198 protein-coding genes, 5 tRNA genes and 3 rRNA genes (2 of these 206 running past the window's edge) are annotated in these 230,686 nt (G+C 64.9%); 101 read left to right on the forward strand and 105 right to left on the reverse strand.

Going from position 1 to position 230,686, the window contains the following annotated elements; all coding sequences use genetic code 11:
• Positions 1–780, forward strand: partial view of an ABC transporter substrate-binding protein gene (locus LV28_RS26440; protein WP_255315189.1) — the 3' portion only. 822 nt of this gene lie to the left of the window's left edge; the window shows 780 of its 1,602 coding nt (coding positions 823–1,602); its start codon lies beyond the left edge, outside the window; its stop codon occupies positions 778–780.
• A gap of 87 nt (positions 781–867) precedes the next feature.
• Here the strand turns inward: LV28_RS26440 and LV28_RS26445 are convergent, their stop codons facing one another.
• The gene (locus LV28_RS26445; protein ID WP_023593945.1) at positions 868–1,089 is read right to left on the reverse strand and encodes a biotin/lipoyl-binding carrier protein; all 222 of its coding nucleotides are present in this window, start codon (positions 1,087–1,089) and stop codon (positions 868–870) included.
• 72 nt (positions 1,090–1,161) lie between these two features.
• On the opposite strand from LV28_RS26445, the gene LV28_RS26450 reads away from it, so the two are divergent.
• The 14 genes from LV28_RS26450 (at position 1,162) to LV28_RS26515 (ending at position 16,499) form a co-directional block, all read left to right on the forward strand.
• Positions 1,162–2,766 (forward strand): FAD-dependent oxidoreductase, encoded by a 1,605-nt coding sequence (locus LV28_RS26450; RefSeq protein ID WP_081326798.1) that lies wholly within the window; start codon positions 1,162–1,164, stop codon positions 2,764–2,766.
• Positions 2,767–3,124: 358 nt separating this feature from the next.
• Complete coding sequence (locus LV28_RS26455; RefSeq protein WP_038618955.1) at positions 3,125–3,898, forward strand: SDR family NAD(P)-dependent oxidoreductase; 774 nt, start codon at positions 3,125–3,127, stop codon at positions 3,896–3,898.
• A gap of 33 nt (positions 3,899–3,931) precedes the next feature.
• Positions 3,932–5,497: an ABC transporter substrate-binding protein gene (locus LV28_RS26460; RefSeq protein ID WP_023593948.1), complete on the forward strand. Its 1,566-nt coding sequence runs from the start codon at positions 3,932–3,934 to the stop codon at positions 5,495–5,497.
• 66 nt (positions 5,498–5,563) lie between these two features.
• On the forward strand, positions 5,564–7,432 hold the full coding sequence (locus tag LV28_RS26465; RefSeq protein ID WP_160117961.1) for an AMP-binding protein: 1,869 nt from the start codon (positions 5,564–5,566) through the stop codon (positions 7,430–7,432).
• Positions 7,429–8,346: an ABC transporter permease gene (locus LV28_RS26470; protein ID WP_023872459.1), complete on the forward strand. Its 918-nt coding sequence runs from the start codon at positions 7,429–7,431 to the stop codon at positions 8,344–8,346. The genes LV28_RS26465 and LV28_RS26470 overlap by 4 nt, the downstream gene beginning before the upstream one ends.
• Positions 8,339–9,238, forward strand: coding sequence for an ABC transporter permease (locus LV28_RS26475; protein WP_023872458.1), 900 nt, complete (start codon positions 8,339–8,341; stop codon positions 9,236–9,238). Before LV28_RS26470 ends, LV28_RS26475 begins: the two co-directional genes overlap by 8 nt.
• Complete coding sequence (locus tag LV28_RS26480; protein WP_023593952.1) at positions 9,238–10,284, forward strand: ABC transporter ATP-binding protein; 1,047 nt, start codon at positions 9,238–9,240, stop codon at positions 10,282–10,284. Before LV28_RS26475 ends, LV28_RS26480 begins: the two co-directional genes overlap by 1 nt.
• A complete protein-coding gene (locus LV28_RS26485; protein ID WP_023593953.1) occupies positions 10,284–11,354 on the forward strand; it encodes an ABC transporter ATP-binding protein in 1,071 nt (356 codons plus the stop codon). The genes LV28_RS26480 and LV28_RS26485 overlap by 1 nt, the downstream gene beginning before the upstream one ends.
• A complete protein-coding gene (locus tag LV28_RS26490; protein ID WP_023593954.1) occupies positions 11,351–12,529 on the forward strand; it encodes an acyl-CoA dehydrogenase family protein in 1,179 nt (392 codons plus the stop codon). Before LV28_RS26485 ends, LV28_RS26490 begins: the two co-directional genes overlap by 4 nt.
• A gap of 42 nt (positions 12,530–12,571) precedes the next feature.
• The gene (locus LV28_RS26495; protein ID WP_023593955.1) at positions 12,572–13,759 is read left to right on the forward strand and encodes an acyl-CoA dehydrogenase family protein; all 1,188 of its coding nucleotides are present in this window, start codon (positions 12,572–12,574) and stop codon (positions 13,757–13,759) included.
• Positions 13,756–14,922 carry a thiolase family protein gene (locus tag LV28_RS26500; protein WP_038618950.1) on the forward strand — a complete coding sequence of 389 codons (1,167 nt, stop codon included), beginning with the start codon at positions 13,756–13,758 and terminating at the stop codon, positions 14,920–14,922. Before LV28_RS26495 ends, LV28_RS26500 begins: the two co-directional genes overlap by 4 nt.
• A 46-nt stretch (positions 14,923–14,968) precedes the next feature.
• Positions 14,969–15,454 carry an FAS1-like dehydratase domain-containing protein gene (locus LV28_RS26505; RefSeq protein WP_024788442.1) on the forward strand — a complete coding sequence of 162 codons (486 nt, stop codon included), beginning with the start codon at positions 14,969–14,971 and terminating at the stop codon, positions 15,452–15,454.
• A complete protein-coding gene (locus LV28_RS26510; protein WP_023593958.1) occupies positions 15,451–15,879 on the forward strand; it encodes a MaoC/PaaZ C-terminal domain-containing protein in 429 nt (142 codons plus the stop codon). The genes LV28_RS26505 and LV28_RS26510 overlap by 4 nt, the downstream gene beginning before the upstream one ends.
• 92 nt (positions 15,880–15,971) lie before the next feature.
• Entirely contained in the window at positions 15,972–16,499 is a 528-nt protein-coding gene (locus tag LV28_RS26515) for a flavin reductase family protein (protein ID WP_023872451.1), read from the forward strand.
• Positions 16,500–16,525: 26 nt separating this feature from the next.
• Here the strand turns inward: LV28_RS26515 and LV28_RS26520 are convergent, their stop codons facing one another.
• The 4 genes from LV28_RS26520 to LV28_RS26535 form a co-directional block, all read right to left on the reverse strand.
• A complete protein-coding gene (locus LV28_RS26520) occupies positions 16,526–17,398 on the reverse strand; it encodes an IclR family transcriptional regulator (protein ID WP_024788439.1) in 873 nt (290 codons plus the stop codon).
• A gap of 126 nt (positions 17,399–17,524) precedes the next feature.
• Positions 17,525–19,069, reverse strand: a complete 1,545-nt coding sequence (locus tag LV28_RS26525; RefSeq protein ID WP_038618947.1) for a class I adenylate-forming enzyme family protein — start codon at positions 19,067–19,069, stop codon at positions 17,525–17,527.
• The gene (locus LV28_RS26530) at positions 19,066–20,463 is read right to left on the reverse strand and encodes an MFS transporter (protein ID WP_115344422.1); all 1,398 of its coding nucleotides are present in this window, start codon (positions 20,461–20,463) and stop codon (positions 19,066–19,068) included. The genes LV28_RS26525 and LV28_RS26530 overlap by 4 nt, the downstream gene beginning before the upstream one ends.
• Before the next feature lie 109 nt (positions 20,464–20,572).
• A complete protein-coding gene (locus LV28_RS26535; protein ID WP_038618945.1) occupies positions 20,573–21,370 on the reverse strand; it encodes a class II aldolase/adducin family protein in 798 nt (265 codons plus the stop codon).
• A gap of 113 nt (positions 21,371–21,483) precedes the next feature.
• On the opposite strand from LV28_RS26535, the gene LV28_RS26540 reads away from it, so the two are divergent.
• On the forward strand, positions 21,484–22,185 hold the full coding sequence (locus LV28_RS26540; RefSeq protein ID WP_023593964.1) for a TetR/AcrR family transcriptional regulator: 702 nt from the start codon (positions 21,484–21,486) through the stop codon (positions 22,183–22,185).
• Between the two features lie 81 nt (positions 22,186–22,266).
• A complete protein-coding gene (locus LV28_RS26545; RefSeq protein ID WP_058371620.1) occupies positions 22,267–23,091 on the forward strand; it encodes an SDR family NAD(P)-dependent oxidoreductase in 825 nt (274 codons plus the stop codon).
• Positions 23,092–23,273: 182 nt separating this feature from the next.
• Here LV28_RS26545 and yiaY read toward each other — a convergent pair whose 3' ends face one another.
• Positions 23,274–24,422: an L-threonine dehydrogenase gene (gene yiaY / locus LV28_RS26550; RefSeq protein ID WP_023593966.1), complete on the reverse strand. Its 1,149-nt coding sequence runs from the start codon at positions 24,420–24,422 to the stop codon at positions 23,274–23,276.
• Between the two features lie 184 nt (positions 24,423–24,606).
• A complete protein-coding gene (gene exaC / locus LV28_RS26555; RefSeq protein WP_023593967.1) occupies positions 24,607–26,127 on the reverse strand; it encodes an acetaldehyde dehydrogenase ExaC in 1,521 nt (506 codons plus the stop codon).
• Between the two features lie 302 nt (positions 26,128–26,429).
• Between exaC and LV28_RS26560 the strand changes: the two genes are divergently transcribed.
• A complete protein-coding gene (locus LV28_RS26560) occupies positions 26,430–28,355 on the forward strand; it encodes a sigma-54-dependent Fis family transcriptional regulator (RefSeq protein WP_038618942.1) in 1,926 nt (641 codons plus the stop codon).
• 41 nt (positions 28,356–28,396) lie between these two features.
• Here the strand turns inward: LV28_RS26560 and LV28_RS26565 are convergent, their stop codons facing one another.
• Positions 28,397–28,867: a CreA family protein gene (locus LV28_RS26565; RefSeq protein ID WP_023593969.1), complete on the reverse strand. Its 471-nt coding sequence runs from the start codon at positions 28,865–28,867 to the stop codon at positions 28,397–28,399.
• Positions 28,868–28,934: 67 nt separating this feature from the next.
• Complete coding sequence (locus LV28_RS26570) at positions 28,935–31,097, reverse strand: UvrD-helicase domain-containing protein (protein ID WP_069106807.1); 2,163 nt, start codon at positions 31,095–31,097, stop codon at positions 28,935–28,937.
• A 254-nt stretch (positions 31,098–31,351) separates the two neighbouring features.
• On the opposite strand from LV28_RS26570, the gene LV28_RS26575 reads away from it, so the two are divergent.
• Positions 31,352–31,427: transfer RNA gene (locus tag LV28_RS26575), tRNA-Ala, on the forward strand.
• An 18-nt stretch (positions 31,428–31,445) separates the two neighbouring features.
• Positions 31,446–31,521, forward strand: a tRNA-Glu gene (locus LV28_RS26580).
• A 124-nt stretch (positions 31,522–31,645) separates the two neighbouring features.
• Here the strand turns inward: LV28_RS26580 and galE are convergent.
• The 11 genes from galE to LV28_RS26635 all read right to left on the reverse strand — a co-directional run bounded on the left by galE (position 31,646) and on the right by LV28_RS26635 (position 49,932).
• Positions 31,646–32,668 (reverse strand): UDP-glucose 4-epimerase GalE, encoded by a 1,023-nt coding sequence (gene galE / locus LV28_RS26585; RefSeq protein WP_023593971.1) that lies wholly within the window; start codon positions 32,666–32,668, stop codon positions 31,646–31,648.
• Positions 32,669–32,698: 30 nt separating this feature from the next.
• Positions 32,699–34,531, reverse strand: coding sequence for a glutamine--fructose-6-phosphate transaminase (isomerizing) (gene glmS / locus LV28_RS26590; RefSeq protein WP_038618934.1), 1,833 nt, complete (start codon positions 34,529–34,531; stop codon positions 32,699–32,701).
• A gap of 191 nt (positions 34,532–34,722) precedes the next feature.
• On the reverse strand, positions 34,723–35,574 hold the full coding sequence (locus tag LV28_RS26595) for an endo alpha-1,4 polygalactosaminidase (protein WP_023593973.1): 852 nt from the start codon (positions 35,572–35,574) through the stop codon (positions 34,723–34,725).
• 71 nt (positions 35,575–35,645) lie between these two features.
• Positions 35,646–37,025: an exopolysaccharide Pel transporter PelG gene (gene pelG / locus LV28_RS26600; RefSeq protein ID WP_023593974.1), complete on the reverse strand. Its 1,380-nt coding sequence runs from the start codon at positions 37,023–37,025 to the stop codon at positions 35,646–35,648.
• A complete protein-coding gene (pelF, locus tag LV28_RS26605) occupies positions 37,025–38,572 on the reverse strand; it encodes a GT4 family glycosyltransferase PelF (RefSeq protein ID WP_023593975.1) in 1,548 nt (515 codons plus the stop codon). The genes pelG and pelF overlap by 1 nt, the downstream gene beginning before the upstream one ends.
• Entirely contained in the window at positions 38,572–39,573 is a 1,002-nt protein-coding gene (locus tag LV28_RS26610; RefSeq protein WP_023593976.1) for a tetratricopeptide repeat protein, read from the reverse strand. Before LV28_RS26610 ends, pelF begins: the two co-directional genes overlap by 1 nt.
• Positions 39,566–40,978, reverse strand: coding sequence for a PelD GGDEF domain-containing protein (locus LV28_RS26615; protein ID WP_038618930.1), 1,413 nt, complete (start codon positions 40,976–40,978; stop codon positions 39,566–39,568). Before LV28_RS26615 ends, LV28_RS26610 begins: the two co-directional genes overlap by 8 nt.
• A gap of 10 nt (positions 40,979–40,988) precedes the next feature.
• Positions 40,989–41,534: a hypothetical protein gene (locus LV28_RS26620; protein ID WP_023593978.1), complete on the reverse strand. Its 546-nt coding sequence runs from the start codon at positions 41,532–41,534 to the stop codon at positions 40,989–40,991.
• A gap of 30 nt (positions 41,535–41,564) precedes the next feature.
• Entirely contained in the window at positions 41,565–45,695 is a 4,131-nt protein-coding gene (locus tag LV28_RS26625) for a tetratricopeptide repeat protein (protein ID WP_048806462.1), read from the reverse strand.
• A complete protein-coding gene (locus LV28_RS26630; protein WP_038621686.1) occupies positions 45,688–48,459 on the reverse strand; it encodes a bifunctional glycoside hydrolase/polysaccharide deacetylase family protein in 2,772 nt (923 codons plus the stop codon). Before LV28_RS26630 ends, LV28_RS26625 begins: the two co-directional genes overlap by 8 nt.
• A 933-nt stretch (positions 48,460–49,392) precedes the next feature.
• Entirely contained in the window at positions 49,393–49,932 is a 540-nt protein-coding gene (locus LV28_RS26635) for an outer membrane lipoprotein (RefSeq protein WP_023872441.1), read from the reverse strand.
• 519 nt (positions 49,933–50,451) lie between these two features.
• On the opposite strand from LV28_RS26635, the gene LV28_RS26640 reads away from it, so the two are divergent.
• Complete coding sequence (locus LV28_RS26640; protein ID WP_115344411.1) at positions 50,452–51,933, forward strand: MFS transporter; 1,482 nt, start codon at positions 50,452–50,454, stop codon at positions 51,931–51,933.
• A gap of 207 nt (positions 51,934–52,140) precedes the next feature.
• On the opposite strand, the gene LV28_RS26645 is transcribed toward LV28_RS26640, so the two are convergent.
• Positions 52,141–52,617, reverse strand: coding sequence for a CBS domain-containing protein (locus LV28_RS26645; RefSeq protein WP_023593983.1), 477 nt, complete (start codon positions 52,615–52,617; stop codon positions 52,141–52,143).
• Positions 52,618–52,644: 27 nt separating this feature from the next.
• A complete protein-coding gene (locus LV28_RS48620) occupies positions 52,645–52,947 on the reverse strand; it encodes a hypothetical protein (RefSeq protein ID WP_141572516.1) in 303 nt (100 codons plus the stop codon).
• Between the two features lie 293 nt (positions 52,948–53,240).
• Between LV28_RS48620 and infA the strand changes: the two genes are divergently transcribed.
• The gene (gene infA / locus LV28_RS26650; RefSeq protein ID WP_010808709.1) at positions 53,241–53,462 is read left to right on the forward strand and encodes a translation initiation factor IF-1; all 222 of its coding nucleotides are present in this window, start codon (positions 53,241–53,243) and stop codon (positions 53,460–53,462) included.
• On the opposite strand, the gene LV28_RS49570 is transcribed toward infA, so the two are convergent.
• From LV28_RS49570 to LV28_RS26665, 4 genes are all read right to left on the reverse strand, one after another.
• Entirely contained in the window at positions 53,459–53,656 is a 198-nt protein-coding gene (locus tag LV28_RS49570) for a GNAT family N-acetyltransferase (protein WP_063598628.1), read from the reverse strand. The genes infA and LV28_RS49570 overlap by 4 nt on opposite strands.
• 4 nt (positions 53,657–53,660) lie before the next feature.
• Positions 53,661–53,957 carry an acylphosphatase gene (locus LV28_RS26655; protein ID WP_023593984.1) on the reverse strand — a complete coding sequence of 99 codons (297 nt, stop codon included), beginning with the start codon at positions 53,955–53,957 and terminating at the stop codon, positions 53,661–53,663.
• Positions 53,958–54,115: 158 nt separating this feature from the next.
• Positions 54,116–55,228, reverse strand: a complete 1,113-nt coding sequence (locus tag LV28_RS26660; protein WP_024788430.1) for a metallophosphoesterase — start codon at positions 55,226–55,228, stop codon at positions 54,116–54,118.
• Positions 55,229–55,412: 184 nt separating this feature from the next.
• Positions 55,413–55,796 carry a nucleotide pyrophosphohydrolase gene (locus tag LV28_RS26665; RefSeq protein ID WP_023593986.1) on the reverse strand — a complete coding sequence of 128 codons (384 nt, stop codon included), beginning with the start codon at positions 55,794–55,796 and terminating at the stop codon, positions 55,413–55,415.
• 220 nt (positions 55,797–56,016) lie between these two features.
• On the opposite strand from LV28_RS26665, the gene LV28_RS26670 reads away from it, so the two are divergent.
• The 4 genes from LV28_RS26670 to LV28_RS26685 all read left to right on the forward strand — a co-directional run bounded on the left by LV28_RS26670 (position 56,017) and on the right by LV28_RS26685 (position 60,388).
• Positions 56,017–56,379, forward strand: a complete 363-nt coding sequence (locus LV28_RS26670) for a 2Fe-2S iron-sulfur cluster-binding protein (protein WP_223272034.1) — start codon at positions 56,017–56,019, stop codon at positions 56,377–56,379.
• A gap of 65 nt (positions 56,380–56,444) precedes the next feature.
• Positions 56,445–58,112 carry an energy-dependent translational throttle protein EttA gene (ettA, locus tag LV28_RS26675; RefSeq protein WP_023593988.1) on the forward strand — a complete coding sequence of 556 codons (1,668 nt, stop codon included), beginning with the start codon at positions 56,445–56,447 and terminating at the stop codon, positions 58,110–58,112.
• A 181-nt stretch (positions 58,113–58,293) separates the two neighbouring features.
• Positions 58,294–59,079, forward strand: a complete 786-nt coding sequence (locus tag LV28_RS26680; protein ID WP_174234935.1) for a 3-hydroxybutyrate dehydrogenase — start codon at positions 58,294–58,296, stop codon at positions 59,077–59,079.
• Positions 59,080–59,206: 127 nt separating this feature from the next.
• Positions 59,207–60,388 (forward strand): DUF3734 domain-containing protein, encoded by a 1,182-nt coding sequence (locus LV28_RS26685; RefSeq protein ID WP_025250213.1) that lies wholly within the window; start codon positions 59,207–59,209, stop codon positions 60,386–60,388.
• A 159-nt stretch (positions 60,389–60,547) separates the two neighbouring features.
• Here LV28_RS26685 and LV28_RS26690 read toward each other — a convergent pair whose 3' ends face one another.
• The 11 genes from LV28_RS26690 to hemA all read right to left on the reverse strand — a co-directional run bounded on the left by LV28_RS26690 (position 60,548) and on the right by hemA (position 71,961).
• Entirely contained in the window at positions 60,548–62,392 is a 1,845-nt protein-coding gene (locus LV28_RS26690) for a chemotaxis protein CheW (RefSeq protein ID WP_048806459.1), read from the reverse strand.
• Positions 62,389–62,916: a chemotaxis protein CheD gene (locus LV28_RS26695; RefSeq protein WP_023593992.1), complete on the reverse strand. Its 528-nt coding sequence runs from the start codon at positions 62,914–62,916 to the stop codon at positions 62,389–62,391. The genes LV28_RS26690 and LV28_RS26695 overlap by 4 nt, the downstream gene beginning before the upstream one ends.
• On the reverse strand, positions 62,900–63,742 hold the full coding sequence (locus tag LV28_RS26700; RefSeq protein ID WP_038618923.1) for a CheR family methyltransferase: 843 nt from the start codon (positions 63,740–63,742) through the stop codon (positions 62,900–62,902). The genes LV28_RS26695 and LV28_RS26700 overlap by 17 nt, the downstream gene beginning before the upstream one ends.
• A 110-nt stretch (positions 63,743–63,852) precedes the next feature.
• Positions 63,853–65,550 carry a methyl-accepting chemotaxis protein gene (locus LV28_RS26705; RefSeq protein ID WP_023593994.1) on the reverse strand — a complete coding sequence of 566 codons (1,698 nt, stop codon included), beginning with the start codon at positions 65,548–65,550 and terminating at the stop codon, positions 63,853–63,855.
• Between the two features lie 972 nt (positions 65,551–66,522).
• Positions 66,523–66,843, reverse strand: coding sequence for a hypothetical protein (locus tag LV28_RS26710; RefSeq protein ID WP_038618918.1), 321 nt, complete (start codon positions 66,841–66,843; stop codon positions 66,523–66,525).
• Positions 66,844–67,116: 273 nt separating this feature from the next.
• A complete protein-coding gene (locus LV28_RS26715) occupies positions 67,117–67,410 on the reverse strand; it encodes a hypothetical protein (RefSeq protein WP_023593997.1) in 294 nt (97 codons plus the stop codon).
• A 281-nt stretch (positions 67,411–67,691) separates the two neighbouring features.
• Positions 67,692–68,318, reverse strand: a complete 627-nt coding sequence (locus LV28_RS26720; protein ID WP_023593998.1) for a UbiX family flavin prenyltransferase — start codon at positions 68,316–68,318, stop codon at positions 67,692–67,694.
• Positions 68,319–68,328: 10 nt separating this feature from the next.
• On the reverse strand, positions 68,329–68,643 hold the full coding sequence (grxD, locus tag LV28_RS26725; protein ID WP_023872427.1) for a Grx4 family monothiol glutaredoxin: 315 nt from the start codon (positions 68,641–68,643) through the stop codon (positions 68,329–68,331).
• A 79-nt stretch (positions 68,644–68,722) separates the two neighbouring features.
• Entirely contained in the window at positions 68,723–69,598 is an 876-nt protein-coding gene (gene prmC, locus LV28_RS26730) for a peptide chain release factor N(5)-glutamine methyltransferase (protein WP_038618915.1), read from the reverse strand.
• Positions 69,598–70,680 carry a peptide chain release factor 1 gene (gene prfA, locus LV28_RS26735; protein ID WP_023594001.1) on the reverse strand — a complete coding sequence of 361 codons (1,083 nt, stop codon included), beginning with the start codon at positions 70,678–70,680 and terminating at the stop codon, positions 69,598–69,600. The genes prmC and prfA overlap by 1 nt, the downstream gene beginning before the upstream one ends.
• Positions 70,681–71,961 carry a glutamyl-tRNA reductase gene (gene hemA, locus LV28_RS26740; protein ID WP_023872425.1) on the reverse strand — a complete coding sequence of 427 codons (1,281 nt, stop codon included), beginning with the start codon at positions 71,959–71,961 and terminating at the stop codon, positions 70,681–70,683. It lies immediately after the preceding gene.
• A 307-nt stretch (positions 71,962–72,268) separates the two neighbouring features.
• Here hemA and LV28_RS26745 point away from each other — a divergent pair, with 307 nt between their 5' ends.
• The 3 genes from LV28_RS26745 to LV28_RS26755 all read left to right on the forward strand — a co-directional run bounded on the left by LV28_RS26745 (position 72,269) and on the right by LV28_RS26755 (position 74,535).
• Positions 72,269–72,523: a GlsB/YeaQ/YmgE family stress response membrane protein gene (locus LV28_RS26745; RefSeq protein ID WP_038618910.1), complete on the forward strand. Its 255-nt coding sequence runs from the start codon at positions 72,269–72,271 to the stop codon at positions 72,521–72,523.
• 22 nt (positions 72,524–72,545) lie between these two features.
• Positions 72,546–72,794, forward strand: coding sequence for a GlsB/YeaQ/YmgE family stress response membrane protein (locus tag LV28_RS26750; RefSeq protein WP_023594004.1), 249 nt, complete (start codon positions 72,546–72,548; stop codon positions 72,792–72,794).
• Positions 72,795–73,035: 241 nt separating this feature from the next.
• Complete coding sequence (locus LV28_RS26755) at positions 73,036–74,535, forward strand: MDR family MFS transporter (protein WP_025250216.1); 1,500 nt, start codon at positions 73,036–73,038, stop codon at positions 74,533–74,535.
• 44 nt (positions 74,536–74,579) lie between these two features.
• Here the strand turns inward: LV28_RS26755 and LV28_RS26760 are convergent, their stop codons facing one another.
• The 4 genes from LV28_RS26760 to LV28_RS26775 all read right to left on the reverse strand — a co-directional run bounded on the left by LV28_RS26760 (position 74,580) and on the right by LV28_RS26775 (position 81,629).
• Entirely contained in the window at positions 74,580–77,018 is a 2,439-nt protein-coding gene (locus LV28_RS26760; protein WP_048806458.1) for a penicillin acylase family protein, read from the reverse strand.
• Positions 77,019–77,291: 273 nt separating this feature from the next.
• Positions 77,292–78,449, reverse strand: a complete 1,158-nt coding sequence (locus tag LV28_RS26765) for a glycosyltransferase family 2 protein (protein ID WP_255315188.1) — start codon at positions 78,447–78,449, stop codon at positions 77,292–77,294.
• Complete coding sequence (locus tag LV28_RS26770; RefSeq protein WP_048806457.1) at positions 78,446–79,759, reverse strand: glycosyltransferase family 87 protein; 1,314 nt, start codon at positions 79,757–79,759, stop codon at positions 78,446–78,448. The genes LV28_RS26765 and LV28_RS26770 overlap by 4 nt, the downstream gene beginning before the upstream one ends.
• Positions 79,760–80,162: 403 nt before the next feature.
• Positions 80,163–81,629 carry an SLC13 family permease gene (locus tag LV28_RS26775; RefSeq protein ID WP_081326800.1) on the reverse strand — a complete coding sequence of 489 codons (1,467 nt, stop codon included), beginning with the start codon at positions 81,627–81,629 and terminating at the stop codon, positions 80,163–80,165.
• 69 nt (positions 81,630–81,698) lie between these two features.
• Between LV28_RS26775 and LV28_RS26785 the strand changes: the two genes are divergently transcribed.
• Complete coding sequence (locus LV28_RS26785) at positions 81,699–82,355, forward strand: GntR family transcriptional regulator (protein WP_048806455.1); 657 nt, start codon at positions 81,699–81,701, stop codon at positions 82,353–82,355.
• Between the two features lie 122 nt (positions 82,356–82,477).
• Here the strand turns inward: LV28_RS26785 and ychF are convergent, their stop codons facing one another.
• The gene (gene ychF / locus LV28_RS26790) at positions 82,478–83,572 is read right to left on the reverse strand and encodes a redox-regulated ATPase YchF (RefSeq protein ID WP_023872420.1); all 1,095 of its coding nucleotides are present in this window, start codon (positions 83,570–83,572) and stop codon (positions 82,478–82,480) included.
• Positions 83,573–83,710: 138 nt separating this feature from the next.
• Positions 83,711–84,580 (reverse strand): KPN_02809 family neutral zinc metallopeptidase, encoded by an 870-nt coding sequence (gene ypfJ, locus LV28_RS26795; protein ID WP_023594012.1) that lies wholly within the window; start codon positions 84,578–84,580, stop codon positions 83,711–83,713.
• A gap of 187 nt (positions 84,581–84,767) precedes the next feature.
• On the opposite strand from ypfJ, the gene LV28_RS26800 reads away from it, so the two are divergent.
• From LV28_RS26800 to LV28_RS26810, 3 genes are all read left to right on the forward strand, one after another.
• Positions 84,768–85,955, forward strand: a complete 1,188-nt coding sequence (locus LV28_RS26800) for a UbiH/UbiF family hydroxylase (RefSeq protein ID WP_038621660.1) — start codon at positions 84,768–84,770, stop codon at positions 85,953–85,955.
• Positions 85,956–86,032: 77 nt separating this feature from the next.
• Complete coding sequence (locus tag LV28_RS26805; protein ID WP_038618904.1) at positions 86,033–86,794, forward strand: DsbC family protein; 762 nt, start codon at positions 86,033–86,035, stop codon at positions 86,792–86,794.
• A 73-nt stretch (positions 86,795–86,867) separates the two neighbouring features.
• A complete protein-coding gene (locus tag LV28_RS26810) occupies positions 86,868–88,664 on the forward strand; it encodes a M61 family metallopeptidase (RefSeq protein ID WP_115344582.1) in 1,797 nt (598 codons plus the stop codon).
• A 98-nt stretch (positions 88,665–88,762) separates the two neighbouring features.
• Here LV28_RS26810 and LV28_RS26815 read toward each other — a convergent pair whose 3' ends face one another.
• A complete protein-coding gene (locus LV28_RS26815) occupies positions 88,763–89,701 on the reverse strand; it encodes a LysR family transcriptional regulator (protein WP_023594016.1) in 939 nt (312 codons plus the stop codon).
• A 269-nt stretch (positions 89,702–89,970) separates the two neighbouring features.
• Here LV28_RS26815 and LV28_RS26820 point away from each other — a divergent pair, with 269 nt between their 5' ends.
• A complete protein-coding gene (locus tag LV28_RS26820; protein WP_023594017.1) occupies positions 89,971–90,570 on the forward strand; it encodes an FMN-dependent NADH-azoreductase in 600 nt (199 codons plus the stop codon).
• A 55-nt stretch (positions 90,571–90,625) separates the two neighbouring features.
• A complete protein-coding gene (locus LV28_RS26825) occupies positions 90,626–91,534 on the forward strand; it encodes a pirin-like C-terminal cupin domain-containing protein (RefSeq protein WP_038618901.1) in 909 nt (302 codons plus the stop codon).
• 176 nt (positions 91,535–91,710) lie between these two features.
• Here LV28_RS26825 and LV28_RS26830 read toward each other — a convergent pair whose 3' ends face one another.
• The 6 genes from LV28_RS26830 to dsbG all read right to left on the reverse strand — a co-directional run bounded on the left by LV28_RS26830 (position 91,711) and on the right by dsbG (position 97,389).
• The gene (locus LV28_RS26830) at positions 91,711–92,748 is read right to left on the reverse strand and encodes a uracil-DNA glycosylase (protein WP_069106810.1); all 1,038 of its coding nucleotides are present in this window, start codon (positions 92,746–92,748) and stop codon (positions 91,711–91,713) included.
• A gap of 69 nt (positions 92,749–92,817) precedes the next feature.
• Positions 92,818–93,513: a CYTH domain-containing protein gene (locus LV28_RS26835; RefSeq protein WP_023594020.1), complete on the reverse strand. Its 696-nt coding sequence runs from the start codon at positions 93,511–93,513 to the stop codon at positions 92,818–92,820.
• 19 nt (positions 93,514–93,532) lie between these two features.
• Positions 93,533–94,345: an indole-3-glycerol phosphate synthase TrpC gene (gene trpC / locus LV28_RS26840; protein WP_023872415.1), complete on the reverse strand. Its 813-nt coding sequence runs from the start codon at positions 94,343–94,345 to the stop codon at positions 93,533–93,535.
• Positions 94,346–94,416: 71 nt separating this feature from the next.
• Positions 94,417–95,445 (reverse strand): anthranilate phosphoribosyltransferase, encoded by a 1,029-nt coding sequence (gene trpD / locus LV28_RS26845; protein ID WP_023594022.1) that lies wholly within the window; start codon positions 95,443–95,445, stop codon positions 94,417–94,419.
• A gap of 78 nt (positions 95,446–95,523) precedes the next feature.
• On the reverse strand, positions 95,524–96,111 hold the full coding sequence (locus LV28_RS26850) for an anthranilate synthase component II (RefSeq protein ID WP_023594023.1): 588 nt from the start codon (positions 96,109–96,111) through the stop codon (positions 95,524–95,526).
• A gap of 363 nt (positions 96,112–96,474) precedes the next feature.
• On the reverse strand, positions 96,475–97,389 hold the full coding sequence (dsbG, locus tag LV28_RS26855) for a thiol:disulfide interchange protein DsbG (RefSeq protein ID WP_235210142.1): 915 nt from the start codon (positions 97,387–97,389) through the stop codon (positions 96,475–96,477).
• Between the two features lie 129 nt (positions 97,390–97,518).
• On the opposite strand from dsbG, the gene LV28_RS26860 reads away from it, so the two are divergent.
• The gene (locus tag LV28_RS26860; protein ID WP_023872410.1) at positions 97,519–98,262 is read left to right on the forward strand and encodes a response regulator transcription factor; all 744 of its coding nucleotides are present in this window, start codon (positions 97,519–97,521) and stop codon (positions 98,260–98,262) included.
• Here the strand turns inward: LV28_RS26860 and LV28_RS26865 are convergent.
• From LV28_RS26865 to rpe, 8 genes are all read right to left on the reverse strand, one after another.
• Positions 98,216–100,537 (reverse strand): DUF3141 domain-containing protein, encoded by a 2,322-nt coding sequence (locus LV28_RS26865; RefSeq protein ID WP_048806751.1) that lies wholly within the window; start codon positions 100,535–100,537, stop codon positions 98,216–98,218. The genes LV28_RS26860 and LV28_RS26865 overlap by 47 nt on opposite strands.
• 216 nt (positions 100,538–100,753) lie before the next feature.
• Positions 100,754–101,881 (reverse strand): ABC transporter permease, encoded by a 1,128-nt coding sequence (locus LV28_RS26870; RefSeq protein WP_024788605.1) that lies wholly within the window; start codon positions 101,879–101,881, stop codon positions 100,754–100,756.
• A 92-nt stretch (positions 101,882–101,973) separates the two neighbouring features.
• Positions 101,974–104,736 (reverse strand): ribosome-associated ATPase/putative transporter RbbA, encoded by a 2,763-nt coding sequence (rbbA, locus tag LV28_RS26875; RefSeq protein WP_048806454.1) that lies wholly within the window; start codon positions 104,734–104,736, stop codon positions 101,974–101,976.
• A 43-nt stretch (positions 104,737–104,779) separates the two neighbouring features.
• On the reverse strand, positions 104,780–105,859 hold the full coding sequence (locus tag LV28_RS26880; protein WP_023594029.1) for an HlyD family secretion protein: 1,080 nt from the start codon (positions 105,857–105,859) through the stop codon (positions 104,780–104,782).
• Positions 105,860–105,878: 19 nt separating this feature from the next.
• A complete protein-coding gene (locus LV28_RS26885; RefSeq protein ID WP_115344410.1) occupies positions 105,879–107,450 on the reverse strand; it encodes an efflux transporter outer membrane subunit in 1,572 nt (523 codons plus the stop codon).
• A gap of 346 nt (positions 107,451–107,796) precedes the next feature.
• Positions 107,797–109,302 (reverse strand): anthranilate synthase component I, encoded by a 1,506-nt coding sequence (gene trpE / locus LV28_RS26890; RefSeq protein WP_023872404.1) that lies wholly within the window; start codon positions 109,300–109,302, stop codon positions 107,797–107,799.
• 399 nt (positions 109,303–109,701) lie between these two features.
• A complete protein-coding gene (locus tag LV28_RS26895) occupies positions 109,702–110,418 on the reverse strand; it encodes a phosphoglycolate phosphatase (protein WP_038618896.1) in 717 nt (238 codons plus the stop codon).
• Complete coding sequence (rpe, locus tag LV28_RS26900) at positions 110,415–111,095, reverse strand: ribulose-phosphate 3-epimerase (protein ID WP_023594033.1); 681 nt, start codon at positions 111,093–111,095, stop codon at positions 110,415–110,417. Before rpe ends, LV28_RS26895 begins: the two co-directional genes overlap by 4 nt.
• Before the next feature lie 431 nt (positions 111,096–111,526).
• Here rpe and apaG point away from each other — a divergent pair, with 431 nt between their 5' ends.
• Positions 111,527–111,901: a Co2+/Mg2+ efflux facilitator ApaG/CorD gene (gene apaG, locus LV28_RS26905; protein ID WP_038618893.1), complete on the forward strand. Its 375-nt coding sequence runs from the start codon at positions 111,527–111,529 to the stop codon at positions 111,899–111,901.
• A gap of 28 nt (positions 111,902–111,929) precedes the next feature.
• Here apaG and LV28_RS26910 read toward each other — a convergent pair whose 3' ends face one another.
• Positions 111,930–112,172, reverse strand: a complete 243-nt coding sequence (locus tag LV28_RS26910; RefSeq protein WP_023594035.1) for a hypothetical protein — start codon at positions 112,170–112,172, stop codon at positions 111,930–111,932.
• On the opposite strand from LV28_RS26910, the gene mltA reads away from it, so the two are divergent.
• On the forward strand, positions 112,171–113,313 hold the full coding sequence (mltA, locus tag LV28_RS26915) for a murein transglycosylase A (protein WP_023594036.1): 1,143 nt from the start codon (positions 112,171–112,173) through the stop codon (positions 113,311–113,313). The genes LV28_RS26910 and mltA overlap by 2 nt on opposite strands.
• 137 nt (positions 113,314–113,450) lie before the next feature.
• Here mltA and paaK read toward each other — a convergent pair whose 3' ends face one another.
• From paaK to paaN, 5 genes are all read right to left on the reverse strand, one after another.
• Entirely contained in the window at positions 113,451–114,746 is a 1,296-nt protein-coding gene (gene paaK, locus LV28_RS26920) for a phenylacetate--CoA ligase PaaK (protein WP_023594037.1), read from the reverse strand.
• A gap of 97 nt (positions 114,747–114,843) precedes the next feature.
• Positions 114,844–115,302 carry a hydroxyphenylacetyl-CoA thioesterase PaaI gene (gene paaI / locus LV28_RS26925; protein ID WP_023594038.1) on the reverse strand — a complete coding sequence of 153 codons (459 nt, stop codon included), beginning with the start codon at positions 115,300–115,302 and terminating at the stop codon, positions 114,844–114,846.
• A gap of 84 nt (positions 115,303–115,386) precedes the next feature.
• Positions 115,387–116,169: a 2-(1,2-epoxy-1,2-dihydrophenyl)acetyl-CoA isomerase PaaG gene (gene paaG / locus LV28_RS26930; RefSeq protein WP_023594039.1), complete on the reverse strand. Its 783-nt coding sequence runs from the start codon at positions 116,167–116,169 to the stop codon at positions 115,387–115,389.
• A 49-nt stretch (positions 116,170–116,218) separates the two neighbouring features.
• On the reverse strand, positions 116,219–117,421 hold the full coding sequence (pcaF, locus tag LV28_RS26935) for a 3-oxoadipyl-CoA thiolase (protein ID WP_023594040.1): 1,203 nt from the start codon (positions 117,419–117,421) through the stop codon (positions 116,219–116,221).
• A gap of 168 nt (positions 117,422–117,589) precedes the next feature.
• Positions 117,590–119,284 (reverse strand): phenylacetic acid degradation protein PaaN, encoded by a 1,695-nt coding sequence (gene paaN, locus LV28_RS26940; RefSeq protein WP_038618890.1) that lies wholly within the window; start codon positions 119,282–119,284, stop codon positions 117,590–117,592.
• Positions 119,285–119,668: 384 nt separating this feature from the next.
• On the opposite strand from paaN, the gene LV28_RS26945 reads away from it, so the two are divergent.
• The 8 genes from LV28_RS26945 (at position 119,669) to LV28_RS26980 (ending at position 128,418) form a co-directional block, all read left to right on the forward strand.
• Positions 119,669–120,445, forward strand: a complete 777-nt coding sequence (locus LV28_RS26945) for an enoyl-CoA hydratase (protein ID WP_023594042.1) — start codon at positions 119,669–119,671, stop codon at positions 120,443–120,445.
• Between the two features lie 85 nt (positions 120,446–120,530).
• On the forward strand, positions 120,531–121,334 hold the full coding sequence (locus tag LV28_RS26950; RefSeq protein ID WP_023594043.1) for a basic amino acid ABC transporter substrate-binding protein: 804 nt from the start codon (positions 120,531–120,533) through the stop codon (positions 121,332–121,334).
• A gap of 582 nt (positions 121,335–121,916) precedes the next feature.
• A 16S ribosomal RNA gene (locus LV28_RS26955) occupies positions 121,917–123,449 on the forward strand.
• Positions 123,450–123,513: 64 nt separating this feature from the next.
• A tRNA-Ile gene (locus LV28_RS26960) sits at positions 123,514–123,590 on the forward strand.
• 48 nt (positions 123,591–123,638) lie between these two features.
• Positions 123,639–123,714, forward strand: a tRNA-Ala gene (locus tag LV28_RS26965).
• A gap of 288 nt (positions 123,715–124,002) precedes the next feature.
• Positions 124,003–126,880, forward strand: a 23S ribosomal RNA gene (locus LV28_RS26970).
• Between the two features lie 128 nt (positions 126,881–127,008).
• Positions 127,009–127,121: ribosomal RNA gene (rrf, locus tag LV28_RS26975) — 5S ribosomal RNA — on the forward strand.
• Together the 16S, 23S and 5S rRNA genes with 2 tRNA genes alongside form the textbook arrangement of a ribosomal RNA operon.
• Before the next feature lie 499 nt (positions 127,122–127,620).
• Positions 127,621–128,418, forward strand: coding sequence for a DUF3047 domain-containing protein (locus LV28_RS26980; RefSeq protein ID WP_069106811.1), 798 nt, complete (start codon positions 127,621–127,623; stop codon positions 128,416–128,418).
• A gap of 87 nt (positions 128,419–128,505) precedes the next feature.
• Here the strand turns inward: LV28_RS26980 and LV28_RS26985 are convergent, their stop codons facing one another.
• Positions 128,506–129,702 carry a M20 aminoacylase family protein gene (locus tag LV28_RS26985; protein WP_038618887.1) on the reverse strand — a complete coding sequence of 399 codons (1,197 nt, stop codon included), beginning with the start codon at positions 129,700–129,702 and terminating at the stop codon, positions 128,506–128,508.
• Between the two features lie 212 nt (positions 129,703–129,914).
• Between LV28_RS26985 and LV28_RS26990 the strand changes: the two genes are divergently transcribed.
• Together LV28_RS26990 and LV28_RS26995 are read left to right on the forward strand one after the other, a co-directional pair.
• Entirely contained in the window at positions 129,915–131,990 is a 2,076-nt protein-coding gene (locus LV28_RS26990; RefSeq protein ID WP_023594046.1) for a molybdopterin-containing oxidoreductase family protein, read from the forward strand.
• Between the two features lie 217 nt (positions 131,991–132,207).
• Complete coding sequence (locus LV28_RS26995) at positions 132,208–133,299, forward strand: aminopeptidase (protein ID WP_028731365.1); 1,092 nt, start codon at positions 132,208–132,210, stop codon at positions 133,297–133,299.
• A 166-nt stretch (positions 133,300–133,465) separates the two neighbouring features.
• Here LV28_RS26995 and LV28_RS27000 read toward each other — a convergent pair whose 3' ends face one another.
• Entirely contained in the window at positions 133,466–133,945 is a 480-nt protein-coding gene (locus LV28_RS27000; RefSeq protein WP_023594048.1) for a MarR family winged helix-turn-helix transcriptional regulator, read from the reverse strand.
• Between the two features lie 153 nt (positions 133,946–134,098).
• Positions 134,099–135,250, reverse strand: coding sequence for a porin (locus LV28_RS27005; RefSeq protein WP_025250232.1), 1,152 nt, complete (start codon positions 135,248–135,250; stop codon positions 134,099–134,101).
• A gap of 318 nt (positions 135,251–135,568) precedes the next feature.
• Here LV28_RS27005 and coq7 point away from each other — a divergent pair, with 318 nt between their 5' ends.
• The 17 genes from coq7 (at position 135,569) to lpxC (ending at position 155,715) form a co-directional block, all read left to right on the forward strand.
• Positions 135,569–136,219, forward strand: a complete 651-nt coding sequence (gene coq7, locus LV28_RS27010) for a 2-polyprenyl-3-methyl-6-methoxy-1,4-benzoquinone monooxygenase (RefSeq protein WP_038618883.1) — start codon at positions 135,569–135,571, stop codon at positions 136,217–136,219.
• 502 nt (positions 136,220–136,721) lie between these two features.
• Positions 136,722–137,150: a division/cell wall cluster transcriptional repressor MraZ gene (mraZ, locus tag LV28_RS27015; protein ID WP_010806918.1), complete on the forward strand. Its 429-nt coding sequence runs from the start codon at positions 136,722–136,724 to the stop codon at positions 137,148–137,150.
• 46 nt (positions 137,151–137,196) lie between these two features.
• On the forward strand, positions 137,197–138,126 hold the full coding sequence (gene rsmH, locus LV28_RS27020; RefSeq protein ID WP_023594052.1) for a 16S rRNA (cytosine(1402)-N(4))-methyltransferase RsmH: 930 nt from the start codon (positions 137,197–137,199) through the stop codon (positions 138,124–138,126).
• Positions 138,123–138,467, forward strand: coding sequence for a cell division protein FtsL (gene ftsL, locus LV28_RS27025; protein WP_023594053.1), 345 nt, complete (start codon positions 138,123–138,125; stop codon positions 138,465–138,467). Before rsmH ends, ftsL begins: the two co-directional genes overlap by 4 nt.
• Positions 138,464–140,239: a peptidoglycan D,D-transpeptidase FtsI family protein gene (locus LV28_RS27030; RefSeq protein ID WP_038618880.1), complete on the forward strand. Its 1,776-nt coding sequence runs from the start codon at positions 138,464–138,466 to the stop codon at positions 140,237–140,239. Before ftsL ends, LV28_RS27030 begins: the two co-directional genes overlap by 4 nt.
• Positions 140,240–140,271: 32 nt before the next feature.
• Entirely contained in the window at positions 140,272–141,810 is a 1,539-nt protein-coding gene (locus tag LV28_RS27035) for a UDP-N-acetylmuramoyl-L-alanyl-D-glutamate--2,6-diaminopimelate ligase (RefSeq protein WP_031627058.1), read from the forward strand.
• Entirely contained in the window at positions 141,810–143,213 is a 1,404-nt protein-coding gene (locus LV28_RS27040; protein ID WP_024788774.1) for a UDP-N-acetylmuramoyl-tripeptide--D-alanyl-D-alanine ligase, read from the forward strand. Before LV28_RS27035 ends, LV28_RS27040 begins: the two co-directional genes overlap by 1 nt.
• A 15-nt stretch (positions 143,214–143,228) precedes the next feature.
• On the forward strand, positions 143,229–144,398 hold the full coding sequence (mraY, locus tag LV28_RS27045) for a phospho-N-acetylmuramoyl-pentapeptide-transferase (protein ID WP_023594057.1): 1,170 nt from the start codon (positions 143,229–143,231) through the stop codon (positions 144,396–144,398).
• Positions 144,399–144,530: 132 nt separating this feature from the next.
• A complete protein-coding gene (murD, locus tag LV28_RS27050) occupies positions 144,531–146,057 on the forward strand; it encodes a UDP-N-acetylmuramoyl-L-alanine--D-glutamate ligase (RefSeq protein ID WP_023594058.1) in 1,527 nt (508 codons plus the stop codon).
• Positions 146,054–147,322: a putative lipid II flippase FtsW gene (gene ftsW / locus LV28_RS27055; RefSeq protein ID WP_023594059.1), complete on the forward strand. Its 1,269-nt coding sequence runs from the start codon at positions 146,054–146,056 to the stop codon at positions 147,320–147,322. Before murD ends, ftsW begins: the two co-directional genes overlap by 4 nt.
• Positions 147,319–148,422 carry an undecaprenyldiphospho-muramoylpentapeptide beta-N-acetylglucosaminyltransferase gene (gene murG / locus LV28_RS27060; protein ID WP_023872392.1) on the forward strand — a complete coding sequence of 368 codons (1,104 nt, stop codon included), beginning with the start codon at positions 147,319–147,321 and terminating at the stop codon, positions 148,420–148,422. Before ftsW ends, murG begins: the two co-directional genes overlap by 4 nt.
• 1 nt (position 148,423) lies before the next feature.
• A complete protein-coding gene (gene murC, locus LV28_RS27065) occupies positions 148,424–149,833 on the forward strand; it encodes a UDP-N-acetylmuramate--L-alanine ligase (protein WP_038618877.1) in 1,410 nt (469 codons plus the stop codon).
• Positions 149,760–150,818 (forward strand): D-alanine--D-alanine ligase, encoded by a 1,059-nt coding sequence (locus tag LV28_RS27070; RefSeq protein WP_072619124.1) that lies wholly within the window; start codon positions 149,760–149,762, stop codon positions 150,816–150,818. Before murC ends, LV28_RS27070 begins: the two co-directional genes overlap by 74 nt.
• Before the next feature lie 56 nt (positions 150,819–150,874).
• Positions 150,875–151,708 (forward strand): cell division protein FtsQ/DivIB, encoded by an 834-nt coding sequence (locus LV28_RS27075; protein ID WP_023594063.1) that lies wholly within the window; start codon positions 150,875–150,877, stop codon positions 151,706–151,708.
• A gap of 22 nt (positions 151,709–151,730) precedes the next feature.
• Positions 151,731–152,963, forward strand: coding sequence for a cell division protein FtsA (gene ftsA, locus LV28_RS27080; protein WP_010806905.1), 1,233 nt, complete (start codon positions 151,731–151,733; stop codon positions 152,961–152,963).
• A 106-nt stretch (positions 152,964–153,069) separates the two neighbouring features.
• Positions 153,070–154,260, forward strand: a complete 1,191-nt coding sequence (gene ftsZ, locus LV28_RS27085) for a cell division protein FtsZ (protein WP_023594064.1) — start codon at positions 153,070–153,072, stop codon at positions 154,258–154,260.
• 540 nt (positions 154,261–154,800) lie between these two features.
• A complete protein-coding gene (gene lpxC, locus LV28_RS27090; RefSeq protein ID WP_023594065.1) occupies positions 154,801–155,715 on the forward strand; it encodes a UDP-3-O-acyl-N-acetylglucosamine deacetylase in 915 nt (304 codons plus the stop codon).
• Positions 155,716–155,807: 92 nt separating this feature from the next.
• On the opposite strand, the gene LV28_RS27095 is transcribed toward lpxC, so the two are convergent.
• Positions 155,808–156,275 carry a DciA family protein gene (locus LV28_RS27095; protein WP_023594066.1) on the reverse strand — a complete coding sequence of 156 codons (468 nt, stop codon included), beginning with the start codon at positions 156,273–156,275 and terminating at the stop codon, positions 155,808–155,810.
• 302 nt (positions 156,276–156,577) lie between these two features.
• Between LV28_RS27095 and secA the strand changes: the two genes are divergently transcribed.
• The 4 genes from secA to LV28_RS27115 all read left to right on the forward strand — a co-directional run bounded on the left by secA (position 156,578) and on the right by LV28_RS27115 (position 162,401).
• Complete coding sequence (secA, locus tag LV28_RS27100; RefSeq protein WP_038618874.1) at positions 156,578–159,388, forward strand: preprotein translocase subunit SecA; 2,811 nt, start codon at positions 156,578–156,580, stop codon at positions 159,386–159,388.
• Between the two features lie 163 nt (positions 159,389–159,551).
• Positions 159,552–160,781 carry a bifunctional glutamate N-acetyltransferase/amino-acid acetyltransferase ArgJ gene (argJ, locus tag LV28_RS27105; protein WP_023594068.1) on the forward strand — a complete coding sequence of 410 codons (1,230 nt, stop codon included), beginning with the start codon at positions 159,552–159,554 and terminating at the stop codon, positions 160,779–160,781.
• 217 nt (positions 160,782–160,998) lie between these two features.
• A complete protein-coding gene (locus LV28_RS27110) occupies positions 160,999–161,883 on the forward strand; it encodes an ATP-binding protein (RefSeq protein WP_023594069.1) in 885 nt (294 codons plus the stop codon).
• 83 nt (positions 161,884–161,966) lie between these two features.
• On the forward strand, positions 161,967–162,401 hold the full coding sequence (locus tag LV28_RS27115; protein WP_023872389.1) for an NUDIX domain-containing protein: 435 nt from the start codon (positions 161,967–161,969) through the stop codon (positions 162,399–162,401).
• Positions 162,402–162,539: 138 nt separating this feature from the next.
• On the opposite strand, the gene yacG is transcribed toward LV28_RS27115, so the two are convergent.
• From yacG to LV28_RS27160, 9 genes are all read right to left on the reverse strand, one after another.
• Complete coding sequence (yacG, locus tag LV28_RS27120; protein WP_038618870.1) at positions 162,540–162,734, reverse strand: DNA gyrase inhibitor YacG; 195 nt, start codon at positions 162,732–162,734, stop codon at positions 162,540–162,542.
• Between the two features lie 4 nt (positions 162,735–162,738).
• Positions 162,739–163,494, reverse strand: coding sequence for a cell division protein ZapD (gene zapD, locus LV28_RS27125; RefSeq protein ID WP_023594072.1), 756 nt, complete (start codon positions 163,492–163,494; stop codon positions 162,739–162,741).
• A 131-nt stretch (positions 163,495–163,625) separates the two neighbouring features.
• Entirely contained in the window at positions 163,626–164,249 is a 624-nt protein-coding gene (coaE, locus tag LV28_RS27130; protein ID WP_023594073.1) for a dephospho-CoA kinase, read from the reverse strand.
• Complete coding sequence (locus tag LV28_RS27135; protein WP_038618868.1) at positions 164,246–165,160, reverse strand: prepilin peptidase; 915 nt, start codon at positions 165,158–165,160, stop codon at positions 164,246–164,248. The genes coaE and LV28_RS27135 overlap by 4 nt, the downstream gene beginning before the upstream one ends.
• On the reverse strand, positions 165,157–166,377 hold the full coding sequence (locus LV28_RS27140; RefSeq protein ID WP_038618865.1) for a type II secretion system F family protein: 1,221 nt from the start codon (positions 166,375–166,377) through the stop codon (positions 165,157–165,159). The genes LV28_RS27135 and LV28_RS27140 overlap by 4 nt, the downstream gene beginning before the upstream one ends.
• Before the next feature lie 150 nt (positions 166,378–166,527).
• Complete coding sequence (locus LV28_RS27145) at positions 166,528–167,748, reverse strand: GspE/PulE family protein (protein ID WP_038618861.1); 1,221 nt, start codon at positions 167,746–167,748, stop codon at positions 166,528–166,530.
• A gap of 120 nt (positions 167,749–167,868) precedes the next feature.
• Entirely contained in the window at positions 167,869–169,161 is a 1,293-nt protein-coding gene (locus LV28_RS27150; protein ID WP_023872384.1) for an HlyC/CorC family transporter, read from the reverse strand.
• Between the two features lie 114 nt (positions 169,162–169,275).
• A complete protein-coding gene (locus LV28_RS27155) occupies positions 169,276–170,031 on the reverse strand; it encodes an anti-sigma factor family protein (protein ID WP_023594079.1) in 756 nt (251 codons plus the stop codon).
• On the reverse strand, positions 170,028–170,558 hold the full coding sequence (locus LV28_RS27160) for a sigma-70 family RNA polymerase sigma factor (protein ID WP_038621638.1): 531 nt from the start codon (positions 170,556–170,558) through the stop codon (positions 170,028–170,030). The genes LV28_RS27155 and LV28_RS27160 overlap by 4 nt, the downstream gene beginning before the upstream one ends.
• Positions 170,559–170,715: 157 nt before the next feature.
• Here LV28_RS27160 and LV28_RS27165 point away from each other — a divergent pair, with 157 nt between their 5' ends.
• Both LV28_RS27165 and LV28_RS27170 read left to right on the forward strand, forming a co-directional pair.
• A complete protein-coding gene (locus LV28_RS27165) occupies positions 170,716–171,804 on the forward strand; it encodes a catalase family peroxidase (protein ID WP_038618857.1) in 1,089 nt (362 codons plus the stop codon).
• A complete protein-coding gene (locus LV28_RS27170; RefSeq protein WP_023872381.1) occupies positions 171,804–172,334 on the forward strand; it encodes a cytochrome b in 531 nt (176 codons plus the stop codon). The genes LV28_RS27165 and LV28_RS27170 overlap by 1 nt, the downstream gene beginning before the upstream one ends.
• Before the next feature lie 165 nt (positions 172,335–172,499).
• Here LV28_RS27170 and LV28_RS27175 read toward each other — a convergent pair.
• Together LV28_RS27175 and LV28_RS27180 are read right to left on the reverse strand one after the other, a co-directional pair.
• A tRNA-Pro gene (locus LV28_RS27175) sits at positions 172,500–172,576 on the reverse strand.
• Between the two features lie 22 nt (positions 172,577–172,598).
• On the reverse strand, positions 172,599–173,528 hold the full coding sequence (locus LV28_RS27180) for a polyprenyl synthetase family protein (protein WP_024788526.1): 930 nt from the start codon (positions 173,526–173,528) through the stop codon (positions 172,599–172,601).
• Between the two features lie 327 nt (positions 173,529–173,855).
• Here LV28_RS27180 and rplU point away from each other — a divergent pair, with 327 nt between their 5' ends.
• The 4 genes from rplU (at position 173,856) to proB (ending at position 176,990) form a co-directional block, all read left to right on the forward strand.
• Positions 173,856–174,167 (forward strand): 50S ribosomal protein L21, encoded by a 312-nt coding sequence (rplU, locus tag LV28_RS27185; protein ID WP_023594141.1) that lies wholly within the window; start codon positions 173,856–173,858, stop codon positions 174,165–174,167.
• A 28-nt stretch (positions 174,168–174,195) separates the two neighbouring features.
• On the forward strand, positions 174,196–174,456 hold the full coding sequence (rpmA, locus tag LV28_RS27190) for a 50S ribosomal protein L27 (protein WP_023594142.1): 261 nt from the start codon (positions 174,196–174,198) through the stop codon (positions 174,454–174,456).
• Positions 174,457–174,604: 148 nt separating this feature from the next.
• Positions 174,605–175,750, forward strand: a complete 1,146-nt coding sequence (gene cgtA, locus LV28_RS27195; protein WP_038618854.1) for an Obg family GTPase CgtA — start codon at positions 174,605–174,607, stop codon at positions 175,748–175,750.
• A gap of 106 nt (positions 175,751–175,856) precedes the next feature.
• Complete coding sequence (gene proB / locus LV28_RS27200) at positions 175,857–176,990, forward strand: glutamate 5-kinase (protein ID WP_023594144.1); 1,134 nt, start codon at positions 175,857–175,859, stop codon at positions 176,988–176,990.
• Between the two features lie 205 nt (positions 176,991–177,195).
• Here the strand turns inward: proB and LV28_RS27205 are convergent, their stop codons facing one another.
• Together LV28_RS27205 and LV28_RS27210 are read right to left on the reverse strand one after the other, a co-directional pair.
• Positions 177,196–177,771 (reverse strand): CNP1-like family protein, encoded by a 576-nt coding sequence (locus LV28_RS27205; RefSeq protein ID WP_023594145.1) that lies wholly within the window; start codon positions 177,769–177,771, stop codon positions 177,196–177,198.
• 142 nt (positions 177,772–177,913) lie between these two features.
• Entirely contained in the window at positions 177,914–178,561 is a 648-nt protein-coding gene (locus LV28_RS27210; protein ID WP_023594146.1) for an RNA pyrophosphohydrolase, read from the reverse strand.
• A gap of 214 nt (positions 178,562–178,775) precedes the next feature.
• Between LV28_RS27210 and LV28_RS27215 the strand changes: the two genes are divergently transcribed.
• Positions 178,776–180,515, forward strand: coding sequence for a proline--tRNA ligase (locus LV28_RS27215; protein WP_023872352.1), 1,740 nt, complete (start codon positions 178,776–178,778; stop codon positions 180,513–180,515).
• Between the two features lie 129 nt (positions 180,516–180,644).
• Positions 180,645–181,238, forward strand: a complete 594-nt coding sequence (locus LV28_RS27220) for a MarC family protein (RefSeq protein ID WP_023594148.1) — start codon at positions 180,645–180,647, stop codon at positions 181,236–181,238.
• Positions 181,239–181,356: 118 nt separating this feature from the next.
• Here the strand turns inward: LV28_RS27220 and LV28_RS27225 are convergent, their stop codons facing one another.
• Positions 181,357–181,905 carry a hypoxanthine-guanine phosphoribosyltransferase gene (locus LV28_RS27225; RefSeq protein WP_023594149.1) on the reverse strand — a complete coding sequence of 183 codons (549 nt, stop codon included), beginning with the start codon at positions 181,903–181,905 and terminating at the stop codon, positions 181,357–181,359.
• 106 nt (positions 181,906–182,011) lie between these two features.
• On the reverse strand, positions 182,012–183,376 hold the full coding sequence (gene ffh / locus LV28_RS27230; protein ID WP_023594150.1) for a signal recognition particle protein: 1,365 nt from the start codon (positions 183,374–183,376) through the stop codon (positions 182,012–182,014).
• A gap of 136 nt (positions 183,377–183,512) precedes the next feature.
• On the opposite strand from ffh, the gene LV28_RS27235 reads away from it, so the two are divergent.
• The 5 genes from LV28_RS27235 (at position 183,513) to LV28_RS27255 (ending at position 189,904) form a co-directional block, all read left to right on the forward strand.
• Positions 183,513–184,397, forward strand: a complete 885-nt coding sequence (locus tag LV28_RS27235; RefSeq protein ID WP_023594151.1) for a cytochrome C assembly family protein — start codon at positions 183,513–183,515, stop codon at positions 184,395–184,397.
• A 6-nt stretch (positions 184,398–184,403) separates the two neighbouring features.
• Positions 184,404–184,688 (forward strand): PP0621 family protein, encoded by a 285-nt coding sequence (locus LV28_RS27240; RefSeq protein ID WP_023594152.1) that lies wholly within the window; start codon positions 184,404–184,406, stop codon positions 184,686–184,688.
• A 205-nt stretch (positions 184,689–184,893) separates the two neighbouring features.
• Positions 184,894–185,406, forward strand: a complete 513-nt coding sequence (locus tag LV28_RS27245; RefSeq protein WP_023594153.1) for a DUF1269 domain-containing protein — start codon at positions 184,894–184,896, stop codon at positions 185,404–185,406.
• Positions 185,407–185,970: 564 nt separating this feature from the next.
• The gene (ampD, locus tag LV28_RS27250; RefSeq protein WP_023594154.1) at positions 185,971–186,570 is read left to right on the forward strand and encodes a 1,6-anhydro-N-acetylmuramyl-L-alanine amidase AmpD; all 600 of its coding nucleotides are present in this window, start codon (positions 185,971–185,973) and stop codon (positions 186,568–186,570) included.
• A gap of 373 nt (positions 186,571–186,943) precedes the next feature.
• On the forward strand, positions 186,944–189,904 hold the full coding sequence (locus LV28_RS27255) for a ribonucleoside-diphosphate reductase subunit alpha (RefSeq protein ID WP_023594155.1): 2,961 nt from the start codon (positions 186,944–186,946) through the stop codon (positions 189,902–189,904).
• Positions 189,905–190,016: 112 nt separating this feature from the next.
• Here LV28_RS27255 and LV28_RS27260 read toward each other — a convergent pair whose 3' ends face one another.
• Entirely contained in the window at positions 190,017–191,015 is a 999-nt protein-coding gene (locus tag LV28_RS27260) for an aldose epimerase family protein (RefSeq protein ID WP_081326804.1), read from the reverse strand.
• Positions 191,016–191,588: 573 nt separating this feature from the next.
• On the opposite strand from LV28_RS27260, the gene LV28_RS27265 reads away from it, so the two are divergent.
• From LV28_RS27265 to LV28_RS27270, 3 genes are all read left to right on the forward strand, one after another.
• Complete coding sequence (locus LV28_RS27265) at positions 191,589–192,740, forward strand: ribonucleotide-diphosphate reductase subunit beta (protein WP_023594157.1); 1,152 nt, start codon at positions 191,589–191,591, stop codon at positions 192,738–192,740.
• A gap of 399 nt (positions 192,741–193,139) precedes the next feature.
• Entirely contained in the window at positions 193,140–193,445 is a 306-nt protein-coding gene (locus tag LV28_RS48625; RefSeq protein ID WP_141572477.1) for a hypothetical protein, read from the forward strand.
• 24 nt (positions 193,446–193,469) lie between these two features.
• A complete protein-coding gene (locus tag LV28_RS27270) occupies positions 193,470–194,087 on the forward strand; it encodes a histone H1-like DNA-binding protein (RefSeq protein ID WP_023594158.1) in 618 nt (205 codons plus the stop codon).
• 263 nt (positions 194,088–194,350) lie between these two features.
• Here LV28_RS27270 and LV28_RS27275 read toward each other — a convergent pair whose 3' ends face one another.
• The 10 genes from LV28_RS27275 to LV28_RS27320 all read right to left on the reverse strand — a co-directional run bounded on the left by LV28_RS27275 (position 194,351) and on the right by LV28_RS27320 (position 202,430).
• Entirely contained in the window at positions 194,351–194,830 is a 480-nt protein-coding gene (locus LV28_RS27275) for an outer membrane lipoprotein (RefSeq protein WP_023594159.1), read from the reverse strand.
• A 19-nt stretch (positions 194,831–194,849) separates the two neighbouring features.
• Entirely contained in the window at positions 194,850–195,785 is a 936-nt protein-coding gene (locus tag LV28_RS27280) for a carbohydrate kinase family protein (RefSeq protein WP_023594160.1), read from the reverse strand.
• Between the two features lie 191 nt (positions 195,786–195,976).
• Entirely contained in the window at positions 195,977–196,477 is a 501-nt protein-coding gene (gene tpx, locus LV28_RS27285; protein ID WP_023594161.1) for a thiol peroxidase, read from the reverse strand.
• A 32-nt stretch (positions 196,478–196,509) separates the two neighbouring features.
• Positions 196,510–197,571 carry a DUF3426 domain-containing protein gene (locus tag LV28_RS27290; protein ID WP_038618849.1) on the reverse strand — a complete coding sequence of 354 codons (1,062 nt, stop codon included), beginning with the start codon at positions 197,569–197,571 and terminating at the stop codon, positions 196,510–196,512.
• Positions 197,572–197,605: 34 nt separating this feature from the next.
• Positions 197,606–198,499, reverse strand: coding sequence for a 50S ribosomal protein L11 methyltransferase (prmA, locus tag LV28_RS27295; protein ID WP_038618846.1), 894 nt, complete (start codon positions 198,497–198,499; stop codon positions 197,606–197,608).
• Between the two features lie 38 nt (positions 198,500–198,537).
• Complete coding sequence (accC, locus tag LV28_RS27300) at positions 198,538–199,902, reverse strand: acetyl-CoA carboxylase biotin carboxylase subunit (RefSeq protein WP_023594164.1); 1,365 nt, start codon at positions 199,900–199,902, stop codon at positions 198,538–198,540.
• Positions 199,903–200,001: 99 nt separating this feature from the next.
• Entirely contained in the window at positions 200,002–200,463 is a 462-nt protein-coding gene (gene accB, locus LV28_RS27305; RefSeq protein WP_023594165.1) for an acetyl-CoA carboxylase biotin carboxyl carrier protein, read from the reverse strand.
• 69 nt (positions 200,464–200,532) lie between these two features.
• Entirely contained in the window at positions 200,533–200,979 is a 447-nt protein-coding gene (aroQ, locus tag LV28_RS27310) for a type II 3-dehydroquinate dehydratase (protein ID WP_038618841.1), read from the reverse strand.
• A gap of 147 nt (positions 200,980–201,126) precedes the next feature.
• A complete protein-coding gene (locus tag LV28_RS27315; protein WP_023594167.1) occupies positions 201,127–201,651 on the reverse strand; it encodes a TlpA family protein disulfide reductase in 525 nt (174 codons plus the stop codon).
• Positions 201,652–201,773: 122 nt separating this feature from the next.
• Positions 201,774–202,430 (reverse strand): hypothetical protein, encoded by a 657-nt coding sequence (locus tag LV28_RS27320; protein WP_023872347.1) that lies wholly within the window; start codon positions 202,428–202,430, stop codon positions 201,774–201,776.
• A gap of 118 nt (positions 202,431–202,548) precedes the next feature.
• Between LV28_RS27320 and mpl the strand changes: the two genes are divergently transcribed.
• The 7 genes from mpl to mtgA all read left to right on the forward strand — a co-directional run bounded on the left by mpl (position 202,549) and on the right by mtgA (position 210,524).
• Complete coding sequence (mpl, locus tag LV28_RS27325) at positions 202,549–203,943, forward strand: UDP-N-acetylmuramate:L-alanyl-gamma-D-glutamyl-meso-diaminopimelate ligase (RefSeq protein ID WP_038618838.1); 1,395 nt, start codon at positions 202,549–202,551, stop codon at positions 203,941–203,943.
• Positions 203,944–203,992: 49 nt separating this feature from the next.
• Positions 203,993–204,604, forward strand: a complete 612-nt coding sequence (locus tag LV28_RS27330) for a YqiA/YcfP family alpha/beta fold hydrolase (protein ID WP_023594170.1) — start codon at positions 203,993–203,995, stop codon at positions 204,602–204,604.
• Positions 204,605–204,681: 77 nt separating this feature from the next.
• Positions 204,682–206,853, forward strand: a complete 2,172-nt coding sequence (locus LV28_RS27335; RefSeq protein ID WP_023594171.1) for a ribonuclease catalytic domain-containing protein — start codon at positions 204,682–204,684, stop codon at positions 206,851–206,853.
• Positions 206,847–207,806 (forward strand): energy transducer TonB, encoded by a 960-nt coding sequence (locus LV28_RS27340; RefSeq protein WP_255315186.1) that lies wholly within the window; start codon positions 206,847–206,849, stop codon positions 207,804–207,806. Before LV28_RS27335 ends, LV28_RS27340 begins: the two co-directional genes overlap by 7 nt.
• 105 nt (positions 207,807–207,911) lie before the next feature.
• Positions 207,912–208,808: a lipid A hydroxylase LpxO gene (gene lpxO, locus LV28_RS27345; protein WP_023594173.1), complete on the forward strand. Its 897-nt coding sequence runs from the start codon at positions 207,912–207,914 to the stop codon at positions 208,806–208,808.
• 89 nt (positions 208,809–208,897) lie between these two features.
• Positions 208,898–209,770 (forward strand): shikimate dehydrogenase, encoded by an 873-nt coding sequence (gene aroE / locus LV28_RS27350; protein WP_038618833.1) that lies wholly within the window; start codon positions 208,898–208,900, stop codon positions 209,768–209,770.
• A gap of 10 nt (positions 209,771–209,780) precedes the next feature.
• Positions 209,781–210,524: a monofunctional biosynthetic peptidoglycan transglycosylase gene (gene mtgA / locus LV28_RS27355; protein ID WP_023594175.1), complete on the forward strand. Its 744-nt coding sequence runs from the start codon at positions 209,781–209,783 to the stop codon at positions 210,522–210,524.
• 28 nt (positions 210,525–210,552) lie between these two features.
• On the opposite strand, the gene LV28_RS27360 is transcribed toward mtgA, so the two are convergent.
• Together LV28_RS27360 and LV28_RS27365 are read right to left on the reverse strand one after the other, a co-directional pair.
• Positions 210,553–212,097 (reverse strand): metallopeptidase domain-containing protein, encoded by a 1,545-nt coding sequence (locus tag LV28_RS27360; protein ID WP_025250246.1) that lies wholly within the window; start codon positions 212,095–212,097, stop codon positions 210,553–210,555.
• 209 nt (positions 212,098–212,306) lie between these two features.
• A complete protein-coding gene (locus tag LV28_RS27365; RefSeq protein ID WP_023594177.1) occupies positions 212,307–213,182 on the reverse strand; it encodes a mechanosensitive ion channel family protein in 876 nt (291 codons plus the stop codon).
• A 254-nt stretch (positions 213,183–213,436) separates the two neighbouring features.
• Here LV28_RS27365 and corA point away from each other — a divergent pair, with 254 nt between their 5' ends.
• On the forward strand, positions 213,437–214,399 hold the full coding sequence (corA, locus tag LV28_RS27370; RefSeq protein WP_023594178.1) for a magnesium/cobalt transporter CorA: 963 nt from the start codon (positions 213,437–213,439) through the stop codon (positions 214,397–214,399).
• Positions 214,400–214,620: 221 nt separating this feature from the next.
• Positions 214,621–215,433 carry an orotidine-5'-phosphate decarboxylase gene (gene pyrF, locus LV28_RS27375; RefSeq protein WP_023594179.1) on the forward strand — a complete coding sequence of 271 codons (813 nt, stop codon included), beginning with the start codon at positions 214,621–214,623 and terminating at the stop codon, positions 215,431–215,433.
• Positions 215,434–215,646: 213 nt separating this feature from the next.
• Here pyrF and LV28_RS27380 read toward each other — a convergent pair whose 3' ends face one another.
• From LV28_RS27380 to thiL, 3 genes are read right to left on the reverse strand one after another with little or no spacing between them, the layout of a single operon-like run.
• Positions 215,647–216,150, reverse strand: coding sequence for a CinA family protein (locus LV28_RS27380; protein WP_023594180.1), 504 nt, complete (start codon positions 216,148–216,150; stop codon positions 215,647–215,649).
• A 13-nt stretch (positions 216,151–216,163) separates the two neighbouring features.
• Complete coding sequence (locus tag LV28_RS27385; RefSeq protein WP_023594181.1) at positions 216,164–216,685, reverse strand: phosphatidylglycerophosphatase A family protein; 522 nt, start codon at positions 216,683–216,685, stop codon at positions 216,164–216,166.
• A complete protein-coding gene (gene thiL / locus LV28_RS27390; RefSeq protein WP_081326988.1) occupies positions 216,682–217,740 on the reverse strand; it encodes a thiamine-phosphate kinase in 1,059 nt (352 codons plus the stop codon). Before thiL ends, LV28_RS27385 begins: the two co-directional genes overlap by 4 nt.
• 379 nt (positions 217,741–218,119) lie before the next feature.
• Here thiL and LV28_RS27395 point away from each other — a divergent pair, with 379 nt between their 5' ends.
• The 3 genes from LV28_RS27395 to LV28_RS27405 all read left to right on the forward strand — a co-directional run bounded on the left by LV28_RS27395 (position 218,120) and on the right by LV28_RS27405 (position 221,671).
• Positions 218,120–220,423 (forward strand): NADP-dependent malic enzyme, encoded by a 2,304-nt coding sequence (locus tag LV28_RS27395; RefSeq protein WP_023872341.1) that lies wholly within the window; start codon positions 218,120–218,122, stop codon positions 220,421–220,423.
• 296 nt (positions 220,424–220,719) lie between these two features.
• The gene (locus tag LV28_RS27400) at positions 220,720–221,115 is read left to right on the forward strand and encodes a guanyl-specific ribonuclease (protein ID WP_023594184.1); all 396 of its coding nucleotides are present in this window, start codon (positions 220,720–220,722) and stop codon (positions 221,113–221,115) included.
• A 7-nt stretch (positions 221,116–221,122) separates the two neighbouring features.
• Entirely contained in the window at positions 221,123–221,671 is a 549-nt protein-coding gene (locus LV28_RS27405) for a barstar family protein (RefSeq protein ID WP_023872340.1), read from the forward strand.
• Positions 221,672–221,825: 154 nt separating this feature from the next.
• Here LV28_RS27405 and LV28_RS27410 read toward each other — a convergent pair whose 3' ends face one another.
• The 4 genes from LV28_RS27410 to LV28_RS27425 all read right to left on the reverse strand — a co-directional run bounded on the left by LV28_RS27410 (position 221,826) and on the right by LV28_RS27425 (position 225,059).
• Positions 221,826–222,464, reverse strand: a complete 639-nt coding sequence (locus LV28_RS27410; RefSeq protein ID WP_023594186.1) for a YidB family protein — start codon at positions 222,462–222,464, stop codon at positions 221,826–221,828.
• Positions 222,465–222,512: 48 nt separating this feature from the next.
• Positions 222,513–223,250 carry a 16S rRNA (uracil(1498)-N(3))-methyltransferase gene (locus LV28_RS27415; protein ID WP_023594187.1) on the reverse strand — a complete coding sequence of 246 codons (738 nt, stop codon included), beginning with the start codon at positions 223,248–223,250 and terminating at the stop codon, positions 222,513–222,515.
• Positions 223,251–223,426: 176 nt separating this feature from the next.
• Positions 223,427–223,849, reverse strand: a complete 423-nt coding sequence (locus LV28_RS27420) for a VOC family protein (RefSeq protein WP_023594188.1) — start codon at positions 223,847–223,849, stop codon at positions 223,427–223,429.
• Positions 223,850–223,994: 145 nt separating this feature from the next.
• Positions 223,995–225,059 carry a spermine/spermidine synthase domain-containing protein gene (locus tag LV28_RS27425; protein WP_080685194.1) on the reverse strand — a complete coding sequence of 355 codons (1,065 nt, stop codon included), beginning with the start codon at positions 225,057–225,059 and terminating at the stop codon, positions 223,995–223,997.
• 59 nt (positions 225,060–225,118) lie between these two features.
• Here LV28_RS27425 and tkt point away from each other — a divergent pair, with 59 nt between their 5' ends.
• On the forward strand, positions 225,119–227,131 hold the full coding sequence (gene tkt / locus LV28_RS27430) for a transketolase (protein ID WP_023594190.1): 2,013 nt from the start codon (positions 225,119–225,121) through the stop codon (positions 227,129–227,131).
• A 28-nt stretch (positions 227,132–227,159) separates the two neighbouring features.
• Positions 227,160–228,170 (forward strand): type I glyceraldehyde-3-phosphate dehydrogenase, encoded by a 1,011-nt coding sequence (gene gap, locus LV28_RS27435; RefSeq protein ID WP_023594191.1) that lies wholly within the window; start codon positions 227,160–227,162, stop codon positions 228,168–228,170.
• A 111-nt stretch (positions 228,171–228,281) separates the two neighbouring features.
• Here the strand turns inward: gap and LV28_RS27440 are convergent, their stop codons facing one another.
• On the reverse strand, positions 228,282–229,088 hold the full coding sequence (locus tag LV28_RS27440; RefSeq protein ID WP_058371622.1) for a GumC domain-containing protein: 807 nt from the start codon (positions 229,086–229,088) through the stop codon (positions 228,282–228,284).
• Between the two features lie 229 nt (positions 229,089–229,317).
• Entirely contained in the window at positions 229,318–229,749 is a 432-nt protein-coding gene (gene fur / locus LV28_RS27445; protein ID WP_023594193.1) for a ferric iron uptake transcriptional regulator, read from the reverse strand.
• Between the two features lie 166 nt (positions 229,750–229,915).
• Here fur and LV28_RS27450 point away from each other — a divergent pair, with 166 nt between their 5' ends.
• On the forward strand, positions 229,916–230,629 hold the full coding sequence (locus LV28_RS27450; RefSeq protein ID WP_223272028.1) for an outer membrane protein assembly factor BamE: 714 nt from the start codon (positions 229,916–229,918) through the stop codon (positions 230,627–230,629).
• A gap of 32 nt (positions 230,630–230,661) precedes the next feature.
• Positions 230,662–230,686: the start of a 4-hydroxy-tetrahydrodipicolinate reductase gene (gene dapB / locus LV28_RS27455; RefSeq protein WP_031627068.1), read on the forward strand. The gene runs 773 nt beyond the window's last position; only the first 25 of its 798 coding nucleotides appear in the window; it begins with the start codon at positions 230,662–230,664; its stop codon lies beyond the right edge, outside the window.

Here is a 230,686-nt window from a genome sequence, read left to right on the forward strand (position 1 = left end):
CTGGCCGAAGTGGCGCGGCTCCGACAGGACGCCGCGCTGGACGTCATCACCAACCCGGTGTCTTCGCCGATGCACGTGCGGCTGTACTCCAATGTGCCGGATTCCCCGCTCGCCAAGCGCGACGTGCGACTGGCGCTGAACTACGCGATCGACGCGAACGCGATCATCAAGGGGGTATTCCATGGCGTGGGTGCGCCGATGGGCACATTCATCTCGAAGTACTTTCCGTACGGAGGCGACCCGAGCGTGAAGCCGTATCCGTACGATCCCGCCAAGGCGCGCGCGTTGCTCAAGCAGGCCGGCTACCCGAACGGCTTCCCCATCAAGCTTTATGACGCGGTAGGCACACCCAAGGAGTTTGCCGAGGCGCTGGCGGCGTATTGGGGGCAGGTCGGCGTGAAGGTCGACATCAATCGCATCGACTACGCCGCCTGGAGTCGTCTGAACAATACGCACAAGACCGGCCCGATGACGACAACCCAGTTCACCAACGCGATCTACGACCCCATCCATCCCGTGGCGGGTTCGTTCTCGAAGGATGGGGCGTGGTCCGACTACTACAACCCGGAGGTCGAGGCGCTGCTCAAGCAGCTTGAAACCACCACCGGGGCGCAGGCGCGTGGCGAACTGTTCCGCAAGATCGGCAAGATCCTGCACGACGACGCGTCCGCCGTGCTTGTGACGGAGTTGTTCAACGTCTTCGCGAAGAAGAAATCGCTGACATGGGAGGTGCAGCAAGGCTCGGGCTTCCTGAATTTTCGCAAAGTCGCCTGGCATTGAGGTGCGGCGCCGTCGTGAGTCGTGCATTACGGCACGGCGCGACGGCGCGTGCCCCGCGCGGATAGGCAGGTCGGGGAGTGGGGCGGTTCAGGTGTCGAGGCTCACGGCGTCCTCGCCCTCGCCGATGGGGTCTCCCACGTTGACGTGCACTTTCGTGACACGCCCGGCACGGGGTGCGATCACGGGAATCTCCATCTTCATCGACTCGACCATCAGGAGCGCCTGGTCCTCGGCGACGGCGTCGCCTTCGGCGACCAGTACCTGGCAGACAGTGCCAGTGATTTCAGAGCGAACGGCGTGGTTGGGCATCTCGGTTTCCTCCGGGTCATGACGCGTGGTTCAACAAACGATTTGCAGTCGACAAGTGGGAGTCATCGACACATGGTTGCTTTCCTGAGTGCTTCGGAACATCGGGCCGCGTCCGGCGCGGCCTCGCAGTGGCAGGCGGAATACGACGTGATCGTGGTGGGGTACGGTGCCGCCGGCGCGGTGGCGGCCATCGAGAGCGCCGATGCTGGCGCGCGCGTGCTGCTCATCGAGAAGATGCCAGACCCCGGGGGCATTTCGATCCTGTCGGCGGGGGGTGTGCGTGTTGCCGATGACGCCGATGCCGCCTTTCGATACCTTCGCGAAACTTGTGGCGGCCGCACGCCGGATGACGTGCTGCGAGCGCTGGCGCTCGGCATGACCGAAGTCGCCGGCTACCTGCGCGATCTCGCGCGTGTCGATGGCGCGGTCGTGCGTGTCGAGTCGGCCGTGGGCAACTATCCGTTTCCCGGATGCGATTCGCTGGCCTACGCGGACATCGAATCGATTCCCGGCTTTGGCGACCCGGCGGGCTACCTTGCGGCGCGGCCGTTTCGTCCGGGCTGCCTGCTTTTCAGGCTTCTGCTCGACAACGTCGAGGCGCGTCGTGCCGATGGTCGGATCGACGTGTGGCTTTCCACGCCGGTCGAGCGTCTCGTGCAGGATGCGGGCCGCGAAGTGTGCGGGGTGAGGTTGCGTCGCGGTGACGACGTGATTTGTGTGCGGGCGCGCCGCGCGGTGGTGCTGGCTTGCGGCGGCTTCGAGGCCGACGAGGACATGAAGCGGCAGTACTTCGTCTCGACGCCCGTGTTGCCGGGAAGCTTTCGCGGCAACACGGGCGACGGCATCCGCATGGCGCAGGCGGCCGGCGCGGCGCTCTGGCATATGTGGCACCACCACGGCCCGTACGGGATCCGGCATCCGGACCCGTCGTACCCGTTCGGCATCTACGCCAAGATCCTGCCGATGTGGACGCCGGAACGGGGGGCGAAGCAATTGCCGAAAATGGCGTGGATCATCGTGGATCAACGCGGGCGACGCTACGTCAATGAATATCCCCCCTACATCTCCGACACCGGCGTGCGTCAGTTCGATCATTTCGATCCGTGTGCGTATCGACACGACCGGCTGCCGTCGTTTCTGATCTTCGACGAAGCCGGGCGTCGGATGTATCCGATGGGACGCTCGATTACCAACGATCGCGACGCCTGGTACGAGTGGAGCGCGGACAACCTCAAGGAGGTCGAGAACGGCTTGCTGATAAAGGCCGACACGCTCGAGGCGCTGGCGACCCGGCTCGGCATCGATGCGCAGGCGCTGCTGCGCACCGTGCGCGAGTGGAATGCGGGATGCGATGTGGGGCGCGACGCCGCATTCGGCCGGCGTCCGGAGACCATGGTGCCGCTGCGCGAGGGGCCGTTCTATGCGGCGTTGCTGTGGCCGGTGGTGATCAATACGCAGGGCGGTCCGGTGCACGACGCGTCGCAGCGCGTGCTCGATCCGTTCGGCGATCCCATCGAGGGGCTCTTCGCGGCAGGGGAGCTCGGCAGTGCATTCGGCCACATCTACATGGCGGGTGGCAACCTCGCGGAGTGCATTGTCGGTGGGCGAATTGCCGGGCGCAACGCGGCGCAAGCGGGCGGTGCGGACCGCCGTGGCGTGGGTGCGTTGCGCGCCTGATGCGATGGGGGCGCCGGGCGTCCGGCTGGGCGGACGTCGCGCCGCCTTCGGTGCGTCTCTCATCGATTGTCTTGAGAATGTTCAAATAGTGGAACAAATATTGCGCTTGAATCACTCCGGAATGCAAGCCGGAATGTCGTGATTTGCTAAGCATAAATCCATATAAAGACTGGCTACAGCTTGCGTTATAAAGATAACCGATGATGTATCGATTGAACTGAGAGTTATCCCTGATGAATTTCGTTAAAAGTTATTTGTTTCAAATATTGACCATTTGCGGGCGCGTGACTAGACTGATCTGCATGACGACGACTGCCGGCACAGATCAGGCAGCGCCATAACCAGGAGACGCAAGCGCATGAGCAATCGCTTCCAGGGAAAGGTGGTCCTGGTGACCGGCGGCGCGCGTGGCATTGGCTACGCGACGGCTGAACGGTTCGCCGAGGAGGGTGCACGCGTGGCGATCTGCGACATATCGGCGGACGCGGCGCAATCGGCGGCCGACGCGCTGCGGCAAGACGGCACACGCGAGGCATTCGGCTTCGGTTGCGATGTGACCGACGAGGCGCAGGTGGAATCGCTGGTGGCGCAGGTGCTGGCGCGGTTCGGCGGGCTCGATGTTCTCGTCAACAACGCGGGTGTCACGCGAGATAACCTGCTGTTCAAGATGTCGGTCGATGACTGGGACCGCGTCATGAACGTTCACTTGCGCGGCACCTTCCTGTGTACGCGCGCCGCGCAGCGGCACATGGTCGAGCAACGCAGCGGCAAGATCGTCAATCTCTCTTCCACATCGGCACTCGGCAATCGCGGGCAGGCGAACTATTCGTCGGCCAAGGCGGGTCTGCAGGCCTTCACTCGCACGGCTGCCATCGAGCTGGGGCCCTTCAACATCAACGTCAATGCGGTGGCGCCGGGGTTCGTCGACACCGAAATGACGCGTCAGACGGCGGAACGCCGCGGCATCGATCCCGAGGAATACAAGCGGCAGCGCGCCAGGAGCATTCCGCTTGGCCGCGTCGGTGTTCCGCGCGATATCGCGAACGTGGTGGCCTTCCTTTGCAGCGACGACGCGTCGTTCGTTTCCGGGCAGATCATCTATGTCAAGGGCGGTCCGGAAACGTTGCGGTAAGGCTTCGTCCGGCGTCTTCCTTCGGAGAATTCAATGCACACACGGGCATTGCAGGCATGGCTGCGCAAGATCGCATGGATCGGAACCGGTCTGGCGTTGGGCGTGGCGTCGTGGACATCCACCGAGGCCATGGCCATCGGCGGAAAGCCATCGGTGAATCGCGATACGGTCGTGTTCGCGGTCGGCAAGGACATCAACAATCTCGACGGACAGGTGGCGGCCACGGGGGATTCGCAGCGCTACGGCTGGCAACTGTTCGACACGCTCTACGCGTTTGATATCGACGGCAATCTGAAGCCGAGCGTGGCCACCGCGGTGACTATCTCCCCCGACGGTCTGCAGTACACGTTCACCCTGCGCAAGGACGTCAAGTTCCACAATGGCACGAAGCTCACCGCCCGGGACGTGAAGTACTCGCTCGAGCGCATCGTGGCGCCCGAGACGAAAAGCACCCGGCGGCCATACTTTGCCAATCTCGTCGATCGCGTCGATGCACCGAACGACACGACCGCGGTCTTTCATCTGAAGCGTCAGGACGGGGCGTTCCTCAACAAGATCGCAGGCTATCTGCTGCTCGTGCCCAAGGCGTACACCGAAGCATTGCCCACACCGGAAGCGTTCGCCCGTGCCCCGATCGGATCGGGACCGTACAAGTTCGTCGAGCAGAAGATCGGCCAATCGGTCACGCTCGAGCGTTTCGACGGGTACTGGGGACCGAAGCCGGGCATCAGGCACCTTGTCTTCAAGGTCATTCCCGAGGCAAGCAGTCGCATCAACGCGTTGCTCAGCGGCGAGGTCGACGCCATCGACTACGTGCCGAGTGTCGACGTGGCGCGGCTGAAAGCCAACGCCGGACTCGCGGTGAAGTCGGTCCCCGTGGGCAGCCCCCTCGCGGTGCGGCTTTACTCCAACGTGCCCGGCACACCGCTCTCGAAGCGCGACGTTCGCCTCGCACTGAACTATGCGCTCGACACCCGCGCAATCATCGATCAGGCACTGCACGGCGTGGGGGCGCAGATGTCGTCGTACGTTTCGTCGAGCTACCCGTACGGCGTCGATCGTGCGCTCAAGCCGTATCCGTACGATCCGGCGCAGGCGAAGAAGCTGCTGGCACGCGGCGGTTACCCGAACGGCTTCACGACCGATCTGCTGTGCCCGACGGACAACCCCAAGGAGCTTTGCGAAGTCATCGCCGCGTACTGGGCGGCGGTGGGCGTGAAGGCCAACGTCAAGGTCATCGACTACGCTGCGTGGAGTCGCCTGAACAACACGCACAAGGGCGGACCGATGACGATGATGCAGTTCTCCAACGCCATCTACGATCCGGTGCATCCGATCAGCGGGGCGGCCACGAAAGAAGGCACGTGGTCCGATTACTACAACCCGGAAGTCGAGACGCTCGTGGCGCAAGGCGATGCGGCGACGTCCCGCGAGCAGCGCGACGCGATTTTCAAGAAGATCGGACGGCTGTTGCACGACGACGGCCACGCCGTGCTGATCACCGAGCTGTATTACACCTTCGCGCAGGACGTGAAGCTGAACTGGGAGCCGCAACACGGCAGCGGCTACTACAACCTGCGCAATCTGAGCTGGAAGTAGGCGGCTCCCCGGCAGGCGCTGGCGAAATGAACGGATGCGAGCGAACGTGAACCGATGAATCAGACCATGAATCGAGACGACGACAGCGTATGGGTTCCGCGAGAGGCGCCGACGACGCTGGGCGGGGCGGGCGCCGCGTCCGCGCACGGAGCGCTCGACGCGATCGACGCGATCGACTGGACGCGCGAGACTTTCTCGAGCGCGCTCGCCCGCATTGCCGGAATGCATGGCGATCGCGAAGCGGTGGTGCACGGCGAGACCCGACTGACATTCGCGCAGCTGGTCGAGCGCATTCACGCGTTTGCCCGCGGGCTGATGTCGCTGGGCGTGGGTCCCGGCGAGAACGTCGCATTGTGGATGTCGGACGGCACCCAATGGCTCATCGCCCGATGGGCCGTGCCGATGATCGGTGCGGTGCTCGTGCCCGTGAACACCCGGTTTCGTGACAGCGATGTGGCGTATGTGCTGAGCCAGTCGGAGGCGACCACGCTGATCGTGCAGGAGCGCGGCGGTGTCACGGGGCGGGGCGTGCGCTACTTCGACATCCTCGCGCAACTCGACCCCGATTGGACGCGGCAGCGCCGCGGCGCGTGGCGTTGTGAACGCATGCCGGCGCTGCGGCGCGTGATCGGCCTGCCGACAGACCGCGCGCTGCCGGCAGGCATGGAAGACTTCCACGCCATCGAAGCCCACGGCCGGCGCTGTCTCGAGGACGGCGCGCTCGCTCGCCGGTGCGCGCAGGTCGGCCCGGACGATGTCGCCCAGATTCTCTACACCTCGGGCACCACGTCGTTCCCGAAGGGCGCCATGGTGCGGCACGGCGCGCTGCTCGGGAACAACCACTACGCGGCGCAGTGCCTGCGACTGACCTCTCGCGATCGCTACTTGTCGTGCGTGCCGCTGTTTACCGCCACGGGCACGTTCTACACCCTGGCGATGGCGCTTTCCGGCGCGGCGATGGTCATCGCGGACCAGTTCTCCGCAAAGCTGTTCTGCGAGCTGGTCGAACGTGAACGCATCACCGTGAGCTTCTTCGTCGATACCATCGTGCAGGATCTCAAGGCGTTTCCCGACGTCGGTCGATACGACCTGTCGAGCCTGCGAACCGGCACGGGCGCACCGCTGCCCACGGCTTCGTTCGAGTGGGTGAGCCGCACGCTCGGGGTACCCGAGCTGGTCAGCGCGTACGGCATGTCGGAGACATCGAACGCCGTGGTACGAACGCGCTGGGACGACCCGTACGAGAAGCGCTCCCGCACCAACGGCAGGCCAGTGCGCGACGTGCGGATCCGCATCGCGGACATCGAGACGGGCGAGCCGCTGCCAGCGGGCGAGATCGGACAGATCTGCGTCTCCGGCTACGTGGTGATGAAGGGCTACTACCGCATGCCGGAGGAGGATCGCAAGGCCATCGACGCGCAGGGATGGCTGCTTACCGGCGATCTCGGCGAGCTCGACGGCGACGGCTATCTGACCTATCGCGGGCGCGTGAAGGAGATGATCAAGCCGGGTGGCTTCAATGTCGCCACGCAGGAGATCGAAGTCTTCCTCAAGACTTATCCCGGCGTGCGTCAGGCAGTCGTGGTCGGGGTGCCGGATGCGCGTCTGGGCGAAGTGGGCTATGCGTACGTCGAGCGCCAGACGGGCGCGGACATTTCGCCGCGCGCGTTGCAGCAATATTGCCGCGAGCATATCGCGAGCTACAAGGTGCCGCGCTATGTCGAATTCGTCGACGCCTGGCCGCTTACCGGAAGCCAGAAGATTCGCAAGCTCGAATTGCGCGAGCGCGCGACGCGCAAGCTCTCGGCCGGCGACGGCGACCCGCCGCACGTGTGGCGCGACGCGGCGGAGCGCGTGGATGAACCCGCGCACATCACCGATAGCGAAAGCGCGGGCGCCGGCGGTGGCGGCACCGACAAGGGGACGCTCGCATGATTCGCTACCTCGCGCGCCGGGTGGCGCAATCGCTGATCACGGTTCTGCTCGTCACGCTGGTGATCTTCCTGATCGTGCGGCTCATCGGCGATCCGACGCACCTGATGCTGCCGCCGGAAGCGACGGAAGCCGATCGGGCGGTGCTACGTCACCAGATGGGGCTGGACCGTCCCGTTCCGGTGCAATACGCCAGTTATCTCTGGCATCTGCTACAGGGGCAGCTCGGCATGTCGTACCGGTTCTCGCGGCCGGCCCTCGACGTGGTGCTCGGCGCGTTGGGACCGACGCTGCTGCTCACGACGTCTGCGCTGGCGCTGGGCATTCTGGTGGGCGTGCCGCTGGGCGCGGTGGCGGCCGTGCGCCGCGGCGGCGCGGTGGATCAGTGCGCCAAGCTCTTCGCGGTCCTGGGGCAGGCGGCGCCGCCGTTCCTGTTCAGCCTGCTCTTCATCCGCCTGTTCTCGATTCAGCTGTCATGGTTCCCGACCAACGGCTATGGCACGTTTTCGCATCTCGTCATGCCGGCCGTGGCGCTGGGCTGGTATTCGGCGGCGGGCATCATGCGGCTCACGCGTTCGAGCATGTCCGAAGTGCTCGACACCGAATACATCAAGTTCGCGCGCATTAAGGGGGTGCCGGAGCGCACCATCATCTTCCGGCACGCGCTGCGCAATGCGCTGCTGCCGATGATCACCTTCACCGCGCTTCAGTTCGGCATTCTGATGGGCGGCGCCGTGTCGGTCGAATTCATCTTTTCGTGGCCGGGCATCGGTCGTCTGATCCTCGACTCGATCTCGAACCTCGACTACACGGTCGTGCAGGCCGCCGTCACGGTCGGCGCGCTGATCTTCACCTTGCTCAACCTGGCGGTGGACGTGCTCTACGCCTACGTCGATCCGAGGATTCGCTATGCATGAGGCCACTCCCCTCGACTTGCAGCAACGTCCGGCCGAGACCTGTGTCCCGGTACCGCAAGCGCGCGCGCGCCGCCGCCTTTGGCGCGACGTCCAGCTCTGGTCGTGCCTTGTGCTCGCGCTGGCCCTGATCGTCGTCGCGCTCGCGCCCCAGTGGTTCTCGCCTTACGACCCCAATGCGATTTCGTTGAGCGACATCCTCAAACCGCCCTCGGCGGCGCACTGGTTTGGCACCGACCAGCTCGGACGCGACCTGCTCTCGAGAGTGATCTGGGGCTCGCGCATCTCGCTGTACGTGGCGTTCTGCGCGGTGCTCATCGCGGGGATTTTCGGCAGCCTGTTCGGCATAGCGGCGGGGTTTCTCGGCGGATGGGTCGACGCGGTGGCGATGCGGGTGGCCGACATTCAGCTGGCCCTGCCCGCGGTCATTCTCGCCTTGGTGCTCGTGGGCGCCATCGGCTTCAGCGTCTTCAATCTGGTGATCGTGCTGAGCCTGGCCAACTGGGCGCGCTTCGCCCGGGTCACGCGTTCCGAAGCGCTCTCGCTGCGCTCGCGAGACTTCGTCTTGCTGGCCAGGCTGGCGGGCGCATCGCGCTTTCGGGTGATGTTCGCCCACATCGTGCCCAACGTGGTCAACACCTTCATCGTGCTCGCCACGCTCGATATCGGCACGATCATCATTCTGGAAGCGACGCTCTCGTTCCTCGGTCTCGGTGTCCAGCCGCCCACGCCGTCGTGGGGCGCAATGATCGCCGACGGACGCGGTTATCTGGAGACCGCGTGGTGGATCTGCGGCATTCCGGGCATGGTCCTGATGGTCACCGTGCTGCTGGCGAACCAGTTGGGTGACGCGTTGCGCGATCGCCTGAGCCCAACGATGTCGAGGGGGTGGTGATGAGCGTTCATCCACTGCTCGAGGCGCGCCATCTCACCACGATGCTGCGGGGCAAGCACGGCGTGGTCACCGCCGTCGACAACGTGAGCCTGCGCGTGGACGCCGGCCGGTCGCTCGCGCTGGTCGGCGAGTCCGGGTCGGGCAAGAGCATGACATGCAACACATTGCTCGGCCTGTTGCCGTCGAACGGCCGCCTGGTGCACGGCGAGGTGCGCTACAAGGGGCGCGATCTCGCAAGACTGTCGTCGGCGGAGATGGCCAAGGTTCGCGGGCGCGAGATCGGCATGATTCTGCAGGACGCGATGACCTCGCTCAACCCGCTGCTGACCATTGGCGATCAGGTAGCCGAAATCTTCCGCGTGCATCAGGGCATACGCGACAAGGCCGAACTGCGCCGCCGAAGCGTGGAAGTGCTCGAGCGCGTGAAGATCCCGGCCGCGCTGGAGCGGCTCGACAGCTATCCGTTCCAGTTCAGCGGCGGCATGCGCCAGCGCGTGTCCATTGCCATCAATATCGCGCTCTCGCCCGAGTTGCTGATCTGCGATGAGCCCACGACGGCGCTCGATGTCACTGTCCAGTTGCAGATACTCAAGCTGCTTCGGGAGCTTCAGCAGCAGCGCAACATGGCGCTCATCTTCGTCACCCACGATCTGCATCTGGCGTCGCAGTTCTGCGACGACGTGGCGATCATGTATGGCGGCCGCATCGTGGAGTCCGGGCCGATTGCCGATGTCTTCGCGCGCCCGGCCCACCCGTACACCGCCGGCTTGCTTCGCGCCGTGCCGTCGCTCGGGCGGTATGAAAAGCGGCTCGAGGCGATTCCGGGTCAACAGCCGGGTCTGACGGACTGGCCACAGGGGTGCCGGTTCGCGCCGCGCTGCCCGCTCGCCACCGAGCAATGTCGGCGTCAGTATCCGGACTGGTTCGAGTGGCAGGGTGGCGCGCGGCGCAGCGCTTGCTGGCAGACGATGCAGATGCTGTCGAAATCGGCGCCGCCGGCCGGTCGTACTGATCCGGCAACGTCCGCGCGCAGGGAGGTGGCGTGATGTCGCAACCGTATCTTTCGGTTCGAAACCTTAGAAAGACCTACGACGTGCGTCGCGGGTTGCTGGGCCGTGCGCGCCCGCTTCATGCGGTGGCGGGCGTGAGCTTCGACGTCGAGCCAGGGGCGACCTTCGGACTCGTCGGCGAGTCGGGCTCCGGCAAGAGCACCATCGCGAAGATGCTGATGCTCGCCGAACCGGCCACGAGCGGCGACGTGATGGTCGACGGGCGGAACGTCCGGCAACTCGACGCGGCCGCCCGGTCGGCGTTTCACCGCGTGTTGCAACCGGTGTTGCAGGACCCGTATAGCGCTCTCAATCCGCGTATGCGCATTGGCAGGATCATCGACGAGCCGCTGCGCATTCACCGCACGCTGGACGACGCGTCGCGCGCTCGCCGTGTGGCGGAGTTGCTGCAACTTGTCGGATTGCCCGGCGCAGCGCAACGCAGGTTCCCGCACGAGTTGTCGGGCGGACAGCGTCAGCGCGTGGCGATCGCGCGTGCGCTCAGCCTGAGCCCGCGCTGCATGATTCTCGACGAGCCGGTGTCCGCGCTCGATGTGTCGATTCAGGCGCAGATCCTGAACCTGCTCAAGGATCTCCAGGGCACGCTCGATCTGACGTATCTGCTGATCTCGCACGATCTCGCGGTCGTGGCTTACATGAGCCAGCGCATCGGCGTGCTGTATCTCGGCGAATTCATGGAAGTGGCCGATACCGCCACGCTCATGCAGGGCGCGCGCCACCCTTACACGCAGGCGTTGATTGCCTCGGTCGATGCGCGCGGCGGGCACGGGGCGCAGGCGGTGGCCGGCGAGATTCCGTCGCCCATGAATCCCCCGGCGGGGTGCCCGTTTCATCCACGCTGCCCGCACGCGCTCGCACGCTGTCGAGAGGAAAAACCGGTGGCGCGGGAGATCGCGCCGCGCCACTGGGTGACGTGTCATTTCGCGGAAACGATTCCCGTCGCGACAGCGAACACCGCTGCGCGCGCCATCGGCCCGAAGGCGATAGAAGCCGCCCATCGCTCCGCTCCGGAGGCTCAGGCGGTCCCCTTTCAGGAGGCAACATGAATTTTGCGGAAACCCCCTCGTTGTCCAGGCAGGGCAACCCCGACGTGCTTGCAGCGCTCGAAGCCGTCGTGCAAAGCCGCTTTCCGGCGCGCGAGCGTGCATGTCACGACGCGGCTGCCATGCCCTTCGAGAATCTGCAGGATCTGTTCGAGCTGGGCTTGCTCACCGCCACGGTGCGAAAAGAGCACGGCGGCCTGGGCAGCAACGTGATGTCGGACGATCCGGCCACCTTCCTGCAGGCCATGCGCCGCGTGGCGCGCGTGTCGCCGGGTACGGCGCACTGCATGCAGGTGCAGAACCACGTGGCGTGGGCGATCGACGAACTGGGCACCGACGCGCAGCGCGAGCGGTTCGTCAAGCCGATGACGCAAAAAATGAGCGTGTCGTCGTTCGTCGGCAGCGAGGCGGGCCGCAAACACATGTACGTGCTCAGGACCACGGCGAAGAAGGTCGAGGGCGGCTACATCGTCAACGGCAACAAAAACTATGCCACCAACGGTTACGAGAACGGTGTCGCCATCGTGTTCGCGACCATCGAAGGCGAGACGGAATACTTCAAGTCGCACCTGATGGTCATCGTCGAGCCGGGAATGGAGGGCCTCACGATCAATCACGACTGGTACCGCCCGACCGGCATGCGCGTGTGCCCGAGCCCGGAGATCTATCTGAACGATGTGTTCATCGACGAGCTGCACGTGCTGGGAGAGCCGGGCGTGTATCCGCGCGGGCGCTGGCAGGGGCGCTTTCATCTCGGCTTTACCGCGAACTACCTCGGCATGATCGAAGGCGCCTATGAGTGGGTGCGTCGCAGTCTCGTCGAACGCGGCCGGGGCAAGGATCCGTTCGTGCAGTTGCGCATGGGCGAGGCGAAGACGCAGTTGCACGGCGCGCAGGTGGTGTTCGAGAACGCCATCGATGCCTGGCGGGCGGGAGACGTGCAGCGCGCCGAGCTGATCTCGATGCAGGCCAAGTCGATCTGCGCGCACGCCGCCCTGGAGATGTCGCATACGCTGATCATGCTGGCCGGCTCGACAGCGCTGTTCGACGAATTTCCGCTTGCGCGTCTGATCCGGGATCTGAATACGCACATCCTGCACGTCGGACACGACAAGACCGCGCAGATCGTTGGGGCGGCCGAACTCGGCGAATCGTTCGATTCGACGCTCCAGCGCTGAGCGCGTGCGTCGATTTCGTCAATCTTGTCTTCGAGAGTTTCCATGGATTTTCAGCTCACCGATTCGCAGCGCGAACTGATCGACGCGACCGAGAAACTGTGCCGTCAATTGCTCCCGCTGGCGAAAGAGGCCCACGAGGCCGAAGCGCAAGGCGACTTCGCGCCCTTGCAGCGACTGCGTTGCCAGATGGCCGAAGCCGGGCTGCTGGCGCTGAACATGCCACAGGAGTACGGCGGCATGGGACTGCCGCTGCTCGAGACGTTGTTGCTCATCCAGACCATCCAGCGTGTGGATTCGACAATGGGCGGTCTGGCGCACCGTACGTCCACGGGCGCGATTGGCGCGGTGCTGGAGCTCGGCACGCAGGCGCAGAAGTCGCGCTTCGTCGCCGGTGTGGCGCGCGGCGAGATCGGGGTGTCGATCGGCATCACCGAGCCCGATGCCGGTTCGGCCGCCACGGCAATGAAGACGCGCGCGCGCATCGAGGGCGACGACGTGATCATCAACGGCCAGAAGATCTTCATCAGCGCGGCCCGAGGGCATCACTTCACCATGCTCTACTGCCGTTTTGGCAATACCGGGCGCGCGAGCGACATCGGCGCGATCATGGTGCCTCACGATGCGCCCGGTTTTACGTGCAGCGGCGGCACGCTGAACATGGCGGGCGAGCGGCAGTACGAGCTCTACTTCGACGACTGTCGCGTGCCCCGAGCGAATGTCCTCGCCGAGAGCCGCGCGTTCGCCAAGCTCATCAGCGTGTACAACGTCGAACGCCTGGGCAGCATCTCGCGCATGCTGGGATCGGCGCAGGCCGCTTTCGACTTCGCACTTCAGTACGTTCAGGAACGCAAGCAGTTCGGGCGCGAACTTGCCGACTTTCAGGGGCTGCAATGGATGCTGGCGGACATGAAGGTCAAGTTCGAGGCAGCGCAGTTGCTGACCTGGCGCGCCGCGGCCAACACCGCGAGCGGGCTGCCTTCGCCGCTCGAGACGTCGGTGGCCAAGGTATACGTGGCGCAGGCGGCCAAGGAAATCTGTGACGACGCGATTCAACTGCTCGGCGGCTACGGTTACATGACGGAGTACCCCGTGGAGGGGCGCTACCGCGAAGTGCGCGGCGGTTCGATCTACGGCGGCACGCTGCAAATTCACAAGAACATGATCGCGGGCCATCTGCTCGGCCGGAAGAACAGTCAATGGGCGACGACGTCCGGGGAGTCGACCGAATGAAGGCGTCTGCCCTTGGTGATCGCGATCCGGTCATCGTCGACGTCGTGAGAACGCCCGTCGGCCGACGCGGTGGCGCCCTGCGCGAGTGGCACGCGGCCGCGCTGCTCGCCCAGGTGCTGGGTGCCGTGCTGACGCGCACCGGCGTGCCGGCCGATGCGATCGACGACGTAGTCGCGGGCTGTGCAACCCAGGTTGGCGAACAGGCCGGCAACATTGCGCGCACGGCGCTGTTGATGGCGGATTTTCCGGTGACGGTGCCGGGGACGACTGTCCAACGTGCCTGCGGTTCGTCGCAACAGGCCATTCACTTTGCCGATAACCTGATTCGCGGCGGCACCTGCGACGTGGTGATCGCCGGCGGCGTCGAACTGATGTCCAAGACGCAGGGGGCCAACGATGACCCGCGATACGGCAAGCGCTATCCCGACGCACTCGTCGAGCGCTTCTCGATGCCGTCGATGGGCATTGCGGCCGAGCGCATTGCGGCGCACTGGAAGCTCGAACGTGCCTATCTGGACGAACTGGCGTTGCGAAGCCACGTGCTGAGCGCGGCCGCGTACGACGCGGGCAGGTTCGCCCGCCAATGGGTGCCGGTCACCGGCGCCGACGGTGAGCCGCTTGCGCGAGACGAAGGGGTGCGTCGCGACACGTCGCTGGAGAAGCTCGCTTCGCTCAAGGCGTCGTTTCGCGATGACGGCCGGGTGACGGCGGGCAACGCGAGTCAGGTCTCCGACGGCGCGGCGGCCGTGCTCCTGATGACGGCGGCGAAGGCGCGCGAGTATGGCCTTCGCCCGCGCGCCGTGTTGCGAGCACAGTTGGTCGTCGGCGTGGATCCCGCGATGATGCTGACCGGCCCGATCCCGGCGACACAACAGATTCTCGCGCGCAGCGGGCTCGCGCTCGAAGACATCGACCTGTTCGAGATCAACGAAGCGTTTGCGTCGGTGCTGGGCGCGTGGCTCGCCGAGATCCGGCCCGACCTGTCGCGCGTGAACGTCAACGGCGGGGCGATTGCCATGGGACACCCGCTGGGGTCGACGGGCGCCCGCCTGATGGCCGGACTCGTCGATGAACTCGAAGCGCGCGGCGGACGTTACGGGTTGCAGTCGATGTGCTGCGGCGGAGGGCTGGGAACGGCCACGATCGTGGAGCGCGTGGAGTGATGGCGCATGGGCGCAGGCAACACTGGCAAGCACGAGGAGCGAGGCGATGACGGAAATCGACCGTTCATGGATCGGCACGACCGCGCAGGCGTTTCGGGTTGACGTCGAACGCGGCGCGATTCGTAAATTTGCCGACGCGATCGGCGACGACAACCTTTTGTACCGTGACGACGCCTTTGCCCGCCGTCACGGCTACGACGGCATTGTGGCGCCGCCGACGTTTCCGACATGCTTTCGCGCGTCGCAGGATCCCCCGTGGATCGCCACGCTCGACCGACGTCGTATCGTCGCGGGGGAGATGGGGTTTCACTACCACCGACCCATTGTGGCCGGCATGCGATTCGAGTGCCGTCTGCAACTGGTCGGCATCGACGACAAGGAGGGCGCACGCGGCGCGATGTCGCTGCTGCGCCAGGTGATGTCGGGGCATCTCGTGGGCGACGACGGTTTGGCGCACGAATGCGTTTTCACCGTGCGACGCACCACCGTCTATCGGTCTGCGCAGCAGGTGACGTCGAGGAGTCTGGCATGAACGGGATGCATCTGTTGCATGCGCGCGTGGGCGACACCTTCGCGCTCTCGGTGCCGGCGGTGACCACCACACAACTCGTGCGCTATGCCGGGGCCTCGGACGATTACAACCGCATTCACTACGACCAGGGCTACGCGCAGGAGGCGGGACTGGGCGGTGTGATTGCTCACGGCATGTTGACGATGGGCTTCATGGGGCGCGCGGTGTCGGACTGGGCCGGACCGTCGGCGGTCATCGTCGATATCGAGGCGCGCTTCAATGCGCCGGTGCGTCCGGGCGACGCCGTGATGGTGGTCGGCACGGTGGCCGATTGCGCGCAGGGTGACGATGGGCGGCGACGCCTGCGTTGCGACATCGTGGCACGCGTGGGCGACCGGACCGTCGCCCGCGGGGCGGCGGTGGTGGCGGCGCCTCGCGCTCAGTGAGTGAAGTCGCATCCGGTACCGTGCAATACCGATCGGCATGGCCCCAGGGGCACGGGGTCGGACGCGTCGCGGTGCGATGCGACAGGATTGTCATGATGCTTTTCGAGGAGGCTTCCGTGAACGCCACGTTCGATGCCAGCCATTTCCGTCACGCGCTGGGTCGCTTTGCGACCGGCGTGACCATTGTCACGACGACCACGCCCGACGGCACGCCGATCGGGCTTACGGCCAACTCCTTCAATTCGGTGTCGCTCTCGCCACCGCTCGTGCTATGGAGCATCAACAAGCGCTCCCGCAGTCTGGAGGTGTTCGAGACGTCGGGGCGATTCGCGATCAATGTGTTGTGTGCGGATCAGATGCCGCTCGCGGCCCGGTTCGCATCGCCCGTGCCGGACCGCTTCGAAGGGGTGCAATGGCGCAGCGGGCGCGGGGGAATGCCCCTTTTCGACGGTTGCGTGGCGTGGTTCGAATGCAATCTGACGTTCAAGTATGAGGGCGGCGATCACTTCATCTTCGTCGGCGAAGTCGTGGATCTCCACCATTGCGACCGGGTACCGCTGCTGTACGCCGCGGGCGCCTACGGCGTGCCTACGCCGCATCCGGATCTCGCCATCGGGTGACGCGGCCCACGCTGCGCAGGGTAGCGTTATTCCCAGCGCAGCGATTCGACCTCGAGCTTCTTTTCCAGTGCGCGCACTTCCTTTTGCAACAGTTTCGCCATTTCGATGCGCCGCTCGCCCGAGAGCCGGGATTCGATGGCGGCGATGCTGATCGCCGCATACGGGGTGCCCTGCCGCGGACGAATCGCCAGCCCGATGGCCGAGACGCCCGGTAGCACGTCTTCTTCGTTGATCGCGTAACCCGCCTCGGCCGAGATCGCCATGGCGTGCTCCAGTCGCGACTGGGTGGAATTGCCGAAGCTCGCGAGACGTCCGGCGTTGGTCGCCATGACCCGTGCGCGCTCGTCGGGCGGGAGCGCGATGAGCAGCGCAAGACTCCCTGCGCCCACGCCGAGCGGACGGCGTCCACCGATTTCGAGCGTACGCGTCTGAATCGGGTAGCCGCCTTCGATGAGGTCGATACAGACGGCGTCGAGTCCGCTGCGCACCATCAGGAAGACCGAGTCGCCCGACTTTTCCGCCAATGCTTGCAATGTGGGTTGGCACAGCTCGCGCAGACTGAAGTGCGGCGAGGCGGCCAGCCCGAGTTCGTAAACCACGTGCCCGAGATGGTAGTGCCGGGTCTCGCGGTTCTGCATCAGCATGCCTTGCGCGACCAGTCCCTTGACGATGCGGTGCGCCGTTGGCCGCTCCAGCGACAGGGCGTCGGCAATATCGGACAGGCGCAGGCCTTTCATGCCGTGTGCGGCCACTTCGCGCAGCACGGTGACCGCGCGGTGGATGCTCTGGGTGCCGAGCGGCGGCGTGGCACCCGCGGGAGTCTCCGGAGGGAGGGGGGCGCTGGCGTTCGCTTTTGGCCTGCGAGCCTTCGGCGCGGTTTCGACGCTTTTTGTGGACACGGTGGAAAGTGGAGCAGAGGATTGCACGCTATCGGAGGCCGGCACAATGGGCCATCGGACAAAGGGACTTCGGATTCCCGGTCCGATTAACGTGATCGTACTATATCCACTTCCCGCCGCGTTCACCTAGGCCGAACGCAACGCCGTTTTCAGCACCTTGCCATAGTGGTTCTTAGGCAGTGCGTCGAGCGCCACATATCGCTTGGGGCGCTTGAACCGTGCGATATGCGCCAGGCAGAATGCGTCGAGGGCGGCGCTGTCGAGCGTGTCCCCCGGGGTGCAAACCACGTACGCGACCACGACTTCGCCCCACTCGGCGTCCGGCTCGCCGATCACGGCCACCTCCGCGACGCCGTCGGCGCGCAGCAGTACCTCCTCGACTTCGCGCGGATAGATGTTCGTGCCGCCCGAGATGATCACGTCCTTCGAGCGGTCCTTGAGCGTGAGGTAGCCGTCGTCGTCCAGCACGCCGATATCGCCCGTCCACAGCCAGCCGTCGCGCAAGGTCTTCGCCGTCGCCTCCGGATTGCGCCAGTAGCCCTGCATCACGACGTCGCCGCGCACCACGACCTCGCCGGGCGTGCCCGCCGCGACCGGCTCGCCGTCGTCGTCGACCACGGCCACTTCCACCATGGCATGCGCGTGGCCGACCGACGCCAGACGCGGCGCCCAGCGCGGATGTTCGCTCGCCGCGATAGCCTCGCGCGGGAGCACCGTGATCGTCATCGGTGACTCGCCCTGGCCGTATATCTGCACGAAGCGCGGTCCCATCACCGAAAGCGCGCGCTCGATGTCCGCCGCGTACATTGGCCCGCCGCCGTAGACGAGCGTCCTGAACCCGTCCGACTTTGCCTCCGTGGCCTGCGCATGCCGCACCAGACGGTTCACCATGGTGGGCGCCGCGAAACACGAAATGTTCCCCAGTGACGCCGCCAGGGCGAACATCTCCTGCGCATCGAACCCACCGGACGCGGGAAACACGTGGCCCGCCGCCTGCATCATGAAGATCACGCTGTAGAGTCCCGCCCCATGTGACATCGGGGCCGCGTACAGGGTGCGGTCCTCGCGACCGGGTGTGTCGACGTCCGTCAGGTAGCACGCGGCCATCGACCACAGGTTTCGATGGGACAGCATCACACCCTTCGGGCGCCCGGTCGTTCCAGACGTGTAGAAGATCCACGCCAGATCGTCGTTTTCGCGCGACGCGACGGCGCCAGGCCGGAGGCTGCCCGCTGAGTGCCCGCTTCCTTGACTCGCTTCGACCTGGAGCCACTCGGCGACGCGGCTGTCCTCCGGCGGCATGCGCACGACCGACGGCGACACGAATTCGGCGATGGACTGGAGATCGTCCGCCTGCGCCAGCAGAATGTCCGCCGCGGCGTCGCCGACGATGAAGGCCGCCTCGCGCGGATGCAGCTTCGCGTTGATCGGCACGGCGACGAGCCCGGCCCACCAGATCGCATACAACCACTCGAGGTACTCGGGCCGGTTGCGCATCCACAGCGCCACTCGAGCGCCGTCGGCCAGCCCCATCGAGCGCAGGCCGGCAGCCAGGCGTGCGCAGCGCCGGGCGAGCGTTGCGTAATCGTGCAGCGGCGTGTCGCCAAGATACGTCGCGATGTGATCCGGATACCGCTGCGCGGCGCGGGCGAGGGTATTGGCAATGTTCATGACGACCTCGCCACACCGGTACTGCCCGCACCGACGGCGTCGGCGGAGGCCGCGCGGCGCGTCGTCACCGTCAGGAAGACGAAGAGCAGCAGGCCGTACACGAGCACCATCACGCCGAGCGTGGTCATGCTCGCGCCGTAGCCGCCGAAGGTGTCCTTGGCCCATCCCGTCAGATAAGGCCCGACGAAGCCGCCGAGATTGCCGACCGAATTCACGAGGCCGATGCCCGCGGCCGCGGCCGCGCCCGTCAGGAACATCGGCGCCAGCGGCCAGAAGAGAATGTTCGACGCCAGAATACCGGCTGCCGCGATACAAAGGCCCAGAATGCCCACGTAGGGAGATGCGGCATTGCCGGCCATCACCAGGCCGACGGCGCCAATCGCGGCAGGCAGCAGGATGTGCCAGCGACGCTCGCCGGTCTTGTCGGAGTGGCGCGCATTCACGACCATCGCCACGCCTGCACAGATGTACGGCACCGCGCTGAGCAAGCCGGCCTGTGTGTTGTCCAGTCCGCCGATGCCCTTGAGGATCTGCGGCATCCACAGCGTGATACCGAACAGGGCCGTGATGTTGCAGAAAATCGCGAATGCCAGCAGCAGCACCTTGCCCGAGAGCAGCGTCTCCATGACGCCGTATTGACGGGCGCGCTCCTTGGCCGCCTTTTCCTGCGCGAGCGTGCGCACCAGCCATTCACGTTGCGCATCGGTGAGCCACGCGGCTTTGTCCGGCGCATTGCCCAGCACGAAGTACGCCACGACGCCCACCACCACGGCCAGGCCGCCTTCGAGCAGGAACATCCATTGCCAGCCGCGCAGTCCGGCGAACTCGTGAAACGACGTGAGGATCGCAGTGGAGAGCGGCGCGCCGATCAGCACGGCAAGGGGCAGCCCGAGAATGAAGATCGCCGTCGCGCGGGCCATGGCGCGTCCCGGAAACCACAGGCTCAGGTACAGCACGATGCCGGGAAAGAAGCCCGCCTCGGCCACGCCCAGAAGGAAGCGCATCGTGTAGAACGAGGTTTCGCCGGAAACGAAAGCGAAGCCCGCCGATACGATGCCCCACGTCACCATGATGCGCGCGATCCAGATTCGCGCGCCGACGCGATGCAGGATCAGGTTGCTCGGCACCTCGAAAACGAAGTAGCCGAGAGAGAAGATACCGGCGCCGAAACCATAAACGGTGGCGGTGAATCCCAGATCGCCATTCATGTGCAACGCCGCGAAGCCGACGTTGACGCGATCGAGGAACGCCACGATATAGCAGAGAATCAGGAAGGGCAGGATGCGGCGAAATAGTTGGCCGATCGTTTCCTGCGCGATGCGCGAGTCCAGTGCGGCGGCGTTATCGCCGTTCGCGACCGTTTGGCTCGCCTGTGTTGCGATGGTCGGGTTCAAGGGGTGTCTCCGTCATAGTTCTGTTTTGGAATGCTGACCACTACCAACTGCCTGCCACGGACTGCGTGACGCTACTGCCAAACGGCAAGAAGATACGAATGCGGCTCGCCTACCGCTTATAGTCGTGCCCGTCCCGCTCGAGCCGACGCAACAGCGACGGCCATTCGCGATCGCCGGAGCCGCGCAGATCGTTCACCCACTGATGCGCGGTCAATTCCGCGATCTCGCGCGACGGAATCCGCAGGGCCGCGCCAGTGCTCTGCGCCAGCAGCTGCGCCCTCGCGGCTTTCTCCAGATAGAACATCTCGACGAACGCATGCCCGACCGAGCGGCCCACCGTAAGTGTGCCGTGATTGCGCAGAATCATCGCAGCACAGTCGCCCAGGTCGGCCAGCAGCCGCTCGCGCTCGTCGATGGTGAGGGCGATGCCTTCGTAGTCGTGATAACCGAGCCGGCCCACGAAGCGCATGGCATGCTGGGTGATCGGCAGCAACCCGTCTTCGAGGGCGGACAGCGCCATGCCCGCTTCGGTATGCAGATGCATCACGCAGGCGGCGTCTTCGCGCGCCGCATGAATGCAGCCGTGAATGACGAACCCCGCCGCGTTCGGTCGGTGGGGCGACTCGCCCACGACACGCCCGTCGAGATCGATCTTCACCAGATTCGACGCGGTGATTTCGTGAAACGACAGGCCGAGCGGGTTGACGAGAAAGTGATGGTCCGGGCCAGGCACGCGCGCCGACAGATGGGTGTAGATCAGGTCGTCCCACCCGTTGAATGCGCAAAGCCGGTAGGCCGCCGCAAGATCCTCGCGCAGGCGCCGCTCTTCCGGCGTAATGCCCGTGTCGGCAAGCCGCTCGCTGACGGGCAGGTCAAAGGAAGAAAAAACTGTGTCAGACTTCTGCATCCCGTTCTCCGAGCCGATGCACCGTTGGCAGGGTTGCCTGCCGAATAGTTTTCGATACGGTGCTATTATTTATGAACTAAACGTTTAGTTTAGTATTTGTCCGGACACAACGAATGTCAAGTCAGTCGAATCCCGAATCTCCGGCGCCCGGTCGGCGCGGTCGCAAGCGCAGTGTCGAAGCGGAGCGCGCCGTACTCGATGCGGCTTATCGTCTGTTGCTGGAGCAGGGGCTGCACGCCACCACGATGGAAGCGATCGCCACGGCGGCAGGCGTGAGCAAGGCCACGATCTACAAGTGGTGGCCGAATCGCGCCTCGGTCATCATGACCGCGTTCCTGCGCGAAGCGGGGCAGGCACTGCCGTATCCAGAAGAGTTGCAACTCGACAGCATCTTCGCGCGTCTGCTGAAGATGGCCGAAGAATTCTGCGGACCGATGGGCACGATGATCAGCGCCCTGATCGCGGAGGGGCAGTCGGACCCGGAGATCGCACAGGCATTTCGCGACGGCTACGTCTCGGCACGACGCCAACAGGGTGTGGAAATCGTGCGCGATGCGATTGCACGTGGCCTGATCAAGCCGGGCGATCCCGACGTCGTGCTCGACATCCTTTACGCGCCGCTTTACTACCGTCTGCTCGTGGGCCACAAGCCACTCACGCGCGCGTTCGTCCGCGAACACGTCGATCTCGTAATGCAGGGGCTGCTGGGCCCCAACGGCACCGTGCCCGAATTGACCCGCACACGCTCGCGGAGCGCCGGCACAGGTGTTGGGAAAACCTCGCGGGCACGAAGTCCGGCGAAAAAAACAGCTTGACGTCTCCAGCGGGGTTGCGGATAAACTAAACGAATAGTTTAGAAAATAAAGCGACCACATCATCCAATGGAGACGCGCCGTATGAACACATCCTCTGGCCGCGCGAAGCGCGATTCCCTGAACGCATTGCGCGATCGCGGGCATGCCGTGGTGGTGACCGGCGCGAGCGGCGGTATTGGGTTGGCGGTGGCGAACCGTTTGCACGACGATGGCTGGCATGTGGTGGCGACGGATCTGGACACGGCCCGGTTGAAGGACGTTTTCGGCGCGCGTGCGGGACAGGCGCGTTTGCAGCTTTCGGCGCTCGACGTGACCGACCACGGGGCGGTCGATGCATTGGCGGCGTCGCTGCGCGAGCGCGGCGTGGCGGGCCTGGTGAACGTGGCGGGTGTGCTGCAGGATGTGGTGCCCATGCTTGGCATGAACGACGACATGCAGCGGCGCGTGTGGGAAGTGAACTACTTCGGTGCCCAGCATTGTCTGCGGGTGTTTGTACCGCTCATGACGCAGCTGGGTGCCGGCGCCGTGGTGAACATCACGTCGATCAACGAACTGCGCCCGTTGCCGCTGCATGCGTATTCACCGGCGAAGGTGGCGTTGGGTGCGCTCACCCAGCTTGCGGCGGGCGAGCTGGGCGCGTCCGGCATTCGTGTGAATGCGGTAGCGCCAGGCTTCACGCTCACCCCCATCTTCGAGGACAAGCTTGCAACAGGCAAGCGCAGCGCGGCTGCGATCGAGGCCCATTCCGCACTGGGGCGGCTGGTGGGGACCGACGAAATCGCCGCGGCCGTGAGTTTCCTCATGTGCGACGAATCGAGTGCCATCACGGGCGTGAGTCTGCCGGTCGACGCGGGATGGCTCGTGAGTTCGCACTGGATGAACTTCCGCGAACTGGCCCACTCCTGAAAGTTTGGATCGGCACCCTGAAGAAGCTCAAGACATTTCCGTAGAAGCCTCGAATTTCAGCACGTACGCGCGAATGATCGACGACCCTCCGACCGCCATCCAGGAAGCGCTGCATCAAACGCCATCTTTGCGGCGGCCGACATCGGATCGCCGTGTTGTCGGCGATCCGACGAGGTGACGCATCAAAACGCCCGACGGAAGATCTCCTCGATCTCGGCTTGCTCGGCGCGTCGCGGGTTCGTGAGGCCGCACGCGTCCTGCATGGCGTTCGCCGCCAGCGTGGGAATGTCCGATGTCTTCGCACCGAGTGCCTCGAGACCGGCCGGAATGCCGATGTCCTTCGACAGGCGCCGGATCGCGGCGATGGCCGCCTTCGCACCTTCCTCGGCGCTCAGTCCGTCGACCTTCTCGCCCATCGCCTGTGCAATGTCCCTCAGGCGCGCGGCGCTCACACTCGCATTGAACTCCTCGACGTGCGGCAGCAGCACCGCGTTGCACACGCCGTGCGGCAAGTCGTAGAAGCCCCCGAGCTGGTGCGCCATCGCGTGCACGTAACCGAGCGACGCATTGTTGAAGGCCATCCCCGCCAGGAATTGCGCATAGGCCATGTTCTCGCGCGCCGCCATGTCGTCGCCGTGCGATACGGCGCGACGCAGGTTCTGCGAAATCAGCGTTACCGCCTTGAGCGCACACGCGTCGGTAATCGGCGTGGCGGCCGTCGACACGTAGGCCTCGGTCGCGTGCGTGAGTGCGTCCATGCCCGTGGCGGCGGTCAGCCCCTGGGGCATCGCCACCATCAGGGCCGGGTCGTTGACCGACAGCAACGGGGTCACGTTCCGGTCCACGATCGCCATCTTCACGTGCCGCTTCTCGTCCGTGATGATGCAAAAGCGCGTCATCTCGCTCGCGGTGCCTGCCGTGGTGTTGATCGCGACGAGCGGCAACTGCGGCTTCTTCGATTGGTCAACGCCTTCGTAGTCCGCAATGTGCCCGCCATTGGTCGCGCACAACGCAATGCCTTTCGCGCAGTCGTGCGGCGAGCCGCCGCCGAGCGAGATGACGAAATCGCACTGATGCTCGCGCAACATCGCCAACCCGGCTTCCACGTTGCTGACCGTGGGGTTCGGCTTGGCGCCGTCGAACACCACCGACTGAATGTCCTCTCGTGCCAGCAGCCCGGCCACCTTGTCGGCGACGCCGGCCCTGGCGAGGCCCGCGTCGGTCACGATCAACGCGCGGCGGAACTGATATTGACGCAAGGCGGCAATCGCCTCGTCGAGACTGCCCACGCCCATCATGTTGACGGCGGGAATGAAGAATGTCGTGCTCATGGTCATGCTCCTGATCTGTTCTGTGAGGGGCACACCGCGCGCGCTGCCGACGGCATCGTCGCAGCCGGCCGGACGCGCCGGCGGTGTCCAGAATCAACGCTTGCAAGCACTGAGGACAGCATCGCACCCAGGGCGCGATGTGTCCTTGATCTGCTGCAAACCGGGCAAGGAATAGAGCGAACGCTCAAAAGAACCCGAGCGGGTTGACGTCGTAGCTCACCAACAGATTCTTCGTTTGCTGGTAGTGGTCGAGCATCATCTTGTGGGTCTCGCGTCCGATCCCCGACTTCTTGTAGCCACCGAACGCCGCGTGCGCGGGATAGAGGTGATAGCAATTGGTCCACACGCGCCCGGCCTGGATCGCACGCCCCATCCGGTAGGCGCGATTGATGTCGCGTGTCCAGACCCCGGCGCCGAGACCGAACTCGGTGTCGTTCGCAATCGCGAGCGCCTCCGCTTCGTCCTTGAACGTCGTCACGCCCACCACCGGCCCGAAAATCTCTTCCTGGAACACGCGCATGCGGTTCTCGCCCTTGAGCAGCGTGGGCTGGATGTAGAAGCCCGAGGCGAGCGGGCCGTCGAGCATTTCGATGCCGCCGCCGGTGAGTATCGTGGCGCCTTCCTTGCGGGCGAGGTCGAGATACGTGAGGATCTTGTCGAACTGCTGTTGCGACGCCTGCGCGCCCACCGCGGTTTCCGTGTCGAGCGGATCGCCGCGCTTGATGCGGGCCACGCGCGCCATGACCACTTCCATGAACGGCTCGTAGATCGACTCCTGCACGAGCGCGCGCGACGGGCATGTGCACACCTCGCCCTGGTTCAGGAAGCCGAGCACCAGCCCTTCCGCCGCCTTTTCGACGAATTCGGGTTCACCGCGCATGATGTCGTCGAAGAAGATGTTCGGCGACTTGCCACCCAGCTCGACCGTGCTCGGGATCAGGTTGGCGGCCGCGCGCGCGAGAATCTGTCCGCCGATCGGGGTCGAGCCCGTGAAGGCGATCTTGGCGATCCGCCGGCTTGTCGCCAACGCCTCTCCCGCCTCCTTGCCAAAGCCCTGCACAATATTGAGCACCCCAGGCGGGAGCAGATCGCCCACGAGCTCGGCAAACAACGTGATCGAGAGCGGCGTCTGCTCCGCGGGCTTGAGCACCACGCAGTTGCCGGCAGCCAGCGCGGGCGCGAGTTTCCATGCCGCCATCAGCAACGGAAAATTCCACGGAATGATCTGACCCACGACGCCCAGCGGCTCATGGAAGTGGTACGCCGCCGTGTGGGCGTCGATCTCGGCCGCCGTGCCTTCCTGCGCACGAATGCAGCCCGCGAAGTAGCGGAAGTGATCGATGGCGAGCGGCAGGTCGGCGGCGAGCGTCTCGCGCACGGGCTTGCCGTTGTCCCACGTCTCGGCCACGGCGAAGCGCTCCAGCTGGCTCTCGAGCCGGTCGGCGATTTGCAGCAGAATGCGCGAGCGCGCCTGTACCGAGGTCTTTCCCCATTGCGGCGCGGCGGCGTGGGCCGCATCGAGGGCCAGCTCGATGTCGGCGCCGCCGGAGCGGGGAAACTCGCCGATCACCCCGCCTGTAACCGGCGACGTGTTGGTGAAATAGCGTCCTTCCACGGGCGGCACGAATTTGCCGCCAATGTAGTTCTCGTAACGCGGTTGCAGGGACAGCAGGGCACCGGGAGTGCCGGGAGGGGCGTATCGCATGTCGTGTCTCCGGATATTGTCGTGTCGGTGGCGCGGCGGCCACGCCACACCCCCAAAGCAATTCGCGGGCCACCCCGGTGCGCGCCAGGCGCCACGGGCATGGCCGGCACGCTGCCCGGTGCCGGGTGTGCCGATTCCGTGACACATCTGTGCCATGCCATGACGGGGGTGTCTCACCGTCGTGACAGGCAATCGCCCTGTGCCGGTCGATTGACATAGCGCATTGCAAACCCCCCCGGCATGCGACATGCTTCAGGGACGAATACGAGATCCGCAGATCATCCGGCAGGGGGAGACGACCAATGCCAGTCAATACCGAGTCGGCACACGCGCGCCGTGTGCTGAGCGTTGCCCAAGGGCGCCCGGCGCCGGGCGCCGCCGAGACCGACCCGAATATCGCCAGCTCGTGGCGCCGCTGCCTCGACGCGCATGCGCTCGACCCGGGCGCGCGCATGGCACCGCGCGTGCTCGCGTCGTCGGAGCTGCGCGAGCGACGCAGCGCGATGGAGCAGTTGCGTTCCGTGTCGATGCCGGTGCTCGAACGCTTGCAACGACAGTTGATGAATCCGCACCAGGCCGTGTTGCTGAGCGCGCCCGACGGCGTCATCGTCGATTCGCGGCTCCAAGACGGCACGCGCGACGACTTCCATCGCGCCGGTCTGTGGCCCGGCGCGGACTGGAGCGAATCGTGCGAAGGCACCAACGGCATCGGCACGTGCGCGGTCGAGCGCACCCCCGTCATCATCTGCCAGCAGGATCATTTCCGGGCGTTGCATACGCCGCTTACCTGCACGGCAAGTCCCGTCTTCGCGCCACACGGCGATCTGCTCGCGGTGATCGATGTGTCTTCGACGCGCGCCGACCTCACGCGCCAGAGCCAGTTTCACACGCTTGCCCTCGTCAACCTGTCCGCCAAGGTTGTGGAGAGCGAGTATTTCTTCCAGCACTATCGCGACGAATGGCTCCTGCAACTCCAGGAGCAGGCCGATCATCTCGGCGGTTTCGCGCAGGCGCTGGTCGCGTTCGACGACGCCGGGCGGGTGCTCGCCGTCAACCAGAGCGCGCTGAACCGGCTCGGCACGACGCGCGAGGGCATCGTCGGCACACGCGTGGACCGGTGGTTCGCGCAGCCGCTCGACGCGCTGTTCGCGCAGGCGCATCCGACGCCCGGCGCCTGCTGGCCCATTCGGACACATACCGGGGAAGCGCTGCTCGCGATGGTGCGCGCGCCGCTGCGCTCGGTGCGTGCGCCACGCGCGTCACCCGGTACGGCGACGACGCTGCACGGCGAGCGCGTCAAGCCATTCGCTGATGCCACGCTCGCACAGGCGTTCTCGCGCGCCTGCCGCGTTTTCGCCCACGACGTCCCCGTGCTCATCCGTGGCGAGACCGGGAGCGGCAAGGAAGTGTTCGCGCGCGCGGTGCACGCCGCCAGTGCGCGGGCCAGCGGCCCGTTCGTGGCATTGAACTGCGCGGCCATCCCCGAATCGCTGATCGAGAGTGAGTTGTTCGGCTATGTCGGCGGCAGCTTCACCGGCGCGCGCAAGGAAGGGATGAACGGCAAGCTGTGGCAGGCCAACGGCGGTACGTTGTTTCTCGACGAGATCGGCGACATGCCGTTTGCGATGCAAACACGCCTGCTGCGTGTGCTGGAGGAGCGCATGGTGTCGCCGCTTGGGGGCGGCGAGCCCGTGGCGCTCGACATTCGCGTGCTCAGCGCGACGCATCGTGACCTGTCCGAGCGGATTGCCGCGCGGGAGTTTCGCGAGGACCTGTTCTATCGTCTGAGCGGTCTCGAGGTCAGCGTACCGCCGCTGCGAGAGCGCGAAGACAAGCGTGACCTGATCTTCCAGCTACTCTCGCAAACGGACGCGCACGGCCGCATCGCGCTCACGGACGAAGCGCAGGAGCGCCTGTGCGCCTATGCGTGGCCGGGCAACGTGCGTCAGATGCGCAGCGTCATTCGCACGCTCGTCGCGCTCAACGAGCAGGATGTGATCACGGTGGATGACCTGCCGCAGGCGTTGCGCGAAGCGCGCGGCTCGATGCCGACCGGCGCCGGGCCGGAGGTGCCGACGGAGGCGCCGCTGGAAGCCGCGGAGCGTCAGGCGCTGCGCGCCACGCTCGACGCCTGCCAGGGTCAGGTCAGCGCCGCGGCGCGCAAGCTCGGCGTGAGCCGCAACACGCTGTACCGCAAGCTCCGGCGCTTCGGCCTGTTGCGGGGGTAAACGCTCCGGATCGTCGCGACGGGTGACGATCCGGTGCAGACTTACTTCGACGGGATCGGTGTTGCGCGATCCACCGGCACGGCGGTCACGCTGTTCTGCGGCGAGCCGTCGATGAGCTTGTCGGAGTAGGTGAGGTAGACCAGCGTATTGCGCGCCCTGTCGACCATGCGCACGATGCGCAGTCGCTTGAACAGCGGCGACATGCCCTCGGAGAAGACCTCCTCTTCCTTCGGCAATGGGCCGGTGAACGAGATCGGCCCCACCGGGCGGCAGGCAATCGACGCTTCCGCCCTGTCCTCCGCGAGGCCGACCATGCCTTTCAGGCCGCCCGTCTTCGCGCGCGAGACGTAGCAGGTGACGCCTCGGACCTTCGGATCGTCGTAGGCGTCCACGACGATCTTGTGATCCGGTCCCAGGAACTTGAATGCGGTGCTGACGTCGCCGATGCGCTCGGCATGCGCCCAACCCGCGGTGATCATCAATGTCAGTGCGACGGCTGTCTTCTTGAGCATGTCCTGTCTCCGGCAGCGGGAGCAGGCGTGTGTCGCCTGCCAAATCCGTGCCCGTGCGTGCCGGATTCTACTCGCGTCCCATGTTCGACGTGCGAAGCCATTGTGCGAAGGGTATCGGGTCCATATCCGAGGTGATGTACAACTGGCGCCGTGCCGCGTCGTACATGGCGCCGAGTCTGGCGAGTTCGTCTTTCGCGCCATAGGTGTCGCCGCTCAGGTAGCGCCGCGTCGGCCGGGCGTCGGGCGGCATCGCCATGTTACGCAGGAGCGCGTCGTCCGCACGCGGTGTGGTGCGCGCCAGATCGAGCAACCCGATGAAGCCGCTCTGCCGGGTGCTGTCCGCGGGCGTGATGAGCGATATCGATTCTCTGGCGCGGGTGAGCGCGACGTAGAACAGGTTCTTCTCGCTCTCCAGCGGCGCGAACGGGTTCGGGAACTCATTGCGTTCGAGATAGGGCATGACGACGTGATCGAATTCCCGGCCCTTGACGTTGGCGACGGTGTCGATGCTGATGCGCGCCTGAGTGCGGCCCTGACGCGCGCCGGCCAGGCGCGCCATCATCGCCTCGAAATAGGCGGCGAGCGGGGTGTCGTCCTGGGGCAGCGTCGACGCGAAGGCGCGCAGCGAACGCTCGACGAGGTCGACGTCGTAGGGCCGGGCGTACAGGCGTGTGGCGACCGACTGGAAGTCGACGCGTTGACGGATGCGTCGGAACGCGTCGCGGGCGGTGAGGGTGGCGGCGTCGGCGCGCAGCTCGCGAATCAGGCGTCCGATGTTGGCCGCCGGCGTCTGCTGCGGTGCGCCCAGCAGATACGACGTATAGATCTGTTCGAGCAGTTCGGGGTGTTTTGCCGTCAACTGGTACTGATCGCGCGTGAGACGGATGTTCGCGAAGATGCCGAGCACCGCGGCGACCGACATGCGCTCGCGCTCGTCGATGGTCTCGTGCGCGCGCAGCGTCAGTGCGAATACCGCGCGAACGAAGCGGATCTCCTCACGGAACTGGAATCCTTCCTTGTTCGGCGATTCGAACGGCATGTCCGCTTGCCACAAGGCCTGCTCGATGGCCGCGCCCTGATGCCAGTCTCGCAACAGCACGGCGCACGTGGCGCGCCGGTCGCTGTCACCCAGCCATTCGCGAAGGTCGGCAAGCACCGCCCGGGCGGTCGCGTCTGCGTCGCTGCCGGTCGTGATGACCGCGACGGGCGTGTGGCGTCGCACGAACGATTCGACGGCCTTGCGTTTGAAGGCGCCCACCGGGTAGGCGATGTGCGGTCCGTGACGGAACGTGCGCGTGAGCGGGTAGGTCGCGGTGCCGGAGAAGTCCGCGTGAAAGCGCTCGCCCATATAAGCGTCGCTCGCCCCCATGGCGCCGTGAATCACCTGATCGCGATCGCCCACGCCGACGAAGCGGCAGTTCAGGGTGCGCAGCAAATGGCGCAGCACACGATACGAGGCTTCGTTGAAATCATGCTGCTCGTCGCACACGATCAGTCGGCATGCGGCGAAGTAATGCGGCGCCACGCTGTCGCTGTCGATCAGTCGGGCCAGATCGTATGTGGCGTCGAAACGGTCGCGGAAAAGCGGTTCGTCGCGAGAGCCTAGACGCTCGCGCTCATAGGCTTGCGTGACGGCGTATTGCGCTCGTGTGACGTCGAGCTGGAAAAGACGCTCGTCGAGCAACTCCTCGTCCACGTCGTCGAACAGTGCGCCGCCGGCCTTGAGCTTGCGCATGGCCTCGAGGCACAGCGCCACGTTGATGTGGTTGTCGTCGAAGGCGCCGGCCGGATGGCGGTGCCCCAGTTCGTCGCGCAGCGTCTGCATCGCGTCGGCGAGGTAGCCGGTGAGGAAGCTGTCGCGTTGCACCCGGCGGGCGCGGTCGTTGGCGCAGGGCAGGGCGTCGAGCACGTCGTGGCTGTAATCGTCGAACGTCGACACGCGCACGCGCTTGCACAACTCCGGGTGGATGCCGCTGCGCTGCAACCGCGCGCGCAGCACGTCGGCCGCCGTGGTCGTGAAGGTGAGCGCGAGGATCTGCTCGGGCGGCGTGCCACCGGCGATGGCCTCGCCGATGCGTGCGACGAGCGTGGTCGTCTTGCCCGTGCCCGCATTGGCCATGGCGATGCAGATCCGCTCGCCGGCCAGCGCGATGGCGATCTGCTCGTCGGTCAGCGCCGGGCCGTTGGGCACGAATCGCGGCACGCGAGCGGGAGATGTCGTGTCGCTCATGACGTCAACCTTTGTTTGCTGAGGGCGGAGCGGCGGACACCGTGTTGCGCGTCTGCCGGATGTGGCACGGATTTTACCTGCGTTGCCTGGCGCGCCGCCGGTACCGTCGCGACAATGGAGGCGGAACGAGGACTGGCGAGAGGGGAAGTCGCCAGGGCGACGCCCGGAGGGCGCTTCGCGTGTGCGTCGGTCGCCGTCCCCGCGCGCCAGTTGCCGACCGACGTCAAATACGATATAGTCACGCCTCTTCGCGCGGGGGTATAGCTCAGCTGGGAGAGCGCTTGCATGGCATGCAAGAGGTCAGCGGTTCGATCCCGCTTACCTCCACCAAACGAATGACGGTTTTCCGTCCCCTTCGTCTAGAGGCCTAGGACATCACCCTTTCACGGTGAGTACAGGGGTTCGAATCCCCTAGGGGACGCCATCTATCGGCAGCGGTGTGACTTTGGCACATCGATGCCGGCCAGCGTCGGATTCGGCAAAACGAAAAAGCCGGATGTCTTCACGACATCCGGCTTTTTTGCGTTCGGCGCCTTCGGAAGCGCGGCTTACCGATAGCCGTCCGGGTTCTGCATCTGCCAGCGCCAATGGTCGGCGCACATGCGATCGATGCCGTACTCGGCTTCCCATCCCAGCAGGGTACGGGCCAGATCGGTCGCCGCATAGCAACTCTCGATGTCGCCCGGGCGGCGCTCGGTCACCTTGAACGGCACCGGGCGTCCGCTGGCCGCTTCGAATGCCTTGATCACCTCCAGCACGGAATAGCCGCGCCCGGTGCCGAGGTTGACCGTGAAGCCCCGGTTGAGCCGCTGGAGCGATGCCAGCGCGGCCAGGTGACCGCGGGCGAGATCGACCACGTGGATGTAGTCGCGGATGCCCGTGCCGTCCGGTGTGTTCCAGTTGCCGCCGAACACGTTCACCGCGGGGCGCTTGCCGATCGCCACCTGCGCGACGAACGGCATCAGGTTGCTCGGCACGCCCACGGGGTCTTCGCCGATGCGCCCGCTCTCATGCGCCCCCACCGGATTGAAATAACGCAGCAACGCGATACGCCAGGCCGGGTCGGCCGCCGCGACGTCGTTGAGGATGGTCTCCGCCATGAGCTTCGTCTGCCCGTACGGGTTCGTTGCCGATAGCGGGAACGACTCGTCAATCGGAACGGACGCGGGGTTGCCGTAGACCGTGGCCGACGAGCTGAAGACGAGATCCTTGACGTTGAAGTCCCGCATCGTCTCGACCAGCGCCAGCAGGCTGTCGAGGTTGTTGCGGTAGTACTCGACGGGCTTTTCCACCGATTCGCCCACGGCTTTGAGGGCCGCGAAGTGAATCGCGCCGGTGAAGCGGAAGCGCGCGAACAGGTCGGCAAGCAATGGCTTCGAGCAGGCGTCTCCCTCGATGAAAACAGGCGCGCGTCCGGCGAGTTCGCCGACGCGGACCACCGACTCGCGGTGGCTGTTGACCAGATTGTCGACGATGACGACGTCATAGCCGTGCGAGAGCAGTTCGACGCACGTATGCGAGCCGATGTAGCCCGCGCCGCCCGTGACGAGAATGGTTCCGGAATTGTTCATGTGTTGCGTTCCAGGCACGATGTGCGTTGCCTATTCGACGGTGACGGATTTTGCCAGATTGCGCGGTTTGTCCACATCCGTGCCCCTCGCGCACGCGGTGTGATAGGCCAGCAGTTGCAGCGGCACCACGTGAAGCACCGGCGAGAGTTTGCCATAGTGCTCCGGCATGCGAATGACACGAATGCCCTGCGCGCTGCTCATTTTCATGTCGTCGTCGGCCAGCACGAAAAGTTCGCCACCGCGCGCGCGCACTTCCTGCATGTTGGATTTCAGCTTCTCGACGAGCACGTCGTTGGGTGCGACGGTAACGACCGGCATCTGCTCGCTCACGAGGGCGAGCGGACCGTGCTTGAGCTCCCCGGCAGGATACGCCTCTGCGTGGATGTACGAGATTTCCTTGAGCTTGAGCGCGCCCTCGAGGGCGATCGGATAATGCAGTCCACGCCCCAGGAACAGGGCGCTCGGCACACTGGCGAACTTCAGCGACCAGTCGATCAGTTGCGGCTCCAGCGCAAGCACGCTCGCGACCGCCGCCGGCAAGTGGCGCAGCTGCGTGAGGTAGTCCGCCGCGCCGTCGGCGTCGATACGACCGCGTTCCACGCCGAGCGTGACCGCCAGCGTGAATAGCGCGACGAGCTGGGTGGTGAAGGCCTTGGTCGATGCCACGCCGATCTCCGCCCCCGCGCGGGTGATGAACGACATCGCCGTCTGACGCACGAGCGCGCTGGTGGCGACATTGCAAATCGCCAGCGTGTGTTCGTGACCGAGATGCTGGGCGTGCCTGAGCGCGGCCAGCGTGTCGGCGGTCTCGCCCGATTGCGAGATGGTCACCACGAGCGCTTGCGGATTGGGTACGGATTCGCGATAGCGGTATTCGCTGGCGATCTCGACCTGCGTGGGAATGCCGGCAAGCGACTCCAGCCAGTACTTCGCCGTCAGCCCGGCGTAGTAGCTGGTGCCGCACGCGAGGATCAGGACGCTGTCCGCGCGACCGAGCGCCTCCGCGGCAGCCTCGCCGTACAGGGCCGGCGAGAACGCGGCGATGCCGGAGATCGTGTCAGCGATCGCGCGAGGTTGCTCGAAGATCTCCTTTTGCATGTAGTGCTGGTAAGGCCCGAGCTCGACTTCCGCCTGATAGGCGGCCATGGTGCGCACCGGGCGCGTCGCCTCGACGCCACGACTGTCGAGGATCGTCACCGTGTCGGGGGTAAGCAACGCCACGTCGCCCTCCTCGAGATAGGTGAAGCGATCGCAGCGCCCGGCAAGCGCAAGCGCATCGGACGCCAGGAAATGGCCGTCCGGCGCGAAGCCGATCACGAGCGGCGATCCCTGCCGGGCGCACACCAGGCGTCCGGGTGCGTCGTCGCTGACGACGGCAATCGCAAACGCGCCATGAAGTTGCGCAATGGCCGCTCGCACCGCCTGCACGAGATCACCGCGCTCGCCGCCATGCAGATGGGCATCGACCAGATGCGCGATGACTTCGGTATCGGTCTGGCTGGCAAACTCGTAACCCTTGGCGCGCAGCGCGTCGCGCAGAACTTCATGGTTCTCGATGATGCCGTTGTGCACCAGCCCGACGCGGTCGCGCGAGAAGATCGGGTGCGCGTTTTCGGTGGCCGGCGCGCCATGGGTCGCCCAACGGGTATGCGCGATGCCGAGCGGCGCGGCCAGGGCCGCCTCGGCCGCCTGCGCCCGCAGTTCGGCAACGCGCGCCACGCTGCGCACGCGGGTGAGCTTCTGTTGCGCATCCAGCACGGCGACTCCGCACGAGTCGTAACCGCGGTATTCGAGACGCCGCAGTCCTTCCACCAGCACCGGCACCACGTCGCTGCGCGCAACGCCGCCTACGATTCCACACATGACTTTCCCCTAAAGGCAATTGACGGGTGGCACCCCATGCGCCGTTTCGGCGAACGATGGCGCGTGCCTGCCCTGATTGATATTCCGCTCATGGATGTCCGGCATTTCGGTCGCGGTGAGCCGGTGTCGCTTACCTGCCTGTCCTGTTGCCTCGCGACCTGTTGGCGCCTCGCTGGTGGCCCGGCCGGGTCTCAATCCAGCGCGGACGCCGGATTGACCTGCATCAGATGGCCGTCGCCGACGTACGGCACGAGTCCGTCGGCACGGATGCGGTTGACGGTCTGTCGGGCACATGCGACGTCGTCCGGCGGGCAATAGTCGATCGCGATGACGGGAAGCCCGTAGTTCTCGCGAATCTCGCGGGCGCGGGCGAGCAGCCATTCGCGATCCTTGTCGGACACGGCCACGTAGCGGCGCTGCGCCTCGTCCCAACCGCGATAAAGCGACTCGAAGGCCACCGCCGAGACGTCGTCATGCACTTCGGGCATCAACTCGAATCCCCGGTTCATGATGACCTCGGCGCGCGGAAAGCGACGATGAATGCGTTTGATGACGGCGACCAGACCGGCTCGCTGCCGCGCGCGCTCGGCGTCGGTCCTGCTCACGAGCTGGTACGAGTCGAGCGTGTCGAGGAAAAAACCGCGGTAGCCGTTGGCCCATAGCGGCGCGATAACCTTGTCGACGAAGAACTGCGGCCATCCCGGCGCGGACTGGTCGATGACTTCGGACTTCCATTCGCCGTTGCGGCCGATGCGCCAGGCTTTGGGCATGGCCTTGTAGTAGTCGCGCGAGGGCAGCACTTCGCCCACGCTGACATACGCGATCCAGCGCATGCCCTTCGGTTCCGCGCCGGAAGCTTCCGCGACCTTCGGGACGAAGCCGTTGTCCGGCTCCACCACCGCCTGATCATATCCGGCGAATGCGCTGGGATCGATCGTCTCGCCGTAATAGAACGCGATGCGCCCGGGCGAGGGCGCCTGTGCCGACGCCGCATTGAGAAAACAGCCGGCGAACAGGCCCGCCATGCCGCGGGCGAGTCGCATCAGTGCTCGGCTGCGCCGCGCGGGCGGCCGCTGTATCGTCTTGTCGGACATATCGACGTCAGGCCAAATCGTCAGTGCTGGTTCTGCAGCATGTAGGTTTCGTATTCCAGCGCGTCGAGCCGCCGGTCGAGCAGTTGCATCGCGACGATGACGACCACCGCCAGCGCGAGCGCAAATCCGTATCCGTAGGTGTTTGGGCCCAGCATCAGCGTACCCCATGTGAACACGCCGTTGGCGACGACCATCGCGAACGTGAGCGCCAACACCGTCAGGCGCCGGTCGAGATAGAAGAAGATGTTCAGAATGCCCAGGAAGAGCACCTGCAAGCTCGCGGAAATCACGTCGATGTGCAGCAACGGCAGGTACAGCACGGAAATGCCGATCAGCCGCAGCAGATGGTCGCCGAACGCGAAGATCAGCAGCGTCACCACGGCCTGGATCTTCAGGATTTCATATAGACCGGTGCGCACGGAGCGCACCATCATGTCGCGCGACTCTTCGATGTACTTGAGCGTGCCGCCGGTGCGCACCGCGTTGTAGAACTGGTCGTAATACTCCACGAAGTCGGTCTCGATGCGCAGCAGGAACACCGCCATGCCGGGAATCACGCAGAGGTACGAGATGAACACCGGGAGATCGTAAATCACCGACGCGCGCAGCGGTCCGATCACGTCCTGCCCGGTCACCGGGTAGAACCAGAACATGAACTTGTCGAGCCAGATGCCCAGGTTGAAGAGCAACCCGACGAACATCAGCGACGGATAGGAGAAACGGCGATCGAACACCTGCCAGAGCAGGTACTCGTCGGTGCGGTAGTTGCGGTGAATCAGGCACCCCATGCCGAGCAGCAGGATCAGGTGGCCGATGACGAAGCCGCCGAGCAGGCCTTCGAGTCCATGACGATTGAGCAGCACGGCGCTCACCACCGTGACGCCGTATCCGACGAAGAAGATCGCCAGAATGGCGCGGTACTGCTTCACGCTGGTGAGAAACAGTACGCCGATCCAGATGTTGCTCACGATCACGAAGCCCGCGAGCATCAACAGGCGATAGCCCGTCGACTGGTCGCGGAACGCGGTGAGCGCGAGGATCAGACCGATGAGCCCGGTGCCGACGGTCGTGACGAGCGAGACCGCGTTGTAGTTCGGGAGCACCAGATCGGGACGCCGCTCGAACAGGCGGTCGCTCAGGAATCGCGTGAAGGAGAGTTGCAGCACACCGGTGACGACCAGGCTGAACGCGATCAGGTAAGTGACCGACACCTGGAACTGCACGATCAGACCGGGCGGCTGAACGACCGCCAGGCTCATCATGCCGATGAGCAGGATGCCGAGAATCGACAGAATCAGCGGGCCGGCGCTGATGACGCCGGCGTAGCCATAAGCCGCAAGCGTGCTCGTCAGCGTGTCGCGCCGCAGGATCTTGCGCAGTTCGAAGCCAATGCCGGCCATCAGACCCCTCCCGCTGCCGTGGCGCGTTCCGAGCGCGCGAGCAGCATCTCGTACAGATGACGGTAGGCGTCCTGCATCTGTCCGAGTGTGTAATAACGTTCCACGCGCGCGATCGCGGCGCGTTGCGCGGCGTGCCAGGTCCGCGGTTCGAGCAGGTCCACCACGGCCTGGGCGAAGTGTTCGGGGTTCGCGATCTGCACGACCTTGCCGGCCGCGCCGAGCGCCCGGTCCTCGTCGCCCAGCCCCTCGACCAGTTGGCGGCACGATCCGACGTCGGTCGTGACGACCGGCACACCGGCCGCGTAGGCTTCGAGCACCACCAGCGGCAGCGCTTCGGAAATGGACGACAACGCGACGACGCCCACCTGCGGCAGGATGTCGGCGACGTTCTGGAAGCCCAGGAACCGCAGGTTGTCTTCCATGCCGAGGCTCGCGGCGATGTCGCGACATTCCTGCGCGTAGGCCGGATCTTCCTCCTCCGGACCGACGATCCAGCCTTGCAGGCCGGGCATCTGGCGGCTGGCGATGAAGATCGCGCGAATGAAGGTCTTGATGTCCTTGATGGGGACGACGCGACCGATCAGCGCCACGACGGGCGGGATTTCGGCGGGGCGTCGTGCGCGCAGCGGCGCGAACTTTTCCACCGGAATGCCGTTCGGGGTATTGCGTGTCTTGTGCTCGGGAGCGCCGTCGGCGATCTGGCGCAGACGATTGCCCTCGAACAGCGCGGTGATCTCGTCGGCGGCTTCGTAACAGACGCGCCCCAGTGCCTCAAAGAAGCGCACCCACAAATCCTGGAAATAGCCAACGCGCGAAATGTCGCGCTCGAAAAGGCCGCGGTTGTCGCGAATCCATTGCCCCTGGAGCAGGTCGATCTTGCGCTCCTTGGTGTAGATGCCGTGCTCGGAGACGAGCAGGGGGCGCTGGTGCTTGAAGCGCAGCAGCGCGCCGAGAAAGCCCGCATAGCCCGTGGACACGGTGTGATATACCCGGGCCGGAACCAGCTGGTCGCAAATGCGTGCGAGCTGCCAGAGCGGCTTGTGCATGATCCGCACGGTCCAGAAGTAGTCGGTAAACGAGGGGTCCAGACAGTACTTCTTGTAGCGCTCGGAAATGACGTCCCAGGATCGGCGGCTGTGCAGGAAGTTGGCCTCGCTGATCTGGCCGTCGTCGCCCATCATGGGGATCACGTCGTGAATCAGCTTGCCGATGCCCTGCAGGTCGTTGCGCTGGCGCAGCATGTCGTGCATCTTCTCCATCTGCGCGAACGCCTGCGCATCGCCTTCGACGGCACGCACCGGGGGCGGCGCATCGAACTCGTAGAGATAGTGCTCTTCGAAGTGCACGATGTTGTCATGCAGCTTGTAGACCTTGTCGCCGTAGTCTTCCCGGCGGCTGCCGATGAACACGACGGCAAACGTCAGGTCGGGGAACGCGCGGATCATCTGATCCACCCATGACGACACGCCTCCGCGAACATACGGGAAGGTGCCCTCCAGAAGCAACGCGATGTCTGCCGGCCGGGCGAGACGTTCGGATGTACGCATTAGCGGGTCCAGAAACGCATGACGGGATTGAGCGTCGGTGTGGACGTACCACTCCCGAGGCTGGCGAGCATGGGCCCGACCCGTCCGTATTGATGTTTGAGGAAGGCGACTTCGGCAAGCCAGGGCACGAGCCGGTCGGCGGGGAAGTGATGCGCTTCCGCGCGCTCCAGGCATGCCTGAGCCTCGTCCGGATCGCGGCGAAGCAGCGCGCAGCGGCCCAGGAGATACCACATGGCGGCGTCGCTCTCGCGATGCGCGAGCGCTTCGCGGGCATACTTCTCGACCTGCCCCAACGTGAATCGGTAGACCTCGCCGCGCACGAGATTCTGATAGATCAGCTCCCAGTACAGCTCGGCCAGGCGGTGACTTCCCTCCGCGCGCTCGTCGTCGTTGGCGGCGCGCTCCCGCTGCGAGCGCGCATCGAAAATGCGCTGCATGATCTGCTTTTCCACGCCGTCGACGATGCCGTAGGCGAGCAGGCGGATTTCCTCCACCGGGTCGGACAACAGATCGCGCATGATCTCGCCGGTCGCCCGCGACGGCAGCGCCTGCACCGACACCAATGCCGCCACGCGATCCTCGTTCGTGCCGCGCACGTTGCGCAGACGGGCGCGCAGGCGCGCCCCGGCGCCGTGCGTGACCTGCGAGACGAGGTACGTCACGAACTCTGGCCGGTCCACGGCGCCCGAGCGGGCCAGCTCTCGCGGCGGGGGGAACACGAAGCCGATCGTCATGATGCCCAGGAACAGCACCAGACCACCCACGGGAATGAACAGACAGACGGCGAAGCTGTGCCAGAACGCGCCGTTTCGCCCGTGATAATGCTCGGGCAGCGCCGCACGCACGAACGTTGCGGTCAGCCCGGCGCTGAGCGTCTGCCACGCGAAGAAGAGCAGCAGCGGATCGATCGCGCCGACCGGCGCGAACAGGGTGCGGATCGCCAGCGCCTGTGCGAGCAGGGCCACGATCCCGATCACAGCCACCAGCAGTTTCTTAAGCATGATCTTGGCAGCGCTCCAGCAGCTTTTTCAGTCCTTCGCCCGGCGTGCGTTCGTCGACGCTCGCCGTATGCACCGCGATGTGCCCTGTCTGGAAATCGAGCCCGTACTGCTGGCGCAGCCCGTTCTCGATGCGCAACAGGTAGCCGTCGATGCCGCTGTCGTCGGTAATCGGCATGAGCGAGATGGCAATCTGATGGCGCGGCGTCGACTGGATCCATTGCGCGTCGAGCGCGCGACGTGAGCGCACCGTCTGCTCGAACAGCGAGTCGCCGCTGGCGCCGCGGGGGAACACCAGCGCGACCAGCGACGATTGAATACCGCTCTCGCGCTTGGCGCGTGCCAGGCGCCCGAGCTCCAGCGCGAAGTCGTAGGGCGCGGCCGGGACTTCGTCGCGCACACTGGCCACCGGGGCCTGCTGGGCCACGCCGTCGGCGTAGTACGACAGCAGAACGAGCAGCAATTGCAGATTGTCGTGATTGAGCGCGAGGAACGACATGCTGCGCACGATCAACATGCCATTGATCTCGCCGTTGCCGTCGGTCAACGGCGCACACACCACGTAGGCGCTGTCTTCGCCCACGGTCGTGTCTTCGCGCACGTGCGCGAGGCGACCTTCGCGCAGGCAGGTCTGCACGAGCGGATCGCTCTCGTCGGGCGCGAAGGCTTCGCCCACGCTGGCCACGGCCGCCGTGTCGAGACGGTTGCGGTGCACGGGGAAGAGCGACGCCGTTTCGATCTGGCAGGTGAGCGCGGCGAACTCGAGCATCGGCTGCGCATTGGGCAGCGGTGTGTCCTTGCCCGGCGCGTCCTCGGTGAGCGTGAGCTCGCGCAGCCGGGTGATGGCGTCGCGCATGGTGCTCGGCTTGGTGAGCAAGTCACGTTCGAGCCGTTCATGCGACACGCGCAGCAGGTAGTGATTGCTGGTCAGCGCGAGGAGGCGATCGTTCAGGTACGTGTTGATGCCGCGCGCGCGCGTTGCCCGATTGCCCCAGATGTCGCAGAAGTGTCCGCCAACGACGATCATCGTGAAGCCGCCGGTGAAGAACATCGTCGGGAAGGGCTGGCCGTGCTGCCCATACAGGCCGTACCAGGCGGCCGCGAGCACGAGGCCCGCCACCACGCCGAGCAGTGCGCCGTATCGCAACGCCATGACGAGGGCGACGAGCCACATCCACGGAAAGCCCAGCTCGATGAGCAGCGGATCCTGGGGATGCAGCAGCCAGGCGATGGCCACGGCCAGCGCCATGCCCGTGATGACCTCGAACACCATCACGGGGCGTGTCGCCGCCGGCGCGAGCAGGCGGCCATAGGTGCTCACATTCCCGAACGGCTCCGAGCGCCGCACCTGCCCGGCAACCCTGGGCTTCGCGTCGACGGAAGCGTCCTGTTGATTGGCGGTATTCACGATGATTCCGTTACTGTTGCGCCAGCGGTGCCAGCAGATTGCGAATCAATGTCTGGCCCACGCCGGCGAGGCTCGAACGGCTCCAGCCGCTGCGGCTGCCCGTGGCGCTCCAGACCGTGTTGCCGTTGGACACGTCGATGACATCGAACGTCACGCCCGCGACCGGCTCGCCGTCGACGCCGACCTTGTAGCGCCATTCCGTTACCGCGCCCGAGAGCGCGTACTTGGCGCCGATCTTGCGCGCCCATGCGAGTGCGCGCACGCGGGTCTGGGCGTTGTTGCCGCCGATCAGCGAGTCGCCGCCGTCGGGGTCGCCCACATAGCGGTGCAGGTCGGTAAAGCCGTTCTGCACCAGGATGCTCTGGGCGATGCTCTCCGCGCGCTGCCCGGCATCAGGCGTTTCGGTCGTGTTGGCGATGGGCAGAATCACCCAGCTCGCCGTCTTCGGCAGCTTCGGTGCGTCGCCGACGTTCATCGTCGAACAACCGGCCATCAACACGGCGAGGACGGCGACGCCGAAAAAGCGCTGCCACTTCTTGAATGCGTTGGTCTTCATGGTACGGCTCTCCCTTGCGGATGCGAAATATCAGTAGAACAGTCGGTAGGCGACACCGACCTGCGTGGTGGCAACACCAGTGCCGTTGGTGATGTCGTGCGAGTAGTAAATGCGTGCGTGGTCGTTGCCGATGACCGACCCGGCGATGCCCAGGTTGACCTGGGGCCCCCAGCCCTGCTGGCTGTCGTGAATGTAGCCGGCGTCCAGATACGGCCGCCAGGCGCGACGGTAGGTGTTCTGGTAGTCTTGGCCGAATCCGGCCATCACGCCGTATTGCGTGGTCGTGATCGGCATGAACTCGGACGCCAGGGGTACCGTGCCGGTCGGCAGCAGGACGGCGAGCGAATTGACGGTGTTGTTGCTCGGCGTATAGATGCCGCGCTCGGCCACGAGGCGGATGTTCAGGTCGGGGTAATCGATGCGCAGCTTGTATCCCAGTTCACCGCCGAAGCGCCAGCCGCGGCCGAGGTAGGTGCGGTCCTGAGCGTGAAAGCGATCGTATTCCGCGTTGGCCTGACCATACCACCGCCCGTCGCCCGCCCACAGCATCTGCATGCTGCCGAAATCGCGGGTGGCCGCGACCTGTGTGTTGGGCGCAATGTCGGTGAACTGGTTGTAGCCGACCTGGAACGTGGTCGTGAGCGGCGAGTTGCGGTTGAACGCGGCCGACACGAGCCCCGTGAAGAAGCTGTTGAGTTCGGTGCGATGGCCGAGCGTGAACGCCAGATCCCGATCGACCGTGCGATCGCGCACGGTGAAGTTGAATATCCGGTCGTGCGCGGGCACCCAGGCCAGCTGCGAGGTATCGACGGTTCGCTGGTTGCGCTGAATGGCCTCGAGCGTCACGCCGATCCGGCTCGTGAGGTTGAGGCTGCCGATCAGCGAACTCTCGAGGTAGCTCAGCGGCGCCTGACGGGAATAGAAGAGATCGAAGCCGGCGTTGGAACGGTCGCGCAGGATCGTGTCGGTAAACGTCGTGTGAACGGCGTCGTTGTTCGGGGCGCCGTCGGCGGCGCGCCAGGCGAGCGTTTGCGCCTGCGGTGCGCGGCCGAGCCGCTCGTTGGCCTCGATTTCGTTCTCGATGGGCATGCGGCCCTGACGGCGATCGAGCAATTGCGCCATCTTGTCGCGATCGTTGTTCTCCAGCGCGAGCGCGATCTCGGCATCGGCCGGGCGCAGGAGCCGGTTCGTATACTCGCGCGCCAGCCATGCGCGCGCGAGATCGAAATCCTCGCCGGAGAGTGCCCAGGCGAGCCCGACGTCGCGCGTGGTCGCGCTGATGACGGCCTGACGCGACATCAACGACGGATCGCGCTGCCCGGGGTTGTCGGTCGCGGGCTTGAGCGGGGCCAGCTCGGCCGAGTCGCCGAGCAGCGAGTCGGCGACCTTGGCGCTGTCGGCGGAGCGTCGATCCTCGCGCAGGAGGTTGACGAGCAACTGACGCGACGTGTCCGCGTTCGAGAACACCTGCGCCAGCGTGACGCGTGCGGCCTGGGCTTCGAGCACGCCGTCGTTGTCGGACGTGAGCGCGGCCAGACGTTGCACCACGGCGCCCTGGCGGCGGCGCGACGCGAAACGCAACTGCCCCGATTCCGCACGGGCCTGAAGATCCTTCCAGGCGCCCTGGCGAATCTTCCAGGCCGTGCCGGCGTCGCCGGCGGCCTCTTCCGCGTCGGCGAGCGACAGCATCCAGAGCGGATCGTCGTCGGAGAGCGCGGCCTGCTGGCGCAGATAGGTCAGCGCCTCGCGAGGATTGCCCAGGCGCAGCAACCCCGCACCGTAGGCGCCCCAGTAGCTGGCGTTGTCGGCGACCATGGGACGGTAGTCGTGCAGGACCGTGCGAAGCTCGTCGTCGCTGCCGTAGTCGACCAGCGCCCACAGGTAGGCCACGCGGACTTCGTCGCCGGCGTTGTCCAGTTTCGAGGCGACGCGCAGATCGTCCAGCGCGGCGTCCCAGCGCTGGATCTGCTGGAAATAGACGGCGCGCGTGGCGAGCAGGTCGCCGGATTTTGCGAACTTGTCGCGCTGTTGCGCATCGAGGCCGTCGAGCAATGCCTGCACGCGGTCGTAGGCCCGGGCCTGCGTATAGAAGTAAATCGCCGCCTGCAGCGCGAGGTCCGAATCGTTCTGCCTGAACTCCGCTTCCGCCGTGCGGCCGGCATCGAGCGGATAGCCCTGGTAGAAGTACGTCATCGCGTTGAAGTCGAGCGCCTCGGCCTTGCCGGTGCGCAACAGCTGTCGATAGGCGAAGTTGGCGTCCTCGTCGCTTTGCGTGAGACGCGCGACCTCGGCGTACGTGCGCCAGTAGCCGGCGTCGGCGGGCAAGGTGCCCGCGACGTCGCGCACGCTGCGCAGTTCGGCCAGTGCCTGCGCGAGATGCCCTTTCTGGTACAGCAGGCTGGAAATGCGCAGCGCATACTGGGACGACGGGCCGAACTCCTTTTGCAACGTCTGGAACGTGGCCAGGGCTTCGGCGTCCTGGCCGATGCGCTGCGCGACGTCGCCTTCGCGCTCGAGCAGGGCGCGACGCTGGCTGCCCGTGGCATGGCGCTTGAGATAGGCGAGCCCTTCCTCCGGGCGCCCGAGCCGCTCGTACGTGTTGACGATATCGTCCTTGAGCTTGAGGTTGTCCGGCTGGCGGTCCGCCTCGAAAATCTGGGCCGCCAGATAGGCGTGGTCGTCGTTGAGTTGGGGGGCGAGCTGGTAGACGTTTTCCCACGCCTGCGCGTTGCCCGTGGATTCCGCGTACTTGAGCCAGTAGGCCAGTGCCAGCGGCGCGTGCCCGTTCCACTGCGCGACCTGAGCGAGACGGCGCGTCCAGACGAGTGGGTCGAGCTTGCGTTGCAAGGCCTGCTGCGCGAGTTTCTCGGCGTCGTCGAGCTGACGCGCTTCGACGAACGCCTTGAACGCCAGATCGTAATCGCTGGCGTTCACGCCGTTGGCGTCGGTGCCCCCGGCGGCGGGTCGCGAGGGCGAGTCCCAGTCGGGACTGGCCGGGATGGCGAGCCTGGCTTTCGGGTCGGCCTGCGCCGGTTGCGAGGACGGCGCGGCATCGGCGGCACTCGCGCCTCGGGCCAGACCCACGTCAGCCACCCGGATGATGCGTGGGCCGTTCGACCGGTGCAGTGCACGCACGCCCGCCGGTCCATCGAGGTAGCGAAAACGTGCGGGCGCGGCGCCGTCGAGACCGCGGCCATCCGCGCCCACGCCGGGCAGCCAGCCCGCAAGGCGGAGGGTTGCGCCATGCGACGTCGGCGTGAGGCTCGAGAGCTTGGTGAGTGCGCGGGCGTACGTCGTCATCAGGTCGGTTCGGCCCGCCTGACGGGCCACGTCGAGCAGATAGCGCAGCGTAACAGGATCGTTGGACAGATCGCCGATGCGCTTTTCCCCTTCGGTGCAGGCGCGCGCCACCTGATTCGCGGAGACGAGCACCCGCATGCCGGCGAGGAACAGCCGCCGACGGTCGTCGCGGGTGCGGGCCACGGCCTGTGCGGCGAAATAGGCGTTCGCGGCGTCGTCGTAGGCGGACTGCGACAGCGCGGCGTTGGCGAGCTTTTCCTGCCATTGCGCGGCATTGGCGGCGTCGGCTGCCGCCAGCAGGCGGTAGTCGCGCAACATCAATTCGGTCGCGCCCGCCAGACGGGCCTTCTCGGCGAGCATGCGCAGCGTCGGCACGTCCCATTGATATTGCGACGTGGCGTCGAGCAGTTCCACGTACTGCGCCATGCGCTCGGCGCGGGCCGGATCGTCGGCCGGTACGTCGTAGGCGCGTTGCTCGGCGGCGGCCAGGGAGAGCAGGATGCCGCGACGGCGATTCTGTTCGTCGGGCATGGCGCGCAGCTTGTCCGCCACGCGCGTGGCATCGTCCCAGCGGCCGAGGCCGAGATACTGCTGGCCGAGCAGGTCGAGATAGCGCGGTGCGTCGGGCTCGATGCGCAGCCAGGCTTCGAGATAGGCGACGGAGAGCTCGCTCGGCGGTTGCGAAGCCACCGAACGCGTTTGCTCCTCGTCGCTCGGATGCGCCGCGCCGAGCGCGAGCACGACGCCGGCGCCGATGGCTGCCGTCAGCCACGGCGGGCTCAGGCGCTCTCGCTTCTCGACAGGCCGGGAAGCGGCGGCGCTGTCGAGCGCACGGTCGTTGGGTCGCGTTGCGTCAGTCACATTCCACCCCGATGACATGCATGGTGACGGGCTTCTCGGCAACGCCCGAGACATCGACACGCAGGCGGCCGGCGCCATCGGCACGACCCTTCGTCACGCCGTCGACGCTCAGGCGGCACCCCGCGGCATTGGCGACGCTCACGAACGGCTTGTAGTACCCGCCGAACCGGAACGACAGGTTGCGGCCCGTGCGCTTGAAGTCGCGCACGAATCCGGCCGCCTCGCTGATGTAGGGCGTACGGTCGGCGCCCTTCGCGCCGATCGAGAATTCGGCCGTGTCGCCGCCCATGTGGATGTAGAGGCCGCCCGGACCCGGCAGATAGCCTGCGATGTCCTCGGACGTGCCCATGACGGGCACGCCTTCGCCCGGCCAGCGCATTTCGCGCAGATCCGCGCCGCTGCGAACGCGCCAGCGCACAGGGGCACCGTCTGCCGTCACTTCGCGAGCGACCGCGACGCGACGCCAATCCAGCACGCGCCGAATGTATTCAGTGGTGAAGATCGGGAAGACCGGTTGCCGGAGCACGGCGTTGTAGACGTCCTTCAATGCGTTGAGCGAGGCGACCTTCGTGCCCGAGTACATGTGGTAGTAGAGGTTGACGGCCTTGAAACGGATCGGCTTGTCGGTCATCTCGAAGGTCTCGAGCACGCGCGTGTAGCCGTAATACGGGCCGAGCCAGTCGTTCGTGTAGACGTTCTCGTCCATCACCGCCGCGTACACCTGGAATTCCGTGGGCAGCAGGCCCTTCGCCACGCCGTACGGCGCGATGTTGGTCCAGCTGTTGTTCGTCTTCGTGATGATCGTATCGCCGCCATTGATCGACAGCACGCCCGCCTTCCACGCCTTGCGAATGGCGATGGCCGGCGCCTGGGCGTCGCCGGGCCACTGGAGCACCACCACCTTCTTTCCGGGAGGCGCCAGTCGCTGGTTGATGTAATCGATCGATCCCTGGATCTCGCGATCGAGGTTGAACCGGTAGTTGGGAATGTCGAGCGAGAAGGCGTCGTCGCCGCCCCATTCCTTGTTGGCCTTGCCGTAGATGCGCTCGCCAGTCTTCTGATTGATCTGTTCGAGGTTGAACGGGTGGGAATAGGTATGCGTGCCGATCTCGACGTTGGGCAGCGCGAACATCTTGCGCGCGATCTCTTCCAGGCGCGGCGAGATCTTCGGGTACAGGCCCGTGGGTCCGACTTCCCCCTCGATCACCGACAGCGTGGTGGGGACGAGGTATTTCGAGAAGATCTGCTCGTACAGCGCCATCGAACCGTAATCGACGCCGGGGAACTCCGCGCGCGACGCGAAGCCGTCGCCGTCGACGTGCACGAACATTAGACGGCGCCCGTTTTCGGTCGTCACGTCGGGCACGGGCATCTGCGGCAGCGCGAGTGCCTGGCGCAGGAAGTCGATGGGCTGGATCGCCCAGCGTTCCTGTTCGATGCCCGCGAGCGACGTCACACCGTACGGGTTGAGGGAGTAACCGCCCCACGGCAGCATGCCGGCCATGTCGTAGGTGTAGTCGCCGGCCTTGAGGCGAAGCAGCGGCTCGCCCTTCGGGCCGACACGAACGCCAAGGGCGTCGCGTACGTCCGGCGTCGGCATGATCTCGAAGCCGATCATCGGCGACTTGCTTACCACCCGGGGCTCGACGGCGCCCGGCACGGTGCCCGCCACGCGTTCCAGTCCGAGCACCTGCGCCGTCTGCTGGTCGATGGGGAAGCCGAACTGGCCGATCACCGCCACACGCATGCCTTCGCGGATGCGGGCGAGCAACCAGCGGCGCCAGGCACCGGCGTTGTTCACGTTGCGGTCGATCGACACGACGATGCCCGCATACCGGTCGGTGCGCACGTTCGCCGGCATCTGGCCGCTGTTGGCATTGACGTACTGGACGTCGTAGCCGAGGTAGTTCAGCGGCATCGAAATGTCGCGCGCACCGGTGGTCAGGTCGATCGGCTCGCCGTCGCCCGGCGTCTGCACCATGAGGATCTTGCGCGGCATCACTTCGATACGGCCAACGCCGACGGTTTGCACATCGGGATCCGTGACGAAGGCACGCACGCCTTTCTGATCGAGCGAGCGCGCCGTGGTGCGACGGCAGGCGAGGTCGGCGCTCTCGCAATAGTCCATGGCGAACGTCGGCAGATGCGCCTGGTTGCGCAACGCGTCGAGCTGCGCGAACGCCGCCGCCTGCACGTTGGCGGGGGTGTCGACGAAGATCATCGCCGCCGCGTCGTAACGGCGATACAGCCCGTCGGCCAGCACGCCGGCCAGCGCGGGGGCGAGCGAGGCCGCCGTGTTCAGGTGATTCCTCAGCACGAGCTGGGCATCCGGGTAGCGTGCATGAATGGCTTGTACGCGCGCGACGATGCGTGCATCGCTCTCGGCGTCGCCGGTGAGCGGTGCGCCGTCGTCGATCAGGAAGTTGCGAAAGCCTTTTTGCCACAGCGGCGCGATACGCGCGTCGACGAAGGCGTCGGGCGTTTGCGTCGTGTCGCGCGCGTCGGCGCGCGCGAACCATTGGGTGCGGGGAGCGATCGAGGCGTCGGGCAACGATGCCTGTGCCGGATCGATCACGACCCAGTCGAATGCCTGAAGCGCGTCGACAGGAATATCGTCGCCGTAGTACAACGCGATGTCCGGGATGGCCGACTGCGGCGAAGCCAGGGACAACGATGTCGTCGACTGGGCCTGCGCGGCTGTCGGGGCCGCCGCGACCCCGACCGTGCCGATCGCCACCGCGGCGGCGAGCAGCAGGTGAGCCATCGCTCGTGCAGGCCGTGCGATCACCGGTGCGGTCCCCCCGAGGTCCATGACCGTTTGACCATGGTGCGTTGTCGATGCGTCGTGTTGTCCAGTCGAAACCATTGGCATGAGTGCAATTTGCGTTCCACGATCCACCGCTCGTCATGGGGACAGCAGGTCGATCGATCGTCGGATTAGCGCTGGCGTGCGGCCAGTACGATCGGATGCCGCGCTCGCGCGATAGATGACCACGAGTGCGGGTGATGCACATGCTGTGCCGAAGACGGGTGCGTGAATGACGTGCAACGGGCAATCGTGGCGATTGCGCGTTCCCCGACACGACGCGTCCGTGTTCCCGGCGTTGTCGCGATTGCGCGCTGTCGACGCGGCTCGGTCAGGATTCCAAATCACAGGATTCCGAAGCGGTCGAGAACGCAAAACGCCGGATCCGATGCGGGATACAGCGTGAAATTGCGCGGCAAGTTCTTGTCGACTTGCTTAGGCGACGAACTCTAAAGTACGGCCGTCCCAATAACGTCCCCCAAAAACGTGCATGGTCGTGCGGTAAATCCAGGCCCGTCGGGCCGCGGTGAGGGAAGCGACCGGCATTGCATGTTTCGCAGCATGGAAGTTGCAAAAGACGCGGGCATTTCCGGTGCGATGGCGCGTTTGCGCGCGAGGTGAAATGGGCGATGACGGCGGTGTCGTCTGGCGCAACGTAATGGACGCGAAGCGTAGCATAAGTGCGTGACACCATAAAGCGCCCTTGTGGTGCTTGGCACACCCATGTGTCGCAGCTATTTCGTCTGATCAAATAGTCGGGGTCGAGCCATCCCGACAGGCACCGACAAGCAGGGGAGGCGCGCGGTGAGGCGACCCGGAAAACAAAACGCCCGCCGGAGGGCAACCGGCGGGCGTTTCGATTTGTTTCGCCGTGCGTCGACGGCGCGATGCTCAGTACGGGTACACCGTGTCGTTCGCCACGGCACAGCGCTGACCCTGCTGCACGCGCAGCGGCGGCGCCTGCGTGACCGTGGCGACGCGGCCGTCGTCCAGACGCACGGTGATGCGATAGAGCACGTTCGGCTCACCCATGCTGTTCTCGATGCGGTTGCCCGCGATGCCGCCGATGACCGCGCCGGCAATGGTGGTGGCGGTGCGTCCGCGTCCGCCGCCCATCGTGTTGCCGAGCAGCCCGCCCGCGGCACCGCCGAGGACCGTACCGAGAATGTTCGGGCTGTTATTGGCGCCGTTCAGTTGTTCGATCGACTGGACCGTTCCGTAGAGCGCTCCCTGCTGCTGCGGCTGCTGGTATCCCTGCTGATAGCCTTGCTGGTAACCCGGCTGATAGCCCTGCTGGTAGCCCGGTTGTTGGTATCCCTGTTGGTATCCCGGCTGCTGGTAGCCGCCATATTGCTGGCCCGGGGCCACGCAACCGGCGAGCATGACGGCGGCCAGGGCCGCGCTGATTCCCGTAAGTGCTTTGATGTTCATTTTGGATCGTCCTCGTGAGCGTGAGGTAAATGCGGCGTCACCGCAGATCGAGCGTGACGTTGCGCACAATGTGGCACATCTGTTGCGACCACGACGCGGAATGTAGGGTTCCGCCGATCTTTATGCTGTAAGAAAAGGTAAGCGTTTGTAATGACGCGGCGTGGCGCACGCCGCCGGCGCCGAGGTCAGGCTCGGCATCGCGTCGACAGGCGTTGGTGCGCGCGAGGCTGCCACGGTTCCCTTCCAAAGGGCTCCCCGATGATATTCCCATCAGGCAAGACGTGGGGGCATGCTCTGTAAATGCTTAATCCCAAAGTGGAATCCTCTCGAATTTTTACGAAATATCGAGTGTTTGAGAAGTAATCTCCCGGATATTGATCGTCTCGCGCGGGAATCATCTAAGCATATAACCAGAAATCACTTGGATGAGGCGGTACCAAGCGGTAACATCGCGACCTTTGGCGACGGCTGCCCCCTGGGCCTTGTCGCTCCCACTCACGCATTTTTCCATTCCGTTTCATGTCCGTTGACGTTTCCCTGTCTTCCGCCGCGTCTGTGCACGCTGGCTCCGCGGCGTCGGCCGCGTCCGCTGGCTCCGCCGGCTCTGCCGTCATCCGCTCGGCGGCCGACGTTGCCCGACTCGTCAACGAGGGCGGCGCCCGCGTGTCGAACGCCCGATGGATCGTGGCCATCGCACTGGGCGGTGTGTTCCTCGATGCCTACGACCTCGGCGCACTCGCCTTCGGCCTGAAGGACGTGACACGCGAGTTCAATCTCACCCCGGCGGGCACTGGCATGGTGGCGTCCGCGATCACTTTCGGTGCCATTGTCGGGGCGTTCCTTGGCGGGTTCCTGACCGACCGTATCGGCCGCTATCGGGTGTTCATGGCCGACATGCTGTGCTTCGTGATCGCAGCCATCGCCTGTGCGCTCGCCCCCAACGAGTATGTGCTCGCTGGCGCACGTTTCGTGATGGGGTTGGGCGTCGGCATCGATTTGCCGGTGGCCATGGCGTTCCTCGCCGAGTTTTCCAAGCTCAAGGGGCGGGGGAACAAGGCCGCGAGGGTCGCGATGTGGTGCCCGACGTGGTACGCAGCGATCTGCGCGTCGTACCTGCTGGTGCTGCTGTGCTACTCGGCGCTGCCGTCGTCGCACAGTGCGCTGCTGTGGCGCATCATCCTGGGCTTCGGGGCAATTCCCGCACTGGCGATCATCGCCGTGCGCAGCCGTTATATGAGCGAGTCGCCGGTGTGGGCGGCTAACCAGGGCGATCTCGACGGCGCGGCGAAGATTCTGAAGCGCTCGTACGGGATCGACGCCGTGGTGGCGACGGATGCCGAGCGCGCCGCGCCGAAGCGTCCCGCGTCGTGGAGCAACTACGGTGCCCTGCTCAAGGGGGTGTACCTGCGTCGTACCACGCTCGCGACGATCATCGCCGTGGCGTCGTCGTTCGCCTATAACGCGGTGGCGTTCGGGCTGCCCGTGATCATCGCCAGCTTCCTTGCCCAATCGATGCTCACGACGATCCTGATGTCGCTCGCGCTCAATCTGCTGTTCGCATTCACCGGCGGCCTGCTGGGTGTGCGCCTGGTGCCGAAGGTGGGGGCCTGGAAACTCACGGTGGTCGGCTACGCGTTTCAACTGACGGCGCTCGTCGGCCTGGCGCTCGTGGGCAAGCCCGCGGGGGGTGTCCAGGTGGCCTGGGCGCTAGGCTTCCTTGCGCTGTTCCTGCTGGGGCAGGGCTTCGGTCCGGGCGCGCATTCGATGACGTTCGCGTCGCTGAGCTATCCGACGTCGTTGCGTGGCGTGGGCGTCGGCTTCAACCAGACGCTCATGCGCGCCAGCTCGACGGTTTCGCTGTTCCTGTTTCCGGTGCTGGCCGCCGCGCTCTCGACGAAAGTGTTCTGGGTGATCGCCGCCGCGCCCGCGATCGGCCTGCTGGCCTTGCTGGCGATCCGGTGGGAGCCGTCGAATTACGACGTCGATGCGGAGGACTTCTGACGCTCACTGAGAGGGCGACGTGCAGAATGACACGGCCGCCTTCATGGCGGCCGTTTTTCGTTGTGGGCCGGGCAGCGGCCCGCCCGTCGACGATTTGCGCGCTCGCTCCGGAAAAAACGGCGCTTCGTGTGAAGCGCCGTGCCCCCTGATTGCGCCGCCGATCGGTTCGCGAGCCGATCGGCCCGGACCGGCCCGGGCTTTCCGGCGTCAGCTCGGCCGCGAGGGCGACCCGCCCGCCAGGGCGGCGCCGCCGCCCATGATGTAGTTCTCCAGTTGGTCGATGACGAACTGCTGCTCCGACATGATGTCCTTGACCAGGTCGCCGATGGACAACAGGCCGACCAGCTCGCCGTCCTTCATGACAGGCAGGTGACGAATGCGGTGCTCCGTCATCAGCGACATGCAGTCCTCGTTCGATTGCTCGGGCGTGACGTAGCGCACGGCCGAGGTCATGACGTCGCGCACCGGCGTGTTGACCGAGGTCCGGCCCATGAGCGCGACCTTGCGGGCGTAATCGCGCTCGGTGAAGATGCCGACGACCGAGCGGTCGTCCTCGCTCACCAGCACCGCGCCGATGCGTGCTTCGGCCATCAGGGTCAACGCATCGAGTACCGAGTCGGTCGGGCGCACTTTGTACACCGTGTCGACCGATTTCGACTTCAGGATCTGAGCGACTGTTTTCATGGTCATCCTCCTGCGGGCTACGGGTACTTACAGCATAGATGAGGGCTCGCCGCGCGTCATGCCCGCGTTGTCCCCAAGCGCCTCGAGGCGACGTCCCGCGTCGCCGGGCGGACGGAGGGGAAACCACTGCGCGGGGCCCATTGTGGCGCTCGCAACGCGTGAATTGGTGCATTGCGCCACATCCGGGCGGCAAAAGCCGTCAAAATGACTCGGCGAGCCATTTTTTTTCCACGGGCGGCACAGAAAGGCGTATCCTAGCGGGATCGGCGAAAATTCGCCGATCATCGCCTGACGATCGCGAAATGCTTTATCGGCGCCGCTGACAGCCATGTCCTGCGAGCCGAATCACTCGCTGTGCCGATGACGCAGACCCCAAGGTCTTCGCCCTCCCGACACGCACTGCTCGTCATTGCGGCACTGCCGCAATGTGCCTTGCTCCTTCGAACCATCGCCGCGTTTCGGCGCACCGCCATCCCGTCATGGCCGGTCCGCCGGGTAGGCTCCTTTTGGCGTTCGATGTACACCCCGGCGTTTTTGTGGGTGCGGCGAAGGTATTGGCGAACGAACCTTCAGTAACACCGGTGCTGCGCCATCGCGAGCGGCACCCTCAAGAGGATACGATATTGGCCAAGGAAGAACTGATCGAATTCAGCGGACACGTCTCGGACGTACTGCCGGACAATCGCTTTCGCGTCACGCTCGAGAACGGCGTGGAAGTGATGGCATATGCGAGCGGCCGCATGCAGAAGAACCGCATCCGCATCCTGGCGGGTGACCGCGTGACGCTGGAAATGTCGCCCTACGACCTGAGCAAGGGCCGCATCAACTACCGTCACAAGAATTAAGTCGGAGAAGTCTGGCTTTTGCGCGCAAGCCGTTGCCCGTCGCGGGCATCGCCGTGCCGCGCATTGAAGCGATGTGCGGCGACCCGGTGGTCGCTGCTCGTCACTTCGAATTTCACACATCCACGTTCGTGGAACCATGCTTGAGCGGCCGCCATCAGCGCGCGCCCGACGCCCGAGCCCCCGAGCCCCCCCATATCCTCAGAGTTGTTCGAACCGGTCGAAACGGCGATTGGTGTACTCGATCTCGCTCTCGAAGTCTGTCACACGCGCGCCGGGCGGCCCGTGCCGCATCCATTCGAGCATCTTGTCGACCTGATCGGGCGTGCCTTGCACCACGGCCAGGATGTCGCCCTCGGGCAGGGCCTGAACCCAGCCGCGTACCCCGATCAGATGCCCTTCGCGCACCGCTGCCTGACGGTAACCGACGCCCGTGATCTTGCCGCGCAAACGCACGGCAACGGTTTCGAGCGGGGAACTGGACGAAAGTGACTTCATGGCAACAGGGCAACAGGGCAACGTAGACGGAATGGCACAGGGCGGCGCCGGCCGGGCGGCAGGGAACGGCGATTGTAGCGCCATCGCCCGGCACTTGCCGTAGCGGGCCCGCGTCGGGCGACGACGTCGCGACGTCGGTCCGTACGCCGGGGCCCGGTTCAACCGACTTTCGGCACGAGCCTCAGGCGCGTGATCTCCGACGGCGCGCCAAAGCGCTTGGGCGGCCCCCAATAGCCTGTCCCGCGGCTCACGTAGATTGCCAGACGTCCGAGCCGGTGAAGGCCGTGCACATACGGCTGCTGCAACGGAACGAAATACATCCACGGCCAGAATTGTCCGCCGTGCGTGTGACCCGAGAGTTGCAGGTCGAAGCCGGCCTCGTGCGCGGCCGGTGCGCTGCGCGGCTGATGGGCGAGGAGCACGCGCGGGGCGTCTTCCGGCGCGCCGGCAACGGCGGCCAGTGGATCGCTGCGCTTTTCCGGATCGAAATGATGGGCGGTGAAGTCGGTCACGCCGGCCACGGTCAGCCACGCCCCTTCGTGATCGAGCACGACATGTTCATTCTCCAGCACCGTGAGACCGATGCGGCGCAGCTCCTCGACCCAGGCAGGCGCGCCGGAGTAGTACTCGTGATTCCCGGTACAGACGTACGTCCCGTGGCGCGACGTCAGCCGAGCGAGCGGCGCGATGTGCTCGCGCAGGGCTGGCACGCCGCCATCGACCAGGTCGCCCGTGATGGCCACGAGATCGGGATCGAGCGCGTTCGACGCGTCGACGATGGCGTCGATGTAACCGCGGCGGATCGTCGAGCTGACGTGAATGTCGCTCAGTTGCACGATGGTGAAGCCCTTGAGCTCGGGAGGCAGATCGGCGATCGGCACGTCGACGTGGACCACGCGCGCGAGGCGCCGGGCATTGTAGAAGCCCAGAATCGTCGCCACGGCGGTCAGCGCCAGCACGATTACCGCCGAGCGCACCACGAGTTGAGGATCGTGCGTGGAGAACAGCATGGCCGCGCCGAGCACGACATCGCGCAGCAGTGTGAGCACGAATAGCGTCGAGAAGACGCCAATGGCCGTCATGCCGGTCCAGGTCAGGAGCGTGGCGAGTGGCTCCTTCTGAATCGCCCGGCTCATCAGGCCGAGGGGAATCAACACGGTCGAGGCTACGAGCCACAGCCCGCCAAGGACCTTCCATACGGCGGCGACGGGCAGCGGCGGGAGCAGGCGCCAGCCGATGTAGGCGTGCAACAGTGCGATGATCGCCAGCATCAGCCAGCGCGGGCGCGCGGGGAGCGTGCGTTTCGTTGGCTTGCCGTGCAGATGCGCCGCGTCGGATGACGCCGGCGATGCCTGCGAAGCTTGGGACGATTGCGACATGGCGTTGTCTGGTCGAATTCCGGAAGACGAGGGAGTTATGCGGGCACTTTGCCCGATGGCAAGTGCCGTCGGCGGATCACGCCCGGGGCGCGGGATATTTTCGTGCGTTCATGACGAGCTTTTCGGCGATCGCGCGATTCAGGTCCACACCGAGCACCGACGACAGCCGCACGAGGTACATGGCGATATCCGCCAGCTCCTGTTCGACGTGGCGGGCCTCGCCGGACTGCATGACGGCGCTGGCTTCGGACTCGGTCTGCCATTGAAATATCTCGACGAGCTCTGCCACTTCGACGGACAACGCCATCGCAAGGTTCTTGGGCGTGTGATACCGATGCCAGTCGCGCGCGTCGGCGAACGCGTGCAGCGCGGCGTCGAGCCCGGCGGTGTCGATCAGGCGCTCCGGTGCATTGCTTGATGGGGCGGAGCCTGGCGCGGTGGATTTCGGGGTAGCGGACATGGGGTGCAATATTCGGAGGTCGTCCGTGGCCGGTGCGGTCACTCCCTGAACGGCGAACCAGGGCGCTGACGGGACCGTGGGCCGGGGCGGCGACGGATTCGGATGCGCAGGCGCGACAAAATGGCGCGGGAACGGGTTATGGTAGCGCGTTGGCGCAAGATGCGCCGTGCACCGAATCGATGCTTCCCAGCCGTCCCCGACCCTCCGCGAGCCGCATCCCGTGAACCGCACACCTTACCCTCCCGCCGACGTCGCGGCGACCGGATTGCCCGACGCGTCGGCATCGTACCCCGTGACGCTCGTGCCTTCGGGCTGGCAGTTCGACGCCCCGGCAGACACGCCGATCCTGCTCGCGGCGCTCACCGCGGGGATCAAGCTGCCGAGCCTGTGCCGCAATGGCACGTGCCGTGCCTGCCTGTGTCAGGCGCGCACGGGCGGTGCACCGGCGCCGGTGACGTACCGCATCGAGTGGCCGGGTCTGTCGCGCGAAGAAAAAGCGCAAGGCTGGTTGCTGCCATGTTGCGCCTACGCGCGGGGCGAGCTCGTCATTGACGCGTTCGATGCCGCACGTGTCGCGCTTTGATAAACTTGCCGCTATCCGAGGCTCGCGCCAGAGCGTCGTCACTGTTTCAGGATCAGGAAAGCCGAATGGCACAGTACGTATTCAGCATGAACCGCGTGGGCAAGATCGTGCCGCCCAAGCGTCACATCCTCAAGGACATCTCCCTGTCGTTTTTCCCGGGCGCCAAGATTGGCGTGCTGGGCCTGAACGGTTCGGGCAAATCGACGCTGCTCAAGATCATGGCCGGCGTCGACAAGGAAATCGAGGGCGAGGCGATCCCGATGGCGAACCTGAATATCGGTTACCTGCCGCAGGAGCCCCAGCTCGATCCGGAGCAGACGGTGCGCGAGGCCGTGGAAGGCGGCATGGGCGAAGTGATGCAGGCGCGCGCGAAGCTCGACGAAATCTATGCGGCCTACGCCGAGCCGGACGCCGACTTCGACGCCCTGGCCGCCGAACAGGCCAAGTATGAAGCGATCCTCGCCGCGAGCGACGGCAACAACATCGAACAAACGCTGGAAGTGGCCGCCGACGCGCTGCGCCTGCCGGCTTGGGACGCCAGGATCGGCGTGCTCTCGGGGGGCGAGAAGCGTCGTGTCGCGCTGGCGCGCTTGCTGCTCTCGAAGCCGGACATGCTGCTGCTCGACGAGCCGACCAACCACCTCGACGCCGAATCCGTCGACTGGCTCGAACAGTTCCTCACGCGCTTCCCGGGCACCGTGGTGGCCGTGACCCACGATCGTTACTTCCTCGACAACGCCGCCGAGTGGATTCTCGAACTCGACCGCGGTCATGGCATTCCCTGGAAGGGCAACTACAGCTCGTGGCTCGACCAGAAGGAACAGCGCCTGAAGCAGGAAGAGGCGAGCGAGTCGGCGCGTCAGAAGGCGCTCAAGAAGGAACTCGAGTGGGTGCGTCAGAACCCGAAGGGCCGCCAGGCGAAGTCGAAGGCGCGTCTTGCCCGCTTCGACGAGCTGAACAGCCAGGAATACCAGAAGCGCAACGAAACCCAGGAAATCTTCATTCCGGTGGGGGAGCGCCTGGGCAACGAAGTCATCGAATTCAAGAATGTGTCGAAGGCTTTCGGCGACCGTCTGCTGATCGACGACCTGAGCTTCACGGTGCCGCCGGGCGCCATCGTCGGCATCATCGGCCCGAACGGCGCCGGCAAGTCGACTTTCTTCAAGATGCTCACGGGCCGCGAACAGCCGGACAGCGGCGAGATCAAGGTCGGCCCGACCGTGAAGATGGCCTACGTCGACCAGAGCCGCGATGCGCTCGATGGCACCAAGACGGTGTTCGAAGAGATCTCGGGTGGTGCCGACGTGCTGACGGTAGGCAAGTACGAAACGCCTTCGCGCGCCTACATCGGCCGCTTCAACTTCAAGGGCTCGGACCAGCAGAAGCAGGTCGGCTCGCTATCGGGCGGCGAGCGCGGCCGTCTGCACATGGCCAAGACGCTGATCTCCGGCGGCAATGTGCTGCTGCTCGATGAACCGTCGAACGATCTGGACGTCGAAACCCTGCGTGCACTCGAGGATGCGCTGCTCGAGTTCGCCGGCTGCGTGATGGTCATCTCGCACGATCGCTGGTTCCTCGATCGTATCGCCACGCACATTCTGGCCTTCGAAGGCGACTCGCATGTCGAGTTCTTCCCGGGCAACTACCAGGAGTACGAGGCCGACAAGAAGAAGCGCCTCGGCGAGGAGGCGGCAAAGCCGAAGCGTATCCGCTACAAGCCGATCGCGCGGTAATGCAGGAAAAGGCGCCGCAAGGCGCCTTTTCTGTTTCAGCGGCGCCCGGTAACGTCCAGGCGGATGCAGGGGATACGCCGGCGCCGAAACCCGTGTTCGACGAGCCGTGCCGATGCAGGCCACAATCGCATCGCATGACCCGCCATCTTGACGAATCAGGAGTGTGCAAATGAGCCAGCCAGTGAATCAGTTGAATGGAAAGGTCGCCGTGGTCACCGGTGCCGCGAGCGGCATCGGCAAGGAAATCGCCCTCACGCTCGCGCGTGCCGGCGCGGCAGTGGCGATCGCCGATCTGAACCAGCAGGGCGCCGACGCCGTGGCCGAAGAGATCAAGGCCGCAGGCGGACGCGCGATGGGCGTGGCGATGGACGTGACGAACGAAGACGCCGTGAACAGTGGCATCGACAAGGTGGCGGACACCTTCGGTTCGGTCGACATCCTGATTTCGAACGCCGGCATCCAGATCGTCAACCCCATCGAGAACTATGCGTTCTCCGACTGGAAGAAAATGCAGGCCATCCACGTCGATGGTGCGTTTCTCACCACCAAGGCGGCGCTCAAGCACATGTACAAGGACGACCGGGGCGGCATCGTCATCTACATGGGTTCGGTGCACTCGCACGAGGCGTCGCCGCTGAAGTCCGCCTACGTGGCGGCCAAGCACGCCCTGCTCGGCCTGGCGCGCGTGCTGGCCAAGGAAGGCGCGAAGCACAATGTGCGCTCGCACGTCATCTGTCCGGGCTTTGTGCGCACCCCGCTCGTCGACAAGCAGATTCCCGAGCAGGCCAAGGAGCTGGGCATCTCGGAAGACGAGGTCGTCAAGAAGGTCATGCTCGGCGGCACCGTCGACGGCGTGTTCACGACGGTGGACGACGTCGCGCAGACCGCGCTCTTCCTCAGTACGTTCCCGACGGCCGCGTTTACCGGTCAGTCGTTCGTGGTGAGCCACGGCTGGTTCATGCAGTAAGCACGTGGCGCGTCGGCCTCGCGCCGGCGCGCGCCCGGTATCCGGTCGGTCCTCGACCGGTACCTCGTCCGCACCGCCGGTTTCGTCAGGCAATTGCCGGGCAATGCCGGGCATCAGGAGAACGAACATGACGGCCAATCCGCCGAAAGTCCCCAACCGCGCCATCGATCTGCCGCCATACGAGACAGTCGCGCTCGTGCTGCAGGGCGGCGGCGCGCTCGGGGCGTATCAGGCGGGGGTGTACGCGGGGCTGTCCGAAGCGGGCATCGCACCGAACTGGATCGCGGGCATTTCCATTGGGGCACTCAATACCGCCGTCATTGCGGGCAATGCGCCCGAGCGGCGCGTGGCGCAGCTCGAAGCCTTCTGGCGAACGATTTGCGAGCCGGGGGTGTTCCCGCCGCTGCCCGCGCCGCTCGAGGCCGCCATCCTCAATGGCCCCGAGTCCGGGCGCATCGCCTACAGCGCCTGGCAGGCGTGGCGTGCGCTGATCGAAGGCCAGAAGGGATTCTTCACGCCGCGTTGGCCGCAGCCGCTGCCCACCGCCATGGGCGACCCGGCCCATGCGAGTTACTACGATACGTCCGCGCTACGCAGCACCCTGGAGCGTTTCGTCGACTTCGACCGGATCAATTCGCGAGAGATTCGCGTGTCGGTGGGCGCCGTCAACGTCCATACGGGCAACTTCGTCTATTTCGACAACACGCGGGAAGTGCTGCGGCCGGAGCACTTCATGGCGTCCGGCGCGCTGCCGCCCGGTTTTCCGGCGGTGGAGATCGACGGTCAGTATTTCTGGGACGGCGGTCTGGTCTCGAACACGCCGCTGTCCGAAGTGCTCGGCACGTCGCCGCGTCGCGATACGCTCGCGTTCCAGGTCGATTTGTGGAGCGCTCGCGGACCGCTCCCCGACAATCTGAACGATGTGGCGGATCGGCAAAAGGACATCCAGTTCTCGAGCAGGACGCGCCTGGTGACCGACAATCTGCAGCGTGCACAACATTTTCGGCGCGTGCTGCGCGAGGTGCTCGAGCGCGTGCCGGCCGAGGTGCGTGCACGCGACCCATGGTGTCACGCGGCCGAGGAGATTGCGTGCAGCAAGCGATACAACGTGGTGCAGCTCATTTATCGCAACAAGGAGTACGAGGGACACTACAAGGACTATCAGTTCGGCCTGGCCACCATGCTCGATCACTGGGCGAGCGGGCTGGACGACGTGCGACGCACGCTCTCGCATCCCGAGTGGCTGGCCATGCCCGGCGAGTCCACCGGCTTCGTCACGCACGACATCCATCGCCACGAAGTGGTCTGACGCGGTCGCGTCACGTTTCGGCCGTCAGCCGCCGTCAGCCGCCGTCAGCCGCCCTCATCCGATTCCCCGACATACCACCCCTGCGGCGTGCCCCCCGACACGCCGCAGGGCCCTGCGACCGGCGCTCGCGAATCGCCGGCACTTCAATGAACCGTCTCCTCACTGCGCCAATGCCGCCTCCAGTCGCAGCTTCAGCGGTTGCAGGTCGAGGAGCATGGCCGTGCGCGCCGAGCCGTCGGCGGCGGGCAGCTCCACGGCTTCGCGCATGTCGTTGCGCATCTCGTTCGTCGCGCGCCCGAGCAGCAAGGCAGGGACGGGCAACTTGTCGGCTTCATCGAGTGTGACGATGTTCTCGATGGCGTCGACGAGCAGCCCGAACTTGTCGTGGCCATGTTCGATGACGAGGATCTTGCGCGTGTGCGCGTCGTCGTGCGGCGGCATGCCGTAGAGCGCGCGCAGGTCGACGATGGTGATGAGTTCGCGGCGCAGGTTGAGCATGCCGCGCACGAACGACGGCGCGCCGGGCGCGGGCATGACATCGGGCGAGTCGTGGATGATCTCGCGCAACTGGTCGAGTCGCACCGCGAGCATGTGCTGAAGTCGGAACGATACGTAGGCGTGCCGTGAACCGCGCGACGACTTCGCTGTCCGCCATGCCCCGTCGGCCGACCCGGCGCGCTGCGCGCCTGGCGCTTCACGGTACAGCTCCCGATGGCCGCGTGTGAGCTCGATCACCTGCGCATGCGTGAACAGTTCGTCGGCGTTGAGCAGCACGATGTCGTCGGCCGACTCGCGGGCGATGCAGCCCGAAAAGAGCTGGGCGTGCGAGGCGCTGAACGAGGGCATCGCGAGCAGTTCGTCGGCGTAGTATGTGACGATGCTGTCCACCGCATCCACGAGCAGGCCGAAATGCACGTCTTCCTGCTTGACGATCAGAATGCGACGCGGGTCGGACGGCGTGCCCACGGTCCCGGCGTCCGGGCGGTTGGCCTGCAAGCCGAGTAAATGGGCGAAGTCGACGACCGGAACCACGGTGCCGCGCAGGTTGAGCATGCCCACGCAGAACACACTCGCCAGCGCGGAGTTCTGGAGCTCCGGAATGCGGATGATCTCGCGAATGGCGCTCATCGGCAGCGCAAGGCGCGAGTGCTCGACCGTGAAGGACACGCATTGCAGCCGCTGACGTTGCAGCCGACGCTGAGGCGCCGAGAGCGCCTGGCGGGCGAGCAACTGCGGCATGTTGCGGATGTGCACGAGCGCACCTGGCGAGAGAATCTGCAGGATGCGGTCGCCGTCGTCGAGCTTGATCGCGCCGGCGACGACCTGAGGTGCCGTGTGCGACGGCGCGTACTCGAAACCGGTGCGCTGCGAGGCGCGCACACGCAGGATCTCGCTCGTCGCGTCGAACAACAGGCCCACGCGCACGCCGTCGACGTCGACGATCGCGATCTTGCCGTGCACGGCCCGCATTGTGGGCAACGCCTGTAGCTCATGCGACCCTTGCGACGCATGCGCTGCGTGCGCCTGCGGTTCGGCGTCGGGCGCGCAAGGGACCATGTCCAGCAGGGGCTTGAGATCGACGATGGGAATCAGCGTGCCGCGCAAATTGAACAGCCCGAGCAGGAACGATGGCGAGAGCGGTACCGGGGTGACACGCTCGGGGTAGTTCACCACCTCCTGCAGGGCGGCGATCGGGAGCGCGAATTCCACATCGCCCAAATGGAACGAGCCGAAGACTTCGACGTCGTCGGACGTTGCCTTGCGCGATGCCGGCGTTTCGATGGCGGGCGCGGTGGGAGCGATGGAGGCGGCCGAGTCGATGCTCATGTGCGGCGCGGCGGGCGTCACCGGTGCCTCGGCGGCGATGCCTGCGCGAGGCGCACCGCGGTAAGCGCCATAGCCTTCGTAAAGCGAGACGGCGGGCGGCACGGTCGAGGGCAGGACTGAGGGGCCGGTCACGGCGTCGCGAGACAGAAACGGAAATCCCGGTGTGCGTGCGTTCATGATTCGCCTTCCACGAGTCGGAGCGCCGGGCGGCGAGGCACCGCCGCGCTGCCGTTCGAGCCGATCGCGCGCACGTGAAAGGCGTGATGCGCGCAATCGATCGTCAATTGCCGCCCCACTTCGCCGCCGACTTCGACATGAATGATGGGGATGCCCGTTGCGGCGATCAGCGCCTGCGCCATCCTGGCGTTAGCCACGCCGATCAGGCCATGCCTGGCGGGCGGCTGGTGCGGCATCATGTTGCCGCCCCCGGCGATCACGGCTTCGATCTCGCTGCGGCGCGCGCCGTCGGCTTTCATCAGCGCGAGCAGCGACGGGACGGCTTGCGTGACGTACTTGGCGCCGATCGCGAGCGTGGGCGTCGGCGCTTCCGGCAGGAGGCAGTGCGCCAGGCCATACAGGCCTCGCGCGCGCCATAGCAGACCGATACCGACGCACGAGCCGAGGATGGCGCGCAGCACATCTTCGCCGCGCCCGATACGCACCTCGCCCATCAACACCTGAATATCATGCGACGACCCCATTCGGCGCCCCCTGATTCCGGTAAATGAGCGGTTGTTCGAACTGATAGCCTGTCGACAACCGCGCGAGCGACTCCGACTCCCCGACGACCAGCACGCCGTCAGCGGCGATGGTTCGTCGCACGTTCTCGAGAACGCGCTCCTGATCGCCTGTCTCGAAATAGATCAGCACGTTGCGCAGCATGACGAAATCGAACGCTTCGCGATACGACAGTCGTTGATACAGATTGTGTTCGGCGAACGTGACGTGCGCGCGCAACTCCGGCGCGATCGCGAACCCGCCCTCGACCGGGCGGAAGTACTTCGCGAGCATCGCCGGGCGCTGTTGGCGCAGCGCGTCGATGCTGCGCCCGCCATAGGTACCCGCCATGGCCGCGGCCAGCACCTGACTGGAGATGTCGGTCGCATGGATCTGGTACTGAAAGCCGGGGTGACGCGCACGGAATTCCTCGCAGAGCATGGCCGCCGAATAAGCTTCTTCGCCGGACGACGCGGCGGCCGACCACATGCGCAACGTCCGTCCCGGGTGCGCCGCGTGCCAGCGCGGCAGGAAGTGCTGGGCGAAGTAGTCCCACACGCGTGGCGTGCGAAAGAACGTGGTCTCGTTGGTCGTGACCAGATTCACGAAGTTGCGGACTTCGTCGGGTGTGTTTTCCAGCAGCGCGAGATAGTCGCGATAGCAGCGCAGCGAGAGCGTGCGCAGGCGTGGGCGCAGGCGGCCTTGCAGCATCGTCCACTTCTTCTCGTTCATCGAGATGCCGGTGTGCCGGTGCACGGCGCGCAAGAGCGCCTGCTGCGTACCGGGATCGGCGTCGGCTTCGATTTCCATGGCGTGCCTCCGGGTGGATGTGAGATCCGGCGCGCTTCGCAATCACGCGCCAGGCAGATGCAGGCCGCGGCATGGCGTATGCCGGATGGCGGCCGAATGGCGCTTGACGCTTACACCTTGAACCGCGACACCGTCCGGTCGAGCTCCTGTGCTCCCTGATTGAGGCCAGTCGTCGCCTGAGCGATGGTCTCGCAGGCGGCGGCGGACTTCTCCGTTTCCTCGGCGACGTGCTGAATCGCGAGGCTGACTTCGCGCGCGGCCACGAGCTGTTCGTCGGCCGCGCAAGAAATCTCGGAGATCGCCTGCGTGGTGCGGGACACGCCACCCACGATCTTCTCGAAGGCTTCGCCCGCCTGGCGCGACACCTCGCTGCCCTGGGCCACGCGCTTGGTGGACTCGTTGATCAGCTTGGAAATCTCTTTGGTCGCCTGCGACGAGCGCTCGGCGAGCTTGCGGACTTCGTCGGCCACCACCGAGAAGCCCAGGCCGTGTTCGCCTGCGCGCGCCGCCTCGATGGCCGCGTTGAACGCGAGCAGATTGGTCTGCCCGGCAATCTCGCCGATGACTTTCACGATCTCGCCGATGTCCTCCGAGGACTTGTTGATCAGTTCCATCGCCTCGACAGAGCGGGCGATGGCGCGCGCGCCGGTCTCGGCTTCCTGCTGCGTGGACTTGGCGAGCTGATCGGCGCCCTTGGTGTTGTCGGCGATCGAGTTGATCGACGCCGTCAGTTCCTCGATCGACGCATTCATCTCTTCGACCGTCGCGCCGAGTGCCTGAGCCCCGGTCGCCACTGTGTTGGCGCGCTCGGCGATGTCATGCGATGCGCCGGAGAATTCGCCGGCCGAATTGACGACCTTGCCGATCACGCCGCGCAGGTCGTCCATCATGTGCCGGATGCCGTCGGCCAACTGATCGATCGGGTCGGTGCCCGCAACGGCGATTTCGCCCGTCAGGTCGCCGGCGGCCGCTCGATTGACGGTGTCGAGCAGCTGCGCGACCTTGCGCTGATCGTCTTCCGCGCGCCGCTTCACGCTGGCTTCGAGTTCGACCTGCTGGGTAATGTCGGTGGCGAATTTCACCACCTTGTAAGGGCGGCCGTTCGCGTCGAGGATCGGGTTGTAAGTCGCCTGAATCCAGACTTCGCGAGCGCCGCGCCCGAGCCGCTTGTAGCGTCCCGCATCGAACTCCCCGCGATTGAGCTTGGCCCAGAAATCCTGGTATGCGGGCGAGGCGACGTAATCCGGTTCGCAGAACATGCGATGGTGCTGGCCGCGAATGTCGTCGAGCGAGTAGCCGAGCGTTTTCAGGAAGTTGTCGTTGGCCGTGATGACCGTGCCGTCGAGATTGAATTCGATCACCGCCTGCGCGAGGTCCATGGCCCTGACCTTGCTCTCGAATTCCGCCTGACGGCCGCGCTCTTCGGTAATGTCGGTCGCGAACTTGATGACCTTGTAGGGCGTGCCGTTGGCATCGAGCACCGGGTTGTATGAAGCGCGAATCCACACCTCGCGCCCACCTTTGCCGATGCGCTTGTATTCGCCACTGTCGAACTCGCCGTTGCCGAGCTTGGCCCAGAACGCCTGATAGGCAGGCGATGCCGCATAGGCCGGTTCGCAAAACATGCGGTGATGCTGCCCCTGGATCTCGTCGAGCCGGTAGCCCACGGTCCGGAGAAAATTCTCGTTGGCATGCAGGATGCGGCCCTGCAGATCGAATTCGATAACGGCCTGCACCCGATTGAGCGCTGCGCTGACGGCCTGCAGTTCCTGTTGCTCCATCTGGAGTTCAGGCGTGGCGATTTCCATGACTTTCCCCCTTGATACGCTTGCCCCGGCGCGTGTCGTGCGACCGTCACGAAAGAAAACCTGCGCACACCGGCCCCCGAAACGCAGTCCTCTATAGACGCGATTACGACAGTGCGAAAGTCAACTTGAGATCAGTGCGTACCCGAATGTGGTTTTTCGCCCGAACCCGGGTAACACCGTGAAAGCCGCGCGTAACAAGGCTTTAAAGATAAATGAACCACGCGTGAAGTCGACGCTGTTATAGCGTCAATACATTTCAAACGCTCAAATGAAATGAAATCCGCACGCAAACGGTGCAGGAATCGGTCGCGACCCGATGTCGGAATTCATCTCGACATTGAATCGGAAGGAGGGAGAAAAAGACCTCCTCCCGCGTTGGCGACGGGAGGAGGCGTGTACGCAAAGTCGCACTCTTCGGGGCAATTGAAAGGGCGACGTCGTTGACGACGCAAGCCGCGTGCCAGATGCGCGGACGTTGCCAACCCGCGTCGTTGCTGGCCTCGCCGGTGATACATGCGCGCATGTTACGGCCACGGGCGATCGACGTTACGTAACAAAGTGCGACACATGCCTCGTTTGGCAACCTTCGCTTACACGGCTTACAGACGCGTGATGGGCTTCGCGCGGGGGCGGCGATATAAAGAAAGCGAACGAATTCACGTTCCCGATTCGCGTCCTCTCTCAGGAGTCAGATCATGAAATTGCTTGTCGCCGCCTTGCTCGCCGCCACGCTCGCCGGCTGCGTCGTTGTTCCCGCGCGCCCCTATTACGGTGGATATTACGGACATCCGTGCTGTTATCGCTATTGATTGGCAATGCGAGTGAGCAGTGAAATCGGCGGCGTCATCGAATCTTGAATGATGCGGTATGCGAGCTGCTGATGAATGGCACGCAATTCATGAAAAAAGCCCCGCGGGTTGGCTCCCTGCGGGGCTTTATTTTCGACTCGGGCTCAGTCGGGCTCGGTCGGGCTCAGCGGCGATGGTCCCAGCCGCGTCCGTGGCCGTAATCGCGACGATCCCAGCCGCCGTGATGACGCCAGTGTCCCGGCGGTGGGCCGCGCCAATAACGCGGCGGCGGGCCATAGTAGACGGGCGGCGGCGGGGCCACCATCATCGGCGCCGGTGCCGCATAGACGGGCGGCGGCGCGTAGACCGGGCCCGGTGCGATGATGGCCGGGCCGGGGATGCCGATGTTGACCGAGACGTCGGTGCGCGCGAAGGCGCTGCCCGAGATGAGCGTCGCGGCCATTCCCGTGGCAGTTGCCGTCATGATCCAGAATTTGCCTTGCATCTGATCTCCTTGTCATCCGCGCTTCGCCGGGCATCGCCGCGATGCGATGCGCTGCGAAGCGCGATCCGTGAACGTGATTTTACGGATCGCGTGCGCGCACCGGTGCTACGGTCGCACTACAGATGTAACAAGGCGTAAGGAAGCGCTGGACCCACGTCACCAGGACAGCGGGCGAGGCACGATGCGGCGGCAGGGCACCCCTGCGATTCGGCCGACGAATCGGTTACCCCATGGGCCTGCGGGGCACCGCTGGGTGAGGGCCGCGCCCCGACGTCAGCGCCGATCGTGGTCGCGCGGCGCGAGAAAGCTGGCGGGGCGTTGTCCCCGGCGCGCCGATGTCGCGAAGTACGACGGACGCCGCAGGTCCTGCGTGTCGTGTGGCGAGCGCCAGTAAGGGGTGCGTGGTGCGCCGAGCAGATCGCCCGGCCTGTGTGGCGAGAGCGGAGGCACCGAAGCGGGCCATGCGACCTGACGCCAACGGGCGCCGGCGGGCACGACGAGGACCAGCATGACGAATACCAGCGTTACAACGGCGTAGACGGCGAGGGGCGAGAGGGCGGTCTCCATGACGAACTCCGGTCACCAACATGTCACACCACGGGGGAACGCGGCCTGGCGCGCAAAGTGTGGCGTTTCTACTATAGTCCATGCGCTCCGAGTCGCATGACGTGCCGTTCGCCGTGGAACGGTCGAACGGTCGAACGGTCGAACGGCATGGCGATGGCGATCACGTCTGTCTGCGCGATCCGAACGACATCACGCATGGCGCCATGCGTGCAGACTCCCGAGTCGGCGGCCGGGCAAGGGCAGGGCGCACTCGATACGCTGCAACGCCGGGTCGGTGCGACTCAGGCTTCGGCGTCCTTGCCGAGGCCGTCCCAGCTGGTGGATACGGGCGGTGCGACGCCGAACAGGTCGATGATCCGATCGACGGTGTCGTCGACCATGGCGTCGATCGACTCGGGACGGTTGTAGAAGGCAGGCAGCGGTGGATAGACGATGCCGCCCATTTCCGTGACGGCCGTCATGTTGCGCAGATGCGCGAGATTGAACGGCGTTTCGCGCACCATCAACACGAGGCGGCGGCGCTCCTTGAGCGTGACGTCGGCCGCGCGCGCGATCAGGTTGTCCGACAGGCCGTGCGCCACGCTGGCGAGCGTCTTCATCGAACAGGGCGCCACCACCATGCCCGCCGTGGCGAACGATCCGCTGGCGATGTTCGCCCCGATCTCGCGCACGCTGTGGTACTGATCGGCCAGCGCCTGCACGTCGGCGCGATCCATGCCGAGTTCGTGCCGCAGCGTGAGCCAGCCGGCGCCCGAGACGAGCAGATGTGTCTCGACTCCGCCCATGGCCCGCAGGCGCTGGAGCAGCCGCACACCGTAGATGGCCCCCGTCGCCCCCGTGATCGCCACGATCAGGCGCACGGGACGGCCGCCGTGCGCGGCGCGCGAGGCGCCTGTCGACACCGTCATCGAAGGTCGCTTACGCGAGTTCGGCGAGCACCTGCTTGAGTTCTCCGCTCTGGTACATCTCCATCATGATGTCCGAGCCGCCGATGAACTCGCCCTTGATGTAGAGCTGGGGAATCGTCGGCCAGTTGGCGAATTCCTTCACGCCCTGGCGGATTTCCTCGTCCTGGAGCACGTCGACCGTGAACAGGTCATCGACGCCGCAGGCCTTCAGGATCTGAATGGCGCGGCCCGAGAAGCCGCACATCGGGAATTGTGCGTTGCCCTTCATGAAGAGCACGACGGGATGATCGGTGACGATTTGCTGAATGCGTTGCTGGGTGGTCATGGTGGAAAGCCCGTTGGGATGCCGGAAAGTCGGCGTATCCGGCATTTTAGCGGTTTTCCGCCGCGTCCGTCGGTGGCGCTCAGAGGCGCCGTCCGCCCGTGGTGCGCTCGATCCCCGCGAGGTCGCGCTCGGAGACGACGTCCACGAAACCGGCCGCCACGCAGAGGTCGCGCACGTCGGCCGCCTGATGATAACCATGCTCGCACAGCAGCCAGCTTTGCGGCAGCAGTCGGGACGGCGCGCCGGCCACGATGGTGCGCAGCGCGGCGAGGCCGTCGGCGTGATCGGTCAGGGCATCGACCGGTTCGAACCGCAGGTCGCCCTGGCAGAGGTGTTCGTCGCCCGCCACGATGTACGGCGGATTGGAGACGATGATGTCGAACGGCGCGCTCTGCGACGGCAGGTCGGCGTACCAGTCGCTCTCGACAAACTGTACCCGGGCGTCCAGGCCAAGCTGACGGGCATTCGCCTGCGCCACGGCGAGCGCGTCGGCCGAGCGGTCGAGCGCGATCACCCGGGCGTCGGGACGGCTGTGGGCGATGGCCAGTGCAATGGCGCCGCTGCCGGTGCCCAGATCGAGCACGCGCGGCGAGCGCCGGCCTTCGAGTCGCGCGAGCGCCAGTTCCACCAGCAGTTCGGTCTCGGGCCGGGGAATGAGTACCGACGGGCTGACCGAGAGCGTCAGTCCGAAGAATTCACGCGTGCCGGTCAGATACGCAATGGGCTCGCCCGCCACGCGGCGCGCTTTGAGCACGCGGTAGACGGCAACCGTCTGCGGCGCGAGCGGTTCGCGATCGCGGGTGATGAGTTGTGTGCGACTCCATCCAAGGACGTGCGAGAGCAGAATGCGCGACTCCGACGGCGGCAGTCCCGGCTCGCGCAGCAACTGCGCGACGGTCACCTCCGGCGGCGCGCTGGCCGTTTCCCTGGCGGTGTCGGGCGCGCCTTGCGACATCACGCCGCCTCGCCCAGCGACGCCAGCAACTCGGCCTGGTGTTCGGTCACCAGGGCGTTGATCATTTCGTCCAGATCGCCGTCCATGATGTACTCGAGCTTGTAGAGCGTGAGGTTGATGCGGTGGTCCGTCATCCGGCCCTGGGGGAAGTTGTACGTGCGAATGCGCTCGGATCGGTCGCCCGAGCCGATCAGGCTCTTGCGGGTGGCGGCTTCCTTGGCCTGCTGGGCGCGCATCTGGGCGTCCTTGATGCGCGCGGCAAGCACCTTGAGCGCCTTGTCCTTGTTGCGGTGCTGCGAGCGATCGTCCTGGCACTCGACCACGATGCCCGTGGGCATGTGCGTGATACGCACCGCCGAATCGGTCTTGTTGACGTGCTGGCCGCCCGCACCCGACGCGCGGAAGGTGTCGATGCGGATATCGGCCGGGTTGATCTCGACATCGGCGACATCGTCCGCCTCCGGCATCACGGCGACCGTGCACGCGGAGGTGTGGATGCGGCCCTGCGTCTCGGTGGCGGGTACGCGCTGCACACGGTGCCCGCCCGACTCGAACTTCAGTCGGGAGTAGGCGCCCTGGCCGATGATGCGCACGATCACTTCCTTGTAACCGCCCAGATCCGATTCGCTGGCCGACATGATCTCGACCTGCCAGCGCTGGCGCTCGGCGTAGCGCGTGTACATGCGCAGGAGGTCGCCCGCGAAGAGGGCCGACTCGTCGCCGCCGGTACCGGCGCGGATTTCGAGGAAGATGTTGCGGTCGTCGTTGGGATCGCGCGGCAGCAGCATGCGTTGCAACGTGCCTTCGAGCGTCTCCATGCGCGCGCGGGCATTCGCGGCTTCGTCTTCGGCGAATTCGCGCATCTCCGGGTCGAGCGCCATTTCCTGCGCGGCCGCCACGTCGTTGGTTGCCTGGCGGTAGTGCTGGTACTGCTCGACCACCGGCGCGAGCTCGGCGTGCTCTCGCGTGAGCTTGCGGTAGTTGTCCAGATCGCGGGTAACGTCGCCCTGGCTCAATAGGCCATCAAGCTCGACCAGACGTTGCGTCAACTGGTCGAGCTTGGCTTGCATGCTCGCTTTCATCTATTTTTCGGCGGATCCCGAGGTGCGGAACAGTTCGGGAATGAGGTGGATGATTTGCTCGCGCGACTCGCCGCGCGCCGTATTGAGCGCGTGCGTCGGGCCGTGCAGGAACTTCCGGGTGAGGGACTGGGACAGGGCTTCGAGCACGGCGGCAGGATCGTCGCCACGCGCGAGCATGCGTTGCGCACGCTCGAGTTCGGCCACTCGCATGGCCTCGGCGCTGCCGTGGATGTCGCGGATGACCGGCACGACGCTGCGCGCGTCGAGCCATTGCATGAAGTGCTGCACGCGCGTCTCGATGATCGCCTCGGCTTGCGCCACGGCGGCCTGACGCAGCGCGTTGCCTTCGCGCACCACCGCGCCGAGATCGTCGACGGTGTACAGGAAAACGTCGGTCAGACGGCCGACTTCAGGCTCGATGTCGCGCGGCACGGCGAGATCGACCATGAACATCGGCTTGTGCTTGCGGGCCTTGATCGCGCGCTCCACGGCGCCCAGGCCGATGAGCGGCAGCGTGCTCGCCGTGCACGACACGACGATATCGAATTCATGCAGGCGCTGCGGCAGTTCCGAAAGTCGGATCGCCGTACCGCCGAGACGCTCGGCCAGCTTCTCGCCGCGTTCGGCCGTCCGGTTGGCGATGTAGAGCGCCTTCGGATTCTGTGCGGCAAAGTGCGTCGCGCACAGGTCGATCATCTCTCCCGCGCCGATGAAAAGCACCTTCTGCGTACTGATGCTCTCGAAAATGCGCTGGGCCAGTCGTACGGCCGCAGCCGCCATCGACACCGAATGCGCGCCGATCTCCGTCTGGCCGCGAACTTCCTTGGCCACCGCGAACGTACGCTGGAAAAGCTGATTCAGATATGTGCCGAGCGCGCCTGCCTCGGCAGCCGTGCGTACGGCGTCCTTCAACTGGCCAAGAATCTGTGTCTCGCCGAGCACCATCGAGTCCAGGCCGCTCGCCACGCGAAACGCATGACGTACCGCGTCGGACTGGGGTAGGGCGTACAGATGGGGGGCGAGGTCGCTGGCGGGAATATTGTGGAATTGCGAGAGCCAGTGCACCGCGCGCTCGCGCGCGGCCGTATCGTCCGTCACGCAGTAGATCTCGGTGCGGTTGCACGTGGACAGGATGGCTGCCTCGGGGGCACTCGACCGACCGGTCCACAGGCTCTTGAGCCCCGCCAACGCCGGCTCGATCCGCTCGAACGGAAACGCCACCCGTTCGCGCAGCGAGACGGGCGCCGTGTGGTGATTCAGGCCGAGAGCGAGCAGTTGCATGGTGTGGGGGATCCGATAGCCCCTGATTATAGCGCGTCGACGCGATGCCCGTTTCGTTCGCACCCCGCACGCCGCGCACTGGATCAGCGTAACCCATCATCGCGCAGACGCCCGGTTTTGACAAATAGGCGCGGCTTATACCGGGCATAGCGACATAGGGGGCGTCGGCCCCGACGCTGCGAAAATTCTGATATATCAGTAGCTTGGGCGATGCGTCGGCGTGCCGCGACGCACCTGCCGAAACCTCGGCGCACGGTTGGGATTCAGGGATATACTGCGTTCGGGTTCCCGTCATTGGAGTCACGTCATGGGCATTATCGGCACCATCGTCGTCGGTCTGATCGTTGGCCTCATTGCACGCGCCCTGCATCCCGGGCGGGACAGCTTGGGCATCATCATGACCATCATTCTCGGCATAGCGGGCGCGCTGCTCGCCAAGTATGTCGGGCAGATTCTCCACATCTACACCGAAGGCCAGGCGGCCGGCTGGATCGCATCGATCATCGGCGCGATCGTGCTGCTCGTGATCTACGGCGCCATCAAGCGCGGCCGTACGGCCTGACGTTCGCGCCGCCGGACCGATCATGGATATTCTCGTGCTCCTGCTCGTGGGGTTGGTCGCCGGCTGGCTGGCGGGGCTGGTGGTCGGGGGCGGACTCGGTCTCGTGGGCGACATCGTCGTCGGTGTGATCGGGGCGTTCATCGGCGGCTGGTTGCTGCGGCATCTGGGTATCGCGGTGGGATACGGCACGCTCGGGCGGATCATCACGGCGACGATCGGCGCGATCGTCCTGCTCGCCTTGTTGCGGCTGGTACGACCCGTGCGGCGTTAAGCCGCACCCGGCTATCGGAATTCGGGACGTCTCGCGGCGTGCCCCACGCGTTTTCCTGCATTCGGCTATGCTTGTCGGCATCGCCTGGGCCCTATTGTCTTGACGTCTTGACTACGCGTGCGGCGTCGCCGCCACGTTCGATCCCCGTCTTCCGTCCTCCGGCGTGGCTGCCACGCCCGGCCAGGGGGTGGCGGCGCTCCTCGCAAGCTGGTACGCCCGATCCCCCAAAATCAAGAATCACATGTCTGCGACACGCAAATCCGTGCGGCCATTCATTGTGGCTTCCGTCATGGCGGCGACTTCCATGGTTGCCATCGAAGCCACGATCATCTCGACGGCCATGCCGCAAATCGTCGCCCAGCTCGGCGGCCTGAATCTCTACAGCTGGGTCTTCTCCGCGTTCCTGCTCGCGCAGACGGCCATGACCGTGGTGTTCGGCAAGCTGGCCGATCTGTACGGCCGAAAACCCGTGATCCTCGCGGGCATCGCCATCTTCCTGATGGCGTCGGTCGGTGGCGGGCTGGCGTGGTCCATGCCGGCCATGATCGCCTTTCGCCTGTTGCAGGGCGTGGGCGCGGCCTGTATCCAGCCGGTCAGCCTGACCATCATTGCCGACTACTACCCGATCAGCGAGCGCGGCAAGGTGCAGGGTTACCTCGCGAGCGTGTGGGCCATTTCGGCGGTGCTCGGCCCGATGCTCGGCGGTCTCATCATCCGGGACCTGTCGTGGGCGTGGATCTTCTGGATCAATATCCCGATCGGCCTGCTCGCGGCGCTGGGTTTCGTCCTGCACCTGCACGAGGAGGCACCGAGGCAGCGTCCGAGCATCGATGTGCTCGGCGCCGGGCTCTTCACCGTGGCGGTGGCGGGGCTCATGATTGCACTCACCGATGCGAACGCGTTCACCGACACGCACGTGTGGGCTGGCGTGCTCGTATGCGTGATCGCCTCGCTGCTGTTCGTGTGGCAGGAGCGACGCGCCCGGGACCCGATGATTTCCTTCGCGCTCTGGAGCCGGCGTCCGATTGCGGCGGCCAATGCCGCGACGCTGCTCTCGGGCATGGTACTCATGGGCCTGACGACATTCCTGCCGATGTACGCGCAGGGCGTGTTGCGCCAGACGCCGGTCGTGGCCGGCATGGCGCTCACCATGATCATGGTCGGCTGGCCGATTGGCTCGACCGTGGCCGCCAAGACGTTCACGCGCTTCGGCCTGCGCCGCATTCTGGTGGGCGGCAGCCTGCTCATGCCCGTGGGGGGGCTCGTCTTTGCGTTACTGGGGCCGAGCAGTTCGCCGCTGCTCGCCGGCTTCGGCTCGTTGCTGATGGGCTTTTCGATGGGCACCGGCAGCGTGAGCGCGCTCGTGCTGATCCAGGAGCTGGTCGACCCGACGCAGCGCGGCAGCGCCACGGCGTCGAACATCTTCTCGCGCAATCTGGGCAGCACCCTGGGTGCGACGCTGTTCGGCGCCGTCCTCAATTTCGGGCTGACCCGTTCGGACGGGCTCGCGCCGGTGACGTCGGACCAATTGCGTCACGTGCTCGAAGACCGGGGCGTGGCGACGGTGGCCGATCAGGCGATCCGCGCCGTGCTGCATCACTCGCTGCACCTCACGTTCCTGTCGATGCTGGCGATTTCGATCGGCGTGGTGCTGTTGCTGCTGCTGGTGCCGACCAACGCCGTCGACCGCTCGCGCAACATCAAGCGCGACAAGCCGGAGTTCGTGCCCGGCGGGCATTGACCGGCTCGCGGCGCGAACGGCCGACGCGTTACCGCGTCGCCGTCTCAGCGCGACGCCTCGGGCACCAGATGCAGGCGCGACTCGGTGGCCGCCTCGACCGCCGCACGTGAATAAGGCAACTTGAAGTACTCGCCGTCGAGCCACTTCTGCGCAAGGTCGCGATAGTGTGGGCTGTCCGGGTTGCCCGATTCTCCTGGCAGGTTCATTGCGCGGGTGTTGTCCCAGTTGCCCACGTCGACCACGATCCGGAACGAGGGACCGTTGGTCTGGCGGAAGTCGCTCACGCGGTACGTCGACTGGTTCGGCGTGAACGGGCTACCGCCCTTCGGAAGCGGGCCGACATTGAGCCTGGCGCGCATGTCGGCGTCCACGGCGTCGGCCAAGGGGTGGGCGTTCAGATTCGTCTGAAGCTTGCCCCATCGCCATGCACCCGGATCCGCGCCCTGGAGCTTCACCATTTCGGTCCATGCGTCGCCCAGGCTCGAGAGCAGCACGGCGTTGCGTTTGGCGTCGGCGTTCGCGCCGAAGCGGGCGGCAGGTTGTTCCAGGGCGTCGAGCATGGCGGCCGGATCGGGAGCGCCGAAGCTCTCGGCGGCAGTCCGGGGCAGCACGGCGTTCTTGTACGCGCGCCCGAGATGCCGGCTGAACCAGACCTCCTCCAGCGCGGCCGGTGCCGAATCCGCACCCATATGGGCATCCCAACCCTTGAGCAGCTTTAGCGCGGCGGCCGTGTTCGGGTCGTCGCTCGACAGCGGCGCGAGCAGTGCCACGAGACGGCGCGCCGGAATCGACACGATGTCGTTCTGCAGCCGCTCCGAATCTTCCAGCGACACTTTCTCCTTCGCCTTGAGCACTTCGTCGATGCGCGCGTGCCGCGAGCCGTTGGTCCACTCGAACCCGAGCTTGCGTTCGGCGTAAGGGTAGCCGGGCGGCATGTTCATTTCGTTGGACGTCGTGAAGTAGCCGCTCGACGGGTTGTACGCCGAAGGCAGTTGATCGCGTCGCCAGAAGCCGGCCCATTCGTAGCGCCCATCGCCGGGCACGGGCATCAGGCCATCCCAGTTCGGCCGGATCGGCGCCATGCCGCTCGGCACCCAGCCGATGTTGCCCGCGGCGTCGGCGTAGACCTGGTTGACGGTCGGCGCGCCCCAGGTGTCGAGCGCCGTCTGGAACTGGGCATAGTTCTTCGCGCGCATGTAGCGCATGGCATCGAAGTATGGCGACATGCCCGGTTCGAGCCAGGCCGTGCGAACGGCATATGCGCGATGCCGGGCCGCGTCGACGTGGATCACCGGCCCGTGCTTCGTGAACTTCAGGTCCGTCTGTACCGGGGGGCCGTCGCGTACCGGGATCGTTTCGTGCACCGTGCGCATCGGCACCCATTTGCCGCGGTAGCGATACTGGTCGGGGTTGGCCGGATTCAGGTCATAGACGTACAGGTCCTCCTGATCGATGTTGAAGATCGTGAGGCCGAAGGCGATGGTGCCGTTGTGACCGATCGCCACGCCGGGGATGGCCGGCTCGCCGGCGCCGATCAGATCGAGCGTGGGCGTGCTCACCTGCACGATGTAGCGCAGGCTCGGCGCGGCATAGGCGCGGTGCGGGTCGTTGGCCATGATCGCGCGGCCCGTCGACGACTTCTGCGGAGAAATCACCCAGTTGTTGCTGCCCTCGGCCGATTCGGTCGATACGTCGTACGGGCCATTCCCGGCGAGCTGCACCACGTCGGCGTCGGCACGCTGCAGCGAGTCCTTCGTGATCTTCACGCCCTGGGTGGCCAGCTCGAAGACCTTGAGCAGATCGTCGGGAAGGCAGGGGTCGAGGCCCGCGGGGACCTGGGTCTTCCATGCGGGTTGCAGGCCGACGCGCACGCCGTCGGCGTCCAGCGACGCCTTGCAGACGACCTTCGCGCGCGCCACTTCGCTCTTGAGGTTGCGCGTGAGCCCGTGACTCCGGATGCGTACGATGTCCTCGGCCGTCCACTTCGCCGGCCAGTAGCCTACCTTGCGGAACTCATAAGGCATCTGGTCGGGGTGCGCGGCGAGCCAGTCGATGTAGGCGTTCACCCCGGCTGCGAACGCTTCGGCCGCGGGTTTCGCGTCGGGTCCGTAGCGGCGCCATTCGGTGGCCATGTCTCCGCGATAGATGAAGCGACGCGCGGCGTCGTCCTGCGCCACGTATGCGCGTCCGAAAACTTCGGACAACTGGCCAAGGCCGCGACGTCGCCACAGGTCGATCTGGAACAGCCGGTCGCGCGCGGCGTTGAAGCCCTGTACGAAGAAGCCGTCACGCTCGTTGGCGGCGAAGATGTGAGGGACGCCGTTATGGTCGATCAGGATGTCGGCCGGCTGCAACAGACCGGCGACCGTAAGCGTCTGCGACGGCGGCGTGCCGTTCGCGGTGTCGGCGTGCGCGGACGCGCTCCACGTCGTGATGGCCAGGGCGAGCACGCTCGCGGCGTGGGTGGCGTTGAGGCGTTGCATTGTCTTCCTCCTGTTGTCCGGCGGGTATTGTTATTGCGGAGTACAACACAATCCTAGACGCATCGTACAGGCATGCAAGACCTATTCCGGGGAATGGAACAATTTTCTTAATATCTTTGTAATTCCGGGGTGCGGCATCGGCGGGGCGGGCCCGGTCGGGTGTTGGTGTCGGCAGTCGAACCGGGGGAAGGGCGGAGGGGGACGTTGCCGATGCGCGCCGGGACGTATGCGATCGAGGGCGCAATGCGAGGCGGTCCGGCGCGACCCGGCGAGTCAGCGGACGATGAACCGGCGCGTGCGAGAGGCGATCGGTTTGCCGCCGTTGGCGTGCGCGCGCAGCGCCTTCCTTGGTGATGTCGTTCGCTCGTCCGCCTCGTGTAGCGGAGCGTGCGACGGCAGGTGGCTGACCTTCACACTCGTTTGATAGCGGCGTCGCACCAGATACAACGGGCGGCCCTTCGATTCGTAGTAGATGCGTCCGACGTATTCGCCGATCACGCCGATTCCCACGAGCTGGATGCCGCCGAGGAACAGGATGCCGACGAGCAGCGAGGCGTAGCCGGGCACGTCGATGCCGTGAACGAGCGTGCGTAACACGATGTAGCTGCCATACGCGAGCGAGAGCAGGGCGAGCGAGACGCCGATGTAGGTCCAGCACCGCAGCGGCACGGTGCTGAAACTGGTGATGCCTTCGAGCGCGAAATTCCACAGCCGCCAGCCGGAGAACTTGGATACCCCGGCCGCCCGGGGATCACGCGTGTATTCCACGATTTCCGTGTGATAGCCGACCCAGGCGAACAGTCCTTTCATGAAGCGGCGGCGTTCGGGAAGGCGTCTCAGTGCCGTGATCACGCGGCGATCCATCAGGCGGAAATCGCCCACGTTCTCCGGCAGCTTCACTTCCGACAGGCGATTGTGCACGCGGTAGTAAAGACCGGCGGCCAGGCGCTTGGCGAGGCTGTCGCTTGCCCGGTTGGTGCGCTTGGCCAGGACCACATCGGCACCGTTGCGCCAGCGCTCGATCATCACCGGGATGAGCGCGGGCGGGTCCTGGAGGTCGGCGTCGATGGGAATGACGGCATCGCCGCGCGCTTCGTCGATCCCCGCGCTCAACGCGGCTTCCTTGCCGAAGTTGCGGGTGAAGTCGATGACGCGGATGCGCGCGTCCGCACGGCGCAGGGCCAGCAGTTCGGTCAGGGTGTCGTCGGTGCTGCCGTCGTTGACGCACACGATCTCGAAACGTACGCCTGGCAGGTGGTCGATGACCTGCGACACGGCCCGATGGAACGCGCCGAGCGCGGGGGCCTCGTTGTGGCAGGGCACGACGAGCGAGACGAGCGGCGTGCGGGACGCGGCCGAGGACGTCGGCGAGAGAGGCAGCGTCGGCGAGGAACGGCGTTCGGAGCGGTTGGCGGCGCGCGACATGGTCATGACCTCGTGTACGCGGGGGCGCCGGACGGCCGGTGACAGGCGAGGATGGCCGGCCGGGCGCCGCGGGCGTTGGACGTATCGGCACTGTCGGGCACGTGCGCGAGGCAGCGGCGACGTCGCCACAGCATCGCTAGCGTGAGCAGCGGGATGACCGGCATGAACTGGAAGCCGATGTGCAGTACACCGAACAGTCCGAACGAGGGCGTGAGCCACAGCACGACGAGCCACTCGCGCTCGCCGCGCAGCCAGCCGCGCGACAGGCCGTCGCGCACGTACCACGCGACGACGAGCGCAAGGATCGCGAGATCGTAGTCGTACAGATAGGGGCTCACGAGCGCGGTTGCGCACAAGAGCGTGGCGGCGCGTAGCGCAAAAGCGGTCGGACGGCGCCAGAAATCGATCATGACCGCCACGGCGCCCAGGGCGACGATCCCATGCACGACGGCGGACACCACGAGCGGCGCGCCAAGCATCTTCATCATCACGAAGATCGTTGGCACGCGGGCGATCTGCGCGGTGCCGTCCACGATGCTCTGTCGCGCGAAGGTCGTGGCATGCAGGAAGGTCGGATACACCTCGGGCCCGAACACGAGGGCGGCGAGCACCGTGGTGGCGACGACGGTTGCGACGCACGCGGCCAGCGCGCGCCACGCGCGGGCGCACAGAAATGCCAGCGGAAACAGGATCGCAATGTGTGGCTTGACGAAAAGCAGCCCGGCCAGCACGCCCGCCCAGACCGGCCGCTTGCGCAGCAGTGCCAGCGAGAAGCCCGCCAGAGCGGTGGTGTACAGCGCGATCTGGCCGGCGACGATCACGAGCAGCACGCCGGGGAAACCGACGATCGCCAGGCGGGCGTCGCGCCATGGTGCGGTACGTCGCAGGGCGGCGTAATAGAGCGCGAAGCCGACGGCGGCATAGACAGCGTACGCGTAGGTGAAGGGCAGGAGCGCGACGGGCGCGAGCAGGAGCATCATCACGGGCGGGTACAGCCACGGCATGACGCCGCCCATCTGGCTCGCCCATGGCTCCGCGGCCAGTTGGGCTCGGAACATGACGTCGATGTTGTAGGCGTCGAGCGCGTGGCCTTGCAGCACGAAATGGGAGGCACCCCAGAACGGCAGGAAGTCGAGGCCGATGGGGCCGATCGTCGGTGGTGAGACGGCGTAGCGTCGATAGGCCCAGGCGCCGAGCACGACGAGCGCGATGAAAACCGCCGCGCCGCTGTACAGGCGGATGCGGGCGCGATCGTCGGACCAATGCCGGGGTTCGCGCGTTGTCAGTTCAACGACGGCCGACGACTTCGATGCCATGCAAGAACCTCCCCTGGGCTGCATGAAATGACGATGTTCGACAACGATGACTGCGCCGGTAGCGATGCGACGCGTTGTGCGTCGGGTCGCAACGATTGTCGCGGGATGGGAGCGGTTTTCTCAAGCCGGACATTCCCGGTGTGGCGAGCGGGCCGGTGCATCGGGCGAGCGCGTCTCGCGACGACGCAAATGCTCGCCGACACGGCGCCCCGCCTGACTTTCATATTAGACGAGACGGCCTCCAAAGCGTCATGTCCAGGGGGAAGACGCGTGGGTTCCGGTCCACGGTGTGGCAAACCAGCGTTTGAACTGGAAATTCAAGGCACGCCGGCGCGCAATGTGCCGCGCGTGTGGCGCCGTAGGCGGGGAGGGGAAAAGCCGGAGGGCCCTTTGCCGCGTGTCGCTATCGGGTGAGGCCGATGCCGTGCCACCAGAGTGCGTTCAGCGGCACCACGGTGACAAGCGAGAGGAGGGCGGTGGCGACGCAGAATCGGGTGGCGTCGCGAACGCCGATGCCCGCGAGCGCCATGGCGAGCACCAGCGGCGGCGCCTGATACGGCAGGGCGATAGTGGAAAAGCCGACGGCCTGTGTGAGCAGAACCGCCTTCATGCCGAGCGGCGCGCCTGCGGCGAGGGTGGGAACCAGTGGCGTGTAGAGTGCCGGCGCGGCGTTGGACGTGACGAGAAACGTGAGCGAAATCGACAGGGCGACGAGGACCAGGTACGCCGCCGAGCTCGACATCTGTGCAAGATCGAGGCGGATGAGTGCGGGACGCAATGCGTTGGCCAGTCCGGCCTGGTCGACGGCGGCGGTCAGTCCGATAACGGCGGCGACGAACCACAGCGGGGCGAGTTTGACCTGCCTGAGGAATGCGTCGGGATTCACCAGCCTCAGCGGGCCGAGGCACAGCAGCGCGATGCCCAGGCCGACCCAGCCGGCTGCAATGTGGTGCCACGGCTCGGTCAGCCACAGACACAGCATGGCCGACAGGGCGGCGAGCAGTCGCCACTCGCCGGGGCTCATGACCCTGGGCGTGGCGGCAGTTTCGCCGGTTCCGTCGCTGCGGGTGGGCGTCAGGCGATCCGGGAAGAGGTACAAGGCGACGACGATCAGCACGACGCCGCGCATTACCGCGAGCGCGGGGATGAGCGCGAAGGCATATTCGCCGTAGCTCACGCGCCACCCGAGCACGGTCTCGGCGGTGCCTGCCATCACGAGATTGGGAAGGTTGGCGGGAAGTACGGCGCTCGTCAGTTCGCAACTGGCCAGCGCCGTGGCGAGCAGGAGTCCGATGCGCCCGGGCCGTGCGCTCGTGAGTCCGACGCGTTCGCAGAAGCTGAGCACGATGGGGGTAAGGATGGCGATGCGCCCCAGTGTCGACGGCATGACGATGCCGAGAAGAAAGGCGATCGTCACGAAGCCGGCCAGCGCGGCGCCATAGGCGTGGCCGCAGTGGTCGGCCAGACGTGACGCGATGCGCTCGCCCAGGCCGGTCGTGCCGAGCGCCATGCCGATGACGGCGCCGCTGAAGACGAGCCAGAACGCGCTGGACGAGAAGCCGGAGAACGCGACGTTCGCGCCGAACGACGTGCAGGTCGCGAGCAGGAACATGAGGAGGAGGGAGACGAGGAAGTCCGGCAGCCATCCGGTGGCCCAGTAGCTCAGGCAGAGCAGAACGACGATGGCGACAGCGAGCCCGTCGCCGCGCAGGCCGGCGGCGTACAGCGCGATGCCGGCAACGCCCGCCATCGTGGCGAGCAGCGCGTGGCGCCAGAGGTGGCGTCGGGAGAAGGCGTCGCCGGGCGAGGCCGAGGGCGTTGCCGACGCCGGAGAGGTCGAGGAGGTCGAGGAGGCGCTGACCGGAGGCATGGGTGTCACCTGTCATCAAATAATATATAATTTGAAGTAATTATATATTGTTAACGGATGAGGCGAACGATGCGTCAGTCAGCGGGCACGGGAACGGCGGTCGAGCGCGCGTATGAGGCCCTGCGCGAGCAAATCGGACGTGGGGAATTGAAGCCGGGCGAGGCATTGCGCCAGGACCATCTGGCGGCATCACTGGGGGTGAGTCACGTGCCGGTGCGCGAGGCGTTGACGATGCTGGCGGCCGACGGTCTGGCGACGAGCCGTGTCAATCGGGGCACGGTGGTGACGGCATTGACGGAGGCCGATGCGTTGGAGCTGGCGGATTTCCGCGCGGTGCTCGAGGGCCGTTTGATGGCCTTGGCCATGCCGAATCTGTCGCGAGCGGATATCGCTCGGGCATCGGCGGCGCTAGACGCCCTGGAAGCGGCGACGGATCTGGCGGACATCGTGGCGCGAAACGCGGCGTTTCACGCGATGCTCTACGCGAAGGCGGACCGGCCGTACTTCCAGCGCGCGGTGGCGACGGCGCGTCTCAATCTCGGCCGCTATCTGTTTCTCTCGTGGCGCGCCGAGGGCAACGCCGAACGCTCGCATGCCGAACACCGGACGTTGCTGCATCTGTGCGAGATCGGCGACGATGCCGGCGCCGTCGCGCTGGTGGCGCAGCACAACCGCCAGACCGGCGAGCGCATCGCGCAGATCATTCGGGAGGAATGGGCGCGGTGAATACGCGGGATGGCGAACCGATTCATGCCGCTCCGCAGAGCGTCCTGCGAGCGGCATGAGGACAAAGAAAAAGCCCGCGCGAGGCGGGCTTTTCCTGAGGTTGGAACGGGCTCGGACGTTGATCAGACGTTAAACAGGAAATTCATCACGTCGCCGTCGTGCACGACGTATTCCTTGCCTTCGGCGCGCATCTTGCCGGCTTCCTTTGCGCCTTGTTCGCCCTTGTACTGGATGTAGTCGTCGAACGCGATGGTCTGCGCGCGGATGAAACCGCGCTCGAAGTCGGTGTGAATCACGCCGGCGGCCTGGGGCGCCGTGTCGCCGACGTGGATCGTCCAGGCGCGCACTTCCTTCACGCCAGCCGTGAAGTACGTCTGCAGGCCCAGCAGCTTGAAGCCCGCACGGATCACGCGATCCAGACCCGGCTCGTCCATGCCCATGTCCGCCAGGAACTCCGCCTTGTCGGCGTCATCCATGTCCGCGATTTCCGCTTCGATGGCCGCGCACACCGCGACCACCGGTGCGTTCTCGGCCTGCGCATACTGACGCACGGCGTCCAGGTGCGGGTTGTTCTCGAAGCCGTCATCCTTGACGTTGGCGACATACATCGTCGGCTTGGCCGTGATCAGGCAGAACGGCTTGATCAGCGCCAGCTCGTCGTCGGAGAGCTTGAGCGAGCGCACCGGACGCGCCTCGTTGAGCACCGGCACCACCTTCTCGAGCACCGCCACCAGCTTCGCCGCTTCCTTGTCGTTGCCCGACTTCGCCGCCTTCGTATAGCGCTGCAGCGCCTTTTCGACCGTGCCCAGGTCGGCCAGCGCCAGTTCGGTGTTGATGACCTCGATGTCGGAGATCGGATTCACCTTGCCGGCCACGTGAATGACGTTCTCGTCCTCGAAGCAGCGCACCACGTGCGTGATGGCGTCCGTCTCGCGGATGTTCGCGAGGAACTGGTTGCCCAGGCCCTCACCCTTGGACGCACCCGCCACCAGACCGGCGATGTCCACGAACTCCACCGTGGCCGGCAGAATGCGCTCGGGCTTGACGATCTCGGCAAGCTTGCCCAGTCGCGGGTCCGGCACCTCCACCACGCCGACGTTCGGCTCGATGGTGCAGAACGGATAGTTCTCGGCGGCGATGCCCGCCTTGGTCAACGCGTTGAAAAGGGTCGATTTGCCGACGTTGGGCAAGCCGACGATGCCGCATTTGAGGCTCATGCTAAATCCTGTGTGTCCGAAGCGGCGTCGAATGCGCCGGCGGGAGTCCCTGTGATCGCGCCGTCATTGCGTCGCGGAAAGTCCGCTATTGTACCCGTTCTGCCGTCAACGCCACCCGCTTCACCCCCCTCGGCGCCGTCAGCTCAATTGCTTGGCCGAGAACGTGTCGCACTTGTGCATGTCGCCCGACTGCAGGCCCTGACGCAGCCAGTACACGCGCTGCGCGCTCGTGCCGTGCGTGAACGATTCCGGCACCACCCGGCCCTGCGATTGCTGCTGCAACCGGTCGTCGCCAATGGCCGCCGCCGCCTTCAGGCCCTGCTCGATATCGCCTGGCTCCAGCAATTGCTGGTTCGCCCTGGCCGCGTTGTTCGCCCACACGCCCGCCAGACAGTCCGCCTGCAACTCCAGACGCACCGACAACGCATTGGCCTGCGTCTCGCTCATGCGGCGGCGCAATTCGTCGAACTTGTCCGATATCCCCAACAGATTCTGGATGTGGTGGCCGACCTCATGCGCGATGACATACGCCTGCGCGAAGTCGCCGCCCGCCCCGAAGCGCTGACGCAATTCGTCGTAAAACGCCAGATCGATGTAGACCTTGCGGTCGCCCGGACAGTAGAACGGCCCCATCGCCGTCTGGCCGGTCCCGCAGGCGGTCGGCGTCGCCCCGGAGAAAAGCACCAGCTTCGGCGCCACGTACTGACGCTCGACCTGCTGCGGGAATACGGTCGTCCACGTGCGCTCGATGTTGCCAAGGACCTTGCGCGTGAAGACGGTCTTCGGATCGTTGGCCGGCGCCGCGTTCGGGCTCGATTGGGGCTGCGACTGCGTCTGCCCCTGGATCATCTGCGAACCCTGGATGATTACCCTCGGATCGATGCCGAAGAAGTACGACGCGGCCAATGCCACCACGAGGGTGCCGATGCCGATGGTGGTGCGCCCCCCGAAGCCGCCGCCCCGGCGATCTTCGACATTCTGGCTCTCGGATTCGTTGTCGAGGCGCATGGCAGACTCCCTTTCGATATTCACTATGCGCGCCAGTATAGCGCCGCGAAATGACGTGCGACGTTGTGTCCCGGTCGCCACGTGCCGCCCGGGCGTCGCTCGCGCGGCAGGCGTGCGACAATACGCCATCTCGTTTTCTGAACCCAGCCGGCTCGCGCGATCGATGCGCTGGCGCTGCATTCGCCGCATGTCCCAAACGCAAACCTCCAGCCAAACGCACGACGTCGTCGTCGTCGGTGGCGGTCTGGTCGGCAAGGCCGCCGCCTTGCTGCTCTCGCAGGCTCGCCTGTCCGTCGCGCTGCTCGCCCAGCCGGTCGCTCCCGCCACCGCCGGGGGCGACATGTGGGACGCACGCATCTACTCGCTCTCGTCGAGCTCGCAAGCCCTCTTCGAGCGCATGCGGGTCTGGCAAGCCGTCGATCCGGCGCGCGTGAACCCCGTCTACGACATGGAAGTCTTCGGCGACGAGCGCGGCAGCCTGCACTTCTCCGCCTACCAGGCCGCCGTGCCGCAACTGGCCTGGATCGCCGAATCGTCGAATCTCGAACGCGCCCTCGACGCCGCTCTGCGCTTCTCGCCGCAGGTCCAGTGGCTCGACGCCCGCGCCGATGCGCTGGAAGTCGATGCCGCCGCGGCCTCCGTGCGCCTGTCCGATGGCAAGACCTTGCGCGCCGCCCTCGTGGTCGGCGCCGACGGTGCCCATTCGTGGGTGCGCCGCACCGCCGGTCTCGACGGCTCGGTGCACCGCTACGAACAACTCGGCGTGGTGTGCAATTTCCGCGCGGAACGCCCGCATCGCGACACGGCGTTCCAATGGTTCCACGACGGTGAGATCATCGCGCTGCTGCCGCTGCCCGATCAACATGTCTCGCTGGTCTGGTCGGCCGCCGACGAGCACGCCAACCACCTGCTTGCGCTCGATCCCAAAGCGCTCGCGGCGCGCGTCGACACGTTCTCGAGCGGTGAACTCGGGCGTCTTGCGCCGGTCTCAGCGCGCGCCCAGGGTTTTCCGCTCGTGCTCGCGCAGGCCAGGCGCCTGATCGCCGCGCGCGTGGCACTGGTCGGCGATGCGGCGCACGTGGTGCACCCGCTCGCCGGACAGGGGATGAATCTCGGCCTGCGCGACGTGGCGGCGCTTGGCGACGCCGTCGCCGCGCGCGAGTCGTTCCGGGATTGCGGCGACGCGGCAGTGCTGCGCCGCTACGAGCGCGCCCGCAAGGAAGACATCGGCAGCATGGCGCTCACCACCGACGGCCTGCACAAGCTGTTCTCCACGCGCAGCCCGCTCGCGAAGTTCGTTCGCAATGCCGGACTCGACGGCGTGAACATGCTGCCGTTCGTCAAGAAATTCCTGATCGGCCGCGCACTGGGCTGACCCGGCATGACCCTCTGGGCGCGCGCTCGGCATTTGCCGTTCGCGCTTCCCGCTAGCCATACTTCTGGAGATTTTCGATGTTGCAACGTACTCGCGCCGCGGCGCTCGCGTTCGGTCTGACGGCACTTTGCGCCGCGACACTCACGACGTCCGCCTTCGCGCAGAACAAGGCCGACGCATCGCTCGATCGCGTGAAGGCCGCGGTGCAGAAGACGCTCGGCGCCGACGCGCCGATCAAGTCGGTGGCGCGCACGCCGATCCCCGGACTCTACGAAGTGTCGATCGGCGGCGAGATTCTCTACGCCGACGAGAAGGCCCAATACGTGATCCTCGGCGGCAACCTCGTCGAAACGAAAACGCGCCAGAACCTGACCGAAGCGCGTCAGTCGGAACTCAACAAGGTCGATTTCGCCAAGCTGCCGTTCGATCGCGCATTCAAGTACGTGAAGGGCAACGGCAGCCGCAAGATCGCGGTGTTCTCCGACCCGAACTGCCCGTATTGCAAGCGCTTCGAAGAGACGCTCAAGTCGTCGAAGATCGACAACGTCACCGTCTATACCTTCCTCTACCCGGTGCTCGGCCCGGACTCGGACGCCAAGTCGAAGGCGATCTGGTGCGCGGCGGATCCGGTCAAGGCGTGGCACGACTGGATGCTCGACAAGAAGGCACCGCCCACGGCCACGGCCAAGTGCGACGACGCACCCGTGAGGCAAAACGTGGCACTCGGCCACCAGTACAACGTGACGGGCACCCCCACGATCATCCTGGCCGACGGCCGCCGCCTGCCGGGCGCCGTGCCCGCCGAAGAACTCGAAAAGGCGCTCGCCACGGTCAAGTAACCAGGCCACCGGCCACCGCACGCCCGACCTCCCGACAACAAGAAGCCGCCACGTCATGACCGCCACACCCGTCTTGCCCGCCGTTCGGTATGCGATCGTTCCGAAGTCGCCCGCCGCCCACCTGTTCGAAGTGAGCGTCACGGTCTCGAACCCTGCCCCCGAAGGACAGCGTTTCACGCTGCCCGCATGGATTCCCGGCAGCTACATGGTGCGCGAGTTCGCCCGCAACATCGTGACGATCGGCGCGACCTGCCGGGGCCGCAAGGTCGCGCTCGACAAGCTCGACAAGCACACCTGGCAGGCCGCGCCCTGCAAGGGCACGCTGATCGTGACGTATGAAGTGTACGCCTGGGACCTGTCGGTGCGTGCCGCGCATCTCGACGACACCCACGGCTTCTTCAACGGCACGAGCGTGTTCCTGCGCGTGGAAGGGCAGGAACACGCGCCGTGCGAAGTCGACGTGCTGCGCCCGCGCGGCGCGGCATTCAAGTCGTGGCGCGTGGCCACCGCGCTCGCCCCCGCCGAGGGCACGGCAGCGCTCGACTTCGGCCGTTATCTCGCCGTCGACTACGACGAGTTGATCGATTCCCCGGTCGAGATGGGCACCTTCGTGCACGGCACCTTCAAGGCGTGCGGCGTGACGCACGAAGTGGCGATCACCGGACCAGTGCCGAATCTCGATCTCGAGCGCCTGCTGCGCGACATGAAGAAGATCTGCGAGTCGCAGATCCGACTGTTCGAGCCGGGCGCCAGTTCGCGCTCGCGTGTGCCGATGTCGCGCTACGTCTTTCTGCTCATGACAGTGGGCGACGGCTACGGCGGTCTGGAGCACCGGGCATCGACCGCGCTGCTCGCCAGCCGCAACGACCTGCCGGTGCAGGGCCAGGCGCGCATGAGCGACGCGTACCGCGGCTTCCTCGGCCTGGTGAGCCACGAGTATTTCCACACGTGGAACGTCAAGCGAATCAAGCCGGCGGCATTCGCGCCATATACGCTCGATCAGGAGAATTACACGCGCTTGCTATGGCTGTTCGAAGGCTTCACGTCGTACTACGACGACCTGATGCTCGTGCGCAGCGGTGTGATCGCCCCCCCGGCCTATTACGAGCTCGTTTCCAAGACGGTCGCGAGCGTGCTGCGCGGCAGCGGCCGCCTGAAGCAGACGGTGGCCGAGAGTTCGTTCGACGCCTGGACGAAGTATTACCGTCAGGACGAAAACGCGCCGAACGCCATCGTGAGCTACTACACCAAGGGCTCGCTCGTGGCGCTGGCGCTGGATCTGACCATCCGCTCGCAAACGCGCGGCCAGAAATCGCTCGACGACATCATGCGCGCACTATGGCAGCGATACGGGCGTGATTTCTATCGCGGCGCACCGGTGGGCATTGACGAGGCTGCCGTGCAGCCGCTGTTCGAGGAAGTCTCCGGCCTCGACCTGTCGGACTTCTTCGCCACGGCGATTCACGGCACCCGCGATCTGCCGCTGGCCGCGCTGCTCGAGCGCATGGGCCTCACGCTCGAACCGGTGACACCCGAGAATGGCCGTCCCTCGCTCGGTGCGAAGACGACCCGGCGCGGCGACGATCTCACGCTCTCGCAGGTGCTCGATGGCGGCGCCGCGCAGGCAGCGGGACTGTCGGCCGGCGACGTGCTCGTGGCAATCGATGGCCTGCGCGTGACGACAGGCAATCTGGACAAGCTGCTCGAGCGCTACCGCGCCGGCGACCGGGTCACCGTCCATGCGTTTCGCCGCGATGAATTGCGCGAAACCCCCCTCACGCTCGACGCCCCCGAGATCACGCAGTACCGCATCACCGAGACGCGGGATCGCGCCGCAGCGCAGCGTCGCGAGAAGTGGTTGTCGGCCTGAGCACCCGAGCGCCGTCGCGCGCCGAGGGCGGCCGGGGAGCCTGATGGCCGTCGATCGGACTTCGCCTGTCCGGTTCCGGTGCTCCGGCGCAAGCAGGCTCAGGCGGTGAGCGGACCCGGCACCGCCGGGTCGCGATTCTCTTCCGGGCAGGTGCGCGCCACGGCCAGCATGTGCTCGATGAAGGCCTGTGTCTTGCGCGGCAGGAAGCGCCGCGACGGCGTGACCAGATTCACCGGGCTTTCCGGCAGCGACCATTCCGGCAGGACTTTCACCAGACGCCCGCCGCGCAGCGCGTCTTCGGCCAGTATGTCGGTCAGCGCGGCAATGCCGCTGCCCGCAAGCGCCATCTCCTTGACCATTCCCATGCTGTTGACCTGAATCGCGCCCTGCATCGTGATATCCACGCGCTGGCGACCCTTTTGCAAGGTGTCGGAGGTGAACAGGCGCCGCGAGCCCTGCAGGATCACGAACCGATGGCCCGCCAGTTCGTCCGGCGTGGCGGGCAACCCGGTGGCGCTCAGATACAGCGGGCTCGCGTAGAGGCTGCGGGTGAGCATGAGCAGCGGGCGCGCTACGAGCGTCGAGTCGGAGAGCTGCCCGGCACGAATCGCCACGTCGACACGCTCGGCAATCAGATCGACCTGTCGCGAACTCAGGTCGATGTCGACCGTGATTTCGGGATAGGCCGCGCAGAAGGTGGCGAGCGGCACCGCAAGCCACTGCGCCGCGAAGTCGGCCGGGGCGGTGATGCGCAGCCGCCCGCGCGGCTTGCTCGACAACTGCGACGCGAAGTCGCGCGTCTCTTCCACTTCCTCCAGTATCGGCAGGCAGCGCTCGTAATACGCTTCGCCGACTTCCGTCAGTTCGAGCCGTCGCGTCGTCTTGTGCAGGAGCTTCGTGCCGAGGCGGGCCTCGAGCCTCGAGAGGCGGCGGCTCACGGTGGCCTTCGGCAGATCGAGCCGTTCGCCCGCCCGCGTGATGCTGCCGGAGCGCACGACCTCCGCGAAGATCAGCATGTCATTCAGATCGTCAATCATCGCGCGCGCTCCTCGGTGACGCGGTCGTCCCGTCGCCGCATGCGGCATGACAGGGGCGTGAACAAGTTAAGAACGGGACAACGCAGCCCGAATCCGAGCTTTGGGATCATTGTTCCAAAAAGGGAACAAACAATTCGATTTTACCGGCTTGTTTCATTTTTGGGGGTAACTAGAATTCATCCCAAGCCGACGTGCAATTCACGGCAACCCCGAAGCGGGGCGCCTGCGCGGACGGATCCTCTTACACCCCAGGCTCAGGAGCCAGTGAAATGACCACCATTCTCCAGATCAATTCCGCCGCCCGCTCGCAAGGCGCGAACTCGACCACCCTCGCCAACGAAACGGTGGCGCAACTGGTTGCCAAGCACCCCGGCGCCAACGTTGTCGTGCGCGACCTGCTCTCCGATGGCGTGCCGCACCTCGACGAAGCCGTGATCGGTGCGTTCTTTACGCCCGAAGAGCAGCGCTCGGCCGAGCAGAAGGCCATCATCGCCCGCAGCGACGAACTGATTGCGGAAATCCAGGCCGCCGACTATGTCGTGTTCGGTGTGCCGCTGTACAACTTCCAGGTGCCGACGCAGCTCAAGTCGTACTTCGACTGGATCGCCCGTGCCCGCGTGACGTTCCGTTACCGTGAAGACGGCAGCGTGGAAGGCCTGATCCAGGGCAAGAAGGTGATCGTGGCGTTCGCGCGCGGCGGCAACTATAAGGACACGCCGGCCGACAGCCAGACGCCGTATCTCAAGACGATTCTCGGCTTCCTCGGCATGACGGACGTGACGTTCATCTTCGCCGAAGGCCTGGCACGTGGTCCGGAATCGGCCGCTGCCGCCTTCAAGGGCGCCCGCGAAGCCATCGCCGCGCTGTAATCGCGCAGCGCTCAAGGCTTCGGCTACCGCTTCACCCGCACGCGCAGGTCCCCACATGGCCCATCCGACGCCCCTGCATCCGCGTCAGACCCGGCGCCCGGCTGCCCACGCCGGCGCGAGTGCCATGCCGCGCGTGCTTCCCGTCTCCCGTCCCGGCCGTTGTGCAGCGGCTGCGGGGGCGGGCGTTTTCGATCAGATCGACGAGACCGATCCGTTGCTGTCGATCGACATCTTTCGCCGCCACGGCGCATGCATTCCGCCGCATCCGCATGCCGGATGCGTGGTGGCGACTTATCTTTTTCCCGATACTGAAACCTCGCTGCGATGCCGACACGCGCATGGCGGCGATGACACGCTGCGTCCCGGCGACATGCTGTGGCTCGAAGCGAACTGCGGCACGGTGCACGAGGAATCGCCCGTCGACATGCGCGCCGCGGTACGGGGCGTGCGAATGATCGTCAACCGTGCAGGACGTCACGCCCAGGGCGCGCCCGCGCAAACGGTGGTGCGCAGGGAGGTCATGCCGCACTGGCGCGAAGGCGACGTCGACCTGACGTTGATCTGTGGCCAGTGGGGTGAGCGCAGCGTGGCGCGAACCGAGGGCGAGCGCACGACGCTGCTCCAATTCGACTGGCGCGTCGACGCGCTGCGCACGCTGGAGATTCCGTGCGACGAACGTCGCTGGGTGGCGTTGATCGTACAGGGCGAGGCCGCGCTGGCCGGTCATGCACTGCGTGCGCAAGGCGCGGGCGCGCAGGCCGTGCGGCTGCCGCCCGGCGTGTGGCAATTGGCTGGCCGAGGTGGCGCACGCCTGGTGCTTGTCGGCGGCGAGCCGCTCGGCGAACCCGTGGTTTATCGCGGTAACTTCGCCGCGCGCGACGAAAGCGATCTGGTCGAGCTGACCCGCCGCTATCAGCAGGGCGCGATGGGCGTCCTGGCGCCACTTGCCGAAACGCTCGCATAAGCAAAGCTCCCCGGCATCGCGGCCGGTTCACCCCGCCAATCGAATCACATCGCCTCGCTTCGAATCGCTCGATTTCGAGTCTCGATGCCAGGCGTCGGTGCGTCCGGCACGACCGACATCGCGGCGACAGGTGCCGGGCACCTGCCGGCACGATGGCAGGCAGGGGGCAGGCACCGTCAGGCAGGCAGGCGCCAGTCGATGGGCGTCTTGCCGTGTTGTTCGAGGAAGGCGTTGGCGGCGCTGAAATGGCCGCAGCCGAGAAAGCCCCGGTGCGCCGAAAGCGGGGACGGGTGCGGTGCTTCCAGCAGCAGGTGGTCGTGTCCGGCGAGCAGCGGCGCCTTGGCCTGCGCGTGACTGCCCCAGAGCATGAAGACGAGCGGCTCCGGTTGCGTGGCGAGTCCGCTCAGCAGTGTGTCGGTGCACGCCTGCCAGCCGCCGGTCTTGAACGGCTTCGCGTGGCTGGCCGCATGGCCCGCTTCCACCGTGAGGGTCGTGTTGAGCAGCAGCACGCCTTGTTTCGCCCACGCGTCGAGATTGCCGTGCGATGGGGGCACGATGCCGAGATCCCGCTCGATTTCCTTGTACATGTTGCGCAGCGACGGCGGCACGCGCACGCCGCGTTGCACGGAAAACGCCATGCCGTGCGCCTGGGCAATGCCGTGATCGTCGCCGTGATACGGGTCCTGACCCAGGATCACGACCTTCACGTCGCCGGGCGACGTCATGCGCAACGCGTGAAAGATGTCGGCGGGATACACGGTCTTGCCCGCCGCGACTTCCGCATCCACGAACCGGCACAGGGAAGCATAGGCGTCGCTTTGCACGAACGGCGCGACCAGCGTCTTCCAGTCGCGCGGCAGGGCGTCGAACTGGTCCTCGATGCGCCCCTTCAGTGGCCCGGCGGCCTCGGGATGGCTGTCTTGCGCCACGGCGCGCGGTGCCGCCGGTTTCGTCGCACGGGGCACTGCCGCACCCGACTTCGGCGGACGACCGCGACGACGTACCGCAGTGGCGGCACTCGCTTCGGCCGGCGGTTGCGTGGTGGTCGAATTCGGGTGCGTCGCGTCCGTCATGCCGGTGGTGGCGGTGGTGGCGGTGGTGCTGGCGCCGGAAGCGGCCGCCGCACCGGCGGCCTCCGGAACCGGCTCGTCGAAGAGCGAACGTTGTCGTGCGTCGGACGTTGCCGAGGAGGTCGCGCGGGAGCGTGATGCCATCGATGCGTGTATGAAAAGTTCAAGAAGCGGCGCGGTCCGGCAAGCGCCGGGCGCCGCGCCCGTCGGCGTTCAGTGGCCGAGTATCTTTTGACGTAGTCGATAACCGCGCTGCGCCTTGCTCACGTTGTCGCTGCGCAACTCCGGGAGCGCTGCGCGCAGGTCGGCCGCGAGGGCGTGCAGAATGCGCTCGCCCTGGCCTTCGCGGTCGTCGTCCGGGGCGTCGAGCAGTTCGAGTTCCACTTCGACGAGCGGTTCCGTATGCCGGGTGCCGTCGATCGCCACGGCGACCTCGCCCTGGTCGAACGCAATTTCCACGGCCGTGCCGTCGCCGGCAATGTAGCGCCACAGGCGGCGCACGAAATTCGTCTCGAACTGCGCCACGACGTTCGCGCCTTCCGAGCGAAGCAGCTCGACAGTCTGCGGCACATCGCATGCTGCGATCAACGCGGCGAGTTCAAGTGCCTCGCCCTTGACCGGCAGTTCCCACTCGTGGCGCACGTGCAGGCCGTCGCGGGCTTCGCCCACGGACTTTAGCGTTTGCAGCCACTGCCCGGCATGGCCGTCGCGCGCCACGTAGCGCAGCCGCAGGGCCGCCTTGGCGTGCGCGAGCGCGAGCGAGGGCGTGTCGAAGTACCGATTGACGAGATGACGCTCGCCGCGCGCCTCGGCGCCGGGCAGGTGGTCGAGGTGTGCGATCAGCGCGTCGGCGCGCGCGGCGGGCAGGTCGCCCGGCAGGGCGAGTTTGAGTTCGCGTTCGATGGCCATCGGTGTGCGCTCCGCGAAATCAGCGAGGCATGTCGAACAGCGTGGCCAGGGCATCGCCCGGCTCGGGCGCTCGCATGAAGGCTTCGCCGACGAGGAAGGCATTGACGTTGGCCGCGCGCATGCGCGTCACGTCATCGCGCGACAGAATGCCCGACTCCGTCACGACGACTCGATCGTCGGGAATGTGCTTGAGCAGGCCCAGCGTGGTGTCGAGCGAGACCTCGAAGTTGTGCAGATTGCGGTTGTTGATGCCCAGCAGCGGCGTGCGTAGCGCGAGCCCAGCCTCGAGCTCGCGGCCATTGTGCACTTCCACGAGCACGGCCATGCCCAGCTCGTGGGCCTGCGCCTCGAGATCGCGCATCTGCGAGCGCTCCAGGGCGGCGGCGATGAGCAGAATGCAGTCGGCGCCCATGTCGCGCGCCTCGTACACCTGATAGGCGTCGATCATGAAGTCCTTGCGCAACACCGGCAGGTCGCAGGCGGCGCGCGCGGCTTTCAGATAGGCCGGCGCGCCCTGGAAGAACTGGACGTCGGTCAATACCGACAGGCAGGCGGCGCCGCCACGCTGGTACGACTCGGCAATTCGTGGCGGCACGAAGTCCTCGCGAATCACCCCCTTCGACGGGCTCGCCTTCTTGATCTCGGCGATCACGCCGGGCAGTCCGGCGTCGATCTTCGCGCGCAGCGCACCGACGAAGTCGCGGGTGCGCAGGGCGCTGTCGTTGACCGTCGCCTCGGCGTCGCGCCGCAGGCTTGCGAGGTCGCGGGCGCGCTTCGCGGCGGCCACTTCTTCGGCCTTCACGGCCAGGATCTTGTCGAGAACGGTAGACATATCGATGTGGATTCGGAGGTTCAATGAAGGTCGGGCGTCACGTGTCGGATGCGCGACGCCGTCGCGTCGGTTCAAGCCTTGAAGCGCTGCGTGAACTTGACGAATGCGTCGAGCTTCGCCCGGGCAGCGCCGCTGGCGATCGACTCGCGCGCCATGCCGATCCCCTCGCCGATCGACGCCGCACGATTGGCCGCGTACAGGGCGGTGCCCGAATTGAGCACCACGATCTCGCGCGCGGTACCCGGCTTGTCGTCGAGCGCTTCGAGGAGCATCGTCTTCGACTCGTCGGCGCTGCCGACTTTCAGGCTGCGATTGCTCACCATCTGCAGACCGAAGTCTTCCGGATGAATCTCGTACTCCGTGACCTTGCCGTCCTTGAGCTCGCCCACCAGCGTGGCGGCGCCGAGCGAGACTTCGTCCATGCCGTCCTTGCCGTAGACGACGAGCACGTGTTCGGCGCCCAGCCGCTGCATCACCCGCACCTGGATCCCCACCAGATCGGGGTGGAACACACCCATGAGCTGATTGGGCGCGCCGGCCGGATTCGTGAGCGGGCCCAGAATGTTGAAGATCGTGCGAACACCCATTTCCTTGCGCACGGCGGCCACGTTCTTCATGGCGGGATGGTGGTTCGGCGCGAACATGAAGCCGATGCCGACCTCGCGCAGGCACTCGGCCACCTGGTCGGGCGAGAGCATGATGTTCACGCCCAGGGCTTCGAGCACGTCGGCGCTGCCCGACTTCGAACTGACGCCCCGGTTGCCGTGTTTGGCGACCTTCGCACCGGCGCCGGCCGCCACGAACATCGACGCCGTGGAAATGTTGAACGTATGCGACACGTCGCCGCCGGTGCCCACGATGTCGACGAAGTGTTCGTCGGCCGGCGCATCCACGTGGTTGGCGAACTCGCGCATCACTTGCGCGGCGGCGGCGATCTCGCCGATGGTTTCCTTCTTCACGCGCAGGCCGGTGATGATGGCCGCTGTCATGACCGGCGAAATCTCGCCGCGCATGATCAGGCGCATCAGATGAAGCATCTCGTCGTGAAAAATCTCTCGGTGTTCGATGGTGCGCTGCAGGGCTTCTTGCGGGGTAATCATTGCGTTGTCTCGTATCGGTTCGGCGTTCGTCGTATGCGGCTGGGCGGCTGGGCGGCTCGGGGCGGGTGGCGGCGCGCGTCAGGCGGCCTGCGCCACGCGCGGCGCGGCCTGCAGAAAGTTGCGCAGCACGTCGTGGCCGTGCTCCGAGAGAATGGACTCGGGGTGGAACTGCACGCCTTCGACGTCCAGCGTCTTGTGGCGCACGCCCATGATTTCTCCGTCGTCCGTCCAGGCCGTCACCTCGAGGCAGTCGGGCAGCGAGGCCCGCTCGATCGCCAGCGAGTGATAACGCGTGACGGTGAAGCGCCTGGGCAGGTTGGCGAACACGCCTTGCTGCGTGGTTTCGATCTCGCTTACCTTGCCGTGCATGATCTGCTGCGCGCGCACGACCTTGCCGCCGAAGGCTTCGCCGATGGCCTGATGGCCGAGGCAAACGCCGAGAATGGGAATTTCGCCCGAGAATCGCTTGAGCACGTCGAGCGTGATGCCCGCATTGGCCGGGCAGCTCGGGCCCGGCGACAGGCAGATGCGATCAGGGGAGAGTTCGGCGATCGCGTCGAGCGTGATTTCGTCATTGCGAAAGACGCGTACGTCTTCGCCCAGTTCACCGAAGTACTGGACGATGTTGTAAGTAAACGAGTCGTAGTTGTCGATCATCAGCAGCATGATGGTCCCTGTTCGTCGGGTGACAAAGGATTGTCGAACGCATGAGATTTGCGAATTCCCCCTGAGCGTGCCCCCACATTGAGTTCGCGATCCGCGGGGGAGGGCGCTATGGGGATGAGATGGACGTGGCGGGTTACCGCCACCAGCGCAGGGCGGCGGTCAGGGGCGACCAGAGGAGGGAGAAGGACTGATGCGACTTCATGGTGAAGCCGATTGTAGCAGTATCTGCGGCCCGCCGTGGCGGGGTGTCGCAAAAAGCGGCCAATCGGCGAATTTCACGCGCCATCGGGCTAATTCTTGCAAGAATGTGCGCCCGACGGCGGGCTTCGGTAGACGAATCTGCGGCCTGAGAGGCGCGTCCGCTCAGCGTGGCCCGAGGATCGCCGCGAGCGCATCGTCCGGCGGCATGCCGCTTGCGCGCCGGACGATGCCCTGGGCGTCGCGGTACACGATGCCCGGCGTTCCCCGGAATCCCAGTTCCGCCATCAGCCGCTGATTCGCATCGAGCTTCTGTGCGACGGGCTTCGACACATTCCGTGCGGGTTTGATGCCGCCTTGCGCGAATTGCCGCTCGTTCCGGCGCAGGGCGGCCGACGCGTCGGCCGCCTCCAGGATCGCGGCCGCCTTGGTGGCGCTGTCGGCTCGGATCACGCCTACGACGACGTGCCGCAATTGCACTTTCCCCGCCGCCACCCACGGGCGGGCGATCTCCCAGAAGCGGTTGCAGTACGGGCAATTCGGATCGCTGAACATGAAGACCACGCGCGGCGCCTCGATCTTGCCGTCCTGCACCCAACCGGACGACGCGAGCCTTGACCACATGGCCTCGCCCATGGGCTTTTCGACCAGGGCTTTCACTCGCTCGACATCGAGCGGTTTGCCGTCGGCCCCGATGCGGGACCCGACGATGGCCCCGCCATCGCGCGACAGGTAGACGGCGAGCGGCTGCTGGCCGGCAAAACCGGCGTAGCCGCGCAGATCCGAACCCGTCTCGAATGGCTGCAAGCCACTCACGCCTTCGCGCTCGAGCGATTGCAGGACAGCCGGCTTGTCTGTCGCCGTGGGAGCGTCGGCCGCTGGGCTGCGTGTGGGCAACGCGAGCAGAACGGACGACGAGATGGCAAAAGCGAGACACAGGCGAGTGGACATGGCGAACTCCTTCGGCGCGCGGGACGCCGGATGGTGGGAAGCGGCAGGCGAGGCCTGCCGAAGAGCGGCTGAAACCTCCGGGGGCCGCGGGAGCGTCGTTCGTTGGGTCGACCTGCCTTCCTGCGGCATTTCCGGACAAGTCGGAGCGTGTTCGATCAGGATTAATCGAAAGTGAATCCGTTACCGTGAGGGCTCGACGCGATCATTCAGATACGCGAACTACGTGAACTGGACCAGGCGAGCGGGAGGCGTAGCGCAATGCGAGTGCTGCTGGCGGAGGACGACCCCAGGATGGCGAGGCGAATCGCGGGCGCCTTGCCGACTGCGGGCATCGACGTGACGGGAGTGGTCTGCGGCGAGGCGATGCTCACCGCGCACGCCGAAGACCGGTTCGATGCGCTGGTGCTGGATCTCGACACAACCGGCGCCGGTGGCCTGGGCATCATTGCGCGTTTGCGCACCGTGGAAGCGGATGTGCCCGTGTTGCTCATCACGTCGGCAAGCGCGGTGGAGCACAGGGTGGCCGGGCTGAATGCGGGGGCCGACGACTATCTGGTCAAGCCCTTCGACGTGCGCGAGCTGGCCGCGCGGCTGCACGCGCTGATTCGTCGCACGCAGGGTCGCTGCGCGCACCTGATCGAGGCGGGGCCGCTACGGCTGGATCCCGCGAGCGGGCTGGCGTGGCTGGGGCAGGCGCCTGTCGCCTTGTCGCGCCGGGAGATCGACTTGCTGGCGTGTCTCGCCAGCCATCGTGGACGATGGGTGCCGCCCGACACTTTGCATGCCAGGCTCTACGGCATGACCGCGAGAGTGCGCAGCAACGTGCTCAACGTCCACATCCACAACGTGCGTCGCAAGCTCGGCGGCAGTGCGATCCAGACGTCGCGCGGGCTTGGCTATCGCCTGGGGTGGGCGCTTGCAATACCGGAACCCGCAACGGGCACCGACACGTCGGTCAGGCGGTTCGCCTGCGCTTCGACGCGGTGGCCGCAGTCGCTTTGACGGCCGCTTTGGCGGTCGTTGCAGCGGACGTTTTGGCGGGGACTTTGGCGGGTGCTTTTGCGGGCGCTTTTGCGGGCGCGTTGGCGTTCGCCCTGCCGCGGGGGGCACGTGGCGCGCTGGCCGGCCGACGCGCCGACGCTTCGTCTTCGCGCTGTGCGGCGGTTCGTTCGAACACGTCGAGCACGCGGGCCAGATCGCTTTGTTCGCTCGCGTCGAGCGGCACGGCGAAGCTCAGATCCCGCACGGCCTTTGCCACCCGCCGGATGTTCCCGGGCGACGCGTGCGCGAGCATCGCGGGAATGGCCGCCATCGCCGTGTCGGGGGCCATGCGCAGCAGGCCGGCCTGACGCCGGATGATTTCGCGAAAGGTCTCGATCGAGAGATCGCGCTCGCCGCGCGGCAACGAGCGCGCCAGATTGAACTGCCGCTCGTCGGCTTCGCCGTGCAGGCGATGCACCCAGAGCAGCGCCCGGATGCCCGCTTCGAGCAGGCTGCCTTCGTGGAGCTCCTTCTGGCGGTGCTCCAGTGTGTGCCGGACGAACGCCACATGCTCGGGCGATGTGCCGGGGTGCACCCGGACGGCCGCGTCGTCGCTGCCGTGCAAGCCGGCGAGCGCCTGGACCCAGGCTTGTCCGTAGACGAACTCGAATGCCTTTTCGCAAGCGTCGTCGCGCACGTCGCGATAGAAGTCGAGCGATTGCTCGATGGCCGACGAGACGGCCGTCTCCAGCGCGAGGAAGGGGTTGTCGGGCGCCACCGGATGCCTCGATTCACGCACCCGCTCCGCCTTTTCGGCAAACGGTACCGCGAACGGATTGCGGTCGGACCAAAGTTCGTAGCTCACCCGCAACGGGTGGAGCAGTCGCATCCAGTAGGCGGAGGTCGGCGTGACCATCGACCGCACCCACGGTTGCACGAGGCTGCGATACAGCCCGAGATGGATGTCCGACAGATGCGCCACCGTCGCAAAGCGCCGGTCGCTCTGCGCGTCCGGCTGCACGATGGCCCGGACGTCCGCCACACTGCGTCGCTGGATCGACATCACGTAATCGCCGTCGATCAGCTCGCGGTGCGGCGTGTCGGCGGTCTTGTCTGCGATTTGCGCCTGATAGATGCCGGCGGGCAGCACGTCGATCAGGTCGATGTTGTTCACGAACTTGCGATGCTCCTTTCGTCCCGTGCTGCCCGACACGAAGATGCCCAGGTGCCCGATGCTCTCGTGCGTCGCATAGACGATGGTCTGGTCGTGGCTGAGCACTTCCGCGTCGTCGCGGTACATGTCGGTCACGAAGCCGAGCGCCTGCGGCGGCGGTGTGATGTTGTCGCCATAGGAGCAGAACACGACGATGGGCGAGCGGATATTGCGCAGGTCGAGCCGCACGCCGTCGCTCGTGATCAGCTCGGCGCTGGTGAGCCGGTTGCCGATGAACAGGTTGTCGACGATGTATTGCATCTCCTGCGCATTCAGGAAGACGTGTCCGCCCCAGTACTTCTCGAAGCCGAGATAGCGCGGCGCTTCGGTGTCGACGTTGGCGTAAAGGTGATACTTCTTGCGCCACAGCGTATTGGCCGGATCGAGGTTCTCGAAGTTCTGCACGAGCCACGCGCCGTCGAAACGCCCGTCGCCGAGGTCGCTCGTGAGGGCCGTGAGCCAGCTGCCGCCTAGCAGCCCGCCGGAGTAGCGCATGGGATTGCGTCCGCGCCAGCCCGCCCAATAGGACAGCGGCGCACCGGCCACGATGATCGGGCCGAAGAGCTCCGGACGCATCGCCGCCGTCATCAGGATCTGCCAGCCGGCCTGGCAGTTGCCGATGACGGCCGGCTTGCCTGCGCTGTCCGGGTGCAGCGAAATCACTCTCTCGAGGAACGCCGCTTCGGCGTGCATGACGTCTTCGACCGTTTGTCCCGGAACCGGGTCGGGCAGAAAACCCACGAAATAGCACGGATGGCCGGCGCGCAGGGCCGCGCCGATCTCGCTGTCGGGCTTGAAGCCGCCGATGCCCGGGCCATGTCCGGCGCGCGGATCGACCACGACGAAGGGGCGTGCGTTGGGCTGGGTCGGTGTGTCGTGCGGCGGCACGATGCGCATCAGGCAGTAATTGCACGGTCGCGGCAGATCGTGACCATCGAGGACGACCTCGGCGGGAAAGTCGAGCACGTTCGGAGCCGACTCGGCGAGGTGGGCCTGATACTGGTTGCCGCGCTGTCGCATGACGTCGGCGAACAGCACGCTGCGCTGCCAGGCGTCCACGGCATACTCGGCGGCGGCCGCCATCCACGGCAGGTGCGAGAGCCAGGGCGAGTCGGCGGTCGACGACGCCGTGGCGCGGGACGAAGCGGGGCGTTCGAGTGCGGCGGAGGCAGTCGACCTGGCCGACTTGGCCGTCTTGGCAGACGCAGTGGACAACTTGGCTGGCATGGCAGGCATGGCAATGACCTCTCAAATTCGGCATGACGGCGCGCCGTTGGGGACGTTCGCTCTCGCGCGGCGTCACGCCATCGAGCTGAGCGTGCGGCGAAACCGTCGCAGCGAGAAGGCGAAGAACACCGCGCCGATGCCGGCGAGTGCCAAGAACTGCACCCAGACGACACCGATCCCGGCGCCACGGAACAGGATCGCCTGTCCCAGTTCGACGAAATGCGTCGTGGGCGCGGCGAGCATGACGTCCTGCACGAGCTTCGGCATGCTCTCGCGCGGCGTGTTGCCGCCCGAGAGCATTTGCAGCGGCAGCAACACCAGGATCAGCAACATGCCGAACTGCGGCATCGAGCGCGCGACCGTCGCGAGAAAAATGCCCATGGACGTGGTGGCGAACAGATGCAGCGTGGCGCCCAGCAGGAACAGCGCCACGGACCCACCGATCGGCACGTGCAGCGCACCGCCGACGATCAGCCACAGCGACATGGATGCCGCGATCAGGACCACCAGTCCCATGGACCAGACTTTCGCCAGCATGATCTCGGTCGGTGTCACCGGCATGACGAGCAAATGCTCGATGGTGCCGTGCTCGCGCTCGCGAATGAGCGCCGCGCCGGTCAGGATGATCGAGAGCATCGTGATGTTGTTGATGATCTCCATGAGCGCGCCGAACCACGCGCGCTCCAATGTCGGATTGAAACGCACGCGCAGTGCGAGATCGACCGGGAGTTCGGGGGTGGCGCGATATCGCTGCAGGAATTCGCGCACTTCGGCCGAGACGATCTGCTGCACGTAGCCGCTGCCGGAGAACGCCTGGCTCATGCGCGTGGCATCGACATTGAGCTGCACTTCGGCCGCACGTCCCGCGAGCAGGTCTCGCTGGAAGTTCGGCGGAATGTTCAGCGCGAACGTGTAGGCCCCCTTGTCCATGCCACGGTCCACGGCGTCGGCCGTGATCATGCGCGGCATGGTGAACTGCGGCGGGTAGAAGGCCGAGACGATGCGCTGCGAGAGCGGCGAGACGTCCTCATCCACGATGGCGATCGGCGCGAGGTGCAGCGTGTCGGGCTGCGCGGTGGCCGCCGAATATACCGCCGCCGTGAACGTGTAGATGATCAGCACGAGCATCATCGGGTCGCGCGCAAGGCTCCACAGTTCCTTCACGCCGAGCCGGTAGATGTTGGCCAGATGTCGCAGCAGCGGATGCCTGCGCCGCGGCGGTGCCGCGTGCGCGTTGGCGGGTGCCGGAGGGAGCGAAGATGAGGTAGTGGGGGAAGCGCTCGGACGCGTCATCACTTGTCCTGTTTCCTGAGCAGCAGGATCGTGACGCCCAGAATCACGGGCACGGCGAGCAGCATCGGCCAGAAGGCGTCGCCCAGATCGGCGAACCCGAGGGCTTTGTTGAACACGCCGCGGCTGATGATCAGCATGTACGTCGCCGGATAGATCTCGCCGATGAAGCGGCCCGAACCCTCCATCGACGGCACCGGCGTGAGCATGCCGGAGAACTGGATTGCCGGGATCATGGTGCCGATCATCGTGAAGAAAAGCGCCGCGATCTGGCTGCGGGTGAAGGTGGACGCGAGCAGGCCGATACCCGTCGCGACCACGTTGAAGATGAACACGGCAGTGACCAGTGTCACGAAACTGCCTTTGACCGGCACGTCGAACAACGTCACCGCCATCAACGTCATGAGCAGGAAGTTCAGCATCGCGAGCGCGACGTACGGAATCTGCTTGCCGATCAGGAATTCCGTGCGCGTGACGGGGGTGACGTAGAGATTCAGGATCGAGCCAAGCTCTTTCTCGCGCACCACCGACAGCGCCGTGAGCATCGCGGGCAGCATCAGCAACAGCAGCGGGATCACCGCGGGCACCATCGCGGGCAGGCTCCTCACGTCGGGGTTGTAGCGAAAGCGCGTCTCCAGGTCGAGCGAGGCGGTCGGGCGCACGCCGAGCCTGCGCAGCGACTGATCGGCGAGCCAGTTCTGGTGCATGCCCTGGACGTAGCCCTGCACGGTTTCGGCCCGCATGGGCATGGCGCCGTCGATCCACGCACCGATCTGCACCGCCTTGCCGCGCGACACGTCGCGCGCGAAGCCCGGCGGGATCTCGATGGCAAGTGCCAGCTCACCATTGCGCATGCGCCGGTCCATGTCGTCGTAGCCGGTGAGCGGCGGCTGCTCGATGAAGTAGCGCGAACCGGCGATGTTGAGCGCGTAGTTCTGGCTGAGCGTGGTCTGGTCGCGGTCGAGTACCGCATAGCGCAGGTCCTCCACGTCCATGTTGATGCCGTAGCCCATCACCAGCATGAGCACGAGCGAGCCCACCAGCGCCAGCGCGGCGCGTACCGGGTCGCGCTGCAGTTCGAGCATCTCGCGCCAGAGGTAGCTGATCATGCGCGCGGGCGAGAATGCCTTGCGCGACGCCTGGGCGGCCGAGGGCGCGGCGGATGTGACCGGTGCCTGCGCCGCCGCAGGCGCTTCGGGCGTGCCGCCGCCCGCTTCGACGAGATACTCGATGAAGGCCTGCTCCAGCGTGGCCGCGCCCTTGTCGCGGGTGATCTTCGCGGGCGGGTCGGAGACGAGCACCTTGCCCGCGTGCATCAGCGAAATACGGTCGCAACGCTCGGCTTCGTTCATGAAGTGCGTGGAGATGAAGATCGTCACGCGATCGCGGCGCGACAGCTCCACCAGCAAACGCCAGAAGGTGTCGCGCGCCACCGGATCGACGCCCGACGTCGGTTCGTCGAGAATCAGCAGCTCGGGCTTGTGCACCATCGCCACCGCCAGGGACAGGCGCTGGCGCATGCCCAGCGGGATGCTGTCCGGCAAGGCGTCGATCACGTCGGCCAGTCCGAATCGTTCGACCATTTCGTCCACGCGCGCGCCGACTTCGTGCGCCGGCACGTGGAACAGGCGGGCATGCAGCACGAGGTTCTGGTGCACCGTGAGTTCGGTGTAGAGCGAGAAGGCCTGCGACATGTAGCCCACGCGCCGCCGCGTGTCGATGTCCCGGGGATCGACTTCGTGACCGAAGAGCCATGCCTGGCCGTCGCTCGCCTGCAGCAGCCCGGTGAGCATCTTCATCGTGGTGGATTTGCCGCAACCGTTCGAGCCGAGAAAGCCGAAGATCTCGCCGCGCCGGATGCGAAAGTCCACATGATCGACCGCCACGAAATCGCCGAAGCGCATGGTCAGGCCCTTGGCCTCGATGGCGATCTCGGTGTGCTCGTCGACGTGCAACGGCGGAATCGCGACCGGCTCATAGCCGACTTTTTTCTCGTCCGGCAGCAGGTCGATGAACGCCGCTTCCAGATTGTCGCGGCGCGTGCGCGCGAGCAGCTCCGCCGGGGTGCCGGTGTCGAGAATGTTGCCCGCGTCCATCGCCACGAGCCAGTCGAAGCGCTGGGCCTCGTCCATGTAGGCCGTGGCCACGATCACGCTCATGTCCGGGCGTTCGCGTCGAATGCGCGCGATCAGGTCCCAGAACTGCGCCCGCGCGAGCGGATCGACGCCGGTGGTCGGCTCGTCGAGAATCAGCAGGTCCGGGTCGTGAATCAGTGCACAGCACAGACCGAGCTTCTGCTTCATGCCGCCGGAGAGCTTGCCCGCCGGACGCCCGAGAAAGGGATGGAGGCCGGTGCTGCGCGTGAGATCGTCGATCCGGCGGCGGCGCTCGGCGGCGTCGTGGCCGAACAGGCGCGCAAAGAACTGCAGGTTCTCCTCGACGGAGAGCGTCGGATAGAGATTCTTGCCGAGCCCTTGCGGCATGTAGGCGATGCGCGGACATACGATGTCGCGGTGCGCTTTGCTCGCCATGTCGCCGCCGAGTGCCTCGACCGTGCCGGTCTGCACGGCGCGTGCGCCGGCAATGAGCGAGAGCAGCGTCGACTTGCCCACGCCGTCGGGGCCGATCAGCCCCACCATGCAGTTCGCGGGCACGTCGATCGAAACATTGTCGAGCGCGAGCGTCTTGCGCCCGTAGCGCAACGACACGCCGGCCACATGGATGACGGGCGGCAGGCCGCGTCCCTGCCGGGGCGGGTCGGGCATCGCAGGCAACGGGGACGTCGTGGGTACCGTCATGACACTCGACTCAACGCGACGGCAACTTGGTCTGTAACTGCGGCGGCCACGGCCGCTCGCTGTCCGTCTTCACCCAGGCCACGCCCGGCAGGCCGGTCTTGACCACCGTCAGGTGCTGTCGCAGCAACTCCGGCGCGATCTGCGCGCGCACGCGGAACATCAGCTTCTGGCGTTCGCTCTCGGTCTCGACGGTCTTTGGCGTGAACTGTGCGGTGCTGGAGACGAACGAGATGCTCGCGGGGATCACGAACTGCGGCGCGGCATCGAGAATGATGCGGGCCTCGGCGCCCATCGCGAGGCGTCCCGCCACCTCGGAGGGCAGGAAGAACGTCATGTACACGTCGGACAGGTCGACGAGGTTGAGCACCTTGCCGCCGGCGCCCAGCACCTCGCCGGGCTGGGCCACGCGATACTGCACGCGGCCGTCGCGCGGGGCGCGCAGTTCGCTGTCGGTGATGTCGGCTTCGATGCGGTGGATGGTTGCCTGGGCGGCCTGCACGGTGGATTTCGCGCCCGTGACTTGCGCGTTGGCGGCCTCGACGGCGGATTGCGCCGCCGCCACCTGGGCGCGTGCGGCCGTGACAGCCGCGCGGGTGCTGCGCACGCGCGCGCGGTCGTCGTCGAGCTCCTGGACCGATGAGGCGCCTTCCTTCGACAGCGTCTCGGAGCGCGACAGGCGCCGCTGCGCCGCATCGAGTTCGGCTTCGCGCGCGGCAACGTTGGCTTCGGCGGTCGCCTTGTCCGACAGACGCGCCGCCGCCTGTGCCTGAATCGCAGCGACGTTGGTCACGGCCTGCTGATACTGTGCACGCGCTTCGTCGCGCTGCGCATTGAGGGTATCGATCTGCATCTTCGCGAGGACCTGCCCGGCTTTGACGAAGTCGCCTTCCTTCACGTAGATGGCCTCCACGCGTCCGGCGAGCTTCGTCGCGATATCGACTTCCGTGGCCTCGATCCGACCGTTGCCGCTGGCAAAGCCCGCGCCTGGCCCGGTGTGGTTGTAGGTCTTCCATCCATACCAGCCCAGGCCGATCACGACCAGCACGGCCAGTGCGGAAACCATCAGTTGCTTGGCGTTGGGAAGCGTCATGTTCTTTTGCCTCTTGAATTCATTGGGCGGTCCGCGTGGCGTTCGTTCTGCCCGGTGCCCCGGGCGCAGCGACATTGCCCGCCGGTGAGGGCTCGATCACGCGGGGCGTGCGCGCGAACGGGCCGGCAGGTGTGTCGGCCGCCGGCATCAGGCGGCTGCCGCCGCCGAGTGCCGTGTAGAGCGATACGCGCGCGGAGAGCAGCGCGCGACGCGTTTGCACCGTCTGTTGTTCGATCGCGAGGAGATCGCGCTGGGCGTCGAGCACTTCGAGGAAGGCCGCGGCGCCGTGGTCGTAGCGCAGCTTTGCGAGACGGGCGCGCTCCGACTGGGCGTCTTGCGTGGCCTGCAGGATCGAGACCTGATCGGCCAGCCAACGGCGCGCACTGAGGGCGTCCGCGACGTCGCGAAACGCGCCTTGAATCGCCTTCTCGTAGTTGGCAACCGATTCCACCCGACGCGCTTCGGCCAGGTCCAGGTTGTTGACGAGGCGCCCGCCCTGGAAGATCGGCAGGCTGATGCTCGGCGTGAAGGTCCATGCGGCGCTGCCGGCCTTGAACAATCCGTCGAGCGCACTGCTGGCCGTGCCGACCGAGCCGGTGAGCGTGATCTGCGGAAAGAACGCCGCGCGTGCCGCGCCGATGTTGGCATGCGCCGCGCGCAACTGATACTCGGCCGCGATGATGTCGGGCCGGTCTTCGAGCAGCGAGGACGGCAGCCCCGGTTCCAGATCGCGCATCAGCGCCGCGTCGTCGAAGGTGTGGTCGAGGGCATGCGGCGAGGTGTCGATCGGTGCGCCCACGAGCACCTGCAGCGCATGCGCCTGCGCGGCGCGTTGCTGCTGGAGCTGCGTGACGAGCGCGCGCGCCTGCTGCCACAGTGTGGTGACCTCGGTCAGGTCGAGCTTCGACGTGGCGCCGACCTGCTCGCGACGGGTGAAGATGCGCAGCGATTCGGCGCGGCTGTCAACCGTCTGCTGCGCCAGTGCAATGCGCTCGTCGAACTCGCGCAGGCTCAGCCATGTCTGGGCCACCTGGGAAATCAGACTGAGCTCGAGTGCGCGGCGAGATGCATCGGATGCCAAATAATCATCGAGCGCGGCATCCTTGAGATCGCGGATGCGCCCCCAGAAGTCCAGCTCCCATGTCGACAGCCCAAGTCCGACCTGGTACTGGCTGCTGATGTACGGATTGCCGGTAATGCTCAGGTCACGCGGCAGGCGCTGCCGGGTTTCGTTCGCTCCCACACCCAGCGACGGAAGCAGGTCCGCGCGTTGAATGCCGTACACCGCGCGCGCCTGTTCGACGCGCGCGAGCGCAACGCGCAGATCGCGATTGTTGGCCAGCGCGGTCTCGATCAGGCCGCGCAACTGCGGATCGGCGAAGTATTCCCGCCAGCCCAGCGAGGCCGCCGGTTGCGCGGCCGCGGTGGCGGGCGACGTGCTGACATCCGATGTCCATACGCTGGCCACCGGGGCCGCAGGACGCTCGTAGGTCGGCGCCATCGAAATGCAACCGCTGGTCAGGGTTGCCAGAATCGCGCTCAGGGTGGCCGTCACGGTCGTCGCAAGGGGGGATGCGACGCCGGAACGCATACGTGGATTGCATGGTTTCGCCATAGAAGTCTCGACCTCCCGACGGACATCCCACTATAGCGTGGCGACGTCGATCGACGTATACGAAAGTGGTCGAAAAAAAGCGAACGGTTGTGCTAAATCAACAAGGGCCCCGAATCGACTAGAGGATCAACTCAGTCGATTCGGAGCCCTGTGTAATGTCGCGTCATGCAGTGGTCACGGAAGTCCCGCCCGTTTCAGGTGCTGTTGCGCCAATTCGGGGATTCCGCGCGTTGGCGGGGGGGCGTTCCGTTTGTTCGGTGGGATGCGTCAAGTTGGTGCGCGCACCCGCCGGGGCGCCATGCCCCGGCGCCGCGAGCTCGGGTCAGAATTCGGCGTCGAGGCCGTCCTGCACCTGCTCGGCGGCGCGTAGCACGGCGCGCGCCTTGTTCTCCGTTTCCTGCCATTCCGACTCGGGGACCGAATCGGCGACGATGCCGGCGGCGGCCTGTACGTAGAGGTTGCCGTCCTTGATCACGCCGGTCCGGATGGCGATGGCCACGTCCATTTCGCCGCCGAACGACAGGTAACCCACCGCGCCGCCGTACAACCCGCGCTTCACGGGTTCGAGCTCGTCGATGAGTTCCATGGCACGTACCTTCGGTGCGCCGGTAAGCGTGCCGGCGGGGAACGTGGCGCGCAGCACGTCGATGTTCGACAACCCCGGTTGCAGGCGTCCTTCCACAGAGCTCACGATGTGTTGCACGTGCGAATACTTCTCGATCACCATCTTGTCGGTAACTGCCACGGTGCCCGTTTGCGCGATGCGCCCCACGTCGTTGCGCGCCAGATCGATGAGCATGACGTGCTCGGCGATTTCCTTCGGATCGCAAAGCAATTCGGTGGCCAGCTCGGCGTCGCGCTCGGGCGTGGCGCCGCGCGGGCGCGTGCCCGCGAGCGGGCGGATGGTGACGATCTCCTGTTCGCCGTCCGGCGTTTGTCGGCGTTCCTGACGCACGAGGATTTCGGGCGACGCGCCGACCACCTGAAAATCGCCGAAGTTGTAGAAATACATGTACGGCGAGGGGTTGAGCGAGCGCAGCGCGCGGTAGAGCGAGAGCGGGGCGTCGCGATACGGCTTGATGAGACGCTGGCCGACCTGCACTTGCATGAGTTCGCCTGCCGCGATGGCCTCCTTGGCCTTGGCGACGGCCGCGAGATAGTCCGGCTTGGCGAATTCGCGGAACGTCTCGGTGCGTACGCTGCCCGAGGTGACTGGCGCGTCCACCGGCGCCTTTAGGCGAGCGCGCAGTTCGCGCAGCCGCAGGCGGGCCTTCGAATAAGCCTCGGGCTGGGTGGGATCGGCGTAGATGATGAGGTAGAGCTTGCCGGTCAGGTTGTCGATCACGGCGAGTTCTTCGGTGAGCAGCAACTGGATGTCGGGCAGATGCAGGTCGTCGCGCGGCGTGGTGTGGGCCAGCTTTTTCTCGATGTAGCGCACGGCGTCGTAGCCGAAGTACCCGGCGAGGCCACCGCAGAAGCGCGGCATGCCCGGGCGCAGGGCGACTTTGAAGCGGGCCTGGAACCGGGTGATGAAGTCGAGCGGATCGCCTTCATGCGTCTCGACGATCGCCCCATCGCGCACCACCTCGGTCTTCGGACCGAAGCTGCGCAGCAGCGTGTGGGCGGACAGGCCGATGAACGAGTAGCGGCCGAAGCGTTCGCCGCCGACAACCGATTCGAGCAGGAAGGTGTTGGCGCCGCGCCGGTCGCCCAGCGCCAGCTTCAGATACAGCGAGAGCGGGGTGTCGAGATCGGCGAAGGCCTCGGCGATCAGCGGAATGCGATTGAAGCCCTGGTTGGCCAGCGATTTGAATTCGAGTTCGGTCATGTTGCACTCTGCCTGCAGGTTTGCCGGCGGGCGGTCCCGCGATGTCGGCGTGGATTGGCGATGAGAATACCTGAGTGATGTCGGGGTGGACGTGCTGGCCCGCGCCCGGGGCGCAACGTAGGCGCGAGGCACGGGCAAACGCCCGCGGGATCGCCGCGCGAATTGCGTCTCGACGCATCCGCCCGCCGTGTAGCACGGCGCGCAGACAAATGACTTCTTGGGAACAACAACGATGCAAGAAACGGGTTGCCGAAGACGAGCTTCGGCGGTCCCGGCCACCCCTTGGAAGGGTTCAGCAGGACCAGCGTCGCCAGGGCCAGGCCCCCCGGTCGATCACGCCAAGACTCCGTTTCTTGTTCAGGAACATTGCGCTTGAATGCAGTGTGGAAGACGGCGAATTCAGCTCGCCAGATCGGACGTTGCCTTGGGCAGAATCGCCCGGGCGGCGCCCAGAATTGAGGCGACTATACCATCCGTGTCGATCGTTTGTATAGATTCGCCATGGTTGTAGCCGTACGGCACGGTGAGCGATGCGCAACCGGCCGCACGGGCCGCCTGCGCATCGTTGCCCGAGTCGCCGACGAGCACCGCCTGCGACGGCGACACGCCGAAGGCCTCGCACGCCTTGACGAGCGGCATCGGGTCGGGCTTGCGCCTGGGCCACGAGTCCCCGCCGTAGACGAGATCGAAATGATCGGTGAGCGCGTAGTGCTCGAGCAGCGCCACGGCGAAGCGGTGCTGCTTGTTGGTGATGCAGGCCACGGGCAGCCGCGCCTCGCGCAGCGCTGCCAATCCCTCACGCACTTCGGGATAGAGCACCGTGTTCTCGCCGTTGATCGACGTATACACGGCTTCGTATTTGTCCTGGGCACGCTCGAACAGGGCCTCGATCTCGCTGTCGGGGAAGCGCTCGGCGAGTGTCTTGCGCACGAGGTTGGCCGTGCCCTTGCCCACGAAGGTCATCAGGCGCTCGGTCGGCACGGGGGCGGCGCCCAGGTCGGCCAGCATCGCGTTGAGCGCCACGCCGAAGTCGCCGGCGGTGTCGACGAGCGTGCCGTCGAGGTCGATCAGCACGGCACGAATGCCGTCGAGCCGGAGATGCGGGTTCTGGATCATGCCACGCTCGCCAGTTGGGCGCGCATCTGATCGATCACCGCCTTGTAGTCGGGTTTGCCGAAGATGGCGGAGCCGGCCACGAACGTGTCGGCGCCGGCGGCGGCGATCTCGGCGATGTTGTCGACCTTCACGCCGCCGTCGATCTCCAGGCGGATCTCGCGACCGGTCTCGGCCCGGTAGGCGTCGATGCGCGCGCGCACGGCGCGCAGTTTATTGAGCGCCTCGGGAATGAACGACTGGCCACCGAAGCCGGGGTTGACCGACATGATCAGCACCATGTCGAGACGGTCCATCACGTGGTCGAGGTAGTGCAGCGGCGTGCCCGGGTTGAAGACGAGCCCGGCCTTGCAGCCGTTGTCGCGAATCAGGCCGAGCGTGCGGTCGATGTGGTCCGACGCTTCGGGGTGGAACGTGATGAGATTGGCGCCCGCCTTGGCGAAGTCGGGCACGATGCGGTCGACCGGGCGCACCATCAGGTGGACGTCGATGGGCACGTCCACGTGCGGACGAATCGCCTCGCAGACCATCGGGCCGATGGTCAGATTGGGAACGTAATGGTTGTCCATCACGTCGAAGTGAATCCAGTCGGCGCCGGCCGCCACGACGTTGCGGACTTCCTCGCCAAGCCGGGCAAAGTCGGCGGACAGGATGCTGGGGGCGATACAGAATTGCGTCATGGCGAGGTGGGGCGGTAGCGTCAAAAGCGCTATTTTAAAGCTTTCGCCTGACACCTGCCCGCGGTGCTCTCCACAGTGCTCTCATTGGCGAGGTCCGCACCGGCTTCGTGTGGTGGGTCGGCACGGGGGGGCGTGGGGGCACGGGGGCACGGGAGCACGAGGGCATTGGGGCGGCAAGTCGGCTGCAAGCGGGGCGGACGCGCATGAGCATCACGCCCGCCGGGTCGGCAGGGCCCCGGGATGTCCGCCGGTTGCGACCCGCGACGACTTGCCGCAGAATGCCTTGCAAAACGCGATGGCGCGCGCCATGTCGCGCCAAGCGCAATGGTCGCGACGCCGCGGAACCGACCGACGACAGACCGACAGCCGGCGGCCCGACCGCCATGACCAGAACGCCATCAGAGAGCACGCATGCGCAACAGGAACACCCGATGAGCCAGTACGAATTTACCGTCACGGTGCGCCCGCAATACCTTCCGGAGCAATCGGAACCGGATCGGCGGCAATTCGCCTTCGCGTACACGATCACGATCGCGAATACCGGAGAAACGCCGGCACAGCTGATCTCGCGCCACTGGGTGATCACCGACGGCGACAACAAGGTGCAGGAAGTGAACGGCCTGGGCGTGGTGGGGCATCAGCCGTTCCTCAAGCCCGGCGAACAGTTCGAGTACACCAGCTGGGCCATGGTCGGCACGCCGGTCGGCACCATGCGCGGCGAGTACTTCTGCGTGGCGGAGGACGGCACCCGCTTCGAAGTCCCCATCGCCGAGTTCGCGCTCACCATGCCGCGCACGCTGCACTGAAATCGGGCATGAACGCAGTCACCGGGCGTCAGCGGCGGTCGTCGGACCAGTCTTCCCGCTTCAACGGATCGTCGGACGCGCGAGCGGTCGCGTCGGCATCGATCGGGTCGACGGTGTCGCTCGGCATCGGCCGGCTCGCCCGTGTCTGGCGCACCCGGCGGTGGGGCGACGGCCTGCGACGCATCACCACGATGGCCGCGATGATCACGACGGCAAGCAACACTTCCGGCAGTACCAGCAACGCCGGATATTCATCGAACAGATTACCCATGACGCTTTTCCTGAATGTGTTCGGGCGGTGGCGTGCCGGCCGGGGGCTGGCACTCGCCGCGTTGGCGGTATTGCTTTACGGTTGTTCGAGTGTGCCCCCGAAGGGCACCTATCGTCCAGGCACGCCACCATCGACCGTGGCCACGCCGCCCTCGGGCGCGGGACGCATGCAACCCGTATCGTGGTCGCAGGTCGACGGCTGGCAGGATGATTCGCTCATCGGCGCCCGGCTCGCGCTCGCGCAAAGCTGCGTCAAGCTGAGCCGCCAGAGTCACTGGCAAATGGCCTGCCGGGCCTCCGAGCAGCTCGACGATCTCGATCCGGCGGCGGTCCGTCAATTCTTCGAACAGTACTTTACGCCGTTTCGTATCGCGAACTCCGATGGCACGCAAACGGGCCTGATCACCGGCTACTACGAGCCGTTGCTGCACGGCTCGCGGGTGCGGGGCGGCGTGTACCAGACACCGCTCTACAAATGGCCGGCCGGCCGCCGGGCCGGATCGCTGCCCCCGCGGGCGGAGCTCATGCGCAGCGGCATGTTGCGCGGCAACGAACTGGTGTACGTGGACGACCCCATCGAAGCGTTCTTCCTGCAGGTGCAAGGCTCGGGGCAGGTGCTGCTCGACGACGGTACCGTCATGCGCGTGGGCTACGCGGGCAACAACGACCAGCCGTACAAGTCGATCGGCCGCTGGTTGATCGACCGCGGCGAGATCACGCCCGCGCAGGCGACGATGCAGGGTATTCGGGCGTGGGCGCGGGCCAACCCGTCGCGTGTGGACGCACTGCTCGACGTGAACCCGCGCTTCGTGTTCTTCCGCGAGATGCCGAACCACGGCGTGGGCGGCATCGAAGGCCCGATCGGGGCGCTCGGGGTGCCGCTGACGGCGGAGCGTTCGATCGCCGTCGATCCCGCGTCGATCCCGCTGGGCAGCCCGGTGTTCCTCTCGACCACCCGCCCGCCTTTTGGGCCGCAGGCGAATACGCCAATCAACCGGCTGATGTTCGCCCAGGACACCGGCAGCGCCATCAAGGGCGGCGTGCGCGCCGACTTCTTCTGGGGACTGGGCGACGACGCGGGCGATCTCGCCGGGCGCATGCGCCAGAGCGGCAAGATGTGGGTGTTCCTGCCGAATCAGTGACGCCGCGCGATGCGCCCCGCGCTCAGGAAGAAAAAAGCCCGCGGATTCGCGGGCTTTTTTCTTTCGTCACGGCGCCGTGACGGCAACGGATTGTGGCGACCCGTCGCTTCGCGGTGGATGCCGTGTCGGTCGGGGGATCAGCGCGGGCGCTTGTCGAGCACGCGGCGGGCCTTGCCGACGGAGCGCTCGATAGCGCCGACCGGCTTCACGCGAACCGCGCACGACACGCCGATCAGCGTCTTGATATCGCGCTTGAGCTCGCCGCCCGCCGATTGCAGCGCGCTGTCGTCGTTGCAGCCGACCGCCGCTTCGACTTCAACGGCCATCGTGTCCATCGGGCCTTCCTTGTCCAGGATGATCTGATAGTGTGGCGAGAGCACCGGCTGGCGCAGCAGCAGTTCCTCGATCTGCGACGGGAACACGTTCACGCCGCGGATAATCATCATGTCGTCCGAGCGGCCGGTGATCTTCTCCATGCGACGCATCGTGCGGGCAGTGCCCGGAAGCAGACGCGTGAGATCGCGCGTGCGATAGCGGATGATCGGCAGGGCTTCCTTCGTGAGCGAGGTGAAGACCAGCTCGCCGAATTCTCCGTCGGGCAGCACTTCACCCGTCTCCGGATCGATGATCTCGGGATAGAAGTGATCTTCCCAGATGGTCGGGCCGTCCTTGGTCTCGGCGCATTCGCACGCCACGCCGGGTCCCATCACTTCCGACAGTCCATAAATGTCGACCGCGTCGATGCCCATGCGCTTCTCGATGGCCGTACGCATGTCGTTCGTCCACGGCTCGGCGCCGAAGATGCCGATGCGCAGCGACGACTCGGCCGCCACCAGACCCTGGCGCTCCAGCTCGTCGGCAATCGCGAGCATGTAGCTCGGCGTGACCATGATGATGTCGGGTTTGAAGTCCTGGATCAGTTGCACCTGCTTCTCGGTCTGGCCACCGCCGAACGGAATTACCGTCAGCCCGGCGCGCTCGGCGCCGTAATGCGCGCCCAGACCGCCAGTGAACAGACCATAGCCGTAGCTGACGTGCACCTTGTCGCCGCGACGGGCGCCGGACGCGCGGATCGAACGCGCGACCAGGTCGGCCCAGGTGCTGATGTCGTTGGCGGTATAGCCCACGACCGTCGGCTTGCCCGTGGTGCCCGAGGAGGCATGCACGCGCGAGACCTGCTCCATCGGCACGGCAAACATGCCGAACGGATAGCTGTCGCGCAGATCCTGCTTCGTCGTGAACGGGAACTTGGCCAGGTCGGCCAGCGAGGTCAGATCGTCCGGATGGACGCCGGCCTCGTCAAACTTGCGGCGGTACACCGGCGAGTTCTCATAGGCATGCCGCAGCGTCGTCTTCAGACGGTCGAGCTGAAGGGCGCGCAGTTCGTCGAGGCTCGCTTTCTCGATCGGCTCGAGCGGCAAGGCGGTGGTCATGACTGTCTCCTTGGGACTTGCTACTTTCTACTACTACTCACTATGACGTGTATGTCTCGTGCCTGCGTGCCCGGACCCACGTACTGCCCGGGGCCCGTCAGACGACGTTGCCCTTGATCTGTGCGGACTTGCCGCGGAACATGGCGACCACTTCGCCGGCCGAATTCGTCAGCCGGATGTCGTAGATGCCGTGACGCCCCGAAAGTACCTGCTCCTGCGCCTCGGCGGTGAGGGTGTCGCCCCCGGCAACCGGCTTCAGGAATTCGATGCTGCAACCGGCGGCGACCGTGTTGATGTTGTAGCTGTTGCACGCGAACGCAAACGTCGAATCCGCGAGCGTGAACATCAGGCCACCATGGCAGATGGCGTGGCCGTTGAGGAATTCGTCGCGAATACGCATCGACATGCGCGCATAGCCCGGACGCACTTCCAGCAATTCCATGCCGAGCCACTGGCTGGCGCGATCGGTGCTGTACATCGCCTCGCCCGTGGCGCGGGCGAGCTCTTCCGGTGTCATCTCACTGGGTGCCTTGGCGGCGGGGGAGGTCAGGCTCATCGTGTCTCTCGTCTTGTTTTGATATCGGTCTCTCGCGCGGCATGCGGTCTTGGCCGGGGCAAGCGCGCTGGGTGAGGGCGTCGGTCAGCGACCCTCGAATTTCGGTGCGCGTTTCTCGAGAAACGCGTTCACGCCTTCGGCGTAGTCGTACGAGGCGCCCAGCGCCCGCTGCGAATCGCGTTCCAGGTCGAGCTGCTGATCGAGCGTGTTGGTTGCCGACGCGTACAGCGCTGCCTTGATGGTGGCGAGCGCTCGCGTGGGTTGCGTCGCCAACTGGGCGGCAAGCTTCTGGGCTTCGGACATCAGCGCATCGTCGTCGACACAGCGCCAGATCATGCCCCACTGCTCGGCTTGTTCGGCCGAGAGCTTGTCGCCGAGCATGGCGAGCGCCATGGCGCGCGCCATGCCCACGCGTTGCGGCAGGAACCAGGTGCCGCCGGTATCCGGCAACAGGCCGATCTTCACGAACGCCTGCACGAAATTCACCGAGGCGCTGGCGAGCACGATGTCACACGCGAGTGCCAGGTTCGCGCCCGCGCCGGCCGCAATGCCGTTCACGGCGGCAATCACCGGCACCGGCATCGCGCGCAGCTTACGCACCAGCGGGTTGAAGTTCTCGTCGATCAGCGCACCGAGATCGGTCGAGGCGCCCGGCGTGAAGTCGAGATCCGCCAGATCCTGGCCGGCGCAGAAGCCGCGTCCGGCGCCGGTCAGCACGATCGCGCGCGCGCCTTGCGCCTGCGCGGCGTCGAGCGCGTCGCGCAATTCCGCATGCATCTGGCGCGTGAAGCTGTTGAGCTTCTCGGGACGGTTGAGCGTGATCGTCGCAACGTTGGCCTGCAGCGAGAGCTGAATCGTGGCGGTCATGAGTGTCTTCCTCCGGGTGTCTCTTGTCTTGGCGAAGCGCGATGAGCGATCAGACGCGTTCGATGGCGATGGCGATGCCCTGGCCCACGCCGATGCACATCGTGCACAGCGCATAGCGGCCGCCGGTGCGATGCAGTTGATACATCGCGGTCGTGACCAGACGCGCGCCCGAGGCGCCCAACGGATGGCCGAGGGCGATCGCACCGCCGTTCGGATTCACGCGGGCGTCGTCGTCGGCCACGCCGAGCTGACGCAGCACTGCCAGACCCTGGCTGGCAAAGGCTTCGTTCAGTTCGATCACGTCGAACTGGTCCAGCGTCATGTTCAGCTGCTTGAGCAGCTTGACCGTGGCCGGGGCGGGGCCGATGCCCATGATGCGCGGCGCCACGCCCGCCGTGGCCATGCCCAGTACGCGCGCGCGCGGCGTGAGACCGTGCAGCCTGGCGGCACTCTCGCTGGCGAGCAGCAAGGCGCACGCGCCGTCGTTCACGCCCGAGGCATTGCCGGCGGTCACGGTGCCGTCGGGACGCACCACGCCCTTGAGCTTGGCCAACGCCTCCAGGCTCGTGGCGCGCGGGTGCTCGTCACGTTCCACCACGATCGCGTCGCCCTTCTTCTGGGCGATCGACACCGGCGTGATTTCCTGCGCCAGCGTGCCGTCGGCCTGCGCGCGCGCTGCCTTCTCCTGGCTGCGCAGCGCGAAGCGGTCCTGGTCTTCGCGATTGATCTTGAAGTCGTCCGCCACGTTCTCGGCCGTCTCGGGCATGGAGTCCACGCCGTACTGCGCCTTCATCAGCGGGTTGATGAAGCGCCAGCCGATGGTGGTGTCGAAAATCGCCGCCTGACGCGCGAAGGCGCTGTCGGCCTTGCCCATCACGAATGGCGCGCGAGTCATCGATTCGACGCCGCCGGCGATCATCAGCCCGGCTTCGCCGGCCTTGATGGCGCGCGCGGCGGTGCCGATGGCGTCCATGCCCGAGCCGCACAGGCGGTTGAGCGTGGCCCCCGGCACGTCGATCGGCAGCTCGGCGAGCAGCGACGCCATGCGGGCCACGTTGCGGTTGTCTTCGCCCGCCTGGTTGGCGCAGCCGTAGATTACGTCGTCGATGAGCGTCCAGTCGACGTTCGGGTTGCGCGCCATGAGCGCCTTGAGGGGAATGGCGCCGAGATTATCGGCGCGCACGTCCTTCAGGGCGCCGCCGTAGCGGCCGATGGGGGTGCGGATCGCGTCGCAGATGAAGGCTTCGGTCATGATGTCTCGTTCCTGTCCGTGGTGATCGGGAGATGGCCCGGTGACGGTCGATGGCGGTCGATCGTGCCCGGGCGGCGGCGAGTGACTATGGTAGTGACTTGCCGCCGCGATGGCGCACGATGTCGGGTTTTCTCTCCGTCCCCTCTATATAGTTGAGTGTTGTGTCGCTCAGGCGGTCGCGTCGGCGGAGCGGGCCGGCACGTGATGGCGGCTCTGCACCACGCGGAAACGGTTCGCCACGAAAGCGGCGTCCGCCAGGCTCGCATTCGCGGCCGGGTTGCCGCCCGTGCCGTGATAGTCCGAGAAGGCGGCCGACTGGTTCACGAACACGCCGCCCGTGAGGTTCAGCGACAGCGCCACGCGGCCCTCGATGGCGGCGTCGAGCGCCTGGGACTCGCCTTCGGCCGACGTCGTGTAGGCCGAGAGCGTGAGCGCACCGTGTTCGGCGGCGATGCGTCCGGCCAGCGCGAAGGCCTGTGCGCTGCTGTCGACGGCGATCACGAAGGCGATCGGGCCGAACCACTCACGCGTGAAGGTCGCCTCGTCGGCCACGTCGAGGGCCACGATCAGCGGCGTGCGAACGCGGGCGTCGGCGAAAGCCGGGTGCTGCAGCGACTGGCTGTCGAGGACCACACGACCGAGACCGCGGGCTTCCTCGATCCGCGCGAGCACGCCCTCGTTCTGGATCGCTCCGAGCAGCTCCACGGCCTTGGCCGGGTCGCTGCACGTTTTTTGAACGCTGCCCGCGATGGCGGACACGACCTCGTCGAACGACACCTTGCCGTCCGGAGTCTGGATGCCGTCGCGCGGAATATAGATGTTCTGCGGTGCGGTGCACATCTGACCCGAGTACAGCGCCAGCGAGAAGCCGATGTTGCGGGCCATGCCCTTGAGGTCATCCGTCGAGTCGATCACGATCTGGTTCACGCCGGCCTTCTCGGTATAGACCTGTGCCTGACGGGCGTGGGTCTCGAGCCAGTCGCCGTTGGCGGTGCTGCCCGTGAAGTCGATCACGCGCACTTCGCCGCGCTGGGCGAGCTGCTGGACGATGGCGCCGTCGTTCGGGTTGGTCGCGGCGAGCGTGACCACGTCCGGATCGAAGCCGGCTTCCTTGAGCACCTCGCGAGCAATCTTCACCGTGATGGCCAGCGGCAGGATCGCACCCGGATGCGGCTTGACGATCACGGCATTGCCGGTCGCCAGGCTGGCGAACAGGCCGGGATAGCCATTCCACGTGGGGAACGTACAGCAGCCGAGGACCAGTGCCACGCCGCGCGGCACCACCGTGTAGCGCTTTTCCATGGCGAGCGGCGGGTTCTTGCCCTGCGGCTTCTCCCAGTAGGCGTCGGCCGGAATGCGGCGCAATTCGTCCCAGGCGTAGGCCACGGCTTCGAGGCCGCGATCCTGGGCGTGCGGGCCGCCGGCCTGAAACGCCATCATGAAGGCCTGGCCCGTGGTGTGCATGACGGCGTTGGCCATCTCGAAGCTGCGGGCGTTCAGGCGCTTGAGGATTTCGAGCGAGACACCGACCCAGGCGTCCGGCGTGGCGGCGCGGTACGACTTGTGCGCGTCGCTCACGCGGGCGAGCAGGGTGTCGATTTCGAACCCGGGATAGGTCGTGCCCAGGGCGAAGCCGAACGGCGAGGTTTCCTGGCCGACGCTTCCCGTGCTGCCGCGCTGCTCGAGCGGGAAGGCGGCGTTCAGATACTGCTTGAAGGCGGCTTCGCCGTCGGCGGCCGCCGTTTCGCCATACGCGCGCGGGCTCGGCATTTCCGTGAACGGGCTCCAGTAACCACGCGTGGCGATGGCCTGAAGGGCGCGCTCGAGAGTCTCTTGGTGTTTGGCGAAGAGGGGATGGGTCATGGTGGTGGATCTGTCCGTGTCGGGATGCGGCTGGCGGATTCGCTACCCGCCGGCGGGCACGTTCGTGCTGGCGCGCGGCAGGACGCAGGTGACGGCACCCGGTCGTCGTCGATATGCGTTGTCGACATTAATTAACCGACCGGTTGGTTTGTTAATATAGCATCAAATCTGCCGGGCGTGGCGCGTGATGACGCCGGGTTTTCCCCGACGGCCGGACGGTCTCCTGGCTCGCCGTCGGGCGTCAAGGCTGAACGTCTGCTTGGCGGAACGACAGGTGCGTGCCCGGGGGATCGATGGCATCATGCCCTGAACCTTTGTTTGCAGTGATGTGCCGTTACCTACCCCCGAAACACAAGACAAGACTTTGACTGGAGGAAGAAGAGGATGACGTACGAGAACATTCTGGTGGAGACGCGCGGTCGCGTTGGTCTGATCACGCTGAATCGTCCGAAAGCGCTCAATGCGCTCAACGATGCGCTGATGGACGAACTCGGCGCCGCGCTGACCGCCTTCGATGCCGACGACGCCATCGGATGCATGGTGATCACCGGTAGCGAGAAGGCGTTCGCTGCGGGCGCCGACATCGGCATGATGTCGAAGTACACGTTCGCCGATGTGTTCAAGGGCGATTACATCACGCGCAACTGGGAGACGGTGCGCCGCATCCGCAAGCCGGTGATCGCGGCGGTGTCGGGCTTCGCGCTCGGCGGCGGCTGCGAACTGGCCATGATGTGCGATTTCATTATCGCGGCGGACAACGCAAAGTTCGGTCAGCCGGAGATCAAGCTCGGCGTGATTCCGGGCGCGGGCGGCACGCAGCGTCTCACGCGCGCCGTGTCGAAGGCCAAGGCGATGGACATGTGCCTGACCGCCCGGTTCATGGATGCCGCGGAGGCCGAGCGCGCCGGTCTCGTGTCGCGCGTGGTTCCGTTCGACAAGCTGCTGGACGAGGCGATCGGTGCGGCGAACACCATCTGCGAATTTTCCCTGCCGGTCGTGATGGCGGCCAAGGAAGCCGTGAACCGTGCGTTCGAATCGACCCTCGACGAGGGGGTGCAGTTCGAGCGTCGCATTTTCCATTCGCTGTTCGCGCTGGAAGATCAGAAGGAGGGCATGGCCGCATTCGTCGAGAAGCGCAAGCCCGTTTTCAAGCATCGCTGACGCTGTTGTGAAAAACGGTGACGACCTCCTTTGCGGGGGTCGTCCTTGTGGTAGGCTGCCGGTTTTTTCAGCAAGGGACGAAACGATGTCGACCAAACGACGTACATTGGCGCTGGCGCTCATAGTGGCTTCAGGGCTGCTGTTGAGTGCCTGCGGGAAAAAGGAAGAATCGGCCGCGGGCCGCTCGGTGGGGCCGGACGGCGCGCAACCCGTGTATGTCGTCGGTTCGGACGCCGCCTATGCGCCGTTCGAATTCGAAACGGATACCCGGCAGATCGCCGGCTTCGACATCGACGTGATGAAGGCCGTTGCCGACAAGGCGGGCATTTCCGTCCGCTTCATCAACACGCCTTTCGAGGGAATCTTCAATTCGTTGGTGCAGGGTGATCGGGACATTCTGATATCGGCGATCACGATCACCGACGAGCGCAGCAAGCAGATGGACTTTTCGACGCCATACTTCGAGGCGTCGCAGTTGATTGCCGTGCCGGTCGACTCGACGGTGAAGAAGTTCGACGATCTCAAGTCGCTGAAGGTGGGTGTTCAGACTGCGACTACGGGCGACGAGGTCGTGCAGAAGCTCATGGGCAAGAACAACCCCGCCGTCAAACGCTTCGAAGGTACGCCGCTGGCGATGAAGGAGCTCGAAGCGGGTGGCGTGGATGCTGTCGTGGCCGACAACGGTGTGGTGGTGAACTTCATCTCCAACAATCCGAACGCGAAACTGCGTACTGTTTCCGACAGCAGCTTCCCGAAGGAGTATTACGGGATTGCGGTGCGCAAGGGCGACACCGAGTTGCTGGCCAAGATCAACAAGGGCATCGAGGCGATCAAGGCTGACGGAACGTACGACGCCATCTACGCGCGCTACTTCGGCAAGAAGTCGTAGTCGGTCGGTGCGCTGGACAATAAGGGCATCGACACCGGTGGGTGACGATGTCGGATGAAAAAGCCCCGTCCCGACGGGGCTTTTTCATGGCTTTTCAAAATATTTTCACAAAGGGCTTGCCAGCGTTCGGGGTTTTCACTAATATCTCGTCTCTCGCAACGACGGCGACGCAGCGAAAGCGGCGAAGCGGTTGGGGTGACGGGCCGAAAAGCCCGGTGGTTAGTGGTTTTCGAGCAGGCAAGTCGCTACGGCGGCGAGCGAAGAAAGCGAAAAAACTGTTGACGACGACGAGAAGCTGCGACATAATCTCACTTCTCTGCTGCTGATGCAGCGACGCAAAAAACGAAGCGACGGCGCGGTAAGTTGGCGACGAAGCGAAGTGTGATGCGATTGATCTTTAAAAATTGAACAACCGATAAGTGTGGGCACTCGATGAATAGTGCGTCTGCTTCGGCAGATTAGCTTTAAATTTATTGAGGCTCACATAGTAATAGGTAAGTTAAGTAATTAACTTGTCAGCATACTTTGAGAGCGACCGGTTCTAGCGATTTATCGCGAAAAACCGAAAACAGTAACAGGTTTAAACTGAAGAGTTTGATCCTGGCTCAGATTGAACGCTGGCGGCATGCCTTACACATGCAAGTCGAACGGCAGCACGGGTGCTTGCACCTGGTGGCGAGTGGCGAACGGGTGAGTAATACATCGGAACGTACCTTGTAGTGGGGGATAGCTCGGCGAAAGCCGGATTAATACCGCATACGCTCTGAGGAGGAAAGCGGGGGACCTTCGGGCCTCGCGCTACAAGAGCGGCCGATGTCAGATTAGCTAGTTGGTGGGGTAAAAGCTCACCAAGGCGACGATCTGTAGCTGGTCTGAGAGGACGACCAGCCACACTGGGACTGAGACACGGCCCAGACTCCTACGGGAGGCAGCAGTGGGGAATTTTGGACAATGGGCGAAAGCCTGATCCAGCAATGCCGCGTGTGTGAAGAAGGCCTTCGGGTTGTAAAGCACTTTTGTCCGGAAAGAAATCCTCTGGGTTAATACCTCGGGGGGATGACGGTACCGGAAGAATAAGCACCGGCTAACTACGTGCCAGCAGCCGCGGTAATACGTAGGGTGCAAGCGTTAATCGGAATTACTGGGCGTAAAGCGTGCGCAGGCGGTTTTGTAAGACGGATGTGAAATCCCCGGGCTTAACCTGGGAACTGCATTCGTGACTGCAAGGCTAGAGTATGGCAGAGGGGGGTAGAATTCCACGTGTAGCAGTGAAATGCGTAGAGATGTGGAGGAATACCGATGGCGAAGGCAGCCCCCTGGGCCAATACTGACGCTCATGCACGAAAGCGTGGGGAGCAAACAGGATTAGATACCCTGGTAGTCCACGCCCTAAACGATGTCAACTAGTTGTTGGGGATTCATTTCCTTAGTAACGTAGCTAACGCGTGAAGTTGACCGCCTGGGGAGTACGGTCGCAAGATTAAAACTCAAAGGAATTGACGGGGACCCGCACAAGCGGTGGATGATGTGGATTAATTCGATGCAACGCGAAAAACCTTACCTACCCTTGACATGTACGGAATCCTGCTGAGAGGTGGGAGTGCTCGAAAGAGAACCGTAACACAGGTGCTGCATGGCTGTCGTCAGCTCGTGTCGTGAGATGTTGGGTTAAGTCCCGCAACGAGCGCAACCCTTGTCCTTAGTTGCTACGCAAGAGCACTCTAAGGAGACTGCCGGTGACAAACCGGAGGAAGGTGGGGATGACGTCAAGTCCTCATGGCCCTTATGGGTAGGGCTTCACACGTCATACAATGGTCGGTACAGAGGGCTGCCAAACCGCGAGGTGGAGCTAACCCCAGAAAACCGATCGTAGTCCGGATCGCAGTCTGCAACTCGACTGCGTGAAGCTGGAATCGCTAGTAATCGCGGATCAGCATGTCGCGGTGAATACGTTCCCGGGTCTTGTACACACCGCCCGTCACACCATGGGAGTGGGTTTTGCCAGAAGTAGGTAGCCTAACCGTAAGGAGGGCGCTTACCACGGCAGGATTCATGACTGGGGTGAAGTCGTAACAAGGTAGCCGTAGGGGAACCTGCGGCTGGATCACCTCCTTTCTAGAGCATGCACTGGAAGTTGAGTGTTCACGCTTATCGGTTGTTGACTGCGTAGATCTAAGTCGGGTCTGTAGCTCAGGTGGTTAGAGCACCGTCTTGATAAGGCGGGGGTCGAAGGTTCAAGTCCTTCCAGACCCACCAAGCTTAACCACCGCCTGACCAAGTCGGCTGGTAAATGAGGCTTGATAGGGGGGCATAGCTCAGCTGGGAGAGCACCTGCTTTGCAAGCAGGGGGTCGTCGGTTCGATCCCGTCTGCCTCCACCAAAACCTTAGATCACATCGATGTCAGTCAAAAGTGTTTTACGTCTGCAGTAACTCTGTAGTAAATCCACGTGAACGTTTTTGAATGACAGCAATGTCATGCAGTATTTGTTCTTTAACAATTTGGAAGAAGAAGTAGTACAACGGAAGCGCGTTAGAGATGGCGCGTGGAAATTGTACGGGTTGTGATTGTATCAACCAGTATTTAAGTGATCGAAAGATGACTTGGAATACGGCACAACGCGAAAACTCAACCTATGAAGGATGTGTCGAGAGACGCACTCGTTATAGGGTCAAGCGAATAAGTGCATGTGGTGGATGCCTTGGCGATTACAGGCGATGAAGGACGCGATAGCCTGCGAAAAGTTGTGGGGAGCTGGCAAATAAGCATTGATCCACAAATGTCCGAATGGGGAAACCCGGCCTTTTAGGTCATCCTGGACTGAATACATAGGTCCAGTGAAGCGAACGCGGCGAACTGAAACATCTAAGTAGCTGCAGGAAAAGAAATCAACCGAGATTCCCAAAGTAGTGGCGAGCGAAATGGGACCAGCCTTCAAGATTTAGCACCGGTGTTATCAAAACGGAATGGAAAGTCCGGCCATAGTGGGTGATAGCCCCGTATGAGAAAACCCTGGTGTGGAACTAAGCTTGAGAAAAGTAGGGCGGGACACGTGAAATCCTGTCTGAAGATGGGGGGACCATCCTCCAAGGCTAAATACTCGTAATCGACCGATAGTGAACCAGTACCGTGAGGGAAAGGCGAAAAGAACCCCGGGAGGGGAGTGAAATAGATCCTGAAACCGCATGCATACAAACAGTCGGAGCCTCGAAAGGGGTGACGGCGTACCTTTTGTATAATGGGTCAGCGACTTACATTCAGTGGCGAGCTTAACCGAATAGGGAAGGCGTAGCGAAAGCGAGTCCGAATAGGGCGTTCAGTCGCTGGGTGTAGACCCGAAACCAAGTGATCTATCCATGGCCAGGTTGAAGGTGCGGTAACACGTACTGGAGGACCGAACCCACTAACGTTGAAAAGTTAGGGGATGAGCTGTGGATAGGGGTGAAAGGCTAAACAAACTTGGAAATAGCTGGTTCTCTCCGAAAACTATTTAGGTAGTGCCTCGTGTATCACCTTCGGGGGTAGAGCACTGTCATGGTTGAGGGGTCCATTGCGGATTACCTCGCCATAGCAAACTCCGAATACCGAAGAGTGCAATCACGGGAGACAGACATCGGGTGCTAACGTCCGGTGTCAAGAGGGAAACAACCCAGACCGCCAGCTAAGGTCCCTAAATATTGCTAAGTGGGAAACGAAGTGGGAAGGCTAAAACAGTCAGGAGGTTGGCTTAGAAGCAGCCACCCTTTAAAGAAAGCGTAATAGCTCACTGATCGAGTCGTCCTGCGCGGAAGATGTAACGGGGCTAAGCAATATACCGAAGCTGCGGATGCGAGCTTGCTCGCATGGTAGGAGAGCGTTCTGTAAGCCTGTGAAGGTGACTTGTAAAGGTTGCTGGAGGTATCAGAAGTGCGAATGCTGACATGAGTAGCGATAAAGGGGGTGAAAGGCCCCCTCGCCGTAAGCCCAAGGTTTCCTACGCAACGTTCATCGGCGTAGGGTGAGTCGGCCCCTAAGGCGAGGCAGAGATGCGTAGCTGATGGGAAGCAGGTTAATATTCCTGCACCGTCGTATGATGCGATGGGGGGACGGATCGCGGAAGGTTGTCCGGGTGTTGGAAGTCCCGGTCCCTGCAGTGGAGAAGGCGCTTAGGCAAATCCGGGCGCGTAATTCAAGGCTGTGGGGCGAGCGAACTTGTTCGCGAAGCAATTGGAAGTGGTTCCAAGAAAAGCCTCTAAGCTTCAGTCATACGAGACCGTACCGCAAACCGACACAGGTGGGCGAGATGAGTATTCTAAGGCGCTTGAGAGAACTCGGGAGAAGGAACTCGGCAAATTGGTACCGTAACTTCGGGATAAGGTACGCCCTTGTAGCTTGACTGGCCTGCGCCAGGAGGGTGAAGGGGTTGCAATAAACTGGTGGCTGCGACTGTTTAATAAAAACACAGCACTCTGCAAACACGAAAGTGGACGTATAGGGTGTGACGCCTGCCCGGTGCCGGAAGATTAAATGATGGGGTGCAAGCTCTTGATTGAAGTCCCGGTAAACGGCGGCCGTAACTATAACGGTCCTAAGGTAGCGAAATTCCTTGTCGGGTAAGTTCCGACCTGCACGAATGGCGTAACGATGGCCACACTGTCTCCTCCCGAGACTCAGCGAAGTTGAAGTGTTTGTGATGATGCAATCTACCCGCGGCTAGACGGAAAGACCCCATGAACCTTTACTGTAGCTTTGCATTGGACTTTGAACCGGTCTGTGTAGGATAGGTGGGAGGCTTTGAAGCAGGAACGCTAGTTTCTGTGGAGCCGTCCTTGAAATACCACCCTGGCTTGTTTGAGGTTCTAACCTAGGTCCGTAATCCGGATCGGGGACAGTGCATGGTAGGCAGTTTGACTGGGGCGGTCTCCTCCCAAAGTGTAACGGAGGAGTACGAAGGTACGCTAGGTACGGTCGGAAATCGTGCTGATAGTGCAATGGCAAAAGCGTGCTTAACTGCGAGACTGACAAGTCGAGCAGGTGCGAAAGCAGGTCATAGTGATCCGGTGGTTCTGTATGGAAGGGCCATCGCTCAACGGATAAAAGGTACTCTGGGGATAACAGGCTGATACCGCCCAAGAGTTCATATCGACGGCGGTGTTTGGCACCTCGATGTCGGCTCATCTCATCCTGGGGCTGTAGCCGGTCCCAAGGGTATGGCTGTTCGCCATTTAAAGAGGTACGTGAGCTGGGTTTAAAACGTCGTGAGACAGTTTGGTCCCTATCTGCCGTGGGCGTTGGAAGTTTGAAGGGGGCTGCTCCTAGTACGAGAGGACCGGAGTGGACGAACCTCTGGTGTACCGGTTGTCACGCCAGTGGCATCGCCGGGTAGCTATGTTCGGAAGAGATAACCGCTGAAAGCATCTAAGCGGGAAACTCGCCTTAAGATGAGACTTCCCTGGGAACTCGATTCCCCTTAAGGGTCGTTCAAGACCAGGACGTTGATAGGTCAGGTGTGGAAGCGCAGTAATGCGTTAAGCTAACTGATACTAATTGCCCGTGAGGCTTGATCCTATAACCAGTGTGTTTTTCCTGGTGTGAGTATCGCTGTGCCGATACACTCGCAACCCAACATTGTTGTACTACGCTTCTTCCAAATTGGTTTTGTTGCACGCACCGTGCAGCAGAACATACAAGTTATGCCTGATGACCATAGCGAGTTGGAACCACCCCTTCCCATCCCGAACAGGACCGTGAAACGACTCCACGCCGATGATAGTGCGGATACCCGTGTGAAAGTAGGTAATCGTCAGGCTCCCCTTAAAAACCCCTTGCTACACAGTAGCAAGGGGTTTTTGCTTTGCATCCGCGATTTGTGTGGCCAGTGCCTGGAGATTCGAAGCAAAAAGCCGATCGATGTCATGGCGCATGATGCACGCGTCCGATGAACGAGCTACGCTGAGCGCGTCCCGCGGGGCGCAATGCGCAGACTCGTCGGTGAGCCGTCGGTGGTAGCCTGGCGGTGTGCGCCGGCCGTGGTCGTCGCATCTTCGGTTTTGAACCGCAAGGGTTTCGGCGTCCGAGCCCCCTGGTGATCGCTGCGTGTTGCGAAGGCCCGGTCGAGCGCGATGCGCGATCTGCTCCAATCCACTGTGCCTTGCCTTCGCTCCGTGTTGCGTCGGCGTCATGAAGTGATAATCCCGCTGGATTCGCATCTGTTTCTCGCTTAGCATTCCGCCACGGGGTTAGCGGTAGTTCGTGGAGCGAAACAGGTGGTAAATCGAGTTCGAAGCAGGCGGCCCATTGCCGCGCGCATGGCGGCGTTCTTTGCGATCGCTGCCGTTATCTCTATCGGCGTAGGCGGATGCGCCACGCCGAGTTCTAAGCCTAGCCGAACCTTATCGGACATCTCGTCGCAATACGAGAGCATTGCACCGTTGTCCGCCGCGATCAATTCAGAAGGACTCCCGCCGTATTGGGAAACCTATCTAGTGACCCGCCAGAAGCGTCTCACACGATACGAGCAAACCATGGACGGTGATGGTGTTGCGATGATTCGTGCGACTGTTGATGGATCCGCTTCGGGGCTCGCGCAGAAGCTCGATATTCCCATCTATCCGGGGGCACATCTGACTTGGCGCTGGCGCGCCGACGCCTTGCCAACGAATGCCGACATTCGCACCAAGCGGTACGACGATGCACCGGTGCGCATCGCGCTGGCGTTCGACGGAGAGCCGTCGAAACTGACGGTCCAGGATCACCTTCATCGGGAACTGGCACGCATGGTCAGCGGCCGTGAGCTGCCATATGCCACGCTTATGTATACGTGGGGTGACGACAAATTCGTTGCCGACGAGGTAGTCGCCAACCCATACACCGCGCGCATCCGCTCCATTGTCGTAGAGCGCGGCACCGCGCATCTGGGGAATTGGCAAACATACTCCCGCGATGTCGCCAAGGATTACGAGAAGGCATTTGGAGAACGCCCAGGGCGTCTCATCGGTATCGCGATCATGAGCGACGGGGATAACACCCAGACCAAATACACGGCTTGGTACGGCGACATCCAACTGCATACCGACCGCATTCCCACGACAACAGCGTCGAAGTAGGTCGCCTTCGCACGACCCAGACAAAAGGGCCGGCAGATGACTGCGGGCCCTTTGCTGGACTCCTGATCATGCGCTCGCTGAGCGCGTCTACTTATTGCGCTCGAAATACGTCTCCACGAGCTTCACCCAGTAGGTGCCACCGAGTGGGAGCAGGTCGTCGTTGAAGTCGTAGCTGGCGTTATGCAGGTTGCACGGGCCCAGGCCATGACCGCTATCGCGGTGTGTGCCGTCGCCGTTACCAATGAAGACGTAGGCCCCCGGTTTCTCCAGAAGCATGAAGGAGAAGTCCTCCGCGCCCATCGTCGGTTCGACCTTGTCGTTGACGTTCTCGTCGCCTACCAACTGGCGCATGACATCGGCGCACAGCGCGGCCATGCGCGGCTCGTTGATCGTCGGCGGGTAATTTCGAAGGAATTCGATCTCCGCCGAGCACCCCAGGCCCTTGGCCACGAATTCGGAGATTTCGCGCAGACGCGATTCGATCAAGTCCAACACTTCGATGGAAAAGGTGCGAATGGTGCCGCCCAACCATGCCACGTCGGGTACGACGTTCGTCGTGTCGCCGGCGTGAATCTGGGTGATGGATAGTACTGCGGCGTCGATCGGGCGCTTGTTGCGCGTAATGATGCTCTGCAGTGCCTGCGCGACCTGAACGGCGGCGATCACAGGATCGATGCCCGCATTCGGAATGCCCGCATGCGTGCCCTTGCCGCGAATCGTGATCTTGAACTCGTTGCTTGAGGCCATCATCGGTCCGGGCGTCACGGCGAACGTGCCGGTCGGCACGCCCGGCCAATTGTGCATGCCGAACACCGCGTCCATGGGGAATCGTTCGAACAGGCCGTCGTTGATCATCTCGCGGGCACCGCCGCCGCCTTCTTCCGCGGGTTGGAAAATCAGGTAGACGGTGCCGTCGAAGTTGCGATGTTCTTGCAGATACTGCGCGGCCGCCAGCAGCATGGCGGTGTGGCCATCATGGCCGCACGCGTGCATCTTGCCCTCGTGCTTCGAGGCATGTTCGAACGTATTGGCTTCGCGAATCGGCAGGGCATCCATATCGGCGCGCAGGCCGATGGCGCGGTCGCTGCTGCCATTCTTGATGATGCCAACGACGCCAGTCTTGCCGAGACCGCGATGAATGGGGATGCCCCACTTCGTCAGCGTATCGGCGACGACGTCCGACGTGCGCTTTTCTTCAAAACACAATTCCGGATGAGCGTGAATGTCGCGTCGGATGGTCTGGATTTCGCCGCGGGCGGCGTCGATTTCTGGAATGAGCTTCATGACGAAATTTCCTGCGGAGCGCAATGACTCATCTTACCCCTATTGGAGAGGTCTGACATCTTGGTAGGAAATGGCTTAGGACGCCACCGGATTTCTCCGGAAAACGTCTCGGGTCCCCGTGTTGCGGGGCGCTGCGGGGGTGAACGTAATACAATATCGCCAGCACGCCACCATTTCCGGGCGCAGCAAACCGGCAGAGAGGAGTAGTTTTCATGACGACCAATACCCACGTCGTTCGGGCCGCGTGTCCGCATGACTGTCCCGACACGTGTGCATTGCACGTAACCGTGGAGAACGGCGTGGCGATCAAGGTCCAGGGAGATCCGGAGCATCCGACGACCAACGGCGTCCTGTGCACGAAAGTCTCGCGCTATACCGAACGAACCTATCACCCGGATCGTCTGCTGCATCCGCTCAAGCGCGTCGGCCCGAAAGGCAGCGGACAGTTCGTGCAGGTCGGTTGGGATGAGGCGCTAGACGGGATCGCAGCGCGGTTGCGCGCCATCGCGGCGCGCGAGCCGGAGGCCATTCTTCCTTACAGCTATGCCGGCACGATGGGGTTCGTGCAGGGCGAATCCATGGCCGCACGGTTTTTCAACAAACTCGGCGCGTCCGACCTCGACCGAACGATCTGCGCCAGCGCGGGTGCCGCAGGGCTGCGGTACACATACGGGGCAGGCGTTGGCATGCATGTCGAGCACTTCGCCGACAGCAAGCTGATCCTGATCTGGGGCAGCAACCCGATCACGTCGAGCGTGCATTTCTGGGCGATTGCGCAGGAGGCCAAGCGCCGCGGCGCGAAGCTGATCGCGATTGACCCCTATCGTTCGCTCACGGCGGAGAAGTGTCATCAGCACATTGCGCTGTTGCCGGGCACCGATGCCGCTCTTGCGCTGGGGATGATGCACGTGCTGATTGCGGAGAATCTCGTCGATCACGAGTACATCTCGCGACATACCGTGGGATACGCCCAACTCAAGGATCGTGTGCGCCGTTATACGCCCGCGCGCGTGGCGGAAATTTGCGGCATCGATGAGGCGACGATCATCACGCTGGCGCGTGAATATGCGAGTGCGAAGCCTGCGGCAATCCGGCTGAACTACGGCATGCAGCGGGCCAAGGGCGGCGGTCAGGCGACGCGCGCGGTGGCTTGCCTGCCGGCATTGATCGGCGCCTGGCGTGATCCTGCCGGCGGGCTGCTGATGTCGACGTCGGGATATGCGCCGGTGGATGCGGGTGCTCAGGCTCGTCCGGATCTGCGTCCGCGTCGGGACAAGCCAGCGCGGGTGGTGAACATGAGCGCGATCGGCGATGCGCTCTGCCATCCGGGGGGCGGGACGTTCGGTCCGAAGATCGAGGCGCTCGTCGTGTACAACAGCAATCCGGTGGCCGTTGCCCCCGAATCGGGCAAGGTCGCTGCCGGTTTTGCTCGCGAGGACCTGTTCACGGTCGTGCTGGAGCATTTCCAGACCGACACGGCCGATTACGCCGACTTCGTGCTGCCCGCCACCACGCAGCTCGAGCATCTCGATATTCACAAGGCCTACGGCCATACCTATCTGCTGGCGAACAACCCGGCGATCGCACCGCTCGGTGAGGCCAAGCCCAACTCGGAGATCTTTCGTCTACTGGCCCGAAGAATGGGCTGGCAGGAGGCCTGCTTCTCGGATACGGACGATCAACTCGCGGCGCAATCGATGCGCTGGAGCGACGCGCGCATGGCGGGAAGCGATTGGGAAACGCTCAAACGGGACGGCTGGATTCGCTACGATCTGCCCGAGGCGCCATTCGCGAACGGAGGGTTTTACACGCCGTCCGGAAAATGCGAGTTCTACTCGGAACGCATGCTGGAAGAAGGCTTCGATCCTTTGCCTGATTGGGTACCGCCATACGAGTCGGTGGCGAGTAATCCGGGCCTGGCCGCGCGTTATCCACTCGCAATGATTTCGCCACCGGCACGTAACTTCCTCAATTCGAGCTTTGTGAATGTCGAGAGCCTGCGTGCTTCCGTAGGGGAGCCAACGCTGGACATCCACCCGTCGGACGCCGCGTCGCGTGGCATTGCCGATGGCGCCGGTGTGCGCATCTTCAACGACCGGGGGACGTTGCGCGCCAAGGCCAGAGTCACAGAGAAGGCGCGCGAAGGCGTTGTCGTGGGGCTGTCGATCTGGTGGAAAAAGCTGGCGCCGGATGGCAAGAACGCGAACGAAGTGACTAGCCAACAGTTGACGGATCTGGGCCGGGCACCCACGTTTTACGACTGCCTAGTGGAAGTCGTGCCGGCCTGAACCGATTTTTCATGCTGCCGCCGAAGGGGGCGCGATGCCGTCTTTGTTTGCGAAGCTCCCGGCGCGTTGTCGCCGACTCGCGCGGGAATGGTGGCGGAACGCCCGCATATCCCACATATCGGCGTTCCTGTCAGACGCGCCTGCGCGGCTTCCCGTGAATTTTCCGAGCGTGCCGACGTCCTGTTGGGAGCCGGTTGTCGTGCGGCGCCGGAAACGGGTGACCAGGGCATCGTTGACGTGCGGGTTCGCGCTTGTCCTCGCGGGATGTGGCCAGATCGGCTACTACGCACAGTCTATCAATGGTCATTTCACCGTGCTGCACGATGCGCAGCCGGTGGCCAATCTGCTCGCCGATCCGTCGATCGACCCGCGCTTGCGCGCGCGCCTTGTCGAAGCCGAGCAAATTCGCAGCTACGCCGTGACGGCGCTGGATGAGCCGGACAACGGCAGTTACCGCAGTTACGCGGATCTCAAGCGACCCTTCGTCGTGTACAACGTTTTCGCCGCGCCGGCATTGTCACTTAAGCTACGCGAGTCGTGCCTGTTGGTCGTCGGGTGCGTCGAATACCGTGGCTATTACTCGCGGGAGTCGGCGCAAGCCTATGCCGACGAGCTGCACCGCGATGGCTGGGAGACGTTCGTCGCGGGAATTCCCGCCTATTCAACGTTGGGTTACTTCGACGATCCGCTGCTGAACACCTTCATTTATCTTCCCCGCGCGGAAGTCGCGCGCATGATCTTCCACGAACTTGCACACCAGATTCTGTTCGTCCGGGGCGATACACCGTTCAACGAGTCGTTTGCCGTGACGGTGGAAACCGTGGGTGTGCGGCGATGGCTGGCATCACATCCCGATGCCGCTGTGGAGTACGAGCGCTACGACGCGCATCGACGCCAGTTCCGCAGGTTGGTCGACGGCTATCGCAAGCGCCTGGAGGCGCTGTATGGAGGCGGCGGGACAGATGCCGAGAAGGCCAGACAGAAGGACATTCTTTTCGCCGGCATGCGTGCCGACTATGACGCATTGAAGGCCGGATGGGGCGGATATAACGGCTTCGACCGATGGTTTGAGAGCGATCTGAACAACGCCAAGATCGGTGCTTTCTCCACATACAACCAGTGGGTGCCGGCGTTCATGGCCCTGTTGGCGCAGGAGCAGGACGATTTGCCGACCTTCTACAAGGCGGTGAAAGCGCTGTCGAAGCGTCCCGAAGCGGAGCGCAACACCGAACTCGCCGCATTGGATGGCACGCCAGCCGCCGCCGCCGCCCGTGCACTGCTCGATACTCCGTTGCAGGCGAAGCGATAGGAAGCCGTTTCCGTGAGCGACGGGCCACCGTGGCGGCGGCCACCATGGTGCCGAAATACGGCGGCAATGCCGGAAATGACGGCAATGCGGCTACGATGGTGCAGCGATTTCACACGCGTACGGGCCCGCACCAGACGCGAAGGGGGGACCCGAGAACGGGCAAGGATCAACCGATGACCGACTTCAGGTCGCCGAGCAGGCCGTAGAGTTGCTGCTGCCGATCCTCCGGCAGTCGGCCCAGACGCTGTTCGATCCAGCTTTCATGCGCTCGCGCCATATTGGAGAACGCCTTCTTGCCACGCGGCGTGAGCTTGATGAGAAAGGCGCGCCGGTCGTTCGCGACTGTCTCGCGCGTGACCCAGCCCTCTTTCTCCAGTTGGTCGGTGATGCCGGTGACATTCCCGCCGGTGACCATCATCCGCTTGCTCAGCTCCCCCATCTTCAGCCCTTCAGGATGCCGATCGAGCTGGGCGAGCAGGTCGAAGCGGGGCAGTGTGCAATCAAACTCCTGACGCAGGCGGGACCGGATATCCGTCTCGATCAGATTGGCACATGTCAGCAGCCGCAGCCAAAGCCGAAGGGCGTCGTGCTCGCGATCGTGGGCTCGCGTTTCGAGATCGAGAGAGTCGGAGTCGGCGAGGCTCATGATGGATGGCGTGAAATTTACAGTATGGAAATTTTAGGTTTGAAATAAACTCGGGGTCAAGCTGGGGGCGCTACGCAGGGGGGACGGAGGACATAAAAAAAGGGCACCCGAAGGTGCCCTTTCGTCAAAGACTAAGTGACAGAAGCTGTCAGCTTAGAACTTGTGACGGATACCAGCCGTAACGGCGAACTGGTTGGTGCTTTGCGAGAAGCCCAGGCCGTTCAACGATGCGCCGCCAGGAGCGTCGTTGTTGGCGTGTTGCCACAGACCAACCAGGTACGTGTCCGTGCGCTTCGACAGGAAGTAGTCGACGCCCAGGTTGACTTGGTGGTACTTCGGCGACACGTTCGTGCCCAGTGCGTTGAGCGTCGACCACGTGTACGTGTACGAAGCGCCCAGTTGCAGAGCCGGGGTCAGCATGTACTTGGCGTTGGCTTCGACGTTGTCGAACTTCCAGCTGCCGCCACCGATGTATTGGTAGACGCTGTGGCCGTACACCAGACCCACCGTGGCCGGGCCGAAGGCGTAGTTGCCGCCAACCGACGCGATCCATGCCTTGTCGCTTGCGCCGCCAGCCGTCATGGCCGTCGTTGCGTCACCGCTGTTGTTGATCACGCCCGTCGAGTTGCTGCTCGGCGAACCGAGGTACAAGTAGCCAGCGCCGAACGAAACCGGGCCGTTAGCGTAGCCCAGGCCGAACGAGTAAGCGCGGTTGTTGGCGAAGCCCGTGCCCGTCGAACCGTTGTTCGCCGAGTTCGAGAAGCCGTACATACCGCCAGCGCTGAAGCCGCCGTAGTTCACGGTCGTGTACTTAACAGCGTTGTTCACGCGGAACGAGTTGTTCAGGTTGTCGTTGTCGAACGGGTGAGCGCCGGCGAACGTTGCCCACTGGCTGCCCGAAGCGTACGGACCAACGAAGTCAACCACGGAGTCGTACTGACGACCGATGGTCAGCGTACCAGCCGTTGCGCTGCTCAGACCAACGTAGGCTTGACGACCGAAGATACGGCTGTTTTGACCTTGCGTGCCGTTGCCCAGGTTGAAGCCGCTTTCCAAGACGAAAATCGCCTTCAGGCCACCGCCGAGGTCTTCAGCACCCTTCAGGCCCCAACGCGAACCTTGCAGGTTGCCGTTGGCGAACTGGAAGTTCTTCGATGCGTTGCCCGTGCCGGCGATGTTGCCGCCAGTCTTGCTGACATATTGCAGGCCGGCGTCGATGATACCGTACAGGGTCACGCTGCTTTGTGCGTGAGCAGCGCCAGCGAATGCGCCGAGCACGCCCAGAGCGAGAAGCGACTTTTTCATTGAGTGATCTCCAAAGGATTGTGAGATTTGTTTAACAAGGTCACTAGTGATAACGTCCTTGCTAATCAACTTCGCGAGAAGTTGGACGTAATGTAACAAATTCAATGTGGGCGGCAAAGGAAAAGGCCGGTTTTGCGCGGGTTTGCGGGCACCTTTGTTTCGTTTACGCAACATCCCGGAAACCGGCTTCTGGCGGGGCTTCCGTGCGTTTGCGCCCGCGCAAGGCGCGCCGGGCAAAGGGGCGTATCATCGGCGGCGGACGCGAAATAATCGTCCAGCGTTCCACATTGTGAAAGATTGAAGTGAGTTGAATGTACGATGTTCTCCGACAGCCTGATCTCCGAACTTGACCGCGGCCTGCGAGCGATCGCCGGCGTCACCCGGGCCTCACGCCCGACGCCCGTTGCGACGACGCCTTCTTCCCCTCAGGATGTATCGATCGGCGATGATGCCCTGACCCCGCAAGAGCGACGCCACGTGGCCGGGCTCATGCGCGTGAATCACGTGGGTGAGGTCTGCGCGCAGGCGCTCTATCAGGCACAGAAGCTGGCGACGAAGCGTTCTGAGTTGCGGGCGGCCTTCGAGCACGCGGGCAAGGAGGAAGAAGACCACCTCGCGTGGACGGCGCATCGCCTGGCGGAGCTGGGCTCGCGCCCGAGCTTGCTCAATCCCCTTTGGTACGCCGGGGCGTTCGCGATTGGTTTTGTGGCCGGCAAGTGCGGCGACAAGGTCAGCCTGGGCTTCATGTCGGAGACCGAGCGCCAGGTCGAGCATCATCTGGATGGTCACCTCAACGATCTGCCACCGCATGATCTGCGCTCGCGCGCGATCGTCGATCAGATGCGGCGCGACGAGATCGAGCACGGTCAGGCAGCGCGCGATGCCGGCGGTGTGACGTTGCCGGTGCCGGTGCAGCGGGTCATGCGCGCCGCGGCCAAAGTCATGACGACGACCGCCTACTATATATAGAGGGATGCGCGGGGCGATGACAGTTCGCCCGCCCGACCCACAACGGCAACAGGAAGACGAAGCAGCAGAACAACCCCATCGCGCGACGGCAATACCTCCCCGACTGACCCCCACCTCCCGTGTCGATTTTCCCTTTGCCCCACGGCCGCCGACCGGTATCGACCGGGTTCCGGCACGGCGTGAGCGCGCACTACCCGGTATCGATAGTGCTGGCGGGCCTCCCGCGAGGCGATGCACAAAGTTTGAGGTTCCACTTTCACTATCGCAGTTATGTCTTTAATTTTCCTGACAAAATTCCGTTTTCTGGCTTTAGGAAAGTGCGCTAAGTCATTGTTCTGTCTGACAAATTCCCCTGGAAAAACAGGTGAAACGCTTGACCGCCCAAACACTCTCCTCTAAAGTGGGAAATAGTGTGAGAAAGTGTATTTTTGTGTGGTGTAAGGCACGAAATCTTTCTCTTTCGGCATGACGGGCAGGCGGACGAAACCTCACGGGAGCGCACGTGTTTCAGGGAGCCTCGGCACTTTCACTGGATGCGAAGGGACGGATGTCGATTCCGGCCCGGCATCGTGACGTGCTTCAGGGCGACGCTGAAGGCAAGGTGACGATCACGAAGCACCCCGACGGTTGTCTTTTGCTGTTCCCGCGACCCGAATGGGAAATCTTCCGCGGCAAGATCGCCGCACTGCCGATGGACGCGCACTGGTGGCGGCGCATTTTCCTGGGCAACGCAGCCGACGTCGAGATGGATTCGGCGGGGCGCGTCCTGGTGGCGCCGGAATTGCGCGCGGCTGCGGGCATGGACAAGGAAGTCATGCTGCTGGGCATGGGCAGTCACTTTGAACTCTGGGATGCCGCGACATACGCCGCCAAGGAACAGGCGGCGATGGCGCAGGGCATGCCGGAAGCACTGAAGAACTTCACTTTTTGACAGATCAGGTGGTCCGACGAGCATGGCGCACGCGGTGGAAACGGTAATGCAGCACCGCACGGTCCTGCTGGAGGAGGCCGTGGATGCCTTGCTGTGGCGCGACGACGGCGTTTACGTCGACGGCACGTTCGGCCGCGGCGGGCACAGTCGCAGGGTTCTGGAGCGGCTGGGCGCAAAGGGGAGATTGATCGCGTTCGACAAGGATCCCCAAGCGATCGCGGAGGCGGCGAAGATTGCCGATCCGCGATTTTCGATTGAGCACGAGAGCTTCGCGACGTTGCGCGAAGCGCTGGCCCGACGCGGTATCGACAAGGTGTCGGGCGTTTTGCTGGACCTGGGCGTTTCGTCGCCGCAGATCGACGACCCTGCGCGCGGATTCAGTTTTCGTTACGACGGTCCGCTCGACATGCGCATGGATCCCACGCGCGGCGAGTCGGCGGCGGATTGGCTGGCCCGGGCAACGCTGGAAGAAATGACGGAGGTCATCAAGGACTATGGGGAAGAACGGTTTGCTTTTCAGATTGCAAAGGCGCTTGTTGCTCGCCGGGCAAACGCCGATCGCCTCGGTCCACTCGTCAGTACACGCGAGCTTGCCGAGATCGTGGCGGGTGCCGTCAAGACCCGTGAGAAGGGCAAGGACCCGGCAACACGTACCTTTCAGGCTCTACGGATTCACGTCAATCAAGAGCTTGCGGACCTGCAGATAGCCCTCGATGTGGCGGCCGATGTCCTCGAAACGGGAGGCAGACTCGTGGCGATCAGCTTTCATTCGCTGGAAGACCGTATCGTGAAGCGCTTCATGCAAGCGCGCGCGAGCGCGCCGGCGGTCGACCGCCGCGTGCCGTTGCGCGCCCACGAAATTCCCGAGCCGCCGTTCAAGGCCAGCCGCAAGATCAAGCCGTCCGCCGCCGAGGTGGAGGCCAACCCGCGTGCGCGCTCGGCGATCATGCGGGTCATGGAGCGGGTGTCGACATGAGCCGGCTCAACGTCCTCCTGCTTGTGCTGCTCATCGGTTGCGCACTGTCGTTGATCAACGCGCAATATCGTGCGCGCGGTACGTTCGTCGAACTCAACCGCGAGCAGGCGCTCGAGCATCAACTCCTGCAGGACTGGGATCGCCTCCAGTACGAGCAGAGCGCGCAAAGCAAAAGCGCGCGCATCGAAAGCGTGGCGCGCACCGACCTGAAGATGCAGGCCGTCTCGCCGGGCCGCACGCAATATCTGTCCGCGCCCGCCGGCAGCGCCGGCGCCATGGTGGATGTGCCGGTGCCGAGCGCGAGCGCCGCGTCCGCCCCTGCGAGCGGAGGCAAGCGATGATTCGCCGCAAGGACGCCAAGGCCAAGACAAAGGATGTGCAGTTCTCTGCCAGCCCGGTCCTGTCCGTGCGTCTGCCGATGTGGCGCTCCAAGATGCTCGTGTTTGTGATCTTCGGCGCATTCGCGTCGCTGGTCGCGCGCGCGTTCTGGATCCAGGGGCCGGGCAACGCCTTCTATCAGCGTCAGGGCGAGAGTCGTTACGAACGCACACTGGAGATGTCCGCCACGCGCGGCAAAGTGTTCGACCGTAACGGACAGGTGCTTGCCACGAGTCTGCCCGTGAAAGCCATCTGGGCCATTCCCGAAGACGTGCCCGACGACATTTCGGCGCAGCAGGTGCGCCAGCTCGCCAGGTTGCTCGAGATGAGCGAGTCGGATCTGCGCCGCAAGTTCAACCAGGAAAAGAGCTTCGTCTACGTGAAGCGCCAGGTGCTGCCCGACGTGGCCAAGCAGGTGGCCGATCTGGACATCCCGGGCGTTTACCAGCGCAAGGAGTACAAGCGCTTCTATCCGGAAGGCGAGATCGCCGCGCACGTCGTCGGCTTTACCAATGTGGAAGACATCGGCCAGGAAGGCGTCGAGCTGTCGATGCAGAAGGCGCTGGCGGCCACGCCGGGCAGCCGGCGCGTGATCAAGGACCGGCTGGGGCGTGTGGTCGAGGATCTCGACATTCTGGCCCAGCCGCGCGACGGTCACGACATCACGCTGTCGATCGACAGCAAGATTCAGTTCCTCGCCTATAGCGAACTCAAGGATGCCATCGAGCGCACCGGCGCCAAGGCCGGCAGCGCCGTGGTGCTCGACGTGCGCACGGGCGAAGTGCTCGCGCTCGCGAACCTGCCCACGTACAACCCGAACAACCGCACGAACCTGACCGGTGCGCAGCTGCGCAACCGCGTGATCACCGACACGTTCGAGCCCGGCTCGATCATGAAGCCGATCACCATCGCCGCGGCCATCGAGAACGGCCACGTGAAGCCCACGTCGACGGTCATGACCACGGGCCGCGCCAACTTCTTCGGCGCAAACATCACCGATACGCACGACTACGGGCTGCTGACCGTGGCCGGCGTGATCCAGAAGTCGAGCAACATCGGTACCGCGAAGATCGCATTGCAGATGAAGCCACAGGAAATGTGGGACATGTTTACCAGCGTCGGCCTCGGACAGGCGCCGAAGATCGGTTTTCCCGGCGCCGTGGCGGGGCGTTTGCGTCCGGCCAAGAGCTGGCGCCCGATCGAGCAGGCGACGATGGGCTACGGCTACGGCCTTTCCGCCTCGTTGATTCAACTCGCCCGTGCATACACGGTGTTTGCCCACGACGGCGAGCTGCTGCCGATCTCCATCTACAAGACGGATGGCAGCGTGGTGAAGGGCACGCCGGTGATCTCGCCGAACACGGCCCGCGAAGTGCGCAAGATGCTTGAAATGGTGACGTCGCCCGGCGGCACCGCCACGCGTGCCCAGGTCGTGGGTTATCGCGTGGGCGGCAAGACCGGGACGGCCTACAAGCAGTCGGGCCGGGGGTACGACAAGAGCAAGTATCGCGCATCGTTCGTCGGCATGGCGCCGATGTCCGAGCCGCGCATCATCGTGGCGGTCACGCTCGACGAGCCGGGACGCGGTTCGCACTACGGTGGCGTGGCGGCCGGACCGGCGTTCGCCGCGATCGTGGGCGGCACGCTGCGGGCACTGAACGTCGTGCCGGATTCGCCCGTGACGAAGCTCGTCGTGAGCGACAAGGTGGAGGAGAGCGAGCCATGGGCACCGTGACTTCGACGCCCAAGCCCCCCGTCACGCTCGGCATGATCGCCGACGCCGCGCAGCGCGCCGCGCTCGCGCAGGCCTGGGACTGGCTGCGCCGCACGGTGCCGGCCGGGGCGAACCTGCACGCGGACAGCCGCCGCGTGATGCCGGGCGACGTATTCGTCGCGTACGCCGTCAAGGGCGCCGACAGCCGTGGGTTCATTGCCGACGCGGTCGAGCGCGGCGCTGCCGCGGTCGTCTGGCAAAGCGACGACTTCACATGGCCGGCGTCGCTTGCGAGTCTCGGGAATGTGCCCCAGTTCGGCGTGCCTCGCCTCGACTGGCTGGCCGGTCCGCTGGCGGCGCTGTGGTACGGCGAGCCGAGCGTCGGCATGTCGATGCTCGGTGTGACCGGCACGAACGGCAAGACGTCGTGCAGCCAATGGCTCGCGCAACTGCTGTCCAAGGCAGGCACGCGCAGCGCCGTGATCGGCACGCTCGGCAGCGGCTTTCCGGGCCATCTGACGGTGACCGGTTTCACCACGCCCGACGCCGTGCAACTGCAGCGCAGCCTGGCCGACCTGCGCGCGCAAGGCGCCGCCGCACTCGCCATGGAAGTGTCGTCGCACGGCCTGTATCAGGGGCGCGTCAACGGCGTGGCGTTCGACATTGCCGTATTTACCAATCTGACGCAGGACCACCTCGATTACCACGGCACGATGGCCGAGTACGAGGCAGCCAAGACGCGCCTGTTCGACTGGCCGGGCCTGAAGGCCGCCGTCGTCAATCGCGACGACGCCATGGGCCAGCGCCTGCTCGCGCGCCTGGCCGGGAAGACGCCGGTCATCGAATACGGCATTCACGGCGACGCCACGTCGGCACACGGCAACCGCGTGCTGCGCGCCGAGGATATTCGGGCGACGACGTCCGGTACACGCTTCACGCTGCACGTCGACGACCGGAGTCAGCAGATCACGGTGCCGCTGATCGGCGAGTTCAACGTGAGCAATGCGCTCGCCGTGCTTGGCGCGGCGCTTGCCGGCGGCGTATCGCAGGACGCCGCGATCGCCGGGCTCGCCGCGCTCGCGCCGGTGTCCGGGCGCATGGAGCAGATCGGGCAGCCGGGGCAACCGCTGGTCGTCGTCGACTATGCGCACACGCCCGACGCGCTCGACAAGACGCTCGACGCCCTGCGTCCGGTGGCGACGGCGCGCGGCGGCAAGCTGGTTTGCGTGTTCGGCTGCGGCGGCGACCGCGATGCGGGCAAGCGTCCGCAGATGGGCGCGGTGGCCGAGCGTCTGGCCGACGCGGTGGTGCTCACGAGCGACAACCCGCGGACCGAAGTACCGGCCGAGATCATGGCGCAGATCGCCGCCGGTCTCGCGAACCCCGACGCCGTGCGTCGGATCGAAGACCGCGCCAGCGCGATCCTGCAGGCTGTTCGCGGCGCGCAGGCGGCCGACGTGGTGCTCATCGCCGGCAAGGGCCACGAAAGTACACAGGAAATCATGGGCAAGAAGCGGCCGTTCTCCGATCAGGAGCATGCGCGACTGGCACTCGCCGCGCGCGCGACGACTGTGCGCGGGGGAGGTGAATGATGCATTGGACGCTGAACGACGCCCGGCAGGCGGTGACCGGTTCGCGCGTGACGGGGGCGCAGACGACCGCCTTCGCGCGCGTTGTGACCGACAGTCGATCGGTACAGCCGGGCGACTTGTTCGTCGCGATCAAGGGTGAGCGCTTCGACGCACACGACTTCCTGGCCGACGTGGCGCGCGCCGGCGCGGCCGCCGTGGTTGCCTCGCGCGTGCCCGACGGTTTCGAGACGCCGGCCCTGATCGTGCCGGACACGCGCATCGCGTTGGGCGAGCTGGCCGCCGCATGGCGCCGCCGCTTCGCGATTCCGGTGGTCGCCGTGACGGGCAGCAACGGCAAGACGACGGTCAAGGAAATGATTTCGGCGATCTTCGCCGAGGCGGTCGGCGCCGAGTCGCGTCTGGCCACCGCAGGCAACTTCAACAACGACATCGGGCTGCCGCTCACGTTGTTCCGCCTGAAGGACGGCGACCGACTGGCCGTGCTCGAGCTTGGGATGAACCACCCGGGCGAGACGGCCTACCTGGCAAGGATTGCGCAACCCACGGTGGCGGTAATCAACAACGCCCAGCGGGAGCATCAGGAGTTCATGGTGAGCGTCGCGGCCGTCGCGCAGGAGCATTCGGCGGTGCTCGCGGCCCTGGCCGACGACGGTGTGGCCGTGTTTCCCGCCGAGAGCGAGTTTGCGTCGATGTGGCGCGAGATCGCGGGCAAGCGCCGCGTGCTCGACTTCGCGCTCGACGCCCGAGCCGCCGTCTCGGGGCGCTACGACGTGGCCACCCGCGTGCTGCGCGTGACGTCGCCCGCGGGCGAGTTCTCGCTCACGTTGCCGCTGCTCGGCGAGCACAACGCGCGCAATGCCCTGGCGGCGATTGCCTGCGCGTTGGGCGCGCATGTGGACATTGGCTCGATCGTGCGGGCACTCGAAGGCTTCTCGGCCGTCAAAGGGCGGCTGCAGGTGTCGACGCTCTCGAAGGGGCCGCTCGCCGGTGTCACGCTGATCGACGACACCTATAATGCGAACCCCGATTCGGTCCTCGCCGCCATCGACGTGCTTGCTTCGACGCCTGCGCCGCGTGTGCTGGTGTTGGGCGACATGGGCGAGGTGGGCGACAACGGTCCGGCGTTTCATCGCGAAGTAGGCGAATACGCGGCGCGGCGCGGCATCGATCGATTGCTGGCGATGGGCGAATTGGCGCAGGCCAGCGTGGTGGCGTTCGGCGACGGTGGCCAACATTTTTCGAACGTGGACGATGTGACTCCCCTCGTGGCGGAACTCAACGCCACGCTGAGTGCGCCGGCCACGGTGCTGGTGAAAGGAAGCCGCTTCATGCGGATGGAGCGCGTGCTGGAGCAGTTGCGCGCTACGAGTGAAAGCGGGGGCGGCAACGCCCCGGCCAAGTGATAAAGGATTGATGGAATGTTGCTGACGTTGGCGCAATGGCTGCAAGCGGATGCGAGCTATTTGCGCGTGTTCAACTACCTGACGTTTCGGGCCGTGATGGCAAGCCTCACGGCGCTGGTGATCGGGCTCTCGTTCGGGCCGATGGTCATTCGCAAGCTGACCGAAATGAAGGTGGGCCAGGCCGTGCGCACCGACGGCCCGCAGACCCATCTGGTGAAGTCGGGTACGCCCACGATGGGCGGCGTGCTGATCCTGATCGGCATTACCGTCGCCACGCTGCTCTGGGCGGATCTGAGCAACCGTTTCATCTGGATCGTGCTGACCGTGACGTTGGGCTTCGGCATCATCGGCTGGATCGACGACTACCGGAAGGTGGTCTACAAGGACCCGCGCGGCATGTCGTCGCGCGAAAAGTATTTCTGGCAATCGCTGATCGGTCTGTTCGCCGCCATTTACCTGGCATTTTCGGTGTCGGAGACGAGCAACCTGAAAGTGTTCGAGCTGTTCATCAGCTGGGTGCGCAACGGCTTTCCGCTCGATCTGCCGCCGAAGGCCGACTTCATCGTGCCGTTCTTCAAGACGATGAGCTATCCGCTGGGCGTGTTCGGGTTCATTGCGCTCACGTACTTTGTCATCGTCGGCTCGTCCAACGCCGTTAACCTCACCGACGGTCTCGACGGCCTGGTCATCATGCCGGTGGTGCTGGTCGGCGCGGCGCTGGGCGTGTTCGCGTACGTGATGGGTAACGTGGTGTATTCGAAGTACCTGCTGTTCCCACATATCGCCGGCGCGGGCGAGTTGCTCGTGTTCTGCTCGGCCATGTCGGGGGCGGGTCTCGCCTTCCTTTGGTTCAATACCCATCCCGCCCAGGTGTTCATGGGAGACGTGGGCGCGCTGGCGCTCGGCGGCGCACTCGGCACCGTGGCGGTGATCGTGCGCCAGGAAGTCGTGCTCTTCGTGATGGGCGGCGTGTTCGTGGCCGAGACGCTCTCCGTGATGTTGCAGGTGACCTGGTTCAAGTACACCAAGCGCCGGTTCGGCGAAGGGCGACGCATCTTCAAGATGGCGCCGCTGCATCACCACTTCGAACTGTCGGGATGGAAGGAAACGCAGGTGGTGGTCCGGTTCTGGATCATCACGCTGATGCTGGTGCTGATCGGTCTGTCGACGCTCAAGCTGCGCTGACCGGGCGGCGCACGACCGCGCGTTGTGCGGTGGCAGGACTAAAGGTGGGGCCGCTCGCGCCGATAGCGAAATATCGGCGTCTGGCAAGCGATGCATTCGTAGGTTGTTTGAATCGATAAGGAAAAGAGCGACGTGTTCGGCGAGAAGTTTGGTGAATCCTGGCAACCGCGTGTCCTGATCCTGGGTCTGGGAGAGTCCGGCCTGGCGATGGCGCGTTGGTGCGCGCGTTACGGCTGCCGCGTGCGTGCAGCCGATACGCGCTATGCGTCGTCGGAGACACCGTCGAACGTTGCGACCCTGCGCGCCGACGCGCCGCAGGCCGAATTCGTGGGCGGCAAGTTTGCCGACCAGATCGATGCGTTGCTCGACGACATCGAGCTGATCGGCATCAGCCCGGGGCTCTCGCCGCTCGCGCCCGACGTGGCCGGGCTGCTGGCCGAAGCCGCGCAGCGCGGCATTCCGGTCTGGGGCGAGATCGAATTCTTCGCGCAGGCGCTGCGTCACATGCAGGCCACGAGCGGCTATGCGCCGAAGGTGCTCGCCATCACGGGCACCAATGGCAAGACGACCACCACCAGCCTGACGGGACTGCTGTGCCGCCGCGCCGGCAAGCGCACGGCGGTGGCGGGCAACATCAGTCCGACGGCGCTCGACCGACTGAGCGAATGCATCGCCGAGGCGACGCTGCCCGACGTGTGGGTGCTGGAACTCTCGAGCTTCCAGCTCGAGACCGTGTACTCCCTCGCGCCCGATGCGGCGGCGATCCTCAACATTACGCAGGACCACCTGGACTGGCACGGCGACATGGACGCCTACGCCAGTGCCAAGGCGCGGATCTTCGGGCCGCAGACCGTGCGCGTGCTCAACCGCGACGACGCCCGCGTGATCGCGTTCGCGTCGCCCGAGGCCAGTGTCGTGACCTTCGGCACGGGCAAGCCCGACGCCGTGGGCGACTTCGGGCTGGAGATGGAAGGCGGCATGTGGTGGCTGGTCGAAGGGTATACGCGCGACGACGCGCCGCCCGCGCCGAAGCGCCGCAAGGCCGGCGCCGTCGAGGCGAGCGTCGAAGTGTTCGGCAAGCGCCTGATGCCCGCCGACGCGCTGCGCATTCGAGGACAGCACAATGCCGCCAACGCGCTGGCGGCGCTCGCACTCGCTCGCGCGATCGATCTCCCCATGGCCAAGCTGTTGCACGGCCTGCGCGAATATCCGGGCGAGCCGCATCGCGTGCAATTGATCGCGAGCATCAACGAAGTCGAGTACTACGACGACAGCAAGGGCACCAATGTGGGCGCCACGGTCGCCGCGATCTCCGGACTGCAGAAGACGCTCGTGCTGATCGCCGGCGGCGACGGCAAGGGCCAGGACTTCTCGCCGCTCGCCAATCCGGTGGCGCATCACGCACGCGCCGTGCTGCTCATCGGTCGCGACGCCGGGATTCTGCGAGAGGCGCTGACCGACACCGGCGTCGAACTCATCGATGCGCCGACGCTCGAGGACGCCACGCGCCAGGCCGCGAAGCTGGCCCAGCCCGGTGACGCCGTGCTGCTCTCGCCGGCGTGCGCGAGCCTCGACATGTTCCGCAACTATGAACATCGCGCACAGGTGTTTCGCGATACCGTGGTTGAACTGGCCGCCGACGCGGGGGTGATGCTATGAACCGTATCAAGTCGTTCTTCAGCAAGAAGCGTCAGGCGGGGTTCGCGGGGGCCGGCACGGCGAGCGCGCCCGGTGCCGCGACGCAGGCCGCCAGTCGTACGCTCGGCAGCATCAAGCCCACCCGCTCGCGCATGCTCGAATACGATCACGCGCTCGTGTGGGTGGTGATCTCGCTGCTGTCGCTGGGCCTAGTGATGGTGTACTCGGCGTCGGTCGCGTTGCCCGACTCGCCGAAATACAGCGGCTACTCGACGTACCACTTCCTCGCGCGCCACATCATCTCGCTGACGATGGGACTGATCGCGGCCATGATCACGCTCCGGATTCCGGTCAAGACGCTCGACAAGCTCGCGCCCAAGCTGTTCCTGCTGGCGCTGGTGTTGCTGGTGATCGTGCTGATCCCGCACGTGGGCAAGGGCGTGAACGGCTCGAAGCGCTGGATTCCGTTCGGCGTGCTCAACCTGCAGCCGTCGGAAATCATGAAGCTCGCCGTCACGCTGTACGCCGCGAACTACACGGTGCGCAAGCAGGAGTTCATGCAGAGCTTCGGCAAGGGCTTCTTGCCGATGGGCATTGCCGTCGTGTTCGTCGGCATGCTGCTGCTGCTCGAGCCGGACATGGGGGCATTCATGGTGGTCGCCGCCATCGCCATGGGCATTCTGTTTCTCGGCGGCGTGAACGGACGCCTGTTCGGCGGCCTGGCGCTCACTGCCGTGGGCACGTTCGCCATGCTGATCTGGCTCTCGCCGTGGCGCCGCGAGCGGATTTTCGCGTACCTCGACCCATGGCGCGAAGACTACGCGCTCGGCAAGGCCTATCAGCTCACGCACTCGCTCATCGCGTTCGGGCGCGGTGAGTGGACCGGTGTCGGGCTCGGCGGCAGCATCGAGAAGTTGCACTACCTGCCCGAAGCGCACACCGACTTCATCCTCGCCGTGATCGGCGAGGAATTCGGCTTTGTCGGCGTGGTCGTCGTCATCCTGATGTTCTATTGGCTGGTGCGCCGTGCCTTCGAGATCGGACGTCAGGCGCTGGCGCTCGAGCGCACGTTCGCGGGGCTGCTCGCCAAGGGCGTGGGTGTCTGGCTGGCCGCGCAAACCTTCATCAACATGGGCGTGAACCTGGGTCTGTTGCCGACCAAGGGGCTTACGCTGCCGCTGGTGAGCTACGGCGGCTCGGGCATTCTGCTCAACTGCGTGGCCGTGGCGATCCTGCTGCGGGTGGATTACGAAAACCGAGTGCTGATGCGGGGAGGCAAAGTATGACCGAGCGCGCTACCGCGATGCCGGCACCGCAGACGAAGACACGCACGCTGCTGGTCATGGCCGGCGGCACGGGCGGTCACGTCTTCCCGGGGCTCGCGGTCGCCAACTTCCTGCGCGTGCAGGGGTGGCGCGTGGTGTGGCTCGGCAATCCGTCGGGCATGGAAGCGACGCTCGTGCCGAAATACGACATCCCGATGGAATTCGTGAAATTCGGCGGGCTGCGCGGCAAGGGCCTGATGACCAAGCTGCTGCTGCCGCTCAACCTGCTGCGCGCGTTCTGGCAGAGCCTCCGTGCCGTGCGCCGCGTGAAACCGTCCGTCGTGTTGGGCATGGGCGGCTACATCACCTTCCCTGCGGGCATGATGGCGTCGCTGCTCGGCCGTCCGCTGGTGCTGCACGAACAGAATTCGGTGGCCGGTCTGGCGAACAAGGTGCTCGCGCGCGTGGCCGACAAGGTGCTGCTCGCGTTCCCGGACACCATCGCCGGCGGCGAATGGGTCGGCAATCCGATCCGGGCCGATTTCGACGAGATGGCGTCGCCGGCCGAGCGCTACAACGCGCGCACCGGGCCGCTACGCATTCTCGTGGTCGGCGGCAGCCTCGGGGCCACCGTGCTCAACGAGATCGTGCCCAAGGCGCTGGCGAAGCTGCCGCGCGAAGATCGCCCGCAAGTCACGCATCAGGCGGGCGTCAAACATATTCAGACCCTGCAGGCGAATTACGCCGCGGCGGGGGTGACGGTCGAGGCCGTGCCGTTCATCGACGACATGGTCGCGGCTTACGCGGCGGCGGATCTGGTGATCTGCCGCGCAGGTGCGATGACGGTGGCCGAAGTGGCCGCGGCCGGGGTGGCGGCGCTGTTCGTGCCGTTCCCGCACGCGGTCGACGACCACCAGACAACGAATGCGCGTTTCCTCGCCGACAAGGGCGCGGCAACGCTGATCGACCAGCGCGAGCTGTCGGTCGAGACCCTGGCCGAGTGGCTGCGCCGTCAGACGCGCGCGTCGCTGCTCGCGATGGGAGAGAAAGCCAGGGCGCTCGCCAAGCCGGACGCCACCGAACAAGTGGCGCGCGTGTGCGCGGCTCTGGCCAAGGATTGAAATGAAACACATCGTCAAACACATTCACTTCGTCGGCATTGGCGGCTCGGGCATGAGCGGCATTGCCGAGGTACTGCTCAACCTGGGTTACCAGGTGAGCGGCTCCGATCTCGGCGACAACGCGGTAACACAGCGTCTCGCGAGCCTCGGTGCGCGCATCGCCCGCGGCCATGCGGCCGAACATATCGAAGGCGCCGACGCCATCGTCGTGTCCACGGCCATCACGGCCGACAATCCGGAAGTGCTCGCCGGTCGCGCGCGCCAGATTCCCATCGTGCCGCGCGCGCTGATGCTCGCGGAACTCATGCGCCTGAAGCAGGGCGTGGCCATCGCCGGCACGCACGGCAAGACCACTACCACGAGCCTCGTGGCGAGCGTGCTCGCGCAGGGCGGGCTGGATCCGACCTTCGTGATCGGAGGGCGTCTGAACAGCGCCGGGGCCAACGCCAAGCTCGGCACGGGCGACTTCATCGTGGTCGAGGCCGACGAGTCGGACGCGTCGTTCCTCAACCTGAATCCGGTCATCGAAGTCATCACGAACATCGATGCCGACCACATGGACACCTACGGGCACGACTTCGCCCGTCTGAAGCAGTCGTTCGTGGCCTTCACGCAGCGCCTGCCGTTTTACGGCATTGCCGTGCTGTGCGTGGACGACCCGAACGTGCGCGAGATCCTGCCGTTCGTCTCGAAGCCGATCGTGCGCTACGGCCTGTCGGACGACGCCCAGGTGCGCGCCATCGACGTGCGCGCCGACGCCGGTCAGATGCGCTTTACCGTGTTGCGCCAGTTCGGCGCGGGCGCCGCGCCGCTGGACATCACCCTCAATCTGCCGGGCGAGCACAACGTGCGAAACGCGCTCGCGGCCATTGCGATCGCCACCGAACTCGAGGTTCCGGATGCCGCGATTCAACAGGCATTGGCCGAGTTCAACGGCGTGGGACGCCGCTTCCAGCGCTACGGCGAGATTGCGCTGCCGAAGGCCAGCGGCGGCGGCACGTTCACGCTCATCGACGATTACGGGCATCACCCGGTGGAGATGGCCGCCGCGCTCGCGGCCGCGCGCGGCGCGTTCCCCGGGCGTCGCATCGTGCTGGCGTTTCAGCCGCATCGCTACACACGCACGCGCGATTGCTTCGAGGACTTCGTGAAGGTGCTCTCGGACGCGGACGCCGTGGTGCTCGGCGAAGTGTATTCGGCCGGCGAGGCGCCCATCGTGGCGGCCGACGGCCGTTCGCTCTCCCGCGCGGTGCGCGTGGCGGGCAAGGTGGAACCGGTTTTCGTGGAAGACGTCGCGCAGTTGCCCGACGCCATTCTGCAAGTCGCCCGGGCGGGCGATGTTGTCATCACCATGGGTGCCGGCTCCATCGGCGCGGTGCCCGGCAAGTTGCAAGTTCAGCAAGGAGTCTGACGTGAGTGCATTCGATCCGAAACGTTTCGGCAAGGTTGGCGTCCTGATGGGCGGGCGCTCTGCCGAGCGTCAGATCTCGCTGATTTCGGGCAAAGGCGTACTCGAGGCGCTGCGCAGCAAGGGCGTGGACGCCCACGGTTTCGATACCGGCATGAACGATCTGGCGGCGCTGGCCGCGCAGAAGTTCGACCGCGTGTTCATTGCGCTGCATGGGCGCTACGGCGAGGACGGCACACTGCAGGGTGCGCTCGAGCATCTCGGCATTCCCTACACCGGCAGTGGCGTGCTTGCCTCGGCGCTGGCGATGGACAAGGAAATGACCAAGCGCGTGTGGATCAACGAAGGCCTGCCCACGCCGCGCTTCAAGATGCTCGACGCCGACAGCGACTTCGACGCCGTGGCGCGCGATCTCGGCCTGCCGCTGATCGTCAAGCCGTCGCGCGAAGGCTCGACCATCGGCCTCACGAAGGTCACGGAAGCGTCGCAGCTCAAGGCGGCCTACGAGAAGGCTGCCGCGCTCGATCCCGACGTGCTCGCCGAGGAGTTCATCGATGGCGACGAGCTGACCGTGCCGGTGTTGGGCGTGGGCACGAAGGGCGCGGCCGCCGCGCGCGCGCTGCCGGTGATCCGCATCGTGGCGCCGGACGCGAACTACGACTATCAGAACAAGTACTTCAAGGACGACACGCGCTACGAGTGCCCGCCGCCGTTGTCGGTGTCGTTGCAGGAGGAAGTGCAGCGCCTCGTGTTGCGCGCCTACCTGGTGCTGGGATGCCGGGGCTGGGCGCGAGCCGACGTGATGCTGCGCAAGCGCGACAACAAGCCGTACCTGCTGGAAATCAATACGTCGCCGGGCATGACCGGTCACTCGCTGGTGCCGATCTCGGCACGTGCGGCGGGCCTGTCGTATGAAGACCTGGTCGTTGAAATCCTGGCAACCGCGACGCTCGATCTGCATCCGAACGCGCAGTGGAAGCCAGAGTGAACCGAGTCGAACATTGAACGCGTTGAACAACGCCCTGATACGGAAAGCAAATCGCCATGTGGCACAACGTACGCCTGCTCAACGCCATCGCGAGTGCGCTCGTCGCACTCGTCGTGCTGGCGGCGCTCGCGGCGGGCGGCCACTGGTTGATCCAGCGGCCGGTCTTCACGCTCAAGGCGATTCAGATCGATGGGGATGTCTCCCACATCAACGGGCCGACGTTGCGGGCGAATGCCGTCTCGCGGCTCAAGGGCAACTTCTTCACCATCGATCTGGACGCCACGCGCGCGGCGTTCGAAGCGGTGCCCTGGGTGCGTCATGCGAGCGTGCGGCGCGTCTGGCCGAACCAGCTCGCGGTGACGATCGAGGAATACAAGCCGCTGGCCACGTGGAACGACGGACGGCTGGTGAGCGTGGACGGCGAGCTCTTCGCGGCCAACCTGGCGGAAGCCGAGGACGAGGGCAAGCTGCCCGAGTTCGCCGGACCGCCGGGCAGCGAGAAAGACGTTACGGCGCGGTACTACGACTTCGTGAAGTGGTTCGCGCCGTTGAACATGAAACCCGAAGCGGTCACGCTGTCGAATCGTTACGCATGGAGCGTGCGACTCGCAGGTGGCGTGCAACTGGCGCTGGGTCGGGAACGTACCCCCGAAACTCTCGCCACGCGCAGCCGGCGCTTCGTACAGGCGTATCCGCAGGTAGCGGCGCGCTGGGGAAACCAGATCGAGTATGCCGATCTGCGCTACCCGAACGGTTTTGCAGTACGTGCCGCGGGCATGCGTTTCTTGAGCGAGGAACAGGCCAAGAAGCTAGCCACGGCGCCGGTGCAAAAGCGGGATTCGCAGAAGCCGGCAGCGAAACCTGCCGCGCCGGCCAAGCGAAGCCAGTGAGACTTCAGGACTTACACACGCTATGAGCAAAGATTACAAGGATCTGTTGGTCGCCCTGGATATCGGCACGTCGAAAGTCGTGGCGGTGGTGGCCGAGCTGCGCCCTGAAGGCCGCTATGAAGTGATCGGCCTCGGCCAGAGTGAATCGCGCGGCCTGAAAAAGGGCGTCGTGGTGAACATCGAGGCCACGGTGCAGTCCATTCAGCGTGCGCTCGAAGAAGCGGAGCTGATGGCCGACTGCAAGATCACCAATGTGTTCACCGGCATTGCCGGCAGCCACATCCGCAGCTTCAACTCGAGCGGCATGGTGGCGATCAAGGACAAGGAGGTGACGCAGGCCGATGTGGCGCGCGTGATCGAGACGGCCAAGGCGATCAACATCCCGACCGACCAGCAGGTGCTGCATATCCTCACGCAGGAATTCATCATCGACGGTCAGGAAGACGTGCGCGAGCCGATCGGCATGAGCGGCATTCGCCTCGAAGTGAAGGTGCATATCGTGACCGGCGCGGTCTCGGCGGCCCAGAACATCGTGAAGTGCGTGCGTCGCTGCGGGCTGGAGGTGAACGACCTGATCCTCCAGCCGCTCGCCTCGAGCATCTCGGTGCTCACCGAAGACGAGAAGGAACTGGGCGTGGTGCTGATCGACATCGGCGGCGGCACGACCGACATCGCGATCTTCAGTGAAGGCGCCATCCGTCACACCGCGGTCATTCCGATTGCCGGCGATCAGATCACGAGCGATATCGCGATGGCCGTGCGCACGCCGACACCGGATGCCGAGGACATCAAGATTCAGCACGGCATCGCCAAGCAGTCGCTGGCCGATCCCGACGAGATGATCGAGGTGCCGGGCCTGGGCGAGCGCGGTCCGCGCACGCTTTCGCGCCAGGCGCTGGCGGCCGTGATCGAGCCGCGCGTCGAAGAGTTGTTCTCGCTCGTGCAACAGGTGGTGCGCGAGTCGGGTTACGAAGAGTTGCTGTCCTCGGGCATCGTGCTCACCGGCGGCGCGGCAATGATGCCGGGCATGGTCGAGCTGGGTGAGGACATCTTCCTCAAGCCGGTGCGCATTGGCGTGCCGGAGTATGCCGGCGGGCTGGCCGACGTGGTGCGCAGCCCGCGCTACGCGACGGCGATGGGCCTGCTGCTCGAAGGACGCTCCCAACGCATGCGCGGGCGCAAGGTCGCCGTGCAGTCGGGACAGGCGAACCAGGTTTGGACGCGCATGCGCGACTGGTTCTTCAGCAATTTTTAAGGTGTTTTTTTGAGGGGTGTGGATTCGGCATTGAAAACACGCGCGGCTTACCCGAGCAACACGTGACCCGCAATACCGGATCCGCTTTTATGTCACTGGAGGCGATATGAACTTTGAAATGTTGGAAACGGAAACCAACGGCACCATCATCAAGGTGGTGGGTGTTGGTGGCGCTGGCGGCAACGCTGTTCAGCACATGATCAACCGTGGTGTGCAAGGCGTGGAATTCATCGCCATGAACACCGACGCCCAGGCGCTCGGCCGCTCGCAGGCGAGCGTCAACATCCAGCTCGGCAAGACCGGTCTGGGCGCGGGCGCCAAGCCGGAAATGGGTCGCTCCGCCGCGGAAGAAGCGCGCGAGCGTGTGGCCGACGCCCTGCGTGGCGCGCACATGGTGTTCATCACCGCGGGCATGGGTGGCGGCACGGGCACGGGGGCGGCGCCGGTCGTGGCCCAGATCGCCAAGGAAATGGGCATTCTGACCGTGGGCGTGGTCTCCAAGCCGTTCGAGTTCGAAGGCGGCAAGCGCATGCGTGTGGCCGAGACGGGCGCGCAGGAGCTGGAAGACAACGTCGACTCGCTCATCGTCGTGCTCAACGACAAGCTCTTCGAAGTCATGGGCGACGACGCCGAGATGGACAAGTGCTTCCAGTGCGCCGACGACGTGCTGCATAACGCCGTGGCAGGTATCGCCGAAATCATCAACGTCGACGGTCTCGTGAACGTCGACTTCGAAGACGTGAAGACGGTGATGGGCGAGCAGGGCAAGGCGATGATGGGTACGGCGACCGTTGCCGGTGTCGATCGTGCGCGTCTGGCGGCCGAACAGGCCGTGGCGAGCCCGCTGCTCGAGGGCGTGGACCTGTCGGGCGCGCGTGGCGTGCTGGTCAACATCACGGCATCGCGTTCGCTGCGTCTGTCGGAAACGCGTGAAGTGATGAACACCATCAAGAGCTACGCCGCCGAAGACGCGACCGTGATTTTCGGTACCGTCTACGACGACAAGATGGGCGATGCACTGCGCGTGACCGTTGTGGCGACCGGCCTGGGCCGTGCCGTCGCGAAGAAGGCCGCCGCACCGATGACGCTGCTCAAGACCGGTACCGACAACATGCCGATCGCGACGGGCCACGTGCCGAACGTCGGTCAGGCAGCCGGTACGGACTACGGCGCGCTCGATACGCCGGCCGTGTGGCGCAGCACGCGCGAGACTGCGGCCTCGCACGTCGCCGCGTTGCAGGAAAAGGGTGTCGATACGTACGACATCCCGGCGTTCCTGCGCAAGCAAGCCGACTGACAGGGTTGCGCGCGGGCCGGGTGCCAGTGCCTGGCGCCGCCGCACCTTGGGAATCGCGAGACCTACGCAGGTCGTCGTGAGGATTCGTCGTCGCTCCGTCGACCATGCCGTGTGGCGTGGGGAAGGCGCGCCGCGGTACGAATTCGAACGACGATACGGCAAGGTTGTGACGGCACGCGATGTCTCGTAGTTGCGACAGCCAGAGTCGCAAGAGATGTCAACGCCCCACAGATGACGGACGTTACGGGTAAGCGTCCGTGATCCCGGACCCGGTCTCGCGGATCTGTCCCCCCGTCCGCTGCGGCATGCCTCCGTCGCAGCGGCCGGGGTGCCCCGAAAATTGAAGTGACGCGGCCACGTGGCCGGCGTCTGAAATCGAAACGACCTATTTCGTATGGCGGTATGGGTGCGGACGAATGAATGGGGCAGAATCCGGAATGTTCAGTAACGAATCGTTGTGTTTGTGGCACAGCGATGAAGGCGCCGATCTGGTATAATTGGACCTATGGTCATTAGCGTCCGATAGTTTTAATAAATAGCATGCTCAAGCAGCGCACACTCAAATCCATCGCCAAGACAGTCGGCATCGGCTTGCACTCCGGTCGCAAGGTCGAGTTGTCGCTGCGTCCGGCGCCGCCCGATACGGGCATTGTCTTTTGCCGTACCGATCTGAATCCTCCTGTGGAGATTCCGGCGTCGGCAATGGCAATCGGCGACACGCGTCTGGCGTCTGTGCTGCAGAAGGATGGTGCGCGCGTTTCGACCGTCGAACACCTGATGTCGGCGTGCGCCGGGCTGGGGATCGACAATCTGTATGTCGATGTGACGGCCGAAGAGATTCCGATCATGGACGGCAGCGCTGCGACGTTCGTCTTCCTGATCCAGTCGGCGGGTATCGAAGAGCAGGCCGCCGCCAAGAAATTCATTCGCGTGACCAAGCCGGTCGAGATTCGCGAAGGCGACAAATTCGCCCGCCTCGAGCCGTACGACGGGTTCAAGCTCAAGTTCACGATCGATTTCCGCCATCCGGCCGTGGATCGCACGGGCCAGGCCCTTGAAGTCGATTTCGCCGACACGTCCTACGCGAAGGAAATCGCACGTGCCCGCACGTTCGGCTTCGCTCATGAGGTCGAGATGCTTCGTGAGCTGGGGCTGGCACGCGGTGGCAGCATGGACAACGCCATCGTGCTCGACGAGTACCGCATTCTGAATAACGATGGCCTGCGCTACGACGACGAGTTCGTGAAACACAAGATGCTCGACGCGATCGGCGATCTGTACGTGATTGGGCATCCCTTGCTCGCGTCGTACACCGCGTACAAGTCAGGCCATGGTCTGAACAACCAACTGCTGCGCGAGCTTCTCGCGCAGGAAGCCTATGAAATCGTTACGTTCGAGCGCGCCGAAGACGCTCCGCGCGGTTTCCAGTTCGAGCCGCAGACACACTTCGCGTAAGTCACGCAAGATGTCGCGTGCCGCGGCACGAATGTAACAAAACGAAAGCGCCGGTGATCCGGCGCTTTTTTATTTGACGCGCGAGAAATGTTTCAGGGCTTGCGCGTGCCGCCGTGCGAATGGCGGGCCACGAGCCGGGCGAGGGCATCGCGCAACGGCGAGGGTTCGAGCGAGTCGCGCAGGTCGCGAAAGCTGACGAGCCCCTGGCGCGAGAGCCTTGCCTCCTTCGGCGGCTTGAGCGGTTCGGGGGTGGCGATGCTCACCCGGATCCGGATGGAGCGAATCAGCCATCCGCGTTTGGCCAGACCTTCGATCAGCGAGGGCGTCTGCTGACGCAGCCGGGCCGCGAGCGCGTTATTGGCGACGAGAAACACCAGCGCACCGTCGCGCGGCGGGGCGACCTTCACGCTGGCCGTGAGCGGCGCAGGAAGCAGGGCATGTACGTCCCGCTCGAGCCGGCCGAGCTGCTCGGCGGCGACCAGCAGCGATCCGGCACCGTCGGAGGCGGAAAGCAGGTCGGTCAGCGGACGGGCGATGCGTGGCGCTTTGGGTCGTTTCATATGATGAGACAGAGGTTGCCGCATATTTTACCTCGCCATCGGGCGTCGCCTTCGCCCGTGGCCCGCCATCCCCGCCCGGCTGGCGCTCTGCGCCGCCCGGGCGCGCCGCGACAGCATGCTAGAATCCATCTTTCAGTACAGGTATCGAACCGGAGCGAGGCCGAAGTGCCAAACACCGGTGACCCGCATCGCGCAGACGATCGGGGGCGGTACGCACGGGGCACCACGCCGCGGGCGCGAGCCGTCTCCATCGATCGACTGCGGGATCGCGATCGACATTTGCCGCCCTAACCAGTGATCCGATGATTCCCGGTCTTCTTAAAAAAGTATTTGGCAGCCGCAACCAGCGGCTCATCAAGCAGTACCAGAAAACCGTCGCGGCGATTAACGCCCTCGAGCCGCAGATCGCTCAACTGAGCGACGAGCAACTGCGCGGAAAGACTGAGGAATTCAAGCAGCGCATCGCCCAGGGGGCGAGCGTGGATTCGTTGCTCGTCGAAGCGTTCGCGGTGTGCCGCGAAGCCGGCAAGCGCGTGCTCAAGATGCGCCACTTCGACGTTCAGCTCATCGGTGGCATGGTGCTGCACTACGGCAAGATCGCCGAAATGCGCACGGGCGAGGGCAAGACGCTCGTCGCAACGCTGCCCGCCTATCTGAACGCGCTGTCGGGCAAGGGCGTGCACGTGGTGACCGTCAACGATTACCTGGCACAGCGCGACGCCGAGTGGATGGCGCGTCTGTACAACTTCCTCGGCCTGTCGGTGGGCATCAACCTGTCGCAGATGCCGCACGACCAGAAGCAGGCCGCCTACGCGGCCGACATCACGTACGGCACGAACAACGAGTTCGGTTTCGATTACCTGCGCGACAACATGGTCTACGAGACCGAGCAGCGGGTTCAGCGAACGCTCAACTACGCCATCGTCGACGAAGTGGACTCGATCCTGATCGACGAGGCGCGCACGCCGCTCATCATCTCGGGTCAGGCCGAAGATCACACCGAGCTGTATGTGAAGATGGACCGCCTGCCGGCGATGCTCGAGCGCCAGATCGGCGAGGAGAAGTCGGACGGCACCGGCGTCGAAGTCCCGGGCGATTACACACTCGATGAAAAGGCGCGTCAGGTGTTCCTGACCGAGCGCGGTCACGAGAAGGCCGAGCAACTGCTCGCCGAGTGGGGCATGATCGCCGAGGGCGACAGTCTTTACGCGCCGCAGAACATCACCCTCATGCACCACGTGTACGCCGCGCTGCGCGCGCACACGCTGTTCCACAAGGACCAGCATTACGTGGTGCAGAACGACGAGATCGTGATCGTCGATGAGTTCACGGGGCGCCTGATGGCCGGCCGCCGCTGGTCCGAAGGCCTGCACCAGGCCGTCGAGGCCAAGGAGCGCGTGTCGATCCAGCACGAGAACCAGACGCTCGCGTCGATCACGTTCCAGAACTACTTCCGCATGTACGCCAAGCTCTCGGGCATGACCGGGACGGCGGATACGGAAGCCTTCGAATTCAACGAGATCTATCGTCTCGAGACGGTGGTGATTCCGACGAACCGTCCGCCCAAGCGGATCGACCGCCAGGATCAGATCTACAAGACGGCCAAGGAAAAGTACGACGCCGTCATCAAGGATATTCGCGATTGCGTCGAGCGCGGCCAGCCGGTGCTGGTGGGCACGACATCGATCGAAACGTCGGAATACCTCTCGCAACTGCTCACGCGCGAAAAGCTGCCGCACCAGGTGCTCAACGCCAAGCAGCACGCGCGCGAAGCCGAGATCGTGGCGCAGGCCGGCCGTCCGGGCGTGATCACCATCGCCACCAACATGGCCGGCCGCGGTACCGACATCGTGCTGGGCGGCAATGTCGAGAAGCAGTCGGCCTTCATCGAAGTCGACGACAGCCTGGCCGAGGCCGAGAAGCAGGCCCGCATCAAGCAATTGCAGGACGAGTGGCAAGGGCTGCACGAGCAGGTGAAGACCGCCGGTGGCCTGCACATCATCGGTACCGAGCGCCACGAGTCGCGTCGCATCGACAATCAGTTGCGTGGCCGCTCCGGCCGTCAGGGCGACCCGGGGTCGTCGCGCTTCTACCTGTCGCTGGAAGATCCGCTGCTGCGCATTTTCGCGGGCGACCGCGTGCGCGCGATCATGGACCGTCTGAAGATGCCGGAGGGCGAGGCAATCGAGGCGGGCATCGTCACGCGTTCGATCGAATCCGCGCAGCGCAAGGTCGAAGCGCGCAACTTCGACGTGCGCAAGCAACTGCTCGAGTACGACGACGTCGCCAACGACCAGCGCAAGGTGATCTACCAGCAGCGCAACGAATTGCTCGAGGCGCAGGATGTCTCCGAAACCATCGCGGGCATGCGTCAAAGCGTGTTCCAGGATCTCGTGCGCACCTATGTGCCGGCGGGTACCGTCGAGGAGCAGTGGGACCTGAAGGGGCTGGAGACGACGTTGCGCGAAGAGTGGCAGCTCGATCTGCCGCTGCAGTCGCGGATCGAAGGCACCGAAGAGATCGACGACGAGGACATCCTCAAGGAAGTGATGGATGCCGCCGAGGCGTCGTACAACGCCAAGGTCGAACTCGTGGGTCGCGAGTCGTTCTCCGGCTTCGAGCGCTCGGTGATGCTGCAAAGCGTGGACTCGAACTGGCGCGAGCACCTCGCGGCGCTGGATCACCTGCGCCAGGGCATCCACCTGCGCGGCTATGCGCAGAAGAATCCGAAGCAGGAATACAAGCGCGAAGCCTTCGAACTGTTCGCGCAACTGCTCGAGACGATCAAGCTGGAAGTCACGCGTGTGATCATGAACGTGCGCATCCAGTCGCAGGAAGAACTGGAGCAGGCGACCGAATCGCTCGACGAGAGCTCGGGCGGTCTGGTCAACATCGAGTTCAAGCATGACGAACTCGAGACGGTGGGCGGCGAGGGCGAGGTCGACGAGGACGCCGGTCGCCCGGTGGTCGCGGCGCTCGCGCAGGCGGCCGCGGGCATGACGGGCGCCAGCGCGGTCGGCGGCGGCGACCTGGTGCCGAAGGTCGGACGCAACGACCCGTGCCCGTGCGGCAGCGGCAAGAAATTCAAGCACTGCCACGGCAAACTGTCTTAAGATGTGAACCGATCGACGCGGCGCCGACTCATGATCGGCGCCGCGTCGTTTGTGGCGCCGGTTTTTCCGCCGGCCGCACCGATCAACCGCCGCCCCGGCGGGCTGTCGTGCCGACATCGCCTGGGCGGGAGCTGCAACCCTTTCCTCTCGCGGGCGAACCCACATGGCCGTCAATTTCCCCTCGATCGAAGCCTCCCAACTGCGCGCCGTGCCCGGCGTCGAGCTGGGTTGGGCCGAAGCCAATATCCGCAAACCGAACCGCAAGGACGTGCTGGTCATGCGCCTGGCCGCCGGCAGCACCGTGTCGGGCGTGTTCACCACGAACCGCTTCTGCGCCGCACCGGTGACGGTGTGCAAGGCGCATCTCGCGGCGCAAGCGGGCATCCGCGCGCTCGTGGTCAACACCGGTAACGCCAACGCCGGGACCGGCGAACCCGGCATGGCCGCCACCCGCGCCACGTGCGACGCGCTGGCCAAGCTCCTGTCGGTGGCGCCGAATCAGATCCTGCCGTTTTCGACCGGCGTGATTCTCGAGCCCCTGCCGGTCGATCGCCTCGTGGCGGGGCTGCCGCAGGCGATTGCCAACCTGGCGCCGGCGCACTGGTATGAAGCCGCGCAGTCGATCATGACGACCGACACGCTGCCCAAGGCCGCGTCGCGCGAGATCGTGATCGACGGCAAGCCCATCGTGCTCACGGGCATCAGCAAGGGCGCCGGCATGATCAAGCCGAACATGGCGACCATGCTCGGCTTCGTCGGCACCAACGCGCGCGTGGCGCAGCCGGTGCTCGACGCCCTCGTGAAGTACGTGGCGGACCGCTCGTTCAATGCCATCACCATCGATGGCGATACGTCGACCAACGACTCGTTCATCGTGGCCGCCACCGGACAGACCGATCTGCCGGAAATCGCCAGCACGGATACGCCCGCATTCGCCGCCTTCCGCGACGCCCTGCTGTCGATCTCGCAGGAGTTGGCGCAGTTGATCGTGCGCGACGGCGAGGGCGCCACGAAGTTCATCACCGTGACGGTCGAAGGCGGCCGCGACGTGGCGGAATGCCGCCAGATCGCCTATGCCATCGGGCACTCGCCGCTGGTCAAGACGGCATTCTTCGCCTCCGATCCGAACCTGGGCCGCATTCTGGCCGCCATCGGATATGCCGGCGTGAACGACCTCGACGTCAGCAAGATCGACCTGTATCTGGACGATGTGCTGGTCGCCCGCGCCGGTGGGCGCAACGCGGATTACCGCGAGGAAGACGGCCAGCGCGTGATGAAGCAAAGCGAGATCACGGTGCGCGTGGTGCTCGGCCGGGGCGACGCCGCGGCAACGCTGTGGACGTGCGACCTTTCGCACGACTACGTGAGCATCAACGCCGACTACCGTTCCTGAGCCCTGACGCGACGGCCTGGCGCTTCTCACCCGAAGCGCGGCCGTCGGCGCAGAGCGGCGACGCCCGACCGGCGTCGCGCGTGCGTCGGTGGAAGCGGCCGATCTCATCGGCCCACGCCGGCAGGTGGCACGAGCACCGTGGCGCACAGCGAAGGGAAACGACAACACGACGAAGCATCCACACAGGCGCCCGTGAGTGGCGCGGGGATTTCGAATCATGGACAAGCTTGAGCAGTTCCTTACGCGCGCCGAAGGCGTGCTCGCCCGACTGGAGGCCATGCTGCCCCCGGCGACGCCCGAGATCGATTGGGATTCGGCCGTTGCGTTTCGCTGGCGCAAGAAGCAAGGCCGCGGGTTTCTGCAGCCGGTGGCACACGTCTCCGCCATCACGCTGGGGGATCTGCAGAACATCGAGCGTCAGAAGGCGCTTATCGAACAGAATACGCGCCAGTTCGTGCAAGGCGAACCGGCCAACAACGTACTGCTCACCGGCGCGCGCGGCACGGGCAAGTCGTCGCTGATCAAGGCCTGTCTGAATCAGTACGCCTCGCAAGGGTTGCGCCTCATCGAGGTGGACAAGGACGATCTGACCGATCTGGGCGACATCGTCGACCTGATCTCGCAGCGACCGGAGCGGTTCGTGGTGTTCTGCGACGATCTGTCGTTCGAAGACGGTGAGTCGGGCTACAAGGCATTGAAGGTCGCACTCGACGGCTCGGTGGCCGCGCAGTCCGACAACGTGCTGATTTACGCGACGTCGAACCGCCGTCACCTGTTGCCCGAGTACATGAAGGATAACGAGAGCTATCGCCACACCGACGACGGGGAAATCCATCCGGGCGAAGTGATCGAGGAGAAGATCTCGCTGTCCGAGCGCTTCGGGTTGTGGGTGAGCTTCTATCCGTTCAAGCAGGACGACTACCTGACGATCGTCTCTCACTGGCTGCAGCATTTCGGTGTGCCCGAGAGCCAGACGGAGAGCGCGCGCCACGAAGCGCTGATCTGGGCGCTGGAGCGCGGATCGCGCTCGGGCCGCGTCGCGTTTCAGTTCGCGCGCGACTGGGCCGGCAGGCAGCGCGGTGCTGCGTCGACGGCGCCATAACGATCCGGCGCGGGCGGCGTCCGGCGTGGTCCAGAGGCCTTCGCTCGCCCGCAACGGAAATTCCGCAGGTATTGTGCAGTGATATGACAGATTCGAAACAAGTGGCGCCCGATGGGCGTCCCATCACGGAAGTGGCCGTCGGCGTGATGGTGCGCCCGGACGGTACGGTGTTGCTCGGGCAGCGCCCAGCAGGCAAGCCTTACGCCGGTTACTGGGAGTTTCCGGGCGGCAAGCTCGAGGCCGGCGAATCGGTTGCGGCGGCGCTTGCGCGCGAGCTGCACGAGGAACTGGGGGTAACCGTCGAGCGCTGCGCGCCGTGGCGCGTGCTTGAACACGACTACCCGCACGCTTATGTGCGGCTGCATTTCTGCAAGGTCACGGCATGGCAGGGCGAGCCGCATGGCAAGGAAGGCCAGGCGCTGGCGTGGGAGCGGCCGCCCGTAAGCGTCGAACCGTTGTTGCCTGCGGCACTTCCGCCCTTGACGTGGCTTGCCGAAGAGTTGGCGGCACGATCGTAGCCGGCGCAGGCCGCGCGAACGCCGGCATGGTGCTGGCAGCGCTGGGCGGATTGAACGAGATTGGACGCCGTGGCGCGTGATTGCGTGGATTTGAAGCGATCGCCGAGACGCGCGACGATGCCGGCGTAGCGACGCCGGTCAGCGGTCTGTCGGATCGAGCGGTGCGTCCCTCGAGGGGGCGTCCGGCGATTCGGCGGGGATCGTATACTTTTCGGCGGCCCAGGCGCCCATGTCGATCTGCTTGCAACGTTCGGAGCAAAACGGACGGAACTTGGCTTGCGGCCCCCAAACCACCTTCTTGCCGCAGGTCGGACAGTTCACGACGGTCGTCATGGCCTTACAGATTGCAGAGCGTGAGCAGGAACGGCACGTCGTTGTCGACAGGACGCGGCTTCAGATCGCCGTCCTGCGTCGTGAAGCGCACCCACAGCATGTACTTGTTGGCGCTCGCCTCGGGGATGACGCGCAGATCCGCGGCGACCCGTACCTGCATGAGCTGGTACACGCGGCCGGTCAGCATCTGCTGATAGCTGCCCTGCTGCGCCATCGCCTTGCTCGCGTGGCCAGATTCGCGGGCGAGGCCGAGCACGATGCCGATGGCGTCGCGCAGCGGCAGGAGCGGCCCGATCCATTTGTCGATGTCGCTACGGCGCTGCTCGGTGTCATTGTGACGCCATGCGTAGTAGGACGGGAGATCGAAGCGGCAGGTGCCGCCCGGAATGACCGAGCGGCTGCGAATGCTCGCGAGCCACTCATTGTCGTTCAGGTGCTGGCCGGGCTTGCCGGGAATCTGGTTGAGATTCGCGATCGCCAGCTCGACTTCGCCGATGAACTGTTCGAGCGCGTCGGAAGCGATATCGGGATTGCCGCGATACGTTTGCAGGGTCTGACGCTGGCGGTCGAGCTCCTTGACCAGTTCATTCTTCAGGTCGGTGCGCCCGGCAATGTCGGCGATCTCGAACATCGTGGTCAGCGCCGCATGGTGATCGAGCGGCTGATCCTGTCCCACGAAGAAGGCAAAGCGCCCGAACAGCTCTTCGAGCCGAAGCAGCGTGCGAATGCGTTCGTTGAGCGGATATTCGTACAGGATCAAGCGCGGTGGCCCAAAAGTTGGCGCTGTTCAGCGTAATGGCGACATTCTAATGCGGGAATCTGTCGAGGTGCAACGCGAGTGGGCGCTCAATCGAGGCCGAAGCTCGTGCGTTACGCAGGAAATGCGGTGCACTAGGCCGATTCGCCGCCCTTTTCCTGCGTCGCGAGCCTCAGATAGGCCGCGTGCAACCGATCGACCTGCGGCTCGAGAGGCGCGTGCTGGGCGTCGTTGTCGATCACGTCGTCCGCTTCAGCCAGACGCTGTGCGCGCGTCGCCTGACGCGCCATGATCGCCTGGACCTGCTCGCGCGAAAAACGATTGCGCGACATCACGCGCGCGATTTGCGTTTCTTCCGTGCAGTCGACCACGAGCACGCGCTGCACGCGGGCTCGCCAGGTGCCGGACTCCACCAGCAGCGGCACGACGAATATCAGATATGGCCCGTCGGCCTCGGCGGCGGCCCGTTCACACTCGGTCCGGATCAAGGGATGGGTAATCGCCTCCAAACGGGCTTTTGCGGCATCGTCGGTGAATACCGCTTCGCGCATCCGGGCCCGGTCGAGCGAGCCGTCGGGGGCCACGAACGCGTCGCCGAATTCGCGCCGGATCGCCGGCATCGCCGCGCCGCCGGGCGCCGTGATGCTGTGCGCGATGGCGTCGGTATCGATGATGGCGATGCCATGCGTGGCGAACAGATTGGCGACGGTCGTCTTGCCGCTGCCGATGCCGCCGGTCAGGCCGATGGCGTAAGTCATGGGGTTCCTCCAATCCAGATCATCAGTCCGTTGCCGCCGAACAGCGTGATCATGCCCGCTGCGGCGAGAAAAGCGCCGAACGGGAACATCTGGTCGCTGCGCAGTCGTCCGGCGAGCCACGCCGCCCCCGCTACGCCGACCGCAAGCAGGCAGGCGAGCGTGATGATCTGCAGCAGTGCGCTCCATCCGAACCAGGCGCCCAGGGCGGCATAAAGTTTGAAGTCGCCGAAACCCATGCCTTCGCGGCGCCGCAGCCACCAGTACACCCAGTACAGGGCCCAGAGGCTCAGGTATCCCACGGCCGCGCCGATGACGGCCGAAGGCAGCGCCGCGAACCAATGGCCGAGATTGCAGAGCAGGCCCGCCCAGAGCAGCGGCAGCGTGAGAATGTCGGGGAGGAGTTGCGTGTCGTAGTCGATGTAGGCGAGCGCGATGAGCGTCCAGACCAGCGCGAGCGCGCCAAGGCTCTGCCAGGTCGGGCCGAAGCGCCAGCCGATCGCCGCGCTGAGCATGCCGGCGAGCGCCGACAACTGCCATCGACGGTGCGGCGCCGTCGCGGATCCCGCAAGGCCGGGCTCGCAAAGGTAGGCGCCGGGCGTCAATGCGGCGCAGGGATGCTCGCTCTGATGCGTCGCTGCCGCACGCTGAAGGCCGTGTGCGCCGGACGTGCAGGGGGATGAAGGTGTCGCGGCTGCCGAGGCCGTGGTGAATGGCGTCGGCACGAAGTCGGCGGCCTGCATTTCTTCGCGCCATGCCCGCTCGACCGCTGCCGGCACACGGCGAATGACGACATCGAGGCCGAGCCCGGCCACCATGCCCGCCAGTGCAAACAAGGCCAGGCGCCAATGGGGTTCCAGTTGCGCGAGCCAATCGACGAGAAGCGGTTCCGCGAAGCCATTCATGCTGTTCATGCAACACCGTATCCGAGTTGGAACATCGGCAGGTACATGGCGAGGACCATGCCGCCGATCAGCAGGCCGAGAAACGTAATCATCATGGGTTCCAGCGTCGCGCACGCACGAACCAGTGCATGCGAGGCTTCTTCGTCGAGCAGGCCGGCGGCCTGGTTGAGCATGCGCCCGAGTGTACCCGATTCCTCCCCGATTACCGACAGTTGGGCCAGGATCAGAGGCCAGTGCGCACTGGCTTCGAGCGACGTGGCAAGGCGCCCGCCGCGCACGACGCCACGGTGCACGTCATGCGCCGCGCGCTGCATGACGAGATTGCCGCAGGCGCCTGCGGCGGCGTCCATCGCATCAGGCAGCGCAACGCCGGCGTCGAGCAGCGTGCCGAGCGTTCTCGCCCAACGAGCCGCACATAACAGGCGCACGATTCGACCCGCGCCCGGCAGCGTCAGCAACACGCGGTCCATGGCTGTGCGCATGCGTGCGCTCCGCCGCATCGCGCCCGCCATCACGAGGCCGCATCCGCCCGCACCGGCCAGCAGCCACGGCCCGTTCACGAGTGACGCGCGTGAAACGTCGATCAACCATCGGGTGAGCGGCGGGAGCGGCACGCCGCCGCCGGCGGCGCTGGCAAAGAGGCGTTCGAACTCCGGAATGACCCATTGCAGCAGCGCGACCACAACGACGATCGCCACGGCGAGCACGGTCAAGGGGTAGGCCAGGGCGCGTTGCAGCTTCTCGCGCACGGCACGTGTGTGGTCGTACTGAGCGCTCAGTCGCGCCAACGTCGGGCCCAGTTGCCCACCGAGTTCCCCGGCGGCGATCAATTGGCAGTCGACGCGGCTGAAGCGGCGACTCGTTCGCGCCAGCGCCTGTGCCAACGGGTGCCCCAGTCCGACATCCAGCGCCACATCCGATGCCAGTTGTCTGAGTCCGCGCGTGTGCGCGCCGCGCGCGAGGACGTCGAGCGCGGACGTGAGCGGCACCCCGGCGCCGAGTAGCGTGGCGAGGCGTCGAACGAAGTCCGTGGCATCGTTTGCCGCGACACGCCCCGACGCGATATGGCGCCGCCCGGGGCGCAGGTGCGTGACGCTCAGGCGTTGGCTTCGCAACGCGAGTCGTGCAGCGGCTTCGCCATTGGCGATCACTTCGCCTCGTCTGCGCTGGCCGTCGGCATCGCGCCCCTCCCAGTGCCAGCGGCGTTTCGTTGTGGCGCGGGTCATGAGGCGTGACCTCGCCATTCGCGCAAGGCCAGCGGCGAACCATACAGGCACGGCGTTTGCCTGAACCGTCGGCGGTCAGCGGCTCGGGTGAGCGCCGGGGATGCCAATGCCGGGGTGCGCATCGCCGCGTCCGTCTTCGGTTCGATGGTGTCAGGCCGGCGTGATGGCATCGACATCCTCCCTGCTGACGGTGCCCGAGGCCGCGTGCCAAAGCCCTGCCTCGCGCAAGCTCATCACACCCTCGCTTTCGGCCTGGGCCGCCAGTTCGTGCGGACTTCGCGCCTGCGCGATGTTGGTCGCCTGTGTCGCGCTGATTGGCATGACCTGGAAGGCGCCGATGCGTCCCGCGAAGCCGGTGCCGTGGCATCGCATGCACGCGTGGCCCGCGCGTGCCGCCGTCTCACGAGCGCGATTCGGCTCGCACCCGGCAGGGCAGCGGCGACGCAGCAGCCGCTGTGCGCTGATGAGGAGCAGTGTCGATGAGAGATTGAACGGTGCGACACCGAGGTCGAACAGGCGCGCCAGTGTGCCTGGCGCATCGTTGGCGTGAACGGTGGCGAAAACCAGATGTCCGGTTTGGGCGGCCTGCACGGCAATTTCCGCCGTTTGCGCGTCACGGATTTCGCCGACGACCAGCACATCCGGGTCCTGCCGGAGGAACGCGCGAAGGGCCGTGGCGAAGTCGAGCCCGGCCCGTTCGTTGAGATTGACCTGCGTGAGACCCGGCAACCGGATTTCCACCGGATCCTCGATCGTGACGATATTGCGCGACGTGTCGTTCAGGCGGCGCAGGCAGCTGTACAGCGAGACAGTCTTGCCGCTGCCGGTCGGACCGGTGAGCAAAATCATGCCATGCGGTCGCGCGATCGCCCGTGTGAGCGCCAGATACTGCTTCGGCGTGTAGCCGAGCCCCTCCAGCGACAACGGGACCTTGGCGCCGTCGAGCAGCCGCACCACGAGTTTTTCGCCGTACAACGTGGGCAGGGCACTCACCCGGCATTCGACCGGGTCTCCCGCGTCGCGCCACACCATGCGGCCGTCCTGGGGCAGGCGTTTCTGCGCGATGTCCAGGTTGGCCAGCACCTTGATTCGCGAGACGAGCATGTCGCGCCACGGCAAGGGCACGTCGTGATGCTCCTGCAGTTGCCCGTCGACGCGCAGTCGAACGCGAAAGCGTTCGGCCATCGGTTCGAAGTGGATGTCGGAAGCGCCGGCGCGAATCGCGTCGCTCAGCACCTGTTCGAGCAGGCGCAGTGGCGACGTGGCGTTACCGGACGCGTAGACCTCGATGTCACGCGCTGCCGGCGAAGGGGCGATCGTGCGACCGGACGGGGGCGCCCCCGCGGCAGCATCGGAAGGATGCAAGGACATGGCAAGGAATGACGAGAGCTTCGTGAGGCTCCAGTCTCGTCAAAACCTCGGGCTGGCTCAATCGGAATTGCCCGAAAAATGAGCGTCGTCACGCGCAGTGATCGACCTGCCGATGCGCGTCTAGTCGCGAGACGGCGTGCGTGCCGTGGGCCTGAACAGGCGCACCGTCTTGATCGCCTGGTTGTCGATCTGCACGATCTCCATGCGCACGTCGCCGATCTCCAGGCTGACGGCCGCCTCGGGAATTTCGCGCAGCATTTCGAGGATCAGGCCGTTGAGCGTCTTCGGGCCATCGGTCGGCAAATGCAGCCCCAGGCGCCGGTTCAGGTCGCGCAGTCCCACGCCGCCACCCACCAGGCACTCGCCCTGTGTCGTCCAACCGGAACGGCTGCCGCCGGCCCCCGGCACGCTGGTCGTGAACTCGCCGATGAGCTCCTCGATGATGTCTTCCGTCGTGACAAGGCCTTCGACTTCCCCGTATTCATTGACGACCAGGCCGACACGCCGGTGGTTCTCCTGGAAGTATTGCAACTGACGCAGGGCCGGGGTGTCGCTCGGGATGAAATACGGATCGACGAGCAGGGCGCGCAACGTGTCCGCCGAAAGGTCGTCGGGATGACGCAATGCCGAGAGCGTGCGGCGCACCGGCAGGATGCCGATCACGCGATCGATGTCGCCGTCGTACACCGGCAGCTTGTTGTGGTAGCACGTCTCGAGCTGGCTGAGAATGGTGTCGAGCGGCGCGGAGATGTCGAGCGCCTCGATGCGCGCGCGCGGCACCATCACGTCGTCGACGGTGATGTTCTCGAGATCGAGCAGGTTGAGCAGCACGCTGCGCGGCTTGGTCGGCATGTAGTTGCCGGCCTCGAGCACGATCGTGCGCAGCTCTTCCGTGGTGAGGCGCACGTCGCCGGCCGCGCGGCGCGTGTCGATGCGCAGCACGCGCAGCAGGCCGCGCACGAATCCGTTGAGCACCCATACCAGGGGCGTGGCGACCGTGACGATCGGCTTGAGCGGCATGCTGACCGAGAGCGCGATGCGCTCGGGATAGGTCGCGCCGACGATCTTCGGACCGATTTCCGCAAAGATGATGATGAGCAGCGCGATCACGGCGGTCGCGATCGACAGCGTGAGCGCGTCGTTGCCAAAGTAGCGCACCGCGATCGACGTGGTGAGCACCGGAACGACGGTATTGATGACGTTATTGCCGACGAGGATCGTCGAGAGCAGATCCTCGGTGCGCGACAGGAGCCCTTGCGTCGACCGGGCACCGTGCACGTTCATGCGCACGAGATGCTTCAGGCGATGACGGTTGAGCGCCATCATGCTCGTTTCCGAAATGGAAAAGAATCCCGAGCAGATGATCAGGAGAGCGACGGCGCAAAGCTGCGCCCATAAGGGCAAGGATTCCAAGCGATGGGGTGCGCGTATGGCGCAGGGGGTTCACAATGAGTTGTCACTATAGCAGAGGGCATCGCGGCGTTTGGCGTCTCGGCGGCGGACGACGGGGGGCTCGGCCCGAACGGCTCACGTCTGCTGATTCAGCGCCCGGACCACCGCCTTTTGCGCGAGACTGTCCGCCGGCCCGACCACTGCGTAATTCATTCCGTTGACCGACCCGTAGCGCGCGAGCAACTGTCCGTCCATGCGTTCGCCGGCCGCCATCAGATGCTGCGCCGACTCCGGCGGTCTCAGGTAGAAGCTCAGCGTGCGTCCCGCATCGTCCTGATACAGCACCATTGCGGCGGCGCCGTGCCCGGTCGCGAACAGGCGTCCGCCAACCGGTCGGAATCCCGCCGCGCTCAGATCGGGCAACACCGCCGACTTTCCGACGCGCGTGGTGAGCCACGTCTGCAATTCGCCCGCGCTCGACGGCCTGAAGTCCACTTTCGCCGTCCCGTCCACGACCATCATCCGGTACGCCTCGACCGCATCGCTCATCGGTGGCACGCCCGGTGACGCGTTCCAGCCCCGCGCCTGCCATCCGCCGAACGTGCCCAGTCCGATGCAGAACACGAATGACGCGGCCATCGCAAACCGCATGCGCGAGCGCGCCGCGCGCCGCGCGCGGATCGCACGCGGGTCGAGCGCCGGATTGTCGCCTGGCATGCGCACGCTTTCGAGCGCCGCGCGCAGTCGCTGTGCATCCTGGCGCCATTGCCGGACCCGCTCAGCCTGTGCCGGATGCAGTGCGAGATGACGTTCCACGGCAGCGCGCGCTTCGTCGTCGAGCTGCCCGTCGACATAAGCCTGGAGATCATGTTCGTCGGGACGGATGTTCATTTCTTCATCAACCGCAAAGAAGGGGTGGCAGGTTCGCCGTCGCTCAGTTGACGCAGCGCCTGGCGTGCGCGTGAAAGCCGCGACATCACTGTGCCGATCGGCACATCGAGCAGATCGGCGACTTCCTGGTACGTGCAGCCTTCGACCGCGACGAGCAGCAACAGACTGCGTTGCTCGTCGGACAGCCGCCCGAACGCTTCGAGCGTCGCGCGCGCGGCCACCTCGCGTTCGGCGGAGGGCCAGTGCGACTCATCGTCGTCGCGCATGCGCCCGAGCAGCCAGGCGTAACGTTTCGCGCTGCGCTTGCCGTCGAGAAACTGCCGGTAAAGGATCGTGAACAACCAGCTGCGCAGCGATGCATCCTCGCGGCGGCTCGTCCAGCGCGACAGCGCGCGCTCGAGCGTCGCCTGCACGAGATCGTCGGCGGCGTGGACGTCGCGCGCCAACCAGAGCGCGAAACGTCGCAGCCGGGGGATGAGTTCGCGTAACGCGTCGTCGTCGGGAGCGTCGGGAGCGTTTGAGGGCATGGCCGGGCCGGTTGCCGAAAGCGTGGAGATGCCACGTAAGACGCCGGTCGGCGTCATCTATTCCATCAGCGTACGAAAAATTTCGTCGATGGAATAAGGCGGCGCGGGGAGCGTCCTAAGCGCGTTCGACAATGATCTGACGATCGGGAGTGAATTCATGGAGCAATCTTCTTCCTCGCAGCCGCCGACGCGTGTCGCGTGGCGCTGGGCCGTGATCGGCGGCGCGGTGGCTGGCGTGGCCGTCGCGTTCGGGTATGTCGGCGGCTGGCTCGCACCCGCGCGCCTGACGCCGCATCGGCTCGTCGACGCGCTGCAGGCCAACAGCGGCGTGTATCCCGGCTTTCGGCGCAATCACGCGAAGGGCGTGTGTGTGACCGGGTACTTCGAAGGCAATGGTGTCGCGAGCGCGTATTCCATCGCGCAGTTCTTCAAGGCGGGCCGCACACCGGTGGTCGGCCGCTTCGCGTTGCCGGGCGGCAATCCGTATGCGCCCGACAGCAGCGTGCCGATTCGAAGCCTGGCGTTGAAGCTGACGGCGCCGGACGGCGAGCAATGGCGCACTGGAATGAACGCGATGTCCGTGTTTCCGGTGGCGACGCCGCAGGCGTTCTACGAGCAGACGGTCGCGACCCGGCCCGATCCGAAGACCGGCAAGCCGGACCCCGCGAAGGTGAAGGCGTTCTTCGACGCGCATCCGGAGACGGCTGCGTTTCGCGACTGGATCAAGGGGGCGAAGCCGAGCGCGAGTTTCGTCACCGAGCGCTATTACGGATTGAACGCGTTCTATTTTGTCGACGCGGCCGGACAGCGACGCGCGGTGCGGTGGCGTGTCGAGCCTGAGCAAACGGCAGGCGCGGGCGAGGTCGCGACAGCTTCGGATCCCGACGTGCTGGCGCAGGATCTGACGCGCCGCATCGCGCAAGGCGCGCAGAAGTGGAAGTTGTTGGTCACGCTTGCAGCCCCCGGCGATCCGGTCGACGACGCGACGAAGGTCTGGCCCGCGCAGCGCACGACGATCGACGCAGGCACGCTGGTGCTTGACCACGTGGCGCCGCAGGACAGCGGGTCGTGCCGGGATGTGAATTACGACCCCACGGTGCTGCCGCAGGGGATTCAGGTATCCGGAGATCCGTTGCTGGCGGCGAGGTCGGCCGCGTATGCGGATTCGTATCTGCGCCGAACGAGTGAAGAGGCCGGTGTGGCCGGGGTGGCCGGTGTGGCGCGATTGAGTGCGGAGGGACGGTGATGAGGGCTTCTACGACGTTTGGTTTGCCGGCGCGCGTGTTGCATTGGGTGATGGCGGCGATGGTGCTCACGATGCTGTTCGTCGGCGTGGGGATGGTGGCGTCCGTGTCCGAGCGGCACGAATTCCTGGTCGCGTTGCACAAGCCACTGGGAATCGCTGTGCTGATGCTGGTGTGTGTGCGGATCGTGGTGCGGTTTTCGTCGAAGCCCCCCGCGTTGCCCGAGGATCTGCCCCGATGGCAGAAATCGGCCGCGCATGGATCGCATGTCGCGCTGTATGCGTTGATGATCTCGATGCCGTTGATCGGGTGGGCGATGCTCTCGGCGGGCGGGTATCCGGTGACGCTGGGCGGTGGCGTGCAGTTGCCGGCAATCGTATCGGCCAGTCCGGTGACGTTTGCGTGGCTCAGGGTCGCGCATCGCGTGCTGGCGTATCTGTTCTTTCTGACATTCCTGGCGCATTTCGCGGCGGCGCTTTACCACGGCCTGATTCGCAGGGATGGGGTTGTGCGGACGATGGTGGGGAGGTGAGAGAGGTGCGGCGAGATGCGTTTTGTGCGTCTTGCCGCAGCGACGGTCGGCAACGGTGGAAGCCTGGCGGCAGAACCGAGGGACAGTGGCGACGGATTCGCCAATGCCGACCGCACAAACAAAAACAGCGGGTTGGATAACCCGCTGCTTCGTCATACAAATGTTTGGTCGGGGTGAGAGGATTCGAACCTCCGGCCTCTACGTCCCGAACGTAGCGCTCTACCAGGCTAAGCTACACCCCGCTTCGATACTGCTACTTCGCTTTTAAGTGCGTCGCGCTATCGAGTAAGAACATAATTCTAGCAGGCTATTTTTGTAATTGGAAGAGGGAAGCGCAGAAATAATTTGTGCGGCGGCGTCCGCCTCTTCCTTCGCGCGTGCGAGCGTGTAATCGAGTGCGCCCGTGCGCGTGATCGCTGCGAGGATCGGTTCGAACTTGTCGGTGCCGCCATTCTCGATGGCTTCGCGCACGAGGGCACGCTCGTCTTGCGTGCCGTGTTGCAGCACATGAATGAGCGGCAGCGTCGGTTTGCCTTCGCGCAGATCGTCGCCCGCGTTCTTACCCATCGCGTCGGTGTCGCCGGCGTAATCGAGCCAGTCGTCCATCAGTTGAAAGGCCGTGCCGAGACGACCGCCGTATTCGCGCACCGCCGCTTCGGTCTGCGCGTCGGCGTTGGCGAGCACCGCGGCGAGTTGAGTGGCCGCTTCGAACAGCGTGGCGGTCTTGTACTTGATGACCTGAAGGTAACGCGCTTCGTCGACGTCGGGGTCGTGCATGTTCAGCAACTGCAGCACTTCGCCTTCGGCGATCACATTCGTCGCACGCGCGAGGATCTGCATCACGCGCATATTGTCCACGCTCACCATCATCTCGAACGAGCGCGAGTACAGAAAGTCGCCGACGAGCACCGATGCGGCATTGCCGAACAAGGCATTGGCCGTTTGCTTGCCGCGACGCAGATCGGATTCGTCGACCACGTCGTCATGCAGCAAGGTCGACGTATGAATGAACTCGATGACGGCCGCCAGCTCGAAACGTGCCGGCGACGTCACACCGAGCGCATTGGCCACGAGCAGCAGCAGCGCCGGGCGCAACCGTTTGCCGCCCGAGTTGATGATGTACTCCGAGATCTGATTGATCAGGACCACCTCGGAGGCCAGCCGGTGGCGGATAAGCTGGTCGACGGCACGCATGTCGTCGGCGATGGCGGCCAGTACGTTCTGGGAAGAAGTCGAAGCAGTCAAGACAAGGCTCGGGTGAGGAAAAATTCGCCCCAAATTATATAGTGGGCGAGGGCACTTTCGGGTACCAGCCCCGCGGAATGACTGGGTTCACGGAAGTCTTTGACGCAAAAGGAGAAAGTCTGTATAATCCCCGGTTTTCGTGCGCGCATTCATTGCGCCGGGTCCGAAAATACCTCGGTATTACGGTTCGCGGCGCGGGTGCTGGCCGGTAAGTCGAGTCCTTTCGGGACCCTCGGTCTGCGCGAAAATTCTCTTGTTTATGAGTGAGGTTCAACAATGTACGCGGTCATAAAAACCGGCGGTAAGCAATATAAGGTTGCTGCTGGCGAAAAGCTCAAAGTAGAACAGATACCGGCTGACATTGGCGCTGAAATCACCATCGACCAGGTTCTCGCCGTTGGCGAGGGCGAATCGATTAAGTTCGGTGCGCCGTTGGTCAGTGGGGCTTCCGTCAAGGCTACCGTTGTCGCCCAAGGTCGTCACCCCAAGGTGAAGATTTTCAAGATGCGCCGTCGCAAGCACTACCAAAAGCGTCAAGGCCATCGCCAAAACTACACCGAGCTGCGCATCGACAGCATCAACGGCTAATCGATCGAGCTAGGTAAGGAGTTAAGTCATGGCACACAAAAAAGCAGGCGGATCGTCCCGTAACGGCCGCGATTCCGAGTCGAAGCGCCTTGGCGTGAAGGTGTACGGCGGTCAGGCAATCCTGGCTGGCGGCATCATCGTTCGCCAACGTGGTACTCGTATGCATGCCGGCGAAAACGTCGGTATCGGTAAGGACCACACGCTGTTTGCACTGACCGATGGTCACGTGCAATTCGCCGTCAAGGGCGCAGCGAAGAAGCAAGTGGTCAGCGTGGTGCCGGCAGCGTAAGCTAAGCCTTTTGCCACCAAAAGGCTCCGCTCTCATGCGGAGCCTTTTTTGTTTGTCCCGTCCGCGCAGCCGTCCACGGCGCCGGGCGAGGGCCATTGGACAGTGTTAGGATCGTCTGCGGACGGTCGATTGAGCGGAACGGAACCCCATGAAATTCATTGACGCAGCGCGTATCGAGGTGATCGCCGGGAACGGCGGCAACGGCTCGGCATCGATGCGCCGCGAGAAATTCGTGCCGTTCGGCGGACCCGACGGCGGCGACGGCGGTCGCGGCGGCAGCGTGTTTGCCGTGGCCGATCGCAACATCAATACCCTGATCGATTATCGCTATTCGAAGAAGCATCTGGCGAAGAACGGCGAATCGGGTCGGGGCTCGGATTGCTATGGCAAGGGCGGGGAAGACATCTTCCTGCGCATGCCGGTCGGCACGATCATCACCGACATGGACACGGGCGAGACCATCGCCGACCTGACGGAACACGGTCAGGAAGTCGTGCTCGCCAGGGGCGGTGCGGGCGGTCTGGGCAACCTTCACTTCAAGTCGAGCACGAACCGCGCTCCGCGTCAGAAGACCGATGGCAAGCCCGGCGAGCGCCGCATGCTCCAGCTCGAGCTCAAGGTGCTCGCGGACGTCGGCCTGCTCGGCATGCCCAACGCGGGCAAGTCGACGTTCATCGCCTCGGTGTCGAACGCGCGACCGAAGGTCGCCGACTATCCCTTCACGACACTCCACCCGAACCTGGGCGTGGTGCGCACCGCGCCGGGCAAGAGCTTCGTGATTGCCGACATTCCCGGTTTGATCGAGGGCGCGGCCGAGGGGGCCGGCCTTGGTCACCAGTTCCTGCGTCACCTGCAGCGCACCGGCTTGCTGCTGCACATCGTTGACATCGCGCCGTTCGACGAAGGCGTCGATCCGGTGGCCGACGCCAAGGCCATCGTGCTCGAGCTTCAGAAGTACGACGAAGCGCTGTTCCAGAAGCCGCGCTGGCTGGTGCTCAACAAGGTGGACATGGTGCCGGAGGCCGAGCGCGCCGAGCGCGTGGCCGATTTCCTCGGGCGCTTCGGCTGGGACGGTCCCACGTTCGAAATCTCCGCGCTGACGGGCGAGGGCTGCGAAAAGCTCTGCCTGGCCGTGCAGGAGTATCTGTATCAGCAACGTGGTGCCGTCGAGGAAGCGATCGAAGATGCCGCACTCGATCCGCGCTTCCGCACGGGTAGCGCCGCGCCGGTCGCGGACGCCGCCGCCGCCGGCACACCGCCACAAACGTCCCCGGACGACGCGCCAAAGGCGTAAACTCCCATCACTCGAAACGCCGGCGTGGACAACTGTGTCATCGTCGGCGCTCCGGCCGCGCCCCGCGGCCCGTCTTCCCAATACATCCGCAGGAGAATCCAGTTCCATGCGTTCGGTCATCGCCGATGCCAGGCGGCTCGTGGTGAAAGTGGGGTCCAGTCTCGTGACCAATGACGGTCGCGGGCTGGATGATGTCGCGATTGCGCGCTGGGCGCAGCAGATCGCCGCATTGCGGCACGGCGGAGACGGCCGCGCACCCAAGCAGGTGGTGCTGGTGAGTTCGGGCGCGATCGCCGAGGGAATGCAGCGCCTGGGCTGGGCGCGCCGTCCGAAAGCCATCGACGAATTGCAGGCCGCCGCCGCCGTGGGGCAGATGGGCCTGGCGCAGGTCTACGAAACGCGCTTCGCGGAGCATGGCGTGCGTACCGCGCAGATCCTGCTCACGCACGCCGACCTGGCCGATCGCGAGCGTTATCTGAATGCGCGCACGACGCTGCTCACGCTGCTGCGTCTGGGCGTGGTGCCGATCATCAACGAGAACGACACGGTCGTGACCGACGAAATCAAGTTCGGCGACAACGACACGCTGGGCGCGCTCGTGACCAACCTCATCGACGGCGACGCCCTTGTCATCCTGACCGATCAGTCGGGGCTGTACACGGCCGACCCGCGCAAACATCCCGACGCCGAATTCGTGCACGAAGCGCAGGCGGGCGACGAGCGCCTGGAGGCGATGGCCGGCGGCGCGGGCTCCAGCATCGGGCGCGGTGGCATGCTGACCAAGATCCTGGCCGCCAAGCGCGCCGCAACGAGTGGAGCGCATACGGTGATCGCATCGGGTCGCGAGGCCGACGTGCTCGTACGCCTGGCCGGCGGTGAGGCCATTGGCACGCAACTCGTGGCGCGCACGGCGGTCCTCACGGCGCGCAAGCAGTGGATGGCCGACCATCTGCAGGTGCGTGGCCGCGTCGTGATCGACGCCGGCGCCTGCAAGAAGCTGGCGGAAGAGGGCAAGAGCCTGTTGCCGATCGGTGTGATCGATGTGGAAGGCACGTTTGCCCGCGGCGAAGTGATCGCCTGCGTGGATGAGGCCGGTCATGAAGTCGCTCGCGGGCTGTCGAACTACAGCGCTTCGGAAACACGGCTGATTCGTCGCCACGCGAGCACCGACATCGAGCAGGTGCTGGGCTTCGCCAACGAGCCCGAGCTGATCCATCGAGACAATCTGATCCTGCGCTGAACGCCCGAGAGTGTTTGATTCGGACAATAAATAGTAAACGCCGGCGCGCGAGACGCGACCGGCGTTTTTTTATGGCGCGGGGATTGTCGCCGGGCTTCCGCCTCTCATTATCGAGCGCCCCACGACTTGCGACCCTGCGGCACGCGGAACGGGACCGGCGTGCCGTGCGGCGTCGATCATGCGCGACGGGTGTCGCTCTGCACGATCAGCGGTATTCGGGGTGGGTGGTCGGGTAGCGCAGGCCTTGCACGATGGCCTTGGCGTTGCCCAGCGGCGTCTTGTCCTGGCAGAGGTAGTCGCGGTACAGAATGCCCTGATAGGCTGTCGCGCCGTAGGGGCGGATGGGGCGCCACTCGCTGTTGCGTGCGGGAACCCACGTGCCGTCCGGGCGGCCGGTCGCGTAAAGACGCGTCTCGAACGTCGAGCAATGCATGCCTTCGTACGAAACATTGCGTGCGCCCTGCTTGCTGCGGATCACGGCGATGTAGCGGACCACGCCGTCGTCCGTGACCTGCACCGATTTCGCGTCGATGGCGTAATCGAGCGTCGCATTGGGCAGCGTGGGAAAGCTCACGAGATCGGCGTCGTTCGGCGCGGCCGTGGGCAGGGTGACCTCGGCTTCTTTCCATTTGCCCTTGGCGGCCTCCTGCTGGGCGAGGTATTCGTCGAAATCCTGCACGGGTTGCGACGGCGTGCTGCTGCAGGCGGCGATCAGCGACAGGGCGGCCAGAGAGACGAGCGTGGCCAGGCGCGGCGCGCGGCGGGCGAGGGAGGAGCGCATGGAATGTGGTCGGGAAATCGGTTGGATGTCTGGTAAACGAATGCGGATCATCCGCATGGCATCCCGCAGGATGCCGGATCGAAAGCGAACGCGGGCACGACGCCCGCGTCCGGTGGTGTGACACGCCGTTGCCGGCGGTGGTTCAGTGCTCCCGGTGGGGGACGTCGGTACCCGTCGGTCCGTTGGCGCCGGACATGTCGGTCAAGCCGGCCCCACTGTCCGGAGCGTCTTGTCCGCTCGTGCCCCCCGGGGGCAACTCGCCGACCCGTGCGCCCGCGCGAGGAAATCGCCGCCGGTCCTGCTGGGCCCGCGCCGCCGAGCGTCGCAGATAGCGCGAGAGTTCGTTCAGGGCGAGTTGATACACCTCGCGCTTGAACTCGATCACGGCATCGAGCGGCACCCAGTACTCGTTCCAGCGCCAGGCATCGAACTCGGGATGATCGGTCGCACGCAAGCAGATATCGCAATCGCGACCCACCATGCGCAGCAGGAACCAGATTTGCTTCTGGCCCCGGTAATGTCCGCGCACTTCGCGCTTGATGAACTTGTCCGGCACCTCATAACGCAGCCAGTCGCGTGTGCGACCGATGATTTTGACGTGTTCTGGCTTTAGCCCGGTTTCCTCGTGCAATTCGCGGAACATGGCCTGCTCCGGCGTTTCGCCGTACTTGATGCCGCCTTGCGGAAACTGCCAGGAGTGCTCTCCCAGCCGCTTGCCCCAGAACACTTCATTGCGTGCGTTTAAGAGGATGATGCCGACGTTCGGGCGAAAGCCTTCACGGTCAAGCATACAACCACCCTTGAATCCTTTAAAATTGCTTCGATTATAAACAGATAATCACCGGCGCGGCGGCCGGCGGCGGCTCGGGTAAGACCGGGGCGGCGCGTACGGCCGGCGGGTGTCTCAGGGGCTGCGACGCCGTTCGGGCACGCCCCGGCCTCGCTCCCGACCATTGACCGAACCGCTGCGCGCGCCGTTGACCCTCATTTTTCCGGAAATCTGCATGAAAGCCTCCCGTTTCTTCATCGGCACCCTCAAGGAAGCTCCCGCCGACGCCGAAATCGTCAGCCACAAGCTGATGATGCGTGCCGGCATGATCCGCCGCGTTGCCGGCGGTATCTACGATTACCTGCCGATCGGCCTGCGCTCGATCCGCAAGGTCGAAGCCATCGTTCGAGAAGAAATGAACCGCGCCGGTGCGCTCGAACTGCTCATGCCGGCCGTGCAGCCGGCCGAGCTGTGGCAGGAATCGGGGCGCTGGGTGCAGTACGGTCCGGAGTTGCTGCGTCTGAAGGACCGTCATGACCGCGAATTCGTCGTCGGGCCGACCCATGAGGAAGTGGTGACCGACATCGCCCGTCGCGAGATCAAGAGCTACCGTCAACTCCCGGTGAACTTCTATCAGGTGCAGACGAAGTTCCGCGACGAGATCCGCCCGCGCTTCGGCGTGATGCGCGGCCGCGAGTTCATCATGAAGGACGCCTACTCCTTCGACAAGGATCGCGCCGGCCTGCAGGTTTCCTACCAGAAGATGTTCGATGCTTACGTGCGCATCTTCACGCGCCTGGGCCTGGAATTCCGCGCGGTGGTTGCCGACAACGGTTCGATCGGCGGCTCGGGCTCGCACGAATTCCACGTGATCGCCGAGACGGGCGAGGATTCCATCGCCTACTGCCCCACGTCGGACTATGCCGCCAACGTGGAGATGGCCGAGGCCATGGCGCCGCAAGGCGAGCGCGCCGCGCCCGCCGAAGCCATGACCAGGACCGCCACGCCGGGCAAGGCGAAGTGCGAGGCGGTCGCGGAACTGTTGTCGATTCCGCTCGAGCGCACTGTCAAGTCGATCGTGCTGGCAACCGACAGCGAGGACACCGGCACGACCGTGTGGCTGCTCCTGCTGCGCGGCGATCATGAACTCAACGAGATCAAGGCGAGCAAGGTGCCGGGGCTCGCGGGCTTTCGCTTTGCCAGCGAGGCCGAGATCGTCGAATGGTTCGGCACGCCCCCGGGCTACCTGGGCCCGGTCGGCACGAAGAAGCCGGTCAAGGTGGTGGCCGATCGCACGGTCGCCAGGATGAGCGATTTCGTGGTGGGTGCGAACGAAGTGGATTTCCACATCACCGGCGTGAACTGGGGCCGCGATCTGCCCGAGCCTGACGTGGTGTTCGATCTGCGCAACGTGGTGGCGGGTGACGCCTCGCCGGACGGCAAGGGCGAAATCGCGATTTGCCGCGGCATCGAAGTGGGGCACGTGTTCCAGCTCGGCACCAAATATTCGGATGCCATGAACGCCACCTTCCTCGACGAGACCGGCAAGCCGGCACCGATGGAAATGGGCTGCTACGGTATCGGCATCACGCGTATTCTGGGCGCCGCCATCGAACAGAACTTCGACGATCGCGGCATCATCTGGCCGGAATCGATCGCGCCGTTCGAGGTCGTACTGTGTCCGATGGGCTATGACCGGAGCGACGCGGTGCGCGCCGCCGCGGACAAACTGTACGAGGATCTGCTCGCCGCCGGCATCGACGTGATTCTGGACGACCGTGGCGAGCGTCCGGGCGTGATGTTCGCCGACTGGGAACTGATCGGTGTGCCGCATCGCGTGGTGATCGGCGACCGCGGCCTGAAGGAAGGGAAGATCGAGTATCAGGGCCGTCGCGACGAGCAGGCGCAACTGCTCGACGCCGCGTCGGTGGCCGAGGTGGTCGCCGGCAAGGTGCGCGCCGCCAAGGCGGTCTGAGTTCCTGGCATCGGTCCGGGAGGGGCGTCTCGCTTCTCCTGCTTCTCCAGCACCTCCCGGCGCCCATGGCAATCCCCGACGGCAGTCGCCCCCGCGGCTGCCGTTGTCTTATCTGCAAGCGATCCGCGCATGGAATACACCTTCGCATCGGCCACGGTACTGCTGCTGCTCATCACCGATCCGTTCGGCAATATCCCGATCTTCGTGAACGCGCTGAAAAACGTGCCCGCCCATCGGCGCCCACGCGTGATCGTGCGCGAGGTGATGATCGCCTTCGCGATCCTGCTGCTGTTCATGCTGGTGGGCGAGCGCTTTCTGCGCATGATGAGTCTCACCGACTTGTCGCTGCAACTCGCCGGCGGCATCGTGCTTTTCCTGATCGCCCTGCGCATGATCTTTCCCCGCCCCGACCAGGGCTCGTTGCCCGACGCGGGCGAGCCGCTCATCGTCCCGCTGGCGATTCCGGCGCTCGCCGGGCCTTCCGCGCTTGCCACGGTCATGCTGCTCGTGTCGCAGCAACCCGGTCGCATGGTCGAGTGGATTACCGCGCTGTGCGTGACGATGGCCGTGTGCGCGGTGGTGTTGCTACTCGCCGATCGTATCGAGCGCTGGGTCGGCTCGCGCGTGGTGGCGGCCTTCGAGCGGCTCATGGGACTGATTCTGGTGGCGATCTCGGTCGAGATGATCCTCAAGGGCGTGAAGGTCTTCGTGCATCAGTTCTAAGACCTCGCGTATGGCCACGCGCCGCCCGGTGCGGTGGGAAATCGGAAGATCGGCAATGAAAAAGGGGCCTCTCGCAAGGCCCCTTTTGCTTCGTTCCCGGGACGATGTCCCGCCACGCTCAGCGCGGTGTCGTGAGCGCGCGGATCGACGGCAGGTTGCGCCAGTAGCCCTTGGCATCCATGCCGCAGCCGAAGACATAGCGATCGGGCACGGTGAAGCCGCAGAAGTCGGGGTGCGACGGCTTGTCCTTGGTCAGGATCTTCTCGCACAGCACGGCGCTGTAGAACTTCGACGCCCCCATCTCGAGGATCCGGTCGCGAATGGCGGCCATGGTGGCGCCCTCGTCGAGGATATCGTCGAGCACGAGCACCACGCGATCACGCACCGAGTCGCGCGGCGCCACGCGCCACTGCATGGCCCCGCCGGTGGTGGTGTTGTTGTACCGCGAGAGGTGGATGTAGTCGAACTCCAGCGGGAAATCCAGCCGCGGGAGCAGCATGCCGGTGAAGACGGCCGCGCCGCCCATGACCGACAGCACCATCGGGAACTCGTCGCCGATGGCGTCCTTGATGGCCTTGGCCATCGTGTCGACGGAGCGGTTCACCTGCTCGGCGGTGACGATTTCTTCGGAATTGCGGAATACTTCGAGGGCTTCTTCGCGGTTCATATGGGGCGACCCTGTGGAACGTGTTGCGGGGATGTCGCTAATGGCGGCCCGGAGTATAGCCGGAAAACCCGGCGCTACGTCCGGACCGCGGCCGGATGCGCAAAGATCAGCGCATGCCGGGCATCATGCCCTTCATGCTGCGCATCATCTTCATCATGCCACCGCCCTTGAGCTTCTTCATCATGGTGCGCATCTGGTCGTACTGATTGAGCATGCGGTTGACTTCCTGCACCTGCACCCCGGCGCCGGCGGCGATGCGACGCTTGCGGCTCGCCTTGATGAGTTCCGGCTTTGCGCGCTCCGCGGGGGTCATCGAATTGATGATGCCTTCCATGCGGCGCACCTGCTTCTCGGCCTGGTCCATGTTCGTCTGGCTGGCAGCGGCCTGGAACTGCGCGGGCAGCTTGTCCATGAGCGACGACAGGCCGCCCATCTTCTTCATCTGGCCGATCTGCGCCTTGAAGTCGTTCAGGTCGAAGTCGCCGCCCTTCTTGACCTTGTCGGCGAGCTTTTGTGCGGCCTGCACGTCCACACCGCGCTGCGCTTCCTCGACGAGCGCGAGAATGTCGCCCATGCCGAGAATCCGGTTCGCCATGCGATCCGGGTAGAAGACTTCGAGGCCGTCGAGCTTTTCGCCCACGCCAACGAACTTGATCGGCTTGCCCGTGATGTGGCGCACCGACAGCGCGGCGCCGCCGCGCGAGTCGCCGTCGAGCTTGGTGAGCACCACGCCGGTGAGCGGCAGCGCGTCGTTGAACGCGCGCGCGGTGTTCACGGCGTCCTGACCCAGCATGGCGTCCACGACGAAGAGCGTCTCGATCGGCTTGAGTTCGGCGTGCAGGGCGCTGATCTCCTGCATCATCGCTTCGTCGATACCCAGACGACCGGCCGTATCCACGAGCAGCACGTCATGATGGTGACGACGCGCCCAGTCCACGGCTGCACGGGCGATGTCGACCGGCTTCTGGTCGGGTTGCGACGGGAAGAAGTCGGCGTCGACCTGCTGCGTGACCGTCTCGAGCTGGGCGATGGCGGCGGGGCGGTAGACGTCGGTGGAGACCGTCAGCACCTTTTTCTTCTGGCCGCGCAGCAGCTTGGCGAGCTTGCCGACGGTGGTGGTCTTGCCGGCGCCCTGCAGACCGGCCATCAGAATGATGGCGGGCGGGGTTGTGGCGAGATTGAGCTCGGCGGCACGACCTTCGTAGTCGCCGCCCATGAGCGCGGTCAGCTCGCGCTGCACCACGCCGACGAGCGCCTGGCCCGGCGAGAGGCTGGAGAGGACTTCCTCCCCCAGGGCCTTTTCCTTGACCTTGGCGATGAAATCGCGGACCACCGGCAGGGCGACGTCGGCCTCGAGCAGGGCGAGACGCACTTCGCGCAGCATTTCCTGCGTGTTGGCCTCGGTCAGGCGGGCTTCGCCGCGCAACGTCTTGACGACCTTGGCGAGGCGCGTAGTGAGATTGTCGAGCATGAAACGTATCCAGTAAAACCTGCAAGTGGCCCGGTTCGGCCCCGCCCGCGGACCGCGACCGGCTGCCGGCGGGCGGAAGCGGGGAAGTCGGCGGGGACGGCAGCGCGCCCGTCATGGGCTGGTGTAAACTTCAAACATGACTATTTTACTGTATGCGCTGACCGCCATCCTCTACGCCGGGTTGGCGGTTTGTTCGTGGCAAGGGTATCGACGCGACGCCGCGCTCGCACTCGCGGGCGGGGAGGTCGCGCCTGCGCCGGTCACGGGCACCGCGTCGCGCTGGCCGATGCAGCTCTCGCTGTTCGCCGTGCTCGTGTTGCACGGGGTGCTGCTGCATCAGACGATCTTCCGCGCCGACAGCATGCACTTCGGTTTTGCGTACATGCTCTCGGCGATGTTGTGGCTGTCGGTCGGGATCTACTGGATCGAGAGTTTCTTCTTTCCGCTCGACAGCCTGCGTCTGATGGTCACACCCGTGGCGGCCGTGGCGTGCCTGTTACCGATGATTTTTCCGGATGTGCGCATTCTGGGCTTCGCGGCCGAACCGATTTTCAAGGCGCATTTCATCATCGCGAACATGGCCTACGGACTGTTCGCGCTGGCGGCACTGCACGCATTGCTGATGATCTACGCCGAGCGGCAACTTCACCCGTCGCGCAGCGGCGAGGCAACCGGATGGCTCTCGCGCTGGCTCGAGACACTGCCGCCGCTGCTCACGATGGAAAAACTGCTGTTCCGGCTCATCGGTGCCGGGTTCGTGTTGCTGACCCTGACGCTGGTCTCCGGAGTGATGTTCTCCGAGGCGCTGTTCGGGCGCGCGGTGCGTATCGACCACAAAACCGTGTTCGCGGTGGTGTCGTGGCTGATGTTCGGCGCGGTGCTGCTGGGCCGGCACTTTTACGGGTGGCGCGGCAAGGTCGCGCTGCGTTGGGTTCTGGCGTCGTTCGTGGCGCTGCTGCTGGCGTATGTCGGCTCTCGCTTCGTGCTTGAGGTGGTGCTGCATCGCATGACGGAGACTTGAGGCGCGATGCGCAATATCCTGCTGTTACTGCTTTTGTTGATTGCGGGCACCTGGTGGATGCGAAACAACGAGCGCAAGCGCAATGCACGGGATGCGCGCATGCGGGCGTCGTCACCCAACGGCGCCGGCGCGCCGCCGCGTCAGTCGTTGCCGCCTGCCGAGCGCATGGTGCGTTGCAGCGAGTGCGACACCTATCTTCCCGAGAGTGATGCCGTCTCCGGCGCCGACGGCAAGCATTTTTGCAGCGGCGCGCATCGCGACGCGTACCTCGCGCGCGAACACCGCGTCTGAAAGCCGCCGCGCGGCCAGAGCGCGCGGCGAGCGTCCCGATGTCTCCCGGGGTTCGCGACAACCTTCATCCAGATTTCGTCACTTTCTCGCGGTCGTCCCGCAGGGGCGGCTTGCGCATGCCTGTCGCATGCACTAAAACACAGTTACCGGCCCCGTCTACAAGAACGACAACAAGGGGGCGACGACAGGAGGGCGCGACATGCTAATGCGCAGACGGATGTATTTCCTTCTCCCGGATCTGGCCAGTGCGCAGCGCACGATGAGCGACTTGCTACTCGCACGGATCGAGGAGCGTCACATCCACTTCATGGCACGTGACGAAATGGACCTGGAGGGACTGCACGAGGCCAACCTGCTGCAGACGTCCGATATCGTGCACGGCGCCGAAGCCGGGCTCGTGATCGGCGGTTTCTGCGGTCTGGCGGTCGGTGCGGTCGCGGCGTTTTTCCCCATCGTGGGCACACGTCCCCAGTGGGAATTGATGATCGTGACGGCGCCGCTTGGCGCGCTCTTCGGCGCGTGGGTGTCGAGCATGATCGGTGTCTCGGTGCCGAACTCGCGGCTCAAGACGTTCCGCGAACCGCTCGAGCGCGGCATGATCCTGCTCATGGTGGATGTGCGAGACAGCCGCGTCGACGAGATTCGCGACATGCTCAAGGCGCATCACCCGGAAGCGCACATGGAAGGGGTCGAGGCGGCGATTCCGGCATTCCCCTGATCGGTTTACAGTTTGAGACAAGCGAGGCAAGCGCATCGACAGTGAACGGCGTCACGCAGCGCACGAGTGTTACCGGCCGGCAACGGCCCAGGGCGCCGCACCTGTGAGCGGCGCGGGATGGTGCGCGTGTCGTACGACACGAGAGCAACGCCATCCCCGGGCGTGGTCACGCCCATGGAAGCCTCTCGGCCAGGTCGGGCGAGGGGCTTCTGCTTTGCCGGACGTTGCAGGCTGGCGGGGAAGTGCGCCTGCCGCCCCAGCGCTGGACGCGGCCGTCGGTCGCGACGAGCGCCGCTGCGCGAGGACAGCGCCGCAAGCGCCCGCACGCGGCACGACGCGCCGGATGATCCCGGATGTCGGGGAAAGCGGTGAACGCGGTGAACGCCGGCCCGGGTTCGTCCGGGCCGTGAGCCGACGGCGTCACGTCAAGTGGGCTACAATGGCGCCCCTCGCTCTACGGGAGTTCGTGGTGCCCGTCATGCTCCAGTCATCTGCGTCCCCTAACTTTTTGCCCCGGTCGCGTGCGCACGCCGCGCGTCGCCTCCCGCTTGCGCGAGGTGCCGTATGAACGCGCCGCGCGACCTGCCCGTGCTCACGCTCGACGCCGGCGGCTGGGTCGTCGAGGCCGAGCGTCTGCCGTCGCCCAACTTCGACACGCGGCCGCCCGGAATGCTGACGGACCTGCTCGTGGTGCACAACATCTCGTTGCCGCCGGGGCAATTCGGGGGTGGCGAGATCGCGGCGTTCTTTCAGAACCGGCTCGATCACGATGCCCATCCGTTCTTCGACGAGATTCGCGGTGTGCACGTCTCGTCGCATTTCCTCGTGAGGCGCGATGGTGCGTTGCAGCAGTTCGTGTCGTGCAATGCGCGGGCCTGGCATGCCGGTGCGTCGGCGTTCGAAGGACGCACGCGCTGTAACGATTTCTCGATCGGGGTGGAGCTCGAGGGCACCGACGACCTGCCGTTCACCGAGGCGCAGTATGTAACGCTGGCGGCGCTCACGCGCGTCTTGCGTGAGCATTATCCGATTCAAGCCGTGGCCGGACACGCCGATATCGCACCGGGGCGCAAGACGGACCCGGGGCCGCACTTCGAGTGGCGGCGATTGCGCGAAATGGCGGACCTGGCGCCGGAAGCGTTGCCGTTTCAGGCAACGGATTAACCCGATGACGCGGTAGGTTTTGCTTGACAGGGCGATGCCACGGGCCTTCCCGGGGATCAAATTTTCAGGTTTGCGGAGTGCGTCATCTCCACTATACTTAGTGCCAATTCCGGTGCTGACCACTATATGTAGTGGTTGATGTGAAGTCCGGCACCGGATGCAGTAACCATCAATACCGTGCTTGTCCCGCGGCGTTTTGTGGGGCGGCGCAGCAGCAAAGCCGTGCAGCGGACACCTCGAACCCTTGGCCGTCCGTCGGTCGTGCGGTGTTCAGCACTTCGCTCCATCGGCGCCCCCAGGGCGTATTTTTGCCGGTCGTGAAACTGGTAGAGACGCGCTAACAGCACCATCTCATTGGAACGGGAGTTTTTACATGCAGACTAACGAAAACCTCACCCGCCCGAACCCGACGCCCGCCGCGACGACCGGCACCGGCCCGGGTGCGTCGGCGCCCCAGACGACGGGTGCCTTCGAGCCGGCGACCAACGCCGACTTCAAAGTGATTCGACGCAACGGCGCGGTGGTGGGTTTCGAGCCGTCGAAGATCGCGATCGCCGTGACCAAGGCGTTCCTCGCCGTGAACGGCGGTCAGGGCGCGGCGTCGGCACGTGTTCGCGAGCTCGTGGAGCAACTGACGCAGAACGTCGTGCGCGCGCTGATGCGCAGCCGCCCGAACGGCGGCACGTTCCACATCGAAGACATTCAGGATCAGGTCGAACTCGCGCTCATGCGTGAAGGCGAGCACAACGTGGCCCGCGCCTACGTGCTGTATCGCGAGAAGCGCGCGCAGGAGCGTGCTCACGCGGTCGAGGCTGCGCCCGAAGCCGCCGCGCCCGACATGCCGGTGCTGCATGTCACCGACAATGGCGTGTCGCGCCCGCTCGACATGGCCGCGCTGCGTGGCGTGGTGCAGGCCGCCTGCGAGAACCTCGGCAATGAAGTCGACGCCGAGCCGATCCTGACCGAAACCATCAAGAACCTGTACGACGGCGTGCCGCTGTCGCAGGTTTACGACTCGGCGATCCTCGCCTCGCGTACGCTCATCGAGAAGGAGCCGGCGTACAGCCAGGTCACCGCTCGTATCCTGATGCACACGATCCGCCGCGAGATTCTCGGCGAGGAAGTGCTGCAGGGCGACATGGCCGCGCGCTACATCGATTACTTCCCGCGCTTCATCAAGCAGGGTGTCGAGGCCGAGCTGCTCGACGAGCAACTGCTCTCGTACGACCTGGCCAAGCTGGCCGCCGCGCTCGACGCCAACCGCGACCTGCAATTCAACTACCTCGGCCTGCAGACGCTGTACGACCGTTACTTCCTGCACATCGACGGTCATCGCATCGAAATGCCGCAGGCGTTCTACATGCGTGTGGCCATGGGGCTGGCGCTGAACGAAGTCGAACGCGAAGCGCGTGCGATCGAGTTCTACCAGATCCTGTCGAGCTTCGATTTCATGAGCTCGACGCCCACGCTGTTCAACTCGGGCACGCGCCGCTCGCAGCTCTCGTCGTGCTACCTCACGACCGTCTCGGACGATCTGGAGGGCATTTACGAAGCGCTCAAGGAAAACGCGCTGCTCTCGAAGTTCGCCGGCGGTCTGGGCAACGACTGGACGCAGGTGCGCGCGCTCGGCTCGCACATCAAGGGCACGAACGGCAAGAGCCAGGGCGTGGTGCCGTTCCTGAAGGTGGTCAACGACACGGCCGTGGCCGTGAACCAGGGCGGCAAGCGCAAGGGCGCGGTGTGCGCCTATCTGGAAACGTGGCACCTGGACATCGAGGAATTCCTCGAGCTGCGCAAGAACACCGGCGACGACCGTCGTCGCACGCACGATATGAACACGGCGAACTGGATTCCCGATCTGTTCATGAAGCGCGTGATGGAAGGCGCCGAGTGGACGCTGTTCTCGCCGTCGACCTGCCCGGACCTGCACGACAAGTACGGCAAGGCCTTCGAGCAGGCGTACACCGCCTATGAAGAGAAGGCGGCGCGCGGCGAAATCAAGCTGTTCAAGAAGATTCCGGCGCAGGCGCTCTGGCGCAAGATGCTGGGCATGCTGTTCGAGACCGGCCATCCGTGGATCACGTTCAAGGATCCGTGCAACATCCGCTCGCCGCAGCAGCACGTGGGCGTGGTGCACTCGTCGAACCTGTGCACGGAAATCACGCTGAACACGAGCGAGACCGAAATCGCCGTGTGCAACCTCGGCTCGGTCAACCTCGTGGCTCACCTGAAGCAGACCGCCAACGGCTACGAGCTCGATCACGAGAAGTTGCAGCGCACCATTCGCGTGGCGATGCGCATGCTCGACAACGTGATCGACATCAACTACTACGCGGTGACGAAGGCGCGCAATTCGAATCTGCATCACCGTCCGGTGGGCATGGGCATCATGGGCTTCCAGGACTGCCTGCACCTGCTGCGCACGCCGTATGCGTCCAATGCCGCCGTCGAGTTCGCCGATCGTTCGATGGAAGCCGTGTGCTACTACGCCTACTGGGCGTCGACCGAGCTGGCCAAGGAGCGCGGCCAGTATTCGTCGTACAAGGGGTCGCTGTGGGATCGCGGCATCCTGCCGCAAGACTCGCTCAAGCTGCTGGCCGAAGAGCGCGGCGGCTACGTCGACGTCGACCTGTCGAGTTCGCTCGACTGGGACAGCCTGCGCAAGCACATCGCCGCGCACGGCATGCGCAACTCGAACTGCGTGGCCATCGCGCCGACGGCAACGATCTCGAACATCATCGGCGTGTCGGCCTGCATCGAACCGACGTTCCAGAACCTGTACGTGAAGTCGAACCTCTCGGGCGAATTCACGGTGGTCAACGAGTACCTGGTGCGTGACCTGAAGGCCCGCGGTCTGTGGGATGAAGTGATGGTCGCCGACCTGAAGTATTTCGATGGTTCGCTCTCGCGTATCGACCGTGTGCCGGCCGACCTGCGCGAGATCTATGCCACGGCGTTCGAAGTCGAGCCGAAGTGGCTGGTCGAGGCGGCGTCGCGTCGTCAGAAGTGGATCGATCAGGCCCAGTCGCTCAACATCTACATGGCCGGCGCTTCGGGCAAGAAGCTCGACGAGACGTACAAGCTGGCATGGACGCGCGGCCTGAAGACCACGTATTACCTCCGGACGATGGCCGCAACGCACGTCGAGAAGTCGACGGTGAGCCACGGTGCGCTGAACGCGGTGCCGAGCTCGGGTGGTATGTCGGGTGGTTTCTCGGCCGAACCGAGCGCGCCGCTCTCGCCGCTGGCCCAGCCGATGCCGGACGCCGAAGGCGCGGTCTGCACGATGCGCCCGGGCGACCCCGGCTTCGACGAGTGCGAAGCCTGCCAGTAAGCTGAGGCCTGCGCCTGGCGCACCGGGGCGGCGTGCACGTTGTCTCCCCGGTCGGAAAAAACCCCGTCGGCCCGCAAGGGCGACGGGGTTTTTTCTTGCCTTCGCCCGAGCGTCAGGCCAGATCGATGCGCATCGTCAGATCGAGTGTCTGGCCGTGCGCGATGACAACGTGATCGTGGTCGAACTCGCCCACGCGATGCGTGGACGGCTCCAGGCACAGGTAGGGGCGACCCGCCGGCGAGTGCACCACGAGCCACGGTGCGTCGCTGCTGCGCACCGTGGCCGAGCGCAGGCCGCCGGCGTAGTCGATGCGGGCATCGAAGCGCCCGGAACCGGAGGGCGCTTCGGCGAACCACGTCGAGCGGCCCTCCATGTTGAGCCCGCCGCCGACGGACACCACCTCGATGGCGCCCACGTGGATGCGTTGCTCGCTCGGCCATCTCACGTCTTCGGAGGGCGAATGCCAGACGGCCTCCGATTCGAACGTCAGCCGCGCGCCGGCCGGCCAGCGGAAGTAGGGATGCAGACCGAGCCCCCCCGGCATGGCGTCGGCGGACAGATTGGTGAGCGAGAGCTGCATGTCGACGCCCTGCGCGTCGAGCGTGACCGACAGGTACGCCTGATAGTGCCAGGGCCACTCGGGCTGGGCGGGGCAGTCGAGTTGCAGCACGCAGCAGTGGGGACTTTCGTCGACGACCTCCCACTCGCGGCGCAGCCCCCAGCCGTGCAGCGAACTCGACGCCGCCGGCTGCTCGCGAACGGTGATCGTGCGATCGCGCCAGTGCAGCCTGTCGTCGCGCAGCATATTGGTATACGGAAGCATCGGAAACGCGCCGGCCTTCGGCCACTCGTCCGACGGGAACGGGTCGTTGCCGAGCGGGACCAGGTAATCGAACAGATCGCCGCGCGTGTCGCGGCGCGCGAGCCGCGAGAGGCGGCCGCCGGCGCCCGGCTGTACCTCGGCAAGGAGCGCGCCGCTGGTCAGGCGAATCGGTTTGCCGGGGCTGAGGACGAGCGGTGTCGGGCCGGGTGATGGCGGCAAGGCGGAAGGTGAGTCGCTGGGTGTCGGCGGGATATTCGCCGGTCGGCCGTCGGGGCCTGCGGAAGTCATCGTCGGTATCTCCTTCGTCTGCGCGGTGAAGTCGCATGCGCCGCAATCTGTCGTGCCGGCTGTCCATGCGGTGGCGCTCGCTCACAAGGATACGCCAATGTCGCGCTGCGCCATTTCGACGCGTGCGAACCGCTGTCGCGCGACGGCGTTTCATGGCAAGATGCCGGTCCCGCGAGAATGCCCGGGGGGCACGAGGGGAAACCCGTCTAACACTAGGTATAGTGGTCGTTGTGCGGCACGGCACTATATGTAGTGTTGCGTGCTGGAATGAGTGACGTAATTGTGCTAAATTGGAGACGTTCAATTCGACGTCGGGAGGACATGATGTTGTTACCGCTCTCGCGTCGACGTTGTTGTTCAACATTGCGCATCAGCGCATCTGCACTACCCCCGAAACACGGCAATTTTTCCGGCGAACCCGATGGACGTCATGCACGTTACGCCACCGGCGACGAGTTGTCGGTCGCCGGATCGCAAATTTTTCGTCAGCCTTCGAACCCGAACGGCTGATCTGTCACTTCGGCGGTGCACGTTAGCGCGTGTATCGCATCAACCTGAACGGACTGAGACCCTATGCTGAACTGGGAAGAAGACACCACTGCCAAATCGCCGGCTCCGGCCGCCGCTCCGAGTCCGGCCGCTGCGCCTGCGTCGAACATCCTCGGCACCCAGGGGGATACCCCGAGTGTGATCGCCTCGCAGTCGACGCGTCGCGTGAGCGCCTCGGACAAGCGCGTGATCAACGGCACGACGGACGTGAACCAGCTGGTGCCGTTCAAGTACAAGTGGGCCTGGGAGAAGTATCTCGCCGGCTGCGCGAACCACTGGATGCCGCAGGAAATCAACATGTCGCGCGACATCGCCCTGTGGAAGGACCCGAACGGTCTGACCGAGGACGAGCGCCGCATCATCAAGCGCAACCTCGGCTTCTTCGTGACGGCCGACTCGCTCGCCGCGAACAACATCGTGCTGGGCACCTATCGCCACATCACCGCGCCGGAGTGCCGCCAGTTCCTGCTGCGCCAGGCGTTCGAAGAGGCCATCCACACGCACGCGTATCAGTACATCGTCGAGAGCCTGGGCCTGGACGAAGGCGAGATCTTCAACGCCTATCATGAAGTGCCGTCGATTCGCGACAAGGACGAGTTCCTGCTGCCGTTCATCGAGGTGGTCGCCGATCCGTCGTTCCAGACGGGCACGCAGGAAGCCGACCAGAAGCTGCTGCGCTCGCTGATCGTCTTCGCCTGCATCATGGAAGGCCTGTTCTTCTACGTCGGCTTCACGCAGATCCTCGCACTGGGTCGCCAGAACAAGATGACCGGCGCCGCGGAGCAGTATCAGTACATCCTGCGCGACGAGTCGATGCACTGCAACTTCGGCATCGACCTGATCAACCAGGTGAAGCTGGAAAACCCGAACCTGTGGACGCCGGAGTTCCGCGAGGAGATCCGCGAGCTGTTCAAGAAGGCCGTCGAGCTCGAGTATCGCTATGCCGAAGACACGATGCCGCGCGGCGTGCTTGGTCTGAATGCGGGCATGTTCAAGAGCTATCTGCGCTTCATCGCGAACCGTCGCTGCGCACAAATCGGTCTCGAGGCACTCTTCCCGAACGAAGAAAATCCGTTCCCGTGGATGAGTGAGATGATCGATCTGAAGAAGGAGCGCAACTTCTTCGAGACGCGAGTGATCGAGTACCAGACCGGTGGCGCGCTGAGCTGGGACTGAGTGGTTGCAGTGAAATGGGTGCTCGCTGGAACGCGAGCATCCATGCGGGTTTCGAGAGAGTGGTGTGTGCGTGTCGCGCACGCGTGACCGGCAGCAAGAGAAGCAAAAGAGAACGTGCAGGTCACGCACATCATCCTCTCACCCACGTCGCTCGCGTCGCTGTCGTCGAGCTTCGCATGCGCTTCATGTGCATCGACACACCGGCGCGATGTGCATCAAATACAACAGATTGACTTCTTCGGTGCGAATGATGTGCGCTTTTTTACGCACAAAGTATTAACATCGCATCACAAAAGAATTATTATTCGCTCAAATAAATTGCAGTCTCGATGAACTCACGAAAGCACTCGCTGCTTTCCTCCCGCGACAGAGAGCTGGTAGTTACGGAGCGTAAAAACCTTGGTGCATAGCAAGCAGTATCGCTTATCCGCTATCGCAATCTCCTCCATCCCGATGACGGGACAGGCAAGCTACCCCCCGAAGAATCTGGCGAATCCCCTTTCTCAAGACATTCGAATTGCTGGCGGCAATGTCGCCGGCAATTTTTTTGCGCGCTTGACCACTCACGGTCAGCGTCATGCGCGCAGCGCCGAATTCATTAGCGTAAGCCGTCGAAGTCCGATGCGTACGCCGATGAATAGCCCGCTCGCCGGCGGTTTCCGCACGGTGGTCGGGTTTCCTTCTCAGGTGGTTATGTTTGAGTGATCTCTCACGTTAAGGAGCAAAGTGATGGCTACTACTGCTAAGAAAAAACCCGCAGCAAAGAAGGCTGTTGCCAAGAAGCCGGTAGCAAAGAAGGCTGCTGCCGCCAAGAAGCCGGTCGCGAAGAAGGCTGTGGCCGCCAAGAAGCCGGTCGCGAAGAAGGCCGCCGCCGCGAAGAAGCCGGCAGCGAAGAAGGTTGCCGCCAAGAAGCCGGTCGCCAAGAAGGCAGCAGTGAAGAAGGTTGCCGCCAAGAAGCCGGTTGCCAAGAAGGCAGCGGTGAAGAAGGTTGCCGCCAAGAAGCCGGTCGCCAAGAAGGCAGCGGTGAAGAAGGTTGCCGCCAAGAAGCCGGTCGCCAAGAAGGCAGCGGTGAAGAAGGTTGCCGCCAAGAAGCCGGCCGCCAAGAAGGCAGCAGTGAAGAAGGTTGCTGCGAAGAAGCCGGCGGCCAAGAAGGTTGCGGCCAAGAAGCCCGCTGCGAAGAAGGCGGCTGCCAAGCCTGCGGCGAAGAAGCCCGCTGCTGCCAAGAAGCCGGCAGTGAAGAAGGTTGCCGCCAAGCCTGCTGCTGCTCCGGCCGCAGCCCCGGCAGCACCGAAGACGGCACTGAATCCGGCAGCGGCATGGCCGTTCCCGACCGGCAGCCGTCCGTAATTCGAGTGCCGATGCAGGAACCCAGGCACTTCGGTGTCTCTTGATCGAGTAGGCCTACTCGATCCGAAACCCGCTGTGATGAGCAATCGTCACGGCGGGTTTTTTCATGGCCCTGCGTCCTCGCGTCCTGACGCGTCGGGCGATGCCGACGCACGTCACGTTTCGTAAACGAATCACGGGCGACAGATGTCGCCCGTGGGTCGCTTCGTGATCCCGCGTTCCCGCACGTCGCCGGGGAGGCGATGCGCGGGCGCGAGGTGATGTCAGTGCGTGACGCGCGTCACGCCGCCGCTCGAGAGCAGGCGCACGCGCTGCCCCGGCTGGAACGATTCATCGGCATCTTGCGTGATCGCACGCAGTTCGCCGTTATCGAGTCGCACGGTGATCTCCAGGCCGGCCTTCTTGCTCATGCGGCTCTCGATGGCCTGACCCGCCACGGCACCGAGCAGACCGCCCACGATGCCCGTGGCGATCGAGCCCCGGCCGCCACCGATGGCACTGCCGCCAATGGCGCCAAGTGCGCCGCCGCCGGCAATCCCCAGAATGCCCGGATCGCCATTGCTACTGTCGATCGTGACCGGACGAACCGATTCGACCGTGCCCATGCGCACGACCTGTTCGCGTTGCGCCTGGCGGCTGCTGTAGACGCTCGCGGAATTGCTCGGGCCGAACGCCGTGCAGGCGGACAGCGAGAGCGATGCGGCGGCGGTGAGAAGAATCAGCGGTGTGGTCAGTCGTGCCATCGTTATGCCTTTCGTAGAATCATTCGAAGCGGTGGCCGAACGCTTCCTGATATTGCGCCTCGATCTCGGCGCGCGTCGGTGCGTAGGTCTGCGGGCCTTGCTCGGCAATCTTGAGCGAACCCATCAGGCTGGCCAGGCGGCCGGTGGTCGGCCAGTCGAGGCCCTTCTCGATGCCATACAGCAACCCGCCACGGAAAGCGTCGCCGCACCCGGTGGGGTCGACGACACGCTTGGCGGTCACGGCGGGAATGTCGTGCTGCTTGCCGTCGGCGAAGATCAGGGCCCCGTGTTCTCCGCGCGTGACGACAAGTGCCTCGACGCGCGACTGGAGATCGTCCATCGACCATCCGGTCTTCGTGCAGAGGAGCTTGGCTTCGTAGTCGTTGACCGCGAGATAAGTGGCGAGTTCCACCATGCGACGCAGTGCCTCGGCCGAGAGCAGCGGCAGGCCCTGACCCGGATCGAACACGAACGGCACGCGGGCGGCGGCGAATCCTTCGGCGTGCGCGAGCATGGCGTCGGGCGCGTCCGGCGCGACGATGCCCAGTGTGGCGTCCCTGACGTCGGCCACGCGATTCTGCGCCGAGAACATCATCGCGCCCGGGTGGAAGGCCGTGATCTGGTTGTTGTCCAGATCGGTGGTGATCATTGCGTTGGCGGTCATGCTGTCGGCAATGGTGCGAACGAATGCCGTCGACATGCCGAGCGACTCCAGGCGCTCGATGTATGCGCCGCCATCTTCGCCCACGGCGCCCATGACGACCGGTGAGCCGCCCAGCAGGTTCAGGCTGTAGCCGATGTTGCCGGCGCAGCCGCCGAAGTTGCGGCGCATCGTCGGCACGAGGAAGCTGACGTTCAGAATGTGCACCTGATCGGGCAGGATGTGCTCTCCGAAGCGGCCTTCGAACGTCATGATGTTGTCGTAGGCGAGCGAGCCGCAGATCACGGTAGTCACGGAGTGTGTCCTTCTAAAGGGTGAGCGCAAGGCGGCGCAGGGCGGCGAACGCCTGCGCCATCGCGAGACGCAATATGGGCGACGCCGCGAGAAAAATCAGGCCGGGATATCGACCAGGCCGGCTTGGGAACTGCGACGCCGACGCGCGCCGAAGGATCGGACGCGTCGGCGCAATGACGACGTCGTATCGATTACGAGAGTGCGGCGAGCGCAGCGTCGTAGTTCGGTTCATTCTTGATTTCCGGCACCAGCTCGGCGTGCACGACTCGGTTGTCGGCGTCGAGCACGACCACGGCACGCGCCGTCACGCCGGCGAGCGGGCCGGTGGCGATGGCGACGCCGTAGTTCTCGAGGAACTCGCGACCGCGCATGAGCGAGAGCGGGACGACGTTGTTCAGGCCTTCCGTGGCGCAGAAACGGCTCATGGCGAACGGCAGGTCAGCCGAGATGACGAGCACGACCGTGTTTTCGAGCTTGCCGGCGGCTTCGTTGAACTTGCGGGTCGAGGTGGCGCAGGTCGGCGTGTCGAGGCTCGGCACGATGTTGAGGACTTTGCGCTTGCCAGCGAAGTCGTCGAGCTTGACGTCCTGCAGTTTGGCGTTGACCAGCGAGAACGCCGGTGCGGTCTGTCCCTTCTGCGGGAACTGGCCGTTGACTTCGATGGGGTTGCCCCCGAGCGTGACTTGGGACATCGATATCTCCTAGGTTGAGTGCAACAGCGCTATCAGGGATAGAACGCGAGCACCCGGAAATTACTGGCTAGCGCTGCCTGCGCCGACAATCGTAACCGAATCGTGCGTTCATTGCGTGGCGACAAACCGGCTTCGCGCTGTGCCCCATCGCTTACGTAGTCATTCGCTGAAAAAACGCGACGCACCACCGGCTTGCCGTCGATGTCGGACAGCGTCAGCTCGAGCGATGGCCAGGCCACTGCGTAACTGGCCTGACTGCGCATGAACACCGTGAGCGTCATCGGCACGGTGTCGTCGGTCGGGGCTGAGGCGCCACTCGCCGTGCCGTCGTTCGCGGCGATATTCCCGGGGAGATTCGCCGAATCGTTGGCCGCGCCCGTCGCGCTGTCGTGTCCCGCGTCGGGGTCGGTCACGAGCGTTACGCTGGAAATCTGGATCATGTCCGGCTGGCGCGGCGGCCCGATCGTCACGTGCAGCGGGCGGCCGATCGTCGCGAAGACACCGCGCAGGGCGGGCATGCGGTCGACAAGCGCTGCACGTTCCAGCCACGCCCACTGCGCGAGCAGCGCAACGACGGCGAGGGCCATCAAAATGCGCCAGATCACGCGGGCGGCACCGGGGCGCGGCTTCTGCGGCTGCGCGCGATTCGTCGCCGACACCGCCTGCGCTGTCGGCGCGGTGAGGACGGTGGCATCTTCGTCGTCGATGTAGCGGCCCGGACCGTGTCGCATCTGCGCCCGACTCTCGTCCGGCGCACCGAGCAGGGCAGCGATGGCGGTAGGGGTGAGCATTTCGGGCACCGGCGGTTTGTCCGCCGAAGCCGTGTCGCCCGGGGGCGCATCGCCGGACGCCGACGCCATGGCATCTGCCGCTGTCGGCGCGGGAGCGCCCACGGCGCCGGGTGGCATGTCCGGCATCGACCCGTTCTCGTCGTCCGCAGGCGGGTCGCACAGATAGGCGCGGCCGTCGAACACTTCCCGGCAATGCCCGCAACGCACCAGACCGTCGCGCAGCTTGAGCTGATCCGCGACGACGCGAAAGACCGTGTGGCAGTGTGGGCAGCGGGTAGCGAGAACGCGCGAGGACTGGGTCATGGGACTCCGGGAGACTCGGCGCGTGGTGCGCGCCTTAGCCGGCGGCCTGCCCGTGCAGGCAGACCCAGCCGTCGTGAGCGCGCCAGACCGACATCTTCATATAGGGCGCGTAGGCCGCGATCACCTCGTCGGCCTGTCGTTCGAGCACGCCCGACAGTGCGAGGCGCCCGCCCGGCGCCACGCGCGACGTCAGCATCGACGCGAGCAGCTTGAGCGGATTCGACAGGATGTTGGCGACCACGATGTTGAACTGACCGTCGCGCAGGTCGTCGGGCAAACCGTATTCGACCGGCGCGTGGTTGCGTTCGCTGTTGTAGCGGGCCGATTCGACCGCCTGCGGATCGATATCGATACCGATGACCGGATCGGCGCCGCACTTGCGTGCGAGGATCGCCAGAATGCCGGAGCCGCAGCCGTAGTCGAGCAGCGACTGACCCGGCTGCACATGCTGCTCGAGCCATTCCATGCACAAACGCGTGGTCGGATGGCTGCCGGTGCCGAACGCGAGGCCCGGGTCGAGTTCGAGGATGAGCGCGTCGGTATCGGGTGCGTCGTGCCAGGACGGCACGACCCAGATCCGCTGGCCGATCTGCATCGGCTCGAACTGCGATTGCGTCAGGCGCACCCAGTCCTGCTCCTCCACGTCACGCAACGTGAACGCGGGCGACTCGGCGAGCCCCAGTTCGTTGACGGCCGCCGCGAGCAACACGGCGGCGTCCTGGTCTTCACCTACAAGGGCCACCACGCGCGAATGCTGCCACGCAGTGTCCGGCGGGGTGAGTCCCGGCTCGCCGAACATCGGTTGCTCGTCGGGCGTGTCGGCATCCGCGTCTTCCACGGAGACCGACAGTACGCCCAGATCGAGCAGGGCGTCTGACAGGGCCTCGGCCTGGGCGCGGGCAACTTCTACGACGAGTTCGCGATACATGGCGAGCGTTTCCTACTGAATAACGACTGATGAATTGCTTAATTGCCGCCGCCGACGGCAGACTTCTGCGCCAGCTTGTGTTCCAGATAATGGATGCTCGTGCCGCCTTCGACAAACTTGGCGTCGAGCATCAGTTCCCGGTGCAGCGGAATGTTCGTCTGGATACCTTCGATCACGATTTCCGACAGCGCCACACGCATGCGGCGGATTGCCTGCTCGCGCGTAGCGCCGTAGGCGATCAGCTTGCCGATCATCGAATCGTAGTTGGGCGGCACGAAGTAACCGTTGTAGGCGTGCGAGTCGACGCGGATGCCCGGGCCGCCCGGCATGTGCCACGCGGTGATGCGACCCGGCGACGGCGTGAACTTGAACGGATCTTCGGCGTTGATGCGGCATTCGATCGCATGACCCTGGAACTGGATGTCGCGCTGACGGAAGGCGAGCTTATCGCCGGCCGCGATGCGAATCTGTTCCTGCACGATATCGACGCCCGTGATCATCTCGGTGACCGGGTGCTCGACCTGGACGCGCGTGTTCATTTCAATGAAATAGAACTCGCCGTTCTCGTACAGGAATTCGAACGTGCCGGCGCCGACGTAGCCCATCTTCTTGCAGGCGTCGGCGCAGCGATCGCCGATACGCTCGATCAGACGGCGCGGAATCAGCGGAGCGGTGGCTTCCTCGATCACCTTCTGGTGGCGGCGCTGCATCGAGCAGTCGCGCTCGCCCAGCCAGACGGCGTTCTTGTGCTTGTCGGCAAGCACCTGGATCTCGATATGGCGCGGGTTCTCGAGGAACTTCTCCATATAGACTTCCGGGTTGCCGAAAGCGCGGCCGGCTTCCTCGCGCGTCATATTGACCGCGTTCACGAGTGCCGCTTCGGTGTGTACCACGCGCATGCCGCGACCGCCGCCGCCGCCGGCGGCCTTGATGATCACCGGGTAGCCGATCTGGCGCGCAATGCGCACGATTTCCTTGGGATCGTCGGGCAACGCGCCCTCCGAACCCGGCACGCACGGCACGCCGGTCTTGATCATCGTCTGCTTGGCCGAGACCTTGTCGCCCATCAGGCGAATGGTGTCGGGGCGCGGGCCGATGAACGTGAAGCCCGAATTTTCGACGCGCTCGGCGAAGTCGGCATTTTCCGAAAGGAAACCGTAGCCCGGATGGATCGCCTGGGCGTCGGTCACTTCGGCCGCGCTGATAAGCGCGGGCATGTTCAGGTAGCTTTGGGGCGAGGGGGCCGGGCCGATACAAACGGCCTCGTCAGCGAGCTTGACGTACTTCGCTTCCTTGTCCGCTTCCGAATAGACGACAACGGTCTTGATGCCCATCTCGCGGCACGCGCGCTGGATGCGCAGAGCGATTTCGCCGCGGTTGGCGATGAGGATTTTTTCAAACATTATGTGCAGTCCTGCCCGTAGGGGAGAGGAGCGGGGCCGGGCACCGGACGGCGCCGCACGGCGAATGCCTGCGCGGGCACGGGTGTCCGACAACCGGCATTAGCCGATCACGAACAGCGGTTGACCGTATTCGACGGCCTGACCGTTCTCGACGAGGATTTCCTTGATCACGCCGGCCTTGTCGGACTCGATTTCGTTGAGCAGCTTCATGGCTTCGATGATGCACAACGTCTGGCCTTCCTTGACCGAGTCGCCGACCTGGGCGAACGGATCGGCGCCCGGCGACGGCGCACGGTAGAACGTGCCGACCATCGGGGAAGTCACGATATGACCTTGCGGCACGACCGGCGCGGCAGGTGCTGCCGGGGCCGCTGCCGCGGCGGGCGCTTGCGCGCCGATTTGCGGCGCGGCGGCCGGCATGGCCATTTGCATCGGGGCTGCGATCACCTGCGGCGGCGCCTTGACGATGCGGACCTTGCCTTCGCCTTCGGTGACTTCGAGTTCGGAAATACCCGATTCGGCCACGAGGTCGATCAACGTCTTGAGTTTGCGCAAATCCATGAAGGAAGCTCCTTGATTCGGTATCGACGCGGGGGCAGCGCCCCGCGATGGGAAATGGAGATGAGTGGACTACCCGCCGGCGAGTCGCCGCAGGGCAAAATCGAGTGCGTAGGTGTACCCGCGCCAGCCCAGGCCGCAGATCACGCCTTGCGCAATGTCGGAAAAGTACGAGTGATGCCGGAAGGCCTCGCGCGCATGGACATTCGAAAGGTGAACTTCCACGAACGGAATGCCTACGCCCGACAACGCGTCGCGTATGGCCACGCTGGTGTGGGTATAGGCCGCGGGGTTGATGACGATGAAGTCGATCGACTTCGCGCGTGCCGCCTGGATCCGGTCAACCAATGCGCCTTCGTGATTGCTTTGAAACGTTGCGACCTCGGCGCCGGCAGCCTTGGCCTGAGCCAGAAGCGCAGCGTCGATGTCCGCCAGCGTCGTGCGACCGTACACCTCCGGCTCGCGAGTACCGAGCAGGTTCAGGTTGGGGCCGTGTAGCACGAGAATGCGGTGAGGCATCGGCGAATCAAATTTCACGAAATTGGGCGCAATTAAACGCCAGTTGGTGGATTTTGTCCAGTGGGGCGAAATAGGTGCCGCGCCCTTGGCTCCCACAACTCACGTCTGACGCGGGTTCTCCGCCGTCGCGCCTTCCCGCCAATGGGGTCAGATCAAGGGCTTGAGCGCGGCACGAACCTCGTCCGAGGTAATTCGTCCGAGCTTTTCGTAGTGCAGGCGTCCCTGCGGATCGATCACGACGGTAAAGGGCAGCGCACCGGCCTTGTTACCCAGTGCGCGGGCGAGGTCGGTGCCCGCATACCCTGCCACGAGCAAGGGGTAATCGACTTTTACCTTTTGCTCAAATGCGATCATGTTCTGTGCCGTATCGATGCCGATTCCAACGAATTGGACATTTTTGCTGCCGAATTCGCTGGAAAGCGCCTGAAGGTCGGGCATTTCTTCCACGCACGGGCCGCACCACGGCGCCCAGAAGTTCACCACCAGGGTTTTGCCACGCCACTGCGAGATCGCCTGCTCGCCGCCGCTCAGGTCGGGCAGCCGGGTCGCCAGCAATTGCGCGACGGCGGCGTTCGACGCCCCACCGGGCGCCGTATTGCGTTGACCGAGCCAGAAACCGGCCGCCAGTCCGGCGAGTGCCAGAATCACCAGAATAACGATGCGCTTTGCCATGTTAAGAAGGGCCGGGAGATCCGGGAGTAGACGTTAGACGAAAAGGACGCGGTTCAGAAGCGGCAACTGCGAAGAAATCGTGGCGATTTGATGTGAATCCGGTGTCAACTGCCTGCACTGGTTCAATGACTGGGTTCGGGCGCCGGCGCGTCGGCCTGCGCGATCAGGGTGCGTAGACCGTCGGCATCGGTGCGAACCGCGCGGCCGTTGCCGTCGGTGGCTTTCAATGCACCGCGCATGTCGTCGAGCGAATACAGCGACAGATGCACCCCTGCCGGTTCGCCTCGCTGGCCACGCTCACGCCACAGGAAGCTCAGCGTCTCGACCATGCCGCGCCCGTTGAAGTGACGGCTCTCGGAGACTTCGTAGTCGATGCCGCGATTCAGCAGGTCGATGGCCACTTCCTTCGGGTTGTCGCAAAAAGCCTGCAAATAGATATCGGACATCGCCGTGGCCGTGCCGTTTTGGACCGCGCCGGTGATAAACGGACGATAGCGGGCCAGCTCGGTCATGACGGCCAGGGCCACCCGTCGCAAATGCGCCAATTCGGCCGGTTGCGTGTCGGAGAGAAACGTTTGCACGTACTCGCGCACTTCCGCTTCGATCTGATCGTTATCCGGCAGCCATTCGCCGGCAACGCGCGTCTCGCCAGTGACCTGCTTCGCCGCCTTGCGTTTGGCCGTGGCGTAATCGGCCCCTTCCTCGGCAATGAGGCGGGCGGCGGTCAGCGCGATTTCCTCGCGCAGACGTTGGACATCGGTCCAGGATTTACGTGTCATGCGAACGATGATACCCGAAAGGCATGGCGGCGCATGCCGCAGGTACAATGGTGGCCTTGTCGTTTGCGCATCTCCATTTCCCGCACGGGTTCGGCCCGTCTCATCACGCTCCCCATCCATGCATATTCATATTCTGGGCATCTGCGGCACGTTCATGGGCGGTCTGGCCGTGCTCGCCCGTCAGGCCGGTCATACCGTCACGGGCTGCGACGCCAACGTCTATCCGCCGATGAGCACCCAACTCGAGGCCCAGGGTATCCGGTTGATCGAAGGCTTCGATGCCGACCAGGTGTCGCTCGCGCCCGACCTGTTCGTCATCGGCAACGTGGTCTCGCGCGGCAATCCGCTCATGGAAGAAATCCTGAATCGGAACCTGCCCTATACGTCGGGCCCGCAGTGGCTGGGTGAGCATGTGCTCGCCAACAAATGGGTGCTCGCGGTGGCGGGCACGCACGGCAAGACGACGACGACGTCGATGCTCGCCTGGATTCTGGAGGACGCGGGGTACAACCCGGGCTTTCTCGTGGGCGGCGTGCCGATGAACTTCGGCATATCCGCGCGCCTGACCGACAGCGACTTCTTCGTGATCGAGGCCGACGAATACGACACCGCGTTCTTCGACAAACGCTCCAAGTTCGTCCACTACCGGCCACGCACTGCCATTCTGAACAACCTTGAATTCGATCATGCCGACATCTTTCCGGATCTCGGCGCGATCGAGACGCAATTCCATCATCTGGTGCGCACCGTCCCCGGACAGGGACGACTGATCGTCAACGGTCGTGAGCCGGCGCTCGAGCGAGTGCTGGCCCGCGGATGCTGGAGCGAGGTCGAACGCTTTGGCGTGGCCGACGGCTGGCACGCCACCCCGGCCAAGGACGACGGCACCCCGAGCGCCGCGGCGTCGCAGGAGGCTTTCTGGGTGCATCACGGCCCGGGCGCGGCGGGTGAGGTGAAGTGGGCGCTGCAAGGCGAACACAACCGGATGAACGCGCTGGCCGCGCTGGCTGCCGCCCGCCATGTGGGCGTGCCTGCGGAGCAAGGCGCCGGCTCGCTAGGTCGGTTCCAGAACGTGAAGCGCCGCATGGAAGTTCGCGGCGAAGCGGCGGGCGTGACCGTCTATGACGATTTTGCGCATCATCCGACCGCGATTCAGACAACGCTTGCCGGGCTGCGCCGCCGCGCGGGCAATGCCCGCATTCTGGCGGTGCTCGAGCCGCGCTCGAATACGATGAAGCTTGGCGTGATGAAGGCGCAATTGCCGGCCAGTCTCGCCGACGCCGATCTGGTGTTCGGTTACGGCGCGCCTTCGGGCAAGGACGCCCTGGGCTGGAATCTGGCCGAAGCGCTGGCGCCGCTGGGCGCGCGTGCCCAGGCGTTCAGCGACATCGACGGTCTGGTGCGCGCGGTGAGCGCGGCCGCCCAGCCGGGCGATCAGATCGTGGTGATGAGCAACGGCGGGTTCGGCGGCATCCACCAGAAACTGCTCGACGCGCTCGCGGCACGCGCCTGATGCGCGACCGACCGGCACGTCGCCTCATTCGGCTCTATCGGGAACTCCCATGATTCTTTACCTGCACGGCTTCCGATCGTCGCCGCGTTCCTTCAAGGCGCAATTGATGGCCGCGCGCATGCACCGGCTCGGACTGGGGCATCAGTGGGCGTGCCCGCAGTTGCCTCCCTCGCCGCTGGCCGCCGTGGTCGATGCGCAACGGCTGCTGGCCGGCGTGAACGGCGACGACCTGACCATCGTGGGCAGCTCGCTCGGCGGCTACTACGCCACGTACCTGGCCGAAAAGCTCGGATGCCGAGCGGTGTTGCTCAATCCGGCCACCCGTCCGTACGACGACCTCGGCAAATGGCTCGGCGAGCAGCCGATGTGGCACGGGGGCGGGACGATTGTCGTGGAGCCGCGCCATCTCGATGAGCTGCGCATGATCGACGTGCCGCGGATCACGCGGGCGCAACGCTACTACCTCGTGGCCGCGACCGGTGATCAGACGCTCGATTACCGCGACATGGTGGCAAAGTTTCCGGGGGCGAAGCTCACGCTGATCGAGGGCAGCGACCACGGCATTTCCGATTTCGTCGACTATATGGACGACGTGTTGCGTTTCGCCGGCGTCGACGTTCCCCCTTCGCCCGACACTGCGGGCCTGTCCGCGGGCGAATGACACGTTTGCCCGTTCCGCTCTGAACCGCCGTACATTGGCGGGCTACAATATCGCCTATTGCGATCGATGGCTGTTTCATGAACATTTTTTTTGAGGAATCCGGCGGCTTCAAGGCTGGCACGGTGTTGTCGCAGCAGGGCGAGTCGTACCAGGTTGAGCTGCCCGGCGGGCGCCGAAGCAAGATCAAGGGGCGCGACGTTCTGTTGCGCTTCGAGACGCCCACCCCCGCCGAACTGATCGCGCAAGCGCAGGCCGCAGCACAGGACATCGACATGAGTTTCCTGTGGGAGTGCGCGCCTGCCGAAGAATTTCCGTTCCCGACGCTCGCCGCCGAATATTTCGGAGAAGGGGCGAGCGTTGCCCAGCAGGCGGGACTGGCGCTGGCCCTGCAGGCGTCGCCGATCTACTTCCGTCGCAAGGGGCGCGGACAATATCAGCGCGCGCCGCAGGAGCAGCTGCAGGCCGCGCTCGCCGGGCTGGCGCGCAAGCAACAGCAGGCCGAACTGCAGGCGGGGTACGCCGATCAACTGATCGCCGGTACGCTACCGGACGCGCTCAGGGGCAAGGAGCTGGTGCTGCTGTTCCGTCCGGACAAGAACGCCATCGAGTGGAAGGCGCTCGACGCGGCGGCGATTGCCCTGGGCAAGACGCACGCCGAGGTGATGCTGGCATGCGGCGGCATTGCGTCGCCGCGCGCTTACCACGAGGCGGCGTTCCTCTACGAATACTTCCCGCGCGGCACCGGCTTCCCCGACGTGGGACCCGTTCCCCTGCCGGCCGACGACCTGCCGCTGGCCGAGGTGCAGGCATTCTCGATCGACGATTCGACGACCACCGAGATCGACGACGCGCTCTCGGTGCAGATGCTGCCCGATGGCCTGCTGCGCGTGGGTATCCATATTGCGGCACCGGCGCTGGGGCTCTCACGCGGCGATCCCATCGACGAAATCGCGCGCGTGCGCCTGTCGACGGTCTATGCGCCCGGCGAGAAGATCACGATGCTGCCCGATGCCGTGGTCGAGGCTTACACGCTCGCCGAGGGTGGCGCTCGCCCGGCGCTCTCGCTTTACGTCGTGGTCAAGGCGGACACCTACGAGATCGTGGCGACCGAGACCCGGGCCGAGCGGGTGCCGATCTCGGCGAACCTGCGCCACAACGAGCTCGATTCGATCATCACGGCCGAAACGCTGGCCGACGGCAGCGGCGACTATCCGCACAAGGACGAGCTTCGCCTGCTGTGGCCGTTCGCGCAGTCGCTCTACGACAAGCGCCAGGCGGCGCGCGTGGGCTATGGCCTGCGCCCGGAAGTACAGAACAAGACCGACTTCAACTTTTATGTCGACGGCGAGCACGTCACGATCAAGCAGCGCCTGCGCGGCGCACCGCTCGATCTGATCGTCGCCGAGATGGCGATTCTCGCGAACAGCCGCTGGGGACGCCTGCTGGCGGAATGCGGTGTGCCCGGCATCTACCGTGCACAACGTGCCTACGGCGTGAATCGCACGCGCATGCAGACCTCGCCCGCACCGCACGAGGGGCTTGGCGTGGAGCAATACGCGTGGAGCACGTCGCCGCTGCGCCGCTACGTCGATCTGGTGAACCAGTGGCAACTGATCGCCTGCGTGCGTCATGGTGTGACCGCCAAGCTGGCGGCCCCGTTCAAGCCGAAGGACGCCGACCTCTATGCCACGGTGTCGAGCTTCGAGGCCGCCTATGCGGCGTACGGTGAGCACCAGAGCCGCATGGAACGCTACTGGTGCCTGCGCTGGTTGATCCAGGAGAACAAGTCTCAGGTGCAGGCGAGCGTGCTCAAGGGCGATACCGTTCGTCTGAACGACATCCCGCTCACGCTGATCGTGCCGGGCCTGGGATTGCACGCGCGCGGCACGCAGATCATGCTCGACGTGCTCTCGCTCGATGTCGTCACCCTCAGCATCTCGGTGCGTGTCTCGCAAGTGCTCGACGCCAGCCAGGCGTTGCTCGGAGACGACGATGACGAGGGCGACGGTGGCGAAGGCGAGGGGGGTGAGGGCAGTGACGGCAATGCGGGTAGCGACGGCGCCGATGGTGACGATGGTGCCGACGGTGCCGATGGCGCCGACGGTACAGATGGCGACGATAGTCCCGCAGACGCCGACGGCTCGGGCGATCGTACTGATGCCGGCGCCACGTCCACCGACGCCTCCCCGCTCGCCGCCGCACTGATGGCCGCGGGCGCGCGCGACGCATCCGCCAGCACGGCGTGCTGAAACCGGCACTCGCCTCCGGCAACCTCGACGCGGCACGTCGCCGCGGTTGGTCGCTCATGCGCGAGCATCCACTGGCCACGGGCCTTGTGTTTTCGGCCCTGGTTCACTTGCTCGCGCTGGCGGTGCATTTCGTCGCCCCCGACAGTTTCCGGTTGCACAGCGCGGACACGCCGCTCGACGTCGTGCTCGTCAACGCCAAGTCGGCCAGCGCGCCCGACAAGGCCACTGCGCTCGCACAAGCCAACCTCGTGGGCGGCGGCGAGCATGACGGGGAGCGCGCCGCGTCGCCGCTGCCCTCGCGTGCGCTCGAGCGTGATGGCGCCCCCGTGGCGCAAATGCAGCGCAACGTGAGCGAATTGGAGGCGATGCAGGAAAAACTGCTGTCGCAACTGCGCAGCCAGTATGCGGCGGCGCCGGCGGCGCAGCGCAAACGCGCGGACGCCCCGCAGCATGGTCTGGGTGCGGACGACCAGAATGTCGATCAGCAGATCGCCCGCTTGCAGGCGGAAATCGACAAGCAGTTGCGCGCCTATCAGACGCGCCCGAAGCGCGGGCAGGTCACGGCCAACACGCGTGAAGTGGCATACGCCCGCTATTTCGATGCGTTGCGCCATCGCGTGGAGCGTTACGGCACGGAGCACTTTCCGCAAATCGGCAACGCGCGCCTGTACGGCGAGCTGATCGTCACGCTCAACGTCAACCAGCGCGGTGGTCTCGGCTATCACAGGGACGGCTGGAACGTCGCGGGCGTGGAGATTACGCGCAGTTCGGGCAATCGGGACCTGGATAGGCGCGCGGTCGCCATCGTCCAGGCGAGCGCGCCGTTCGGCGACTTTTCGCCGGAGATGAAGCAGCGCTACGACATTCTCGAAATCGTCACCCGGATGACGTTTTCCCGTCAGGGCGTCCATGCCGAAACGCTGGCGACGCCGACGGGCGGCGCGGGGCAATAGCGACGCAGCAGGCGCCCGTGCCTGTCCCCGGTGTTGGGCGTGCCCGGTCGAACTTTCCAAATATTTCTATAATTACGGGGTTTGCTCCGACCTGGAAAGTCTGTAATGAAATGGATTGTCCTGGCGATTATCGCGGCATGCGCGGTGTATGTGCATCTGCGAGGTAAGGTTCGCCATAAATTCTTCCGGCAATTGTCCGACCATTCGACGTTCCTGTCGCCGTTGAACGTGTTCATGTACGCGTTCTCGCGCGTGCCGACGACGCCGTATCTGAAGACCGACAATTTCCCGGAGCTCGAACCGCTGCGGCAGAACTGGGAAGCCATTCGCGCCGAGGCGGTGTCGTTGCTCGAAGCGAGCCGGATCAAGGCGTCCGACAAGTACAACGACGTCGGCTTCAACTCGTTCTTCAAGAGCGGCTGGAAGCGCTTCTATCTGAAGTGGTACGACGAAGCCCATCCGTCGGCGAGCACGCTGTGTCCGGTCACGACCGAACTCGTGCGCAAGATACCCACGATCAAGGCGGCCATGTTCGCCGAATTGCCGCATGGCAGTCGCCTCGTGCGTCACCGCGATCCGTACGCCGGGTCGCTGCGCTATCACCTCGGACTGGTCACGCCGAACGACGACCGCTGTTACATCGACGTCGACGGCCAGCGCTACAGCTGGCGCGACGGTGAAGGTGTGGTGTTCGACGAGACCTACATCCACTACGCCGAGAACCAGAGCGGGCAGAATCGCATCATTCTGTTCTGCGACGTCGAGCGTCCCATGCGCTACCGCTGGACGCAGGCGGTCAACCACTGGTTCGGCCGCCATCTGGTCGGCGCGGCGGCGTCGCCCAACGACGCAGGCGATCGCACCGGCGGCCTGAACCGGGTCTTCAAGTACATTTACTCGATCCGCATTGTCGGCAAACGCCTCAAGGCCTGGAACCGGTACGTGTACTATGCGGTGAAATGGGCACTGTTCGGGGGCATCCTGCTTTGGATTCTCTGGTGATCGATGTCGCCTGAACCCGGCCCTCCGCCAATTCGATGAACGCAAAAGCGGCGCCTGCGCGAAAGCCAGGCGCCGCAGCTTTGACAACGATGACAAACCAAACGCCTACCGGGGATAGGTCGGCCGATCGCTACGCCGTGATCGGTCATCCTGTCGAACACAGCCAGTCGCCGTTCATTCACGCCGAGTTCGCGCGCGAGACCGGACAACGATTGACGTATGAACGCCTGCTCGCGCCGCTCGACGCCTTTGCCGCGACCGTTCGCACGTTCATCGAACACGGTGCCAGCGGCGCCAATGTCACGGTTCCCTTCAAGCTGGAAGCGCACGCGCTTGCCGATCGCCTGACGCCGCGCGCGCAGGCCGCGGGCGCGGTGAACACGTTGCTCTTCGACGCTCAGGGCATCACGGGCGACAACACCGACGGCGTGGGGCTCGTGCGCGACATCGAGGGCCCGTTGGGCGTGGCGCTCAAGGGGCGTCGCGTCTTGCTGCTCGGCGCCGGTGGCGCGTCGCGTGGCGCGATGCTGCCCCTGATCGAGGCGTCGCCGGCTGCGCTCTTCGTGGCCAATCGCACGGCCGCGCGCGCCGACGAACTGGTCGCCCGGTTCGCCGAGGCGGCGCAACGCCACGGGGTTGCGCTGGCCGGCGGTGGCTGGGACGCGGTGCCCGGCGGTTTCGACGTGGTGATCAACGCCACGGCAGGAAGTCTCCAGGGCGATGTACCGCCACTGCCCGCCGGCGTATACGCGGCCGGGGCGTTGGCTTACGACATGATGTATGGGGCACGGCCGACCGTCTTCATGACGCGGGCCTTGTCGGAAGGCGCCGCGCGGGCCGCCGATGGGCTCGGCATGTTGGTGGAGCAGGCGGCCGAAGCGTTCGCGGTGTGGCGAGGCGTGCGCCCGTCCACCGATGCGGTGCGTGCCGCACTGCGCGCACGCCTCAACGCGAAAGGCTGAACCTGTCCCGATGCCCTCGCAGAGACGTCACGCCCGCACGGCTTCCCGCAAACGCCAGTGGGGACCCTGGCAATGGACCGCGTATGTCATCACGCTGCTGATCGCGGGCGTGCTGGCCACGCAGCTCTATTACTTCCTGCAGATCGGGTGGTGGGTGCACTTCGATCCGCAATCGACGGCATTCATGAGAGCGGCCGAGGCGCGTCTGCGAGAGACGGATCCCAACGCGACACTCCGGCATCAATGGGTGCCGTACGATCAGATCTCGCGCAACCTGAAGCGCGCGATCATCGCCAGCGAAGACGCGAACTTCGTCAATCACGACGGTTTCGAGATCGACGCGATGCTCGGCGCGTGGGAGAAGAACCAGAAGAAAGGGCGCATCGTCGCCGGAGGCTCGACCATTTCGCAGCAACTCGCGAAGAATCTGTTTCTCTCGAGCGAGAAGAGCTATCTGCGCAAGGCCGAGGAACTCAGCATCACCTGGATGCTCGAGTTCTGGATGGACAAGCAGCGGATTTTCGAGATCTATCTGAATTCGGTCGAGTGGGGCGAAGGCGTGTTCGGTGCCGAGGCGGCATCGCGTTATTACTACGGGATTCCGGCGTCGAGACTCTCGCCGTGGCAGGCGGCGCGACTCGCGGTGATGCTGCCGCGGCCGCGCTACTTCGATGCGCATCGCAATTCCCCGTACCTCTCGCAGCGCGCCGGTGTCATCGCGCGTCGCATGGGCGCGGCCGAATTGCCGCAATGACCGTTTCCGGGCCGCACAACGCGCGGCTTCACTTCGGTAGCTTCTCGACCTTGAGTTCCGCGCCGTCGTTGTGCGCCAGCGTCACGGTGAGACGCATGCCCGACAACGTGTCGTCCAGCGAATGATTCGGCAGCAATGGGGCGTCGCCCATCGATCGCCCGCTGCCGGGCGTGGTGTTGACCAACGTGCTCGTCATCGATCGGGCCTTGGGCGAGTAGTTGACGACATAGACGGTGACGCCGTTCACATAGGGGGAGGCTCCCCACCACGTCTCGAACGGCTGACTGGGCCGACGAAATTCGACGAACAGCACCGAGCCGTCCGAACGCCTTATCCGATAGCCCTGGGCCGCGCTGCCGCGTCGCCAGAGCGGGTCGAGCTTGTAGGTGCCGTCATGCTTGATCCACGGAACGTCCGCATCGCTCAGCCAGCCGGCGAAGTGCTGATATGCCACGGGGAACATCGCCGCGCCGCCGCCGCCCATCGGGTCGGTCGGCGCCTTGCCGTAGTTGTACGTCGTGCAGTCGCCGCCGAGCTGCGCCACGCCGTCGCGCGCCGGGCAGCCGTATCGGATCCGGGCGTGCTGGAAGCCCATTGCGTGGCCGAATTCGTGCGTCCAGGTCCAGAACTTGTGGGCGGAGCTGCCCTGGGCCAGCACCCAGTTTCCCGGAACCGGGGCCAGCCCGACCCAGGGGCACTGGCGCCATTGGCGAATACTGACGAACAGGTAATCGTAGTCCTGCGGATTCCTTTCGCGATGCCGGGCCGCATCGCGCGCGGCGCTGAGTATCTGGCTGGCATTGCAGGCGTCGGGACGCTCGCCGATATCGACCTCGTCGAGGAAATCCATGTTTGCTGTCAATCGCTCTCCCGATGCCTGCAGGAGGTAGTTCCTGGCCGATCTGTCCTCGTAATACGGTGTGCCGAACACGCCGAGCACCGTGTCGCGCACCGGCGTTGAATCCGCCGAGGTCTCATCGCTGAAATGCGTTGCCATGACGAGGACCTTCTTCGTGCCAGCGACCGGGAATTGCGGGGTCGGCATGTCGATATCGTATTGCCAGACGTCTGCCCTCGTGCTGCCGGGGATGGAAATGCCGACCGATTGACCCTGCGGATCGGCGTCGAGCGTTTTCCACTGACCAATGTCGCGGCTGTACACGTTCCACAGGCGGATGTCGTTGAGGGCGCCGTTCGAGACTTCCCAGCTTCGCATCGTGGTGTAGCCGCTCGTGTCGCTATCCAGCGCGATCGACGACGCCTTGCCGTAGGTGCGCAGATATCGCGTCTCGCCGAAGTATTCGTTGAAGATGAAATAGCGGGCGTTGCCGATGGCCTTGAGCTTCCAGTTCTGCAATCGCGAGCCGTCTTTGCAGGTTTCCAGCGCGACGTACTGCCATGATTTCGTGTCGTCGCCGTTGGCGGTGAGGCAGCGCGTTTCCCCGCCGACCGTCATTTTCAAAGGCGCGTAACCGACCTCCGTGAGGGACGGGGCGGGGGCTGCGAGGGCGTCGGCAGGCGGGAGTGGCGCGAGAAACGCAACGCAGACCAGGGCGAGCAGTTCGGGCTTCATTGGAGATCCTCTTCGAACGGGATCTCTCAACGATAGAAAGCAAAGTTCGTTTTGCTAACGATAGCGGATGGTTTTGGGAAGACCTCCGGTCACGTTGGGCGACAGGCCAGGAGGATCCTGGCGCGCCAACACCCGGAAGCCCGGAAACCGAGAAGCTCGGAAGCCAAGACGCCTGTCCCGCAAAGCCGGAGGGCTCACGGCGGGCGGCATCAGTGGCGGGGTTGCGCGGCGTCCGCCACGGCGGGGGCGGGCACCTGCACGATGGTGCGGGTGGGGTAAGGCAGCGAACAGCCCGCGCGCTCGACGGTCTCCTTCACGCCGCGTTGGAGATCCCAATACAGTCCCCAGTAATCGCCCAGCGAGGCCCAGACGCGCACGTTGACGATGATGGCGCTGTCGCTGACCTGCTTGACCATGATTTCCGGCGCGGGCGCCTTGAGCACCCGCTTGTCGTTGCCCACGTGGTTGCGCAAGGCCTGCATGGCGGCGTCGAGGTCGTCGCTCAGGCCAATGCCCACGGTGATTTCCATGCGCCGCGTGGCATTGCGGCTGAAGTTCGTGATCGGCTGGCCCCAGATCTGGTTGTTCGGCACGCACACGTAGATGCCGTCGGCATTGGTGAGCGTGGTCGTGAACAGACCGATCTCCTCGACCGTGCCGGCCACCGCCGATCCGGCCGTGATGTAGTCACCATTGCGGAAGGGGCGCAGCACGAGCAGCATGGTGCCCGCGGCGATATTCTGCAATGTGCCCTGCAATGCGAGACCGATGGCGAGACCGGCCGCGCCGAGCACGGCGATGATGCTCGCCGTTTGCACACCGAACTGTGCAAGCACCGCAATGATCGTGATCAGGCGCACCGACCACAGCACCACCGACTCGATGAGCGGCTTGAGCGTGGCGTCGAAGTGCGGCGAGCGATTGAGCGTGGTGTGCACCACGCGCGAGAGTCGCTTCGCGATCCAGAAGCCGATCAGCAGGATCAGTATGGCCTGCACGAGCGACAAGCCGTACCGGACGGCATTCGCCGCCAAAAAGCCCATGACTGCGTCGATTGACGCGAGCGGGGTCGTGACATCCGTCATTTTGCTGTTCTCCCTTTCGACGGGCACCCGGCGGTGCCGATATCAAGGTTGACGCCAAGGGCGTGGATTGGTTCGATCCGCTTGCCGCCGATCGCCGCTGCCTGGCCCACCCTCGACGATTTCAGGGCATATCCCACCGTCGCGTTAGGTAACGGCGCCTCGGCGCGTCCGCTGGCACGTCGAGGCGCCGCGCTTGGCGTGTCTGTGGCGTGGCTGCTACACTTGGCGTCGCCGTGTCGCAGGGAGACTCTCGTTTGATCAATGCTTTCGTCATCAATAATGGCCGCCTGCAACAGGTGACATGTGACCATCCCAGTGACCTGACCAGCGTGTCGCCGGTCTGGGTGGATCTGCACAGCGAATCGGAAGAGGAACGCCACTGGGTCGAAGACGCTTACAAGGTCAAGTTGCCGACGCGCGACGAGATCACCGATATCGAGGCATCGGCCCGCTACTACGAAGACGACAACGGCGTCTTGCACATCCGCACGGATTTCCTGCTCGACGACGAAGAGCAATCGCGCAACGTGCCGGTGGCGTTCGTGGTGCTCAAGGATCTGCTGATTTCCATTCACGACGAAGATCTGCCGGTGTTCCGCCTGGTTCGCATGCGCGCGCGGATTCGGCCCGGCTCGGTGCGCGACGCGATGGACGTGCTGCTCGATCTCTACTCGACCGATGCGGAATATTCTGCCGATGCGCTCGAAGGCGTATATGCGGCGCTCGAAGAAGTCAGCAAGCGGGTTCTGGGCAAGAACCTCACCGACGCCGATGCCGCGAAGGCGCTCGAGAGCATTGCGGCCGAAGAGGATCTGAACGGGCGTATTCGCCGTAATGTGATGGATACGCGTCGCGCGGTCTCCTTCCTGATGCGCGCCCGCATGCTCAAGGACGAGCAATACCAGGAGGGCAAGCAGATCCTGCGCGACATCGAGTCGCTCGACAATCACACCGCGTATCTGTTCGACAAGATCAACTTTCTGATGGATGCCACCATCGGTTTCATCAACATCAACCAGAACAAGATCATCAAGATCTTTTCGGTCGCGGCGGTGGCGTTCTTGCCGCCGACGCTCATTGCAAGCATTTACGGCATGAATTTCCAGATGATGCCGGAGCTGCGCTGGGAGATTGGATACCCGTTCGCGATCGGCCTGATGATTCTCTCGGCGATCGCGCCGTTCCTGTACTTCCGGCATCGAGGCTGGCTCGACTGAGCGTGGGCGCGACGCGTGCGCCACGATGCCCGCTCGGGGTGATCCGCGGCGGTGGGTAACGATTCGACGCAATTCGGCACGATTCGTGGCGATTTGCCGGTCGCCGTGGGGCCCGGCCGCCGAGCAGGTAAAATGTCGGCCTTGCTCGATCCAACGACGGATCGGCCCGAATTGAATCACGCTGCGCCGTGCCCGGCGCGGCATTCCGCCGGAACACCGTCATGACCTTCACCGACACGCTGCGCGCCGCCTGGACGCGCAACAATTCCCTCCTCTGCGTGGGGCTCGACCCCGAGCCGTCGCGCATTCCCGCGCATCTTCAAGGCCGGCCGGACGCGATTTTCGAGTTTTGCCGCCAGATCGTGGATGCCACCGCGCCTTTCGCGTGCGCGTTCAAGCCGCAGATCGCCTACTTCGCCGCGCATCGCGCCGAAGACCAGCTCGAGCAACTGATTGCGCATATCCATGCCGATCATCCGGGGCTGCCCGTGATTCTCGACGCCAAGCGCGGAGACATCGGCAGCACGGCCGAGCAATATGCCCGCGAGGCATTCGAGCGCTATCGTGCCGACGCCGTGACGGTGAACCCGTACATGGGTTTCGATTCGCTCGAGCCGTATCTGGCGCACGCCGAGAAGGGGGTCATCGTGTTGTGCCGCACGTCGAATCCGGGCGGCAGCGATCTGCAATTCCTCGACGTCGATGGCAAGCCGCTGTATCAGACGGTGGCGCGTCTGGCGTCTGGGCCGTGGAACACGAGCGGGCAGATCGGCCTTGTCGTCGGGGCGACTTTCCCTGCGGAAATTGCGGCGGTGCGTGCCATCGTCGGTGACATGCCGCTGCTGATTCCCGGTGTCGGCGCGCAGGGCGGCGATGTCGAGGCGACGGTCAAGGCCGGTCGCACCGCCGACGGTACGGGCATGATGATCAACTCGTCGCGCGCGATCATCTACGCCGGCCGTGACGAACATTTCGCCGAGGCAGCCGCGTCCGCCGCGCAAAAGACGCGCGACAGCATCAACGCTTATCGCTGATCGCATGTTGCCCGCCGTTCGTGCGGGCAACACGAGGCGAAGCGGACAGACCGGACGTGTTGGTCAGCTCGGACAGCTCGGACGAGATCGACCGAATCGAGTCAATCGCGTTAATCAAGTTAATCAAGTTAAGCGAGTGACTTGAGCGAATTGCGCGAGTGATGCGAATCGGCACGTGGCGACGCGATTACGACGCACGCTTGAAGCGGCGTCTTACGCGTCGCCTTTGTCGAGTCGCTCGAGCACGCCGCGCAGCGCGTGCTGCGCGGCCTGGCTCCGCACCTGCGTGCGGTCGCCCTTGAAGTGCTTCGTCTCGACGACGGTCGTCACACGGTCACTCCACCCGAAGCACACCATGCCCACCGGTTTGTCCGCGGTGCCGCCGCCCGGCCCGGCCACGCCGGTGATCGACAGGGAGATCTGCGCCCGGCTGTTGAGCAGCGCCCCTTCGGCCATGGCGCGTGCCACGGGTTCGCTCACGGCGCCGTGCTTGTCGATGAGCTCGGCGGGAACGCCAATCATCTCTGTCTTGGCCTGATTCGAGTACGTGACGAAGCCACGCTCAAACCAGTGGCTGCTGCCGGAAATGTCGGTGATTGCCGCGGCAACGAGGCCGCCGGTGCACGACTCGGCCGTCACCAGCATCAGTCGCTCGTCACGCAGGCGATTGCCGACCCTGACCGAGAGTTGCGCGAGAAGCGCTTGTTCTGAGACCACGTGAACTCACCTATCAAATCGAGCGCCACAGCGCGATAACGAGCAACGTGCAGAACGCAGCGACAAGGTCGTCCAGCATGATGCCCAGGCCGCCCTTGACGGTTCGGTCGAAATAGCGGATCGGTGGCGGCTTGACCGCGTCGAAGAAGCGGAACAGGACAAACGCCACCAATTGCCCGACGAAACTCGCCGGGGTAATGAGCAACAGCACGATCCAGAAAGCCACGATTTCATCCCAGACCACCGCACTCGGGTCCTGCACCCCAAGCTTGCGCGCCGAAAAGCCGCAGATCCAGATGCCGCCGAGAATCGACGCGGCAATCAGCACACCCCAGCCCGTGACCGTCAGATACAGATTGAGCACCAGGTACGACGCCCAGCCGAACAGTGTGCCGACCGTGCCGGGCGCGAACGAAGACAGGCCCGTGCCGAAGCCGAGCGAAAACAGGTGGGCGGGATGCGACAGCAGGAAACGCGAGGTCGGCCGGCGCGGGCCGCTGCCCGGGTTGACGGTGGCCGTCTGATCAGTGCTCATTGAAAATGGTCGAAACTTTTGAATTCGGCGGCGACGGCAGCGCCGGTATTGTCGTGGAGTTGCATCATGTGGCGCGCGTCGAGTAACGCTATTGTACCGATACGCGTGAGGCGCATGCCGAGTTCACCGCCAATGGCCTCGATCCGCTGTCGCTGCGCGGGGTCGGCGCAAAAGCAAAGCTGGTAGTCGTCGCCGCCCGCGAGCGTGCACAGGCGCTGTATCTCGGGCGCCTGTGCGGCGAGCAGCGACGAGCGCGGCACGTCGTCCACGTTGACTCGCGCACTGACACCGGAGCGCGTCAGGATGTGGCCAAGGTCGCCCAGCAGGCCGTCCGAGATATCGAGCGCCGCGCGCGCCACGCCGCGCAGCGCGAGACCGAGCGCCACCTGCGGTTCGGGCCACTCCAATGCGCGACGTGCAACGACCAGGTCGTCGTCCGTGAGCGACCATTCTCCCCGGATCGCGCCAAGCGCAAGACGGGCATCGCCCACCGTGCCCGAAATCCAGATGTCGTCGCCCGGTCGTGCGGCGTCGCGGCGCAAGGCGTGGGCGCCCGGTACGCTGCCGAAGACGGTCACGCAGAGATTGCGCGGCCCGCGTGTCGTATCGCCGCCCACCAGCGGACAGGCGAAACGGTCGGCCAGCGCGGCCAGACCGTCGGCGAAGGGAGCGAGCCACGCGGGATCGCTGTCGGGTAACGCAAGCGCCAGCGTGAAGCCCAGCGGGCGAGCGCCCATGGCCGCGAGGTCGGACAGATTGACCGCGAGCGTCTTGTGGCCCAGCGAGCGCGGATCGACGTCGGCGAAGAAATGGCGGCCCTCCACGAGCATGTCGGTGGACACCGCGAGTTGCTCGCCGGCCGGCGCACGCAGCAGCGCGCAGTCGTCGCCGATCCCGAGCGCCACCTGTTCGCCCTGGCGCGTCGCCCGCGCGAAAAAACGGTCGATCAACGAGAACTCGGACAGCCGCGCCTCCGATGCCTCGGCCCGTGCGGACGGCGAACGAGGCGCGGAAGAGGAGGACGAGGGTGACGGCAAGTCGGAATTGGTGGTCATGGGCGGCGGCACGGGCGCCGGGCGCGCAAGGCGGCGCGACGGGCGAATCATCGGGGGCTGCGCGAGGCACAGCGCGAACCCCTATTCTAAGAGGGCATCCTCGCTTTCCCAAGCGGACAAACGCGCCACGCGCGCGAATTCAGGTGGTTTCCGATGGCTGTCTCGGACAACCCCCGCTCGCGTTTCATCCATGGTCCGAAAAGGCTCCCGATGGTGCGATGCAGCGTTGTGTTTGCCCTGGTTTTTGGACACTATCGACAGGAAAGCAGCCCAGTGCGGGTGTGGCCGTTATCCGCTTTTTGCATAAATGGCGTGAATAAATGGGGCTACAATTCGCACTGAAAATTTGACTTGTCCTGTTCGCCCAGAGCTTCTCCCCATGCCCACGCCGATCGATCCGAAATTGCGCGAAGCTGCGCTCGAGTATCACGAATTCCCCACGCCCGGCAAAATTGCCATCGCACCGACCAAGCAGTTGCTCAACCAGCGGGATCTGGCGCTGGCTTACTCGCCGGGCGTTGCCGCCGCGTGTGAGGAAATCGTCGTCGATCCGCTCAACGCTTCGCGCTACACGGCGCGCGGCAACCTTGTCGGCGTGATTTCCAACGGCACGGCCGTGCTCGGACTGGGGGACATCGGTCCGCTCGCCTCCAAGCCGGTGATGGAGGGCAAGGGCGTACTGTTCAAGAAGTTCGCCAATATCGACGTGTTCGATATCGAGATTGACGAGAAGGACCCCGAGAAGCTCGTCGACATCATCGCCGCGCTCGAGCCCACGTTCGGGGCGATCAACCTCGAGGACATCAAGGCCCCCGAATGCTTCATCGTGGAGCGCAAGCTGCGCGAGCGCATGAGGATTCCGGTCTTCCACGACGATCAGCACGGCACGGCCATCGTGGTCGCGGCGGCCCTCATCAATGGCCTGAAGGTCGTGGGCAAGGATCTGCGCTCGGTGAAGCTGGTCACCTCCGGTGCGGGGGCCGCGGCGCTCGCGTGTCTGGATCTGCTCGTCGACATGGGGCTTCCCATCGAGAACATCTGGGTGACGGACCTCGCGGGTGTGGTCTACGAGGGCCGCACCGAACTGATGGATCCGGAGAAGATTCGTTTCTCGCAGAAGACCGATGCACGCGGACTGGCCGATGTCATCGGCGGCGCCGACATCTTTCTCGGGCTGTCGGCGGCCGGCGTGCTCAAGCCGGAAATGGTCAAGACCATGGCGGATAAGCCGCTCATTTTCGCGCTTGCCAATCCGAATCCGGAAATCACGCCGGAACTCGCGAAGGAGGTGCGCCCCGATTGCGTGATGGCGACCGGCCGGACCGATTATCCGAACCAGGTCAACAATGTCCTGTGCTTCCCGTTCATTTTCCGGGGGGCGATCGACGTTGGCGCCACGACGATCACTCGGTCGATGGAAATCGCGGCAGTGAACGCGCTTGCGGAACTGGCGCGTCAGGAGCAGAGCGACATCGTTGCATCGGCGTACGGCATCAAGAACCTGTCGTTCGGTCCCGAGTACCTGATTCCGAAGCCGTTCGATCCGCGCTTGCTGGTGAAGGTCGCCACGGCCGTGGCAGAAGCCGCGATGGCGGCCGGCGTCGCCACGCGCCCGCTCGCGGACGTGGACGCCTACTCGCAGTCGCTGCAGCAGTTCGTGTACCACAGCGGTGGTCTGATGAAGCCGCTGTTCTCCGTGGCGCGCAGCGTGCCGGCCGACAAGAAGCGCATCGCCTTCGCGGAGGGCGAAGAGGAGCGTGTGCTGCGCGCCGTGCAGGTGCTGGTCGACGAACGCGTCGCCACGCCGATCCTGGTGGGACGCCCCGCCGTGATCGAGCACCGCGTCCAGCAGTACGGTCTGCGTCTCACGCCGGGCGTCGACTTCACGGTCGTCAACCCCGAGCACGACGAGCGCTATCGCGATTACTGGGAAACCTATCACCAACTGACCAACCGCAAGGGCGTGACGGCATCGTACGCTCGCGTCGAAATGCGCCGCCGCACCACGCTCATCGCCGCCATGCTGGTGCGCAAGGGCGAGGCGGACGGCATGATCTGCGGCACGGTTTCCACGCCTGGGCGCCACCTGCACTTCATCGATCGCGTGATCGGCAAGCGCGCGGGCGGCCATGTCTATGGCGCCATGAACGCGCTGATTTTGCCCAACCGGCAGATCTTCCTCGTCGACACCCACATCAATCAGGACCCGAGCGCCGAGGATCTGGCCGAGATCACGCTCATGGCGGCCGAGGAAATTCGACGTTTCGGTATCCAGCCCAAGGTCGCGCTGCTCTCGCACTCGAATTTCGGTACGAGTGACGCGAATTGTGCCCGGAAGATGCGCGATACCCTGGCGATTCTGCAAGAACGCGCGCCGGAACTGGAAGTCGACGGCGAAATGCACGGCGATTGCGCGCTGGACCCGGAATTGCGCGCGCGCATCATGCCGGATTCGACGCTGACCGGCGCCGCGAACCTTCTCGTCATGCCGAACATCGACGCCGCGAACATTGCCTACAACCTGCTCAAGACGGCAGCAGGCAACAACGTCGCGATCGGGCCGATCCTGCTGGGTGCGGCGAAGCCGGTGCACATCCTGACCGAGTCGGCGACGGTGCGTCGCATCATCAACATGGCCGCGCTCGTCGTGGCCGATGCGGCAGCGCAACAACCCGCGCGCTGATCCGACGGTTGCCGTCGGCGGTTCGCCGCCGTTAGGCATACGTTAACGACAAAACGCCGCACCCATTCGGGGCGGCGTTTTGTTATTTCGACGACGATTGTCACGTGTCGCATACTGTCATGTAGGCGCTCACTGTCGTGAAAATCCTTGTATTTTCATGAATTTGTTGAGTAGTTTGGTTGCAAAATGTAAGCCGACATTGATTCTCGTGACCAATAGCGATAACCTTACGGCTTCACCCATCAGAACAAGCCCGCAGCGCAAAACGGCGTCGGGGCGACAGGTTAGCTATGACAATGGCACGTTGGCTTCACCGGGGCATCGTGGCGCTGACGGCGGCTGGCAGTGTGTTTCTGGGGGCGCATGCCGTAGCGCGTGAAACCGCGCCATACGTCACGGATCAAACGGCCGAGGTATCCGTTGCCGATTTGCCACGCGAAGCGCAGCGCACGCTGTCGCTGATTGCCCAAGGCGGGCCGTATCCCTATGCCAAAGACGGCATCGTGTTCGGGAACTACGAAAAGCGCCTGCCCAAAATGCCGCGTGGCTATTACCATGAATATACGGTGCCGACGCCAGGTGCCCGCAACAGGGGCGCGAGGCGCATCATCTGCGGCGGTAATCAACGCGCGGTCGATCCGTGCTACTACACCAAAGATCACTACAACAGCTTTAAACGCATAAGGGAATGACAGCAGTATGAGTGAGCCGGTTTTCGCACAGGAACGCGGGAAAGATCTTATGGCAGATCCATTCGGTGCGGGCGAGGGCAACTTGTTCAAGCAGGTGCTGGGCCTGCATGCTGTAGCGCGGGCCGGCCACCGCCATACCTTATCGGAAGAGGGAGATATGAGTCTTTTCAAGACCGTCAGGCCGAATATCGTGCAGTCGATCCGCGCATTCCGCGTGCCGGAACTGGCCGCAGAGGCCGAGCGACTCGGCCAACATTTCCTGTACGCCAACTGTTCCCAGGCGCAAAGCAAGGCCGAGGTGCTGGAGACGATCGCGACGTCGTTCCTTTTCCCCAAGCACTTCGGAAAGAATTATGACGCGCTTCACGATTGCCTGACCGATCTCGTGAGCCACTGCGGCCCACAGCCGGGATTCGTGGTGGTGCTCGAAGGGCTGCCGATTGCGACGAAGTTCGACAAGGATGGCCGTGAAACGCTGCTCGACGTCTTCCGCGATGCGGCCGAATTCTGGGCCGAGCGCCGCGTGACGTTCCGTGTCTTCTACTCTTTCGCCTGAGATTTTGCCGGCATCTTGCCCTCAGGCTTGTCGCGTTCTCCGCGTTCCATGTTGACGGTCGTGACGTCGGCATAGGTCGCTTCGGCGCGTCGATCTCCACGAAAAAAGGTCCGCATGGCGGACCTTTTTTGTTTTCCTACGCCGCTGACGTGCGTTAGCCGGTACGTCCGCCAAGAAATTGCTGCGCAAGGCTCGCCAGATCGAGCTGGCCTTGCGGCACATCGCCATTCGGCGTGAGGTGGTTGATGACTTCGGGGAGCAGCGACGACAATTGTTGGGCCGCCTCGTCCTGGCTCACCCCGGCCGTGTTGGCGAGTTGCTGCAACTGACCGCCCGGGCCGAGTGCCTGTGTCACCTGATCCGGCGATACGGCCTGATTACTGCCGGTGCCGACCCACGAACGCACGGCGTCTCCCAGCCCACCGCTTTCCAGCACCTGCGTCAGTCCACCCAACCCGCCCAGCGCGCCGATCAGATCGCCGGCAGACGTTGCCGGTGCGCCGGCGCCCGCTGCGGCCGGGGCTTGTCCGCCCCCGAGCAGTCCGCCCAGCAGGCCACCCAAACCGCCGCCGGCGGTGCCACCGCCACCGCCCAGCATGCCCCCCAGGGCACCGCCGAGCGATCCGAGCAGATCACCGCCGGCCTGACCGCCCTGGCTCTGCGCGCCGCCCGATCGACTGGCGATCATCGCCAGCAGGCCCATGAGCAGCAACATCTTCGTATTGCCGCCGCCGCTATTGCCACCGGCCTCATTGCCGGCCGCACCACCGAGAATGGAATCGAGGATACCCATGACGACACTCCTTTAGGCTTGTGAGGCCATTTTTCGAGTCATTGTTGCTTACCAACCGCCCCAGCGCGCCGCCAGTGCGGCGAGGACCGCGATTCCCGCCGTTTCCGTACGCAGGATTCGCTCGCCGAGTCGAATCGCCGTGAATCCGGCCGCCCGCGCAAGCGATTCCTCCTGAGGTGCCAGCCCGCCTTCGGGCCCGAAGAGCAGCACGCCGGGTTGTGTCGGCGTGTCAGGCGGTAGCGAATCGAGACCGCCGTCTGCCCTGGGTGACAATAGCACACGCCATTCGTAGCTCGTCACCGTGTCCCTGTCTTGCAGCCAGGCGGCGATCGGGCGGATCGGCAACACGCGCGGTACCCGGTTTCGGCCGCATTGCTCGCACGCTGCCTGCACGAGCGCCTGCCAATGTGCGACGCGCTTTGCGGCACGTTCGGCGTCGAGGCGGATCACCGAGCGTTCTGTGGAGAGGGGCTGGATCTCCGACACGCCGAGCTCAATGGCTTTCTCGATCAGCCAGTCCATCTTGTCCCCGCCAGCGATGCCTTGCGCGAGCGTGACGCGATAAGGCGTCTCCGCGTCGCGCGAGTCGAACTCACCCAGTTGGGCGGTGGCGTGACGTTTTTCCAGTGTGGTGAGGACCGCGGGAAACTCGCCGCCCGTGCCGTTGAAGAGCGTGAGCGTGTCGCCGACCTTCAGGCGCAGCACCTGAACGTGGCGCACCACGCCTTCGGGGAGTTCCAGCAGTGCGCCTGCGTGGAGCGGCGTGTCGATGAAAAAGCGAGGCATACGGATGGAGGATCAGGAAACGGCGCCAGAGGGCGCGCTGGAAGGGACAAAGGGCAACGGCCACGCAAGCATGAGCGCATAACTGGCGCAGGGGACAGTGCACGACACACGATGCCGAAGGGATGGGGCTTCACGCCGGGACCGGCAGCATACCCCAACGCAGGCGGCCAGCGGCGTCAGCCGCGCGGGGCGATGGGGCGCGCGAAGCCCCAGCGGTACCCGTCAGGGTCTTCCAGTTGGCAGAAGCGGTCACCCCAGAACTGGTCGTTGGGCGGCATCAACCCCTTCGCTCCCGCAGCGGTGGCGCGCGCATACAGGGCATCGACATCCTCGGTGTAGACGTAGAAGCTTTGCGGTGCTTCCACCCCCGAGGTGCGCGGTGTGCGCGCCGTGGTGCCGAAAGCGCCTTCGGGCGCAAACATCACGATCAACTGACCCTGATAGAACATCTCGACGTGCATGAGGGCACCGTCGTCGTCCATCGTATCGTGCACGGTGAAGCCGAATGCCTGCTCGTAGAACGCGGCGGTAGCCTTCGCGTCGCGCACGGTCAGATATGGCGTCAGCCATGGCACGTGGGACGGACGGGGATCGGACATGAATGGGCTCCGGTTAATCCGCCGGCACAGGGCAACGGGGGCGTGCGCTGCCTTCAAAGGCGCGAACGGGCGGGTGCCGACGGTCGTGACAAGCCCCCAATATACAAGGAACGCGAATGTGCTTCACCGTCTGCGCGCGATCGCATCACGGCCCATCGTCGCCGAGGACGTCGGCAAGCTCCGGCGCGATGTCCAACAAGGCGGCCAGACGTGCCGGCGAGAAGTGGCGCAAGCCTCGCAGTGCTGGCGGCAACGCATCGGGCGACGGGTCGCTGGCGCCCGCCGGCATGTCCAGCCGCACGTCCAGCAAGTCGCTGGCGATTGCCAGCGCCCATAACGTGCCGTAAAGAGGCACATACGCGGTCATGGGGGTCACGATGCGGAAGACGCAGCGCAGCGCCTCGCGCATGCGCCGAACCCGTGCGCCGTCGAACCACGGCGCGCCGAGCTGGAGCGCCACGCCGCCGCCCGGGGCCAACAATGCCCGAATCTTCTCGAAGAAGGGGACATCGTGCAGCGGCGCCGCAGCGCCGTCGGCCTCGGTCAGGTCGAAGATCACGGCATCGAAACGCTCTTCCCGGGCGAGTGCGGCGTCGACGAAGTCGCGTGCGTCGCCGATGACAAGCCGGGTGCGTGGATCGTCGAAAGCGCCGTCGGGCAGCGTGGGCATGTACTGCCGGATGGTGGCGGGCACCTGCGCGTCGAGTTCCGCGACGACGACTTCGCGCACACACGCATGGCGCAGGACCTCGCGCGCGGACCCCCCGTCGCCACCGCCCAGGACCAGGACCCGACGCGCATCGCCGTGCGCGAGCAACAGCGGGTGCACCATGCATTCGTGGCAGATATGGGCGTCGGCAAGCGACGCCATGAAACGTGCGTCGAGCCGGTAGGCGCGCCCGAGCGCGCCGAACGCAGGCAAATCGACGACTTCGATGCGTTGGTGGGGCGATGTCGTGGAGAACACGTGCCGGGCGTCGAACCGATAGCCGGCCCACGGGCCGAGCGGGGCCGAGCAAGCGGTAGGGGCGGTGCCGGAATCGGGCGTGGAGAGGTCGCGTTTGACTGTCATTGGCAAGGTAACTTCCTCTAATTTGTGGCGATCACGCCACTTTTTTCCATGATTCCACGTTCCCGCCGGTTGGGGAAGTTCGCCGCGAGCGACCCGGTCCGGTGTCGTATCTGGTAAAATCTTGGTCTTTTCCTGCATTTGAATTTCGCGCGGCGGCTCGCGGCAACGGGGCACGCCCGCTCTTCCGGCTGGTCACCATGACGAACTCCTCTCCTGCTACGGCTGCGCTGATGGCCTCCGCCATTCGCGTCCTCTCCATGGACGCGGTCCAACAGGCCAACTCCGGACACCCTGGCGCGCCGATGGGCATGGCCGATATCGCGGTCGCTCTCTGGGGCCGCCATCTCAAGCACAACCCCGTCAACCCGCACTGGTTCGATCGCGACCGCTTCGTGCTGTCGAACGGCCACGGCTCGATGCTCATCTACTCGCTGCTGCATCTGACGGGCTATGACCTGCCCATCGAAGAACTCAAGCACTTCCGCCAGCTGCACAGCAAGACGCCGGGCCACCCCGAAGTCGGCATCACCCCGGGCGTCGAGACGACCACGGGCCCGCTGGGCCAGGGGATTACCAACGCGGTCGGCTTCGCGTTGGCCGAAGCGCTGCTCGCCAAGGAATTCAACCGTCCGGGCAACGATATCGTCGATCACTACACGTACGCGTTCCTCGGCGACGGCTGCCTGATGGAAGGCATCTCGCACGAGGCCTGCTCGCTGGCGGGCACGCTGCGTCTGAACAAGCTGATCGCGCTTTACGACGACAACGGCATTTCGATCGACGGCGATGTCGAATACTGGTTCGCAGACGATACGCCCAAGCGCTTCGAAGCGTATGGCTGGAACGTGATTCGCGGCATCGACGGTCATGACGTCGACGCCGTCGATGCGGCCATCGCCCAGGCCAAGACCTCGGATCGTCCGACGCTCATCTGCTGCAAGACGCTGATCGGCAAGGGCGCGCCCAACAAGCAGGGCGGCCACGACGTGCATGGCGCACCGCTGGGTGCCGACGAGATCGCCGCCACGCGCGCTGCGCTGGGCTGGAACCTGCCGCCGTTCGAAGTGCCGGCCGAGGTCTATGCGGCATGGGATGCGAAGGCCGCCGGCCAGCAGGCCGAAGCGGCCTGGAACGAGCGTTTTGCGGCCTACCGCGGCCAGTTCCCGGCCGAAGCGGCCGAGTTCGAGCGACGCATGAAGGGCGAGCTGCCGGGCGACTTCAAGTCGGCCGCCGCCGCGCTGATCGCCAAGACCAACGAGAAGGCCGAGACGGTGGCAACGCGCAAGGCGTCGCAACTCGCGATCGAGGGGCTGGCGGCGGTGCTGCCGGAGTTCCTGGGTGGCTCGGCCGACCTGACCGGCTCGAACCTGACGAACTGGAAGGCCAGCAAGGCCGTACGCGCCAATGCCGACGGCGTGCAGTTCGGCAATCACATCAACTACGGTGTGCGCGAGTTCGGTATGAGCGCCATCATGAACGGCATTGCGCTGCACGGCGGTTACATTCCGTTCGGCGGCACGTTCCTGACGTTCTCCGATTACAGCCGCAATGCGCTGCGCATGGCCGCGCTCATGAAGCTGCGTTCGATCTTCGTGTTCACGCACGACTCGATCGGTCTGGGCGAGGACGGCCCGACCCATCAATCCATCGAGCACGTATCGAGCCTGCGCCTGATTCCGCAGATGGACCTGTGGCGTCCGTGCGATACGACGGAGACGGCCGCCGCGTGGGTGGCGGCGGTGGAGCGTCACGACGGTCCATCGAGCTTGGTGCTGAGCCGCCAGAACCTGCCGTTCGTCTCGCGTGACGATGCGCAGATCGAGAACATTCGCCGCGGCGGCTATGTGCTGCGCGATGTGGCGAATCCGCAGATCGTGCTGATCGCGACCGGTTCGGAAATCGACCTGGCCCTCAAGGGCGCCGAAGCGCTGGCCGCCGAGGGCGTTGCCGCGCGCGTGGTGTCCATGCCTTCGACCAACGTGTTCGATCGTCAGGACAAGGCCTATCGCGATAGCGTGCTGCCGCGCGGTGTGCCGCGAGTGGCCATCGAAGCCGGTGTGACGGCGTTCTGGCACAAGTACGTCGGCCTGGAAGGCGGCGTGGTCGGCATCGACACCTTCGGCGAGTCGGCCCCGGCCGGCGTGCTGTTCAAACACTTCGGCTTCACCGTCGACCACGTGGTCGCGACGGTCAAGTCCGTGCTTGGCTGATTTCGTTAGACCTTACGGAGAAACCCCCATGACCATTCGCGTCGCTATCAACGGCTATGGCCGTATCGGCCGCAACGTACTGCGTGCCCACTACGAAGGTGGCAAGAAGCACGACATCGAAATCGTCGCCATCAACGATCTCGGTAACGCACAGACGAACGCGCACCTGACGCAATACGACACGGCGCACGGCAAGTTCCCGGGCACCGTGTCGGTCGACGGCGATTACATGATCGTCAACGGCGACAAGATTCGCGTGCTGGCCAATCGCAACCCGGCCGAACTGCCGTGGGGCGAGCTGGGCGTGGACGTCGTGCTCGAGTGCACCGGTTTCTTCACCTCGAAGGAAAAGGCGAGCGCCCACCTGAAGGGCGGCGCGAAGAAGGTCATCATCTCGGCCCCGGGCGGCAAGGATGTGGATGCCACGATCGTGTTCGGCGTGAACGAAGGCGTGCTCAAGGCGACCGATACGGTCATCTCGAACGCTTCGTGCACCACGAACTGCCTGGCGCCGCTGGTCAAGCCGCTGCACGAGAAGATCGGCCTGGAAACGGGCCTGATGACCACGGTGCACGCCTACACGAACGACCAGGTGCTGACCGACGTCTATCACGAAGACCTGCGTCGCGCCCGTTCGGCGACGATGAGCATGATCCCGACGAAGACCGGTGCCGCGTCGGCTGTCGGTCTCGTGATGCCGGAACTCAATGGCAAGCTCGACGGGTATGCCATTCGCGTTCCGACGATCAACGTGTCGATCGTCGATCTGTCGTTCGTCGCCAAGCGCGACACGACGGTGGACGAAGTGAACGCGATCCTGAAGGAAGCCGCCGAGGGCCCGCTCAAGGCCATCGCAACGTACAACACGGCGCCGCTGGTGTCGGTCGACTTCAACCACAACCCGGCCTCGTCGAACTTCGACGGCACGCTGACCAAGGTGTCGGGCCGTCTGGTGAAGGTGAGCTCGTGGTACGACAACGAGTGGGGTTTCTCGAACCGCATGCTCGACACGACCGTGGCGCTGATGTCGGCAAAGTAATCGCCGCGCGACGTTCGTCACAAAGAAAAGCCGCTGTCGGGAGACAGCGGCTTTTTTGTTTTTGCATCCGGCGAACGCCTTGAGCCGGTGGCCCCTTCGCGCGTCCGATGCTTACTTGACGCTGGCTTTCAACTTGCGGGCCAACCCCAGGAGCACGCCCAGCAGGGCGCCGATGACGAGGCCGCCGCCGCCGAAATACAGCTTGCGCGGGAACACCGGATTGCCGTTGACGTTGATCGCACTGATCACGCGCGTGTTGTACGACTGGTCAGGGGCGAGCAACTGAGATACGCGAAAGCGGCTGTCGTTGAGCACGGCACGCTCGGAGCGGCTGCTCTGCAGCGCGCTGAGGGCCATGACCGAGTCTGTGTTCTTCGATCGTGCCAACGCGGTGGTCAATTCTTCCTGCGCTTTGGTGTTGGCGTCGATGGCCGCGTCAATGACGCTCAGCTGTTGCTTGGGAAGCAGGCGCGCCCGGTCGAGAATCGCCTGATGCTCGAGGATGACGTCCTCGGACGCCTGCTTGAGCATCTTCTCCGCTTCGGCTTCGGAGGTGCCGCGTGCGGTGACTTCCACATAGACGGTGCCCTGGATGCCCCGGGCTTTCAGCGACTTCCACGCGACGGTTTTGCGCAACGCGTCCTGATCCTGGCGCAAGTCCGGCAGTACTTCGCCGGCCACGCGATCGCGGAATGAACCGAGGGTAATGCGGCCCACCGTTTGCTGGACCGACTCGATGAGCGGGCCGTCCGGGCCCGACACCGGGGACCCGGCCGAGCGTCCGACCTGAAGCGTGACCTTGCCTTCCCATTGCTTCTGGATGGCATAGGTGCTCCCGATGCCGATCACGGCGCCGGCCACGGCAAGTGCCGCAATCACTTTCAGGTTCTCGCGGACAAATCCGAGAATATCCGCCAACGAGATTTCGTCTGCGTCACTCTGTGGCATATCGTTGGGCGATTCTTTGTGGGTCATAAAAAAGGGGAGTGCATCGATACGGTCCCGTACAGGCGCGATTTACGGCTATACGCTTTGAACGGGGGAGTATTGTAGACGATGCGACTCTGCGCTCGGTTCGGCGTGGCGTTGAGGAGCGGGCGAATTCCCAGAATGCTTCCTGGAGGAGAGCATTCCGATGGCGTCGCTTTTAGTTCTTTTGACGATGCGGGCAAGGATCCTTGGTGCAGCTCCCGTACATCGCGAGCGAGTGCTCCTGGAGTGCGAATCCGCGTTCCTTGGCAATGAGTTTCTGGCGGCGTTCGATCTCGGCGTCGAAGAATTCCTCGACGCGTCCGCAATCCAGGCACACCAGGTGGTCGTGGTGATGTCCCTCGTTGAGCTCGAAAACGGCCTTGCCGGATTCAAAGTTGCTGCGCGACAATAGTCCTGCTTGCTCGAATTGCGTCAGAACACGGTAGACCGTGGCCAGTCCGATGTCGAGATTTTCGCCGAGCAGATGACGGTAAACGTCTTCAGCGGTCAAATGGCGCACCTCACTGTTCTGGAAGATTTCCAGAATCTTGAGGCGCGGAAGCGTGGCTTTCAGTCCGATATTTTTCAGATCGGCGGGATTCGGCATCGCTCTACGTCCCTAGAGTACAATACAGCCCCAATAATAATGCCTTTTTGCCTTGCCCGGGCGCAAACCGGGGCAAACGGGACGGTTTGTACCGTCAACGGGGGCGATGTGGCGGCGCGCCGGGCGTGCCGGATTCAAGTTCGATTTTTTTGAAAGCGAGTCAGATTTGCGTCGTTATCTCTCCCTTCCGTTTTCCGTGTGCGCTGCGGCGGCGTTGCTGGCCCTGGCCGGCTGCTCGACGTATGACAGCGTGACCGACAAAGTGATCGGCGTGGTCACGCCGTATCGAATCAACATCGTGCAGGGCAACTTCGTCTCGAAAGAAGCCTACGACCAGCTCAAGCCCGGCATGACGCGCGATCAGGTGCGCCAGTTGCTCGGTACCCCGCTGCTCACCGACATCTTCCACGCGAATCGCTGGGATTACGTCTTCTACTTCAAGCGCGGCAATGCCTCGGTGGTGCAGGAGCGCCATCTGAAGGTGTATTTCGACGGCGACACGCTGGCACGCTGGGAAGGCGGAGAGAACCTGCCGACCGAATACCAGTTGGTGCAGGAAATCGACGGCCAGAAGGGCAAGACGGTGAAGACCGATGCGCCGGCGCCGTCGACGGCCAGTGCCGCGGCGGCCGAAGCCGCATCGCCGTCGCCCGACGCCGCGGCGGCAGCGCCAGGCGCGGCACCGGCCGCCAGCGACGTCGCCACCGTATCGACGGACGCTGCCGCGAATGTCGCGACCGCCGCCAGGCCGGCCGCGCCGGCTCCCCAGGCGGGCACGCCCGCCGCGACCGGCGGGAGCACGAGCACCGCCACGGGCACGGGCCTCGTGCCGTCGCCGCGCGTGACGGCCGGTGGCGGGCTGTTCTCCATGCCGCAGTAAGCTGTCAGAAAGACGACGAAAGAATCACCATGATGAAGATTGCGATTGCTGGCGCCT

The organism is Pandoraea pnomenusa (assembly GCF_000767615.3).
Taxonomy (GTDB): Bacteria; Pseudomonadota; Gammaproteobacteria; order Burkholderiales; family Burkholderiaceae; genus Pandoraea; species Pandoraea pnomenusa.

Excerpts from the sequence above, each read along its gene's own strand:
- LV28_RS26445 (WP_023593945.1), bottom strand. The coding sequence starts at position 1,089 with ATGCCCAACCACGCCGTTCGCTCTGAAATCACTGGCACTGTCTGCCAG.
- LV28_RS26450 (WP_081326798.1), top strand. The coding sequence starts at position 1,162 with ATGGTTGCTTTCCTGAGTGCTTCGGAACATCGGGCCGCGTCCGGCGCG.
- LV28_RS26455 (WP_038618955.1), top strand. The coding sequence starts at position 3,125 with ATGAGCAATCGCTTCCAGGGAAAGGTGGTCCTGGTGACCGGCGGCGCG.
- LV28_RS26460 (WP_023593948.1), top strand. The coding sequence starts at position 3,932 with ATGCACACACGGGCATTGCAGGCATGGCTGCGCAAGATCGCATGGATC.
- LV28_RS26465 (WP_160117961.1), top strand. The coding sequence starts at position 5,564 with ATGAATCGAGACGACGACAGCGTATGGGTTCCGCGAGAGGCGCCGACG.
- LV28_RS26470 (WP_023872459.1), top strand. The coding sequence starts at position 7,429 with ATGATTCGCTACCTCGCGCGCCGGGTGGCGCAATCGCTGATCACGGTT.
- LV28_RS26475 (WP_023872458.1), top strand. The coding sequence starts at position 8,339 with ATGCATGAGGCCACTCCCCTCGACTTGCAGCAACGTCCGGCCGAGACC.
- LV28_RS26480 (WP_023593952.1), top strand. The coding sequence starts at position 9,238 with ATGAGCGTTCATCCACTGCTCGAGGCGCGCCATCTCACCACGATGCTG.
- LV28_RS26485 (WP_023593953.1), top strand. The coding sequence starts at position 10,284 with ATGTCGCAACCGTATCTTTCGGTTCGAAACCTTAGAAAGACCTACGAC.
- LV28_RS26490 (WP_023593954.1), top strand. The coding sequence starts at position 11,351 with ATGAATTTTGCGGAAACCCCCTCGTTGTCCAGGCAGGGCAACCCCGAC.
- LV28_RS26495 (WP_023593955.1), top strand. The coding sequence starts at position 12,572 with ATGGATTTTCAGCTCACCGATTCGCAGCGCGAACTGATCGACGCGACC.
- LV28_RS26500 (WP_038618950.1), top strand. The coding sequence starts at position 13,756 with ATGAAGGCGTCTGCCCTTGGTGATCGCGATCCGGTCATCGTCGACGTC.
- LV28_RS26505 (WP_024788442.1), top strand. The coding sequence starts at position 14,969 with ATGACGGAAATCGACCGTTCATGGATCGGCACGACCGCGCAGGCGTTT.
- LV28_RS26510 (WP_023593958.1), top strand. The coding sequence starts at position 15,451 with ATGAACGGGATGCATCTGTTGCATGCGCGCGTGGGCGACACCTTCGCG.
- LV28_RS26515 (WP_023872451.1), top strand. The coding sequence starts at position 15,972 with ATGATGCTTTTCGAGGAGGCTTCCGTGAACGCCACGTTCGATGCCAGC.
- LV28_RS26525 (WP_038618947.1), bottom strand. The coding sequence starts at position 19,069 with ATGAACATTGCCAATACCCTCGCCCGCGCCGCGCAGCGGTATCCGGAT.
- LV28_RS26535 (WP_038618945.1), bottom strand. The coding sequence starts at position 21,370 with ATGCAGAAGTCTGACACAGTTTTTTCTTCCTTTGACCTGCCCGTCAGC.
- LV28_RS26540 (WP_023593964.1), top strand. The coding sequence starts at position 21,484 with ATGTCAAGTCAGTCGAATCCCGAATCTCCGGCGCCCGGTCGGCGCGGT.
- LV28_RS26545 (WP_058371620.1), top strand. The coding sequence starts at position 22,267 with ATGAACACATCCTCTGGCCGCGCGAAGCGCGATTCCCTGAACGCATTG.
- yiaY (WP_023593966.1), bottom strand. The coding sequence starts at position 24,422 with ATGAGCACGACATTCTTCATTCCCGCCGTCAACATGATGGGCGTGGGC.
- exaC (WP_023593967.1), bottom strand. The coding sequence starts at position 26,127 with ATGCGATACGCCCCTCCCGGCACTCCCGGTGCCCTGCTGTCCCTGCAA.
- LV28_RS26560 (WP_038618942.1), top strand. The coding sequence starts at position 26,430 with ATGCCAGTCAATACCGAGTCGGCACACGCGCGCCGTGTGCTGAGCGTT.
- LV28_RS26565 (WP_023593969.1), bottom strand. The coding sequence starts at position 28,867 with ATGCTCAAGAAGACAGCCGTCGCACTGACATTGATGATCACCGCGGGT.
- LV28_RS26570 (WP_069106807.1), bottom strand. The coding sequence starts at position 31,097 with ATGAGCGACACGACATCTCCCGCTCGCGTGCCGCGATTCGTGCCCAAC.
- galE (WP_023593971.1), bottom strand. The coding sequence starts at position 32,668 with ATGAACAATTCCGGAACCATTCTCGTCACGGGCGGCGCGGGCTACATC.
- glmS (WP_038618934.1), bottom strand. The coding sequence starts at position 34,531 with ATGTGTGGAATCGTAGGCGGCGTTGCGCGCAGCGACGTGGTGCCGGTG.
- LV28_RS26595 (WP_023593973.1), bottom strand. The coding sequence starts at position 35,574 with ATGCGACTCGCCCGCGGCATGGCGGGCCTGTTCGCCGGCTGTTTTCTC.
- pelG (WP_023593974.1), bottom strand. The coding sequence starts at position 37,025 with ATGGCCGGCATTGGCTTCGAACTGCGCAAGATCCTGCGGCGCGACACG.
- pelF (WP_023593975.1), bottom strand. The coding sequence starts at position 38,572 with ATGCGTACATCCGAACGTCTCGCCCGGCCGGCAGACATCGCGTTGCTT.
- LV28_RS26610 (WP_023593976.1), bottom strand. The coding sequence starts at position 39,573 with ATGCTTAAGAAACTGCTGGTGGCTGTGATCGGGATCGTGGCCCTGCTC.
- LV28_RS26620 (WP_023593978.1), bottom strand. The coding sequence starts at position 41,534 with ATGAAGACCAACGCATTCAAGAAGTGGCAGCGCTTTTTCGGCGTCGCC.
- LV28_RS26630 (WP_038621686.1), bottom strand. The coding sequence starts at position 48,459 with ATGGCTCACCTGCTGCTCGCCGCCGCGGTGGCGATCGGCACGGTCGGG.
- LV28_RS26635 (WP_023872441.1), bottom strand. The coding sequence starts at position 49,932 with ATGAACATCAAAGCACTTACGGGAATCAGCGCGGCCCTGGCCGCCGTC.
- LV28_RS26640 (WP_115344411.1), top strand. The coding sequence starts at position 50,452 with ATGTCCGTTGACGTTTCCCTGTCTTCCGCCGCGTCTGTGCACGCTGGC.
- LV28_RS26645 (WP_023593983.1), bottom strand. The coding sequence starts at position 52,617 with ATGAAAACAGTCGCTCAGATCCTGAAGTCGAAATCGGTCGACACGGTG.
- LV28_RS48620 (WP_141572516.1), bottom strand. The coding sequence starts at position 52,947 with ATGGCTGTCAGCGGCGCCGATAAAGCATTTCGCGATCGTCAGGCGATG.
- LV28_RS49570 (WP_063598628.1), bottom strand. The coding sequence starts at position 53,656 with ATGGGGGGGCTCGGGGGCTCGGGCGTCGGGCGCGCGCTGATGGCGGCC.
- LV28_RS26655 (WP_023593984.1), bottom strand. The coding sequence starts at position 53,957 with ATGAAGTCACTTTCGTCCAGTTCCCCGCTCGAAACCGTTGCCGTGCGT.
- LV28_RS26660 (WP_024788430.1), bottom strand. The coding sequence starts at position 55,228 with ATGCTGGCGATCATCGCACTGTTGCACGCCTACATCGGCTGGCGCCTG.
- LV28_RS26665 (WP_023593986.1), bottom strand. The coding sequence starts at position 55,796 with ATGTCCGCTACCCCGAAATCCACCGCGCCAGGCTCCGCCCCATCAAGC.
- ettA (WP_023593988.1), top strand. The coding sequence starts at position 56,445 with ATGGCACAGTACGTATTCAGCATGAACCGCGTGGGCAAGATCGTGCCG.
- LV28_RS26685 (WP_025250213.1), top strand. The coding sequence starts at position 59,207 with ATGACGGCCAATCCGCCGAAAGTCCCCAACCGCGCCATCGATCTGCCG.
- LV28_RS26690 (WP_048806459.1), bottom strand. The coding sequence starts at position 62,392 with ATGAACGCACGCACACCGGGATTTCCGTTTCTGTCTCGCGACGCCGTG.
- LV28_RS26695 (WP_023593992.1), bottom strand. The coding sequence starts at position 62,916 with ATGGGGTCGTCGCATGATATTCAGGTGTTGATGGGCGAGGTGCGTATC.
- LV28_RS26700 (WP_038618923.1), bottom strand. The coding sequence starts at position 63,742 with ATGGAAATCGAAGCCGACGCCGATCCCGGTACGCAGCAGGCGCTCTTG.
- LV28_RS26705 (WP_023593994.1), bottom strand. The coding sequence starts at position 65,550 with ATGGAAATCGCCACGCCTGAACTCCAGATGGAGCAACAGGAACTGCAG.
- LV28_RS26710 (WP_038618918.1), bottom strand. The coding sequence starts at position 66,843 with ATGCAAGGCAAATTCTGGATCATGACGGCAACTGCCACGGGAATGGCC.
- LV28_RS26715 (WP_023593997.1), bottom strand. The coding sequence starts at position 67,410 with ATGGAGACCGCCCTCTCGCCCCTCGCCGTCTACGCCGTTGTAACGCTG.
- LV28_RS26720 (WP_023593998.1), bottom strand. The coding sequence starts at position 68,318 with ATGACGGTGTCGACAGGCGCCTCGCGCGCCGCGCACGGCGGCCGTCCC.
- grxD (WP_023872427.1), bottom strand. The coding sequence starts at position 68,643 with ATGACCACCCAGCAACGCATTCAGCAAATCGTCACCGATCATCCCGTC.
- prmC (WP_038618915.1), bottom strand. The coding sequence starts at position 69,598 with ATGTCGCAAGGCGCGCCCGACACCGCCAGGGAAACGGCCAGCGCGCCG.
- prfA (WP_023594001.1), bottom strand. The coding sequence starts at position 70,680 with ATGAAAGCGAGCATGCAAGCCAAGCTCGACCAGTTGACGCAACGTCTG.
- hemA (WP_023872425.1), bottom strand. The coding sequence starts at position 71,961 with ATGCAACTGCTCGCTCTCGGCCTGAATCACCACACGGCGCCCGTCTCG.
- LV28_RS26745 (WP_038618910.1), top strand. The coding sequence starts at position 72,269 with ATGGGCATTATCGGCACCATCGTCGTCGGTCTGATCGTTGGCCTCATT.
- LV28_RS26750 (WP_023594004.1), top strand. The coding sequence starts at position 72,546 with ATGGATATTCTCGTGCTCCTGCTCGTGGGGTTGGTCGCCGGCTGGCTG.
- LV28_RS26755 (WP_025250216.1), top strand. The coding sequence starts at position 73,036 with ATGTCTGCGACACGCAAATCCGTGCGGCCATTCATTGTGGCTTCCGTC.
- LV28_RS26760 (WP_048806458.1), bottom strand. The coding sequence starts at position 77,018 with ATGCAACGCCTCAACGCCACCCACGCCGCGAGCGTGCTCGCCCTGGCC.
- LV28_RS26765 (WP_255315188.1), bottom strand. The coding sequence starts at position 78,449 with ATGACCATGTCGCGCGCCGCCAACCGCTCCGAACGCCGTTCCTCGCCG.
- LV28_RS26770 (WP_048806457.1), bottom strand. The coding sequence starts at position 79,759 with ATGGCATCGAAGTCGTCGGCCGTCGTTGAACTGACAACGCGCGAACCC.
- LV28_RS26775 (WP_081326800.1), bottom strand. The coding sequence starts at position 81,629 with ATGCCTCCGGTCAGCGCCTCCTCGACCTCCTCGACCTCTCCGGCGTCG.
- LV28_RS26785 (WP_048806455.1), top strand. The coding sequence starts at position 81,699 with ATGCGTCAGTCAGCGGGCACGGGAACGGCGGTCGAGCGCGCGTATGAG.
- ychF (WP_023872420.1), bottom strand. The coding sequence starts at position 83,572 with ATGAGCCTCAAATGCGGCATCGTCGGCTTGCCCAACGTCGGCAAATCG.
- ypfJ (WP_023594012.1), bottom strand. The coding sequence starts at position 84,580 with ATGCGCCTCGACAACGAATCCGAGAGCCAGAATGTCGAAGATCGCCGG.
- LV28_RS26800 (WP_038621660.1), top strand. The coding sequence starts at position 84,768 with ATGTCCCAAACGCAAACCTCCAGCCAAACGCACGACGTCGTCGTCGTC.
- LV28_RS26805 (WP_038618904.1), top strand. The coding sequence starts at position 86,033 with ATGTTGCAACGTACTCGCGCCGCGGCGCTCGCGTTCGGTCTGACGGCA.
- LV28_RS26815 (WP_023594016.1), bottom strand. The coding sequence starts at position 89,701 with ATGATTGACGATCTGAATGACATGCTGATCTTCGCGGAGGTCGTGCGC.
- LV28_RS26820 (WP_023594017.1), top strand. The coding sequence starts at position 89,971 with ATGACCACCATTCTCCAGATCAATTCCGCCGCCCGCTCGCAAGGCGCG.
- LV28_RS26825 (WP_038618901.1), top strand. The coding sequence starts at position 90,626 with ATGGCCCATCCGACGCCCCTGCATCCGCGTCAGACCCGGCGCCCGGCT.
- LV28_RS26830 (WP_069106810.1), bottom strand. The coding sequence starts at position 92,748 with ATGGCATCACGCTCCCGCGCGACCTCCTCGGCAACGTCCGACGCACGA.
- LV28_RS26835 (WP_023594020.1), bottom strand. The coding sequence starts at position 93,513 with ATGGCCATCGAACGCGAACTCAAACTCGCCCTGCCGGGCGACCTGCCC.
- trpC (WP_023872415.1), bottom strand. The coding sequence starts at position 94,345 with ATGTCTACCGTTCTCGACAAGATCCTGGCCGTGAAGGCCGAAGAAGTG.
- trpD (WP_023594022.1), bottom strand. The coding sequence starts at position 95,445 with ATGATTACCCCGCAAGAAGCCCTGCAGCGCACCATCGAACACCGAGAG.
- LV28_RS26850 (WP_023594023.1), bottom strand. The coding sequence starts at position 96,111 with ATGCTGCTGATGATCGACAACTACGACTCGTTTACTTACAACATCGTC.
- dsbG (WP_235210142.1), bottom strand. The coding sequence starts at position 97,389 with ATGCCGCAGGAAGGCAGGTCGACCCAACGAACGACGCTCCCGCGGCCC.
- LV28_RS26860 (WP_023872410.1), top strand. The coding sequence starts at position 97,519 with ATGCGAGTGCTGCTGGCGGAGGACGACCCCAGGATGGCGAGGCGAATC.
- LV28_RS26865 (WP_048806751.1), bottom strand. The coding sequence starts at position 100,537 with ATGGCGGCCGCCGCCGAGTATGCCGTGGACGCCTGGCAGCGCAGCGTG.
- rbbA (WP_048806454.1), bottom strand. The coding sequence starts at position 104,736 with ATGCCCGACCCGCCCCGGCAGGGACGCGGCCTGCCGCCCGTCATCCAT.
- LV28_RS26880 (WP_023594029.1), bottom strand. The coding sequence starts at position 105,859 with ATGACGCTTCCCAACGCCAAGCAACTGATGGTTTCCGCACTGGCCGTG.
- LV28_RS26885 (WP_115344410.1), bottom strand. The coding sequence starts at position 107,450 with ATGCGTTCCGGCGTCGCATCCCCCCTTGCGACGACCGTGACGGCCACC.
- trpE (WP_023872404.1), bottom strand. The coding sequence starts at position 109,302 with ATGACCGAACTCGAATTCAAATCGCTGGCCAACCAGGGCTTCAATCGC.
- LV28_RS26895 (WP_038618896.1), bottom strand. The coding sequence starts at position 110,418 with ATGATCCAGAACCCGCATCTCCGGCTCGACGGCATTCGTGCCGTGCTG.
- rpe (WP_023594033.1), bottom strand. The coding sequence starts at position 111,095 with ATGACGCAATTCTGTATCGCCCCCAGCATCCTGTCCGCCGACTTTGCC.
- apaG (WP_038618893.1), top strand. The coding sequence starts at position 111,527 with ATGAGCCAGTACGAATTTACCGTCACGGTGCGCCCGCAATACCTTCCG.
- mltA (WP_023594036.1), top strand. The coding sequence starts at position 112,171 with ATGACGCTTTTCCTGAATGTGTTCGGGCGGTGGCGTGCCGGCCGGGGG.
- LV28_RS26910 (WP_023594035.1), bottom strand. The coding sequence starts at position 112,172 with ATGGGTAATCTGTTCGATGAATATCCGGCGTTGCTGGTACTGCCGGAA.
- paaK (WP_023594037.1), bottom strand. The coding sequence starts at position 114,746 with ATGACCACCGCCTTGCCGCTCGAGCCGATCGAGAAAGCGAGCCTCGAC.
- paaI (WP_023594038.1), bottom strand. The coding sequence starts at position 115,302 with ATGAGCCTGACCTCCCCCGCCGCCAAGGCACCCAGTGAGATGACACCG.
- paaG (WP_023594039.1), bottom strand. The coding sequence starts at position 116,169 with ATGACCGCCACGATTCAGCTCTCGCTGCAGGCCAACGTTGCGACGATC.
- pcaF (WP_023594040.1), bottom strand. The coding sequence starts at position 117,421 with ATGACCGAAGCCTTCATCTGCGACGCGATCCGCACCCCCATCGGCCGC.
- paaN (WP_038618890.1), bottom strand. The coding sequence starts at position 119,284 with ATGACCCATCCCCTCTTCGCCAAACACCAAGAGACTCTCGAGCGCGCC.
- LV28_RS26945 (WP_023594042.1), top strand. The coding sequence starts at position 119,669 with ATGACGTACGAGAACATTCTGGTGGAGACGCGCGGTCGCGTTGGTCTG.
- LV28_RS26950 (WP_023594043.1), top strand. The coding sequence starts at position 120,531 with ATGTCGACCAAACGACGTACATTGGCGCTGGCGCTCATAGTGGCTTCA.
- LV28_RS26980 (WP_069106811.1), top strand. The coding sequence starts at position 127,621 with ATGGCGGCGTTCTTTGCGATCGCTGCCGTTATCTCTATCGGCGTAGGC.
- LV28_RS26985 (WP_038618887.1), bottom strand. The coding sequence starts at position 129,702 with ATGAAGCTCATTCCAGAAATCGACGCCGCCCGCGGCGAAATCCAGACC.
- LV28_RS26990 (WP_023594046.1), top strand. The coding sequence starts at position 129,915 with ATGACGACCAATACCCACGTCGTTCGGGCCGCGTGTCCGCATGACTGT.
- LV28_RS27000 (WP_023594048.1), bottom strand. The coding sequence starts at position 133,945 with ATGAGCCTCGCCGACTCCGACTCTCTCGATCTCGAAACGCGAGCCCAC.
- LV28_RS27005 (WP_025250232.1), bottom strand. The coding sequence starts at position 135,250 with ATGAAAAAGTCGCTTCTCGCTCTGGGCGTGCTCGGCGCATTCGCTGGC.
- coq7 (WP_038618883.1), top strand. The coding sequence starts at position 135,569 with ATGTTCTCCGACAGCCTGATCTCCGAACTTGACCGCGGCCTGCGAGCG.
- rsmH (WP_023594052.1), top strand. The coding sequence starts at position 137,197 with ATGCAGCACCGCACGGTCCTGCTGGAGGAGGCCGTGGATGCCTTGCTG.
- ftsL (WP_023594053.1), top strand. The coding sequence starts at position 138,123 with ATGAGCCGGCTCAACGTCCTCCTGCTTGTGCTGCTCATCGGTTGCGCA.
- LV28_RS27030 (WP_038618880.1), top strand. The coding sequence starts at position 138,464 with ATGATTCGCCGCAAGGACGCCAAGGCCAAGACAAAGGATGTGCAGTTC.
- LV28_RS27035 (WP_031627058.1), top strand. The coding sequence starts at position 140,272 with ATGATCGCCGACGCCGCGCAGCGCGCCGCGCTCGCGCAGGCCTGGGAC.
- LV28_RS27040 (WP_024788774.1), top strand. The coding sequence starts at position 141,810 with ATGCATTGGACGCTGAACGACGCCCGGCAGGCGGTGACCGGTTCGCGC.
- mraY (WP_023594057.1), top strand. The coding sequence starts at position 143,229 with ATGTTGCTGACGTTGGCGCAATGGCTGCAAGCGGATGCGAGCTATTTG.
- ftsW (WP_023594059.1), top strand. The coding sequence starts at position 146,054 with ATGAACCGTATCAAGTCGTTCTTCAGCAAGAAGCGTCAGGCGGGGTTC.
- murG (WP_023872392.1), top strand. The coding sequence starts at position 147,319 with ATGACCGAGCGCGCTACCGCGATGCCGGCACCGCAGACGAAGACACGC.
- murC (WP_038618877.1), top strand. The coding sequence starts at position 148,424 with ATGAAACACATCGTCAAACACATTCACTTCGTCGGCATTGGCGGCTCG.
- LV28_RS27070 (WP_072619124.1), top strand. The coding sequence starts at position 149,760 with ATGTTGTCATCACCATGGGTGCCGGCTCCATCGGCGCGGTGCCCGGCA.
- LV28_RS27075 (WP_023594063.1), top strand. The coding sequence starts at position 150,875 with ATGTGGCACAACGTACGCCTGCTCAACGCCATCGCGAGTGCGCTCGTC.
- ftsA (WP_010806905.1), top strand. The coding sequence starts at position 151,731 with ATGAGCAAAGATTACAAGGATCTGTTGGTCGCCCTGGATATCGGCACG.
- ftsZ (WP_023594064.1), top strand. The coding sequence starts at position 153,070 with ATGAACTTTGAAATGTTGGAAACGGAAACCAACGGCACCATCATCAAG.
- lpxC (WP_023594065.1), top strand. The coding sequence starts at position 154,801 with ATGCTCAAGCAGCGCACACTCAAATCCATCGCCAAGACAGTCGGCATC.
- LV28_RS27095 (WP_023594066.1), bottom strand. The coding sequence starts at position 156,275 with ATGAAACGACCCAAAGCGCCACGCATCGCCCGTCCGCTGACCGACCTG.
- secA (WP_038618874.1), top strand. The coding sequence starts at position 156,578 with ATGATTCCCGGTCTTCTTAAAAAAGTATTTGGCAGCCGCAACCAGCGG.
- argJ (WP_023594068.1), top strand. The coding sequence starts at position 159,552 with ATGGCCGTCAATTTCCCCTCGATCGAAGCCTCCCAACTGCGCGCCGTG.
- LV28_RS27110 (WP_023594069.1), top strand. The coding sequence starts at position 160,999 with ATGGACAAGCTTGAGCAGTTCCTTACGCGCGCCGAAGGCGTGCTCGCC.
- LV28_RS27115 (WP_023872389.1), top strand. The coding sequence starts at position 161,967 with ATGACAGATTCGAAACAAGTGGCGCCCGATGGGCGTCCCATCACGGAA.
- yacG (WP_038618870.1), bottom strand. The coding sequence starts at position 162,734 with ATGACGACCGTCGTGAACTGTCCGACCTGCGGCAAGAAGGTGGTTTGG.
- coaE (WP_023594073.1), bottom strand. The coding sequence starts at position 164,249 with ATGACTTACGCCATCGGCCTGACCGGCGGCATCGGCAGCGGCAAGACG.
- LV28_RS27135 (WP_038618868.1), bottom strand. The coding sequence starts at position 165,160 with ATGAACAGCATGAATGGCTTCGCGGAACCGCTTCTCGTCGATTGGCTC.
- LV28_RS27140 (WP_038618865.1), bottom strand. The coding sequence starts at position 166,377 with ATGACCCGCGCCACAACGAAACGCCGCTGGCACTGGGAGGGGCGCGAT.
- LV28_RS27145 (WP_038618861.1), bottom strand. The coding sequence starts at position 167,748 with ATGTCCTTGCATCCTTCCGATGCTGCCGCGGGGGCGCCCCCGTCCGGT.
- LV28_RS27155 (WP_023594079.1), bottom strand. The coding sequence starts at position 170,031 with ATGAACATCCGTCCCGACGAACATGATCTCCAGGCTTATGTCGACGGG.
- LV28_RS27160 (WP_038621638.1), bottom strand. The coding sequence starts at position 170,558 with ATGCCCTCAAACGCTCCCGACGCTCCCGACGACGACGCGTTACGCGAA.
- LV28_RS27165 (WP_038618857.1), top strand. The coding sequence starts at position 170,716 with ATGGAGCAATCTTCTTCCTCGCAGCCGCCGACGCGTGTCGCGTGGCGC.
- LV28_RS27170 (WP_023872381.1), top strand. The coding sequence starts at position 171,804 with ATGAGGGCTTCTACGACGTTTGGTTTGCCGGCGCGCGTGTTGCATTGG.
- LV28_RS27180 (WP_024788526.1), bottom strand. The coding sequence starts at position 173,528 with ATGCGTGCCGTCGACCAGCTTATCCGCCACCGGCTGGCCTCCGAGGTG.
- rplU (WP_023594141.1), top strand. The coding sequence starts at position 173,856 with ATGTACGCGGTCATAAAAACCGGCGGTAAGCAATATAAGGTTGCTGCT.
- rpmA (WP_023594142.1), top strand. The coding sequence starts at position 174,196 with ATGGCACACAAAAAAGCAGGCGGATCGTCCCGTAACGGCCGCGATTCC.
- cgtA (WP_038618854.1), top strand. The coding sequence starts at position 174,605 with ATGAAATTCATTGACGCAGCGCGTATCGAGGTGATCGCCGGGAACGGC.
- proB (WP_023594144.1), top strand. The coding sequence starts at position 175,857 with ATGCGTTCGGTCATCGCCGATGCCAGGCGGCTCGTGGTGAAAGTGGGG.
- LV28_RS27205 (WP_023594145.1), bottom strand. The coding sequence starts at position 177,771 with ATGCGCTCCTCCCTCGCCCGCCGCGCGCCGCGCCTGGCCACGCTCGTC.
- LV28_RS27210 (WP_023594146.1), bottom strand. The coding sequence starts at position 178,561 with ATGCTTGACCGTGAAGGCTTTCGCCCGAACGTCGGCATCATCCTCTTA.
- LV28_RS27215 (WP_023872352.1), top strand. The coding sequence starts at position 178,776 with ATGAAAGCCTCCCGTTTCTTCATCGGCACCCTCAAGGAAGCTCCCGCC.
- LV28_RS27220 (WP_023594148.1), top strand. The coding sequence starts at position 180,645 with ATGGAATACACCTTCGCATCGGCCACGGTACTGCTGCTGCTCATCACC.
- LV28_RS27225 (WP_023594149.1), bottom strand. The coding sequence starts at position 181,905 with ATGAACCGCGAAGAAGCCCTCGAAGTATTCCGCAATTCCGAAGAAATC.
- ffh (WP_023594150.1), bottom strand. The coding sequence starts at position 183,376 with ATGCTCGACAATCTCACTACGCGCCTCGCCAAGGTCGTCAAGACGTTG.
- LV28_RS27235 (WP_023594151.1), top strand. The coding sequence starts at position 183,513 with ATGACTATTTTACTGTATGCGCTGACCGCCATCCTCTACGCCGGGTTG.
- LV28_RS27240 (WP_023594152.1), top strand. The coding sequence starts at position 184,404 with ATGCGCAATATCCTGCTGTTACTGCTTTTGTTGATTGCGGGCACCTGG.
- LV28_RS27245 (WP_023594153.1), top strand. The coding sequence starts at position 184,894 with ATGCGCAGACGGATGTATTTCCTTCTCCCGGATCTGGCCAGTGCGCAG.
- ampD (WP_023594154.1), top strand. The coding sequence starts at position 185,971 with ATGAACGCGCCGCGCGACCTGCCCGTGCTCACGCTCGACGCCGGCGGC.
- LV28_RS27255 (WP_023594155.1), top strand. The coding sequence starts at position 186,944 with ATGCAGACTAACGAAAACCTCACCCGCCCGAACCCGACGCCCGCCGCG.
- LV28_RS27260 (WP_081326804.1), bottom strand. The coding sequence starts at position 191,015 with ATGACTTCCGCAGGCCCCGACGGCCGACCGGCGAATATCCCGCCGACA.
- LV28_RS27265 (WP_023594157.1), top strand. The coding sequence starts at position 191,589 with ATGCTGAACTGGGAAGAAGACACCACTGCCAAATCGCCGGCTCCGGCC.
- LV28_RS27270 (WP_023594158.1), top strand. The coding sequence starts at position 193,470 with ATGGCTACTACTGCTAAGAAAAAACCCGCAGCAAAGAAGGCTGTTGCC.
- LV28_RS27275 (WP_023594159.1), bottom strand. The coding sequence starts at position 194,830 with ATGGCACGACTGACCACACCGCTGATTCTTCTCACCGCCGCCGCATCG.
- tpx (WP_023594161.1), bottom strand. The coding sequence starts at position 196,477 with ATGTCCCAAGTCACGCTCGGGGGCAACCCCATCGAAGTCAACGGCCAG.
- LV28_RS27290 (WP_038618849.1), bottom strand. The coding sequence starts at position 197,571 with ATGACCCAGTCCTCGCGCGTTCTCGCTACCCGCTGCCCACACTGCCAC.
- prmA (WP_038618846.1), bottom strand. The coding sequence starts at position 198,499 with ATGTATCGCGAACTCGTCGTAGAAGTTGCCCGCGCCCAGGCCGAGGCC.
- accC (WP_023594164.1), bottom strand. The coding sequence starts at position 199,902 with ATGTTTGAAAAAATCCTCATCGCCAACCGCGGCGAAATCGCTCTGCGC.
- accB (WP_023594165.1), bottom strand. The coding sequence starts at position 200,463 with ATGGATTTGCGCAAACTCAAGACGTTGATCGACCTCGTGGCCGAATCG.
- aroQ (WP_038618841.1), bottom strand. The coding sequence starts at position 200,979 with ATGCCTCACCGCATTCTCGTGCTACACGGCCCCAACCTGAACCTGCTC.
- LV28_RS27315 (WP_023594167.1), bottom strand. The coding sequence starts at position 201,651 with ATGGCAAAGCGCATCGTTATTCTGGTGATTCTGGCACTCGCCGGACTG.
- LV28_RS27320 (WP_023872347.1), bottom strand. The coding sequence starts at position 202,430 with ATGACACGTAAATCCTGGACCGATGTCCAACGTCTGCGCGAGGAAATC.
- mpl (WP_038618838.1), top strand. The coding sequence starts at position 202,549 with ATGCATATTCATATTCTGGGCATCTGCGGCACGTTCATGGGCGGTCTG.
- LV28_RS27330 (WP_023594170.1), top strand. The coding sequence starts at position 203,993 with ATGATTCTTTACCTGCACGGCTTCCGATCGTCGCCGCGTTCCTTCAAG.
- LV28_RS27335 (WP_023594171.1), top strand. The coding sequence starts at position 204,682 with ATGAACATTTTTTTTGAGGAATCCGGCGGCTTCAAGGCTGGCACGGTG.
- lpxO (WP_023594173.1), top strand. The coding sequence starts at position 207,912 with ATGAAATGGATTGTCCTGGCGATTATCGCGGCATGCGCGGTGTATGTG.
- aroE (WP_038618833.1), top strand. The coding sequence starts at position 208,898 with ATGACAAACCAAACGCCTACCGGGGATAGGTCGGCCGATCGCTACGCC.
- mtgA (WP_023594175.1), top strand. The coding sequence starts at position 209,781 with ATGCCCTCGCAGAGACGTCACGCCCGCACGGCTTCCCGCAAACGCCAG.
- LV28_RS27360 (WP_025250246.1), bottom strand. The coding sequence starts at position 212,097 with ATGAAGCCCGAACTGCTCGCCCTGGTCTGCGTTGCGTTTCTCGCGCCA.
- LV28_RS27365 (WP_023594177.1), bottom strand. The coding sequence starts at position 213,182 with ATGACGGATGTCACGACCCCGCTCGCGTCAATCGACGCAGTCATGGGC.
- pyrF (WP_023594179.1), top strand. The coding sequence starts at position 214,621 with ATGACCTTCACCGACACGCTGCGCGCCGCCTGGACGCGCAACAATTCC.
- LV28_RS27385 (WP_023594181.1), bottom strand. The coding sequence starts at position 216,685 with ATGAGCACTGATCAGACGGCCACCGTCAACCCGGGCAGCGGCCCGCGC.
- thiL (WP_081326988.1), bottom strand. The coding sequence starts at position 217,740 with ATGACCACCAATTCCGACTTGCCGTCACCCTCGTCCTCCTCTTCCGCG.
- LV28_RS27395 (WP_023872341.1), top strand. The coding sequence starts at position 218,120 with ATGCCCACGCCGATCGATCCGAAATTGCGCGAAGCTGCGCTCGAGTAT.
- LV28_RS27400 (WP_023594184.1), top strand. The coding sequence starts at position 220,720 with ATGGCACGTTGGCTTCACCGGGGCATCGTGGCGCTGACGGCGGCTGGC.
- LV28_RS27405 (WP_023872340.1), top strand. The coding sequence starts at position 221,123 with ATGAGTGAGCCGGTTTTCGCACAGGAACGCGGGAAAGATCTTATGGCA.
- LV28_RS27410 (WP_023594186.1), bottom strand. The coding sequence starts at position 222,464 with ATGGGTATCCTCGATTCCATTCTCGGTGGTGCGGCCGGCAATGAGGCC.
- LV28_RS27415 (WP_023594187.1), bottom strand. The coding sequence starts at position 223,250 with ATGCCTCGCTTTTTCATCGACACGCCGCTCCACGCAGGCGCACTGCTG.
- LV28_RS27420 (WP_023594188.1), bottom strand. The coding sequence starts at position 223,849 with ATGTCCGATCCCCGTCCGTCCCACGTGCCATGGCTGACGCCATATCTG.
- LV28_RS27425 (WP_080685194.1), bottom strand. The coding sequence starts at position 225,059 with ATGCAGGAAAAGACCAAGATTTTACCAGATACGACACCGGACCGGGTC.
- tkt (WP_023594190.1), top strand. The coding sequence starts at position 225,119 with ATGACGAACTCCTCTCCTGCTACGGCTGCGCTGATGGCCTCCGCCATT.
- gap (WP_023594191.1), top strand. The coding sequence starts at position 227,160 with ATGACCATTCGCGTCGCTATCAACGGCTATGGCCGTATCGGCCGCAAC.
- fur (WP_023594193.1), bottom strand. The coding sequence starts at position 229,749 with ATGCCGAATCCCGCCGATCTGAAAAATATCGGACTGAAAGCCACGCTT.